The sequence below is a fragment of the Pseudomonas sp. UV AK001 genome, from assembly GCF_046097675.1.
In the GTDB taxonomy this organism is placed as follows: domain Bacteria; phylum Pseudomonadota; class Gammaproteobacteria; order Pseudomonadales; family Pseudomonadaceae; genus Aquipseudomonas; species Aquipseudomonas kribbensis.
The window spans coordinates 1-230,686 of record NZ_JBJUVZ010000008.1 but is presented as its reverse complement, the minus strand read 5'-3'; the positions used below and the strand labels follow the sequence as shown (position 1 = coordinate 230,686).

Annotated in this window: 160 protein-coding genes, 9 tRNA genes, 1 other RNA gene and 2 pseudogenes (1 of these 172 cut by a window edge); 77 read left to right on the top strand and 95 right to left on the bottom strand. The window is 61.0% G+C overall.

Annotation, left to right across the window (positions count from 1 at the left end):
* From ACKLNA_RS21635 to ACKLNA_RS21625, 3 genes and pseudogenes are all read right to left on the bottom strand, one after another.
* On the bottom strand, nt 1-392 hold the 5' portion of the coding sequence (locus ACKLNA_RS21635) for a GNAT family N-acetyltransferase (protein WP_408987036.1). 76 nt of this gene lie to the left of the window's left edge; 392 of the gene's 468 nt are visible here — the first part of the coding sequence; it begins with the start codon at nt 390-392; the stop codon falls past the left edge of the window.
* 281 nt (nt 393-673) lie between these two features.
* Nucleotides 674-814, bottom strand: a pseudogene (locus ACKLNA_RS21630) (lysis protein); the annotation flags it as partial.
* A 55-nt stretch (nt 815-869) separates the two neighbouring features.
* A pseudogene (locus ACKLNA_RS21625) lies at nt 870-1,300 on the bottom strand (glycoside hydrolase family 19 protein); the annotation flags it as partial.
* A gap of 58 nt (nt 1,301-1,358) precedes the next feature.
* On the opposite strand from ACKLNA_RS21625, the gene ACKLNA_RS21620 reads away from it, so the two are divergent.
* Together ACKLNA_RS21620 and ACKLNA_RS21615 are read left to right on the top strand one after the other, a co-directional pair.
* On the top strand, nt 1,359-2,378 hold the full coding sequence (locus ACKLNA_RS21620) for an acyltransferase family protein (RefSeq protein ID WP_408987035.1): 1,020 nt from the start codon (nt 1,359-1,361) through the stop codon (nt 2,376-2,378).
* 718 nt (nt 2,379-3,096) lie between these two features.
* Nucleotides 3,097-3,471 carry a hypothetical protein gene (locus ACKLNA_RS21615; RefSeq protein WP_408987034.1) on the top strand — a complete coding sequence of 125 codons (375 nt, stop codon included), beginning with the start codon at nt 3,097-3,099 and terminating at the stop codon, nt 3,469-3,471.
* Nucleotides 3,472-4,218: 747 nt separating this feature from the next.
* Here ACKLNA_RS21615 and ACKLNA_RS21610 read toward each other — a convergent pair.
* Nucleotides 4,219-4,295: transfer RNA gene (locus ACKLNA_RS21610), tRNA-Val, on the bottom strand.
* Between the two features lie 184 nt (nt 4,296-4,479).
* Here ACKLNA_RS21610 and ACKLNA_RS21605 point away from each other — a divergent pair.
* Entirely contained in the window at nt 4,480-5,763 is a 1,284-nt protein-coding gene (locus ACKLNA_RS21605; RefSeq protein WP_408987033.1) for an NAD(P)/FAD-dependent oxidoreductase, read from the top strand.
* Between the two features lie 51 nt (nt 5,764-5,814).
* On the opposite strand, the gene ACKLNA_RS21600 is transcribed toward ACKLNA_RS21605, so the two are convergent.
* From ACKLNA_RS21600 to leuC, 23 genes are all read right to left on the bottom strand, one after another.
* Complete coding sequence (locus ACKLNA_RS21600) at nt 5,815-6,786, bottom strand: XdhC family protein (RefSeq protein WP_408987032.1); 972 nt, start codon at nt 6,784-6,786, stop codon at nt 5,815-5,817.
* A gap of 2 nt (nt 6,787-6,788) precedes the next feature.
* On the bottom strand, nt 6,789-8,024 hold the full coding sequence (locus ACKLNA_RS21595; RefSeq protein WP_408987031.1) for a c-type cytochrome: 1,236 nt from the start codon (nt 8,022-8,024) through the stop codon (nt 6,789-6,791).
* 2 nt (nt 8,025-8,026) lie between these two features.
* Nucleotides 8,027-8,566: a (2Fe-2S)-binding protein gene (locus ACKLNA_RS21590; RefSeq protein ID WP_039771584.1), complete on the bottom strand. Its 540-nt coding sequence runs from the start codon at nt 8,564-8,566 to the stop codon at nt 8,027-8,029.
* The gene (locus ACKLNA_RS21585) at nt 8,559-11,390 is read right to left on the bottom strand and encodes a xanthine dehydrogenase family protein molybdopterin-binding subunit (protein WP_408987030.1); all 2,832 of its coding nucleotides are present in this window, start codon (nt 11,388-11,390) and stop codon (nt 8,559-8,561) included. Before ACKLNA_RS21585 ends, ACKLNA_RS21590 begins: the two co-directional genes overlap by 8 nt.
* Nucleotides 11,391-11,800: 410 nt before the next feature.
* Nucleotides 11,801-11,877: transfer RNA gene (locus tag ACKLNA_RS21580), tRNA-Asp, on the bottom strand.
* Nucleotides 11,878-11,970: 93 nt separating this feature from the next.
* Nucleotides 11,971-12,047, bottom strand: a tRNA-Asp gene (locus tag ACKLNA_RS21575).
* Nucleotides 12,048-12,101: 54 nt separating this feature from the next.
* A tRNA-Val gene (locus ACKLNA_RS21570) sits at nt 12,102-12,177 on the bottom strand.
* A 90-nt stretch (nt 12,178-12,267) separates the two neighbouring features.
* Nucleotides 12,268-13,044: an SDR family oxidoreductase gene (locus ACKLNA_RS21565; protein WP_408987029.1), complete on the bottom strand. Its 777-nt coding sequence runs from the start codon at nt 13,042-13,044 to the stop codon at nt 12,268-12,270.
* Nucleotides 13,041-14,252 (bottom strand): O-succinylhomoserine sulfhydrylase, encoded by a 1,212-nt coding sequence (locus tag ACKLNA_RS21560; protein ID WP_085712007.1) that lies wholly within the window; start codon nt 14,250-14,252, stop codon nt 13,041-13,043. The genes ACKLNA_RS21565 and ACKLNA_RS21560 overlap by 4 nt, the downstream gene beginning before the upstream one ends.
* A gap of 80 nt (nt 14,253-14,332) precedes the next feature.
* On the bottom strand, nt 14,333-15,838 hold the full coding sequence (gene purF, locus ACKLNA_RS21555) for an amidophosphoribosyltransferase (RefSeq protein ID WP_007956466.1): 1,506 nt from the start codon (nt 15,836-15,838) through the stop codon (nt 14,333-14,335).
* 41 nt (nt 15,839-15,879) lie between these two features.
* Nucleotides 15,880-16,440 carry a CvpA family protein gene (locus ACKLNA_RS21550; protein WP_408987028.1) on the bottom strand — a complete coding sequence of 187 codons (561 nt, stop codon included), beginning with the start codon at nt 16,438-16,440 and terminating at the stop codon, nt 15,880-15,882.
* Between the two features lie 98 nt (nt 16,441-16,538).
* A complete protein-coding gene (locus ACKLNA_RS21545; protein WP_408987027.1) occupies nt 16,539-17,213 on the bottom strand; it encodes an SPOR domain-containing protein in 675 nt (224 codons plus the stop codon).
* Nucleotides 17,197-18,504, bottom strand: a complete 1,308-nt coding sequence (gene folC / locus ACKLNA_RS21540) for a bifunctional tetrahydrofolate synthase/dihydrofolate synthase (RefSeq protein ID WP_408987026.1) — start codon at nt 18,502-18,504, stop codon at nt 17,197-17,199. Before folC ends, ACKLNA_RS21545 begins: the two co-directional genes overlap by 17 nt.
* Nucleotides 18,501-19,421: an acetyl-CoA carboxylase, carboxyltransferase subunit beta gene (gene accD, locus ACKLNA_RS21535; protein WP_085712004.1), complete on the bottom strand. Its 921-nt coding sequence runs from the start codon at nt 19,419-19,421 to the stop codon at nt 18,501-18,503. Before accD ends, folC begins: the two co-directional genes overlap by 4 nt.
* Before the next feature lie 191 nt (nt 19,422-19,612).
* On the bottom strand, nt 19,613-20,227 hold the full coding sequence (locus ACKLNA_RS21530) for a phosphoribosylanthranilate isomerase (protein WP_114882109.1): 615 nt from the start codon (nt 20,225-20,227) through the stop codon (nt 19,613-19,615).
* Between the two features lie 64 nt (nt 20,228-20,291).
* Nucleotides 20,292-21,116 carry a tRNA pseudouridine(38-40) synthase TruA gene (gene truA / locus ACKLNA_RS21525; protein WP_085712002.1) on the bottom strand — a complete coding sequence of 275 codons (825 nt, stop codon included), beginning with the start codon at nt 21,114-21,116 and terminating at the stop codon, nt 20,292-20,294.
* 151 nt (nt 21,117-21,267) lie between these two features.
* Entirely contained in the window at nt 21,268-23,934 is a 2,667-nt protein-coding gene (locus ACKLNA_RS21520) for a FimV/HubP family polar landmark protein (RefSeq protein ID WP_408987025.1), read from the bottom strand.
* Between the two features lie 209 nt (nt 23,935-24,143).
* Entirely contained in the window at nt 24,144-25,154 is a 1,011-nt protein-coding gene (locus ACKLNA_RS21515; RefSeq protein WP_408987024.1) for an aspartate-semialdehyde dehydrogenase, read from the bottom strand.
* 112 nt (nt 25,155-25,266) lie between these two features.
* Nucleotides 25,267-26,379, bottom strand: a complete 1,113-nt coding sequence (gene asd / locus ACKLNA_RS21510; protein WP_011333354.1) for an aspartate-semialdehyde dehydrogenase — start codon at nt 26,377-26,379, stop codon at nt 25,267-25,269.
* Nucleotides 26,380-26,445: 66 nt separating this feature from the next.
* Entirely contained in the window at nt 26,446-27,528 is a 1,083-nt protein-coding gene (gene leuB, locus ACKLNA_RS21505) for a 3-isopropylmalate dehydrogenase (protein ID WP_408987023.1), read from the bottom strand.
* A 69-nt stretch (nt 27,529-27,597) separates the two neighbouring features.
* On the bottom strand, nt 27,598-28,365 hold the full coding sequence (locus ACKLNA_RS21500; protein WP_408987022.1) for a class I SAM-dependent methyltransferase: 768 nt from the start codon (nt 28,363-28,365) through the stop codon (nt 27,598-27,600).
* A 36-nt stretch (nt 28,366-28,401) separates the two neighbouring features.
* Nucleotides 28,402-29,046, bottom strand: coding sequence for a 3-isopropylmalate dehydratase small subunit (leuD, locus tag ACKLNA_RS21495; RefSeq protein ID WP_007956446.1), 645 nt, complete (start codon nt 29,044-29,046; stop codon nt 28,402-28,404).
* 10 nt (nt 29,047-29,056) lie between these two features.
* Entirely contained in the window at nt 29,057-30,475 is a 1,419-nt protein-coding gene (gene leuC / locus ACKLNA_RS21490; RefSeq protein WP_085711997.1) for a 3-isopropylmalate dehydratase large subunit, read from the bottom strand.
* A gap of 140 nt (nt 30,476-30,615) precedes the next feature.
* Here leuC and ACKLNA_RS21485 point away from each other — a divergent pair, with 140 nt between their 5' ends.
* Together ACKLNA_RS21485 and ACKLNA_RS21480 are read left to right on the top strand one after the other, a co-directional pair.
* A complete protein-coding gene (locus ACKLNA_RS21485) occupies nt 30,616-31,506 on the top strand; it encodes a LysR family transcriptional regulator (protein WP_408987021.1) in 891 nt (296 codons plus the stop codon).
* A gap of 68 nt (nt 31,507-31,574) precedes the next feature.
* Complete coding sequence (locus tag ACKLNA_RS21480) at nt 31,575-34,853, top strand: PAS domain S-box protein (protein ID WP_114882101.1); 3,279 nt, start codon at nt 31,575-31,577, stop codon at nt 34,851-34,853.
* 51 nt (nt 34,854-34,904) lie between these two features.
* Here ACKLNA_RS21480 and ACKLNA_RS21475 read toward each other — a convergent pair whose 3' ends face one another.
* The 10 genes from ACKLNA_RS21475 to gltX all read right to left on the bottom strand — a co-directional run bounded on the left by ACKLNA_RS21475 (nt 34,905) and on the right by gltX (nt 40,755).
* Nucleotides 34,905-35,348, bottom strand: coding sequence for an Hsp20 family protein (locus ACKLNA_RS21475; RefSeq protein ID WP_085711994.1), 444 nt, complete (start codon nt 35,346-35,348; stop codon nt 34,905-34,907).
* Nucleotides 35,349-35,468: 120 nt separating this feature from the next.
* The gene (locus tag ACKLNA_RS21470) at nt 35,469-36,428 is read right to left on the bottom strand and encodes a tRNA dihydrouridine synthase (RefSeq protein WP_408987020.1); all 960 of its coding nucleotides are present in this window, start codon (nt 36,426-36,428) and stop codon (nt 35,469-35,471) included.
* Nucleotides 36,429-36,463: 35 nt separating this feature from the next.
* Nucleotides 36,464-36,925 carry an acyl-CoA thioesterase gene (locus tag ACKLNA_RS21465; protein ID WP_408987019.1) on the bottom strand — a complete coding sequence of 154 codons (462 nt, stop codon included), beginning with the start codon at nt 36,923-36,925 and terminating at the stop codon, nt 36,464-36,466.
* A 47-nt stretch (nt 36,926-36,972) separates the two neighbouring features.
* Entirely contained in the window at nt 36,973-37,806 is an 834-nt protein-coding gene (locus tag ACKLNA_RS21460; RefSeq protein WP_114882098.1) for an alpha/beta fold hydrolase, read from the bottom strand.
* Nucleotides 37,807-37,836: 30 nt separating this feature from the next.
* Nucleotides 37,837-38,376, bottom strand: coding sequence for a TetR/AcrR family transcriptional regulator (locus ACKLNA_RS21455; RefSeq protein WP_007956432.1), 540 nt, complete (start codon nt 38,374-38,376; stop codon nt 37,837-37,839).
* Nucleotides 38,377-38,557: 181 nt separating this feature from the next.
* A tRNA-Glu gene (locus tag ACKLNA_RS21450) sits at nt 38,558-38,633 on the bottom strand.
* Nucleotides 38,634-38,711: 78 nt separating this feature from the next.
* Nucleotides 38,712-38,787: transfer RNA gene (locus ACKLNA_RS21445), tRNA-Ala, on the bottom strand.
* Nucleotides 38,788-38,840: 53 nt separating this feature from the next.
* Nucleotides 38,841-38,916, bottom strand: a tRNA-Glu gene (locus tag ACKLNA_RS21440).
* Nucleotides 38,917-38,995: 79 nt separating this feature from the next.
* A tRNA-Ala gene (locus tag ACKLNA_RS21435) sits at nt 38,996-39,071 on the bottom strand.
* 202 nt (nt 39,072-39,273) lie between these two features.
* Nucleotides 39,274-40,755, bottom strand: coding sequence for a glutamate--tRNA ligase (gltX, locus tag ACKLNA_RS21430; protein WP_085711989.1), 1,482 nt, complete (start codon nt 40,753-40,755; stop codon nt 39,274-39,276).
* A 230-nt stretch (nt 40,756-40,985) separates the two neighbouring features.
* Here gltX and ACKLNA_RS21425 point away from each other — a divergent pair, with 230 nt between their 5' ends.
* On the top strand, nt 40,986-42,035 hold the full coding sequence (locus tag ACKLNA_RS21425; RefSeq protein WP_408987018.1) for an HlyD family secretion protein: 1,050 nt from the start codon (nt 40,986-40,988) through the stop codon (nt 42,033-42,035).
* A gap of 49 nt (nt 42,036-42,084) precedes the next feature.
* Nucleotides 42,085-43,575 (top strand): MDR family MFS transporter, encoded by a 1,491-nt coding sequence (locus ACKLNA_RS21420; protein ID WP_408987121.1) that lies wholly within the window; start codon nt 42,085-42,087, stop codon nt 43,573-43,575.
* A gap of 6 nt (nt 43,576-43,581) precedes the next feature.
* On the opposite strand, the gene uvrB is transcribed toward ACKLNA_RS21420, so the two are convergent.
* Nucleotides 43,582-45,597: an excinuclease ABC subunit UvrB gene (gene uvrB, locus ACKLNA_RS21415; RefSeq protein WP_085711986.1), complete on the bottom strand. Its 2,016-nt coding sequence runs from the start codon at nt 45,595-45,597 to the stop codon at nt 43,582-43,584.
* Nucleotides 45,598-45,933: 336 nt separating this feature from the next.
* On the opposite strand from uvrB, the gene ACKLNA_RS21410 reads away from it, so the two are divergent.
* The 3 genes from ACKLNA_RS21410 to ACKLNA_RS21400 all read left to right on the top strand — a co-directional run bounded on the left by ACKLNA_RS21410 (nt 45,934) and on the right by ACKLNA_RS21400 (nt 47,588).
* A complete protein-coding gene (locus ACKLNA_RS21410) occupies nt 45,934-47,130 on the top strand; it encodes an amino acid aminotransferase (RefSeq protein WP_085711985.1) in 1,197 nt (398 codons plus the stop codon).
* Nucleotides 47,131-47,241: 111 nt separating this feature from the next.
* Complete coding sequence (locus tag ACKLNA_RS21405) at nt 47,242-47,442, top strand: hypothetical protein (RefSeq protein ID WP_065257405.1); 201 nt, start codon at nt 47,242-47,244, stop codon at nt 47,440-47,442.
* Between the two features lie 70 nt (nt 47,443-47,512).
* Nucleotides 47,513-47,588 (top strand) — tRNA-Asn (locus tag ACKLNA_RS21400).
* 123 nt (nt 47,589-47,711) lie between these two features.
* Here ACKLNA_RS21400 and ACKLNA_RS21395 read toward each other — a convergent pair.
* Nucleotides 47,712-49,232: a nucleobase:cation symporter-2 family protein gene (locus ACKLNA_RS21395; protein ID WP_408987017.1), complete on the bottom strand. Its 1,521-nt coding sequence runs from the start codon at nt 49,230-49,232 to the stop codon at nt 47,712-47,714.
* 254 nt (nt 49,233-49,486) lie between these two features.
* On the opposite strand from ACKLNA_RS21395, the gene ACKLNA_RS21390 reads away from it, so the two are divergent.
* Both ACKLNA_RS21390 and ACKLNA_RS21385 read left to right on the top strand, forming a co-directional pair.
* A complete protein-coding gene (locus tag ACKLNA_RS21390) occupies nt 49,487-49,771 on the top strand; it encodes a BrnT family toxin (protein ID WP_408987016.1) in 285 nt (94 codons plus the stop codon).
* A 3-nt stretch (nt 49,772-49,774) separates the two neighbouring features.
* The gene (locus ACKLNA_RS21385; protein WP_408987015.1) at nt 49,775-50,104 is read left to right on the top strand and encodes a BrnA antitoxin family protein; all 330 of its coding nucleotides are present in this window, start codon (nt 49,775-49,777) and stop codon (nt 50,102-50,104) included.
* Nucleotides 50,105-50,107: 3 nt separating this feature from the next.
* Here ACKLNA_RS21385 and ACKLNA_RS21380 read toward each other — a convergent pair whose 3' ends face one another.
* A complete protein-coding gene (locus ACKLNA_RS21380) occupies nt 50,108-50,935 on the bottom strand; it encodes an arylamine N-acetyltransferase family protein (protein ID WP_408987014.1) in 828 nt (275 codons plus the stop codon).
* A 183-nt stretch (nt 50,936-51,118) separates the two neighbouring features.
* Between ACKLNA_RS21380 and ACKLNA_RS21375 the strand changes: the two genes are divergently transcribed.
* Complete coding sequence (locus ACKLNA_RS21375) at nt 51,119-51,706, top strand: GNAT family N-acetyltransferase (RefSeq protein ID WP_408987013.1); 588 nt, start codon at nt 51,119-51,121, stop codon at nt 51,704-51,706.
* A 6-nt stretch (nt 51,707-51,712) separates the two neighbouring features.
* Here ACKLNA_RS21375 and ACKLNA_RS21370 read toward each other — a convergent pair whose 3' ends face one another.
* Together ACKLNA_RS21370 and ACKLNA_RS21365 are read right to left on the bottom strand one after the other, a co-directional pair.
* On the bottom strand, nt 51,713-53,155 hold the full coding sequence (locus ACKLNA_RS21370; RefSeq protein ID WP_119427468.1) for a mechanosensitive ion channel family protein: 1,443 nt from the start codon (nt 53,153-53,155) through the stop codon (nt 51,713-51,715).
* Nucleotides 53,156-53,301: 146 nt separating this feature from the next.
* Nucleotides 53,302-54,168 (bottom strand): pirin family protein, encoded by an 867-nt coding sequence (locus ACKLNA_RS21365; RefSeq protein WP_408987012.1) that lies wholly within the window; start codon nt 54,166-54,168, stop codon nt 53,302-53,304.
* 221 nt (nt 54,169-54,389) lie between these two features.
* Here ACKLNA_RS21365 and dkgB point away from each other — a divergent pair, with 221 nt between their 5' ends.
* Nucleotides 54,390-55,184 (top strand): 2,5-didehydrogluconate reductase DkgB, encoded by a 795-nt coding sequence (dkgB, locus tag ACKLNA_RS21360; RefSeq protein ID WP_408987011.1) that lies wholly within the window; start codon nt 54,390-54,392, stop codon nt 55,182-55,184.
* A 13-nt stretch (nt 55,185-55,197) separates the two neighbouring features.
* Here the strand turns inward: dkgB and ACKLNA_RS21355 are convergent, their stop codons facing one another.
* From ACKLNA_RS21355 to ACKLNA_RS21325, 7 genes are all read right to left on the bottom strand, one after another.
* Nucleotides 55,198-58,419, bottom strand: coding sequence for an ATP-binding protein (locus tag ACKLNA_RS21355; protein ID WP_408987010.1), 3,222 nt, complete (start codon nt 58,417-58,419; stop codon nt 55,198-55,200).
* Nucleotides 58,420-58,430: 11 nt separating this feature from the next.
* Entirely contained in the window at nt 58,431-59,057 is a 627-nt protein-coding gene (locus tag ACKLNA_RS21350) for a response regulator (protein WP_408987009.1), read from the bottom strand.
* Between the two features lie 155 nt (nt 59,058-59,212).
* Nucleotides 59,213-59,632: a chemotaxis protein CheY gene (locus ACKLNA_RS21345; RefSeq protein WP_408987008.1), complete on the bottom strand. Its 420-nt coding sequence runs from the start codon at nt 59,630-59,632 to the stop codon at nt 59,213-59,215.
* A 145-nt stretch (nt 59,633-59,777) separates the two neighbouring features.
* Nucleotides 59,778-60,494 carry an MgtC/SapB family protein gene (locus tag ACKLNA_RS21340; RefSeq protein WP_085711975.1) on the bottom strand — a complete coding sequence of 239 codons (717 nt, stop codon included), beginning with the start codon at nt 60,492-60,494 and terminating at the stop codon, nt 59,778-59,780.
* Between the two features lie 54 nt (nt 60,495-60,548).
* Nucleotides 60,549-63,248 carry a magnesium-translocating P-type ATPase gene (gene mgtA, locus ACKLNA_RS21335; protein ID WP_408987007.1) on the bottom strand — a complete coding sequence of 900 codons (2,700 nt, stop codon included), beginning with the start codon at nt 63,246-63,248 and terminating at the stop codon, nt 60,549-60,551.
* Nucleotides 63,249-63,740: 492 nt separating this feature from the next.
* Entirely contained in the window at nt 63,741-65,078 is a 1,338-nt protein-coding gene (locus tag ACKLNA_RS21330) for a lysine N(6)-hydroxylase/L-ornithine N(5)-oxygenase family protein (RefSeq protein ID WP_408987006.1), read from the bottom strand.
* Between the two features lie 133 nt (nt 65,079-65,211).
* On the bottom strand, nt 65,212-65,694 hold the full coding sequence (locus ACKLNA_RS21325) for a sigma-70 family RNA polymerase sigma factor (protein WP_408987005.1): 483 nt from the start codon (nt 65,692-65,694) through the stop codon (nt 65,212-65,214).
* Nucleotides 65,695-66,027: 333 nt separating this feature from the next.
* Here ACKLNA_RS21325 and ACKLNA_RS21320 point away from each other — a divergent pair, with 333 nt between their 5' ends.
* Genes ACKLNA_RS21320 through ACKLNA_RS21310 form a run of 3 tightly spaced genes read left to right on the top strand, consistent with a single transcriptional unit; the run spans nt 66,028 to nt 70,585 of the window.
* Nucleotides 66,028-67,200: an efflux RND transporter periplasmic adaptor subunit gene (locus tag ACKLNA_RS21320; RefSeq protein WP_408987004.1), complete on the top strand. Its 1,173-nt coding sequence runs from the start codon at nt 66,028-66,030 to the stop codon at nt 67,198-67,200.
* Nucleotides 67,201-69,174 (top strand): MacB family efflux pump subunit, encoded by a 1,974-nt coding sequence (locus ACKLNA_RS21315; RefSeq protein ID WP_408987003.1) that lies wholly within the window; start codon nt 67,201-67,203, stop codon nt 69,172-69,174.
* Nucleotides 69,175-69,181: 7 nt separating this feature from the next.
* On the top strand, nt 69,182-70,585 hold the full coding sequence (locus ACKLNA_RS21310; RefSeq protein ID WP_408987002.1) for an efflux transporter outer membrane subunit: 1,404 nt from the start codon (nt 69,182-69,184) through the stop codon (nt 70,583-70,585).
* A gap of 99 nt (nt 70,586-70,684) precedes the next feature.
* Here ACKLNA_RS21310 and ACKLNA_RS21305 read toward each other — a convergent pair whose 3' ends face one another.
* Complete coding sequence (locus ACKLNA_RS21305) at nt 70,685-72,313, bottom strand: PvdJ/PvdD/PvdP-like protein (RefSeq protein ID WP_408987001.1); 1,629 nt, start codon at nt 72,311-72,313, stop codon at nt 70,685-70,687.
* A gap of 221 nt (nt 72,314-72,534) precedes the next feature.
* On the opposite strand from ACKLNA_RS21305, the gene pvdM reads away from it, so the two are divergent.
* The 5 genes from pvdM to ACKLNA_RS21280 all read left to right on the top strand — a co-directional run bounded on the left by pvdM (nt 72,535) and on the right by ACKLNA_RS21280 (nt 80,467).
* Nucleotides 72,535-73,884 (top strand): pyoverdine-tailoring dipeptidase-like protein PvdM, encoded by a 1,350-nt coding sequence (gene pvdM, locus ACKLNA_RS21300; RefSeq protein ID WP_408987000.1) that lies wholly within the window; start codon nt 72,535-72,537, stop codon nt 73,882-73,884.
* Between the two features lie 28 nt (nt 73,885-73,912).
* The gene (locus ACKLNA_RS21295; protein WP_408986999.1) at nt 73,913-75,193 is read left to right on the top strand and encodes an aminotransferase class V-fold PLP-dependent enzyme; all 1,281 of its coding nucleotides are present in this window, start codon (nt 73,913-73,915) and stop codon (nt 75,191-75,193) included.
* Between the two features lie 30 nt (nt 75,194-75,223).
* A complete protein-coding gene (locus tag ACKLNA_RS21290; RefSeq protein ID WP_408986998.1) occupies nt 75,224-76,117 on the top strand; it encodes a formylglycine-generating enzyme family protein in 894 nt (297 codons plus the stop codon).
* A 119-nt stretch (nt 76,118-76,236) separates the two neighbouring features.
* Nucleotides 76,237-77,886: a cyclic peptide export ABC transporter gene (locus ACKLNA_RS21285; protein ID WP_085700188.1), complete on the top strand. Its 1,650-nt coding sequence runs from the start codon at nt 76,237-76,239 to the stop codon at nt 77,884-77,886.
* Between the two features lie 154 nt (nt 77,887-78,040).
* Nucleotides 78,041-80,467 (top strand): TonB-dependent siderophore receptor, encoded by a 2,427-nt coding sequence (locus tag ACKLNA_RS21280; RefSeq protein WP_408986997.1) that lies wholly within the window; start codon nt 78,041-78,043, stop codon nt 80,465-80,467.
* A 248-nt stretch (nt 80,468-80,715) separates the two neighbouring features.
* Here ACKLNA_RS21280 and ACKLNA_RS21275 read toward each other — a convergent pair whose 3' ends face one another.
* The 5 genes from ACKLNA_RS21275 to ACKLNA_RS21255 all read right to left on the bottom strand — a co-directional run bounded on the left by ACKLNA_RS21275 (nt 80,716) and on the right by ACKLNA_RS21255 (nt 113,087).
* Nucleotides 80,716-81,663 (bottom strand): alpha/beta hydrolase, encoded by a 948-nt coding sequence (locus ACKLNA_RS21275; protein ID WP_408986996.1) that lies wholly within the window; start codon nt 81,661-81,663, stop codon nt 80,716-80,718.
* A 63-nt stretch (nt 81,664-81,726) separates the two neighbouring features.
* Complete coding sequence (locus ACKLNA_RS21270; protein WP_408986995.1) at nt 81,727-95,349, bottom strand: non-ribosomal peptide synthase/polyketide synthase; 13,623 nt, start codon at nt 95,347-95,349, stop codon at nt 81,727-81,729.
* Between the two features lie 12 nt (nt 95,350-95,361).
* The gene (locus ACKLNA_RS21265) at nt 95,362-110,922 is read right to left on the bottom strand and encodes a non-ribosomal peptide synthetase (RefSeq protein WP_408986994.1); all 15,561 of its coding nucleotides are present in this window, start codon (nt 110,920-110,922) and stop codon (nt 95,362-95,364) included.
* A gap of 179 nt (nt 110,923-111,101) precedes the next feature.
* Complete coding sequence (locus ACKLNA_RS21260; RefSeq protein ID WP_408986993.1) at nt 111,102-111,836, bottom strand: thioesterase II family protein; 735 nt, start codon at nt 111,834-111,836, stop codon at nt 111,102-111,104.
* Nucleotides 111,837-111,914: 78 nt separating this feature from the next.
* A complete protein-coding gene (locus ACKLNA_RS21255; protein ID WP_408986992.1) occupies nt 111,915-113,087 on the bottom strand; it encodes an MFS transporter in 1,173 nt (390 codons plus the stop codon).
* 208 nt (nt 113,088-113,295) lie between these two features.
* On the opposite strand from ACKLNA_RS21255, the gene ACKLNA_RS21250 reads away from it, so the two are divergent.
* From ACKLNA_RS21250 to ACKLNA_RS21230, 5 genes are all read left to right on the top strand, one after another.
* Nucleotides 113,296-114,096 (top strand): glucose 1-dehydrogenase, encoded by an 801-nt coding sequence (locus ACKLNA_RS21250; RefSeq protein WP_408986991.1) that lies wholly within the window; start codon nt 113,296-113,298, stop codon nt 114,094-114,096.
* Complete coding sequence (locus ACKLNA_RS21245) at nt 114,089-115,915, top strand: glycoside hydrolase family 15 protein (RefSeq protein ID WP_408986990.1); 1,827 nt, start codon at nt 114,089-114,091, stop codon at nt 115,913-115,915. Before ACKLNA_RS21250 ends, ACKLNA_RS21245 begins: the two co-directional genes overlap by 8 nt.
* A 308-nt stretch (nt 115,916-116,223) precedes the next feature.
* Entirely contained in the window at nt 116,224-116,613 is a 390-nt protein-coding gene (locus ACKLNA_RS21240) for a hypothetical protein (protein WP_408986989.1), read from the top strand.
* A 12-nt stretch (nt 116,614-116,625) separates the two neighbouring features.
* Nucleotides 116,626-117,258 carry a BRCT domain-containing protein gene (locus ACKLNA_RS21235; RefSeq protein WP_408986988.1) on the top strand — a complete coding sequence of 211 codons (633 nt, stop codon included), beginning with the start codon at nt 116,626-116,628 and terminating at the stop codon, nt 117,256-117,258.
* Nucleotides 117,259-117,270: 12 nt separating this feature from the next.
* On the top strand, nt 117,271-118,170 hold the full coding sequence (locus ACKLNA_RS21230) for an alpha/beta fold hydrolase (RefSeq protein ID WP_408986987.1): 900 nt from the start codon (nt 117,271-117,273) through the stop codon (nt 118,168-118,170).
* Here the strand turns inward: ACKLNA_RS21230 and ACKLNA_RS21225 are convergent.
* Nucleotides 118,139-119,122 (bottom strand): GlxA family transcriptional regulator, encoded by a 984-nt coding sequence (locus tag ACKLNA_RS21225; RefSeq protein WP_408986986.1) that lies wholly within the window; start codon nt 119,120-119,122, stop codon nt 118,139-118,141. The genes ACKLNA_RS21230 and ACKLNA_RS21225 overlap by 32 nt on opposite strands.
* Nucleotides 119,123-119,210: 88 nt before the next feature.
* On the opposite strand from ACKLNA_RS21225, the gene inhA reads away from it, so the two are divergent.
* The 3 genes from inhA to ACKLNA_RS21210 all read left to right on the top strand — a co-directional run bounded on the left by inhA (nt 119,211) and on the right by ACKLNA_RS21210 (nt 122,523).
* Nucleotides 119,211-119,897: an isonitrile hydratase gene (gene inhA, locus ACKLNA_RS21220; RefSeq protein ID WP_408986985.1), complete on the top strand. Its 687-nt coding sequence runs from the start codon at nt 119,211-119,213 to the stop codon at nt 119,895-119,897.
* A 166-nt stretch (nt 119,898-120,063) separates the two neighbouring features.
* Nucleotides 120,064-120,855 (top strand): lysostaphin resistance A-like protein, encoded by a 792-nt coding sequence (locus ACKLNA_RS21215; RefSeq protein ID WP_408986984.1) that lies wholly within the window; start codon nt 120,064-120,066, stop codon nt 120,853-120,855.
* Between the two features lie 102 nt (nt 120,856-120,957).
* A complete protein-coding gene (locus ACKLNA_RS21210; protein ID WP_085711948.1) occupies nt 120,958-122,523 on the top strand; it encodes a PAS domain-containing methyl-accepting chemotaxis protein in 1,566 nt (521 codons plus the stop codon).
* Between the two features lie 524 nt (nt 122,524-123,047).
* Here ACKLNA_RS21210 and ACKLNA_RS21205 read toward each other — a convergent pair.
* Nucleotides 123,048-123,407: a DUF6124 family protein gene (locus ACKLNA_RS21205; RefSeq protein ID WP_408986983.1), complete on the bottom strand. Its 360-nt coding sequence runs from the start codon at nt 123,405-123,407 to the stop codon at nt 123,048-123,050.
* A gap of 88 nt (nt 123,408-123,495) precedes the next feature.
* A complete protein-coding gene (locus tag ACKLNA_RS21200; RefSeq protein ID WP_408986982.1) occupies nt 123,496-123,861 on the bottom strand; it encodes a DUF6124 family protein in 366 nt (121 codons plus the stop codon).
* Between the two features lie 611 nt (nt 123,862-124,472).
* Here ACKLNA_RS21200 and ACKLNA_RS21195 point away from each other — a divergent pair.
* Complete coding sequence (locus ACKLNA_RS21195) at nt 124,473-128,495, top strand: hypothetical protein (RefSeq protein ID WP_408986981.1); 4,023 nt, start codon at nt 124,473-124,475, stop codon at nt 128,493-128,495.
* Nucleotides 128,496-129,452: 957 nt separating this feature from the next.
* Here the strand turns inward: ACKLNA_RS21195 and ACKLNA_RS21190 are convergent.
* A complete protein-coding gene (locus ACKLNA_RS21190; protein WP_408986980.1) occupies nt 129,453-130,130 on the bottom strand; it encodes an alpha/beta family hydrolase in 678 nt (225 codons plus the stop codon).
* 95 nt (nt 130,131-130,225) lie between these two features.
* Here ACKLNA_RS21190 and ccoN (ACKLNA_RS21185) point away from each other — a divergent pair, with 95 nt between their 5' ends.
* The 16 genes from ccoN (ACKLNA_RS21185) (at nt 130,226) to hemN (ending at nt 145,047) form a co-directional block, all read left to right on the top strand.
* Nucleotides 130,226-131,650, top strand: a complete 1,425-nt coding sequence (ccoN, locus tag ACKLNA_RS21185) for a cytochrome-c oxidase, cbb3-type subunit I (protein ID WP_011333291.1) — start codon at nt 130,226-130,228, stop codon at nt 131,648-131,650.
* A gap of 10 nt (nt 131,651-131,660) precedes the next feature.
* Nucleotides 131,661-132,269 (top strand): cytochrome-c oxidase, cbb3-type subunit II, encoded by a 609-nt coding sequence (gene ccoO / locus ACKLNA_RS21180; RefSeq protein ID WP_408986979.1) that lies wholly within the window; start codon nt 131,661-131,663, stop codon nt 132,267-132,269.
* 5 nt (nt 132,270-132,274) lie between these two features.
* Nucleotides 132,275-132,472, top strand: a complete 198-nt coding sequence (locus ACKLNA_RS21175) for a cbb3-type cytochrome c oxidase subunit 3 (protein WP_085690240.1) — start codon at nt 132,275-132,277, stop codon at nt 132,470-132,472.
* On the top strand, nt 132,469-133,422 hold the full coding sequence (ccoP, locus tag ACKLNA_RS21170) for a cytochrome-c oxidase, cbb3-type subunit III (RefSeq protein WP_248744237.1): 954 nt from the start codon (nt 132,469-132,471) through the stop codon (nt 133,420-133,422). The genes ACKLNA_RS21175 and ccoP (ACKLNA_RS21170) overlap by 4 nt, the downstream gene beginning before the upstream one ends.
* Before the next feature lie 481 nt (nt 133,423-133,903).
* Nucleotides 133,904-135,346: a cytochrome-c oxidase, cbb3-type subunit I gene (gene ccoN, locus ACKLNA_RS21165; RefSeq protein WP_085711942.1), complete on the top strand. Its 1,443-nt coding sequence runs from the start codon at nt 133,904-133,906 to the stop codon at nt 135,344-135,346.
* Nucleotides 135,346-135,954, top strand: coding sequence for a cytochrome-c oxidase, cbb3-type subunit II (ccoO, locus tag ACKLNA_RS21160; RefSeq protein ID WP_007905434.1), 609 nt, complete (start codon nt 135,346-135,348; stop codon nt 135,952-135,954). The genes ccoN (ACKLNA_RS21165) and ccoO (ACKLNA_RS21160) overlap by 1 nt, the downstream gene beginning before the upstream one ends.
* A gap of 5 nt (nt 135,955-135,959) precedes the next feature.
* Complete coding sequence (locus tag ACKLNA_RS21155; protein ID WP_003175465.1) at nt 135,960-136,145, top strand: CcoQ/FixQ family Cbb3-type cytochrome c oxidase assembly chaperone; 186 nt, start codon at nt 135,960-135,962, stop codon at nt 136,143-136,145.
* Entirely contained in the window at nt 136,142-137,125 is a 984-nt protein-coding gene (gene ccoP, locus ACKLNA_RS21150; protein ID WP_085711941.1) for a cytochrome-c oxidase, cbb3-type subunit III, read from the top strand. The genes ACKLNA_RS21155 and ccoP (ACKLNA_RS21150) overlap by 4 nt, the downstream gene beginning before the upstream one ends.
* A 171-nt stretch (nt 137,126-137,296) precedes the next feature.
* On the top strand, nt 137,297-137,551 hold the full coding sequence (locus ACKLNA_RS21145) for a type II toxin-antitoxin system Phd/YefM family antitoxin (RefSeq protein ID WP_039770179.1): 255 nt from the start codon (nt 137,297-137,299) through the stop codon (nt 137,549-137,551).
* Complete coding sequence (locus ACKLNA_RS21140) at nt 137,552-137,980, top strand: type II toxin-antitoxin system VapC family toxin (RefSeq protein ID WP_408986978.1); 429 nt, start codon at nt 137,552-137,554, stop codon at nt 137,978-137,980.
* A gap of 258 nt (nt 137,981-138,238) precedes the next feature.
* A complete protein-coding gene (gene ccoG / locus ACKLNA_RS21135) occupies nt 138,239-139,654 on the top strand; it encodes a cytochrome c oxidase accessory protein CcoG (RefSeq protein WP_119426411.1) in 1,416 nt (471 codons plus the stop codon).
* Nucleotides 139,655-139,665: 11 nt separating this feature from the next.
* The gene (locus ACKLNA_RS21130; RefSeq protein ID WP_248744239.1) at nt 139,666-140,205 is read left to right on the top strand and encodes a FixH family protein; all 540 of its coding nucleotides are present in this window, start codon (nt 139,666-139,668) and stop codon (nt 140,203-140,205) included.
* 12 nt (nt 140,206-140,217) lie between these two features.
* Nucleotides 140,218-142,668, top strand: coding sequence for a heavy metal translocating P-type ATPase (locus ACKLNA_RS21125; protein ID WP_408986977.1), 2,451 nt, complete (start codon nt 140,218-140,220; stop codon nt 142,666-142,668).
* Between the two features lie 22 nt (nt 142,669-142,690).
* Entirely contained in the window at nt 142,691-142,903 is a 213-nt protein-coding gene (ccoS, locus tag ACKLNA_RS21120) for a cbb3-type cytochrome oxidase assembly protein CcoS (protein ID WP_408986976.1), read from the top strand.
* Nucleotides 142,896-143,579, top strand: a complete 684-nt coding sequence (locus ACKLNA_RS21115) for a sulfite exporter TauE/SafE family protein (protein ID WP_085711936.1) — start codon at nt 142,896-142,898, stop codon at nt 143,577-143,579. Before ccoS ends, ACKLNA_RS21115 begins: the two co-directional genes overlap by 8 nt.
* Nucleotides 143,580-143,664: 85 nt before the next feature.
* The gene (hemN, locus tag ACKLNA_RS21110; RefSeq protein ID WP_408986975.1) at nt 143,665-145,047 is read left to right on the top strand and encodes an oxygen-independent coproporphyrinogen III oxidase; all 1,383 of its coding nucleotides are present in this window, start codon (nt 143,665-143,667) and stop codon (nt 145,045-145,047) included.
* On the opposite strand, the gene ACKLNA_RS21105 is transcribed toward hemN, so the two are convergent.
* The gene (locus ACKLNA_RS21105; protein WP_119426416.1) at nt 145,044-145,526 is read right to left on the bottom strand and encodes a hypothetical protein; all 483 of its coding nucleotides are present in this window, start codon (nt 145,524-145,526) and stop codon (nt 145,044-145,046) included. The genes hemN and ACKLNA_RS21105 overlap by 4 nt on opposite strands.
* 155 nt (nt 145,527-145,681) lie before the next feature.
* Here ACKLNA_RS21105 and fnr point away from each other — a divergent pair, with 155 nt between their 5' ends.
* Nucleotides 145,682-146,416 carry a fumarate/nitrate reduction transcriptional regulator Fnr gene (gene fnr / locus ACKLNA_RS21100; RefSeq protein ID WP_007951654.1) on the top strand — a complete coding sequence of 245 codons (735 nt, stop codon included), beginning with the start codon at nt 145,682-145,684 and terminating at the stop codon, nt 146,414-146,416.
* A gap of 78 nt (nt 146,417-146,494) precedes the next feature.
* Nucleotides 146,495-147,043 (top strand): adenine phosphoribosyltransferase, encoded by a 549-nt coding sequence (locus ACKLNA_RS21095; protein WP_003223345.1) that lies wholly within the window; start codon nt 146,495-146,497, stop codon nt 147,041-147,043.
* Nucleotides 147,044-147,101: 58 nt separating this feature from the next.
* On the opposite strand, the gene ACKLNA_RS21090 is transcribed toward ACKLNA_RS21095, so the two are convergent.
* From ACKLNA_RS21090 to dnaX, 5 genes are all read right to left on the bottom strand, one after another.
* The gene (locus tag ACKLNA_RS21090; RefSeq protein WP_408986974.1) at nt 147,102-148,250 is read right to left on the bottom strand and encodes an acyl-CoA dehydrogenase family protein; all 1,149 of its coding nucleotides are present in this window, start codon (nt 148,248-148,250) and stop codon (nt 147,102-147,104) included.
* 71 nt (nt 148,251-148,321) lie between these two features.
* Nucleotides 148,322-148,924: a recombination mediator RecR gene (gene recR, locus ACKLNA_RS21085; RefSeq protein WP_064378769.1), complete on the bottom strand. Its 603-nt coding sequence runs from the start codon at nt 148,922-148,924 to the stop codon at nt 148,322-148,324.
* 66 nt (nt 148,925-148,990) lie between these two features.
* Nucleotides 148,991-150,025, bottom strand: a complete 1,035-nt coding sequence (locus tag ACKLNA_RS21080; protein ID WP_408986973.1) for an NADP-dependent oxidoreductase — start codon at nt 150,023-150,025, stop codon at nt 148,991-148,993.
* Between the two features lie 148 nt (nt 150,026-150,173).
* A complete protein-coding gene (locus tag ACKLNA_RS21075; RefSeq protein WP_007951650.1) occupies nt 150,174-150,512 on the bottom strand; it encodes a YbaB/EbfC family nucleoid-associated protein in 339 nt (112 codons plus the stop codon).
* Between the two features lie 67 nt (nt 150,513-150,579).
* Complete coding sequence (gene dnaX / locus ACKLNA_RS21070) at nt 150,580-152,670, bottom strand: DNA polymerase III subunit gamma/tau (RefSeq protein ID WP_408986972.1); 2,091 nt, start codon at nt 152,668-152,670, stop codon at nt 150,580-150,582.
* Between the two features lie 145 nt (nt 152,671-152,815).
* Here dnaX and ACKLNA_RS21065 point away from each other — a divergent pair, with 145 nt between their 5' ends.
* Nucleotides 152,816-153,565, top strand: coding sequence for a substrate-binding periplasmic protein (locus ACKLNA_RS21065; protein WP_408986971.1), 750 nt, complete (start codon nt 152,816-152,818; stop codon nt 153,563-153,565).
* Nucleotides 153,566-153,646: 81 nt separating this feature from the next.
* Here the strand turns inward: ACKLNA_RS21065 and ACKLNA_RS21060 are convergent, their stop codons facing one another.
* The 8 genes from ACKLNA_RS21060 to ACKLNA_RS21025 form a co-directional block, all read right to left on the bottom strand.
* Nucleotides 153,647-154,153, bottom strand: coding sequence for a DUF4823 domain-containing protein (locus ACKLNA_RS21060; RefSeq protein ID WP_408986970.1), 507 nt, complete (start codon nt 154,151-154,153; stop codon nt 153,647-153,649).
* A 124-nt stretch (nt 154,154-154,277) separates the two neighbouring features.
* Complete coding sequence (locus ACKLNA_RS21055; protein WP_408986969.1) at nt 154,278-156,236, bottom strand: hypothetical protein; 1,959 nt, start codon at nt 156,234-156,236, stop codon at nt 154,278-154,280.
* 231 nt (nt 156,237-156,467) lie between these two features.
* Nucleotides 156,468-156,564, bottom strand: an RNA gene (gene ffs, locus ACKLNA_RS21050) — signal recognition particle sRNA small type.
* A gap of 111 nt (nt 156,565-156,675) precedes the next feature.
* Nucleotides 156,676-157,842 (bottom strand): putative zinc-binding metallopeptidase, encoded by a 1,167-nt coding sequence (locus tag ACKLNA_RS21045; protein ID WP_408986968.1) that lies wholly within the window; start codon nt 157,840-157,842, stop codon nt 156,676-156,678.
* Nucleotides 157,843-157,910: 68 nt separating this feature from the next.
* Nucleotides 157,911-160,268 (bottom strand): NAD-dependent DNA ligase LigA, encoded by a 2,358-nt coding sequence (gene ligA, locus ACKLNA_RS21040; RefSeq protein WP_408986967.1) that lies wholly within the window; start codon nt 160,266-160,268, stop codon nt 157,911-157,913.
* Between the two features lie 87 nt (nt 160,269-160,355).
* Nucleotides 160,356-161,222 (bottom strand): cell division protein ZipA, encoded by an 867-nt coding sequence (gene zipA, locus ACKLNA_RS21035; protein WP_134826014.1) that lies wholly within the window; start codon nt 161,220-161,222, stop codon nt 160,356-160,358.
* A gap of 258 nt (nt 161,223-161,480) precedes the next feature.
* Nucleotides 161,481-164,969, bottom strand: a complete 3,489-nt coding sequence (gene smc / locus ACKLNA_RS21030; RefSeq protein WP_408986966.1) for a chromosome segregation protein SMC — start codon at nt 164,967-164,969, stop codon at nt 161,481-161,483.
* Between the two features lie 2 nt (nt 164,970-164,971).
* Nucleotides 164,972-165,631 (bottom strand): GntR family transcriptional regulator, encoded by a 660-nt coding sequence (locus ACKLNA_RS21025; protein WP_408986965.1) that lies wholly within the window; start codon nt 165,629-165,631, stop codon nt 164,972-164,974.
* A 266-nt stretch (nt 165,632-165,897) separates the two neighbouring features.
* Here ACKLNA_RS21025 and xdhA point away from each other — a divergent pair, with 266 nt between their 5' ends.
* The 4 genes from xdhA to guaD all read left to right on the top strand — a co-directional run bounded on the left by xdhA (nt 165,898) and on the right by guaD (nt 172,037).
* The gene (xdhA, locus tag ACKLNA_RS21020) at nt 165,898-167,352 is read left to right on the top strand and encodes a xanthine dehydrogenase small subunit (RefSeq protein ID WP_408986964.1); all 1,455 of its coding nucleotides are present in this window, start codon (nt 165,898-165,900) and stop codon (nt 167,350-167,352) included.
* On the top strand, nt 167,345-169,744 hold the full coding sequence (gene xdhB / locus ACKLNA_RS21015) for a xanthine dehydrogenase molybdopterin binding subunit (RefSeq protein WP_408986963.1): 2,400 nt from the start codon (nt 167,345-167,347) through the stop codon (nt 169,742-169,744). The genes xdhA and xdhB overlap by 8 nt, the downstream gene beginning before the upstream one ends.
* Nucleotides 169,745-169,861: 117 nt before the next feature.
* The gene (xdhC, locus tag ACKLNA_RS21010) at nt 169,862-170,719 is read left to right on the top strand and encodes a xanthine dehydrogenase accessory protein XdhC (protein WP_134826010.1); all 858 of its coding nucleotides are present in this window, start codon (nt 169,862-169,864) and stop codon (nt 170,717-170,719) included.
* 13 nt (nt 170,720-170,732) lie between these two features.
* Nucleotides 170,733-172,037, top strand: coding sequence for a guanine deaminase (guaD, locus tag ACKLNA_RS21005; RefSeq protein ID WP_408986962.1), 1,305 nt, complete (start codon nt 170,733-170,735; stop codon nt 172,035-172,037).
* Between the two features lie 69 nt (nt 172,038-172,106).
* On the opposite strand, the gene ACKLNA_RS21000 is transcribed toward guaD, so the two are convergent.
* A complete protein-coding gene (locus tag ACKLNA_RS21000) occupies nt 172,107-172,871 on the bottom strand; it encodes a GntR family transcriptional regulator (protein ID WP_064378756.1) in 765 nt (254 codons plus the stop codon).
* Between the two features lie 224 nt (nt 172,872-173,095).
* Between ACKLNA_RS21000 and ACKLNA_RS20995 the strand changes: the two genes are divergently transcribed.
* Nucleotides 173,096-174,286, top strand: coding sequence for a benzoate/H(+) symporter BenE family transporter (locus tag ACKLNA_RS20995; RefSeq protein WP_408986961.1), 1,191 nt, complete (start codon nt 173,096-173,098; stop codon nt 174,284-174,286).
* 58 nt (nt 174,287-174,344) lie between these two features.
* Here ACKLNA_RS20995 and ACKLNA_RS20990 read toward each other — a convergent pair whose 3' ends face one another.
* Nucleotides 174,345-174,689, bottom strand: coding sequence for a YggL family protein (locus tag ACKLNA_RS20990; RefSeq protein WP_085711916.1), 345 nt, complete (start codon nt 174,687-174,689; stop codon nt 174,345-174,347).
* A 233-nt stretch (nt 174,690-174,922) separates the two neighbouring features.
* Here ACKLNA_RS20990 and dacB point away from each other — a divergent pair, with 233 nt between their 5' ends.
* Nucleotides 174,923-176,383 (top strand): D-alanyl-D-alanine carboxypeptidase/D-alanyl-D-alanine-endopeptidase, encoded by a 1,461-nt coding sequence (dacB, locus tag ACKLNA_RS20985; protein WP_085711915.1) that lies wholly within the window; start codon nt 174,923-174,925, stop codon nt 176,381-176,383.
* A 57-nt stretch (nt 176,384-176,440) separates the two neighbouring features.
* On the opposite strand, the gene ACKLNA_RS20980 is transcribed toward dacB, so the two are convergent.
* Together ACKLNA_RS20980 and rlmKL are read right to left on the bottom strand one after the other, a co-directional pair.
* Nucleotides 176,441-178,825, bottom strand: coding sequence for a diguanylate cyclase (locus ACKLNA_RS20980; protein WP_408986960.1), 2,385 nt, complete (start codon nt 178,823-178,825; stop codon nt 176,441-176,443).
* Nucleotides 178,826-178,969: 144 nt separating this feature from the next.
* Nucleotides 178,970-181,240 (bottom strand): bifunctional 23S rRNA (guanine(2069)-N(7))-methyltransferase RlmK/23S rRNA (guanine(2445)-N(2))-methyltransferase RlmL, encoded by a 2,271-nt coding sequence (gene rlmKL / locus ACKLNA_RS20975; RefSeq protein ID WP_408986959.1) that lies wholly within the window; start codon nt 181,238-181,240, stop codon nt 178,970-178,972.
* Nucleotides 181,241-181,770: 530 nt separating this feature from the next.
* Here rlmKL and rmf point away from each other — a divergent pair.
* Complete coding sequence (gene rmf / locus ACKLNA_RS20970) at nt 181,771-181,986, top strand: ribosome modulation factor (protein WP_003223300.1); 216 nt, start codon at nt 181,771-181,773, stop codon at nt 181,984-181,986.
* 138 nt (nt 181,987-182,124) lie between these two features.
* On the opposite strand, the gene ACKLNA_RS20965 is transcribed toward rmf, so the two are convergent.
* Entirely contained in the window at nt 182,125-183,144 is a 1,020-nt protein-coding gene (locus ACKLNA_RS20965) for a quinone-dependent dihydroorotate dehydrogenase (protein ID WP_408986958.1), read from the bottom strand.
* Between the two features lie 221 nt (nt 183,145-183,365).
* On the opposite strand from ACKLNA_RS20965, the gene ACKLNA_RS20960 reads away from it, so the two are divergent.
* The 8 genes from ACKLNA_RS20960 to cobA all read left to right on the top strand — a co-directional run bounded on the left by ACKLNA_RS20960 (nt 183,366) and on the right by cobA (nt 194,837).
* Entirely contained in the window at nt 183,366-184,577 is a 1,212-nt protein-coding gene (locus tag ACKLNA_RS20960) for a CmpA/NrtA family ABC transporter substrate-binding protein (protein ID WP_408986957.1), read from the top strand.
* A 15-nt stretch (nt 184,578-184,592) separates the two neighbouring features.
* Entirely contained in the window at nt 184,593-185,168 is a 576-nt protein-coding gene (locus ACKLNA_RS20955) for an ANTAR domain-containing response regulator (RefSeq protein ID WP_134826004.1), read from the top strand.
* Between the two features lie 221 nt (nt 185,169-185,389).
* Entirely contained in the window at nt 185,390-186,601 is a 1,212-nt protein-coding gene (locus ACKLNA_RS20950) for a nitrate/nitrite transporter (protein WP_408986956.1), read from the top strand.
* A gap of 7 nt (nt 186,602-186,608) precedes the next feature.
* Nucleotides 186,609-188,279, top strand: a complete 1,671-nt coding sequence (locus ACKLNA_RS20945) for a protein kinase domain-containing protein (RefSeq protein ID WP_408986955.1) — start codon at nt 186,609-186,611, stop codon at nt 188,277-188,279.
* Between the two features lie 310 nt (nt 188,280-188,589).
* Complete coding sequence (gene nirB / locus ACKLNA_RS20940; RefSeq protein ID WP_408986954.1) at nt 188,590-191,043, top strand: nitrite reductase large subunit NirB; 2,454 nt, start codon at nt 188,590-188,592, stop codon at nt 191,041-191,043.
* Nucleotides 191,040-191,357, top strand: a complete 318-nt coding sequence (gene nirD, locus ACKLNA_RS20935; protein ID WP_007951992.1) for a nitrite reductase small subunit NirD — start codon at nt 191,040-191,042, stop codon at nt 191,355-191,357. Before nirB ends, nirD begins: the two co-directional genes overlap by 4 nt.
* A complete protein-coding gene (locus ACKLNA_RS20930; RefSeq protein WP_408986953.1) occupies nt 191,357-194,071 on the top strand; it encodes a molybdopterin-dependent oxidoreductase in 2,715 nt (904 codons plus the stop codon). Before nirD ends, ACKLNA_RS20930 begins: the two co-directional genes overlap by 1 nt.
* Before the next feature lie 13 nt (nt 194,072-194,084).
* The gene (gene cobA / locus ACKLNA_RS20925; protein ID WP_408986952.1) at nt 194,085-194,837 is read left to right on the top strand and encodes a uroporphyrinogen-III C-methyltransferase; all 753 of its coding nucleotides are present in this window, start codon (nt 194,085-194,087) and stop codon (nt 194,835-194,837) included.
* Nucleotides 194,838-194,913: 76 nt separating this feature from the next.
* On the opposite strand, the gene ACKLNA_RS20920 is transcribed toward cobA, so the two are convergent.
* The 8 genes from ACKLNA_RS20920 to ppsA all read right to left on the bottom strand — a co-directional run bounded on the left by ACKLNA_RS20920 (nt 194,914) and on the right by ppsA (nt 203,089).
* Nucleotides 194,914-195,963, bottom strand: a complete 1,050-nt coding sequence (locus ACKLNA_RS20920; protein ID WP_085711904.1) for an OmpA family protein — start codon at nt 195,961-195,963, stop codon at nt 194,914-194,916.
* Between the two features lie 107 nt (nt 195,964-196,070).
* Nucleotides 196,071-196,661, bottom strand: coding sequence for an RNA polymerase sigma factor SigX (sigX, locus tag ACKLNA_RS20915; protein ID WP_011333251.1), 591 nt, complete (start codon nt 196,659-196,661; stop codon nt 196,071-196,073).
* Nucleotides 196,662-196,751: 90 nt separating this feature from the next.
* Nucleotides 196,752-197,576 carry a mechanosensitive ion channel family protein gene (locus ACKLNA_RS20910; RefSeq protein ID WP_065259736.1) on the bottom strand — a complete coding sequence of 275 codons (825 nt, stop codon included), beginning with the start codon at nt 197,574-197,576 and terminating at the stop codon, nt 196,752-196,754.
* 2 nt (nt 197,577-197,578) lie between these two features.
* Nucleotides 197,579-197,827, bottom strand: coding sequence for a CrfX protein (locus ACKLNA_RS20905; RefSeq protein WP_065259737.1), 249 nt, complete (start codon nt 197,825-197,827; stop codon nt 197,579-197,581).
* 63 nt (nt 197,828-197,890) lie between these two features.
* Nucleotides 197,891-198,886 carry a zinc transporter ZntB gene (locus ACKLNA_RS20900; RefSeq protein ID WP_085711903.1) on the bottom strand — a complete coding sequence of 332 codons (996 nt, stop codon included), beginning with the start codon at nt 198,884-198,886 and terminating at the stop codon, nt 197,891-197,893.
* 24 nt (nt 198,887-198,910) lie between these two features.
* Nucleotides 198,911-199,402 carry a ribonuclease E activity regulator RraA gene (gene rraA / locus ACKLNA_RS20895; RefSeq protein WP_085711902.1) on the bottom strand — a complete coding sequence of 164 codons (492 nt, stop codon included), beginning with the start codon at nt 199,400-199,402 and terminating at the stop codon, nt 198,911-198,913.
* Nucleotides 199,403-199,628: 226 nt separating this feature from the next.
* A complete protein-coding gene (locus tag ACKLNA_RS20890) occupies nt 199,629-200,618 on the bottom strand; it encodes an alpha/beta fold hydrolase (RefSeq protein ID WP_134825997.1) in 990 nt (329 codons plus the stop codon).
* A gap of 98 nt (nt 200,619-200,716) precedes the next feature.
* Nucleotides 200,717-203,089: a phosphoenolpyruvate synthase gene (gene ppsA, locus ACKLNA_RS20885; protein ID WP_408986951.1), complete on the bottom strand. Its 2,373-nt coding sequence runs from the start codon at nt 203,087-203,089 to the stop codon at nt 200,717-200,719.
* A 174-nt stretch (nt 203,090-203,263) separates the two neighbouring features.
* Between ppsA and ACKLNA_RS20880 the strand changes: the two genes are divergently transcribed.
* The 3 genes from ACKLNA_RS20880 (at nt 203,264) to ACKLNA_RS20870 (ending at nt 207,461) form a co-directional block, all read left to right on the top strand.
* A complete protein-coding gene (locus ACKLNA_RS20880) occupies nt 203,264-204,082 on the top strand; it encodes a pyruvate, water dikinase regulatory protein (protein WP_085711899.1) in 819 nt (272 codons plus the stop codon).
* 296 nt (nt 204,083-204,378) lie between these two features.
* Nucleotides 204,379-206,124: an ABC transporter permease subunit gene (locus tag ACKLNA_RS20875; protein ID WP_114882026.1), complete on the top strand. Its 1,746-nt coding sequence runs from the start codon at nt 204,379-204,381 to the stop codon at nt 206,122-206,124.
* Between the two features lie 14 nt (nt 206,125-206,138).
* On the top strand, nt 206,139-207,461 hold the full coding sequence (locus tag ACKLNA_RS20870; protein WP_085711897.1) for an AAA-associated domain-containing protein: 1,323 nt from the start codon (nt 206,139-206,141) through the stop codon (nt 207,459-207,461).
* Between the two features lie 20 nt (nt 207,462-207,481).
* On the opposite strand, the gene prpD is transcribed toward ACKLNA_RS20870, so the two are convergent.
* The 6 genes from prpD to ACKLNA_RS20840 all read right to left on the bottom strand — a co-directional run bounded on the left by prpD (nt 207,482) and on the right by ACKLNA_RS20840 (nt 215,965).
* The gene (prpD, locus tag ACKLNA_RS20865; protein ID WP_408986950.1) at nt 207,482-208,966 is read right to left on the bottom strand and encodes a 2-methylcitrate dehydratase; all 1,485 of its coding nucleotides are present in this window, start codon (nt 208,964-208,966) and stop codon (nt 207,482-207,484) included.
* A 305-nt stretch (nt 208,967-209,271) separates the two neighbouring features.
* Nucleotides 209,272-210,474, bottom strand: a complete 1,203-nt coding sequence (gene prpF, locus ACKLNA_RS20860; RefSeq protein WP_408986949.1) for a 2-methylaconitate cis-trans isomerase PrpF — start codon at nt 210,472-210,474, stop codon at nt 209,272-209,274.
* A gap of 54 nt (nt 210,475-210,528) precedes the next feature.
* The gene (gene acnD, locus ACKLNA_RS20855; RefSeq protein ID WP_408986948.1) at nt 210,529-213,123 is read right to left on the bottom strand and encodes a Fe/S-dependent 2-methylisocitrate dehydratase AcnD; all 2,595 of its coding nucleotides are present in this window, start codon (nt 213,121-213,123) and stop codon (nt 210,529-210,531) included.
* A 61-nt stretch (nt 213,124-213,184) separates the two neighbouring features.
* Nucleotides 213,185-214,312 (bottom strand): 2-methylcitrate synthase, encoded by a 1,128-nt coding sequence (prpC, locus tag ACKLNA_RS20850; RefSeq protein WP_408986947.1) that lies wholly within the window; start codon nt 214,310-214,312, stop codon nt 213,185-213,187.
* A 43-nt stretch (nt 214,313-214,355) separates the two neighbouring features.
* On the bottom strand, nt 214,356-215,246 hold the full coding sequence (gene prpB / locus ACKLNA_RS20845; RefSeq protein ID WP_085711892.1) for a methylisocitrate lyase: 891 nt from the start codon (nt 215,244-215,246) through the stop codon (nt 214,356-214,358).
* Nucleotides 215,243-215,965 (bottom strand): GntR family transcriptional regulator, encoded by a 723-nt coding sequence (locus ACKLNA_RS20840; RefSeq protein ID WP_169432611.1) that lies wholly within the window; start codon nt 215,963-215,965, stop codon nt 215,243-215,245. Before ACKLNA_RS20840 ends, prpB begins: the two co-directional genes overlap by 4 nt.
* Nucleotides 215,966-216,263: 298 nt before the next feature.
* Here ACKLNA_RS20840 and ACKLNA_RS20835 point away from each other — a divergent pair, with 298 nt between their 5' ends.
* From ACKLNA_RS20835 to pabB, 4 genes are all read left to right on the top strand, one after another.
* On the top strand, nt 216,264-216,800 hold the full coding sequence (locus tag ACKLNA_RS20835; protein WP_065258027.1) for an ATP-dependent zinc protease: 537 nt from the start codon (nt 216,264-216,266) through the stop codon (nt 216,798-216,800).
* A gap of 5 nt (nt 216,801-216,805) precedes the next feature.
* Entirely contained in the window at nt 216,806-218,341 is a 1,536-nt protein-coding gene (locus ACKLNA_RS20830; protein WP_085711890.1) for an inactive transglutaminase family protein, read from the top strand.
* Complete coding sequence (locus tag ACKLNA_RS20825) at nt 218,341-219,327, top strand: alpha-L-glutamate ligase-like protein (RefSeq protein WP_265811866.1); 987 nt, start codon at nt 218,341-218,343, stop codon at nt 219,325-219,327. Before ACKLNA_RS20830 ends, ACKLNA_RS20825 begins: the two co-directional genes overlap by 1 nt.
* Nucleotides 219,328-219,435: 108 nt before the next feature.
* The gene (gene pabB / locus ACKLNA_RS20820; RefSeq protein ID WP_408986946.1) at nt 219,436-220,779 is read left to right on the top strand and encodes an aminodeoxychorismate synthase component I; all 1,344 of its coding nucleotides are present in this window, start codon (nt 219,436-219,438) and stop codon (nt 220,777-220,779) included.
* A 41-nt stretch (nt 220,780-220,820) separates the two neighbouring features.
* Here pabB and thrH read toward each other — a convergent pair whose 3' ends face one another.
* Nucleotides 220,821-221,438 (bottom strand): bifunctional phosphoserine phosphatase/homoserine phosphotransferase ThrH, encoded by a 618-nt coding sequence (thrH, locus tag ACKLNA_RS20815; RefSeq protein WP_408986945.1) that lies wholly within the window; start codon nt 221,436-221,438, stop codon nt 220,821-220,823.
* Nucleotides 221,439-221,600: 162 nt separating this feature from the next.
* Between thrH and ACKLNA_RS20810 the strand changes: the two genes are divergently transcribed.
* The 3 genes from ACKLNA_RS20810 (at nt 221,601) to ACKLNA_RS20800 (ending at nt 225,142) form a co-directional block, all read left to right on the top strand.
* Nucleotides 221,601-222,335, top strand: coding sequence for a phosphoadenylyl-sulfate reductase (locus ACKLNA_RS20810; protein WP_085711886.1), 735 nt, complete (start codon nt 221,601-221,603; stop codon nt 222,333-222,335).
* Nucleotides 222,336-222,814: 479 nt separating this feature from the next.
* On the top strand, nt 222,815-224,359 hold the full coding sequence (locus tag ACKLNA_RS20805) for an NCS1 family nucleobase:cation symporter-1 (RefSeq protein ID WP_408986944.1): 1,545 nt from the start codon (nt 222,815-222,817) through the stop codon (nt 224,357-224,359).
* Nucleotides 224,360-224,413: 54 nt separating this feature from the next.
* Entirely contained in the window at nt 224,414-225,142 is a 729-nt protein-coding gene (locus ACKLNA_RS20800) for an aspartate/glutamate racemase family protein (protein WP_085711883.1), read from the top strand.
* Here the strand turns inward: ACKLNA_RS20800 and ACKLNA_RS20795 are convergent.
* Entirely contained in the window at nt 225,111-226,052 is a 942-nt protein-coding gene (locus ACKLNA_RS20795; protein ID WP_408986943.1) for a LysR family transcriptional regulator, read from the bottom strand. The genes ACKLNA_RS20800 and ACKLNA_RS20795 overlap by 32 nt on opposite strands.
* Nucleotides 226,053-226,177: 125 nt before the next feature.
* Here ACKLNA_RS20795 and ACKLNA_RS20790 point away from each other — a divergent pair, with 125 nt between their 5' ends.
* Entirely contained in the window at nt 226,178-226,924 is a 747-nt protein-coding gene (locus ACKLNA_RS20790) for a 3-oxoacyl-ACP reductase family protein (protein ID WP_119428421.1), read from the top strand.
* Nucleotides 226,925-226,995: 71 nt separating this feature from the next.
* On the opposite strand, the gene ACKLNA_RS20785 is transcribed toward ACKLNA_RS20790, so the two are convergent.
* On the bottom strand, nt 226,996-227,691 hold the full coding sequence (locus tag ACKLNA_RS20785) for an HAD-IA family hydrolase (RefSeq protein WP_408986942.1): 696 nt from the start codon (nt 227,689-227,691) through the stop codon (nt 226,996-226,998).
* Nucleotides 227,692-227,938: 247 nt separating this feature from the next.
* On the opposite strand from ACKLNA_RS20785, the gene ACKLNA_RS20780 reads away from it, so the two are divergent.
* The coding region (locus ACKLNA_RS20780; RefSeq protein ID WP_408986941.1) for a DUF6531 domain-containing protein at nt 227,939-230,686 on the top strand (2,748 nt) is incomplete at its 3' end.

The window sequence follows — 230,686 nt, the reverse complement described above, 5'->3', positions numbered from 1 at the left end:
CCAAGACCCGAGAGAAGCTGTCGCATTGGCAAGTTGGACACGTTGGTCGAGGTAAAGATCTTTTCTGCCGAGGAGTAGCACTCCAAATAGCTCACGATTTGCCGGCCTGCACCGGAACGCCTGATTTCACTGGAGACGACCACAAGAGGAATAAGCCATTCCCCAAAAAAACTTCGATCCAGGCAACCGTAGCCGATAGGAGCAACAGGATCGTTCCTCTCGCAGACAACCCAGCACTCCCCTGCCTGGACAGCCCTCGCAATGCATTTTCGGCGGCTGCCATCTCCTCTAGCGACTGAACACCAATCCAAATTCCTACAGCTTGTCGCCTCAACCTCGCCAACGGGAAACGCCTCTATCACTGTACATCCAGACAGAACACAGTAAAGCATGCCCGTGGATCCCCTCTATATAGAACAAACCGACGACTGGCTCGACCGCCCTACGCCGCTCGAAACCTGCCGCCAGCAGCTCAGACTCTACGAAAATGAGTTCGAGGAATTGAACCGGCAGCTCCGCGAAGAGCGGGACGGGGAAATGGCGACGCTGCGAGAAAAAGCGGCAGAGACAGCATTGCTCCGCCGAGAGATGTCCAGCCTGCGGACGTCGGCGAATACGCATAAGAAGGAAGCGGCATGCTTGAGGGGCCGATGCCTCAGACGAAGACAAGCATTTAGCGCGCGGGGGCCAGTGCCTTCACGTAAGCTTGGCACGCCTGCAAAGCAATCAGTCCCCGATCACCTTCATCGGTGATGGCGACAATTCATTGAGTATGCGCTGGGTCAAGTCGGATGCGTACGACTGCATGATCCACGGCGCGTGTGCAGCCGCAGCTTCTCTGCCAACTGCTTGCCGTACCGCCAGTCCTGAAACCGCCAGGCGTCGGCCAGCGTGTTCAGGTCGTGCGTAGCCCACCACCAGGCCCGCGCTGTGGCTGCTCCAGCAGCACAGGCTGATTGATCAAGTCCAGGCCCAGCGCTTCGTCGCAATCGGCATAGCTCGAACGACCGGTGATCTGGATCAGGCCACGGCCGCAAAACTTCCGGCCGTCACCCGGCACGGTATTGCCCAGGTCTTTGCGGCCCTCATAGCCTCGCTGGGCATCGGTCCCCCCCCAGAACTCACGAACCCACGCAACTGGCCCGATTCATGGCCGGTCCGGGTAATGAATGCGGCAACACACTTCGCCCCCCACAATCTGGAAGCGCTGCATCGCAGTGTTGAGGGCAGGTACAAAAACGCCGGCTTTGGCGCCGGCGTTCGGTAGGATCTGTACCAACTGCAGCTCAGTAAGTGACATAGGTATCTCCTGGCACAAAAAAATCCACACGGGCGGGTTGAAAGGGACATCCAATAAGATGTCTAATCCGGAAAAAATGGAGATCACCTTGAAACATTATAATAATTTTGATTGGATGAGATTGCTTTTGGCGGTGCAGGTTGTTGCTATCCATAGTGGCTTATTTCCAACCGTTTTCATTAATCCTGTCCCAGGTTTTTTAGCAATTACCGGCTTCGTAGTAATGGGGAGCATTGAGAGAAACCCAATCAAGCAGTTCTTCATTAATCGCGCTCTTCGTGTTTTGCCAACACTCTTGGTTTCTTTCGTTGCGATATGGATAATTTTTGGCCACGCAGAGTCAATTAAAACCATTAAATACTGGTTATTCCCAGCAGGCGACATTCCTATCAACGCTGTCGTGTGGAGCCTTATATACGAAGAGTTCTTCTATGCCGTGACGGCGATTATTTTTGCATTCGGACTGTATAGATCCAACCGTACGGCAATAGTGCTCGCCATTGTTTTTGGTTTGACAGCTATGCTCTTCGCTTTCCCCCCCGGGATATTGCGGCCAGCTATTTTGCTCGGTGCAGCATTTTTCCTAGGAAACGTTGCATGGAAGTTTCAAGGCCTTATCCGACGAATACACCCGATCATTGCGACAGTATTCTTCGTTGTCATGCTTGCATTTGTTTTTACTTTGCCATACGAGCGCGTTGCCGATCCATACCGAGCTGGATGGGACTTGCTGTGCTTCGCAGCCATGCTGGTTTTCTGCATCGCCGGTCCACGCCTTCCAAGAGTTGCGATGGATCTGAGCTACTCACTTTATCTCACTCACTGCATCGTCAGAGCCTTTTTCATTGACACAATCCCGCTTGGATTCGACATGTTCTGGCGGTTGCTGTTGATCAGCCTGCCTATCTGCGTGGCGTCTTGGTACTTGATTGAAAGCCCTGCACTTTCACTCAAGAAAAAATTCCGCCGCGATCCTTTGGTAAATACTCACGAAAACAAACATGCAGATTTACCACTCACGCCGATGACAGATAAAGCGCCTCAAAAAGGCCTTGAAGTCCGGCGACAACACGATTAAATCCTGCGAATATAAAAGCCCGCACCCTGCGGGCTTTTATATGCAATAAACTGCCTGAAGTATGGTGTAGCTATATTTTAAAGAACTCCAAATAAGCATTTCTTAAACACAGCCAACTTTCGAAAATTAGGATTTCAATCCGCCACGAATCCTATCCAGGAAAACTTGGACAAACCACGTACAACAAGACAAAACCGGAAAAGTCTCTGCCATCGGCACGGAAACTTCTCGCGATGCGCAGCCGGCGAGAAACATCAGACCAATCAGGTTCTGTTCTGTAGTCATCACTCTTCTCCGGACAAAAAAGCCACTTTTCGGAAAATTCTGGTCAGCGGTCAATTAATTGACTTTTGGAGGTGGCAGTGCTTCTTGCACCCAAACCGGGTACACATCATAGCAAGTCGTCCTTCGAGTATCGTTCGGCTCCATCAATCCCATATTCGGCCAGTATCGCGAATCCTGCGAAGACCCGAAGTAAGAAATAACTCTTACTTCTCGCTCGTCTTCAAACTGCATGTTCAGTTCTGCCATTTTGATCGCTCTTTAGAAGGAATGTTGCGTCACATTCACGAGCAGCGTGGTCGTGCCGGAGGCGTTGAACCATGTGCAAATGGTTTGTTGAATCGTGACCTCGATGTCACGAAGAATCCCAATTGATTGAACAGCAATTGCTGTGTGTCTGTTACACCATCGGGTGATGGCGAACATCGATAGGGTCGTGCTGATACTGCATGGACATAAGCAGAGCATTGGCACTGACGCATGGGCCACCACGCTCATACTGGACCAGATGCGCTACGCCCGCGACCAGATGGCCGAAAAGATCAAAGCGGCCGAGGCGTTGCCGAGACGTACGATCTGGCGCGCGTGCAATGGCAGCAGTCGCGTGGGCAGTTACCGCGAGGAGGACTTTGAGAAAGCCGCCAATCACCTGCTCCGCATCTTCAAAGAACCATTCATGACAGAGGCGCCGGAATACGTTGCCAAGCCTTATGGCACCGAAACATTCAAGCGCCAATTGCCAAGCATCAAAATCGAACGGGTCACTCAGCACGAATACGACACCGAGTGGTTCCCAACCAAAAACGAATAACCACCTTCTGCCGCCCCGAGCGTCATCCCCCCCCTGGAAGAGATCAAGTTCAAGCTCGAGCGGTACCGGCAGGATCTTGGCGAGTGCCTGATTGGTCAGATGGACGTGCTGACCATGGCCGAGTATCTGGACTAGTTCAGCAACAACGCCTGCACGAAGCACCGCCGGTTATGGGTGCAGATCTTCGCCTTCGCCGTAGCCGAGGGCCTGGCTGAGCTCAACTGCGCCGCGAGGATATCGTGACCTGGCTGAAGTCTGCCGTCGACATGGAGAAGAACACACTGACCGTGTCTTCGGGCAAGACTCAGGGGTACGACAACCCGATTCACCTGAAGATCACTATGGGCACCGCGAGCAGATCGACGCGAAGGATCACTGGACGTCGGTGACACCGGACTACCTGACCAAGGAATTCAGCCAGGCCCGGGATACGGCGCACGCCTACGACTGTGTGCCGGCCGGTGAGCGCCCCACTTTTCACGGGATCCGCGCTTAGGGTGCATGGCTGTACGAGAAGCAGGGTTTCCCGCAGGAATACATCCAGGCGCTGCTGGGCCACGCGGACGAGAAGATGACGAAGCACTACCAGGAGGGACACGGCGATAAGACGATTGAGTACGTCGAGGTGGGCGCCGAATTGGCGCTCCGAGGTGGGGGTTTTGCAAAAGTTTTGCAAATCGCAGAAAGCAAAAAGGGGTCACCGTTTCCGGTGACCCCTCTAGACCGCCCAGCAGAGCGGATTTTATTTGGTAGGCGCGATTGGACTCGAACCAACGACCCCCACCATGTCAAGGTGGTGCTCTAACCAACTGAGCTACGTGCCTGCTGTGAGGCGGCATTCTACGGAATTCCGAAGGGGTGTCAACACCTTTTTTTCACCTAACCCTATGAATATGCAAAATATTTAATTTCAGCCCTCCGCAAGAAGATTTCCCGGTGGCTGGCGGAGGTTTTTCAACTCGGGTAGGATCGTCGCACTCGTAAAATATATTAAACAGAGGCTGCAGGATGGCGAACACCCCTTACCCAGAGTCTTATTACGCTGCGTCGGCCAACGCCGTACCACCACGCCCTGCCCTGCAGGATGACGTGGAGACGGATGTCTGTGTGATCGGCGCTGGTTATACGGGACTGTCCTCGGCCCTGTTCCTGCTGGAGAACGGTTTTCGCGTGACCGTGCTGGAAGCCGCCAAGGTCGGCTTCGGCGCTTCGGGGCGCAATGGCGGGCAGATCGTCAACAGCTACAGCCGTGATATCGACGTGATCGAGCGCAGCGTTGGCCCCAAGCAAGCTCAGTTGCTCGGGCAGATGGCGTTCGAGGGCGGCCGGATCATTCGCGAGCGCGTCAGCAAGTACGACATTCAGTGCGATTTGAAAGACGGCGGTGTATTCGCCGCCATCACTGCCAAGCAGATGGGCCACCTGGAATCGCAGAAACGCCTTTGGGAGCGCTTCGGACACACCCAGCTTGAACTGCTCGATCAGCACCGCATCCGCGAAGTGGTTGCCTGCGATCAATACGTCGGCGGCATGCTCGACATGAGCGGCGGCCACATCCACCCGCTTAACCTGGCGCTCGGCGAAGCTGCTGCCGTGGAATCCTTGGGCGGCACCATCTATGAGCAGTCACCTGCCGTGCGCATCGAACGCGGCGCCAACCCGGTCGTGCATACACCACAGGGCAAAGTCCGAGCAAAATTCATCATCGTCGCCGGCAACGCCTACCTCGGCAATTTGGTGCCAGAGCTGGCGGCCAAATCGATGCCATGCGGCACACAGGTCATCACCACCGAGCCACTGGGCGATGAGCTGGCGAAATCCCTGCTGCCGCAGGACTACTGCGTTGAAGACTGCAACTACCTGCTCGACTACTATCGCCTCACTGGCGACAAACGCCTGATCTTCGGCGGCGGCGTGGTTTACGGCGCGCGGGACCCAGCCAATATCGAAGCGATCATCCGCCCGAAAATGCTCAAGGCTTTCCCGCAGCTCAAGGACGTGAAGATCGACTACGCCTGGACCGGCAATTTCCTGCTGACCTTGTCGCGCCTGCCTCAGGTCGGACGCCTGGGCGACAATATCTATTATTCCCAGGGCTGCAGCGGCCACGGCGTGACCTACACGCACCTCGCCGGCAAGGTACTGGCCGAGGCGCTGCGTGGCCAGGCCGAGCGTTTCGATGCGTTTGCCGACCTGCCGCACTACCCGTTCCCCGGCGGGCAACTGCTGCGCACGCCGTTTGCTGCGCTGGGCGCGTGGTATTACGGACTGCGCGACAAGCTCGGTTTCTGACGCGCAAAAAAAGGGCCGCTGAAAAGCGGCCCTTTTTACATTCTGCATGGATCAAAGCTGATCCCGCGCAATCCCGCTGCGAATCCGCAGGATATCCGCGAGCACTGCCAAAGCAATTTCCGACGGCGTCTTGCTGCCAAGATTAAGGCCGATCGGCGCATGAATCCGCGCCAGTTCGCCCTCCCCCAGACCACCAATCCGTCGCAAACGCTCGAAGCGCTTCTGTGATGTCTGCAGCGAACCCATCACGCCGATGTAGAACGCCTCGGTGCGAACAGCCTCCATCATCGCCAGATCGTCGATACGCGGATCGTGGGTCAACGCCACCACCGCCGTATCACGGTGACAGCCACCCTCGGCGATGAACACCGATGGCAGTTGCCGGCGAACTTCCACGCCATTGAGCACCACGCCTACCAGCACTTCATCACGCGGATCGCAGAGAATCACTTCGAAGCCGAGACCGACCGCGAACTCTGCACAGGCCTGAGCCACACTGGAATAGCCGGCCAGCAGCAAACGCTGGGCGGCACCAATGCGAATCCGCACGCGATCGATTTCACGCTCGATCCGCGCACCCTGCTCACGATCCGCAAACAGGCTGCGCGCGCCCGTGGCCAGATCGACCTCGCGAATCAAGCGGCGCTGCCCAAGCAATGCCGATTCGAGTTCACGCAGATGCGCCTGCACATCGCAGTCGGCGTCAAATTTCTCTACCAGCACATCGAGAATGCCGCCGCACGGCAGGCTGACCCGCGAGCGCGGATCGTCACCTTCGCCATAACGCACGACGTTGATTGCATCGAGAAATGCACCTTCGGCGACGCGTTCGAGAAAATCTTCCTCGACACAACCACCGGACAGCGACCCGATCCACTGCCCGTCATCGTTCACCGCCAACAGCGAACCCGGCGCGCGAGGCGCCGAGCCGTAGGTCGTCAGCACGGTGCAAAGCCAGATGCGCTGCCCCGCCGTCGACCATTCCAGCGCCCGACGCACAACCTGCAGATCGAGATGCTGCATGATCAGTGCGCCTTGTGCTCGATGGACGGCGCGTCAGCCTGAAGCTTCTGCACATCGCCCACCGCCAGTTCAGCAGATTGACCGCCCCAACCCTGACGCAGGTAGTTCAGCAGATCGGTCAGTTGTTCGGCACTGAGCTTGTCGGCAAAACCGGGCATCGGCTGCATGTGTTCGAATCCGGCGAATTTCTGTTCGCCGATACCGTCCTCGATCACTCGAACCAGATTGCGCGGATCCTCCAGGCGCAGCGTGGTATTGCCGCGCATGGCTACCGCGATGTGCGGCTTGCCCTCGCCACCGGCCGCATGACAGCCGGCGCAGACGTTCAAGTATTCCTGACGGCCGCGCTGGGCACTGGCACTGAGTTTCTCCACTGGAGCGTCGGTCAGCTCTTTCGCTGCCGGCGGCTTGTCGCCGAGCAGGAAGGTTGCCATCGCTGCCAGATCCGGGTCACTCAGGCCCTGGGTGCTGTTGTGGAACACCGGGAACATCTCGTTGAACATCGTGCCCTGGGCACTCATGCCGTGCTTGAGGAACGTGCCCAGGTCCTGCTGATTCCAGCCGCGGGCCGCCAGGTCCGTCGCCAGCAGGCTCGGCGCCAGATAGCCGTTGAGGATGCCTCCGGTCAGGCGCTTGTCCAGCTGCATCGCGCCCGGCAAGCCGCGTGGCGTGTGGCATTCGCCGCAGTGACCCAGCACTTCGACCATGTACTGGCCGCGCTTCCAGGCGTCACTTTTGCCTTCGGCCGGCTCCAGCTTCAAGGCTTTGCCGTACATCATGTTCCAGCCGATCAGACCCGGACGCACGTTGAACGGAAAGCTCAGGCTCGTCACCGGCGCGGCGCGCTCGATCGGCTCGATGGTTTTCAGATACGCATGAATCGCATCCGAATCCGCACGCGGCATCAAGTGATAAGAGGTGTACGGCATCGCGGGGTACAGATTGGCGCCGTCACGCCGCTTGCCTTCAGTCAGCGCAGCGAAGAATTCGTCATCGCTGTACAGGCCGATGCCGTGCTCTTTGCTTGGGGTGATGTTGGTGCCGTAGATTGTGCCGAACGGCGACACGATCGGCAGGCCACCGGCAAACGGTGCGCCGCCCGGCGCTGTGTGGCAAGCCATGCAGTCGGCGGCGCGGGCGAGGTATTCGCCGCGCTTGACCTGATCATCCGCATGAGCCGCCAGAACAGGCACGGCAAACCCGACCGCCAGGGTCAGGCGGGTCAATAAACGCTTCATACTTAACCCTCCTTGACCAGGCCGAGATCGGTCAGCACGTTGCGGGTGGCGTTGTAGTAACGCACATACCCGGTGCAACGGCAGATGTGATGGCCGAGGCTGTCCTCGATGACTTGTTCCAGTTTGCTTTTGACGATCGGCTGGCGTTGCAGCTTTTCCACCAGCACGGTGGCGGCGTTGACGAAGCCCGGTGCGCAGTAGCTGCACTGGAAGGCAAATTCGTCGACGAAACGCTGCTGGATCGGGTTCAGCTCGGTGACCTGACCTTGCTCGTCACGCTTGGCATGACCTTCGATGGTGCGGACTTTCTTGCCCTCGAAGTAATGCGCGCCGGTGATGCAGGTGCGCACTTCTTCGCTGGTGCCGTCCGGGTTGTCGACGATCACCACACAGGCGTGGCAGATGCCCTGGCCGCAGCCCAGGCGCGAACCGGTGAGGTTCTTGTATTCGTGCAGGTAATCGATCATCGGCAGGTCATCAGGGATGTCCACCGGGCCGACGGATTGACCGTTGAGGGTCAGTTGAAGCGGACGGTTAGCCATTGAGGGCCTCCTTGATGCGCGCAGCAGTGATTGGAAGATCGCGGACACGTTTGCCGATGGCGTGGGCCACGGCGTTGCCGATGGCACCGACCACCGGGATCATTACCACTTCGGCGATGCCTTTGGACGGATCGCTAGGCGACAGCGGCGGCAGGATTTCCGACGTCTGCTTCCACACCGCCACATGGCGCGCCATCGGCAGGCGATAACGGTTGAAGTTCCAGTCACCCTCCCCCGGCCCGCCTTCGTACAGCGGCATCTCTTCCATCAAGGCGTGACCGATGCCCATGGCGATCCCGCCTTCGAGCTGGCCACGAACCAGTTCTTCGACCAGCACCCGGCCGCATTCCAGCCACGAGTGATGGTTGAGCACTTCGACTTCTGCCGAACCTTTGTTGACCTTCAACTCGACCAGCGTTGCGACCGGGCTGTAATAGGTCACGGCAGCGTTGTTCAGCTGAACCACCGGATAGGCGATGTTCTGCCGGTCCAGCAGGTGGAAACCGTCGCTGGTCATCTGCGCTTTCTTGGCTTTCGGTGCGCCGTCACCGTACTTCACGGCCAACCCGTCCAGCGGCAGACGCTCACGCACGCCGTCGATGCTGTATTCGGCTTCTGCCCAGCTCCAGCGGTTGAAGCCGTGAACCGTGGCAGCCGTGACCAGACCGCGCTCGTGAGCACGCTTGGCCAGTTCTTCGAAACTCAGCGGCTGCATGCCGTTGGCAGTCAGTTTGCCGTCGACCCAATGCGCATCTTCGCGACGTACGACGTAAGGGTTGGCCTGGCCGCCGTACGGGCCCTGACGCCAGATCTCCAGCGCTGCCGGCCACAGACCGTGGTTGAACAGTACGCGCGCCGCTTCACGGGTGGCGTGGCTGAAGTAGTAGGCGGAGTTGGTCGCCGACGAGGCCGACGCCAGCTTGCCAACCCAGCGCGGGTTGCGCAGGAAGTTGTCCTGCTCGGCCTGGCTCATGATGTAAGGGTTGCCGGCGGTGACCAGCTGCATTTCCTTCCATTCGGTTTCGCCGGTCTTCACGTCGTGCGCCGGGCTGCCGAGGAAATCGGCGACCACCAGGGCTTGCGAAGTGGACATGCCGGTGCCGATCTCGATACCGATGTGACGCAGGGAAATGCGCCCTTCAGCGGTGAATTCGATGCTGGCCATCGGCGCTTCGGAACCGGTGCCGAAGTCTTTCTGGCAAATGGCGAAACCGACGCCGTACCAGTTGTCCGGATCCGCCGCTTCACGTTGTTTCTTGATCGCGTCGCGGTTCTTCCAGACTTCGTGCAGCGAAGCCTTGTCGAGAATCTCGTGCAGGCGCAGTGCACCGGCCGGGATCGCGCCCTGGGTGTTTTTCATCCCCGAACGCAGCGCGTTCTTGCGGCGCAGATCGATGGCATCGACACCGAGGCGGTCGGCGATTTCATCGACCATCATTTCGGTGGAAGCCATGCTCTGCAGCGTGCCGTAGCCGCGCATCGAACCGGCTTCAACGCCACGGGAGTGGTAAGCGGTAACTTGCAGGTCGTTCTGCGGCATGTAGTAAATCGACTGAGCCGCCGTTGCACCCACCGCAGCCACCGACGGGCTGTAGTTGATCCGACCGCCACCGTCGACACTCATTTCGGCACGGAAAATCTTGAAGCTGTGATCGGTCTTGTCCACTGCCAACTGGTAGCGGATGTCGAACGGGTGACGCTTGATGCCGCTCTGGAACTGCTCGTAGCGGTCGTTGGCCAGGCGAATCGGCACACCTGCGCCGTACAACGCTGCCAGGGCCGCGTAGTAGACGAAAATGTTGTGATCCTTGGAACCGTAACCGACGGTGTAACCCGGGTGCATGTTCAGGTTGGCCAGACCGAAGCGCGACGGCGAGATCATCTTCGCGGTCTCGGTTGCAGCCTCCAGCGGGCACTGGGTGGCGACGACGAAATGCAGGGTCTTGGTGGCCGGGTCGTACCAGCCGTTGCCGTTGTCCGGCTCCATCGCAGCCGGTTCGATCGACGGAGTCTTGTAGCGCTCGTCGAACACCAGCCAGTTGTCCGGCGGCGTGTCGATCTCTTTCTTCATGCGGTCGGCGTAGAACAGACCGCGCTCGGTCAGGTTGCCGTGCAGGTTCGGCTGGGAATTCCACACCGGGCGCCGATTCTTCAGCATCGGGAACAGGATCGAGTCCTTGAGGCTGGCGAATTCGTCTTCGTCCGCCGACGTCGGGCCACCGACGCGCACGTAGCGGAAACTGCCATAGGGATCGCCTTCGTAGAACGGCACTTTTGCACCGTAACGAATCGCTTTGTCATTGAATTTGAGTTTGTTCTTGGCCTGACGGAAACTCTCGAAATCGTTCCAGATCAGGATGGCGACCGGGTGGCCGATGAACATCGGCACCTTGCCTTCCGGCAGCAATGGATCCGGGGCGTGTTCTTCCGGGAATACGATGCCGTCTTTGTCCAGGTCGGCCGCGGTGACGATGCGGTCAGGCTGCAGATCGGCGCCGAGCCACGACAGGTCGTAGCCGTCGTAGATGCGGTCGGCCTTGATGGTTTTCAGCAACATGGCATGGCCTTGCTGCTGGGGCCAGCCCGGCATGTCCTTGGAACGGATGTCGCGGGCAAACACTTTACTGCCGCAGACCTTGGACAAGGCATCGTTACGCTGGCGCGCCTTGCCGTTATTGCCGAGCCACTGCTCGGACGGCACGGTCACGCTGTTTTCCATCAAGGCAGCCAGCGCCTGACTGCTGAGCGGTGTGAGCGTAACGCTCACACCCGCCACCAGCCCGCCCTGAAGGAACGAGCGCCGGGATATTTCACGGTTGGACATGGATCATCCTCTGGGCGGTTATGGATCCGCCCTTCTGGTTATCTACTGGGAATCTCGAGTCTTGCAGAAGCCCTTTTTGGCTAAACAAAGGGCGTGATGACAGTGCAAAGCTGACCGAAAGGTTAACTTTAAAGGTTTCTGCGCTCGCAGCAAACAACCAGTTACAAAAATCTGACTAAAGAATCAAAAATCAATGTGGCATTGCATCGCAGCGACCCAATGACGCAGAAGATATTGCCGCGAGGACAACGTGCAATCGTCGCGAGACAACTGGAGGAGGAACTTTGGAAAGGTCAAATTTCAGACACAAAAAACCCCGGTCTTTCGACCAGGGTCTTTGCTATCGATTCCGAATCAACCAACGGTTGCTTTCGGTGTTTCAAGGCGTTCAGTGGTCCTTGAAACAGATATGGCGCAGCGGACGGGACTCGAACCCGCGACCCCCGGCGTGACAGGCCGGTATTCTAACCGACTGAACTACCGCTGCGTATCGCTTTGAGCTTGCGCTCAAGTAACTCGTTTGACTGAAAGCTTCGGTGCTTTTCAATCGCGAACCAGACAGTGTCTGACTCGTTGAATATGGCGCAGCGGACGGGACTCGAACCCGCGACCCCCGGCGTGACAGGCCGGTATTCTAACCGACTGAACTACCGCTGCGCGTCGGTGGAGGCACTTTCAGCCTACCTCTTGCTTTCGCAAGTATCTCGGGAGTGGTGGGTGATGACGGGATCGAACCGCCGACATTCTGCTTGTAAGGCAGACGCTCTCCCAGCTGAGCTAATCACCCGTTTGCATCTCCGAGGTCGCGAAATTTACGCAGGTAGCGAACCTAAGTCAATAGCAGGATTGAAGTTTTTCTCAAAAAGACAAAAACATGTCATTCCGAGTAGATCATCTTCTTGGTCATACCGCCGTCGACCACGAATTCCTGCCCCGTCACAAACCCGGCATTCTTCGACAGCAGCCACGCCACCATCGCCGCCACATCCTCGACCGTCCCTACCCTGCCCGCCGGATGCTGGGCATGATCGGTATCGGTCAGCGGTTCGGCACGCCGTGCAGAGGGATCCCGCGCGTCGATCCAGCCCGGGCTGACCGCGTTGACACGAATCTCCGGCCCGAGGCTGATTGCCAGCGCATGAGTCAACGCCAGCAAGCCGCCCTTGCTCGCCGCATAGGCTTCGGTATCAGGCTCTGACTGCGCTGCCCGGGTCGAGGCCAGATTGACGATCGCCCCATTGTGCGCCCGCAGATACGGCGCACAATGCTTGGCCAGCAGCATCGGCCCGCTGAGATTCACCGCCAGCACCCGGCTCCAGTAGGCCAGATCCAGGCTTTCCAGGGTGATGTTGTGCGGATCGGCCACCGCCGCGTTACACACCAACGCATCCAGACGACCGAACTGCCCCAGCACTTCCGCGACGCCGAGCGCCACCTGGCTTTCATCCGCCACGTCCATGGCGATGAACCAGGCGTTTTCACCCAGCACCTTCGCCACTTTCGAGCCTCGCGCCCGATCCAGGTCCGTCAGCACCACTTGCCAGCCTTCGCTGATCAGCCACGCTGCGATCCCCAGACCGATGCCGCGAGCGGCACCCGTGACCAGCGCAACGCGGCCATGGGTGCCCGTATTTGGCGTGGACAACTCGATCACAACGCCGCCAGACCGCGCGCCAGGTCGGCTTGCAGGTCAGCGACGTCTTCCAGGCCGACCGCGATGCGGATCAGGCTGTCACGAATCCCCGCCGCTTCACGCTCCTGCGGTGCCAGACGGCCGTGGGACGTGGTGCTCGGGTGAGTGATGGTGGTTTTGCTGTCACCCAGGTTGGCGGTGATCGAAATCAAACGGGTCGCATCGATAAAGCGCCAGGCGCCCTCTTTGCCGCCCTTCACCTCGAAGCTGACGACCGCACCAAAGCCCTTCTGCTGACGCTGGGCCAGCTCGTGCTGCGGATGGCTCTTCAGACCGGCGTAATGCACTTTCTCGATGCCATCCTGCTGCTCCAGCCACTCAGCCAATTGCTGGGCGTTGGCACAGTGCGCCTTCATCCGCAGATTCAGGGTTTCCAGGCCCTTGAGGAAGATCCAGGCGTTGAACGGGCTCAGTGTCGGGCCGGCAGTGCGCAGAAAGCCGACGATTTCTTTCATCTGCTCGCCACGACCGGCCACCACGCCGCCCATGCAACGACCCTGGCCATCGATGAACTTGGTGGCCGAGTGCACAACGATGTCGGCACCGAGCTTCAGCGGTTGCTGCAGCGCAGGCGTGCAGAAGCAGTTGTCGACCACCAGCATCGCACCCTTGGCGTGCGCGATTTCCGACAGCGCGGTGATATCCACCAGCTCAGCCAGCGGATTGGACGGCGACTCGACGAACAGCAACTTGGTGTTGGACTTGATCGCCGCATCCCAGGCCGACAGATCGGCCAGCGGCACGTAGTCGACTTCCACGCCGAAGCGCTTGAAGTACTTCTCGAACAGACTGATGGTCGAACCGAACACGCTGCGCGACACCAGCACATGGTCGCCGGCACTGCACAGGCTCATCACCACCGCCATGATCGCGGCCATGCCCGTCGCCGTGGCTACGGCTTGCTCGGCGCCTTCCAGCGCGGCAATGCGCTCTTCGAACGAGCGAACGGTCGGGTTGGTGTAACGCGAGTAAACGTTGCCCGGCACTTCCCCGGCAAACCGTGCAGCGGCGTCGGCGGCGGTACGGAACACGTAGCTGGAAGTGAAGAACATCGGATCACCGTGTTCGCCTTCCGGCGTACGGTGCTGACCGGCACGTACGGCCAGGGTATCGAACGCTACGCCTTCGAGGTCGCTGTCCAGCCGACCGGCATCCCATTCCTGACTCATGCTGTCACTCCTTGCCCTGTTCTCGATAAATAAAAGTCTTTTGCCAGATACAAAACCGGCCCCTAAGGGCCGGTTGAAACTCAGTTGTTGTACAGATCGATGATCGCACTGACCGCCTGGGTCTTGACCTTCGAGGCATCGTTGCGTGCCTGTTCGATCTTGTTCAGGTAGGCCTCGTCGACGTCGCCGGTGACGTACTTGCCGTCGAACACCGCGCAATCGAAGTTTTCGATCTTGATCTTGCCGCCACCGACCGCTTCGATCAAGTCAGGCAGGTCCTGATAGATCAGCCAGTCAGCGCCGATCAGGTCAGCGACATCCTGAGTCGAACGATTGTGCGCGATCAGTTCGTGAGCGCTTGGCATGTCGATGCCGTACACGTTCGGGAAGCGCACGGCCGGAGCCGCCGAGCAGAAGTAGACGTTTTTCGCGCCGGCTTCGCGGGCCATCTGGATTATCTGCTTGCAGGTGGTGCCGCGAACGATCGAGTCGTCCACCAGCATCACATTCTTGCCGCGGAATTCCAGCTCGATGGCGTTGAGCTTCTGGCGTACCGATTTCTTGCGCGCGGCCTGGCCGGGCATGATGAAGGTACGGCCGATGTAACGGTTCTTGACGAAGCCTTCGCGGAATTTCACACCCAGGTGGTTCGCCAGTTCCAGCGCGGCAGTGCGGCTGGTGTCCGGAATCGGGATGACCACGTCGATGTCGTGTTCCGGACGCTCGCGCAGGATCTTCTCGGCCAGCTTCTCGCCCATGCGCAGACGGGCCTTGTAGACCGACACGCCGTCGATGATCGAATCCGGACGCGCCAGGTAGACGTGTTCGAAGATGCACGGGGTCAGGGACGGGTTGGTCGCACACTGACGGGTGTGCAGCTTGCCGTCTTCAGTGATGTAAACCGCTTCGCCCGGCGCCAGGTCGCGAATCAGGGTGAAGCCGAGCACGTCCAGCGAAACGCTTTCGGACGCGATCATGTACTCGACGCCTTCGTCGGTGTGACGCTGGCCAAACACGATCGGACGGATGCCGTGCGGGTCACGGAAGCCGACGATGCCGTAACCGGTCACCATCGCCACGACCGCGTAACCGCCGACACAACGGTTGTGCACGTCGGTCACGGCGGCAAACACGTCTTCTTCGGTCGGCTGCAGCTTGCCGCGCTGGGCCAGCTCGTGGGCGAACACGTTGAGCAGCACTTCCGAGTCGGAACTGGTGTTGACGTGACGCAGATCGGATTCGTAGATCTCTTTGGCCAACTGCTCAACGTTGGTCAGGTTGCCGTTGTGCGCCAGGGTGATGCCGTACGGCGAGTTGACGTAGAACGGCTGGGCCTCGGCCGAGGTCGAGCTGCCGGCAGTCGGGTAGCGGACGTGACCGATACCCATGTGGCCGACCAGGCGCTGCATGTGACGCTGCTGGAACACGTCACGCACCAGGCCATTGTCCTTGCGCAAGAACAACCGGCCATCATGGCTGGTCACGATACCGGCAGCGTCCTGGCCGCGGTGCTGGAGCACGGTTAGCGCGTCATACAGCGCCTGATTGACGTTCGACTTACCGACGATACCGACGATGCCACACATGCGACGCAACCCCTACTTAATGGATCTGAACTGAACAACACTCACTGAGGCGTTTTGGCCGACGGCAAGAGTTGCTCCTTGAACGGAATATCAGCGGGTACGCTGATTCCGCTGGCAAGCCACTGACTGCTCCACCCGAGAATCAGGTTCTTGGACCAGTCGGCGACCAATAGAAACTTTGGCACGAGCTGTGATTCTTTCCACCACCCGTCCTGCTGTACCGGCCCCAGGCTCAACAGCCCGACCGACACGACCACCAGCAACACGCCACGCGCAGCGCCGAAGGCCATGCCGAGGAATCGATCGGTCCCGGACAACCCGGTGACGCGAACCAACTCGCCGATAAGATAATTGATCATTGCGCCCACGATCAGTGTGGCGACAAACATGATGGCACAGCCCGTGATGACACGAGCCGACGGTGTTTGAATGTATCCGGCGAGGTACTCGGACAGTGAGCCACCGAACATCCAGGCAACCGCTCCTGCGATGATCCAGGTCACCAGCGATAGTGCTTCCTTGACGAAGCCGCGGCTCAAACTGATCAAAGCGGAGATGGCGATGATTGCAACGATCGCCCAGTCAACCCAGGTAAATGGCACAGTGCAGCCTACAGACGGATAAGGCGGCGCATTTTAGCAGAGCGCATGGCTGTCGGTAAGCTGCGATTGTCAGTGCATTTCAATCGAGATGATAGTTTTCAGCCACGCTCGGGCTGGAAGCGCACCACAAACCCCTTGAGGTTCTGCTGGCGGCTCAACAGATCGCGCAAACGATCGGCTTCGGCGCGCTCGATCAGCGGACCGACGAACACCCGATTCTTGCCATCGGCGGAGCGGATGTAAGCGTTGTAGCCCTGACTGCGCAGGGTTTTCTGCAGGCTTTCGGCGCTGGCGCGGCTCGACAGACTGGCCAGTTGCACCGACCAGCTCACCGACAGGCTATTGGCATCGACCCGGCTCTGGGTGGTATCCGGCTTGGCAGACAGTGCAGCGATCGGCTGGGCCGGGGCTGCAGCAGGCTTGGTCACGGGTGCAGGTGCCGGAGCAACCGCAACCGGTTTGGCGACCGGGGCCGGGGCCGGGGCTGGAGCTGGAGCCGCAGGCGCAATCGGTGCCGCTGGCGCCGCTTGCTCGGCGACTTCGTAATCGCTCGGCACTGGCTCCTGAGGCAGAACCTGTGGCTCAGGCACCGCTACCGTCTCCATCTGGATCTGCGCCACGGCAGGCGCCTGCGGAGAAGCCGGAGCATCGACGGTCACCTGACGCTGCTCGTCCTGACGGGAAAACAGCATCGGCAGGAAAATCACCGCCAGCGCCACCAGCACCAGGGCACCGACCATGCGCTGCTTGTACGCTTTATCCAGCAAAGCCATTTGCCGCTTCCTCCGTGGAGCGCCGGGCCAGCCATTCAAGGGCCTCGGCGACACAATAAAATGATCCGAACAGCAAGATCTCGTCGTCGCTGGTGGCCACTGCGCACTGCCCTTCCAGGGCGGCCGCCACGCTGTCATAAGACGTGACCGACGCACCAAGGTTCTGCAATGCAACATTCAATTCAGCCACCGGACGCGCTCGCGGCGAATCCAGTGGCGCCACCGCCCAATGCTGGACGCTGGCATTCAGCTCACCGACCACACCGTCCAGGTCCTTGTCCGCCAACAGGCCGAACACCGCCAGGCGCTTGCCGACCGACGGGCGAGCCGCCAGACGCCGGGCCAGATACTCCGCCGCGTGCGGGTTATGCCCGACATCCAGCAACAGGTTCAGGCGCTTGCCGTTCCATTCGAAGGAGCGACGATCCAGACGACCGACCACGCGAGTCGCCTGCAAGGCCGCAACAATCTGTTGAGCATCCCAAGGCAGACCCAGCAGCAGATAAGCCTGCAACGCCAGCGCAGCGTTTTCCATCGGCAGATCGAGCAGCGGCAAATCCCGCAGCTCTACAACTTGACCATCAGCATCAGTGCCACGCCACTGCCAGAATTGATCAGTGATGCCGAGATCGAAATCCCGCCCACGCAGGAAGAACGGGCAAGCAAGCTCACGCGCCTTGTCCAGCAACGGTTGTGGAGGATTCAGATCGCCGCACAGCGCAGGTTTGCCCTGACGGAAAATCCCGGCCTTCTCGAAAGCCACGGATTCGCGGGTGTTGCCCAGGTAATCGGCATGATCGACACCAATGCTGGTGACCAGCGCGATGTCGGCATCGACCACGTTGACCGTGTCCAGACGCCCGCCGAGACCGACTTCCAGCACCACCGCATCGAGCCCGGCCTGCTGAAACAGCCAGAACGCCGCCAGGGTGCCCATTTCGAAGTAAGTCAGGGAAGTCTCGCCACGCCCGGCCTCGACTGCCGCGAAGGCTTCGCACAGCTGCGCATCAGTGGCTTCGACGCCATTGAGCTGCACCCGCTCGTTGTAACGCAGCAGGTGCGGGGAATTGTAGACACCAACGCTCAGGCCCTGCGCCCGCAGCAGCGAAGCCACGAAAGCGCAGGTCGAACCCTTGCCGTTGGTGCCGGTGACCGTAATCACCCGAGGCGCCGGCTGGCCCAGCCCCATGCGGGACGCTACCTGTTGCGAACGCTCCAGCCCCATGTCGATGGCCGAGGGATGCAACTGCTCAAGGTAGGCGAGCCACTCGCCAAGGGTGCGCTCGGTCATACGTTGGCAGGCACCGGCGGAACGACGATCGGCTCGATCGGCGCAGCAACGAAGGTCGGGGTTGGCTTGCCGGTCAGTTGCGCCAGCAGGTTGCCCAGGCGTGGACGCAGCTCGCGACGGTCGATGATCAGGTCGATTGCGCCGTGTTCCAGCAGGAACTCGCTGCGCTGGAAGCCTTCCGGCAGTTTTTCACGAACGGTCTGCTCGATCACGCGCGGACCGGCGAAGCCGATCAGGGCTTTCGGCTCGCCGACGATGACGTCGCCGAGCATTGCCAGACTGGCGGAAACGCCGCCATAGACCGGATCGGTCAGCACGGAGATGAACGGAATGCCTTCTTCACGCAGACGTGCCAGCACAGCCGAGGTTTTGGCCATCTGCATCAGCGAGATCAGGGCTTCCTGCATCCGCGCGCCACCGGAGGCGGAGAAGCAGACCATCGGGCAACGGTTTTCCAGGGCGTAGTTGGCGGCGCGCACAAAGCGCTCACCGACGATGGCGCCCATGGAGCCGCCCATGAAGCTGAATTCGAACGCCGAAACCACGACAGGCATGCCCAGCAGGGTGCCGCTCATGGAAACCAGTGCGTCTTTCTCGCCGGTCTGCTTCTGGGCAGCCACCAGGCGATCCTTATACTTCTTGCCGTCGCGGAATTTCAGACGGTCAACCGGCTCCAGGTCGGCGCCCAGTTCAACACGACCTTCGGCATCCAGGAAGATGTCGATGCGCGCACGTGCGCCAATACGCATGTGGTGGTTGCACTTAGGGCAAACGTCCAGGGTCTTTTCCAGCTCCGGACGATACAGCACAGCCTCGCAGGACGGGCATTTGTGCCACAGACCTTCAGGGACCGAGCTCTTCTTGACCTCGGAACGCATGATCGAAGGGATCAGCTTGTCTACCAACCAGTTGCTCATGCTTTCTTTCTCCAGTACCGGCGGCCCGAACGCTCTGGTTCGCGGCCCCGCGTATGCCCTTCAGCTAAATTCATGTGTGGCGATGATCGATGGATTGCCGGGTCAGCGGAACTGACCTGCGTACAACCCGAAAAGACCCTCAGCCTCTTTTCTACAGAGCTGTGGACGGCGGCAGTCTGCCAGCCGTCACATCAACGTACGGCGTTGATGAACGCCCGAATCTTTGCGTGATCCTTGATGCCCTTGCTCGCCTCTACCCCACCACTGACGTCCACGGCATATGGCCGCACCCGGGCAATGGCGTCAGCGACGTTCTCCGGGGTCAGGCCGCCGGCCAGAATCAGCGGCTTGCTCAAACCCTGCGGAATCAATGACCAGTCGAACGCCTCACCGGTTCCACCAGGCACGCCTTCAACGTAGGTATCGAGCAGCACACCACTGGCGCTCGGGTAGGCATTGCAGGCGGCGGCGATGTCATCGCCCGCCTTGACCCGCAGGGCCTTGATATATGGCCGGTGCCAGCCTTCGCACTCGGCAGCGGTTTCATCACCATGAAATTGCAGCAGATCCAGCGGCACGGCATCGAGGATTTCCCCGAGCTCGCAGCGGCTGGCATTGACGAACAGCCCGACGGTGGTCACGAACGGCGGCAACGCGGCGATGATCGCCCGCGCCTGCTGCACCGTCACCGCACGTGGGCTTTTAGCGTAGAACACGAACCCGATGGCATCGGCCCCGGCCTCGACGGCTGCCAACGCATCTTCCATGCGGGTAATCCCGCAAATCTTGCTGCGAACGGCCGACATGTCGATAAAAACCTCAAGGCAAATCCGGGAAAGTCCCGGATGGTAACAAATGCATTCGAGGGCGTCAGCCGTCAAGTTCCGAGAAACCCGTAAGGAAATGTGGCCCGATGAAACGCTCGGGCAACGGGAACTCGTCGTGGTACTCGACCTGCACCAGATACAGCCCGAACGGATGCGCCGTGACCCCGCCGGAACGCCGCTCGCGGCTTTCCAGCACTTCTTTCATCCACTCCGGCGGCCGCTCGCCGGCACCGATCGTCATCAGCACCCCGGCGATATTGCGCACCATGTGGTGCAGGAAGGCGTTGGCGCGGATGTCCAGCACGATCATTTTGCCGTGACGGGTCACGCGCAGATGATGCATCTGCTTGATCGGTGACTTGGCCTGACACTGACCGGCACGGAAGGCACTGAAATCATGGGTACCAATGAGGTACTGCGCGGCCTCGGCCATGCGCTCCACGTCCAGCGGACGGTGATTCCAGGTGATTTCTTCATTGAGATGCGCCGGACGGATCTGATCGTTGTAGATCACGTAACGATAGCGCCGGGCAATGGCCTTGAACCTCGCATGGAAGTGCGCAGGCATGACCTTCGCCCAACTGACACTGATGTCATGGGGCAGATTGATGTTGGCGCCCATGACCCAGGCTTTCAGCGAGCGGTCGACCTGGGTGTCGAAATGTACGACCTGCCCGCAGGCATGCACGCCGGCATCGGTGCGCCCGGCGCATTGCAACGAGATCGGCGAATTGGCGACCTTCGACAAGGCTTTTTCCAGGGTTTCCTGCACGGTGAGCACACCCGTGGACTGGCGCTGCCAGCCACTGTAGCGCGAACCCTTGTACTCAACGCCCAGGGCGACGCGAAAAAAGCCTTCAGGGGCCATTTCGGCGGCCGGATTATCTATGTTTGCCAAGTCGGTACAGCCTGCTGATCTACAAAGGCGGGCATTATAAGGCGGCGCACCGGGGATACCAGACCCAAACAAAAACGGCAGCCTCGATGGGCTGCCGTTTTGTTTACTGCCGAACGCTGACTCAGGCCAGGTGCGAAAGCATTTCCTTCGCTTCGCTCTTCTGCTTGTCATCACCCTCGCTGAGCACTTCGTTGAGGATGTCGCGTGCACCATCGTTGTCGCCCATGTCGATGTAGGCCTGGGCCAGATCGAGCTTGGTGGCGGCTTCGTCGGTACCGGCGAGGAAGTCGAAGTCCTCGTCGTTCAGATCGCCGCCCAACGCTGCGTCGGCTTCGGTGAAGCTCGGCTCGTTGATGCTGCCCGACAGGCGATCCAGCTCGGCATTGACGTCGTCCAGCTCGGCGGCGAAGGCATCCGGTTCGGCCGGGGTCGCATCCATCTCGTCGGCCAGAGACAGATCGAAATCGGCTGGCAGCTCCAGATCATCCAGAGGGGCTTCAGCCACCACTGGCGGCTCGACCGGCGGCAGATCCTTCACGCTCTCGTCGAGATCCAGCAGGAAATCGTCGTCAGCCAGCTCAACCGGCACAGGCGCAGGATCGGCACCGAGATCCAGGTCCAGATCGAAGTCAGACAGGTCGTCGAGGTTTTCCTTGATTTCGGTCTGCTGCTGCAGCACCGACTCGAAGCTCAGGTCGTCATCGGCCGGGAATTCGTCCAGCTCGACCGGCGCTTCAGGTTCGACAGCAGCCACGGGAGCGACAGGCTCCACCGGTTTGATGTTGTCGAGATCATCCAGGCTCAGGTCAAAAGCGCTGTCCAGATCGTCGTCCACCTTGGCGGCTGGCGCTTCTGGCTCATCAAGCAGCAAGTCCTTGACGTAATCCTCGTCCAGCTCGGCCGCAATGGCCGCTGCCGCCAGACCGGCAGCCGCAACGACCGCCATGGCCGGGAAGCGTTTTTTCAGCTCTTCGACCTTGGCGAAGTTGTCGCCATTGGCAACCAGTTGGCGCTCCTGACCGACGAAGGCATCACGATCACCCTGGCGACCGTAGACTTCCATCAGTTTCAGACGCAGGTCACTGCGCTGCGGCTCCAGGCTGACGCCCTCCTCCAGCAACGCCGCAGCCTGATTCAGACGACCGCCATCGATGTGCGACTGTGCCTTGTCCAGCACGTCATCGGAGCGCTCGGCTGCCGGTGCCACCAGCGGCGCGGCGATCGGCTCGGCCATCACCACCGGAGCCACCACAGGGGCAGGTGCCGGAGTTGGGGTCGGAGCCGGTGCTGGCGTGAGCTTGACGCTTGCCGCCGGCACCTCCAGGCCTTCGAAGCTGTCTTCCGGCAGATCGAGCTCTGGCGAGAACGACTGCTCTTCCAGGGCGCGGGCCATGCGCAGGTGCTTTTCGGCTTCCTGCTGCGCCTTGCGACGGCGGGCCAGCAGCAATAGCAGAAGCAGGAACACCACCGCACCACCACCGACCAGACCCAGCAGGATCGGGTTGGTCAGCAGCTCGTTGAAAGTCTTGTCTTCGTCAGCAGCAGGCTTCGGCTCGACCACTGGCTCAACCGGTGCCGGAGCGGCGGCTTCAGGCGCAGGTGCGGCAGGTGCGGCAGGTGCAGCCTCGGCCGGCGTCGCCGGTGGAGTCGCAGCCAGTTCCGCAGTAATGGCCGGAACCGGCGCAACGGCTGGCGCAGCCGCGTCAGCTGCCGGCGCCGGGGCAGTGCCCGGGCCTTCAGCCTGCATTTTCGCCAGTTGATTGTTCTTCAGTTCGATCAGGCGTTGCAGCTTGTCCAGCTGGCTTTGCAGATCAGCCATGCGGCTTTTCAGCTCTGCATTGTCACGACGGGTGGTGTCGAGGCTTTCCTGAGTCACCGCCAGTTTGTTGCTCAGAGCCTTGGCGTCACCGGCCGGCCCCTTGCCGCGAGCCTTGCCGCTTTCGGCGGAAACGAGGCTCAGGTTGTCCTTGGCATTCTGCCCAGCGCCGACATTGGCGCGGCCACGCTTGGTGGCATCCAGTTGCTGCTGACCGGTGCCCGGCTTGGCTACATAACGACGACCCTGACGCCAGGCCTCGTTTTGCGCAGCCACTTCGGCAATCGCCTTCGACTGCGGCAGCGCAGTGCTTTGCACCTGATCCGGCAGACGCAGCACCTGGCCGGTTTTCAGGCGGTTGATGTTGCCGTCGATGAATGCGTCAGGGTTCAGAGCCTGAATCGCCAGCATGGTCTGCTGGATCGAACCGCCAGTGCGCGCCTTGGCTGCGATTTCCCACAGGGTGTCGCGCGGCGTGGTGGTGTGGCTCGGATGCGTTGCACCCGTGGTCGGCGCGGTAATGGTTTGTGCCGGCGCTGGCTGAGCGGCGGCATCAGCGGTCTGCGGCGAGAACTTGGACGGATCCAGCAATACGCTGTAATCGCGCAGCAGGCGACCGTTCGGCCACATCACCTGCACGAGGAATTTCACCATCGGTTCCGACAGCGGCTTGCTCGAGGTAACGCGCAGCACGCTTTTGCCGCTGGCGTTGAGCACCGGAGTGAAGGTCAGATCATTGAGGAAGGCCTGGCGATCAACGCCGGCCTTGGCGAAATCTTCGGGCGAGGCCAGGCTCGGCACCACTTCGGCAGCCGTGAGATCCTTGACATCGAGCAGCTCGATTTCCGCCACCAGCGGCTGGTTCAGGGTCGACTTCAGGGTCAGCTCCCCGAGCCCGAGGGCATGCGCCATACCGGAGGACAGCGCCGAGGCGGCCGCTATTGCTAACACCAGTTTGCGAACTTGAACCATAGCCTCTTCCTTTGTTTGAACGTTCCTCGGCCAGCGAGAAGATGTTGATTGTCGCTGCCGTAAGGCATTGCGCGCGACGACGACAGCATGCCGCGCGCGATCATTTCTTTGATGCCCCGGAAAGTCCCGGAGGGTATTACGTCATCAAGCGGTCTGGCCAAGCATAGCGCCCGGCTAGAATCAGTCGACAAATTGTTGCCAAGTATCTTTTACAGCAGGTCTTTTATCAACAACTCGGCCACTTGCACCGCGTTGAGCGCCGCGCCTTTGCGTACGTTATCTGACGTCAGCCACAGATTAAGTTCCGACGGCTCGTCGACACCGGCGCGCACCCGCCCGACATAGACCACGTCCTGCCCCACCGCGTCACCGACCGCGGTCGGATAATCGCCGGCCTCGACCAGCTCGATCCCCTCGGCATCTTCAAGCGCGGCATTGACCTTTTCCAGGTCGACCGCATTCGTTGACTGCAAGGTCACGCTAAAGCTATCGCCAAAAAACACCGGGGCTTGAACGCAAGTTGCGGAAATCTTTAATGAAGGTTTGGCCAGTACCTGGCGCAGCTCGCGCACCAGACGTTTTTCCAGCAGGGTGTGGCCGTGCGCGTCCGGCGTGCCGACTTGAGCCAACAGGTTGAACGCCATCTGCCGATCGAAGAATGTCGGCTCCAGCGGACGCATGTTCAGCAGCTCCGTCGTCTGACGGGCCAGCTCGGCAACCGCTTCTCGGCCCTGGGCGGAAACGGCCAGATTGGCGGTGACATGCACATATTGCAGATCGACCAGATCGAGCAACGGCGCCAGCACCACGGCCAGCGTAGTGGCCGACGGGCTCGGGCTGCTGACCTGGAACGGCACTTTCAAACCGGCCAGCAAATCGGCATTGGCCTCAGGCACCACTTGCGGTGCCTGATCCGCCGGCAAGGCGCCGGACAGATCGACCAGCGAGCAACCCGCCGCATTGGCGCGAGCGGCATAACTCAAAGTGATCGCCGGGCCGGCGGCAAAAAACGCCAGTTTGACCTTGCTGAAATCGAACTCGTCGACTTCGCGCACACGCACGTTCTTGTTGCGAAACAGCACCGAGCTGCCGGCGGATTCGCTGCTGGCCAGCAGATGCAGGTTGCCGACCGGGAAGTCGCGCTCCTCGAGAATCTGCACAAGGGTTTCGCCGACAATACCGGTGGCGCCGATCACGGCAATATCAATGGCCTGGCTCATGGTGCGACCTCTGGTGGAACGGGGGGAGCGGCACTTTACCGGGTGGCTGCCAGACAGGCAAAAAAAACCCGCGCCTCTTGCAAGGCACGGGTTCTTTCATGGCTTCAAGCGATCAACGCTCCAGCAGGATCCGCAGCATGCGACGCAGCGGTTCGGCCGCGCCCCACAGCAACTGGTCGCCGACGGTGAATGCGCCAACGAACTGCGAACCCATGTTCAGCTTGCGCAGACGACCGACCGGTACGTTCAGGGTGCCGGTGACTTTCGTCGGGCTCAGCTCCTGCATGCTGATTTCACGGTTGTTCGGCACCAGCTTGACCCAAGGGTTGTGCTGGCTGATCAGCCCTTCGATGTCGGCGATCGGCACGTCTTTGTTCAGCTTGATGGTCAGCGCCTGGCTGTGGCAACGCATGGCGCCGATGCGCACGCAGATGCCGTCGACCGGGATCGGGCTCTTGAAGCGGCCGAGGATCTTGTTGGTCTCGGCCTGGGCCTTCCACTCTTCGCGGCTCTGGCCGTTCGGCAGTTCCTTGTCGATCCACGGGATCAGGCTGCCGGCCAGCGGTACACCGAAGTTTTCGGTCGGGTAAGCGTCGCTGCGCATGGCTTCGGCCACACGACGATCGATGTCGAGGATCGCGCTGGCCGGGTCGGCCAGTTGATCGGCGACAGCGGCGTGGGTCGCGCCCATCTGCTTGATCAGTTCACGCATGTTCTGCGCGCCGGCACCGGAGGCCGCCTGATAGGTCATGGCGCTCATCCACTCGACCAGACCGGCCTCGAACAGACCGCCCAGGCCCATCAGCATCAGGCTGACGGTGCAGTTGCCGCCGATGTAGTTCTTGGTGCCCGCATCGAGCTGCTGGTCGATGACCTTGCGGTTGACCGGGTCGAGGATGATGACGGCGTCGTCGTTCATCCGCAGACTCGAGGCCGCGTCGATCCAGTAACCCTGCCAGCCGGCTTCGCGCAGCTTCGGGAACACTTCGCTGGTGTAGTCGCCGCCCTGGCAGGTCAGGATCACGTCGAGGGTCTTCAGCTCTTCAATGCTGTAAGCGTCCTTGAGCGGAGCAATGTCCTTGCCCACGGACGGGCCTTGGCCACCGACATTGGAAGTGGTGAAAAACACCGGCTCGATAAGATCGAAATCCTGCTCTTCCAGCATCCGCTGCATGAGCACGGAACCGACCATGCCGCGCCAACCGATCAGACCTACACGTTTCATCGCAACTACACCTTCTTGAAAAGTGGGCCGCTGCTTTGTATTGAATTTCGCAGCGGGCCCGAGAGATTACAGATTCCGCAGCGCGGCGACTACTGCGTCACCCATTTCCTGCGTACCGACTTTAGTGCAACCGGTCGAAAAGATGTCGCCGGTGCGCAGGCCTTGATCCAGCACCACGCTGACCGCTTTCTCGATGGCATCCGCCGCTTCGTGCAGATTGAAGCTGTAACGCAGCATCATCGACACCGACAGAATGGTCGCCAGCGGGTTGGCGATGCCTTTGCCCGCGATGTCCGGCGCCGAACCGTGGCAAGGCTCGTACATGCCCTTGTTGTTGGCATCCAGCGAAGCCGACGGCAGCATGCCGATGGAGCCGGTGAGCATCGATGCTTCGTCGGACAGGATGTCGCCGAACATGTTGTCGGTGACGATCACGTCGAACTGCTTCGGTGCGCGCACCAGTTGCATGGCGGCGTTGTCGACGTACATGTGGCTCAGTTCGACCTCAGGGTAATCCTTGGCCACCTGCTCGACCACTTCACGCCACAGCTGGCTGGACGCCAGCACGTTGGCCTTGTCCACCGAGCACAGCTTCTTGCCACGGACCATGGCCATGTCGAAACCGACACGGGCGATGCGGCGGATTTCGCTTTCGCTGTACGGCAGCGTGTCGTAGGACTGACGCTCGCCGTTTTCCAGGGTGCGGGTGCCACGCGGCGCGCCGAAATAGATGCCACCGGTCAGCTCGCGGACGATCAGGATGTCCAGGCCGGAAACGATTTCCGGCTTCAGGCTCGAAGCGTCGGCCAGTTGCGGGTACAGGATCGCCGGACGCAGGTTGCCGAACAGGCCCAGTTGCGCACGGATTTTCAGCAGGCCGCGCTCAGGGCGGATGTCACGCTCGATGGCGTCCCATTTCGGGCCACCCACGGCGCCCAGCAGCACGGCGTCAGCGGCGCGGGCACGCTCGAGGGTTTCATCGGCCAACGGCACGCCGTGCTTGTCGATGGCGGCGCCACCGATCACGTCATGGCTCAGCTCGAAGCCCAGGTTGTATTTGTCGTTGGCCAGCTCCAGCACCTTGACCGCTTCGGCCATGATTTCCGGACCAATACCGTCGCCTGGGAGAATCAGAATCTGCTTGCTCATGCTTTCCTCGTGTCTTCAGTCGGTGCGCCAGCGACTGGCGCGCCCGGAAAAATACTTGTCGTTCTAAATTTATTTCTCGGCCCAGAGCACCAGTACATCTGTACTGAACGAACCATCGGCCTCAATCTCAAAATATTCGCGCACTTCATTGCCCATCGATTGCTGCAACTGGCGGATCGCGGCGCGCATCACCTCGGGCGTGCGCATGCGCTCGACCCAGCTGTTGTACTCCAGACGCAGGCGCTGACGCGTGGTGCTGCGGGTGTGCAGTCCGGCCTCGCTGACCTGACGCAGCCACTCACCGGCAGAATAATCGCGCACATGACTGGTGTCGCGCAGCACTTCAACGCTCTGCAGGTAGGTGTCGAACAGCGGACTGCCCGGCGACACCACATCAATGAATGCCGCGACGCCACCCGGTTTCAGCACCCGACGCACTTCGCGCAGGGCCACGCCGAGGTCGCTCCAATGGTGCGCCGAATAACGGCTGAACACGAAGTCGAACTCACCGTCGGCAAACGGCAGGCGCTCGGCGGCACCATTGACCGTGGAAACGTTGCTCAAACCACGATCAACCGCAGCGGCCGCCACCACATCGAGCATCTGCTGCGACAGGTCGTAGGCCACCACTTCCTTCACCAACGGAGCGACGTGAAAACTCACGTGCCCGGCGCCGCACCCCAGATCCAGCACCCGAGCCTCGCCCTGCCCCGCCAGCTCAGCCTGCAGCAGCGCAAATTCAGTGCCTTGAGCGTGAACGGCGCTGCTCAGGTAGGCGGCGGCCTGTTCACCGAATTGCTTCTGTACAACCTGACTGTGCTGGGCGGTGCTGGTCATGGGGACTTCCTTTGTTGGGGTTTCAACCTTTCAAATTCAGGCGTCGCGGAACAACCACGGCTGGCTCGCACGATGTTTGGCTTCAAACGCCGCAATCGCATCGCCGTCCTGCAAGGTCAGGCCGATGTCGTCCAGACCGTTGAGCAGGCAGTGTTTGCGGAACGCGTCGATCTCGAAGCGATAGACCTTGCCGTTCGGGCTGGTCACGGTCTGCTCGTGCAGGTCGATCTGCAACTGATAGCCCGGCGCGGCCTCGACCTGTTTGAACAGTTCGTCGACTTCGGCATCGCTCAAGATGATCGGCAGCAAGCCGTTCTTGAAGCTGTTGTTGAAGAAGATGTCGGCATAGCTCGGCGCAATGATGCTGCGGAAACCGTATTCTTCCAGCGCCCACGGCGCGTGCTCACGGCTGGAGCCGCAACCGAAGTTTTCGCGGGCCAGCAACACGCTGGCGCCTTGATAACGCTCGGCGTTGAGCACAAATTCCTTGTTCAGCGGGCGCTTGGAGTTGTCCTGATACGGCTGGCCGACATCCAGGTAACGCCACTCATCGAACAGGTTCGGGCCGAAACCGGTGCGCTTGATCGACTTCAGAAACTGCTTCGGGATGATCTGGTCGGTGTCGACGTTGGCACGATCCAGAGGCGCGACAAGACCAGTGTGCTGGGTAAAAGCTTTCATGCTGCGCTCCTTAGATCAATTCACGAACGTCGATGAAACGACCGTTCACCGCCGCCGCAGCGGCCATGGCCGGGCTGACGAGGTGGGTACGACCACCGGCGCCCTGACGGCCTTCGAAGTTACGGTTGGACGTCGAGGCGCAATGCTCGCCGGACTCCAAACGGTCCGGGTTCATCGCCAGGCACATCGAGCAACCCGGCTCGCGCCATTCGAAACCGGCTTCGAGGAAGATCTTGTCCAGACCTTCGGCCTCGGCCTGCGCCTTCACCAGACCCGAGCCCGGCACCACGATGGCCTGCTTGATGGTCGATGCGACCTTGCGACCCTTGGCGATCACCGCCGCAGCGCGCAGATCTTCGATGCGCGAGTTGGTGCAGGAACCGATGAATACGCGGTCGAGCTGAATGTCGGTGATCGCCTGATTGGCGGTCAGACCCATGTATTTCAAGGCGCGGACGATCGAGTCGCGCTTGACCAGATCCATCTCTTTGGCCGGGTCCGGCACGTTCTGATCAACGGCCAACACCATTTCCGGGGAAGTACCCCAGCTGACTTGCGGCTTGATCTGCGCAGCGTCGAGTTCGACCACGGTGTCGAAATGCGCGTCGGCGTCAGACACAAGGTCTTTCCAGGATTCGACCGCCAGATCCCACTCGGCGCCTTTCGGTGCGAACGGGCGACCCTTGACGTAATCCACAGTCTTCTGGTCCGCCGCCACCAGGCCCACACGGGCGCCGGCTTCGATGGACATGTTGCAGATGGTCATGCGGCCTTCGATGGACAGATCGCGAATCGCGCTACCGGCAAATTCGATGGCATGACCGTTACCGCCGGCGGTGCCGATCTTGCCGATCACGGCGAGAACGATGTCCTTGGCGGTCACGCCGAACGGCAATTGGCCTTCGACGCGCACCAACATGTTCTTCATTTTCTTGGCGACCAGGCACTGGGTGGCGAGCACGTGCTCAACCTCGGAAGTGCCGATACCGTGAGCCAAGGCGCCGAACGCGCCGTGGGTCGAAGTGTGCGAGTCGCCACAAACGACGGTCATGCCCGGCAAGGTCGCGCCCTGCTCCGGGCTGATCACGTGGACGATGCCCTGGCGCACGTCGTTCATCTTGAATTCGACGATGCCGTATTCATCGCAGTTGTCGTCGAGGGTCTGAACCTGCAAACGCGAGACCTGGTCGGCAATGGCGCTGATACCACCCTTGCGCTCCGGGGTGGTCGGTACGTTGTGGTCCGGGGTCGCGATGTTGGCATCGATGCGCCATGGCTTGCGCCCGGCCAGACGCAGGCCTTCGAAGGCTTGCGGCGAGGTCACTTCGTGGATGATGTGACGATCGATATAGATCAGCGCCGAACCATCGTCGCGCTGCTTGACCAAATGCGAATCCCAGAGCTTGTCGTAGAGCGTTTTGCCGGCCATCAGACGTTTCCTCATCAGCTTGTTTCTATGCCCTGGGCTTATCAATAACCCTTTGGCTTGTGAGGCCGATCCTATGGGGTTAGATTGAATAACTCAAATTCATATTTTTTATGCTTTGGATAACCAACTGGAATACGAACATGGATCTGGCCAACCTCAATGCTTTTATCGCGATTGCCGAGTCCGGAAGCTTCTCCGGCGCCGGTGAACGCCTGCATCTGACGCAACCGGCGATCAGCAAACGCATCGCCGGGCTGGAGCAGCAATTGAATGTGCGGCTGTTCGACCGGCTGGGCCGTGAAGTGGGCCTGACCGAGGCCGGCCGGGCTTTGCTGCCACGGGCCTATCAGATTCTCAACGTGCTCGATGACACCCGCCGCGCCCTGACCAACCTCACCGGCGAAGTCACCGGCCGCCTGACCCTGGCCACCAGTCACCACATCGGCCTGCACCGTTTGCCGCCCCTGTTGAGGGAGTACACCCGCCGCTACCCACAGGTGGCACTGGATATTCAGTTCCTCGATTCGGAAGTGGCCTACGAGGAAATTCTCCATGGCCGCGCTGAACTGGCGGTCATCACCCTGGCGCCGGAGCCGCATACGCTGGTCAAGGCCACGCCGGTCTGGGCTGACCCGCTGGATTTCGTGGTCGCCCCGGAACACACATTGATCAGCAACGGCGCTGTCACATTGGCGGACATTGCCGGCCATCCGGCGGTTTTCCCCGGCGGCAACACCTTTACCCACCATATTGTCCAACGTCTGTTCGAGGCTCAGGGCCTGACGCCGAATATCGCCATGAGCACTAACTATCTGGAAACCATCAAGATGATGGTGTCGATCGGCCTGGCCTGGAGCGTTTTGCCGCGCACCATGCTCGATGAACAGGTGGCGCGCATACCTTTGCCGGGCATACAGCTCAGTCGCCAGCTAGGCTATATCCTGCACACCGAACGGACGCTGTCGAATGCTGCACGGGCGTTTATGGCCCTGCTGGACGCGCAAATCGATCTGCCAGGGACTCTCGGCTGACTTGTGCTACTCCTATAGAGCTGCCGTCCCTGTGCCTAACGCCCAAATCAGCTCAAGGCCCCTTAACAATGCCGAAATCTGTTGACCGTATTCCGCCGATGCCGCGTATTCAGGCCATTGATCCACGGCGTTCCGAACAGAGCTGGGAGAGCGCGCCGCAATTGCTCGCGGCGCTCAACGGCGCCCGCCTCGGCGCCTGGTATTGGGACATCGAGCGCGGGCAGATCAGTTGGTCCCGGGGCACCCAGGCCCTGTTCGGCTTCGATCCACGGCAGCCGTTGCCCGAAGACCTGGAATACCTCGACCTGTTGCCGCCGGAAGACCGGGCGAAAACCATTCGCGCCTTCCACGCGGTGATTGCGGGCGCGCCGCTGGAACAGGCGATGCATCACCGCATTCGCTGGCCCGACGGCAGCCTGCACTGGCTGGAAATCAATGGCAGCCTGCTGCCGGACAAGCATGGTCGCCCCCGAATGATCGGGGTGATCCGTGAAATCACCCACCAGCGTCAACGGGAACAGGCCCTCAGCAGCTCGGAGAAACGTTTCGCCACACTGTTTCATCTGTGCCCGAACATGGTGTTGCTGACTCGCCAGGAAGACGGCCTGATCAGCGAGGCCAACCAGTATTTCGAAAGTCTGTTCGGCTGGCCGGTGCAGAGCGCCATCGGCCGCACCACCCTGGAGCTGGGCCTGTGGGTGCATCCCGAACAACGGGCGGAGCTGGTCAAGAAGACCAAGGCCAAGGGCGAACTGATCAGCATGGAAGTGCAGTTCCGCGCCAGTAACGGTCAGGTTCACGACGGGATTCTCAGCGCACAAAAGGTCGAACTCGAAGGCCAGCCTTATCTGTTGAGCACTTTTCTCGACACCACCGAACGCAAAGCGGCTGAACATGCGCTCAAGGACAGCCAGGAACGCCTTGATCTGGCGCTGGATTCGGCACAACTCGGCACCTGGGACTGGCACATTCCCAGCGGCATGCTTTACGGCTCGGCCCGAGCCGCGCAGTTGCACGGGCTGGAGCCGATTCCGTTCCACGAATCGTTCGACGAGTTCTTCGAAGGTGTACCCGGCGAAGAGCGCGACAGCATGCGCGACGCCTACCGCAGTCTGCGCGAGGGCCCGGCAGGTAATTATCAGCTGACGTATCGCGTGCAACTGCCGGACGGCAGCTCGCGCTACCTGGAAAGCCGCGCCCGCCTCTATCGCGACGAAAACGGCGCGCCGCTGCGCATGGCCGGTACCCTGCTCGACATCACCGATCAGGTCGAACGCGAGCAGCGCCTCGTGGCGTCCGAAGAGAAATTCGCCACCCTGTTCCAGGTCAGCCCCGACCCGATCTGCGTGACCCGCCAGGAAACCGGGGAGTTCATCGAGATCAACTCCAGCTTCACCCAGACTTTCGGCTGGAGCGCCACCGATGTCATCGGGCATACCGCTGAAGAAATCGGCCTGTGGGACGCCTCGGCGAAAAGCCTGCAACGCATCGAACGAGTGATCCGCGAACAGGGCCTGAGCAATGTCGCGATCATCGTCCAGCACAAGGACGGCCAATCGCTGACCTGTGTGATTTCCAGTCGCCAGATCAGCGTCGGCAACCAGCCGTGCATCGTCACCACGCTGCGTGACATCACCCAGCAACAGCGCTCGGAAGCAGCGCTCAAGGCCAGTGAAGAGAAGTTCGCCAAGGCATTTCACTCGAGCCCCGACGCGATCACCATCACCGAACGCGACACCGGGCGTTATCTGGAGGTCAACGACGGTTTCTGTCGCCTGACCGGCTACCGTGCCGATGAAGTGGTGGGCAAAACCGTGTATCAGGTCGGCATCTGGGCCGAGGAAAAACAGCGCTCGGGGTTGCTCGCCGAGCTACAGATCAAGGGCCGCGTGCATCATCAGGAAATGCTCGGGCGCAACAAGCGCGGGGAATTGCTGACGGTGGAAGTCTCGGTCGAGCCGATCACCCTCAACGAAATCGCCTGCCTGCTGATGACCGCCCGGGACGTCAGCCTGCTGAAGAACGCTGAGGCGCAGATCCGCCATCTGGCCTATCACGACCCGCTGACCAATCTGCCCAACCGCGCATTGCTGATGGATCGCCTGAGCCAGCAGATCGCCCTGCTCAAACGCCACAACTTGCGCGGCGCGTTGCTTTTTCTCGATCTGGACCACTTCAAACATATCAACGATTCGCTCGGCCATCCGGTCGGTGACACGGTGCTGAAAATCATCACCGCACGCCTCGAAGCCAGTGTGCGCATGGAAGACACCGTGGCGCGGCTTGGTGGCGATGAATTTGTGGTGTTGCTCAGCGGCCTGGAAGGTACGCGCAACGAGGTCAGCGTTCAGGTGCGGGAGTTGGCCGACACCATCCGCGAATTGCTTTCGGAGCCGATGTTCCTCGACGGGCAGCGCCTGCAAGTGACGCCGAGCATCGGCGTGGCGCTGATTCCCGATCACGGCTCGACCCCGACCGACTTGCTCAAGCGCGCGGATATCGCGCTGTACCGGGCCAAGGACTCCGGGCGCAACACCACACAGATGTATCACAACACCATGCAGAAAGCCGCCAGCGAACGGCTGCGCATGGAGACCGATTTGCGACTGGCGCTGTCCCGTGGCGAATTCAACGTACATTTCCAGCCGCAAGTGGACGCGCGGGACAACCGCATCATCGGCGCCGAAGCGCTGGTGCGCTGGAATCACCCGGAACTCGGCGCGCAATCGCCGACCGAATTCATCAAGGTCCTGGAAGACAGCGGGCTGATCCTTGAGGTCGGCACCTGGATCCTCGATGAGGCCTGCGATGCCTTCAAGCAATTGATCGCCGACGGCCTGATCGATCCGCTGGCATTCAGCCTGTGCGTGAACATCAGTCCCCGGCAGTTCCGCCAGAACGATTTCGTCGAACGCATCGAACACAGCATGACCAGCCATGGCCTGCCCTGCTCGCTGCTGAAGCTGGAAATCACCGAAGGCATCGTGATCCAGAACCTGGAAGACACCATCAGCAAAATGCGCCGCCTGAAAAAGCTCGGTGTGAGCTTCGCCATGGACGATTTCGGCACCGGTTATTCATCGCTGACTTACCTCAAGCGCCTGCCGGTGGACACCTTGAAGATCGATCAGTCCTTCATCCGCGACGCCACCAGCGACCCCAACGACGCCGAGATCATCCGCGCCATCGTCGCCATGGCTCGCAGCCTTGAACTGGAGGTGATCGCCGAGGGTGTGGAGACTCCGGAACAGTTGGCGTTTCTGCAGGGGCTGGGCTGCCATTTGTATCAGGGGTATCTGCATAGTCGGCCGGTGGCGCTGGAGGTGTTGAAAGGTTTGCTTGAATGACGGGTACAAAAAAGGGCGCCTTTCGGCGCCCTTCTTGTCAGTCGGCCTGGCTTATTGCAGAGCCGGCTTCTGCGTCCCGTTGATCGGGATGCGTTTGGCTTTCGCTTCTTCCGGGATCACGCGCAACAGATCGATGCTCAGCAGGCCGTTGCTCAGGCCGGCGGCCTTGATCTCGATGTGATCGGCCAGGCGGAAGGACAGCTTGAATGCACGCTGGGCGATGCCCTGGTGCAGAAAAGTGACGCCTTCGTTCGCGTCACGCTTGCCACCACTGATGGTCAGCACGCCCTTCTCGACTTGCAGTTCCAGGTCTTCTTCCTGGAAACCGGCCGCCGCCACGACGATGCGATATTGATCGTCACCGTGTTTTTCGACGTTGTAAGGAGGATAGCTGCTGCCTGGCTCGTTGCGCAGGGCGGTTTCGAACAGGTCGTTGAAACGATCGAAACCTACCGAGGAACGGAACAGTGGAGCAAGGGAAAATGCAGTACTCATGATTCAAATCTCCTGAAAACAATCAGCAAGGTTTTTTGTCTCCGCGACCCGAATTCGGCATCGCGTAACCCTTAGATAGGGACCTGCGTTTTGTTTTCAAGAGATTAATTGAAGATTTTTTCAGGCCGCTTCGGCGACCGGCAAACCCAGCAAACGCGAGACCTGGTCCGGCTCGGTTTCTCGCCGCAGCACGGTAAACAGCTCATTGGCCTCGGGATAATTTCGGGTCAGCATCGCGAGCCATTGCTTCAGGCGGCCCGGCGATTGGCGCGCAGTCATCTGCGCTTTGGCTTGCAGCCAGAAGTCCTGGATCAGTGGCAGCAGCTCGGACCAGGTCATCTCGACGACTTCTTCGCCGGCACGGGCGGCAGCGATCTGTTTGGCCAGGTCGGGGCGCGAAACCAGGCCGCGACCGAGCATGATGTCTTCGACACCGCTGATTTCCCGGCAGCGGCGCCAGTCGTCGACGCTCCAGATGTCACCGTTGGCAAATACCGGCACCTTGACCACGTCCTGCACCCGCGGAATCCACTCCCAATGGGCTGGGGGCTTGTAGCCGTCCATCTTGGTGCGGGCGTGAACCACGATATGCTCGGCACCGCCCTCGGCCAGTGCCGTGGCACAGACCAGCGAGCCGTCGGGGCTGTCGAAGCCGAGGCGCATCTTGGCGGTGACCGGAATGTGCGCCGGCACTGCACGCCGCACATGCTCGACGATCTGGTTGAGCAGCTCCGGCTCCTTGAGCAGCACCGCACCGCCACGGGATTTGTTGACGGTTTTCGCCGGGCAGCCGAAGTTCAGATCGATCACTTCGGAACCCAATTCGCAGGCCAGCGCAGCGTTTTCCGCCAGGCACACCGGATCGGAGCCCAGCAATTGCACGCGCAGCGGCACGCCGGAAGCGGTGCGAGCACCGTTGAGCAGTTCAGGGCCGAACTTGTGGAAATAGGCCGGGGTCAGCAACTGGTCGTTGACGCGGATGAACTCGGTCACGCACCAGTCAATACCGCCGACACGGGTCAGGACATCGCGCAGGATATCGTCGACCAACCCTTCCATCGGCGCCAGAGCAATTTGCATGGGAAACACACACTCAAGGAAAAACGTGCGGCAGTTTACTGGGTTTCGCGGGTTAAACCCATGGCCGCTGTCTGGATGGCCGGGCCGTAGCCTTCGATGAACTCGGCGGGCATACGCTTCGGCTTGCCGGTGGACAGTTCGATGCAGACGAAGGTGGTCTGGGCGCGCAGCAGCGTGGTGTTGTCGCTGGGGCGAATCAGCTGGAAGTGACGGGTCATTTTCAGGCGCTGATCCCAATCGACAATCCAGGTCGCCAGTTGCAGTTCATCACCTTCGTAGGCGGCCGCCAGATAATCGATTTCGTGCCGCACCACCGCCATCGCCCGATCCAGACGCCGGTACTCGACCAGGTCCAGGCCCAGCCGCTGCGAGTGACGCCAGGCGCAGCGTTCGAGCCAGGACACATAAACCGCGTTGTTCGCGTGCCCCAGCCCGTCGATGTCCTCGGCGCCCACTTGCAGATCAATAGTAAACGGCGTTGCCCGATCCCAGCCCATGCCCTACTCCCGGTCAAATGATTCAACCGGGGCAGTGTAACGGATGACTAGGCCGATTGCCGCGCCTGAAGGCTGCGACCGGCGAGCAGTGATAACACGCCATCAATCACCCGAGGGTCGGCCAGCACGCGCTGGTGACCGCCGGCCTCCAGGCGCAGCAGTCGGCTGTCGAACCAGGATTCGTGGATCAGTTGGGACTCCTTGACCGAGACGAAAGTGTCGTCTTCGGCATGCACGATCAGGCCTGGCATATCCAGTTGATAGTGAGCGACATCGAGGGTTGCGGCGCGCATGCCGACGTCCTGTTCAACCTGGCGGATGAAGGCAGAACGAGCTCTGGGCGGCATGCCGACGTAGCGGGCGAATCCACGCAATACACCCAGAATTCGGGCCGGTGCGGCAATGCTGACCAGGGTTTCGGTGCGCAGGCCCAGTTGCACGGCGAGCATGGCGCTGGCGCCGCCCATGGAGTGGCCGATCACGGCTTGCAGCGGAGGCAATTCAGCGGCGGCTTCGAGCATCGCGCGGGCGAACAATACGACGTTGGCTTCGCGTCCCGGTGATCGCCCGTGGGCCGGACCGTCGAGAGCGACCACGGTGTAACCGGATTCAACCAGCGCGGTGATCAGCGCGGCAAACTGGGTCGGCCGCCCTTCCCAACCGTGCATCAGCAGAACCGTCGGACCTTGCCCCCAACGCAGTGCCGAGAGGCCGAAACGCAAAGTGATCCGCTCGGATTTCGCCAGCAGCGGCAATTCCCAATCCCGTGGCGAGTTTGCGCGGGGCGTCATGAATGCCAGCCGCATTTTGCTTGCCACCAGTTTCGGTGCAAACCAGCCCAAGGTGCCATTAACGCCGCGAACCCACTTCAACGTGCTCATCGCTCTCTCCTCAGGCTCGCTGCCTTCAGGTCAACGCACCGCCGATTTGGCAGCGCGCAGCAATCGATCGGATAAATCACCAGGCCCCAACGCCCTTGAGAGCGCCAGACCACCTACCATCAGGGCCACGTCGGCCAACGCTTTATCGATGTCTTCAGGGCTTGAGGCCAACTGCGCGATCATCAGTTCCAGATGCTCGTTCAGCGCTATGCGAAATTCTTCCGGCAACCGCCCAAGCTCGCCGATGGAAGCCGGAATCGGGCAGGCCGAGTCACTGGAATCACGGTGTTTGCGCGACAGATAGAACGCAGCCACCAGGGCACGACGCTCTTCGCCGGTCAATTCGGAGTCCATGTCGGCAATCAGGTCCCGGCGGCGACCCAGCAACTGCTTGAACGCCTCAAGCATCATTGCGTCCTTGCTTTCGAAGTGCGCATAGAAGCCACCGACAGTCAGGCCGGCGGCGCCCATCACTTCACCCACGCTCGGCTCGGCCGGGCCACGCTGGATCAGAGCGGCGCTGGCAGCCTTGAGGATGCGTTCGCGGGTTTGAGCTTTTTTGTCGTTCATCGTTGCCTCCGAATATTACGATTAGAATATTATTCTCATAATAATATTCTGCAAGTCGAAAATATGACCGCTGGTCTGAAGCACAGTTTAAGGAAAAAGGAGATTTGGCCAAACGCCAGACAAACAAAAGGGCCATTCAATAATTGAATGACCCTTATAAATCCCGCAAGGCGGGTAATCGTGGCGTCCCCTAGGGGACTCGAACCCCTGTTACCGCCGTGAAAGGGCGGTGTCCTAGGCCACTAGACGAAGGGGACACAAACCTTCTATACAACTGATCAGTGCTGAGATCTGATCGATTCAAGGCCTGTGTGGCCAGACCTTGAACTGTAAATTGGTGGAGCTAAGCGGGATCGAACCGCTGACCTCCTGCATGCCATGCAGGCGCTCTCCCAGCTGAGCTATAGCCCCGGATTTTTCGCCTCGCGGCGGAGCGACTACTTGTAACATCGCTTCTGTAAAACTGGCGTCCCCTAGGGGACTCGAACCCCTGTTACCGCCGTGAAAGGGCGGTGTCCTAGGCCACTAGACGAAGGGGACGCAAACCCTTCTATACAACTGATCAACGCTGAGTGCTGATCGCTTCGAAGCCGGTGTGGCCAGGCTTCGAAGTGTAAATTGGTGGAGCTAGACGGGATCGAACCGTCGACCTCTTGCATGCCATGCAAGCGCTCTCCCAGCTGAGCTATAGCCCCTCATCGTTGATGTCATCGTTGAGGACGGGGCGAATCTTAAGGGCGTATCGAAAGCCTGTCAAACTTATTTTTGAAAAATTTCAAAATTTTTTGTCGGCATAACAATCACTTACCGCCCTCCCCCCGTAAATTCGGGGGAAAACGCCGAAGGACGGGATCAAAAGATCCTGGCCTGCGGCGCGCCCTGCAGAGTCAAACGCAATCAGGCGATAGCGCCCAACAGCTTTTCCCACTCTTTGTTTTCTTTCTTCGACACGCCGCCCAGCAGGTCAATCGCCTGGCGCAGACGGAAACGGGTCAGATCCGGCCCGAGGATTTCCATCGCATCAAGCACCGATACCGAGCTCGCCTGACCGGTGATCGCAGCAAACATCAACGGCATCGCATCACGCAGCTTCAGCTCGAGAGATTCGACCACCGCCTGAATCGTCGCGGTGATGCTGTCCTTCTCCCACTGACGCAGGCTTTCCAGTTTCCACAGTATCAACTGCATCAGTTGACGAACCTGATCACCCGAGAGCTTTTTCGATTCGAACAGCTTGGCGTCCGGATTGACGCCACCTGCGAAGAAGAACCCGGCCAGTGGTGCAACCTGGCTGAAGGTTTCGACGCGGCCCTGGACGTGCGGCGCGATCTTCATCATGTATTCGGAGTTGAACGCCCACTTCTGTACGCGAGCGGCAAACTCTTCCACCGGCAGGTCACGCAGCCACTGGCCGTTGAGCCACGACAGCTTCTCGATGTCGAAAATCGGCCCGCCCAGCGACACGCGCTTGAGGTCGAAGTTGTCGACCATTTCCTGCAGCGAGAACTTCTCGCGCTCGTCCGGCATCGACCAGCCCATGCGGCCCAGGTAATTGAGCATTGCCTCAGGCATGAAGCCCATGCGCTCGTAGAACGTCACCGACGTCGGGTTCTTGCGCTTGGACAGCTTGCTCTTGTCCGGGTTACGCAGCAGCGGCATGTAGCACAGCTCCGGCTGTTCCCAACCGAAGTATTCGTAGAGCAGGATCAGCTTCGGCGCCGACGGCAGCCATTCTTCGCCACGCAGAACGTGAGTGATACCCATCAGGTGATCGTCGACCACGTTGGCCAGGAAGTACGTCGGCAGGCCGTCGGTCTTCATCAGCACTTGCATGTCCATGCGATCCCACGGGATCTCGACATCGCCACGCAGCATGTCCGGCACCACGCAGACGCCTTCGGTCGGCACTTTCATGCGGATCACATGCGGCTCGCCGGCAGCCAGGCGGCGCGCGACTTCTTCCTTGGACAGCAACAGCGCACGGCCGTCGTAGCGCGGGGTTTCGCCCCGCGCCATTTGCTCGGCGCGCATCTGGTCCAGCTCTTCCGCAGTGCAGAAGCACGGGAAAGCGTGGCCCATGTCGACCAGTTGCTGGCAGTACTTCTGATAGATGTCGCCGCGTTCGCTCTGGCGATAAGGACCGTGCGGGCCGCCGACGTCCGGGCCTTCGCTCCAGTCGATGCCGAGCCAGCGCAGAGCGTCGAAGATCTGCTGTTCGGACTCGCGGGTCGAACGCAGTTGATCGGTGTCTTCAATGCGCAGGATGAACTCACCGCCGTGCTGCTTGGCAAAGCAGTAGTTGAACAATGCGATGTAAGCGGTACCTACATGGGGATCCCCGGTAGGCGATGGCGCGATGCGAGTGCGGACGGTGGTCATGGCATGTCTCGAAAAGAATGAAAAGCAAAGAACAATCAAGCGGCGAATGGTAACAGGCGACACCCGCCCCGCTCCAGCGGGCAGGGCATTTAAGCCAATTTTGCGTCCGTAACGCCCGTAGGCCGTGGTGAATGGCTGAATATCAGCAGACGGCATTTACCGTTCATCGGCTGTATGCCAGATTCGCCTGCTGATAACTTTCCTTACAATTCCTCGACTACAGTTTGCCCATGCCTGCCCAACTCAAGCGTCGCCTGTTCATTTTCCTGCTGCTCGTCCTGCTGATTGCCGGGGGCTTTTTCGCTCATTGGTTTTTCAAGGGGCGCTTTTATGAAAGCACCGACAACGCCTATGTCCAGGGTGAAATCACCCGCGTGTCGAGCCAGTTGAGCGCGCGTATCGACGAAGTCCTGGTGCAGGACAACCAACACGTGGAAAAAGGCCAGTTGCTGATCCGTCTCGAAGACGATGACTTCCGCCTCGCCGTCGATCGCGCCAACGCCGCTCTCGCCACCCGTGAGGCCGAGCGTCTGCAAGCCCAGAGCAAACTGACCCAGCAAGCCAGTCTGATTGCCGCCAGCGACGCACAAGTGGCAACCACGCAAGCCACCCTCGGCCGCTCGCAGGTGGATTTGTCGCGGGCAGAAACCCTGCGCAAACCCGGCTACGTCTCCGAGGAACGGGTCACTACCCTCTCCGCCGACGCCCACATCGCCCGCTCGCAAGTGGCCAAGGCCCAGGCCGATGCCCAGAGCCAGCGCCAACAGGTCAACGCGCTGACCGCCGAGATCAAGCGCCTCGATGCGCAGATCGCCAACGCCCGCGCCGACCTCGCCCAGGCCGAACTGAATCTGACCCGCAGCGAAATCCACGCGCCGATCAGCGGCCTCGTCGGCCAGCGCGCCGCCCGCAATGGCCAGATTGTTCAGGCCGGCGCGTACCTGCTGTCGATCGTTCCGGACGAAGACATCTGGGTGCAGGCCAACTTCAAGGAAACCCAGATCGGCCACATGCAGCCGGGCCAGAAGGCCGAGCTGGTCTTCGACGCTTATGGCGATACGCCGATCGAAGCCCGGGTCGACAGCCTGTTCGCGGCTTCTGGCGCGCAGTTCAGCCTGTTGCCGCCGGACAATGCCACCGGCAACTTCACCAAGGTCGTACAGCGGATTCCGGTCAAACTGACTTTCAGAGCCGATAACCCGCTGCACGGCAAGATCCGTCCGGGCATGTCGGTCACCGCCACCGTGAATATCAAAGACGCCCCAGACAATGGCCGGTGATCAACTGATCCGCCCGGTCGGCGAACCGACCCGGCGGGACTGGATCGCGGTGATGAGTGTCATGCTCGGCGCCTTCATGGCGGTGCTCGACATCCAGATCACCAACTCGTCGCTCAAGGACATTCAAGGCGCCCTGTCGGCGACTCTGGAAGAAGGTTCATGGATTTCCACCTCGTACCTGGTGGCGGAAATCATCATGATCCCGCTGACCGCGTGGCTGGTGCAGCTGCTTTCGGCGCGACGGCTGGCGGTATGGGTGTCGCTGGGGTTTCTGATTTCGTCCTTGCTGTGCTCGATGGCCTGGAGCCTCGACAGCATGATCGTTTTTCGCGCCATGCAAGGCTTCACCGGCGGCGCGCTGATTCCGCTGGCCTTCACCCTGACCCTGATCAAACTCCCCGAACATCACCGCGCCAAAGGCATGGCGATGTTTGCCATGACCGCCACTTTCGCCCCGTCCATCGGACCGACCCTCGGCGGCTGGCTCACGGAAAACTGGGGCTGGGAATACATCTTCTACATCAACATTCCGCCGGGGCTGATCATGATCACCGGGCTGATGTACGGCCTGGAGAAGAAAGAAGCCCATTGGGAACTGCTGAAAAGCACCGACTACACCGGCATTCTCACGCTGGGCATCGGTCTCGGTTGCCTGCAGGTGTTTCTTGAAGAAGGTCATCGCAAAGACTGGCTGGAATCGAGCCTGATCGTGACACTGGGCAGCATCGCCCTGCTGAGCCTGATCACCTTCGTGATCGTGCAGATCTCCAAGCCCAACCCGCTGATCAACCTCGGTATCCTGCGCAATCGCAACTTTGGTCTGTCGAGCATTTCCAGCCTGGGCATGGGCGTCGGGCTGTACGGCTCGATCTATCTGCTGCCGCTGTATTTGGCGCAGATCCAGAACTACAACGCCCTGCAGATCGGCGAAGTGATCATGTGGATGGGCGTGCCGCAGCTGTTCCTGATTCCGCTGGTACCGAAGCTGATGAAGTTCGTGTCGCCCAAATGGCTGTGTACCTTGGGGTTCGGCCTGTTCGGTCTGGCGAGTTTCTCATCCGGCGTGCTCAACCCGGACTTTGCCGGGCCGCAGTTCAACCAGATCCAGATCATCCGTGCCCTCGGCCAGCCGCTGATCATGGTGACCATTTCGCTGATCGCCACGGCTTATATCCTGCCGCAGGACGCGGGGTCGGCGTCGAGCCTGTTCAACATCCTGCGCAACCTCGGCGGTGCCATCGGCATCGCCTTGCTCGCGACGTTGCTGGATGCTCGCACCAAGACCTATTTCGATTACCTGCGTGAAGCAGTGGTGCCGACCAATCCGCAGGTGGCCGAACGCCTGGCGTCGATGACCGATCGTTTTGGCAGTGACGCAGCAGCGCTGGGGAAATTGAGTGAAATCGTCCATCAGCAGGCGCTGATCATGGCCTACAACGATGCCTTTCATTTTGTCGGGATTGCGCTGGGGATCAGTATGCTGGCGATTTTGCTGACCAAGAAGCTGCCCGCCGGCCTGAAGGCCGGCGAGGCACACTGACTCGGATCAGACTGCCAAAAGTCGCTCGCGCATTTTGGCAATCTCGTCGCGCATCTGTGCCGCCGCTTCGAATTCCAGGTCGCGGGCCAACTGGTACATCTTCTCTTCCAGTTGGCGAATACGCTTGGTGATCTCGCTCGGCGAACGCAATTCGGCTTCGTACTTGGCGTTCTCTTCGGCAGCCTTGGCCATGCCTTTGCGCTTCTTGCTGCGCGAGCCGGGCACGGTGGCGCCTTCCATGATGTCGGCGACGTCCTTGAACACGCCCTTCGGTGTGATGCCGTTGGCCAGGTTAAAGGCGATCTGCTTGTCGCGACGACGCTCGGTTTCGCCGATGGCGCGCTCCATCGAGCCGGTGATGCGATCCGCGTAGAGAATCGCCCGGCCATTGAGGTTACGTGCCGCACGGCCAATGGTCTGGATCAATGAGCGCTCGGAACGCAGAAAGCCTTCCTTGTCCGCATCGAGAATCGCCACCAGCGACACCTCCGGCATGTCCAGACCTTCACGCAGCAGGTTGATCCCCACCAATACATCGAACGTGCCGAGGCGCAGGTCGCGGATGATTTCCACCCGTTCGACAGTGTCGATGTCCGAGTGCAGATACCGCACACGCACGCCGTGATCGGCCAGGTAATCGGTCAGGTCCTCGGCCATGCGCTTGGTCAGCGTGGTGACCAGCACCCGCTCCTCCAACGCCACGCGCTTGGTGATTTCCGAGAGCAGATCGTCGACCTGGGTCAGCGCCGGGCGCACTTCCACCTGCGGGTCGACCAGACCGGTCGGACGCACAACCTGTTCGATCACTCGTCCGGCGTGTTCGGCTTCGTAGTTGCCGGGCGTAGCGGAGACGAAAATCGTCTGCGGGCTCACCCCTTCCCACTCGTCGAAGCGCATTGGCCGGTTGTCCAGCGCCGATGGCAGACGGAAGCCGTATTCCACCAACGTTTCTTTACGCGAACGGTCGCCCTTATACATCGCGCCGACCTGCGGCACGCTGACGTGGGACTCGTCGATCACCAGCAACGCATCGGCCGGCAGGTAATCGTAGAGGGTTGGCGGAGCCGCGCCGGCCGGGCGTCCGGACAGGTAACGCGAGTAGTTTTCGATGCCGTTGCAATAGCCGAGCTCGAGAATCATCTCCAGGTCGAAACGGGTCCGTTGCTCCAGACGCTGGGCTTCGACCAGTTTGTTGTTGTTGCGCAGGTATTCCAGACGCTCCTGCAGCTCGACCTTGATCCCCTCGATGGCGTCGAGCAGGGTTTCCCGGGGCGTCACATAGTGGCTTTTCGGGTAGAAGGTAAAGCGTGGAAGCTTGCGGATGACTTCGCCGGTCAGCGGGTCGAACGCGGAAATGCTCTCCACTTCATCATCGAACAACTCGATGCGGATCGCTTCGAGGTCGGATTCGGCCGGATAGATGTCGATCACGTCGCCGCGCACCCGGAACGTCGCACGGGCGAAATCCATGTCGTTGCGGGTGTATTGCAGGTCGGCCAGGCGCCGCACCAGCGCACGCTGATCGAGCTTGTCGCCGCGATCGACATGCAACACCATTTTCAAATAGGTTTCCGGGCTGCCCAGACCGTAGATGCACGACACCGTGGTGACGATGATTGCGTCCTTGCGCTCAAGCAATGCCTTGGTTGCCGACAGGCGCATCTGCTCGATGTGGTCGTTGATCGACGCATCCTTCTCGATGAAGGTGTCGGACGACGGCACATAGGCTTCGGGCTGGTAGTAGTCGTAGTAGGAAACGAAGTATTCGACGGCGTTGTTCGGGAAGAACGACTTGAACTCGCCGTACAACTGCGCGGCCAGGGTCTTGTTCGGCGCCAGCACCAGGGTCGGACGTTGCACCTGGGCAATCACGTTGGCGATGCTGAAGGTCTTGCCCGAACCGGTCACACCGAGCAGGGTCTGGTGCGCCAACCCGGCTTCAATGCCCTCGACCATCTGGCGAATGGCTTCAGGCTGATCGCCGGCAGGGTCGAATCGGGTGACGAGCTGGAATTCAGACATAAACACCTCTGGAATCGCGAAGCTGCGGATCAACCGGAGCCCCGCGAGAAAGACCGCAAACGACCGATGTCGCGCAAGGAAAAACGAAGATTGTGCTGAATGTGGAGCCGATTGCCTCGCCTTTCAAGGCAAACGTCCTACATCCGGTAAAGTCTCCGACAAGTCCATTCGACTAACGGTCGAGAAATAATCGGAAAAACTTACCTGAAAACCCGATTCGCCTGTCGCCATTGATCGATGATGGCCTCTATACTAGCTCCCCGTTTGTGCACCGCTCTAGTGCATTCGGCTGGAGCGCCACACGTCCCTCCACTCTCCATTAGAGCTGCCGCAAAAATGAGCCTGTTCTCCGCTGTCGAAATGGCACCCCGCGATCCAATCCTGGGCCTCAACGAAGCATTCAACGCCGATACCCGGACCAATAAGGTCAACCTCGGGGTGGGTGTGTACTGCAACGAAGAGGGGCGAATTCCACTCCTGCGCGCCGTTATCGAAGCCGAAACCATTCGCGCCGCTCAGCACGCCTCCCGTGGCTACCTGCCGATCGACGGCATCGCTGCTTACGACCAGGCCGTGCAAAAGCTGCTGTTCGGCAATGATTCGCCATTGCTGGCCGCTGGCCGCGTGGTCACCACTCAGGCCGTCGGCGGGACCGGCGCATTGAAAATCGGTGCCGACTTCCTCAAGCAACTGCTGCCGAACGCCGTTGTGGCGATCAGCGACCCGAGCTGGGAAAACCACCGCGCGCTGTTCGAAACCGCCGGTTTCCCGGTGCAGAACTACCGCTACTACGACGCTGCCACCCACGACGTGAACCGTGCCGGCCTGCTGGAAGACCTCAACGCCCTGCCGAACGGCTCGATCATCGTGCTGCACGCTTGCTGCCACAACCCGACCGGCGTCGACCTGAGTCCGGCGGACTGGAACAACGTGTTGGAAGCGGTCAAGGCCAAAGGTCACGTGCCGTTCCTCGACATGGCTTACCAGGGTTTCGGTGACGGCATCGCCGAAGACGCCGCTGCCGTGCGTCTGTTCGCCGAGTCCGGCCTGACCTTCTTTGTGTCGAGCTCGTTCTCCAAGTCGTTCTCGCTGTACGGCGAGCGCGTTGGTGCGCTGTCGATCGTCAGCGAATCGAAAGAAGAAAGCGCCCGCGTTCTGTCGCAGGTCAAGCGCGTGATCCGCACCAACTACTCCAACCCGCCGACTCACGGTGCAAGCGTTGTCGCCGCTGTGTTGAACAGCCCGGAACTGCGCGCCCAGTGGGAGGCCGAACTGGCTGAAATGCGCCTGCGCATTCGCGGCATGCGCGAGCAGATGGTTGCTCTGCTGGCGAAGAAAGCTCCACAGCGTGACTTCAGCTTCGTCGGTCGTCAGCGTGGCATGTTCTCCTACTCCGGCCTGACCACCGAGCAGGTTCACCGCCTGCGCAACGAGTTCGGCATCTACGCCCTGGACACCGGCCGCATCTGCGTCGCCGCGCTGAACCAGAGCAACATCGAAGTCGTGACGGACGCGATCGTTCAGGTCATCTGATCCGGCGCAGCACTGAAAACGGGAAGCTTTCGGGCTTCCCGTTTTTATTTGTCTGAAGAAAAGCCGCGACACCCTCTAGACTGCACACAAACGATATTTCAGAGAGCCGACATGAAAAACGATGACCTGCGAGCCGACCGCGATGAGCTGGACTACTATCCGCCCCGCACCTCGGGCAAACGCGAAAAGAGCCTGGTACTGCAAGTGGCGGCCGGCGTGTTTCTCGGTGGCCTGGCCCTTTGGCTGGTGCAACTGGCGGCCACGGCGTTGTACGCCAAACTGCTGATGGGCACCTTCACATTCGGCGGCTGAAAACCGTTCAGCAAAAAAATATCCGGCAAAGCTTGACTAGTCTTTTTAAATCAGTAACATACGCACCAATTCCGCAATAGCTCAGTTGGTAGAGCAAGTGACTGTTAATCACTGGGTCCCTGGTTCGAGTCCAGGTTGTGGAGCCAAATACAGAGCCCCTGAATCGAAAGATTCAGGGGCTTTTTTGTGGGCGTTGAAAAAATGCGTGCCATAAAAAGGGCCGATCAGTTTCTCAACTGATCGGCCCTTTTCTTTTTCAGAAACAGCAGTCAGACGTGCTCGCTGCTCTTGGCATGCACCTTCGGTGCGCCATGTCCGTGATCCGAATCCGGATCGATCACCGGCACTTCATTGCCATCACAGTCATGCAGCTTACCGTCGCTGAAGTAGTCGCCCTCGCGCAGCGCCGCCAGATCCCGATAACGCAGGGTCCGCTCTTCTGCCGCCGCGAACACCGACTGCTGATCCGAGTTGCCCGCCGTGAAGTGGTTGAACGCCAGATTCAGCAGGATCGCCATGATCGCCGACGAACTGATGCCCGAATGGAAAATGGTCGCGAACCAGCTCGGGAAGTGATCGTAGAAGTTCGGCGCGGCAATCGGGATCATGCCGAAACCAATTGAGGTCGCAACGATGATCAGGTTGACGTTGTTGCGGTAATCGACCTTGGACAGCGTGCGGATGCCGCTCGCCGCCACGGTGCCGAACAGCACGATGCCAGCGCCGCCGAGTACCGAAGTCGGCACTGCTGCGATGACCCGGCCCATGAACGGCAGCAGGCCGAGAATCACCAGGAAGATACCGCCGGTCGCCACCACATAACGGCTCTTGATTCCGGTCACCGCCACCAGCCCGACGTTCTGGGCAAAGGCGCTCTGGGTGAACGAGCCGAAGATCGGCGCAAACATGCTCGACAGCATGTCCGCCCGCAAACCATTACCCAGGCGCTTGGAGTCGACCTTGGTACCGATGATTTCACCGACCGCCAGGATGTCCGCCGAAGTTTCCACCAGGGTCACCATGACCACGATGCACATCGACAGAATCGCAGCAAAGTGGAAGGTCGGCATGCCGAAATGGAACGGTGTCGGGAAACCAAACATCGGGCCCTGGGTGACACCGGAGAAATCCGCCATGCCAAGGAACACCGCCAGCACCGTGCCGATCACCATGGCCAACAGGATCGACAGACGCGAGATGGTGGAGCTGCCGACCTTGCTCAGCAGCAGCACCAGCACCAGCGTGACCGCCGCCAGACCGATGTTCTGCATGCTGCCGAAGTCCGGAGCATGACTGTTGCCACCCATGGCCCAGCGTGCGGCCACCGGCATCAGCGTCAGGCCGATGGTGGTGATCACGATGCCGGTAACCAGCGGTGGAAAGAACTTGGTGATGCGCGAGAACACCGGCGTGATCAGCAAACCGATCAACGACGCGGCAATCACCGCCCCGAGCACCGATTGAAAGCCACCCTCCCCGCCACTGCTGACAATCGCCACCATCGTGGCAACACCGGAGAACGACACGCCCTGCACCAGCGGCAACTGACATCCGAAAAACGGTAGACCCAGGGTTTGCAGCAACGTGGCCAGCCCCCCCGCAAACAATGAAGCAGCAATCAACAGACCAATGTCCGCCGGCGACAATCCGGCAGCCTGACCGATGATCAGCGGCACCGCGACGATACCGCCATACATGGTCAGAACATGTTGCAGGCCGTAAGCCATATTCGCGCCGACCCCGAGGTTTTCGTCCTCGGGCCGTTGGTGTGAAACATGGGGCGTTTTCATGGTGGGGGGTTCCCTGGTTTTTGTTATGCGCACACTGTATTCAATACTCGTGACAAATGTCCATAGAGTTGTATACAACTTATCGGTCACATTATGGATAGGTAGCCACCCAACCTTCTATCCCGCTGCTTCCATCCCCCACAAATCCGGCAACACATCGTTAACTGACCCCACGTTTTATCGACCTAGGCTGAAGTGTTCATGGCGACCGACGGTGCGGCCGCGCTCTTTTTTATACATATAAAGTATGCATAATGAAGTCATTCAAGATTCAGTTCGATAAAAGCAAGAATGCTGCCAACAAACTCAAGCACAGAGGGATCAGCCTCGCCGAGGCCGAACCGGTCTTCTACGACGAACGAGCACTGACCATTGAAGACAACGACCATGACGAACAACGCTGGATCACACTCGGCACAGACGCCAAGGGACGTTTGCTGGTCGTTGTTTACAGCTATCGGGAGCCGAATATTGTTCGAATCATTTCCGCGCGCAGCGCAACACCCAGCGAGCGACGCCAATACTTTCCGGAGACTTGATCAATGAAGGATGAGTACGATTTCAGCCAAGGTAAACGCGGCGCCATCACCTCCAACAAGGGCAAGACCCGCATCACCATCATGCTCGACGACGCGGTCATCGAGGCTGCACGCAAGGTCGCCGAAGACGAAGGATTTGGTTACCAAACGGTGATCAACAACACTCTGCGCCACGCACTGCTTAACAGCCGTGGCGATGCCGATGAACTCGAGCATTCCATCGGTCAATTCAAGAAAGGCATCACCGCCACCGACCTCAAGAGCCTTGAGAAAAAACTGTCGGCGGCCGTGAACGAAATCCGGCGGGTGCTGGAGCCGGATGCCAAACCGTAGGTTTCAGGCCGGCTGAATCAAGCGCGCCAGTGCCAGACGCGCACCAGGGTGGTGCGGCAAGCGCAGGCCGAACTCCCGTTCCAGCAGTTCGATGAGCTCATCGACATCCGTCACTTCGCGCCGCTCGCTCTCGGCACCGATGCGGTGGATCGCAAAACTGCCGTTGTTCAACGTGCGACGCCAGCCGTCGCCCGTACGCGCGACCATCAGGCGCTGGGCGAACGGTGAATCCGGATGGGTCGAGACGTACCAGTTGCCAAGGGTGTAATCGATGTCTTCCTGGCGTTGCAGGTCGAACAGGTACATCGGCCGCCATTCGCCGGCGACCCTGGCCCGCAGCATGTAGCCATCGGCTTGCAATTCGATGCGATACGGCTCGTGCGGCGTGGATTGCTCGGCTTCGGTATCCAGCATCAGCGGCGCGGTCGGCACCATGCCGCCAAAACCGACATCGGTGATGTAGCGCACGCCGTCGAGGGTCACCAGGCTCAAGCGATGAGTGCGCGCCGTCCAGCTGCCTTCGGTCTGATTCATGACCACACGCCCGCTGATGCCCCGCGCATCGAACCCCAGCTCCAGCAACAAGGCCAGAAACAGATTGTTGAGTTCGTAGCAGTAACCGCCACGGGCATCCTCCAGAACCTTGCGCTGGATTGACGGCAGATCGATCAGTACAGGTTCGCCGCTGAGCGTCGACAGATTCTCGAAGGGAAAGGCGCCGGTATGACGCAACTGCAGCAGACGCAGGGTCTCAAGGGTCGGTGCCGGCGGCGTGTCGAACCCCAACCGTTGCAGATATTGTTTCAGATTCGTCAGGCGTGGCTCGCTCATTGCTCGGTCCTTATGCATGGAGACGCGGATCGTTCCGCCGATGGTCGCCATGTATACGGGATCCGGGCATTGAATCGACAATTGATTTCACCAATCGGCCTTGGGGCCTGAACCGGCGGTTGCAACGACGCTGCCCGATGCGGCGTAATAAGCCCTCGCCCGAACTACCGAGAGCCACACCCGATGCACATCACACTGCAAGGCCAGGGCATCGTCCTGCGCCCCCTGCAATATTCCGATGCCGACGCCCTGCTCCACGCCGCCGCAGACGGCGAGCTGTGGAATCTCACCGTCACCGTGGTGCCGTCGGCGAGCACTGTCGACAGCTATCTGAAAAAGGCCCTCGACGGGCGCGAGGCCGGCACGGTCATGCCGTTTGCAATTGTGTTGAAGGAGACCGGCGAGGTGATCGGCTCGACCCGTTTCTGGAAGATAGATCCGCTCAATCGCAAACTGGAGATCGGCAGCAGCTGGATCTCGGCGCGCTTCCAGAAAACCTTCGTCAACACCGAAGCCAAATACCTGATGCTGCGCCACGCCTTCGAAGTGCTCGATTGCGTGCGCGTGCAGTTCACCACCGATGAAAACAATCAGAAGTCACGCAATGCGATCCTGCGCCTGGGTGCACAGCAGGAAGGCATCGTGCGACACGAGCGGATCATGCCCGACGGCCGCAAGCGCAACTCCGTGCGCTTCAGCATCATCGATGACGAATGGCCGCAGGTGCGCCAGAACCTCGAACAGAAACTCGCCGGATACGAACGCCGCTGATCCGGCTCAGGCGCGATGGCGCAGCCATTGCAGGAAGCCTCTTTTCGGCACGGCTACCGGCGTTTCCTGAGTCAGCGCCTGCGCCTTGAGCAGGCGGAAATCGAGCAGCGCCTTCATTGCATCATTGATGTCATGACGGGCATCCAGGCAAGGCTTGAGATACGACTTCTCGATGCGGTACAGGGCGCAGAACGTCTTGGCGGAAAAGTCGGCCGGCAACGAGGTATCGGAAAGGATCCCGGCCTCGCCGATCACTTCTCCCGGCCCCATTCGTCCTGATTCGAACGGTACGCCGTGCCGGTTCAACGTCACCGAAACCACGCCGGACTCGATGATGAACAGATGGTCACTGACCTCACCGCCCGCCAGAATGATCTCGCCGGCGCGGAAGGTTTGCAGGGCCATGTTCTGGCTGAAGGTTTCCTTTTCTTCCTGACGCAGGGTGGAGAAGATCGGCGAACTGTCGAGCAGCGCCCGTGGCCGTGAGAGATGGGCCGGCGCAGCGGGTTCATCACTCGACAGCAGATTGACTCCGGACGCTTGCAGATGCCGAAAAGCCAGATCAAACAACTGATTGCGCACCGCACGCTTCTCGCTCATCGACGCCACGAAACCACTGATTTCATATTCCGCACCGGCACTGCTGGAACTCTTCAGCGCGACGCTCGGCGCCGGGTTGTCCAGCAACGGGCGACAGCCCTGCATCGCCCGCTCCAGGGCGTCGATCACCGAGTTCGGCCGCGCATGGGGACTGACCTGCACACTGACGGCAACACCGAACATGTTGCTCGGGCGGCTGAAGTTGATGATCTTCGCCTTGGCCGCCAGCGAGTTGGGAATCACCGCCATGCTGCCCTGGGAGGTTTGCAGGCGCGTGGCGCGCCAATCGATGTCGGTGACCCGCCCTTCCGTGCCGTCGATGGAAATCCAGTCATCGAGTTGATAGGGCTTGGTGGTGTTCAGGACGATCCCGGAAAACACATCGCTCAGGGTGCTCTGCAACGCCAGACCGACGATGATCGCCAGTGCTCCGGACGTGGCCAGCACGCCCTTGACGGGCAGGTCCAGCACATAGGCCAGCGCCGCAATGATGGCAATCAGGAAAATCACCGCGCCGAGCAGATCCTGCAACAGTCGTCCGGTGTGGCCGACTCGCTGCATCATCACCGCGCCGATCAACACCGTCAGCGTGCGCGCTCCAAACAGCCACCAACCGATCTGCAACCCGGTCGCCGCCAGATGCAGCGGCACGTTGTCGGCCCAGGGCGCCGGCTCCATCGGATTGAGACCTTCGTTGAACAGCAGCACGCTGAACAGGCTGAAAATCAGCACCCGCACCAGCAGCTTCCATTCGCTGCCATGGGAACTGATCAGGCGCCACAGGCCCAGGTCGAGCAGGATCAGGATCAACGCGCAGAACAACGGATGTTCAGTCAGCAGTGACAGCATCAAACAACTCCGACAGAGGTCAATCGCGAGAAGATCGCACAGATTGGGCTTAGTGTAGGAGCAATTGATTTGGCGGGATAAGGGCGATTGAATGCCGTCTCAAAAAAAGCTGTGGGAGCCAGCAAACTGGCTCCCACAATGTCGATCTACGCGGGCATCCGTCCAAACCGGCCAGACTGGAAATCAACGAATGCCTGATGAATTTCCTGCTCGGTATTCATCACGAACGGACCGTGACCGACGATCGGTTCATCGATCGGCTCGCCACTGAGCAGCAACACCATCGCGTCCTCGCTGGCCTCAAGCGTCAGGCGGTCACCCTCACGCTCAAACAACGCCAGTTGCCCAACGCCCGCCGACTCCTCGCCGTTGATCCGGACCGAGCCACGCAGCACCACCAGCGCAGTGTTGCGGCCTTCGTGCAGCTCCAGCGTCAGCAACTTGCCGGCATTGAGGCGCAGATCCCAGACATCGATGGGCGTGAAGGTCCGGGATGGCCCCTTGTGACCGTCGAACTCACCCGCGATCAGTCGCAGGTTGCCGGCACCGTCCCGGAGTACGACGTTTGGGATATCGCTGTCGAGAATCGTCTGGTAACCCGGTTCAGCCATTTTGTCTTTGGCCGGCAGGTTGACCCACAACTGCACCATTTCCAGGTTGCCACCCGTTCCGGCGAAATCTGCGGAATGAAACTCCTCGTGCAGGATTCCGGAAGCAGCCGTCATCCACTGCACGTCGCCGGGCCCGATCTTGCCACCGCTGCCCGTGGAATCGCGGTGCTCCACTTCGCCGTCATAAACGATAGTCACGGTTTCGAAACCACGGTGCGGGTGTTGACCCACGCCACGTCGTTCACTGGTCGGGGTGAAATGCGCAGGACCTGCGTGATCGAGCAGCAGGAACGGGCTGATGTGCCTGCCCAGGTTGTCGTAGGAAAACAGTGTGCGAACCGGAAACCCATCGCCGACCCAGTGGCCGCGAGGGCTGGTGTAGATATCGATGAGGTTTTTCATGGTGGGCTCCGAATTGAGGTTGATCATGGACTGATCATAAATTCGCCACGTATTTAGCACTAGTCAGCCAAAACCGTCCTCATCGTTCCACTGATGGAACGATACCCCATCGCAGCGATTCGTGACTTTCAGTCAACAGTACTTTGCCCCGACAGCGGTTTTTCTCAAGGAAGCAGCAGCGGATACTCCCGTCCATTCCCACTGCAACCCTGGAGTCCTGCATGTCTGTTCCCGCTTTCGGTCTTGGTACGTTTCGCCTGCAAGGTCAGGTAGTCATCGATTCGGTGAGCACCGCCCTCGAGCTCGGTTACCGGGTCATCGACACCGCGCAAATCTACGAGAACGAAGCCGAGGTCGGCCAGGCCATCGCCGCCAGCGGCACCCCTCGCGACGAATTGTTCATCACCAGCAAGATCTGGATCGCCAACTTCGCCAAAGACCGTCTGATCGAGAGCCTCAAGGAAAGCCTGCAAAAACTGCAGACCGACTACCTCGACCTGACGCTGATCCACTGGCCGTCGCCGGAAGATCAGGTGCCGGTGGAAGAGTTCATGGGCGCCCTGCTGGAAGCCAAACGCCTGGGCCTGACCCGGCAGATCGGTGTGTCCAACTTCACCATCGACTTGATGAAACAAGCCATCGCAGCGGTTGGCGCAGACAACATCGCCACCAACCAGATCGAATTGCACCCGTACCTGCAAAACCGCAAGGTTGTGGAATTTTCCCAGAGTCAGGGCATCCAGATCACTTCCTACATGACCCTGGCCTATGGCGAAGTGCTGAAGGATCCGCTGGTGGTGCAGATTGCCGAGCGTCTGCAAGCCACACCGGCGCAAGTCACTCTGGCATGGGCGATGCAATCGGGTTACGCGGTGATTCCATCGTCGACCAAGCGCGCCAACCTGCAAAGCAACCTCGGCGCCACCGCGCTGACTTTGAGCGATGCCGATATGGCGCTGATTTCCACACTGGAGCGCGGCCATCGTCTGACCAGCCCCCAAGGCATCGCACCATAGTTGGACTGACCGCTCAAGCCTGAAGTTGCTGCGCGAGGTCGTGCATGGCCACGCGCAGCAATTCGATTGCAACGTTCAATGCGTCCTCAGGCTCTTCGTCCCTGCACGCCTGTTCAAGTACCCGGCATGCCGAAACCACGCGCTCGGCACCAATCACATGCGCCCCGCCTGTAATGTGATGCGCAAGATCCTTCAGACCTGCACGATCACCTTCCCGCCCTGATTCTTCCAGACGTTCCAGATCGCTGCGCAGACTGCTCAATACCTCCTCACGCAACTGTCCGATAAGCGGGTTGTCCGCACCCGCCAATTGCAACAGCGAACTCAGATCGAAACCGGGCAATACCTGCTCCTCCGCTCCTGCGACCTTTACTTCGTCGGGTTCTGCGGTCATCAGCGCCAGGTTCAGTTCCCGCAGCAAAACCGGTTTGAACAGACAGTCGTCCATTCCGGCTGCGAGGCATCGCTGTTTCTCCTCCATCTGTGCATTGGCGGTATACCCCAGAATCAGACAAGGCGTCCTGCTCGCCGCCGTCTCTTCTTCGCGAATCGCTCGCGCCAGGTCATAACCGTTGAGCCCGGGCAAGTTGATGTCGGTGATCAGTGCATCGAAAGTTTGACCGTGCCACAGATCCAGCGCCTGTTCACCACTATCGATGTCGACAAAGCGATGCCCGAGCTCGCCCAACTGCCGACACAGCAACAGACGATTCACCGGATGGTCGTCCACCACCAGAACGTCCAGCGGCCTTGCCGCCGTCACCTTCGGCGCCGCAACGTCCTCCTGAGCGGGCGACTCCAGCACGGGCAGTTCCAGGCGCAGCATGACTTGCGTACCTCGTCCGGGTTCACTGGTCATCCACAGGTCGCCGCCCATCATCCGACACAGGCTGCGGCTGATCACCAGTCCCAGACCGGAACCGCTGCGGGCCGACAACGGCTGATTGCCGACCTGCACAAACGGGCTGAACAAGCGTTGCTGATCTTCGGCGCTGATACCCCGGCCGCTGTCCTCAATGACAATTCCGACTTCCAGCAGCCCGTCCGCCTCGGCGAACACTCGCAATCGCAGGCTCACGGCGCCGGCCTCAGTGAATTTGATCGCGTTGCTCAACAGGTTCGAGAGCACCTGCTTGAAACGCAGGGCGTCGAGCATCACCTCGACATTGCTGCGCTCATCCAGTTCGACATGCCACGACAACTGCTTCTGGCGCGCCAGTCCTTCGAAAATTCGACACGCCGATAACACCGACTCACGCAGATTGACGCGTTCGGGAGTCAGCGACAGATGACCGGATTCGATGCGTGCGATATCGAGAATATCGCCGATCAATGCCAGCAGTTGCTGCCCCGCCGTGGACGCCACCTGGATGGCCCCACGGTCGGTCACGCCTTCATCGGCATGTTTGAGCGCCAGTTCCAGCATGCCCAGCAGGGCATTCATCGGCGTACGGATTTCGTGACTCATGACTGCCAGAAAGGTGCTCTTGGCCCGGTTGGCTTCATCCGCCGCGTCCTTGGCTTCCTGCAGTTGAAGCAGCCATTGCTGGCGCTGGCGAATCTGCCGACGCTGAAAGGCGATCCAGCCCAGCGCCAGCAGCAACAGCCCGGACGCACCGGCGAATCCAAGCAGGATCTCCCGTCGATGGCGCTGCCAGTAACTGTCATCGGCAACCGCGTCACGGCCCCAGCGCTCGACCAGCTCATCGACCTCCTTGGGGGCAATGCTCAACAAGGCCTTGTTCAGAATCGAATGCAGCACCACTGCATCCGGTGCGGTGGCCAATGCAATCCGGGCAGGTTGATCCCCTACCGTACCGACTATCCGGGTTCGCCCCCGGTACTGACGGGAAATCAGATAGCGCGCCACCATCAACGAGCTCAGTGTGGCATCGGCCTGCCCGCTGACAATCGCTTCCATCCCGGCTGCCGGGCTTGGTACTTCAACCAGTCTGAGCTGTGGTAATCGCTCCAGCAGATAATCGCGCAACGGGTGACCGCGATAGATCGCCAGCCGTTTGCCGGCCATGTCATCCAGGGTTCTCACACTCGACGCCGATACCCCGCTGACCAGCACGAACGGATTGTTCAGATAGGCTCGGGAAAAACGCATTTCGAGTTCACGCTCGCTGCTGGGTGTCACCACGGGCAGCAGATCAAGTTCCCCGGCCTTCAATTGTTCGATCTGTCGGTCCAGTGACTGCCCCCGAACGATCTCGAACTTCAGGCCGCTGCGCTGACTGATCAGGCTCAACAACTGCGCCGCAAGCCCCTGCACTTTTCCCTCGGCATCAAAGAACGTCAGTGGGGCAAAATCCTCTATCGCACCGACACGTACGCTAGGATGCCGGTCGAGCCACGCCTGCTCACTGCTGCTGAGCCTCACCCGTGCTTGTCCCGACATGTCCGCACGCCCGGCACTCCAGCGCAGTTCCATGGCCAGGCGCTGCTCCATGGGAATGGCCAGCAAGGCCTTGTCGACCAGACTCTTCAAACGGGTATTGCTGCGAGTCAGGGCAAAGGCGAAGGGGTTGGCGTCGAGGCCCGAAGGGCCGGCCAGTTGCAGGTCGTTGTGGAAGTTTATGTTGATCAGATAGCTGGCACTGATGAAATCGCCAAGGTACAGATCATCCCGCCCGAATGCCACGGCGCCGAGGGCATCGAGAATCGAGCGATAACGCTGCAAAGTGGCTTGCGGGTAAGCCTTCTGGATAGTCGAAGCCGGCAGGTAGTCATCCACCATGGCGATGCGCTTGCCTGCCAGATCATCGGGCAACGGTTCGTCGAGCCGGGTCACCCACATCGGCTGATCCTCGGCGTAGGCGCGAGACAGCATCAGCTCCGGATCGGCAATTTCATAATTGTTCGAGGTGCCCAGCAAGTCCAGGTCGCCGGACTTGAGCGCGGCCATGGCGGTTTCGCGGTCGGGGTAGCACCAGACCTCGATCCGGACATTCAGCACCTGTGCGATCGCGTCTGCGTATTCGGCCGTGAGGCCTTCGAGTTCATGCTTGTTGCGGGTCAATTCAAAGGGAGGATAGTCCGGCCCGGAGGCGCCGATGCGCAATACCGGGTGTTCCCGGATCCACTGGCGATCCTGCTCGTCGAGACGAACCTGCACGCCCTCCAGCCGGGTGCGAGAGATGATTTCCAGCTTTTGCGCAGCCCCGGATGCCTGCACCGCTGTTGCCAAAAGGAAAATCATCAGAAGTATGCATCGCAGCGGCCTCATCATCGGGCAGCCTCTCAGAGCAGATGGTTGCGTCTGGCGAACTCGCGCAACACCACCAGTGAGCTGACCCCGAGCTTGAGCATCAGGCGAGTCTTGTAGGTACTGATGGTTTTGTGGCTCAGGTTCATCTCCTGGGCGATGTCCTTGTTGGGCTTGCCATGCGCCAATTGCACGAGAATGTGTAACTCGCGATTGGACAATCCTTCGATCTGCTGTCGCTCGTCACCGTGCACATTGGATTGCCCTGCGTTGACTTCAGGCAATTCCTGGAAATAGCTGTATCCCGAACGGACAGCCTTGATCGCGCTCTGCAACTGCTGCAACTCGGCAGACTTGGCCACAAAAGCCATTGCACCTGCACGTCGGCAACGCACCAGGTAGCTGTTCGGGTCGGCCGATGAAAAAATCACGATTTTGCAGATCATCCCGAGGGCGTTGATCCGGTCCAGCACTTCAAGACCGCCCATGCCCTTGAGCTTCAAATCGAGCACGATCAACGTCGGCGCGTGGGCACGGATCATCGGCACGACGTCGACGCCACTCGAAGCGACATGAATCGGTTTATAGCCCAGTGACTCCAGAACCATTCTGACGGCACCGACGACCACCGGGTGATCGTCGACGATCAATGCTGAATCCATGATCACTCCCGGGCGAATACATGACGATGACGCCACCGATCCTGCATGAACGGGACGACTGGTAGCTGCGCTACGACTGTTACACGGAACACCTGGCGAAACACCTGTCAGACCTGACAGTTGCGCCATCGGCCGATCTGTGATTTGGCGTGCCATCACGCAAGGGATTTTGCCGGGCAAACATGCGATGAGCGCTCACGGGCACCCTCGACCGACGCCATCAACTGTGTGATGGCGCTCATTGAGGGCAGCGCGGCGTTGCAGGTGGTGATCTTTGGCCGAAAATATCCGGGAACCTCCGATGAGTTCAGCGCTTCGCCGTAGACCAGTGAATGCCGGACCTGCGCCAGATCGAACAGGAATCCGTGCAGATCCGGCATTCCACCTGCCAGTTGAGAATCGGTCACCAATACATCGAACGGCTCGCAGCCGTAATCGATCAGTGACAGCAGTTCGGTGAAATTCTGCACCGGTGCAATGCGGTAGTAATCGAGGGCATTGAACATCCGCTCGATCTTCATCCGGTGAAAGTGCCGGGTGTCGGCGATCAAAATACGCAAGGTTTTGTCGGCCATCGTGGAAGTCCCGCCAGTCGCTTCAAGTGGCGGCAAGACTACCCAAGCATCGAGGCATGCTCTGTAGGACTATTCCGAAAATAACCGTCACTCATCCGGATTGACGGCCACCCATGCCATTGCCGGACGATGGGCGTTCGCCAGGTTACTCCGTGGTACTCGGGCTCCAGAACGCCTGCACCACCAGGTTCGACGTTGAAATCCGCTTGACCAGTGCGTCCAGTTCATCGCCGTCCACCGATGTCGTTGCGAGCGTGGCTTCGATCTCGATTTCATCGGCACCGAAAGCGTGAACATCGACGTCACTGGCCGGGTAGTTGCTGCGTTCGAGCTCGGCCTCAAGCAAGGCGAACACCGCGGTCTGCTGCGAGCGTCGGGCGATGACGTAAACGATGTTGGTGACTTCCGCCGAAACCACATCCAGCGGCTGGCGGTTGATGTTGTTGACGATCGGCCGCAGCAAGGTATTTGCAGCGAGCACGAACAAGGTGCCGAGCACGGCTTCGGCCAACAGGTCGGCACCAGCACAGGCGCCGACCGCCGCCGAGGTCCAGAGTGTGGCGGCGGTATTGAGCCCGCGCACGTTGCCCTCTTCGCGCATGATCACACCGGCGCCGAGAAAGCCGATCCCGGACACCACGTAGGCGACCACCCGCACCGCGCCTTCGGCTCCGCCGAGCCGGTTGGCCATGTCGACGAAAATCGCCGCGCCGACCGCCACCAGCACGTTGGTGCGCAAGCCCGCCGTACGCTGCCGGTACTGACGTTCGAAGCCGATCAGGCCGCCGAGAATGAACGCCGCGCTGAGGCTGACCAGGGTATCGAGCAGCGAATCGAGGTTGATGTTGTTGATGGCTTGCATGTTGAACTCCTTGAAACCGCCCCCCTTGCTCCCACAAGGGGGGAATCATTCCTGTTACTGCCAGCCGAAACGGCGGATGTAGAAGCCTTTCACGGCCTGAGTCAGTGCCATGTACGCCAGCAGGATCACCGGCAGGAACACGAAGTACATCGACGGCAGCGCCTGCAGTTTGAAGTAGTGCGCCAGCGGCCCCATCGGCAGGAAAATGCCCACGGCCATGATGATTCCGGTCATCACCAGCAGCGGCATGGCCGCGCGGCTCTGCAGGAACGGAATCTTCGGCGTGCGGATCATGTGCACGATCAGCGTCTGGGTCAGCAATCCCACCACAAACCAGCCGGACTGAAACAGGGTCTGGTGATCCGAGGTGTTGGCATCGAACACGTACCACATCAAGGCGAACGTTGTGATGTCAAAGATCGAACTGATCGGGCCGAAGAACAGCATGAAGCGCCCGACGTCCCCCGGCTGCCAGCGTTGCGGCTGTTTCAGCATTTCGTCGTCGACGTTGTCGAACGGGATCGCGATCTGCGAAATGTCATACAGCAGGTTCTGCACCAGCAGGTGCATCGGCAGCATCGGCAGGAACGGAATGAACGCACTGGCCACCAATACCGAGAACACATTGCCGAAGTTCGAGCTGGCGGTCATCTTGATGTACTTGAGCATGTTGGCGAAGGTCCGGCGCCCTTCCAGCACGCCCTCTTCCAGCACCATCAGGCTCTTTTCCAGCAGGATGATGTCGGCCGCTTCCTTGGCGATGTCCACCGCGCTGTCCACGGAAATACCGATGTCTGCGGTGCGCAGCGCCGGCGCGTCGTTGATGCCGTCGCCCATGAACCCGACCACATGACCGTTGCCCTTGAGGATGCGCACGATGCGCTCCTTGTGGGTCGGCGTCAGCTTGGCGAACACGTTGGTGGTCTCCACTGCCTTGGCCAGCTCCGCGTCACTCATGCGCTCGATGTCGTTGCCCATCAACAGGCCTTGCTGTGCCAGGCCTACTTCGCGGCAGATCTTGGCAGTCACAAGTTCGTTGTCGCCGGTCAGCACTTTTACCGCCACGCCGTGTTCGGCCAGGGCCTTGAGCGCCGGCGCGGTGCTTTCCTTCGGTGGATCGAGGAATGCCACGTAACCGATCAGCGTCAGTTCCTGCTCGTCGCCCAGGCTGTAAGTGTCGCGCCCTTCCGGCATCGACCGTGCCGCCACCGCTACCACGCGCAAGCCTTCAGCGTGGAATGCTGCTGTTACCTGACGAATTCTCGCCAGCAATTCATCGCTCAAGGCTTCGTCGACTTCACCGTGACGAACCCGGGTGCACACCGACAACACTTCTTCTACCGCGCCCTTGCAGATCAGCTGATGCGGTTGGCCGTGCCCTTCGACCACCACCGACATGCGCCGGCGATTGAAATCGAACGGGATCTCGTCGACCTTGCGAAACGCCGTGCCGACCTTCAGTTCACGGTGGACTTCCACGTGTTCCAGTACCGCCACGTCGAGCAGGTTTTTCAGGCCGGTCTGGTAGTAGCTGTTCAGATAGGCCATTTCCAGCACGTCGTCGGAGTCCTCGCCCCAGACGTCGACGTTACGCGCCAGGAAGATCTTGTCCTGGGTCAACGTGCCGGTCTTGTCGGTGCACAGCACGTCCATGGCGCCGAAGTTCTGGATCGCATCCAGGCGTTTGACGATGACCTTCTTGCGCGACAGGAACACCGCGCCCTTGGCCAGGGTCGAGGTGACGATCATCGGCAGCATTTCCGGGGTCAGGCCCACGGCGATCGACAGTGCGAACAGCAGCGCTTCGGTCCAGTCGCCCTTAGTGAAACCGTTGATGAACAACACCAGCGGCGCCATGACGAACATGAAACGGATCAACAGCCAGCTGACTTTGTTCACCCCTTGCTGGAACGAAGTCACCGCCCGATCGGTTGCCCCGACCCGCAGCGCCAGTGCACCGAAATAGGTGCTGTTGCCGGTGGTGAGAATCACCGCCACCGCTGTCCCGGACACTACGTTGGTGCCCATGAACAGGATGTTGTCCAGCTCCAGCGGGTTGCGCGTGTCGCGATCCGCCTGGCGGGGGAATTTCTCCACCGGCATCGATTCGCCGGTCATCGCCGCCTGGCTGACGAACAGATCCTTGGCGCTGAGCACCCGGCAATCGGCGGGAATCATGTCGCCGGCCGAGAGCACGATCAGATCCCCCGGCACCAGTTGCTTGATCGGCAGTTCAGTGCGCGGCGCATCCCGGCGCAGCACCGTGGCGGTGTTGCTGACCATCGCCTTGAGCGCATCGGCCGCCTGGTTGGATTTGCTTTCCTGCCAGAAGCGCAGCAGGGTCGAGAGCACCACCATGGAGAAGATCACCGTGGCGGCTTTCAGGTCATCGGTCAGCCACGAGATCACCGCCAACAGGGTCAGCAGCAGGTTGAACGGGTTTTTGTAGCAGTGCCACAGGTGGGTCCACCACGGCAGCGGTTGCTCGTGCTCGACTTCGTTGAGGCCATGCTGTGCACGCAGCACATCGACTTCGAAATCGGTGAGGCCGTCAGTGTGGGTGCCGAGGTTCGACAGCAGCACGCCGCTGTCGCAATGGGCGGCGTCCACCAACGTATTGGCCAGGGTGGGCGGCACTTCACGGCTGACCGTGGTGTCGCGAAGACTTTCCAGCACAGCCAGACGACGGAAGTGCCGGGCGATGTGACGGGTCCGCAGGAAGCCTGCGAAAAATTCCTTGAGCGTAAGTTTCATGGCTGTTGCCCCTATGGTCAGCCGGGAAACCGTCAAGCAGGTACGTCCAGCCCTCTTGCACCGAAAATTCGGCACGGCAAGGGTTGGCGCGCCAGTCAAAAAAGACAGGCGTGTCGATAGGGCTGCGATTGCGACAATGAAGTCGAAACCACGCTCTTTTCAGCGTCGATGAGAAGGACGTCGGGACATGGTCTCAGCTGACCATGATCGGGATGCCGCTGCTCGCTGTTCGGCGAGACAACGGCACAAAGGAATGCGCGTTATCTTGCCGAGAATCTGCCGGTTACAAGGACCGGCCGACAACTGTCACTCGAACAAGTACCCACTGTGGGTCTCCGCTATTGATGAAAACGCGCGAAGCTTACGCCCCGATGCCTGGAGAGTAAACCCGTAAAAGGAATGAGGTTGGGGGATGTGGAGGTCATTCAGGAAGGGTTCAGGATTGGCCTCGAAACGACTCCCGCGCCCGGCGCGGGAGTCGTCAGGAAGTCATCAGCTGGCAGTTGCCAGCAACAAATCCATCACCGAACGGCTGTGCCCACGGTTCTTGCCATGCTCATACAGCGAGCCGGCGATTTCGTCCGCGCGGATCGGCAGGATCGACAACAGCGTATCGCTCAAACCATGGCTGGCCTGGCAGAAGCCCTGCATGTACAGACCGGCCTTGCAGCGCTCGTCGGTGATCAGTTTGTAGTTGCGGTCAACCTCGAAGTCGCCCAGGTACTCTTCCAGCGGCGCCAGCAGTTTGCGGTGCATCTGACGCTCGTAACCGGTGGCCAGCACCACGGCGTCGTAGACACGCACGGTGACTTCGCCGGTGGCGTTGTTGCGCACCGCCAGTTCGATGCCGCGCTCGGTAGCGGTGGCTTTCTCGACGGTGGTCAGAGTGCGGAACGCATGGCGTGCCACGCCCGAGACTTTCTGGCGGTAGAAGATGCCGTAGATGCGCTCGATCAGGTCGATATCGACCACCGAGTAGTTGGTGTTGTGGTATTCGTTGACCAGACGTTCACGCTCGCTGCTCTTCTGCTGGAAGATCAGGTCGGTGAATTCCGGCGAGAACACTTCGTTGACGAACGGGCTGTCGTCCGCCGGTTTCAGCGCCGAACCGCGCAGGATCATGTCGACCTGCACCGACGGGAACGAATCGTTCAGATCGATGAAGGCTTCCGCCGCACTCTGACCGCCGCCGATGATCGCGATGCTCATCGGCTGATTGTTGACGCAAGGTTGTTTGGCCATCTCGGCCAGGTATTGCGAGTGGTGGAACACCCGGGCATCGCCCTTGAGTCCCTTGAACGCCTCAGGAATGCGCGGCGTGCCACCGGCGCTGACCACTACAGAACGCGCGGTACGGACAAATTGCTGGCCGTCCGCACCACGGGAAATGACCCGCAGCGCTTCGACCTGATGGTTGTGCAGCACCGGCTCGATGGTCAGCACCTCTTCGCCATAACGGCTCTGTTCGGTGAACTGCGCGGCGACCCAGCGCAGGTAGTCGTTGTACTCCATGCGGCACGGGTAGAAGGTGCCTAGGTTGATGAAGTCCACCAGACGACCGTGGTGCTTGAGGTAATTGACGAACGAATACGGGCTGGTCGGGTTGCGCAGGGTCACCAGATCCTTGAGGAAGGAAATCTGCAGCTCGCTCTGGGTCGAGAGGGTGTTGCCGTGCCAGCTGTAGGTCGGTTGCTTGTCGAGAAACAGCACATCCAGCTCGCCCAGGGTCGGGGCTCGCTCCTGCAGAGCGATGGCCAGCGCCAGGTTCGAAGGGCCGAAACCGACGCCGATCAGGTCGTGAACGATGGGCGATGCAATTGCCTGTGTCATTTCCAGTGTCCTCTGGATGAACCCCCGAACAGCGCGGAGGAAGAGCTTGGGTGACCGGCCGGCCCTGAGCAGGACAGCAGGTCGTCTGTTGAGTAGGAACGAGGACAGTGAAATAAAATTTAACGACGACGGCTCAATGGGCATCCCATTGCTTGATGCGCAGGCGGCAATGCTTCATGGCGTTGACGATGTGCTTTTCCACCAGCGCCCTGGAAATGCCGAGGCGTTCTGCGATCTCGGGATGCGACATCCCTTCGATCTTGCGCAGCAGAAAACTGTCACGACACAGCGGCGCAAGCTCGGCCAGTGCACGCTGCAACATGTCCAGGCGCTGGCCATGGTCGAGGGTGCTGTGGGGTGACGGAGTGAAATAGCGCTCTTCGTTGTCGAGCACTTCCAGGGATTCGACCTGACGCAGGGCGTTGCGCCGATGGTCGTCGATCACCAGATTCAGCGCGGTGCGATAAAGAAAGGCCCGGGGCTGTTCGATCGGCGTATCGCTGGAGCGCTCCAGTACCCGCACATAGGCGTCATGCACCACATCTTCGGCCACCTGTCGGTTGCCGAGCCTGGCGTTCAGGAAACACACCAGCTCGCGATAGTAGTTTTCCAACATGACTCCCGGGCGCCTGAGTGCGGGTTCTGTCCTTGAGCACACCGTTCTGCTGAGCCGTGCGAGGCAGTAGCAAGATGGTGGCAACTTGAGGCGCGTAATTTATAGTAATTCTCATATAGATTTAAAGTGGTGTTTGTCGTTGCCCGACAAATAGTGTTCGGCTATACCTCGGGATTGCTGTAACAACCTGTGTCACCGCTTAAATTCCCTTCCGCTTTTATCGTTAACAGGACAGCTCCCCGTGTCTGCCGCGCCCTGCGGCAGCGTTCAACGATGCCTGATCCTGCGCACCCGGCTGAACGACGGGCCGATTTCCACTGGCCGGAACCCTGCATGAAACGTCCCCGCCCCGCCCGACGCGCCCTGCTCGTAGTCCTTTGTCTGATCCCTGTTGTCGCCTACGCCGCCTGGCAGATCCTGCCTCCCGGGCGGGACAGATTCGCCACGGTGCAAGTGACCCGTGGCGATATCGAAAGCAGCGTCACCGCGCTCGGCACCCTGCAACCACGGCGCTATGTGGACGTCGGCGCCCAGGCGTCGGGGCAGATCCAGAAGATCCATGTGGAAGTCGGCGACATGGTCAAGGAGGGTCAGTTGCTGGTAGAGATCGACCCTTCGACCCAGAAAGCCAAACTCGACGCCGGACGTTTTTCCATCGAAAACCTTAAGGCCCAACTGCAGGAGCAAAAGGCTCAACACGAACTGGCGCAGCAGAAATACCAGCGTCAGCAGAATCTGGCCGCCGGCGGCGCGACCCGTGAAGAAGACGTGCAGACCGCCCGCGCCGAACTGAAAGCCACCCAGGCGCGCATCGACATGTTCCAGGCACAGATCCGCCAGGCCGAAGCCAGTCTGCGCAGCGATCAGGCCGAACTCGGCTACACCCGCATCTACGCGCCGATGGCCGGCACCGTGGTCGCCCTTGACGCCCGTGAAGGCCAGACCCTCAACGCGCAACAGCAGACACCACTGATCCTGCGCATCGCCAAGCTGTCGCCGATGACGGTGTGGGCCGAAGTTTCCGAAGCCGATATCGGCCACGTCAAACCCGGCATGACCGCCTATTTCACCACCCTCAGTGGCGGCCAGCGACGCTGGAGCAGCACCGTGCGGCAAATCCTGCCGGTGCCGCCCAAGCCGCTGGACCAGACCAGCCAGGGCGGCGGCAGCCCCGCCAGTACCAGCAAAAGCGGCAGCGCCCGCGTGGTGCTTTACACCGTGCTGCTGGATGTCGATAACGCCGACAATGCTTTGATGGCGGAGATGACCACTCAGTTGTTCTTCGTTGCCAGCCAGGCAAAAGACGTCCTCACCGCACCGGTCGCCGCACTGCAAGGCAGTGACAAAGCCAATCTGCAGACTGCGCAGGTGGTCGCTGCCAATGGCAGGATCCAGTCCCGCGAGGTGCACACCGGCATCAGCGACCGGCTCAAGGTGCAGATTCTCGAGGGCCTGAGTGAAGGTGATCACCTGCTGATCGGCCCGGCTGACGGCAGCGGGGGTTAAATGCAAACGCCTCTGATCGACCTGCAGGACATCCGCAAATCCTACGGTGGCGGTGACGCACCCGAAGTTCATGTGCTGCGCGGGATCGACCTGTCGATCCACGCCGGCGAATTCGTGGCGATTGTCGGCGCCTCCGGCTCCGGTAAATCGACGCTTATGAACATCCTTGGCTGCCTCGACCGGCCGACCTCCGGCGAATACCGCTTCGCCGGAGAAAACGTCGCCGGTCTGGATACCGACGAACTGGCCTGGCTGCGCCGCGAAGCCTTCGGTTTCGTGTTCCAGGGTTATCATCTGATTCCGTCGGGCTCGGCCCAGGAAAACGTCGAGATGCCGGCGATCTACGCCGGCACTCCCGCCGCCGAACGCCACGCCCGCGCCGCCGCCCTGCTCGACCGCCTCGGCCTGGCTTCACGCACCGGCAACCGTCCGCACCAGTTGTCCGGCGGCCAGCAGCAACGGGTATCGATCGCCCGGGCGCTGATGAACGGCGGCCACATCATTCTGGCCGACGAACCCACCGGCGCCCTCGACAGCCACAGCGGCAAGGAAGTCATGGCGCTGCTCGACGAGCTGGCGAGCCAGGGTCACGTAGTGATCCTGATCACCCATGACCGCGAAGTGGCGGCACGGGCCAAGCGCATCATCGAAATCCGCGACGGCCTGATCATCAGTGACAGCGCCCAAGACAACCCCGACGCCCAGACCACGGCCAACCCCGGCGCCCTGCAAGCCGTCGATCTGCGCAAGCGCCTGAGCGAAGGCGCGCAAGCCTCCGGTGCCTGGAAAGGTGAACTGGTGGACGCCCTGCACGCCGCGTGGCGGGTGATGTGGATCAACCGCTTCCGCACCGCGCTGACCCTGCTCGGGATCATCATCGGCGTAGCTTCGGTGGTGGTGATGCTGGCGGTCGGCGAAGGCAGCAAGCGTCAGGTCATGGCGCAGATGGGCGCTTTCGGTTCGAACATCATTTACCTGGGTGGCGTCCCCCCGCACCCACGCGCACCGCAGGGCATCATCACCCTCGACGACCTCGCCGTGCTCGCCACCCTGCCGCTGATCAAACAGATCATGCCCGTCAACGGCGCCGAAGCCGTGGTGCGTTTCGGCAACCTCGATCACCACAGCTACGTGGGCGGCAACGACACCAATTTCCCGAAAATCTTCAATTGGCCAGTGGTTGAAGGCACTTACTTCACCGCTGCCGACGAAGCCAGTGGCGCTGCGGTAGCCGTCATCGGCCACAAAGTCAGAAGCAAGTTGCTCAAGGACGTCGCCAACCCCGTCGGACAGTACATCCTGATTGAAAACGTGCCCTTTCAAGTGGTCGGGGTTCTCGCGGAAAAAGGCTCCAGCTCCGGCGACTCCGACAGCGACGACCGCATCGCCATTCCCTACTCCGCCGCCAGCACGCGCCTGTTTGGCACGTACAACCCGGAGTACGTCGCCATCGCCGCCGCCGATGCACGCAAGGTCAAGGAAACCGAACGGGAAATCGAGCGCATGATGCTGCGCCTGCACAACGGCAAAAAGGATTTCGAACTGACCAACAACGCCGCCATGATCCAGGCCGAAGCGCGCACTCAAAACACCCTGTCACTGATGCTTGGCTCGATTGCGGCGATTTCTCTGCTGGTCGGCGGTATCGGCGTGATGAACATCATGCTCATGACCGTGCGCGAACGCACCCGCGAGATCGGTATTCGCATGGCCACCGGCGCTCGCCAGCGCGACATCCTGCGCCAGTTCCTCACCGAAGCGGTGATGCTCTCGGTGGTCGGCGGGATCGCCGGGATTGCCCTGGCGCTGATCGTCGGTGGCGTGCTGATCCTCAGCGACGTTGCCGTCGCCTTCTCGTTGCTGGCGGTGCTCGGCGCTTTTGGCTGCGCCCTTGTCACCGGCGTTGTCTTCGGCTTCATGCCGGCCCGCAAAGCTGCCCGGCTCGACCCGGTCACGGCCCTTACCAGTGAATGATCGATCTATGAAACCGCGCCTCAGTTTGTTGACCGTGTGCCTGTTGCTCAGCGCCTGCGGCAGTCCCGTCCAGCGTCCCGACAGCGGGTTGCAACCGCCCGCCACTTGGCAATCGCCCCACGGCGCCAGCGTGGACCGCATTGATCCGCAATGGTGGAAACAGTTCGGCAGCCAGGAGCTTGATCGGCTGATCGAACAGGCCCGCATGGGCAGTTTCGACCTTGCAGCCGCCATGGCTCGGGTACGCCAGGCCCAGGCCGGTACCGTGATCGCCGGCGGCTCTCAATTGCCGGAAGTGCAGGCCACGCTCAATGCCAATCGGCAGAAACTGTTACGCGGCAATGGCTACAGCCAACTGGACGCCGACAGTAGTAACAAGGCCGTGGATTACTTCGACGCCAATCTGAATGCCAGTTACGAAATCGACTTTTGGGGTGGCAAACAGGCGTCGCGCGACAGTGCGCAATTTGCCTTGCAGGCCAGTGAGTTCGACCGTGCCACAGTGGAGCTGACCTTGTTCGGCAGTGTCGCCGACACCTATGCGCAAACCTTGTCGTTGCGCGAGCAGAGCCGTATTGCCGGACTCAATCTGGCCAACGCACAAAGCGTTTTGAAACTGGTGCAAACGCGTTTTGATTCTGGCTCGGCCACCGCCCTGGAACTGGCTCAGCAGAAAAGCCTGGTAGCGGCCCAGCAACGACAATTGCCGCTGGTTCAGCAACAAGCCCGGGACGCCTCGATCAGCCTCGCGGTCCTGCTAGGTCGCCCCGTTCAGGAACTTGCGCTGAACCGAGAGTCGTTCGATCAACTGCAATGGCCGGGAATCGTCACTGGCGTGCCAAGCGACCTGCTCAACCGACGCCCGGACATCGCCCGCGCCGAAGCGCAGTTGGCCGCTGCCGAAGCCGACGTCAAAGTTGCTCGCGCCGCCATGTTGCCCAAGGTCACTCTGAGTGCCGATATCGGCTCGGGGGCCGACCGGTTCCGCGACGTTCTGCGCAGCCCGTTCTACAACCTGACTGCCGGATTGATCGGGCCAATCTTCAATAATGGTCGCCTCGGCGCAGAGCGCGACAAGGCCACTGCACGCCAGGATGAACTGCTGCAGAACTATCGCGGCGCAATCATCAACGGCTTCGCCGACGTCGAAAAAGCCTTGAACGGCATTCGCGGCCTCGACGAGCAACGGCAATGGCAAAGCGAGGAACTGCGGCAAGCGCAAACGGCATTCGACATTGCCCAGAGTCGCTACCAGGCCGGCGCAGAGGACTTGCTGACGGTACTGGAAACCCAACGCACGCTCTATGCCGCCCAGGACCTGAATGTGCAGTTGAGATTGTCACGATTGCAGGCAAGCATTGCGTTGTACAAAGCGTTGGGCGGCGGCTGGCAGACACTGGCATCGCGCTGACCAGCAAGTGCAATCGCCAACAGGCCGGCTCTCACAGCATTCATCAGTACAACTGAATGTGTGGGAACCGGCCTGTTGGCGATTGCCTTTAAGACCGTCTCAGACCGGCGTCTGTTTGGGCTTCAGATGACGCGCATACCAGGGACGCTGCGGCACCTTGCGGAACAACGACGACAGCACCTTCTCGTCATCGCTGAAGGTGATGCGCAGCGCCAGCTTCATGGTTTCCGGGTCCATCTCCACCGATTTGCCTGGCTGCAGGCCCGGTATTGTGCTGCAGCCGTGGGTAATAGGCCCGAGCCACGGGTCGGCGACCTCCACCCAGCGTCCCGGTGCAAACCACGGCACACCATTGACCTGCAAGCGACTGACTTCGCCCGGGTGGAAGCGTTCGTGCGCGCGGAACCAGTCTTCCAGACGATCATCGATCCAGCCATGGAACGCCCAGAACACCGGGCTCACATGTGAAGAGAACGGATCGCCGAGGAAGTCGTTTTCAGCGGCATACCAACGCGCGGAAAAATCGGCCGGATCACGCGCAAACGGCACCGGGTGCCCGTTCGAGGGATCCCGTGGCACGGAAGCCCAGCGCATGTGCAGCCAGTCGTGCAGCCCCAGTTCAACCTCCGAACCGAACTGCCCCAAGGTCAGTTTGGCCAGGTAGCTCGGATCACGGTAGCGCGATTCCCATACCAGGAAATTACTGTGATACGTCTCGGCCGTCTTGATGTCGCTGACCCATTGCGAGTATTCGTCATCGTCCTCGGCCAGCCAGGTCGGCGGCAGAGAAGTACCGTCGTGGTTGTCGAAATAATCGGCAAAGCCCCGGCGATCACGGATCAATTCCGGCTGCGGCAACGGAAAATGCTGCCACGACGGCAGATCCTGCATTGAACGCGCCGTGCCCAGCATGTGGCGGTGCATGAAGAAGAAATCGATCCCCGAGCCATTGCGGTCCTTGCGCGGGCCACGGGCGTCGCGCTCCTTGTCACGCGGGCCAGGCTGCCAGCCGATACCGCGCAGGGCGCCACGCTTTTCCTCGCTCAAGGTATGCCATTTGTCGCGACTGGCATGCCAGAGCTGGTGGAACAAGCGATGCTCGGGGGAAATCAGCCAGGCCAGCAATGTCGGGTTCAACCCTGTGCGCTCGCGAGCTTCGGGGAACACACGTTTGACGGCAATAAAACGATTGTCCTGCGCCGGCAGCATCAAGGGGCGATCAAGATTGAGGACGCGCCCGCTGAGGCTGCCGCTGCCGGCGTTTCCGAAACCGCCCCAGACTTCATCCAGCGCCATGCTGAATTCGTAGTCCGGCGCACCGTCGGCCGCCGAGGTGCTGACCAGACGCCAACTCAACTGCGAGGCTTTGACATCGGCGAGGTCCGCGAGAATCCGATAGCGCGGCGCCTGTGACGAGCGCAGGCGCTCGGCCGTGTCGAGAAAGCCGATAACGCCGCGGCCCTTGTGGGCAACATCGAGAAACACTTCCAGACCGTCTCGGGGCAAACCCGCAATACCGGCATCATGACCCTCGAAGCGAATCTGCCAGACACCGCGCAGCGCATCCGCCAGGCGTTGCCCGGCAACATCCGCGACATCGAACGACGCCTCACCCGGGGTGATCGTCGGATCCGGCTTCGTCCATTCACGATGCCCAAAATACGCTGCAGGCACAGCGGCGCCGGTCAGTGCCAGGCCCGCCATGAACCATCGTCGAGAAATCTTCATTGCCCTACCTGTGTCAGCCATGAAGCAGGCTTTATCCAAGCTAGAACGTTTGTTGCAGAGGTAAATTTATGGCGTCCTGAAAAGATCGCGGCCTTCGGCAGTTCCTGCATCGGGCTGCGTTCTTTTCACCGGACCTAAATTACCCGGCAGCCCAGTCGTTTCACCCAGATAGCGAAGGCCATTGTGCCCGCACCTCGACGGCGAACCTGACTGAGATGGCAATGACAAAACCACGTTCGAAAAAGGCTCTTTACATCGGCCTGCCGCTAGCCCTGGCGATCAGTGCTGCCGCGGGCTTTGCGATCTGGGAGCACTGGTTCAAGGACAATCCCGGTTACCCGGTCAAAGTCATGCAGCAAGCCAGTGAGTTGCAGGATCGCATCATTTCTTTCGATAGCCACATCACCGTGCCGCTGGATTTCGGCACAGCCGGCAACGAAGCCGACAAGGATGGCAGCGGCCAGTTCGATCTGGTGAAAACCGCCCGCGGGCGCTTGTCCGGTGCGGCCCTGACGATCTTCGGCTGGCCGGAAATCTGGAACGGCGCCAACGCGCCGCACCGTCCGACTACCGGGTTTGTCGAAGAAGCACGCTTCGAACAGGAAACCCGCTACAAGATCATCAGCACCCTGGTGCGCGATTTCCCCAATCAGGTCGCCATCGCCTACACCCCGGATGATTTCCGCCGTCTGCATGGCGAAGGCAAGTTTGCGATTTTCATGAGCATGCTCAACGCCTATCCACTCGGCAACGACCTCAACGCCCTGGACAAGTGGGCCGCACGCGGCATGCGCATGTTCGGTTTCAGTTACGTGGGCAACAACGACTGGGCCGATTCTTCGCGACCACTGCCGTTTTTCAATGACACCCGCGATGCACTTGGCGGTCTGTCGGACATTGGCAAACAGGCCGTGCATCGCCTCAACGATCTGGGCGTAATCATCGATGTATCGCAGATGTCGACCAAGGCACTGGAACAGGTTGCGCAACTGAGTCGCGCACCGATCGTGGCCTCCCATTCGGCACCACGGGCACTGGTTGATATCCCGCGCAATATCAGCGACCAGGAAATGCAACTGATCAAGAACAGCGGCGGTGTCGTGCAGATCGTCGGCTTCCCGACTTACCTGCGCCCGTTGAGCCAGGCGACCCAGGACAAGCTCAACGCACTGCGCGCCCGGTTTGATCTGCAACCGCTGCAAAACCTGGAAATGGCGCTGATGCCTGGCGACCCGATCATTACCGTATGGCCGGAACAACGCTTTGGCGAGTACGCCGGCCAGCTCTATTCAATTGTCGACGAAGAACCGAAGGCAAACCTCAAGGACTTCGGCGACGCCATTGATTACGCCGTGAAGAAAATCGGCATCGACCATGTCGGCATCAGTTCCGACTTCAACGATGGCGGCGGCCTGGACGGCTGGAAGGACGTCAGCGAAGCGCGCAACGTTACCGCCGAGTTGATCTCCCGTGGTTACAGCGAGGCCGACATTGCCAAATTGTGGGGCGGCAACTTCCTGCGGGTCTGGGAACAGGTACAAAAGTCCTCCAAACCTGTCGTCAACCGCTGACACCTCTTCGAACAAGCGATCAGAACTCATGACCAACCGTCGTTCTTTCCTCAAGCAGGCCGGCATCCTTGCCGCCGGCCTGCCCCTGGGCGCTGCCGTCAACCTGCCGGCCCGCGCCGCCAATCCACAACCGCTCGCCGGGAACAAATGGGCCCAATTGCGCCAATTGTTCGATCAGGACCCGGATTACCTGCATTTCGCCAACTTCCTCGTGACCTCGCATCCGCGCCCGGTGCGTGAAGCCATCGAACGCTATCGAGTGACCCTCGACCGCAATCCCGGACGAGCGATGGATTGGGATCTGGGTGAAACCGAAAAGCGCGAGCAAGCCGTGCGCGAATGGGCCGGTCGCTACCTCAAGGCCAAGCCCGAGCAGATCGCCCTCACCGGCAGCACCACCGAAGGTCTGGCGCTGATCTATGGCGGCATCCATGTGCGCGCCGACCAGGAAATTCTCACCACCGAACACGAGCATTACTCGACTCACTACACGCTGGGTTATCGCCAACAGAAAGATGGCGTAAAGGTGCGCAAACTGAAGTTGTTCGACAGCAGCGCAAAGGCGTCCGTCGACGAAATACTGACCCGTATCGACCAGGGCATTCGCCCCGAAACCCGCGTACTGGGCATGACCTGGGTGCAATCGGGCAGCGGCGTGAAACTGCCGATCGGCGAGATCGGCAAACTGGTGGACCGGCACAATCGCCAGCGCGCGGAAAAGGATCGCATCCTGTACGTCGTCGACGGCGTGCACGGTTTCGGTGTCGATGACCTCGACTTCCCCGACATGCACTGCGACTTCTTTATCGCCGGCACCCACAAGTGGATGTTCGGCCCCCGTGGCACCGGAATCATTTGCGCACGCTCCAGCGAACTCAAGGACGTCACCCCGACCATCCCGACCTTCTCCGAAGCCACCACGTTCTCGACCATCATGACCCCCGGCGGGTATCACAGTTTCGAACACCGCTGGGCGCTGGACGAAGCTTTCAAGCTGCATTTGTCGCTGGGCAAGCGCGAAGTGCAAACGCGCATTCACGAACTCAACACCTACGCCAAGAACCGCTTGCTGGAACACCGCTCGATTGAACTGGTGACACCACGCAGCGCCGATTTGTCCGCTGGTTTTACCTTCTTCCGGATCAAGGATCGCGACTGCGATCAGGTCGCCGCCCGCCTCATGCAAAACCGCGTGGTGTGTGACGCGGTGGAGCGTGACGCCGGCCCGGTAATCCGCATCGCACCCGGCCTGCTGAACAGCGAAAACGACATCGAGCGTTTCATGGCCGTACTCGACAAACAGCTGTGACGCCCCGCTTTCCTTTAAACGAGATGACTCATGAAACGTGATCTGCTGACCCCTGCCCTCGGCGCCAGCGCGCTCAAGGCACTGGCCCTCGCCGCCCTCATGACCGGTCTGCTGCCGAGCGCCGCGCAGGCCGCGACGCCGCCCGCCGCAGGCAAAGTATTCAAGGACTGCAAAGACTGCCCGGAAATGGTCGTGCTACCGGCCGGCACCTTCACCATGGGCACGCCGGAGGATGAAGTTGGCCGCGAACCCGACGAAGGCCCGATGCATGAAGTGACCTTCGCCAAACCCTTCGCCATGAGCCGCTTCCAGATCACCGCGGGTGAGTGGGACAGCTACATTCGCGAAAGCGGTGCGGTGATCGCCAACGGCGACACGCGGCCCGGTCGCGAGTGCATCGCAAGCAAGCCGCGCTATCCGCAAACCCCGCGTCAGCCAGCGGTGTGCATGGACTTCCAGGACATCAAGAACTACGTCGCCTGGCTGTCGAAAAAGACCGGACAGAAGTACAGCATGCTCAGCGAAGCCCAGCGCGAATACGGAGCCCGGGCAGGATCCAAAGGCCCCTTCCCCTTCCCGTTCGACGAGGGCAAGGGCTATAGCATCGCCAAACACGCCAATACTTACGGCCCGGCGGACGGTTACAGTTTCAGCTCGCCGGTGGGCAGCTACCCGGCCAACGCCTTTGGCCTGTACGACATGCACGGCAATGTCTATGAGTGGGTCGAAGACTGCTATCACCCGGACTACAACGGTGCGCCAACCGATGGCAGTGCGTGGCTGGAGCCCAACTGCGACACCCTGCGCATTCGCGGCAATGATTGGGGTGAAGCGCCGGTCTTCTCCCGTTCGGGCAACCGCAACGACATCGATCCGAAGACCCGCGGCGACTGGATCGGTTTCCGTGTCGTGCGTGAGTTGTAATCCGCAGTAACGTTTCTCCTCTCCCCCCGGTCGCCGCCAGTCGGCGACCGTCTAAATTAAGCACCGGATCAGACGTTCTACAGGGTATCTGCCTTTACGACCCAAGGAACTGTCCTGTCATGACCCAGCCTACGCGCGGTGCAATTCATGAATTGTTCACCCTACTCAAACCTTTTCGGCTCGTCGTCGCACTGTCGGTCATTCTGGGTATGGTCGGTGGCCTGAGTGTCACGGTCCTGCTGGCCACCATCAATAACGCGCTGCACTCCGAATCCGGTCTGACCCAGGGCGTGGTCGCGCTGTTCGGAGGCCTGTGTGTGCTGGCGCTGCTCAGCTCGATCTGCTCGGACATCGGCACCAACTATGTCGGCCAGCACATCATTGCCACACTGCGCAAACAACTGGGCGAAAAGGTGCTGTCGGCACCGATCGAACAGATCGAACGCTATCGCAGCCATCGTCTGATTCCGGTGCTGACCCACGACGTCGACACCATCAGCGACTTCGCCTTCGCCTTCGCGCCACTGGCCATCTCGCTGACCGTCACCCTCGGTTGCATGGGGTACCTGGCGATGCTGTCGTGGCCAATGTTCCTGATCATGGTGGTGGCGATCCTGATCGGCACGGGCATCCAGTACTTCGCCCAGGGTCGCGGAATCAAGGGTTTCTTCGCCGCCCGTGACGCTGAAGACGAACTGCAAAAGCACTACAACGCGATTGCCGAAGGCGCCAAGGAACTGCGCATTCACCGCCCGCGCCGCCAGCGCATGTTCAACAGCGGCATCAAGGGCACTGCCGACTTCATCTGCAAGACCCAGATCAAGTCGATCAACACGTTCGTGATTGCCAAAAGCTTTGGCTCGATGCTGTTCTTTGTGGTCATCGGTCTGGCGCTGGCCCTGCAATCGTTCTGGCCCAGCGCTGATAAAACCGTGATGAGCGGTTTCGTCCTGGTGCTGCTGTACATGAAAGGTCCGCTGGAACACCTGGTCGGCACCTTGCCGGTGGTCAGCCGCGCGCAGATCGCCTTCCGCCGCATCGCTGAACTGTCGGCGCAGTTCTCCTCGCCCGAGCCGCATCTGCTGCTCAGCGATCAGGGCCAGAAAGCCGAACCGGTGCAGAGCCTGGAACTCAAGGACGTGCGCTACGCCTTCCCTGCTGTAGGCGAGGCCAACCCGTTCACGCTGGGGCCGGTGAACCTGAAGATCGAACAAGGCGACATCGTATTCATCGTCGGCGAAAACGGCTGCGGCAAGACCACCCTGATCAAACTGCTGCTGGGCCTGTATCCGCCACAGCAAGGAGAAATCCGCCTCAACGGCGAATGCGTGACCGCCCTCACCCGCGACGATTACCGCCAGTTGTTCACCACGGTCTTTGCCGACTACTACCTGTTCGATGACGTGGTGCAGGGCGATACGCACATTCCCGACGACGCCAACAAATACCTGCAACGCCTGGAAATCGCCCACAAGGTCAGCGTGCAGGATGGCAGCTTCACCACCACCGATCTGTCTACCGGCCAGCGCAAGCGTCTGGCGCTGGTCAATGCCTGGCTGGAGGAGCGCCCGGTGCTGGTGTTCGACGAATGGGCTGCCGATCAGGATCCGACCTTCCGCCGGATCTTCTACACCGAGCTGCTGCCCGACCTCAAACGCCTGGGCAAGACCATCATCGTGATCTCCCACGATGACCGTTACTTCGATGTCGCCGACCAACTGGTGCGCATGGATGCCGGCAAAGTCAAAACCGCACTCAACCCGGCCTGACACGCCAACCGCTCAGGGATGAGCTGATCCCGCCTTCGCGCGATAGCAGAGTTTGTCGCGGTTCGCGGGATTTTTTCCGGTTTTTACGCAGTGTTGCGTCTAATTATCATTAACTAATAAAACTGCACTCGCACTTCAGGAGCATCCCGAGCAAATGCAAGCCTTAACGTTGTCCCGTACCCCTCTGGCTGAGGCCGTTTCCCGCCGCCATCCGCGCGGCGCAATGCTGTCAGGTGCTCTGCTGACGCTGATGCTGTTGGCCAGCACCCAGGCTCAAGCGACGCCTGTCGACGTCAACATCCCTGCGCAATCGCTCTCCAAAGCACTGCAACAACTTGGGCAACAGGCCAATCTGCAGATTCTCTACAGCCCGGAAACCCTGGCTGGCCTGCAGTCGAGCGCGGTATCCGGACACCTGGAGCCGAAACAGGCGCTGGACAACATGCTGCTGGGGAGCGGCATGACCTATCAACTGACCGGCAACTCCGTTTCGCTGATGCCGGCCACCGGTGCAGGTGCGGGAAACGCACTGGAGCTGGGCGCGGTATCGATTTCCGGCAAGGCGCCGGGGTCGACCACTGAAGGTACCGGGCTGTACACCACGTACTCGTCCAGCAGTTCGACGCGTCTGAACCTGACACCCAAGGAAACCCCGCAGTCACTGACCGTCATGACCCGTCAGCGCCTCGACGACCAGCGCCTGACCAACCTCAGCGATACCCTCGACGCCACACCGGGCGTCATCGTGCTGCGTGACGGCCAGGGTGCAGAGTCCGACGGTTACTTCTCCCGTGGATTCGAGATCCAGAACTTCGAAATCGACGGCGTGCCGACCGTCAAACGCATGGACAACTACACCCAGAGCATGGCGATGTATGACCGTGTGGAAGTGGTGCGTGGCGCCACCGGCCTGATCAGCGGCCTGGGCAGCCCCTCGGCCACCATCAACCTGATCCGCAAGCGCCCGACTGCCGAAGCACAGGCCAGCGTCACCGCTGAAGTCGGCAACTGGGACCGCTACGGCACCGGTTTCGATGTCTCCGGGCCGTTGACCGAAACCGGCAACATCCGTGGCCGCCTGGTCGGCGACTTCAAGACCGAACAGTCCTGGGTTGACCGCTACAAGCAGGATTCGCAGCTGATGTATGGCATCACTGAATTCGACCTGAGCGAAGACACCTTGCTGACCATGGGTTTCAGCTACCAGCGCACCGACGTCGACTCGCCAATGCGCTCGGGCCTGCCGACCCGCTTCACCGACGGCTCGCGCACCAACCTCAAGCGCTCCCTGAACTCGGCACAGACCTGGTCTTATAACGACCACGAACAAACCAGCTTCTTCACCTCGATCGAACAACAGTTCGGCAATGGCTGGAGCGGCAAGGTCGAACTGACTCACTCCGAGAACAAATTCGACGAAGTCTTCAACTACGTCAACGGTGGCCTGAACCCCGACGGCAGCGGCACGACCCAACTGCCGGTGCGCTTCTCCGGTACCCCGCGCCAGAACAACATCGACGCCTACCTGACCGGTCCGTTCGGCTTGCTGGGTCGCGAGCATGAGCTGATCGCCGGTGTGACCCTGTCCAATTACTACGAAAACGTGCCGAGCTACGGTGGCTGGAAATACGACTACTCCGGCTCCCCTGCCGGCGCCATCGACAACCTGTTGAACTGGAACGGCGACTCGGTTAAACCCGAATTCAACGTCACCGGCAAATCCACCGTCGATGAAACGCAATACGCCGCTTACCTGGCTACCCGCCTGCACGCCACCGATGACCTGAGCATCCTGCTCGGCAGCCGCGTGGTCGACTGGCATCGCGACATCGAAGACAAGCCGTACGGCGCAGCAGAAACCAAGACCAAAGAATCGGAAACCGGTGTCTACATTCCGTACGCGGGTGTGGTCTACGACGTCAACGACACCTGGTCGCTGTATGCCAGCTACACCAAGATCTTCAACCCGCAATCGTCCTGGGTTCGCGACATCAACAACAAGCCTCTGGACCCGATGGAAGGCACCGGCTACGAAGTCGGCGTCAAGGGCAGCCACTTCGATGGCAAGCTGAACTCCAGCTTCGCGCTGTTCAAGATCGAGCAGGACAACCTGGCGATCTGGATCGACACCCCGGGCGGCAATACCTACAAGTCCGAACAAGGCACCACCACCAAAGGTGCTGAATTCACCCTCGATGGCGAACTGGCCGAAGGCTGGCAAGCGTCTGCCGGTTACGCCTATGCCGTCAGCACCGATGCCGATGACCAGCGCATCGTCACCACCCTGCCCCGTCACAGCCTCAAGACCTTCACCAGCTATCGCCTGCCGGGCATTCTGGACAAAGTCACGGTTGGCGGCGGTGTGAACTGGCAGAGCAAGACCGGTGCCGACCTGCATACCTTCCAGCAAGGCAGCTACGCCGTCACCAACCTGCTGGCACGCTACGACATCAGCAAAAACCTCAGCGCCTCGGTCAACCTGAACAACGTATTCGACCGCGAATACCTCAGCTACGCCGGCGACCACGGCATGTACGGCGCACCGCGCAACATCATGACCGGCTTCAAGTACACGTTCTGATTTAACCGCTGCAATGCAAAAAAGCGCCCCGGTCTGACCGGGGCGCTTTTTTTATGGATGAAGGTATAACGGCAAGTCAAAGCATGCGGAAGGAGGACGGGTTACATTCGAACTGCACCAATGGCAAACAAGGTTTCAAACCGGAACAAACAAGCGCCTGAAACCGGGTATCACGGTCGGCCTGTTCGCGAGCAGGGACGGGATTGAAGGCCTGATGTGGAATGAAGCGCACATCAGGCCAGGGCGGATCAGACCGTTTCGGGATACATCACGGTTCGCAGCACGCTTACCAGTTCCTGATAGATCGCCTCCACTTCTTCGGTGACCATGCGCATGCGCAGGAAGTCATGCACGTGGCCACTGAACTCGCGGCATTCAAGCAACCCTCCGGTGCTGGCCAAGCGTTCGGCGTAGGCACGGCCTTCATCGACCAGCGGATCGAAACCGGCCAGCGCCACGTAGGCCGGGGCTGCGCCGTTGAGGTCGGGGCTCAGCAGTGGCGAGAAACGCCAGTCGCTACGATCCTCGATGCTGCGGGCGTAGTGCTGGTAGAACCATTCCAGCGTTTCGCTCTCCAGCAGGTAGCCTTCGCCGAGCAGGTCCATCGATTCACGGCGCTGCGAAGCGTCGGTCACCGGGTAGCAGAGCAATTGCAGGCACGGTTTCAGCGCGCCGGCGGCGCGCGCCTCAAGTGCAAGCACGGTCGCCAGTGTGGCGCCAACACTGTCGCCGCCGAACACCAGACGCGACAGATCGAGATCGAATTCGCCGGCCTGTTCGCGCAGCCAATCCAGTGCATCGGCGCAATCATGCAACGCCACCGGGAATTTGTGTTCCGGCGCCCGGCGGTAGCCGACCGACAGCACCGCACAAGGCGTGCGCGCGCAGAATTCGCGGCAAATACCGTCGTGGGAATCAAGGCTGCCGACGACAAAACCACCGCCGTGCAAAAACAGCAGTACCGGCAAGACACCGCCCCTGTGCAACGGGCGGTACAGCCGCAAGGTCAGCTCGGCGCCGTCGCGGGCAAGATGTCGCACCTCATTCACCTCAACATCCGGCACCTCCCAACGCATCTGTTGCGACGACTGCTCGAACGCCTCACGGGCCTGCTCGGGTGTCCCTTGGTGAAACGCGTCGTTCCGACTGTCTTCGACCAGATCTAGAAACGCCGCTACTTCCGAATTCAATGACATGCACCACATCCCGGGCCGATGCTCACAATGCGCACCGGCCCTCTCAAAAAGTTGAAGACCGGCTCAACGCGCCGACTGTTGCAGGCAATGTTCGACCAACGCTTCCAGCTCGGTCTGATACTGCTGCATCAAGGCCTCGATGGTGCTTGGGCGGAAGCGACGAGTGCTGTACATGCAACGCATCGACAACTTGCCGTCAAACACCTGACCAACGATTTCCAGCCAGTTGCCGAGGTTGGCATCCAGGCTGTAAACATCGCCGATGTGCTCGTCCGCCGGCATCAACATCGCCTGCTCATCAAAGGTCTGATCGAACTGCCCCAGATAGTTGAAGGTCAACCGCGCCTGCGGCAACGCCGCCAGACGCTGTTGCACCGATGCATCGGCCATGTAGCGCAGCGCGCCGTAGCCGACGCCTTTCTGCGGCACGGCTGCCAACTGCTCGCGTACCGCCAGGATCGACGCGCCGAAATCCTGCTCCGCCAACGGCGCCAGCCGCACCGGGAACATGGTGGTGAACCAGCCGAGCGTGCGGCTCAGGTCCAGCCCTTCGACCAGGTCCTCACGACCGTGCCCTTCCAGTTGCACCAGCACCGATTCGGCCTCGCTCCAGCGACACAGCACACGACCCAGAGCGGTCAGCAGCAGATCGTTGATCTGCGTGCCGTACACCGCCGGCGCCTGTTTGAGCAATTGCCCGGTGCGGGCGGCGTCGAGGCCCATGAACGTTTCTTCGCGAAAACGCACCAGGTTCTTGCCGCGCGGGTTGTCACACGGCAGATCCTTGCCCGGCTGATCCAGTTGTCCGAGCCAGTATTCCAGCTCTTGCCCGACCAGTGCCGGCACCTGCGCCGCCAGGCCATCGGCCCAGGCGCGATAGCTGCTGGTGCGCTGCGCCAGTTGCGGCTCACGGCCCTGACTGAACGCCTCGTAAGCCAGTTGCAGGTCTTGCAGGAACACCCGCCACGACACCGCATCGATCACCAGGTGATGCACCACCAACAGCAGGCGCACCTCGCCGTCCGGCAGATTCACCAGCAGGCCGCGCATCAGTGGCCCGTCGAGCAGATTCAGGCTGCGTTGGGTTTCGTTGACCAATGCGTCCAACTGTTCGATGTCGCTGATCTCACGCTGCCACAGCAACGGGTTCTGCTCGGCGATACGCAGGCTGTCCTGCAACGTTTGATAGTGCTGCAACCAGCGGCCCTGATCCTGATAGAAGCGCAGCCGCAACGAGTCGTGCTGCGCCAGCATCAACCGTAGCGTCTGCTCCAGCGCCGGGGCATCCAGCGCCTGGCGCGAACGCAGCATCATCGCCTGGTTGAAATGGTGCGGCTCGCTCATGCCCTCGGCGAAGAACCACTCCTGGATCGGCAACAGACCAAACGCTCCCGCCTGCGCGACGTGGCTGTTGTCGGCAGTCTGGCTCGAGCGGGTGACCGCTTGCTGGTCGAACAGGTTGCCAATGGTCTGGAAGCGCATCAGGTCGCGCAGCTTGATGTCCAGTTTCAGTTGCGGATGGTTCCGCGACCGGGAAATCACCTGCAGGCTGAGAATCGAATCACCGCCCAGTTCGAAGAAGTTGTCGCTGATGCCGACCTGCTCCACTTGCAATACGTCGGCCCAGATCTCGGCCAACCAACGCTCCTGCTCGTTGCGCGGCGCCTGATATTGATCGGCGCAAAACTCGGGCGCCGGCAGCGCTTTGCGATCCAGTTTGCCGTTCGGCGAGATCGGCAGGCGCGCCAGACCAATGATCTGCAGCGGCACCATGTATTCCGGCAATTGCGCACGCAACAGGGTCTTCAGACGCTCACCGGCGTTGTCGTCGGTGCTGACCACGTAGCCGATCAACTGTTTGCCGGAGACGCCGTCACGGGCGATGACCACGGCATCGGTGACACCCTCCTGAGCACGCAGGCAGGCTTCGATTTCACCCAGCTCGATGCGGAAACCGCGAATCTTCACTTGATGGTCGGCGCGGCCGACGTAATCGAGGATGCCGTCATGGCGCAGGCGCACCAGGTCACCGCTGCGGTACAGACGACTGCCCGGCGCCCCGAACGGATCCGGCACGAAACGCTCGGCGGTGATGGCCGCACGGCCATGGTAACCACGGGCAACCCCGTAGCCTCCGATGTACAACTGGCCGGACAAGTCCTGTGGCAGCGGATTGAGATCATCGTCCAGCACCCACAGCGAGCGTTGACCGACCACTCGCCCGATCGGCGCATAGGCGGCAGCGCAGGCTTCATCGTTCGGCGCTTTCCAGAGCATCGGCGTGACCACGGTTTCGGTCGGGCCGTAACCGTTGGTGATGAACTGCGGCTGCAACACGCGGCGCACTTGCGCCAGGGTCTGCTCCGGCACAGCGTCCCCCCCCAGGCAATAAATGCGCACCTTCGGCACGGTCATGCCGCTGGCCTCGACGTACTCGGCCACCTGTTTGAGGTAGGCCGGCGGGAAGCAGGCGATATCGATCGAACGGTTGAGCAAGGCGTGGCTGGTCTGCTCCGGCGTCCACAGTTCATGATCGCGCAGCACCAGCGTGCCGCCAAAGGCCAGGGTAGTGAGCCAACGTTCATGGGCGCCGTCAAAGGCGAACGACATGAAGTGCAATTCGCGCGTGCCGGCGTCCATCTCGTACAACTCGCGGATTGCCTGGCAATGCATGCTCAGCGGTCCGTGGGTCACCGCCACACCTTTGGGCAAACCGGTGGAACCCGAGGTGTAGATCAGGTACGCGAGGCTGTCGTCACAGGTCTGTACTTGCGGTGCCGTGTCCGGGTACTGATTGCCATCGAAAAGATCGAGATCAAGCAATGGCAAATTCGCCGGCAATGGCAAACGCTGGCTGGCGGCGCCACGGCTGATCATCTGACGCATGCCGGAGTCTTCGATCATGAAGGCCAGGCGATCGGCCGGATAGTCGATGTCCAGCGGCACGTAAGCGGCGCCGCTTTTGAACACGGCAAGCAAGGCCACCAGCATGTCGAGCGAACGTTCCAGTGCGACACCGATCAGGACTTCCGGACCGGCACCCGCCGCGATCAAATGATGCGCCAGCTGGTTGGCACGGCGCTCGAGTTGCGCGTAGCTCAACTGCTCGCCACCACATTCGGCGGCAATGGCCTCGGGGCGTTGCGCGGCAATCATCGCCGGCAACAGCTCACGCCGGTGCACCGCCGCCGGTTCTGCGCCCCACTGCTGCAGGGCTTGCCATTGCGGCGCGGCCAGACGCTGCAGGTTACCCAGACGCTCCGTCGGCTGCTGCATCATGCTGTGCAGCAACACTTCCATGGTCTGGCGGATCCGCTCGACCGCTTCGACACTGAAACGATCACGCAGGAACAGGTACTCGATGGAAAACTCTTCCCCCAGATGCACGGCCAGGTCCATCGGGAAGTTGGTCACGTCGTGGCTGGCCGAGGTGCCGAAGCGCAGGCCGCCCGGCGCCTGTTCCAGACGCTGGTCGATCGGGTAGTTCTCGAACACGATGATGCTGTCGAACAAGGCTTGCCCGCCCTGCCCCGACCAGCGCTGAATGTCAGCCAGCGGTGCGTGAGCATGTTCACGCAGATCGAGGTTATAGGCCTGCAGACTGCTCAGCCAGGCATTCAGCGGCTGCGCCGGATCGAGGGTCTGAATCACCGGCAGGGTGTTGATGAACAGCCCCAGCATGCTGCCGGCATTCGGCAACCCTTCCGGGCGCCCGGCCACGGTGGCACCAAACGCCACGCTGTGCTGACCGGTGTAGCGCTGCAACAGCAGCAACCATGCGCCTTGAATCAGCGTGTTGGCGGTAATGCCCTGAGCCCGGCAATGCTGCTGCAACAACGCGGTCTGCCGAGCATCCCAACGGGTGTACAACGCCTGGTGGCCGTGCTCGGCGGACTCGTGACGCGGGTGCATCGCCTGGCTCAGCGCGGTCGGTTCGACCAGTGTCTGCAAGTGGCCGCGCCAGAACTGCTCGAGTTGCGTCGAATCCTGCTGCTGCAACCACGCGATAAAGTCGCGATAACGACCGCTCTCGCCTTCGACCTGGCCGGTGGCGTAGTGCTGCAGTACCTCGCCGAACAACTGCGAACTGCTCCAGCCGTCCATCAGGATGTGATGGCTGGTCCAGATCAGCTGGTACTTGTCGGCGTCCAGACGAATCAGGCGCGTGCGTTGCAACGGCATGCGGTCCAGCTCAAAGCCCTGAACCCGCTGCTGACGGGCGAACTCGGCGAGTTCCGCCTCATCCATCGGCGTATCCAGCGCTTGCAGGTCAACAATGCCCTGACGATGGACGACCTGCACCGGTGACGCCTGGCTGTCTTGCCAATGGAACGACGTGCGCAGGATTTCGTGACGCTGCACCACGCATTCCCACGCGGCACGGAAGCGCTCGATATCGAGGCCTTCCACCGACAGGTTGAGCTGGTTGACGTAAAGATCGTCGCCATCATCGGACAAGGTGTGGAACAACATGCCCTGCTGCATCGGCGACAGCGGATAGATGTCTTCGATGTCCGTAACCGGTACCGGCAAACCGTCCAGACGCGCCTGGCCCAGCGCTGCCAGCGGGAAGTCCGACGGCGTCAGGCCGTGGTTGCCCGGGGCCACGCAGTGTTCGATCAGCGCCGTCAGTTCACGCCCGTATTCATCGGCCACTGCCTGCACGGTCGCGGTGTCGAACATCTGTTCGCTGAAGCTCCACGACAGGCTCAGTTCACCGCCATACACCTGACCGTTGACCGACAGCCAGTTACCCAACGGGGCGCGCTCGCTGAGGTCACTGCCGGCACTTTCGCCGGCCGGCAGGAACAACGCGGCTTCATCGAACTGGCTATCGAACTGGCCGAGGTAGTTGAAGGTGATTTTTGGCGTAGGCAGTGCTGCCAGCGCCTCACGCGCCGAGGCATCGCCCAGATAACGCAAGGCGCCAAAACCGATGCCCTTGTCGGGAATCGCACGCAGTTGCTCCTTGATCTGCTTGATCGAATCTGCGAAACCGCTGGCCGGCGTCAGGTGCACCGGGAACACGCTGGTGAACCAGCCGAGGGTGCGGCTCAGATCGATATCGTCGAACAGATCTTCACGACCATGACCTTCCAGCTGAATCAGTGCCGAGGCATGCCCGTTCCAGCGGCTGATGACCCGCGCCAGTGCGGTCAGCAGCAAGTCGTTGACCTGCGTGCGATAAGCCGCCGGAGCCTGTTGCAACAGTTGTCTGGTCAGCTCAGGCGCAAGGCGCGTCTGCACACTTTGCGCGTAGCGGTTTTCCAGGCTGCCGTCCGGGCGCTCGCACGGCAAAGTGGCGGTCGCCCCCTGCAAGTGCTCATGCCAGAAGGCCTGTTCGTCATCGAGGCTGGCGGTGTGCGCCTGCAGGCGTTCAGCCCAGGCTTTGAAGGCACTGGTCTTGGCCGGCAGCGCGACCTCGCGCCCGGCCTGGATCTGGCCGAACGCGGTTTGCAGATCCTCCAGCAGGATCCGCCATGAGACACCGTCGACCACCAGGTGATGCACCACCAGCATCAAGCGCTGAGTGTGGTCAGGCAGATCGAACAGCACACCGCGCAGCAGCGGGCCGCCGCACAGTTCGAGACTGCCCTGTGCCTGCTGGCAGATCACTTCGATTTCAGCCGAATCCGTCAGCGTGCGCTGCCAGAGCAGTTCTTGCACAGGCTCGACTTGACGGTGAGTGGCTGTCCAGCCCTCAGGCGTTTCACTGAACGACAGGCGCAAGGCATCGTGATGCGCAACCAGTGCCTGGAGCACCTGCGCAACGGTTCCGGCGTGCAGGGTCATCGCCGGTTTGAGCAGCAACGACTGGTTCCAGTGATGCCGCTCGGGGATCTCGCTGGCGAAGAACCATTGCTGGAACGGCAACAACGGCGTCGTACCGCTGACCGGCCCCTGGTCGATGCTCAGCAGCGTACCGCCCGACTGTGCCACCGCCGCCAGTGCCTGCACGGTCTGGTGCTGGAACAGATCCTTGGGCGTGAACTGGATGCCGGCCTGCCGAGCACGGCCGACCACTTGAATCGAGATGATCGAATCACCGCCCAGCTCGAAGAAGTTATCCGTGGCGCTGACCCGCTCCAGGCGCAGCACATCGGCCCAGATCGTGGCGATGCGTTGCTCCATTTCATTGCGCGGCGCCACGTAGCCGTTCTGCATCAGACTGGCGTCCGGTGCCGGCAGCGCCTTGCGATCCAGCTTGCCGTTCGGGGTCACCGGCAGGTTCGCCAGCACCAACAAGTGCGCCGGCACCATGTGCGTCGGCAGACTCTCCTTGAGGGCGTTGCGCACGCTGTCGCGCCATTCGCCCAGTTGTGCCTCTTCCACCGGCTGCGTCGGTACCAGATAGGCCACCAGTTGTTTGCCGCTCGGGCCGGCATGCGCCAGCACCACGGCTTCGCGCACGCTGCTCAGTTCCAGCAGGCGCGCTTCGATTTCGCCCAGTTCGATGCGGAAACCACGGATTTTCACTTGGTTGTCGACACGACCCTGATAGTCGAACACGCCATCGGCGCGCTCACGCACCAGGTCACCGCTGCGGTACAGGCGACTGCCCGGCGCCCCGAACGGATCGGGTACGAAGCGTTCGGCGGTCATCGCCGGGCGATCCAGATAACCCCGGGCCAGCCCGGTGCCGCCCAGATACAACTCGCCCATCACGCCCTGTGGCAAAGCGTTGAGGTCAGCGCTGAGCACACAGGTGCTGCGGTCGCCGATCCGCGTGCCGATCGGTGCATAGGCAGCGCCGCACTCGTCATGGCGCCCGGCCTTCCAGATCAACGGGGTAACCACGGTTTCCGTCGGCCCGTAACCGTTGATGATGTACTGCGGTGCCAGTGCTGCACGCGCCCGCTCGAAACTGTCATTGGGCACGGCATCGCCGCCGAAGCAGTAGATGCGCACCGCCGGCGGCTGGCCAACCTGTTCGGCGTGCTCGGCCAATTGTTGCAGGTACACCGGCGGGAACGCCGCCACCGTCACGCCGTGCTGTTGCATGGCGGTATAGGTCTGCTCCGGGCTCCACAGACTGTCATCGCGCAGCAACAGCCGCGAGCCATGGGTCAGCGGAGTCAGCCAGCGTTCATGAGCACCGTCGAAGGCGAACGACATGAAATGCAGTTCGCAATCGTCCGGGGTCATTTCATAACGCTGACCGATCGCCTGGCAATGCATCGCCAGCGGCCCGTGCTCCACGCACACCCCCTTGGGCTGGCCGGTGGAGCCCGAGGTGTAAATCACGTAAGCAAGGTTTTGCGCGTGCACCGCGACCTGCGGCGCAACGTCTGGCCATTCGGCGGTCGGCAACGTGTCCAGATCCAGTGCGCGCAAACCGGTGCTCAGCGGCAACCGGGGGCGCAATTGCGAATCGCTGAGCAACAGCGCGATGCCCGAATCTTCGATCAGATAGGCCAGGCGCTCGCGCGGATAACTGGCATCCAGCGGCACATAGGCGCCGCCGGCCTTGAGCACCGCAAGCAAGGCCACCAGCATCGACGGGCTGCGCGGCAGCGCTACGCCGACACGCACTTCCGGCCCGACGCCTTCATTGATCAGCACATGCGCGAGGCGGTTGGCCTGGCTTTCAAGCTCGGCGAAGGTCAACGCCTGATCGCCACAACGCACGGCTTCCTGTTGCGCCTGCTGCGCCGCGATCACCGCGATGCGCTGATGCACCAGCAACGGATCCGTGCACGGTTGCGCACGATTGCTGTCTTGCAAACGGCGCTGTTCCTCGCCACTGAGCAGGGTCAACGCGCCGAGACGCGCATTCGCCGACTGCACGAACTGCTCCAGCAGCGAGGCCAGTTGCGCGTGCAAGCGCACAATCGCATCCGGGCTGAAACTGGCGGCGGCAAAGCTGTAATGCACCGACAGGGTTTCACCGAGGTTGACCCCGACCGTCAGCGGGAAGTTGGTTTGTTCACGGGTGTCGACCGCGCCAAATTTCAGGCCAAGCGACGAGCCTTGCTCCAGCGCTTCGGAGATCGGGTAGTTCTCGAACACCAACAGGTTGTCGAACAGGCCATCGCTGCCCTGCCCCGACCAACGCTGGATATCGGCCAGTGGCGTGTGTTCGAAATCACGCAGGCCAATGTTGAGTTCCTGCACGGTTTGCAGCCACTGGCTGACCGTCACTTGCGGTTCCGGACGGGCAATCACCGGCAAGGTGTTGATGAACAGGCCGACCTGCTGCTCGACCCCCGGCAGATTGGCCGGACGCCCCGACACGGTAGCGCCGAAGGCCACGGTCGGTTGCCCGGTGTAACGTTGCAACAGCAACAGCCACGCCGCTTGCACCAGGGTGTTGAGGGTGACTTTTTGCTGACGGGCAAACTCGCTCAAGCGCAACGTGCCAGTGGCGTCGATCCACTGCTGATAGTGTCCGGTACCGCCCTCGGCGCTCGCCGAACGGTCCGCCAGCCCCTGGGCCAGACGGGTTGGCTCATCGAATTGAGCCAGACGCTCAAGCCAGAATTGCTCGCTGAGCTGGCTGTCCTGACGCTGCAGCCAGGCGATGTAATCGCTGTAGCGGCCGATGGGCGCTGCAGGCACTTGCCCGGCATAGCGTTGCAGCACTTCGCCGAGCAACTGCGAGTTACTCCAGCCGTCGAGCAAAATGTGGTGGCTGGTGTAGAGCAGTTCGTGACGGTCTTGCGCGGTGCGCACGACCACCAGGCGTAACAGCGGTACCTCGTTCAGATCGAATGGACGGTTGCGCTCGGCCTCAGCCAGCGCATCCAGCGCTTCGCCCGGCTGGCCGCGCCAGTCGTGAACGGTGAACGGCAGCGTGGCCGAGCGTTCGACGATTTGCAGCGGCTGAGCCTGCTCCCCTCCCCAGACAAATCGCGTGCGCAGAATGTCATGGGCTTCCAGCGCCGCTTGCCAGGCCTGACGGAAACGCTCGACATCAAGCCCTTCCACCGACACCCGCATCTGGTTGATGTAGTCGCCCGAACCCTGTTCGTACAGGGTGTGGAACAGCATGCCCTGCTGCATCGGCGACAGCGGATAAACGTTGTCCACCGATTGTGGATCGGTGATCAGCGTATCGAGCTGTGTCTGAGTCAGCTCAGCCAGCGGGAAGTCCGAGGGCGTCACACCGCGGTTGTGCGCCTCACAGCAATGGGCGATCAGCCCATTGAGTTCTTGCGCATAGTCGTCAGCCAGACGCTGGATCGTCGCCTGATTAAACATTTCGTGGCTGAACGACCAGCTGAGGTTGAGCTCGCCGCCGTAGACCTTGCCGTTGATGTCCAGCCAGTTGGCCAGCGGTGCCATCGGGCTCTGTTCGCGGCCAGTGCTCTCACTGGCGGGCACGAACAACGCGGCCTCGTCGAACTGGCTGTCGAACTGCCCCAGGTAGTTGAAGGTAATGCGTGGCACCGGTTGCGCGGCGAGTGTCTGCCGCGCGTGCTCATCGCCCAGGTAACGCAAGGCACCAAAACCGAGGCCTTTGTGCGGCACGCCACGCAGCTGTTCCTTGACCGCCTTGAGCGAGTCGGCCAGGCCCATGGCCGGGGTCAGGCGTACCGGGAACAGGCTGGTGAACCAGCCGACGGTGCGGCTCAGGTCGATGTCGTCGAACAGCTCTTCACGGCCATGACCTTCGAGCTGGATCAGGGTCGAGGCCTGACCGGTCCAGCGGCAGATCACCCGCGCCAGTGCCGTCAGCAACACATCGTTGATCTGCGTGCGATAGGCGGCGGGCGCCTGCTGCAAGAGCTGGCGGGTCTGATCCGCATTCAGGCGGGTTTCCACACTCACCGCGTGACGGTTCTGCAAGGTTGCCGCGGGGTTGTCGCAAGGCAGATCCGCGGGCGCTTCGCCCAACTGTCCGGCCCACCATGTCAGTTCGTTTTGCAGCTCACCGGCGGCGAACGTTTGCAGGCGTTGCGCCCAGTCCTTGAACGGGCTGGTCTTGGCCGCGAGTTTGATCGCTTGGCCGTTCTGCAGCTGCTCGCAAGCGTTCTGCAAATCTTCCAGCAACACGCGCCAGGACACACCGTCGACCACCAGGTGATGGATCGCCAGCAGCAGGCGCTGGCTACCGTCGGCCACACTCAGCAGCACGGCGCGCAACAGCGGGCCATTTTGCAGATCAAGACTGCCTTGGGCTGCGTCACACACTGCTTCGATTTCGTCGGCGTGCTGCACGCTCACTTGCTGCAGCAACGGCTGGTTATCCGCCGCGCGGTGCGTGGCCGTCCAGCCTTCAGCACCTTCGCTGAAGCTCAGGCGCAAGGCATCGTGATGCGCAACCAGTGCCTGCAAGGCCTGTTCGAGGACATCGGCGTCGACCGCTTGCGAAGGTTTCAGCAGCAGCGACTGGTTCCAGCGCTGACGTTCGGGAATCTGCAGTTCGAAGAATCGTTGCTGGAACGGCAGCAACGGCGTGCTGCCGGTGACGGCGCCCTGCTCGATGCTAAACGCCGCTTCACCCCGCTGGGCGACCCGGGCCAGACCTTGCACGGTCTGGTACTGGAACAGGTCCTTGGGGGTGATGCGCAGGCCGGCCTGACGCGCGCGGCTGACTACCTGGATGGAGATGATCGAGTCGCCGCCAAGGGCAAAGAAGTTATCCGTGACGCCCACCTGCTCCAGCCCGAGCACGGCCTGCCAGATCTCGCACAATTGCCGTTCGTTGTCGTTGCCCGGCGCGATATAGGTGTGCTGCTCCAGCGCTGCGTCAGGTTTGGGCAGCGCCTTGCGATCAAGCTTGCCGTTGGGGGTCAGCGGCAGTTGTTCGAGGAACAGCAAATGCGCCGGCACCATGTATTCCGGCAGGTGCTCGCGCAGACCGGCCTTGAGCACTTCACGCAGGCGCGCTTGTTCTTCGGCATTGCCCAGGGCAGCGCTCGGCACGATGTAGGCGACCAGTTGCTGGCCGCTCGCGCCGTCCTGCGCCAGTACCGCCAGTTCGCGCACCGAGTCTTGTTGCAGCAGACGTGCTTCGATCTCGCCCAGCTCGATGCGGAAACCGCGCACCTTGACCTGATGGTCGATACGCCCGACGTACTGCAGGTTGCCGTCCACCTGATAACGCGTCAGGTCACCGGTGCGATAGAAACGCTCGCCCGGAGCGCCGAACGGGTTCGGCAGATACTTTTCAGCCGTCAACGCCGGCCGGGCCAGGTAACCGCGCGTGATGCCGGCACCGGCCAGATACAGTTCGGCGGCGACACCTTGTGGCACCGGTTGCAGCTCACCATCAAGGACATAGCTGGCGGTGTGTTTCAGCGGCCGGCCGATGCTGGGCTGGCCACCCGCCGTGCGCCGTGTCCAGGTCGAATAGGTGGTGTCTTCCGACGGGCCGTACAGGTCGAAAACATGCTCGACCGTCGGCTGCGCATACAAGGTGTCGACCAGCGACTGCTTGAGCGGCTCGCCTGCCAGATTGATGATGCGCACGCTCGGCGGGATCTCGCCGCTGCGTTGCAAAGCGGCAATCGCCGACGGCACGGTGTTGATCAGGCGCACCTGATCGCGGGCCGGCAACTGCGGCAATTCCAGGGCATTACGGGCGATGATCAGCGAACCACCGTTGGCCAGGGTGACAAACAGCTCCCACACCGACAGGTCGAAACACACCGACGTCGAGGCCAGCACGCCTTGAATATCGTCGCGGCTGTACACCGATTGCGACCAGTTGATCAGCGCCAGCACGTTGCGATGGGCAATCGCCACGCCTTTCGGTTTGCCGGTGGAACCGGAGGTATAAATCACATACGCCAGGTTGTCGGCCGACACGCGCGTTTGCGGCGCATGCGACGGATACGCGGCGAAATCCTCGGCGGCGTTGTCCATCAGCAGTACGTCAGTGTCCGCCGCAATCGCCAGACTGGCGGCGACGTCCCGTTCGGTCAGCAGGCACAGCGCACGGCTGTCTTCGAGCATGTAGGCGACGCGGTCGGCCGGGTAATCCGGGTCGAGCGGCACGTACACGCCCCCGGCCTTGAGCACGGCCAGCAGCGCGACCAGCAGATTCTCCGAACGCTGCATCGCCACACCGACGCGCACCTCCGGGCCGACACCTCGTTCGATCAAGGCATGCGCCAACGGGTTGGCCCGTGCTTCAAGCTCGGCATAGGTCAGATGCCGCTCGGCGAAGGTCACCGCGCGCGCATCCGGGGTCTGCGCAGCCTGACGAGCGATCAATTGATGGATGCACAAATCGCTGGCAAACGGTGCGTCCACAGGGTTCCAGTCGTGCAGCAATACCTGCCGTTCACTGGCATCGAGCAACGGCAATTCGCCGACGCGTTGTTGCGCATCGCGGACGATGCCCTTGAGCAGCGCCTGCAAATGCCGGCCCATGCGCTCGATGGACGCAGTTTCAAACAGGTCGGTGGCGTAGATCAGCGAGGCCCACACCCCTTCCGGCGATTCATGGGTTTCCAGGGTCAGGTCGAACTGCGCCGTGAGGCTGTCCCAGTTCACGCTTTCAACCGCCAGCCCCGGCAATTGCATGGTCTGTCTGGCCTGCCGCGCGCCACTCTGATGGTTGAACATCACCTGGAACAACGGGCTGCGGCTCAGACTGCGTTCCGGCGCCAGGGCTTCGACCAATTGCTCGAACGGCAGATCCTGATGCGCCTGCGCGCCCAACGCCGATTGTTTGGCCTGGGCCAGCAAGGCGCTGAACGTCATGCTGCTGTCGAGGGTGGCGCGCAAGACCTGGGTGTTGACGAAGAAGCCGATCAGTCCTTCGGTTTCCGCACGGTTGCGGTTGGCAATCGGCACGCCGATGCGAATATCGTCCTGACCGCTGTAACGATGCAGCAAGGTCTGGAACGCTGCCAGCAACAGCATGAACATCGTCACGCCTTCACGGCGCGCGAGATCCTGCAGGCCTTTGCCCAACGCCGCGTCCAACTGCATGTCCAGACGTGCACCGCGATAGCTTTGCACCAGCGGGCGCGGGTGATCGGCCGGCAGTTCCAGCACGCCCGGATCCGAGCCCAGATGTTCGATCCAATAGCTCAATTGCCGTTCGCGCTCACCGGCGTCCATCCAGCTGCGTTGCCACTGGGCGAAATCGGCGTACTGGATCGGCAACGGTGCCAGCGTGGCCGGTGCGCCCTGACTGAACCCGGCATAGAGTTCGATCAGTTCGCCGACCATCACCTGCATCGACCAGCCATCGGAAATGATGTGATGCTGCACCATCACCAGAACGTGATCGTCCGGTGCCAGTTGCAGCAGGCAGACCCGCAGCAAGGCGTCCTGTTCAAGATCGAACGGGCGGGCAATCTCGGCTTCGATGGCCGCGCGCAAACGCGGCTCATCGATTTCGCCCTCCAGCTCGCGGACCTCGATCTGCAAGGCAAACGGCGCCTTGATCAGCTGAATGGCCCTGTCCTGATCACCCCGGGCAAAACCGGTGCGCAGACTTTCGTGACGCTCGATCAGCGTATCGAAACTGCGCTGCAGTACCGCCATGTCCAGGGCGCCGCGCAAGCGCAACGCCGTGGGAATGTGGTACGCCGCGCTGTCCGGCTCCATCTGCCAGAGAAACCACTGCCGCTCCTGGGCATAAGACAAAAGCAGCGGTTCACCTTCGGTGCGCCGGAAAATCGGCGCGATGCCATAAAGGTTAATGCCCTGTTTGCCCAGTAGAATCGCCAGCGCCTTGCGTTTCTCGGGAGAAAGCGCGCCTACCGATTCAATCAACTGCTGCATGCCGTGGTCCTCTCAGGAAATCAGTTTTTCAAGTTCATCTGCTGATAAACGATTGAGAGCCTCCAAGGATTTAGCCAAAACATCATGAACGGGCTGCAAATCGGGTTGCAGGGCTTGTACGGCTTCGCTGAAAGCCGCCAGATCGGCACTGGCGAACAGGCTGGCCAACGGTACTTCGAAGCCCAGCAACTCGCGCAGACGCAAGGCCACCTGAGTGGCCAGCAGCGAGTGGCCGCCAAGTTCGAAGAAGTTGTCCGTCAGGCCGACCCGCTCCAGCTTCAAGACTTCGGCCCAGACCCCGGCGATCTGCTGTTGCAGTTCACTTTCAGGTGCCACAAAGCTGTTTTGCAGCAGGCTGGCGTCCGGTTGTGGCAGAGCCTTGCGGTCAAGCTTGCCATTGGCGGTCAGCGGCAGGCTGTCGAGCAGCAACAGGTGCGCCGGCACCATGTAATCCGGCAGGTTGTGCTTGAGCGCCTGGCGCAGAAGCTCACGCCACTGGCCCTGCTGATCGAGATCGACCGATTGATCGGCCACCAGATACGCAACCAGTTGCACGCCGCCGGCGCCTGGCTGATCCAGCACCACGGCCTGACGGATCTGCGGCAGCGCCAACAGTTGCGCCTCGATTTCACCCAGCTCGATCCGGAAACCACGGATCTTCACCTGATGGTCGATACGCCCGGCGTATTCGATCCGGCCATCGGCGCGATAGCGCGCCAGGTCACCGGTGCGATACAGCCGCGCGCCGTCGTCACCGAACGGGTTCGGCACGAAACGCAAGGCGCTGAGGTCGGCGCGCTTGAGATAACCCCGTGCCAGCCCGGCGCCGCTGACGTGCAACTCACCGATGCAACCCTTGGCCACCGGTTTCAGGTCGGCATCGAGCACGTACCAGCCCAGGTCCGGGATCGGCTCGCCCAGCGGGCTGCCGGCGTCCTGTTCGAGATCGGCCAGGGTCAACGGACGGTAAGTCACATGAACCGTGGTTTCGGTGATGCCGTACATGTTGATCAGCTGCGGCGCTGCATCGCCGAAGCGTTCGAACCATGGACGCAGGCTGCGCACCTCCAGCGCTTCGCCGCCAAACACGACGTAACGCAACGACAGTTGCGGATCCTGTGGGGCGTCGCAAGCGACTTGCATCAGTTGCTTGAATGCCGACGGCGTCTGGTTGAGCACGGTGATGCGCTCGCGGCACAGCAGCGCATGGAACTCCTGCGGCGAGCGGCTGACGCTGTGCGGCACGATCACCAGACGCCCGCCATGCAGCAGTGCGCCGAAGATTTCCCAGACCGAGAAGTCGAACGCGTACGAGTGGAACAGCGTCCAGCGATCCTCGGCACCGAAGCTGAACCAGGAATCCGTTGCCTCGAACAGACGCAGCACGTTGTCGTGAGCCAGCAGCGTACCTTTCGGTTTGCCGGTGGAACCCGAGGTGTAGATCACGTAAGCGAGGCTGGCGCTGTCGGCCCAGACCTGCGGGTCGGTTGCCAATTGATCCTGCCAGCGGCTGTCATCACCCAGCAGCAGGGTTTCGACGCTCTCGGCAACCTCCAGGTGATCGAGCACACCCGGCTGCATCAGCAGCAGGGCAATGCCGCTGTCTTCGATCATGTATTGCAGGCGCTCGGCCGGGTACTGCGGATCCAGCGGCAGGTAAGCCCCGCCAGCCTTGAGGATGGCAACCAGGCCGACGATCATTTCGATCGAACGCTCGGCAGCCAGACCCACCAGCACATCGGCACCGACGCCCCGTGCGATCAGCGCATGGGCCAGGCGGTTGGCGCGGGCGTTGAGTTCGCCGTAGCTCAATTGCTCCTCGCCCAGACTCACGGCAATCGCCTGCGGTGCCCGACGCACTTGTGCTTCGATCAGCTGTGGCAGGGTGCGGGTCTGCGCGAAGGTGGCCGGCGCACGGTTCCAGTCGTGCAACATCGCCTGTTGTTGTGCGGCATCGAACAGGCTCAGATCGGCCAGCAGACGTTGCGCGGGCGAGTCGGCCATTTGCTGCAACAGGTGCTGCAAGTGGCCCGCGATCTGCTCGATCTGCGCAGCGCTGAAATGCTGGCGGGCATAGGCGAATTGCAACGACAGGCTGTCGCTCAGGTCCACCAGCACCGTCAACGGCAGGTTGGTCTGTTCCTGGCTGCGCGCCTGGTCAAAACGCAAGCCTTGCGGCGCACCGTTGTTCAGTGCCTCCGACACCGGGTAGTTCTCGAACACCAGCAGGCTGTCGAACAGGCCTTCGCCGCGTTGCCCGGACCAGCGCTGAATGTCCGCCAGTGGCGTGTATTCGAATTCGCGCATGGCCAGGTTCAGCGCCTGCACCGTTTGCAGCCACTCACCGAGGGGTTGCTCGACACGCGGGGTGGCGATCACCGGCAACGTGTTGATGAACAAACCGATCTGTTGCTCGACACCTGGCAACTCGGCCGGACGCCCGGCGACCGTAGCGCCGAACGCCACGGTCGATTGACCGGTGTAACGCTGCAACAGCAACAGCCAGGCGGCTTGCACCACCGTGTTCAGGGTGACCTTGTGCTGACGGGCGAACGCACCCAGACGTTGAGTCTGCTCACGGTCCAGCCAACGGGTCTGCTGGTCGTAACCGCTCTGGCCGGCAGTCGCCAGCGTATCGAGGCAGCTGCGGGCCAGGTGGGTCGGCTCGTCCAGGTCGGCCAGACGCTCAGTCCAGAAGCGCTCGCTGGCCTGACCGTCCTGACGCTGCAGCCAGCCGATGTAATCGCCATAACGGCCCACCGGCGCGGCCGGGGTTTCACCGGCGTAGCGCTGCATCACTTCGCCGAGCAACTGCGAGTTGCTCCAGCCGTCCATGAGGATGTGATGGCTGGTGTAGACCATCTCGAAGCGGTCATCGCCGGTACGGACCAGCACCAGACGCAGCAGGGGTGCCTGCAACAGATCGAAGCCCTGTTGCAGTTGCTCCTGCGCCAGCACGTCGAGTGCCCCCGCCAGGTCAGCGCGACCGCGCCAGTCATGCAGACTGAACGGCAACTCGGCCTGACGCTGGACGATTTGCAACGGCTGCTCCTGCTCGGAGATCCACACGAAACGCGTGCGCAGAATCGCATGGCGATCGACGGCCCCCTGCCAGGCCTGACGCAAACGTTCGGGATCAAGGCCTTCGACGCTGACGCGCATCTGGTTGATGTAATCCCCCGAACCTTGTTCGTACAGGCTGTGGAACAACATGCCCTGCTGCATCGGCGACAGCGGGTAGATGTCTTCGACATCGGCACCGGCGTCCGGCAAGGCATCGAGCTGTTGCTGGTCAAGCGGTGCCAACGGGAAGTCCGACGGCGTGACGCCGGCATTGCGTGCAGCGCAGCAATGCTCGATCAGCGCTGCCAGTTCGATCGCGTACTCATCGGCCAGACGTTGAATGGTCGCCTCATCGAACATCTCGCGGCTGAACGTCCAGCCCAGACTCAGCTCGCCCCCGTAAACCTGACCATTGAGTTCCAGCCAGTTGCCCAGCGGCGCCAACGAACTTTGTTCGTCCCCGGCCTTTTCGCTGGCCGGGGCGAACAATGCACCGTCATCGAACTGGCTGTCGAATTGCCCGAGGTAGTTGAAGGTGATACGCGGTGTCGGCAGCGCCGCCAGCTCGCGGCGGGTCGCTTCATCGCCGAAGTAACGCAGCACGCCGAAGCCCAGGCCCCTGTCGGGAATCGCCCGCAACTGTTCCTTGATCTGCTTGATCGAACCGTCGAGCGACGCGCTCGGGGTCAGGCGCACCGGGAACAGGCTGGTGAACCAGCCGACGCTGCGACTCAGGTCAAGGTCGTCGAACAGGTCTTCACGACCGTGCCCTTCCAGCTGAATCAGGGTCGAAGCCTGCCCCGTCCAGCGGCAGATGACCCGGGCCAGTGCGGTCATCAGCAGGTCATTGACCTGAGTGCGATACGCCGCCGGCGCCTGTTGCAGCAGTTGTCGGGTCAAAGCTTGATCGAGGCGCGTCTGTACGGTGTGCGCATCGCGATTTTGCAGACGGGCCTGCGGATTGATGCACGGCAGGTCGACAGGCGCATCAGCCAGTTGTGCGCGCCACAGATCGAGTTCACCCGCCAGTCGCGGCGCGTGCTGTTGCAAGCGTTCAGCCCAGTGCTTGAAGGCGCTGGTCTTGGCCGGCAACAGCAGAGGCTTGCCGTCGATGCGCTGCTGATAAGCGCTTTGCAAATCTTCCAGCAGAATCCGCCAGGACACACCGTCCACCACCAGGTGGTGCACCGCCAGCAACAAGCGTTGTGAACCATCGGCCAGGCTCACCAGCAAGCCACGCAACAGCGGGCCTTGAGCCAGGTCGAAGCTGCGCTGCGCCGCAAGGCAGGCGGCCTGCAACTGTTGCTCATCGCTGACTGAGGCCTGCATCAACAGGTCGTGTCTGACGGTTGTTGCGTGGTGATTCGCGGTCCAGCCGTCGCTCGTTTCAGTGAACGACAGGCGCAAGGCATCGTGATGCGCAACCAGCCCTTGCAAGGCTTGCTCAAGCGCATCGGCCTCAATGCTGATGGCCGGTTTGAGCATCACCGACTGGTTCCAGTGGTGACGCTCGGCAATGTCTGTCGCGAAGAACCATTGCTGGAACGGCAGCAACGGCGTGGCGCCGCCGACCGGCCCCTGGTCGATCTGCCCCGCGCCATCGCCCAGCGTCGCGACGCCTGCCAGCGCCTGGACGGTCTGGTACTGGAACAAGTCTTTGGGGGTAAAGCGGATGCCGGCCTGGCGGGCACGGGCCACCACTTGAATCGAAATGATCGAGTCGCCACCCAGCTCAAAGAAGTTATCGCCCAGCCCTACTCGCGGCAGTTTCAGCACATCTGCCCACACCGCAGCGATGCGCTGCTCCAGTTCATTGCGCGGCGCGATGTATTCGGCCTTGCCGGCCCCCAATTCGGGTTTCGGCAGCGCCTTGCGATCCAGCTTGCCATTGGGACTCAACGGCATCTGCGCAAGATTCAGCCACTGATTGGGCACCATGTACTCCGGCAGTCCGGCGTGCAGATGACGCATCAGGCTGTCGCGCCAGTCTGCGCTTTCTTCGTTCAACACCACGTAGGCGGTCAGCAGCTTGCCGTCGATCACCAGCACTGCCGCTTCACGGACGTTGCCATGCTCCAGCAGACGCGCTTCGATTTCACCAAGCTCGATCCGCAGGCCGCGCAGCTTGACCTGATGGTCGATCCGGCCGGCGTATTCGATCACGCCGTCGGCGCGGTAGCGCGCCAGATCACCGGTGCGGTAGATCCGCTCGCCATCGCCATAGGGGCTGACGGCAAAACGTTCGGCGGTCAGCGCCGGACGCTGGTGGTAACCCCGCGCCAGACCGACGCCCGCCAGGTACAACTCGCCGAGCACACCGGTCGGCACCGGCTCGAGGTTGTCGTCAAGGATGTAGCAGCCGAGGTTGGCAATCGGCTGTCCGATCGGCACGCTGTCGCGGCCCTCTTCCACACACGTCCAGTGCGTGACGTCGATGGCGGCTTCCGTCGGGCCGTAAAGGTTGTAAAGCCCGGCAGTCGGCAGTTTGGCGAAGACTTGCTGTTGCGCGTCCGCCGGCAGCGCTTCGCCGCTGCACACGATGCGTTGCAGGCTGGTGCACGTGGCGACGTCGACGTCCTGCAGGAAGGCTTGCAGCATCGACGGCACAAAGTGCAGCGTGGTGATGTGTTCGCGGTTGATCAACGCCACCAGTTTTGCCGGATCGCGGTGATCGCCCGGAGCGGCGACGACCAGCCGCGCGCCGGTCATCAGTGGCCAGAAGAACTCCCACACCGAAACATCAAAGCTGAACGGCGTCTTCTGCAGCACGCTGTCGCCGGCGCCGATCTCATAGGCCTGTTGCATCCAGCACAGACGGTTGGTCAGGGCGACATGACGGTTGCCGGCACCTTTCGGTTTGCCGGTGGAGCCGGAGGTGTAGATCACGTAAGCGAGGTTTTCACCGCTGATCGCCACGTCCGGATTATGGCTGGCGAAGCCCTCCAGCGATTCCTCGAGCAACAGGGTCTGCACCTGCCCGCTCAATGGCAGGGCATCGAGCAGATGCGCCTGGGTCAGCAACAGCTGTACGCCGCTGTCTTCGATCATGTAGGCCAGGCGGTCCTGCGGGTATTCCGGGTCGAGCGGCACGTAGGCGCCCCCGGCCTTGAGCACCGCCAGCAGACCGACGACCATTTCCATCGAACGTTCGGCGGCGATGCCGACCAGGCTTTCAGGCCCGACACCCTGCGCCATCAGCTTGTGCGCCAACCGGTTGACGCGGGCATTGAGCTGCGCGTAGCTCAGGCATTCGTCGGCGAATTTCAGCGCCGGGGCGTCCGGAGTGCGCAGGACCTGCGCTTCGATCAACTGCTGCACGCTGAGGTGTAGCGGGTACTCGGTGGCGGTGGCGTTCCAGTCTTCGAGAATCTGCTGGCGCTCTTGCGCGGCGAGCATCGGCAACGCGGCGATCAATTGCTGCGGCTCAGCGACGATCGCTCGCAGCAATGCCTGCCAGTGTTCGAACAGGCGCGCGATGGTCGCCGCTTCAAACAAATCGCTGGCGTAGGTCAGACTGACCATCAGCCCGGCATCGGTTTCCGTGGTGTCCAGGGTCAAGTCGAATTGTGCGGTGCCGCTGTTCCACGGCAGGCCTTCGATGCGCAAGTCCGCCACATCGGTGACCGGCGCTGCATCGCGCTGATGGTTGAACAACACCTGGAACAATGGGCTGTGGCTGAGGCTGCGCTCTGGCGCCAACGCTTCCACCAACTGCTCGAACGGCAGATCCTGATGCGCCTGGGCGCCCATTGCAGCCTGACGGGTCTGCGCCAGCAGATCACGGAAACTCAGGTCGCCGGCAAACTGCGCACGCATCACCTGGGTGTTGACGAAGAAGCCGATCAGACCCTCGGTTTCGGCGCGGTTGCGGTTGGCAATCGGCACGCCGACGCGGATATCGTCCTGACCGCTGTAGCGGTGCAACAGGGTCTGGAACGAGGCCAGCAGGAGCATGAACATCGTCACGCCCTCACGCCGGGCAAGCTCCTGCAATTGCGCGCTCAACGCGGGTTCCAATGGCGCATCCAGTCGCGCGCCACGGTAGCTCTGTACCGCCGGACGCGAATGGTCCAACGGCAGCTCCAGCACCGGCTGTTCTCCGCCAAGCTGGCCCACCCAATAATCGAGTTGACGCTGACGCTCGCCGGCTTCCATCCACTGCCGTTGCCACCGGGCGAAATCGGCGTATTGCAGCGTCAGCGCGGCCAGCTCCGGCGGTTGTCCGGCGCGCGCGGCGGCATACATCGCCATCAGTTCGCGCACCATCACTTGCATCGACCAGCCGTCAGAAACGATGTGGTGCTGAGTGATTACCAGCACATGATCATCCGCCGCCAACCGCAGCAGGCTGACGCGCAACAACGGCCCGTTCAGCAGATCGAACGGCTGGCGGATCTGCGCCTTCACCCAGCCCGAAAGGTTTTCCTGCGCGTCGAGGCTGTGCTGTTCAATCGTCAGTTCGCCCTGCGCATGAATCACCTGCACAGTGCGCTCGTCGTCCTGACGGAACGTGGTGCGCAACGGTTCGTGACGCGCCACCAGTTGATCGAAGCTGGTCTGCAACGCGGCGATGTCCAGCACACCGCGCAAGCGCAACGCACTGGGCACGTGGTAAGCAGCGCTGTCCGGCTCCAGCTGCCAGAGGAACCATTGCCGTTCCTGGGCGTAAGACAACGCCATTGCATCACCGCGCTGCAGCACCGTCATCGGCACGCTTTCGCTGTGTTGCAGGGTGGCGCAGGCGGCGGAAAAGGCTTGCAGCGTCGGCTGCTCGAACAGGGTACGCATCGGCACATCAATTTCGAGTGTCTGGCGGACCCGGGAAATTACCTGGGTGGCCAGCAGCGAGTGGCCGCCTCGTTCGAAGAAATGATCGTTGAGCCCCACCGCGCCGGATTCGAGCACGGCTTCCCAGATCTGCGCCAGTTGCAGTTGCAGCAAGGTCTGCGGCGCTGCATAAACGCTTTGATCCTGGCTCAGTTCGACTTTCGGCAGCGCGGTACGATCAAGTTTGCCGTTGTTGTTCAAGGGCAATGCGTCCAGCGACAGCAGGTGCGCCGGCACCATGTAATCAGGCAGCACCTGTTGCAGCGAAGCCTTGAGCGAGTCCAGCCACTGCGCCTGCGCGGTCGCAGGTTCTGTGCCTGTCTCGGGCACCACGTAAGCCACCAGTTGCGCGCCCCCCGGGAAATCCTGAGCGATCACTGCAGCGGCGCGCACGCCCTCCTGCGCTTGCAGGCAGGCTTCGATTTCACCCATTTCGATGCGCAAGCCACGAATCTTCACCTGGTGGTCGATACGTCCGGCGTACTCCAGATCAGCGTTTTCGTTGTAACGCGCCAGGTCGCCACTGCGATACAGACGCGCCCCCGCCTCGGTGGCGAACGGGTCTGGCAGGAAGCGTTCGGCGGTGAGGGCCGGACGATCGAAATACTGCTGCGCGAGACAGGCGCTCGCGCCAATGCACAACTCGCCGACACCACCGGCCGGCAACAATTGCCCGGCGCTGTCGAGCACGTACAACGCGCGGCCGGGAATGGCCCGGCCAATCGGAATGCCGAAGGTGTCGCTGGCATCGCTCAGGCGGCAGTCGTGAACGCTCGACACCACCGTCGCCTCGGTCGGCCCGTAGGTGTTGAGTAAACGCACGTGGCTCAGCCCTGCTTCGTGCCACAGACGCAGGCCTTCGACCGACATGGCTTCGCCACCGACATGCACCTGGCGCAACGCGCCCAGACTCGGGACGTTGCCGCCAGCGCATTCACGCGCCAGCAAGAACCAGTAAGCCGCCGACAAGTCCGCCAGCGTCACGCCGTGGCCGACGATCTCGTCCGCCAGCCGGATCACATCCCAGAGCTCGTCGCCGCGCATGATCAGCGCCGCGCCGACACACAGCGGCGGGTAGCACTGCTCGACAAAACCGTCGAAGCTGAAGGTCGCAAATTGCAGCACGCGATCTTCGGCAGTCAGCACCGAATACTCGGCACCGGTCTGGCAAAACTCGCGCAGCGCCGCGTGAGCAATCGCCACGCCTTTTGGCTGACCGGTGGAACCCGAGGTGTAGATCACGTAGGCCAGGTCATCGACCGTGGCGTGATTCAGCGGGTCGCTGTCCGGATAAGCACCCAGCGTCTGGATGATGTCGCCCAGCTGCAAATACTCCAGGCCAGCCGCAAGCGGCACGTCTTGCAGAAGAGCCGACTCATCGAGCAGCAGATCGACACGGCTGTCTTCGATCATGTAGGCCAGACGCTGGGCCGGGTAGTTGGCATCAAGCGGCACGTAAGCGGCGCCCGTCTTCAGTACGGCCAGCAGGCTGACGATCATTTGCGGGCCACGACGCAGTGCCAGGCCGACGCGTTTGCCGGGCGCCGCACCGCTGGCCAGCAGACGGTGGGCGAGGCGATTCGCCTGACGGTTCAGTTCGTCATAGCTCAGGCGCTGTTCACCGCACTGTACGGCCAGAGCCTGCGGTGTGGCTTTGGCCTGCGCGGCAATGCGCTCGTGCACCAGGCCGGTGTGCTGCAACTGCAGCGCTGGCGGCTGACAGTGCGCGAGCATGACGTGCGTCGCTGCTTCATCGAGCAACGTCAGGTTGCCGAGGCAGCCTGCGGCGTTGCTGATCAGTTGCACCAGCAAGTGGCGCAGGTTGGCGCAGAGCAAGCGCACCTGGGCGGCGCTGAATCGCGCAGCGTCGTAGCTCATCTCCAGGCTCAGCGTGGCGCCGAGTTCGATACCCAGCGTCAGCGGATAGTGAGTGCGTTCGTGGTTGTGCAGGTTGCCAAAGGTCAACCCGGCCGGAGCGCCCTGCTTCAGCGCCTCGGCGACCGGGAAGTTTTCGAACACCAGCAGGCTGTCAAACAGCGCCGAGCCCTGATGCCCCGCCCAACCCTGAATGTCGTACAGCGGCACATGCTCGAACTCACGCAGGGCCAGGTTCTGCGCCTGCAGATCACTCAACCACTGCCCGACGCTTTGATCCGGGCGCGGGTTGCACACCAGCGGCAAGGTGTTGATGAACAACCCCAGTTGCTGCTCGATGCCCGACAGCGGCGCCGAACGACCGGCCACCGTAGCGCCGAACGCTACGCAGTCCTGCCCGGTGTAGCGTTGCAGCAACAGGCTCCAGGCCGCTTGCAGCAACGTGTTGAGGGTGACTTTCTGCTGACGGGCGAATTCGCCCAGACGCCGTGTTGCGGCTTCGTCGATCACCTCGCGATGCTCGTCAGTGCCGTGACCTGCCACAGGCGGACGCAGGGCATCGGCAAGCAGCGTCGGCGCCTGCAACGGCGCCAACGCAGCATTCCAGAACGCCTTGCCGGCGTCTGTCGATTGCTGTTGCAACCAGCCCATGTAATCGCGGTAATGCCCGACCGGCGCCGGCAGTGAGCGCCCGGCGGCGTAATGGGAAATCACCTCGCCGAGCAACTGCGCGTTACTCCAGCCGTCCATCAGGATGTGGTGGCTGGTGTAGATCAAATGCCAGTGATCGGCACCGGTGCGCACCAGTTTCAGACGCAGCAACGGCGCGCAGTCGAGTTCGAAACCCTGCGCCCGCTCAGTCTCGGCCAGCGCATCGGTGTCCGTGTTGTCCAGCACTTGCAGCGGCAGTTGCACCTGGCGGCTGATCACCTGACGGGCGCTGTCCAGGCCTTGCCAGTGGAAGCTGCTGCGCAGCACATCATGACGCGCCAGCGCCGCTTGCCAGGCACTGGCAAAACGCTGCGGATCAAGACCGTGGATGTCCAGACGCATCTGGCTGATGTACGCCTCGGCCTGCGGTTCGTACAAGGTGTGGAACAACATGCCCTGCTGCATCGGCGACAGCGGATAGACATCTTCGATGTCGGCAGCGGCGACCGGCAACGCATCCAGTTGCGCCTGGCTGATGCGCGCCAACGGGAAGTCCGAAGGCGTGGCTTGCGCGGTGTCGAGGGCGCAGCAATGCTCGATCAGCGCCGTCAGTTCTGCGGCGTAGCGATCAGCCAGGCTTTGTACCGTGGCGCTGTCGAACATCTGCGAACTGAAGCCCCAACTCAGGCTCAATTCGCCGCCATAGACCTGGCCTTCGACCGTCAGCCAGTTATCCAGCGGGGCCCGGGAATCCTGGGCGACACCGCCGGACTCGGCGGATGGCACCAGCAGCGCCTGCTCATCGAACTGCCGGTCGAACTGTCCCAGATAGTTGAAAGTGATGCGCGGCGCAGGCAATGCAGCCAGTTCGTCACGCACCGACGGCGCTGCCAGATAACGCAGCACGCCATAACCCAGACCTTTGTCCGGCACCGCGCGCAGTTGTTCCTTGATCGCCTTGATCGAACCGTCCAGACCCTCGGCCGCCACCAGATTGACGGCGAACAGGCTGGTGAACCAGCCGATGCTGCGCGTCAGGTCGATGTCGTCGAACAGATCTTCACGGCCATGGCCTTCGAGTTGAATCAGGGTGCCCGGCTGACCGCTCCAGCCACTGATGGTGCGCGCCAGCGCCGTCAGCAACAGATCGTTGACCTGCGTGCGATACGCCGCCGGTGCCTGCTGCAGCAATTGGCGCGTGCGCTCGGCGTCCAGGCGCCATTCGATCTTCTGTCCGAAACGGTTTTCCAGGCTGCCTTCAGGGCGCTCGCACGGCAGTTCCCGTGCGCCGTTGTGCTGGGCTTTCCAGTAAGCCAGTTGATCGTCGAAGCGCGAAGCTTCGTTGCCCAGACGCGCAGTCCAGCTCTGGAACGCGCTGGTTTTTGCCGGCAATTGCACGCCACCGCCCGCCGCGAGCTGTTCGTAGGCTTGCTGCAGATCTTCCAGCAACACACGCCACGACACGCCATCGACCACCAGGTGATGGACGATCAGCGACAGGCGCTGACTGCCATCGGCCATGGTCACCAACACGGCGCGCAACAACGGCCCGTTGGCCAGATCAAGACTGCGTTGGGCTTCGTCGCAATGGGCGGTCAGTTGTTCGGCCGTCTCGGCCGTGCGCTGCCACAGATCAGCGCGTTCGACCGGTGCGGCGTACGCTTGCTGCCAGCCTTCGGCACCCTCGACAAAACGCAGACGCAAGGCATCGTGGTGGTTGATCACATGGGTCAATGCGGCGTCGAGCCACTGAGCATTCAGCGCCTCGCGCGGGGTCAGCAACAGGGACTGGTTCCAGTGCTCACGCTGCGGCATCGCCCGGCTGAAGAACTGCTGCTGGATCGGCCCCAACAAGGCCTCGCCCGTTGCCGGCGCCTGATCCACCGAACTGTGGCTGTCGAGGATCGCGACCAACGCCAGACTGCGCACGGTCTGATACTGGAACAGATCGCGCGGGCTGATACGGATTCCGGCCTGCCGCGCACGGCTGACCACTTGAATCGAAATGATCGAATCGCCACCCAGCTCGAAAAAGTTGTCTTCCAGACCCACGCGCTGCAAACCGAGTACGTCCTCCCAGATGGCGGCCAAGGCCTTCTGCATGGCATCCTGCGGCGCGACAAAGGCTTGTTGCGGCGCGGCATCCGGCTGCGGCAAGGCCTTGCGATCCAGCTTGCCGTTGGCGGTGACCGGCAACCTGTCCAGTGTCATCAGGTAGGTCGGCACCATGAATTCCGGCAGGCTGCCGAGCAGCCAGGCCTTGACGTTCTGTTGCCATTGTTCGTCCGCCTGAGCAGTTTCCAGCACCAGATAGCCGACCAGATGTTTGCCGCCCTGCACCAGCACCACGGCTTCACGCACCAGCGGATGCTGCATCAGGCGGGTTTCGATTTCGCCCAGCTCGATACGCAGGCCACGCAGCTTCACCTGATGATCGAGACGCCCGAGGTATTCGATGACGCCGTCGGCACGCTGGCGTACCCGGTCGCCGGTGCGGTACAGGCGCGCGCCATCATGGAACGGACACGGCACAAAACGCTCGGCAGTCAGCGCCGGGCGCCGGTGATAACTGCGCGCCAGCCCTGCCCCGCCCAGGTACAGCTCACCCGCCACGCCGCTCGGCACCGGCAACAGTTCGGCGTCGAGCACATGGGTGCGCAGGTTGGCGATGGGCCGCCCGATCGGCACGCTGTCGGCGCCTTCGTCGACACAGGTCCAGTGCGTGACGTCGATGGCCGCTTCGGTCGGGCCGTACAGGTTGTAGAGTCCGGCGTTCGGCAGTTTGGCGAACACCTGCAGTTGCGCGTCCAGCGGCAATGCTTCACCGCTGCAGACAATGCGTTTTAGGCCGACACAGGCCTCGACGCCCGGCTCATGAATGAACGCCTGCAACATCGACGGGACGAAGTGCAGCGTGCTGATGCCGTAGCGGTTGATGGTCTCGATCAACAGCGATGGATCGCGGTGCGCGCCCGGCGCTGCCACGACCAGTCGTGCGCCGGTCAGCAGCGGCCAGAAAAATTCCCAGACCGACACGTCAAAGCTGAACGGGGTTTTCTGCAGCACCGAATCGCTGGCATCCAGCCCGTAAGCCTCCTGCATCCAGTACAAGCGGTTGACCAGCGCCGCATGACTGTTGCCGGCGCCTTTCGGTTTACCGGTGGAGCCGGAGGTGTAAATCACGTAGGCGAGGTTCTGTGGGTCGACGACCGCCTCGACACGGCCTTCGCTGTAGCGATCCAGCCAGTCGGCTTCCTGATCGAGGGTAATCACTTTCACCCCTGCGGTCGGCAGCGACGACAGCAAGGCACTCTGAGTCAGCAGCAAGGTAATGCCACTGTCCTCGATCATGTAGGCCAGGCGCTCTTGCGGGTATTCCGGATCCAGTGGCACATAGGCACCACCGGCCTTGAGAATCGCCAGCAGGCCGATCACCATTTCCAGCGAACGCTCGACGCAGATCCCCACCAGGCTGTCGGCCCGCACGCCTTGCTCACGCAACAGACGGGCCAGTTGGTTGGCCCGCGCGTCCAGTTGCGCGTAGCTCAGGGTTTGTTCGCCGAACACCAGCGCCGGTGCATCCGGGGTGCGGGCCACCTGGGCTTCGATCAATTGATGAAGGGGTTGCTCAGTCGGATAGACCGCTGTTGTAGCGTTCCAGGCATTAACCAGCGTGTGCTGCTCTTCCGCGTCGAGCAATGGAAGCTCGCCAATGCGTTGCGCGGGATCAGCGACCATGGCCTTGAGCAGACGCAACCAGTGGCGCGCCATGCGTTCGATGGTCGGCGCGTCGAACAGATCGCTGGCGTAAGTCAGTGCCGCGTGCAGCTTGCCGCCCTTCTCGTAGGTGTCGAGTGTCAGGTCGAACTGAGTGGTGCGGCTTTGCCAGTCGAGGCTGTCGAGCACCAGGCCCGAAGCTGTGCCGAGGGCGGCGATATCGGCCACCTGCGGCTGGTGGTTGTACATCACCTGGAACAGCGGCGTGTGACTGAGACTGCGCTCCAGTTTCAGCGCCTCGACCAGTTGCTCGAACGGCAGATCCTGATGCGCCTGGGCGCCGAGCGCCGTCTCTTTGATCGCCTGCAGCAATGCATCGACGCGGGTCTGTCCATCGACTTTGGTGCGCAGCACCTGGGTGTTGACGAAGAAACCGATCAGGCCTTCGATCTCGGCGCGATTGCGGTTGGCAATCGGTACGCCGACACGGATATCGGTCTGCCCGGTGTAACGGTGCAGCAGCGCATTGAACGCGCCAAGCAACAGCATGAACAAGGTGACCTGATGCTGTTGCGCGGTGGTGCGCAACTGGTCGGCCAACTGGCTGTCGACCGCAAATTCATAGCGCGTGCCGCGATAGCTCGGCATGGCCGGACGCGAATGATCCAGCGGCAGTTCCAGCACCGGATGCTCGTCCCCCAACTGCGCCTGCCAGTACTCCAGTTGCCGCGCCTGCTCGCCGGCCTCCAGCCAGCGACGTTGCCACAGGGCGTAATCGCTGTACTGAACCGGCAGGGCCGCCAGCGCCGGCGACTGGCCGGCGTCAAAGGCGTCGTAGCAACGGATGAATTCGTCGATCAGCACATTCATCGACCAGCCATCGGAAACGATGTGGTGCAGGGTCAGCAGCAAGACGTGCTCCTGCTCGGCGAGCTTGAGCAAGGTGACCCGCAGCAACGGCCCCACCGCCAGATCGAACGGCAACACCGATTGCTGCTCGGCGGCACGAACGACAGCCTCCTCGCGTTCGGCGGCCGGCAGCGCACTGAAATCTTCGTGATGGATGTTCAAGGTTGCCGTGGCCGGCACTTGCAGCAGGCTGTCATCCGCCTGGCGCTGGAACACCGTGCGCAAGGTTTCATGTCGCGCCACCAGTGCCGCAAACGCCTGCTCCAGTGCTGGCAGATTCAGTCGCCCGGTCAGGCGCACCGCGCCCGGCAAGTTGTAGGCGCCGCTGTGCGGGTCCAGTTGCCAGAGAAACCACATCCGTTGCTGCGCGTAAGACAACGCCTGGCGATCGTCGGCCTCGATCCCGGCGGGAATCGGGAATCGGGCGAAATCCACGCCCTCCTTTTGCAGGGCCGCGAGGAACATCTGGCGCTTTTCCAGGGGCAACCCGATAAACCGGCGAGCAAGTTTCAAGGAGTCTTCAGCATTCATTTCTTAGCATCCGGATCAGTAGGCAGGAAGCACAAAGGCACGTCGTCCCTATAAAACGAATGCACACCGGAAAAATTAGCGAATGAGAAGAACTATCAGGAGGTCAGCTGCAAGCCCGAAGCCGCGAGCTGAAAGAAGAAGCGACCACAGGCCGACAGCCTGCAGTCGTCGATTGGAATTCAGGCGCTGACTGCCAGCGCGTGGCGCCGGTGATGTACGTCGAGCTGGTCCTTGATGACTTTCAGCACTTTGGCCTCGTGCTCATGGATGAAGAAATGACCACCGGCCAGCATGTCCACGGAGAAACTGCCGAGGGTTTCCTTGCTCCAGCCGATCAACTGCTCGGTGGTCGCGCGGTCGGTGGTACCGCCAAGCACATGCACCGGACATTTGAGCAGGGGGCGCTGGATCGGCTGAAAACGTCCGCACAACAGGAAATCGGCACGCAGCACCGGCAGGGTCAGGCTCATCAACTCGGCATTGGCGAGAATTTCTTCGCTGGTGCCATTCAAGGTACGTAACTGCTCGATCAGTTCGGCATCGCTCTTCGGCTCAGCGAAACCACGGTCATAGTCACTGCGCAGCGTTGGCGCCGCCGTGCCGGAGGCGAACAGCGCAACCGGTTCCGGCAACCCCAGAGCGCGCAAGGCATGGGCCAGTTCGCAGGCCAGCAGCGCGCCGAGGCTGTGGCCGAAAATGGCATAAGGCGCACGCAGGGTCGTTTGCAGTTCGCTGGCCAACTGACGGGCCAGCGTCCGCATATCGGTTTGCAGCGCTTCGCCAAAACGTGCGCCACGACCCGGCAGTTCTACCGGTTGCAGCGTCAGCCACTGCGGCAATTTGCGCCGCCAGCGGCTGTAGACCATGGCACTGGCGCCCGAATAAGGAAGGCACAGCAATGTCAGCTGAGTCACCCGGCTTACCTCGAAAAGTTGTCTGTATAGAAGAACGAAGGCGGCCCTGCAGAAATTAGCCCGCGCGCGTCTATCCAGTCATTTCAAGTGACGGAAACTCTGCACCGCCGACGCCAGCACCACCGCCCCGGCCACCATCGCCAGCCAGAACCCGCTGCGGGCACCGAACGCATCCACCAGCGCACCGGAACCGGCGGCGCCGATGGCCACGCCGATGCTCAGGCCGGTCACCAGCCAGGTCAGGCCTTCGGTGAGTTTCGCCGGTGGCACGATGCGTTCGATCAACGCCATCGCCACGATCAGGGTCGGCGAGAAGAACAGCCCGGCGATGAATACCGCCAGGGCCAGGCCGAAGATATTGGTCGCCAGCAACAGCGGCAGCGTAGTCACCGCAGTCGCCAGCCCGCCATAGAGAAACAGGCGCGGCAACGGCAGCTTCGAGCGCATCGCCCCGAACGCGATGCCCGCCAGGCAGGAACCGATGGCATACACCGACAACACGATGCTCGCCGCCGCCGGTTGCCCCTGCTGCTGGGCGAATGCGACGCTGACCACATCGACCACGCCGACGATCATGCCCATGGCGACCATCAACAGCAACAGCCATTGCACGTCGGTGGAGCGAATGATCGAGCCCTGATGATGGGACTCATGAGGATGCACCGGCGGCTCGGTGCTGCGCTGGGCGACGAATGCCGTCACGCCGATGGCCAGCATGATCAGCGCTGCCAGTGGCCCGGCTTCGGGAAACACGCCGACGCACAGCCCCACCGACAGCGGCGGCCCTACAATGAAGCAGACTTCATCGAGCACCGACTCCAGCGCATAAGCGGTCTGCAATTGCGGCTGGCCGCGATAGATTTCCGTCCAGCGCGCCCGCACCATCGCCGACATGCTCGGCATGCAACCGGCGAGCGCGGCGCAGACGAACAGCGTCCAGTTCGGCGCCTGCAAACGGGTGCACAGCAACAACATCAGCAATGCCCCGCCACCGATCAGCGCCGACACCGGCAGGATCCGCCCCTGCCCGTAACGGTCTACCAGCCGCGACACCTGCGGCGCGCAGAACGCCGTGGCCAGGGCAAAGGTCGCCGCCACACCACCGGCCAGCGCGTAGCCGCCGGTCAACTGCGAAAGCATGGTGATCACGCCGATGCCGGTCATGGAAATCGGCATGCGCGCGATCATCCCGGCCATCACAAAGGCCCGGGCGCCGGGGGCGTTGAACAGTTCGCGGTAAGGGTTTGCCATCGGATACAGCCTCATCAGGGGCGGCCAACTTGCCACAAAGCCTGACGGGCGGGAAAGCGAGGAATTGTTGGTGGAATGTGAAGTCCCTGTGGTGTGCAGGGCCAATCGCTGTGGCGCCAAGCTGTCGATCATTTCATGTACGCAGATGAACTCTCGTCGCCAGCCATCAGTCAGCTAAGTAAGCCCTCAACCCAAGGCGCGACCCTGCATGCAGATTTCCCTCGCCCGCCAAGTAGCACTGGTCACCGGTGCCAGTTCCGGCATCGGCCACGGCGCCGCCAAAGCCTTGGCCGCGGCCGGTGCCGCCGTGGTCATCAATTACAACCGCCAGGCCGAGCCGGCCGAAGCGCTGGCCCGGCAGATCGTCGCCGACGGTGGCCAGGCCATCGCCATCGGTGCGGATGTTTCGAAGGAAGAGGACGTGGAGCGACTATTCCAGCAGACCCTCGACGCCTTCGGCACGCTGGACATTCTGGTGGCCAATTCCGGCCTGCAAAAGGACGCGGCGGCTGTGGATATATCGCTGGCAGACTGGAACACGGTGATCGGCGTCAACCTCACCGGCCAGTTCCTCTGTGCCCGCGCCGCGCTGCGGATCTTCAATCGTCAGGGCGTGCGCGAAGGCGTGTCCCGGGCCGCCGGCAAGATCATCCACATGAGTTCGGTGCACCAGCGCATTCCCTGGGCCGGGCATGTGAACTACGCGGCGTCCAAGGGCGGCGTCGATCAACTGATGCAGACCCTGGCCCAGGAAGTCAGCCACCAGCGCATCCGCATCAACGGTATCGCACCGGGAGCGATTCGCACGGCGATCAATAAAGACGCCACCGAAGGCGACGCCGGCCAGGCCCTGCTCAAACTCATTCCTTACGGGCGCATCGGCGATGTCGAGGACGTGGCCAACGCGGTGGTGTTCCTGGCCTCCGATGCCTCCGACTACATCGTCGGCACCACCCTGTTCATCGACGGCGGCATGAGCCTCTATCCGGAGTTCCGTGGCAATGGCTGAACACCCTTCCGAACGACAAAGCCCCATCGACGCCCACGGCATCATTGGCGACATGCGCAGTGCGGCGCTGGTCAATGACAAGGGCAGCGTGGATTTCTTCTGCTGGCCGGAATTCGACAGCCCGTCGATCTTCTGTTCGCTGCTGGACACGCCCGATGCGGGGATTTTCCAGTTGGCTCCGGACCTGCCCGATGCCCGGCGCGAGCAGATTTACCTGCCGGATACCAACGTCCTGCAGACCCGCTGGCTCAGCGACCATGCGGTGGTGGAAATCACCGATCTGCTGCCCATTGGCGACAACGATGAGGCATTACCGGTTTTGATCCGCCGGGTTCGAGTAGTCAGCGGGCAGGCAACGTTTCATCTGCGCTGCGCCGTCAGGCATGACTACGCCCGCGCTGAAACCCGCGCCATAACCGATAAAAAGGATGTGCTGTTCAGCGCCAGCGGGCAGCCGACACTGCGGCTGGCCTCGGATCAAGCCTTGAGCGTCGATCACGATGCGGCAGTCGGGCAATTCACCCTCAAGCAGGATGAAACGGCAGCATTCATGCTCGGCGCCAGCGATGATCCGCGCTTTGCCGAAGGGGCCGCCAAGCTGTGCATCGAACGCACGCTGAAGTTCTGGCGTGACTGGATCGGCCAGTCCAACTATCGCGGCCGCTGGCGGGAAATGGTCAACCGCTCGGCCCTGGCCCTGAAGCTGCTGACCTCACGCCAACACGGCGCAATCCTCGCTGCCGCCACGTTCGGCCTGCCGGAAACACCCGGCGGCGAACGCAACTGGGATTACCGCTACACCTGGATCCGCGACGCCTCGTTCACCGTCTACGCCTTCATGCGCCTGGGTTTTGTCGATGAAGCCAACGGCTACATGCGCTGGCTGCGCGGGCGGGTCAGTGATTGCAGCGGTCAGCCGATGAAACTCAACATCCTCTACGCCATCGACGGCCGCCAGGAACTGCCGGAAACCGAACTCACGCACTTGTCCGGGCATGGCGGCGCAAAACCGGTGCGGATCGGCAATGGCGCCTACGACCAGATTCAGCTGGATATCTTCGGCGAACTGATGGACGCCGTTTATCTGGTCAACAAGTACGGCGACGCGATTTCCCACGAAGGCTGGAAACATGTGATGGAAGTGGTCGATCAGGTCTGTGAGACCTGGCAGACCAAGGATGTAGGCATCTGGGAAATGCGCGGTGAGCAACATCACTTCCTGCATTCGCGCCTGATGTGCTGGGTGGCGCTGGACCGGGCGATCCGCCTCGCTTCGAAACGCTCGCTGCCTGCACCCTTCGCCCGCTGGGACCAGACCCGCCAGGCCATTCATGCCGACATCTGGGACAACTTCTGGAACCCGGAGCGCGGGCATTTCGTGCAATACCAGGGCGGCACCGCGCTGGACGGTTCGATGTTGCTGATGCCGCTGGTGCGCTTCGTCAGCGCCAAGGATCCGCGCTGGCTCGCGACACTGGAAGCCATCGAAAAACACCTGGTGCGTGACGGCATGGTTTACCGCTATCGCAATGACGATTCGGGGATCGACGGTTTGTCCGGCACCGAAGGCGCCTTCGCCGCGTGCTCGTTCTGGTACGTGGAATGTCTGGCCCGCGCCGGGCAACTGGAAAAGGCTCATCTGGAGTTCGAGCAATTGCTGCGTTACGCCAATCCGTTGGGGCTGTATGCCGAAGAGTTCGACAACCGTGGCCGGCATCTGGGCAATACGCCCCAGGCATTGACCCATCTGGCGCTGATCAGCGCGGCGAGTTTTCTGGATCGCAAGTTGAGTGGGGAGAAGAATTATTGGCAGCCGTAGTCATCCTTATTCGCCAGTGCCTGTAAGAAAGATCTCAACCCCAATCGCCGCTTGTAGGATGGCCACCTACTAGCGGCAAACACTCCCGAGCCTTGTTGTTGAAGGGCTGGCCCACACAATCGATTCCTTTCGATACAACTTGTTGATGGCACGGCCTACAAAAACCTGCCAACCCCGTGTAACGCTTGGCCCGCAACTCGCACTTACACCCCGAAATACCTTGTTGCCAGCTGTTACATCCCCCCCTACCATCCACCGCAACGGGCACAGCGGAGCTGTCCAATAAAAACCCGATTCAAGGAACCAGAATGAGCCAACGCATCCACCGCCCCATCGATTCCCCTCTGCGCACCGGCCTGAAGCGCGACGAACTGTGGGACGCCGCCGACAAGGGCCTGATCAAATGCTGGGAAATCGGCCGCCAGCGCGCCGCCCGCTTCCCCGACCTTGCCCAGCGCTGCTGTGCCGATGAACTGCCGGTACTCGGCTGGAAAGGTGGCGTGAGTCGCAGCCTGAAGAAGAATGAAAAGTACGGATCGCTGAAGTACCTGGCTCAGTGGCAGGGGTTGCGCGGGGAAGATCTGGATATTGATCTGGGTGCCGAGCGAGTCATGACCTGTTCGCGGACGAAGATGGTGGTGACGTTTACCCCGGATCGCAGCAAGTATTTCAATCAGGTGGCGGAAGCCGAGGCTTAAGGAGAAGCCGCAATGGTCGATCTGCATCAGGAGTTTCAGAACAGCAGTTTCTTTCATCAGGCCCGAATCGACCGTCGCTCCGCCGACGCGCTGGTTGGAATCGCCGCTGGGCTTGCCGCAGACGGCAAGATCAATCAGCAGGAAGCAGAATTTCTCAAGAACTGGATTGAAACTCACTTGATCCATCTGAGTGATCCGGTCGTCAACATCCTTTATAAGCGTCTCGCCGACATGCTGAGTGATGGTGTTCTTGATGCAGAAGAGTCAGTCGAATTGCTGGAAATGCTTCACCAGTTCGCAGGTCTTCCAGTCGGCGCACAGCAACCCTTCGTTGCCTCAACCTCTCTACCTCTGGACAACCCTGCTCCGGCATTGAGCTGTGCTGATCGTGTCTTTCTGTTCACCGGTGTCATGGCCTACGGTCCCCGCAAGGACTGTGAGGCGCTGATTGTCGAGCGAGGTGGACTGATCGGCGGCTCGGTCAGCAAAAAGATTCATTATCTGGTGGTGGGCAGCATTGGTAATGATCAATGGCTTCACAGCAGCTACGGCACCAAGATCAAGAAAGCCGTTGAACTTCGGGACAGCGGTGTGCCGATTGCCATCATCAGCGAAGACCATTGGCAGAAGGTGTTGTTCGGATAACGGGAGAGTGAGATGACCCAAGCCGTGATGCAGTTTTGCAAGACTGAAAGCCTGACCATCGCCTATGAGCATCACGGCCCGGAAAACGGCACGCCGGTCATCCTGCTTCACGGCTTCCCCTACTCCCCTCGCGCCTACGACGAAATCGCCCCGCCTCTCGCCGCCAAGGGTTACCGGGTGATCGTGCCGTATCTGCGCGGCTACGGGCCGACCCGTTTCAACAGCGCGGACACGCTGCGTTCCGGCCAGCAAGCGGCGCTCGCTCAGGATCTGCTGGATCTGATGGACGCACTGGGTATCGAGCAGGCGACGCTTTGCGGTTACGACTGGGGTGGTCGGGCGGCGTGCATTGTGGCGGCGCTGTTTCCCGAGCGCGTGCGCGGGTTGGTGACGGGCGATGGCTACAACCTGCAAGACATTCCGCATTCGATTCAGCCGCTGGATCCCGAGACCGAGCACCGTTTCTGGTATCAGTACTACTTCCACACACCCCGTGGCGTTGAAGGACTGACGCAGAATCGACGGGCGCTGTGCGAGTTGCTGTGGCAGTTGTGGTCGCCGACCTGGGCGCGGAACGCCGAGCGCTATCCGCTGAGCGCACCGGCGTTCGACAACCCGGATTTCGTCGAGGTGGTGATTCACTCTTATCGCCATCGCTTCATGTATGCGCCGGGCGATCCGGCGCTGGAGTGGATGGAGCAGGCGCTGGAGAAACAACCGGCGATCGCCGTTCCGACGATTTCGCTGTGCGGTGCCGATGATGGTGTAGGCCCGGCGCCGGAAGACGATGAAGATGCCCATCACTTCACCGGAGTTTACGAGCGGCGGGTGCTGGCCGGTGTCGGGCATAACATTCCCGAGGAAGCGCCGAACGAGACGCTCAAGGCATTACTGGATCTGCTCCAGCGCTGACCGAAAACCGCTCCCGATAAGCCTGCGGCGTCACACCCATGGCCCGCAGGAAACTGCGTCTCAACGTCTCTTCACTGCCAAATCCACAATTGGCCGCCACCCGTTTGATCGGCAATCCCGTATCGCTCAGCAACCGGCGCGCAGTTTCAACGCGGATCAGTTCGATGGCCCGGGCCGGGGTCTGGCCGGTGTCGGCGCGGTAGTGGCGCACGAAGCTGCGCTCGCTCATGCCGGCCTGTTCGGCGAGGGTCGGGATGCCAAGGTCGCAGGTCAGGTGTTCGGCAATCCACGCATGCAGATCGTCGAAGCGATTGCCCTGTTTTTGCAGCGACAGCGTCACGCTGAATTGCGATTGGCCGCCCGGACGTTTGAGGAACACCACCAGTTGCCGGGCGACGTCCAGGGCCATGTCGCGACCGAGGTCGTCTTCGACCATGGCCAGCGCCAGGTCGATGCCGGCGGTGACGCCCGCCGAGGTCCAGACCGGGCCGTCGTTGATGAAGATCGGATTGGGCTCAACCTGCAAGCGCGGGTGTTTCTGTGCCAGTTGCTCGCAGCGGGTCCAGTGGGTGACGACCCGGCGACCGTCGAGCCAGCCGCTGGCCGCCAGCAGAAATGCCCCGGTACAGACCGACGCCACGCGCCGGCATCCGTTGGCGTGTTCGCGCACCCAGCTCACCAACTCGACATCTTCGGAGGCCGCATACACGCCCCAGCCTCCGGCGATGATCAGCGTATCGCTGGGCTGTTTCGGCAGCGGTTCGGCCAGCATTGCCAACCCGGCCGAGGAGTTCACCGCCCCGCCACCCCTGGCGATGACCGATGGCGCGTACGGCACGGGCAAACCCTGCTGGCGGGCAATATCGTTGGCCGAGGCGAAGACCTGCAACGGCCCGGTGACGTCGAGCAGTTGCACATTGGCGAACGCGAGGACGTGGATGGTTTTCGGCATTTGGCGTAATTCGAGGGTTTATTGGCGTATGCGCCAAAACCTACGCGCCTACAGTGAAGCCGTCCACCCTTTTTCACGGAGAAGAATCATGGCGTTGCAGATCGGTTTTCTGTTGTTTCCCCAGGTGCAGCAACTCGACCTGACCGGCCCGTATGACGTGCTGGCCTCGTTGCCGGACGTGCAGGTGCATCTGGTCTGGAAGGATCTGGTGCCGGTCAACTCCAGCACCGGGTTGCTGCTGAAACCGACCACCACGTTCGAGGACTGCCCGGATCTGGATGTGATCTGCGTTCCCGGCGGTGCCGGGGTCGGACCGTTGATGGAAGATGGGCAGACGCTGGCGTTCATCAAGACGCAAGCTGCAACGGCGCGGTACGTGACGTCGGTGTGCACCGGTTCGCTGGTGCTTGGCGCGGCGGGTCTGTTGCAGGGTAAACGGGCGACTACGCACTGGGCTTATCACGATTTGCTGCCGACACTGGGCGCAATTGCGGTGAAGGATCGGGTGGTGCGTGACGGCAATCTGTTTACCGGGGGCGGCATCACGGCCGGGATCGATTTCGCGCTGACGCTGGCGCAGGAACTGGTGGGTGTCGATACGGCGCAACTGGTGCAGTTGCAGCTGGAATATGCGCCGGCGCCGCCGTTTGATTCGGGCAGTCCGGAGACGGCACCGAGTGCGGTTGTCGATGAGGCGCGCAAGCGTGCGGCGCCTTCGCTGAGACTGCGCCGGGAAATCACCGAGCGCGCGGCGGCGAAGCTCAATCTGCGCTGATCTCCAGCCAAACACAAAACCCTGTGGGAGCAAGTCCGCTCCCACATTGGGTTTGTGTATGGATTCGGATTCACGCGTTGTCCCCACATCCCGTCACACCTTCACTTGTCCCCTCGCCCCCACCCGTGTAGAAAGCCTGTCCACAAATCGTGCACAAGGACTTTCCATGACAGCTTTGCCATGGCTCTATCTCGGGCTTCTCAGCCTTGGTTACGGATTGGCGCTGAGTTTCGGCCAGCTCGGCTGGCTGGCGCTGATCTCCATTGCACTGCTGGTTTTCGCCGGTTACGCCGTGCGCCAGCAAACCGTGCCGGTCGGACGCTTTCTCGGTCATGGCCTGTTTATCGTGCTGGCCGTGGCGCTGGCCATGCACTGGCTGCCGGGCTTCTATAACGGCCGGGCCATCCCGGCGCAGCGCTTCACCGACAACGCCGTGCCGTTCTCGATGTTCGTGAACCTCGACAAACCGCTGATCGGCTTCTGGCTGCTGCTGGTCTGCCCATGGATTGTCGCGCGGCGCTCGTTGCGCCTGACCGTTTACGCCACCGCACTGGCACTGACGTTGAGCGTGATTCTGGCGCTGGGCGGCGCGGTGTTGCTGGGCATGATCACCTGGGCGCCGAAATGGCCGGATCAGGCGTGGTTGTGGGTGCTGAACAACCTGCTGCTGGTGACGCTGGTCGAAGAAGCGCTGTTTCGCGGCTATATACAGGGCGGCCTGAGCCGGCAATTCAAACACCTGCCCTACGGCGAAAACCTCGCGCTGCTGCTCGCGTCCCTGCTGTTCGGCCTGGTGCATGTGGGCGCCGGCTGGCAATGGGTGTTGCTGGCGGGTCTGGCGGGGCTCGGCTATGGTCTGGCCTATCGTTTTGGCGGACTTGCTGCAGCGATCGCCACGCACTTTGGTCTGAACCTGCTGCACTTCGGCCTGTTCACCTATCCGATGCTCGCGGGTTGAGGCAAGTGCCGTTTTGCGACGCCGTACTTATAAATGAAAAAAAACTTCAACAAATCGCCGACCCCGCCGACAACCTTTCAAAGCCTTGCGGATTGAAAAACCATGCGTAATAACCAGCCCATTACACAACGCGAACGGACTTTCCCGGCTCAGCAACGGTTGATTTCCACAACCGACGCCAAAGGCGTGATCACCTACTGCAACGACGCTTTCGTCGAAATCAGCGGGTTTTCGCGTGAGGAACTGATCCGTGCGCCGCACAACCTGGTTCGTCACCCCGACGTCCCGGCGGCGGTGTTTTCGCACATGTGGGGCACACTGAAACAAGGCTTGCCATGGATGGGCATTGTCAAGAATCGCTGCAAGACCGGTGATCATTACTGGGTGAACGCCTATGTAACGCCGGTGTTCGATGGCAGTCAGGTGGTCGGTTACGAGTCGGTGCGGGTCAAGCCGTCCGCCGAACAGATCCGCCGTGCCGAAGCGCTCTACCAACGCATCAACCAGGGCAAGTCGGCGATCCCTTCGAGCGACAAATGGCTGCCGATCGTGCAGGACTGGTTGCCGTTCATTCTGGTCAGCCAGTTGAGCTTCATGATCGGCGCCACCCTGAACTCGCAGTGGGGCTTCGCCCTCGCCGCCGGTCTGTCGGTGCCGCTGGGCCTGTTGGGCCTGCAATGGCAACAACGCGGGCTCAAGCGCCTGCTGCGTCTGGCCGAGCAGACCACGTCCGACCCGTTGATCGCGCAGATGTACACCGACAGCCGTGGCGCCCAGGCGCGTCTGGAGATGTCGATCCTCAGCCAGGAAGCGCGCCTGAAAACCTGCCTGACCCGTCTGCAGGACACCGCCGAGCACCTGACCGATCAGGCCAAACAGTCCGACGCCCTGGCGCACAACAGCTCCAGCGGTCTGGAACGTCAGCGCGTGGAAACCGAACAGGTCGCCACCGCCGTCAACCAGATGGCCGCCACCACGCAAGAAGTGGCCAGCCACGTCCAGCGCACCGCCGACGCCACCCAGGAAGCCAACCGCCTGACCGGCCGCGGCCGCGACATCGCCGGTGAAACCCGCGAAGCCATCCAGCGTCTGTCCGTAGTCGTGGGTGAAACCGGCCTGACCGTGACCCAACTGGCCAAGGACAGCGACGAAATCGGCGGCGTGGTCGACGTGATCAAAGGCATCGCCGACCAGACCAACCTGCTGGCGCTCAACGCTGCGATTGAAGCAGCGCGGGCCGGCGAGATGGGCCGTGGTTTTGCCGTGGTCGCCGACGAAGTCCGTCAACTGGCGCAACGCACCAGCGAATCCACCGGGCAGATCCACGCCCTGATCGCCAAGCTGCAACAGACTGCATCCAGCGCCGTACAAACCATGGAAGCCGGCCATCGCCAGGCGGAAGAAGGTGTAGCGCGGGTACTGGAAGCGGATCAGGCCCTTGTCGGCATCAGCGAAGCGGTGGCCAACATTACCGACATGACCACCCAGATCGCCGCTGCGACCGAAGAGCAAAGTGCCGTGGCTGAAGAAATCAGCCGCAACATCAGCAACATCTCGGAACTGGCGGACCAGACCTCGGAACAGGCGCATAACTCGGCGTTGCTGAGTGAAGAGCTGACGAAGACGGCTAATACGCAGTATTCGTTGGTGGAGCGGTTTAACCGCTGATTGGGATGGCAATAAAGAAACCCCGGATAGCGAAAGCTTCCGGGGTTTTTATTGCGTGTCTGAAATGGATGTGGCCAGCACCGCCCTCTTCGTGGGCAAGCCCACTCCCACAGGGTTTTGCATTGGCCACGAAGTCTCGCAACACCACCATCATTGTGGGAGCGGGCTTGCCCGCGAAGAGGCCCGGCCTGCGAGCGAAAATCTCATTCAAAAAGCGCGGACAGTGCCTACAACTGAATCAGACCCAACTGACTGGCACGCGATGAAGCCCCGCTCTACTTTGTGGTTCAAATCTATTCACACGGGCTAGCCAGCATGAATACATCAACTACGCAGAATCCGATGGGCACGACCGACAAACCTGTGAAAAAGGAAGTCCGGGGTGAACTGACATGCCTTGATGTGCAGCGAGCGGCACGTGATGGGCAGAAAGCGTTCGATAGATTTGTGATCACTGGCAGGCTGTGACCTTTTGATATCGATGAAAAAACCGGAAGCCAAACGCTTCCGGTTTTTTGTGCCGTTTACTCCTTCGGCACGAGGTTATCGAGCGCCTGATTCACCGCCAGTTCGCCCAACATCACGACTTGCGCAATGCCCAACAGGGTCTTGCGGTTCGGCCCTTCCAGCAGGCCGGCAAAATCACCGAGCATGACCGTGGCTGACGCGAGGGATTCGCAGGCGTTGGCCAGCAAGGACTCCGTGTCTGTTTGCGGGTTGACCCTGAACATGTCGTTTGGGCTGTAGGGCGTGGCCATGATCTTGGCTGCGGGGGTCAAGTAATAGTCCAGGGCGCGTTCGGCGGCGTCGTGGAGTTTTCTTGAATCGGGAAATTCGTACGGGGAAACCGGATCTTCTAACGGTGGAATGACGGTCTGGGACATCAGCTGGAACTCCGAAAAAGAGTCGCTTGAGAATTTTTATAGACGGCTGCCAGGCAGTGAGGGGACAAGCCCCTCACCAAGGCGGCAACTACCGCGAGACGTGATGGTTATCCAGCACACGATTTACCAGCAGCTCACTCAGCATGATGACCTGCTGCAGTATCTGCATCGCCTTGCGCTGCGACGGATCGACGGTGTTGCCGAGGTCCCGGGCCATGTCACTGGCCGACGACAGCGTTTCGCACGCTTCGACCAGCAGCGTTTCGTCATCCACCGTTGGATTGACCAGATAGATCCTGCCCGGCTTGCGCGATGGCTTGGACGTCTTCTGCGCCCCAGGATCGAGGTAATGATTGATCGCCCGCTCGGTTGCCATTTTTATGTTTTCGGCTTCGAGTGCGGCGTCGTAGGGGATTGGATCGGTTTCTGGCGGGTTTGGCGTAATTTTGAACATACGGACTCTCTATCTTGAAAGAATTGAAGAGCCGTCACTTTCGCTACCAAACGAAGGGTGGCGGCCACACGTGGGTTGGTAGACCGGTCAAGACAGAGAACCCCCCGGCGCCCCCAAAGGAGCCCCACGCATGGCCACCATATAAAACGCAGCCCAAAAAATGAGACTGCATAAGGTGACGCCACACAGCTGTCAAGAAAACGGGCTACCAAACCCGATCACTGTTTTGCAGTGACAGGGAAACGATATAGCCCTCTCCAAGCCGCGTAAGCCGGCGGATTCTGGCGTACGCGTAGGCAACGACGCAAGGTGTTGTAGCCCTTATGGCGTAACGGTTCGTGTACTTTAAACGTGGTCACTGAGCTGTGTTTATCAGTTGGTATGGCGAAGTCGTCCCAAACATCAACTACGGTCAGCGCCTCGATAAATTGCACACCAATGCTTTTGGGGTGTCGCTCCTGATTTGGAGCAATCGACTTGGCTTTCTGGTGGTGCCCCCTAGAATAATAAAATGACGTAGTATCGATGCTAGGACGCGCCATTTGAGGGACTCGTCCTCAAGTGGCACCGATTTTTGGTGCTTTAAGCACATCAAATTTAGATTTCTTTCCATGAGTTCTATTTTTTATCTTCCCCGCAAGCTCTCGAGCAAAGACAGTATCTACACCGAAGACGAGCTCTTAGCCGCCTCGAATTATGTCGTTGTCTTGGCCGAACCCGGTGGTGGCAAAACTGAACTTATGGGTAGTTTGGCCCAGCAACTGGGTACTACCACCGTTACTGCAAACAAATTCAAACGCATCGGGCCCGACGCTGATAACTCTCCGCTCGTGATCGATGCGTTTGACGAGTTGGCAAAAGTCGATCAAACCGGCATTCACGATCTTCTGGCTAACGCCAGTAAAGCCAAGCCAACACACGTCATCATTTCGAGTCGGTCCAGTGAGTGGAGCAGCGCGGCCACAAACGCATTCGAAGAATACCTAGGATCCTCACCACTCGTGGTCAGACTGGTCGAGTTTGATGAAGAAGAACAGCGAGCAATTTTTCATCATCATGTTGAAGGCGAGGAGTTCGCAGCATTCCAAGCGGAAGTCTCTCGATTTGACCTAGGAGCGCTACTCCCCAACCCACAGTTCTTGAAGATGTTCGCAGACGCCTACGTAGAAAGCGGCCGACGTTTCACGGACAAACGAAATATATTCTCCCAAGCGGTCGAGCACTTAGCGAAGGAGGCTAACGTCTCGGTAGTGAAGACCAGCCAGTCTCTTTCGATCATACAAAGGGTTGATCTATCGTCTGAAGTGTTTGCCAAACTTTTGCTTTCAGGTGCAGAAGGTGTAGGAACGAGCGAAGCAACCGCAGACCGGATTTATCCTCTGCTCGCGTCACTGTTTGATAAGCCTACGGTAGCTGAAAGCATTTTGGCGACACGACTTTTTAAACCAGGGGACAGTGCAGATCAACATCGGCCGGTTCACAAGATCGTCGCTGAATACTGTGCAGCGGATTATTTGGCCAAGCGGATAACTGCTCCGTCGGACCCGCTGACTTTACATAAATGTCTACCTATCATTGCACCGAACTCCGCAGTACGAGATGAACTCCGAGGCCTATTGGGCTGGCTTGCCGCACTCGGCAACAAATCCATTCAGGAGGCAGCGATTGAGCTTGATCCCTACGCAGTACTAGCGAACGGTGACCCTTCTCAACTTGAACATTCTTCAAAACGCCTGCTGATAGAGCGCCTAAAAGACGTCGAAATGAAAGACCCCTATTTTCGACGAGGAGATTCGTGGCGCAGATTTAGCGCCGCAGGCTTCTTCACTGAAGATGTCATGAAAGAAATCAAGCCCCTTCTCGCTTCTGGAAGTGACGGACACCTACAAGGTCTGATTCTTGAACTTTTGGCAGGCTCGCCAGCAATCAAGCACTTGAGAGATGAGTTGCGCCAGCTCGTTTTAAATAGCAATGAAAGCGAACACGGTCGTTTATTAGCTTGCAAATGCCTGCTTGACCTAAAGGATTACGACTACAAAACCGACTTAAATACCTTAACCCTAGAAGCTAGCCAAACTTCGCTAAAAATAGCGGTTACTTTTATAACGGCTATCGGGCCAGAAACATTCGATCGAGTTTTTCTAGCCGACTTTCTTCGTACATGCTCAAAACTCTACCCCACTCAACAGATGCCTTACAAATCAATGATAGGGGAACGTTACTTTCTGAGACGCTTTATCGAAACATTTAACTTGGCGCAAATCGAACAACTATTGGACGATTTAACTAGGAACCTTGCCTGCACATGCAATAAAAAGCATTTCGAATGTGATTGTCGAATTGGAATCAGCAAAATCGCAGGCTTGATGCTGGATCAATACTTCGAACTGGCAACACCTCCATTCGCCCCAGAGCGCGTTTGGCATTGGCTCGAAAACCTAATTTTCCATGAGCAAAAAACGCAGGACCAGAGCAAGGCAGTCCAGGCACTTCAAAATGACGATAATCTGCGGCAAGGAATAATTGGCTATGTGTTTGGCAAGCTCATTGACCGCGATAAGATTTTCGAGACAAGGATACACAAGTTTGATTTCCACTCTCACTCCGGCCTACGCTTTCAATCCCGCGACTATAGATTCATAGTTAATTTTGCATTCGAAATCGACAATCCAATTCTATGGTCTAACTTTATCGCAATTCATCAATATCATCTTAACAAAGATGAAAAAGGCCCAAATAGTTTACGGCGACATATGCGCGAGCAGGCATTGAAAAAACCCTCTTTCATGAGGGAGTGGGCAAAATTCAACAGAGCAACCGCACAATCTGCGCAAGACAATTATAAAAACCTATTTAGGCATAATCGAAACTTTAAACGTCGCAATCGCCAACGCGACAGCATGCACAAGGCCAATATCCAGTATTTAAAGGACAACCGGGAATTGGTGGAGAGCGGACGGCACTGGCGTTGTCTTGCACGTTTCGCGGACCTGGTGCTTGTGTGTCCAAACGAAATAGAGCTTGAAGTTGGAGATGACACACTCGTTCGAAACGCTCTCAGAAACTGTCTGGACTTCATTGCCCCCGATGTTCCCGATCTGCTTAGACTTGCAGGTCTACAGTGTGCATCCAGGGGCGCGAGCACTGAACCTGTACTCTTTGCAGCATGCTTAGAAATAATGCGTAATACCGGCAATCTCGAAGGTGTTGATTTACGGTTGCTCCAAGCACTCCGAACAAACATCAATATGGGCTACAACGCAGTCAACAAAGAAGAACATGACGCGCTAAAGTCTGAGGTAGATCGTCTGATTTTTGCAGAAACTGGAACGGCTGAAGCTTTCCTTCGCCAGTATGTCGAACCGCAATTGGCACAAACAGGCTGCCTAAACCCGGAAATTTGGCTATTACGTGGTGACGAGGCTTTTAGCCACTTACGTGACATGCTTTCGATAGAATGGCTGAGGCGCTTTCCTGATTTGGCCATTGGGCCACTAGACGCAATTTTTGAGATCGCTGCTGAATGTGGCGATCGTAATGCTTTGCTTGAAATCATCGCAGAGCGCTGCGCAAACTTCATGTCCGTTTGGCCCAATCCAACAGGCGATGCGGACCTCGAGCAAAAGCGCACTTTTTGGTTCCTGAGAGCTTTTCATTTCATAAAAGATACTCCTGACACATACTGGAATTGGCTAAAATCCGATAAGGACATAATATTTTCATTTAGTGATCGGTATGGGCGATTTAATTACGGCGAACACCCGTATTGGCCAAAACTCACATTAAGCAAGGTGGAGGCTATTCTAGATGCCTTTATCGAAAAATGGCCAAAAGTGGACCTGCCGAGCCACTATGGCACGGGAAGTCCTAGGGGAGAAAATGCATACCGCTTTTTGACAGAAGTTATCTGGTTAATAAATTCAGATGAACCCGATGAAGCCATATGTGTCCTTGATCGCCTACTTGCCGATCAGAGATTTACAGAAATGCACAACGACCTGAAGAGCATACGTGCCAGTAAAATCAGACAAAAAGCACTAAGAGACTTTGAACCTCCAACTCCTCAGGAAATCGTCAGCCGTCTGGATCGCGACACCATCGTAAACGTTGAAGGTCTCCGCCAACTCGTCCTACAAGAGCTTCAAGATTTTCAGAAGGCTATAGGCGGTGGCGAGTTCAACCCCGCTGACCGCTTTTACAATAACGATAAGCGCTTGGGTGAAGTCAAGGCCACTGAAATCATCGCTGAGCGCCTCAATCTAAGACTGGAGCCACAAGGAATTGCTATTACGTCAGAGCATCAGCTAAAAAGTGAAAATCGCAGCGACTTTACTGCAACCAAATTCATTGGTGGCAAACGAAGATTACTTGTGGTGGAGGTGAAAGGTCAGTGGCACAAAGAGCTATACACTGCCGCGGCCGCACAACTCTATGATCGCTACTCAATCCATCCAGACGCCGAACAACAGGGTATTTACCTTGCGATTTGGTTCGGCCGCAATGAACTGGTCGCAGGTCTCAAAAATAAAACCATAAATACCGCTCAAGAACTGAAGATCAGCATCGAACAGGCACTACCGCAAGAACTAGCGGGGCTAATTGATGTATTCGTATTGGACGTTTCCAAGTCTTAAAACTGAGCCTGGAATACGGAATCAAAGGCCGTATGCAGTAAGCCTAGGGGGATACCCCGGTGGCGGCCATGCGCGGGTTGGTAGACCGGTCGAATTGGGAAACCCGGCGCTCACGAATGAGCCCCACGCATGCCCACCATACAAAGCTGCACCTCAGAAAAGAGACAGCATTGAAGGTGTCGCAATAACCACAACTCGAATCGGGCTACCAAACCCAGTCACTTTTCAGTGACAGGGAAACGATATAGCCCTCTCCAAGCTGCGTAAGCCGGCGGATTCTGGCGTACGCGTAGGCAACGACGCAAGGTGTTGTAGCCCTTATGGCGTAACGGTTCGTGTACTTTAAACGTGCTTGCAGATTTACGTTTATGCGCCAAAAAGCCGGGTGGGGTGATTGACTGTTACTTTGCTGTGTTCTGGCAGATCGCTTTCGTCGGATCGCCGCCCGGACCAAGCCCTCTCCCACATTGGATCGGATGCACCCGTCAAAAACTGGTCGGCTGTCAGGCCGCCATCGCTGGCAAGCCAGCTCCCACAGGGATTGCATGCAGTCTGCAAGAGCTGGTCGGCTGCCAGGCTGGCTCCCACAGAAAACGAAAGCAGCTCGCCTCCGCTCCTAACCACTCAACACGATGAGCGTTAGCTCGAGTACCGCTTTTGATCTTGATTCACGGGCGACGTCGGAAGGCTGAGTGGAGGGATTTATCCGGGGGTGGGAGCGCAGCGACCGTTTGGCGAAGCCAAACACATCGAGAGGAGGTGCAGCGAAGCAAACCGTAGGCGATGCCCCCGGATGAATCCCGGAGCGAAGGAACCCCGAGCCACAGCGAGCGGGCCGGACGTAGGAGCAAGACCTTTTGGTTACTTTTGGGGCGTTTGCCAAAAGTGACCCGCCGTAAGGGCGGAACCCTAAGCAGCCATAACCGCAGCAACGGATATACACCCCAAAACCAAACCTCAACGAAGAAACCCGGCAACCTTCTCCGCAGCCGAAACCAAATGCTGCTCATGCGTAAACCCGGAAACCTTGAGCGGCTTCAAATCATGATCCCCCGCCGCCAGCCAAAACACTTCAATACTCGGCGATAAGGAATACCCTTCGACAGCGTCCCGATTGCCAAGCGCATCCCGCTCCCCCTGAACAATCAACGTCCGAGTCTGCAAGGAAGCCAAATGCTCAACCCGAGGTTTCTCAGGTTTCCCAACCGCATAAAACGGATACCCCAGACAAACCAACGCATCCGCACCCAACTCGTCCGCCAGGAGACTGGCCATCCGCCCCCCCATAGACTTCCCGCCAACCGCCAAAACCCCAGCGACATGAAGTCGCACCAGGCCATAAACCTCACGCCAACATTCGAGCAACTTCGGCGCCGGATTCGGCGGACGTTTACTGCCATCAACCCGCCGCTGCGCCATATAAGGAAACTCAAACCGCAACACGTTCACACCCAGCCCAGCAAGGCGCCCAGCCATATCCGTCATCCACTCACTGTCCATCGGCGCCCCAGCACCATGCGCGAGAATGAGCGTCGCCGAAGCCTCACCACTGGCCGCATCCCAAAGCCACCCGTGATCCCGCAGGCACTGCGCCCATTGATCCCCGTCAATACTGGCCTTGTGCTGTTTGTCCATGCTTGCCTCGCTTTTAGTCTGCCTATAACTCCAGGCGAAGGATTCGCGGCGTTTTCTGCGCGCGCTCACTTCGGCTGAACCGTGGATGGGGAACCATGAACACTTCTATCAGTACCGCCTACAACTACAAGGTGGTCCGCCAATTCGCCATTATGACGGTGGTGTGGGGCATCGTCGGCATGGGGCTCGGGGTTTTTCTCGCGGCTCAATTGGTCTGGCCCGAACTCAACTTCAACCTGCCGTGGACCAGCTTCGGACGCCTGCGCCCGCTGCACACCAACGCGGTGATCTTCGCGTTCGGCGGCTGTGCCTTGTTCGCCAGTTCGTTCTACTCGGTGCAGCGCACCTGCCAGACGCAATTGTTTGCGCCGAAAATCGCCGCCTTCTGCTTCTGGGGCTGGCAACTGGTGATCCTGCTGGCAGCCATCAGCCTGCCACTGGGTTACACCAGCTCCAAGGAATACGCCGAGCTGGAATGGCCGATCGACATCCTGATCACCATCGTCTGGGTCGCCTACGCCATCGTGTTCTTCGGCACGATCATGCAGCGCAAGACCAAGCACATTTATGTGGGCAACTGGTTCTTCGGCGCGTTCATCATCACCGTGGCGATCCTGCACATCGTCAACAACCTTGAGTTGCCGGTGAGTTTCACCAAGTCCTACTCGGTGTACGCCGGTGCAACCGACGCGATGGTGCAATGGTGGTACGGCCACAACGCCGTAGGCTTTTTCCTCACCGCCGGTTTCCTCGGGATGATGTACTACTTCGTGCCGAAACAGGCCGAACGTCCGGTGTATTCGTATCGCCTGTCGATCGTGCACTTCTGGGCGCTGATCACCCTGTACATCTGGGCCGGTCCGCACCACTTGCACTACACCGCGCTGCCGGACTGGGCGCAGTCGTTGGGCATGGTGATGTCGCTGGTACTGCTGGCACCGAGCTGGGGCGGCATGATCAACGGCATGATGACCCTCTCGGGCGCCTGGCATAAGTTGCGCAGCGATCCGATCCTGCGCTTCCTGGTGGTGTCGCTGGCGTTCTACGGCATGTCGACCTTCGAAGGTCCGATGATGGCGATCAAGACCGTGAACGCCCTCTCCCACTACACCGACTGGACCATCGGCCACGTACACGCCGGCGCCCTCGGCTGGGTGGCGATGATTTCCATCGGCGCGCTGTATCACATGATCCCGAAAGTCTTCGGCAAAGAGCAGATGCACAGCATCGGCCTGATCAACGCGCACTTCTGGCTCGCGACCATCGGCACCGTGCTCTACATCGCTTCGATGTGGGTCAACGGCATCGCCCAGGGCCTGATGTGGCGTGCAGTGAACGAGGACGGCACGCTGACCTACTCCTTCGTCGAAACCCTGGTGGCCAGCCACCCAGGCTTCGTCGTGCGGCTGATTGGCGGGGCGATCTTCCTCAGCGGCATGTTCCTGATGGCTTACAACACCTGGCGCACCGTGCGGGCCTCGCAGCCTGCTGACGTCGTTGCTGCCGCGCAGATGGCCTGAGGAGTCCGCCATGAAACACGAAACGATTGAAAAGAACGTCGGCCTGCTGATGCTGCTGATGGTGTTTGCCGTGAGCATCGGCGGCCTGACCCAGATCGTCCCGCTGTTCTTCCAGGACGTGACCAACAAACCGGTGGAAGGCATGAAGCCCTACACCGCGCTGCAACTGGAAGGCCGCGACATCTACATCCGCGAAGGCTGCGTCGGCTGCCACTCGCAGATGATCCGTCCGTTCCGCGCCGAAACCGAGCGCTACGGCCACTACTCGGTCGCCGGCGAAAGCGTGTGGGATCACCCGTTCCTGTGGGGCTCCAAGCGTACCGGTCCGGACCTGGCCCGGGTCGGTTCGCGTTACTCGGATGACTGGCACCGTGCGCACTTGTACAACCCGCGCAACGTTGTACCGGAATCGAAAATGCCGGCCTACCCATGGCTGGTCACCCAACCGGTCGACAGCAGCCACACCGAAACCAAGCTCAAGGTCATGCGCACCCTCGGCGTGCGGTACACCGACGACGACATCAGTGGCGCAGTGGCCAGCCTCAAGGGCAAGACCGAAATGGACGCCCTCGTCTCCTACCTGCAAGTGCTCGGCACTGCGATCAAGAGCAAGAGGTGATCGAGATGGCCTTAGAAATGAGCGCGGGGCTGATTCGCGGCCTCGGCACGGTCGTGGTGTTCGTGGCCTTCGTCGGCCTGACCCTGTGGGTGTTCAACCGCAAGCGCACGCCGGAATTCGCCGAAGCGCGCCTGCTGCCGTTTGCCGACGAGCCGCAACCCGACCCAACCCAAGCATCTGAAACAAGGAGTACCCGGCCATGACCACCTTCTGGAGTACGTGGATCTGCGTACTGACCATCGGCAGCCTGATCGGCCTGACCTGGCTGCTGGTCGGCACCCGTCGGGGCGAGACCAAGGGCAGCGTCGACCAGACCATGGGCCACAGCTTCGACGGCATCGAGGAGTACGACAACCCGCTGCCGCAGTGGTGGTTCATGCTGTTCGCCGGCACGCTGGTGTTTTCCGTGGGCTATCTGATCCTCTACCCGGGCCTGGGCAACTGGAAAGGCATCCTGCCCGGCTACGAGGACGGCTGGACCGGCGTCCACGAGTGGGAAAAGGAAATGAGCAAGGCCGACGCCAAATTCGGGCCGATCTTCGCCAAGTTCGCCGCCATGCCGGTAGAAGAAGTGGCGAAGGATCCGCAGGCGCTGAAAATGGGTGGCCGTCTGTTCGCGTCCAACTGCTCGGTGTGCCACGGTTCGGACGCCAAGGGTGCCTTCGGCTTCCCTAACCTCGCCGACCAGGACTGGCGCTGGGGCGGCAGTGCCGAGACGATCAAGACCACCATCATGGGTGGCCGGATCGCGGCGATGCCGGCCTGGGGCGAGTCACTCGGTGAGGTGGGCGTGAAAAACGTCGCCGCTTACGTGCGTCACGAGCTGGCCGGGCTGCCACTGCCGGCGGACAACAAGGCCGACCTGCAAGCCGGACAGCAGACGTTCAGCACCATGTGCGTAGCCTGTCATGGGGCAACCGGCCAGGGCACTGAAGCCATGGGTGCGCCGAATCTGACGCACCCGGCCGGATTTATCTACGGCACCAGCCTGACCCAGCTTGAGCAGACCATTCGCCATGGTCGTCAGGGTCACATGCCGGCTCAGAACGAGTTGCTGGGCAACGATAAAGTGCAATTGCTGGCCGCTTATGTGTACAGTCTTAGCCATGGATTGAATACAGAAAAACTGATTACTGAAGACAACAAAAAGTAATCTTTGAGTACAACACTGCCGCACGTTTCCAGTGCGGCAGTTTCCAGTCCCTTTGCGACGCATTGTCGCACCCCTTCACACCCTCTCCTTTCGGTTACCCGGATTCGGGTCTACGCTTGCTCGATGCGGACTGGCCCGTGCCGGTTCCAGGTCGACCCCGAGCGAGGCGTTGAACGAATCGGCTGACTGACATGGCCGCAAAGGCCGGTAGATACCGGCTGTCGTGCCGATTACCGTCCGTCACCCGAACCGAGCGTTCGAACACACCCCGTTACATCCGACCGGGACCCCTCGCTTTTTTCGTCCGCTGCGACATTTTGCCCGAGGGCAATTTTGTCCTTACGCGGCGCATGGAAAGGCCGCAGAATCAGCGTTGGAAAGCATTGACCCAGGTCATGGCGCGTTGCATTGACCCCCTGCTTTCTACATACTTGCGGCCGATTTTAATCCTAATAAAACACCCAAACCGTGGAACCTTAGAATGAGCACAGCAATCAGTCCGACTGCTTATAACTATAAGGTAGTCCGCCAGTTCGCCATCATGACGGTGGTCTGGGGGATCCTTGGCATGGGGCTCGGTGTCTTCATTGCCTCGCAACTGGTCTGGCCGGAGTTGAACTTCGGTCTGCCGTGGACGAGCTTTGGACGCCTGCGCCCGTTGCACACAAACCTGGTGATTTTCGCCTTCGGTGGTTGTGCACTGTTTGCCACTTCCTACTATGTCGTGCAGCGAACCTGCCAGACGCGACTGATTTCCGACAGCCTCGCGGCCTTCACCTTCTGGGGATGGCAAGCCGTCATCGTCGGCGCGATCATTACCTTGCCGCTGGGTTACACCACCACCAAGGAATACGCGGAACTGGAATGGCCCCTCGCCATTTTGCTGGCCATTGTCTGGGTCACCTACGGTCTGGTGTTCTTCGGCACCATCACCAAGCGCAAGACCAAACACATCTACGTCGGTAACTGGTTCTACGGCGCGTTCATCGTCGTGACCGCGATGCTGCACATCGTCAACCACGCCTCGCTGCCGGTCAGTTTCTTCAAGTCCTACTCGGCCTACGCCGGTGCGACCGACGCAATGATCCAGTGGTGGTACGGCCACAACGCCGTGGGTTTCTTCCTGACCACCGGCTTCCTGGGGATGATGTACTACTTCGTGCCGAAACAGGCCGAACGTCCGATCTATTCCTATCGCCTGTCGATCGTGCACTTCTGGGCACTGATCACCCTGTACATCTGGGCCGGCCCGCACCACCTGCACTACACCGCACTGCCGGACTGGGCCCAATCGCTGGGCATGGCGATGTCGATCATCCTGCTGGCACCAAGCTGGGGCGGCATGATCAACGGCATGATGACCCTGTCGGGCGCCTGGCATAAGCTGCGCACCGACCCGATCCTGCGCTTCCTCGTGGTTTCGCTGGCGTTCTACGGCATGTCGACCTTCGAAGGTCCGATGATGGCGATCAAGACCGTCAACTCGCTCTCGCACTACACCGACTGGACCATCGGCCACGTACACGCCGGCGCTCTGGGCTGGGTGGCAATGATCTCGATCGGCGCGATCTACCACATGATCCCGAAACTGTTCGGCCGTGCGCAGATGCACAGCGTGGGTCTGATCAACGCGCACTTCTGGCTAGCGACCATCGGTACCGTGCTGTACATCGCTTCGATGTGGGTCAACGGCATCACTCAAGGCCTGATGTGGCGTGCAATCAACGACGACGGCACCCTCACCTACTCGTTCGTCGAAGCGCTGCAGGCCAGCCACCCTGGCTACATCGTGCGTGCCCTGGGCGGTGCGTTCTTCGCCAGCGGCATGTTCCTGATGGCCTACAACGTGTGGCGCACCGTTCGCGCCTCGGACCCGGCTGAAGCTGAAGCCGCCGCCAAGATCGCCGTAGTTGGAGCTCACTGATGAAGCATGAAGCTGTCGAGAAGAATATTGGCCTGCTGGCCTTCTTCATGGTCATCGCCGTCAGCGTCGGTGGCCTGACCCAAATCGTTCCGCTGTTCTTCCAGGACGTCACCAACAAGCCGGTCGAAGGCATGAAGCCGCGCACCGCCCTTGAACTGGAAGGCCGCGACGTTTACATCGCCAACGGCTGTGTCGGCTGCCACTCGCAGATGATCCGTCCGTTCCGTGCCGAAACCGAGCGCTACGGCCACTACTCGGTCGCCGGTGAAAGCGTCTGGGATCACCCGTTCCTGTGGGGTTCCAAGCGTACCGGTCCGGACCTGGCCCGTGTCGGCGGTCGTTACTCCGATGACTGGCAACGTGCGCACTTGTACAACCCGCGCAACGTCGTGCCTGAGTCGAAAATGCCGGCTTACCCGTTCCTCGTGGAAAACAAGCTCGACGGCAAAGACACAGCCAAGAAAATGGAAGTGTTGCGCACGCTCGGCGTCCCTTACACCGACGAAGACATTGCCGGTGCAAAAGACGCTGTGAAGGGTAAAACCGAAATGGACGCGCTGGTGGCCTATCTGCAAGGCCTGGGCACCATCATCAAAAGCAAACGGTGATCTAGATGGATATCGGGATGATTCGAGGCCTGGGCACCGTTGTCGTGATGGTTGCCTTCATCGGCCTGGCGTTGTGGGTGTTCAGCCCCAAGCGCAAGTCGGAGTTTGAAGACGCGACCTTGCTGCCCTTCGCGGATGATCCCGAAGCCATCAAGCACGTCGAGCAAGCTTCTAGGAGTAACAAAGAATGACTACATTCTGGAGTCTGTACGTCACAGTCCTCAGTCTCGGTACGATCTTTTCCCTGACCTGGCTGTTGCTGTCGACCCGCAAGGGCCAGCGCACCGAGCAGACCGACGAGACGGTCGGCCACTCCTTCGACGGGATCGAGGAGTACGACAACCCGCTGCCGAAATGGTGGTTCATGCTGTTCGTGGGCACCATCGTGTTCGCCCTGGGTTATCTGGTGCTGTACCCGGGCCTGGGCAGCTGGAAAGGTCTGCTGCCGGGCTACAACTACCTCGATAACGAAAAGCAGACCCCGTTCGCCAACGGCCAGACCGGCTGGACCGGCGTTCACGAGTGGGAAAAGGAAATGGCTCGCTCGGACGCCAAGTTCGGTCCGATCTTCGCCAAGTTCGCTGCGATGCCGATCGAGGAAGTCGCGAAGGATCCGCAAGCCCTGAAAATGGGTGGCCGCCTGTTCGCCTCCAACTGCTCGGTCTGCCACGGCTCCGACGCCAAGGGCGCTTATGGCTTCCCCAACCTGACCGACGCCGACTGGCGCTGGGGCGGCGAGCCGGAAACCATCAAGACCACCATCATGGGCGGTCGTCACGCGGTGATGCCGGCCTGGGCGGAAGTGATCGGTGAGCAAGGCGTGGCCGACGTGGCGGCATTCGTGCTGACCAACCTCGATGGCCGCAAGCTGCCGGAAGGCACCAAGGCAGATCCGGCCAACGGCCAGAAACTGTTCGCTGCCAACTGCGTGGCGTGCCACGGTCCGGAAGGCAAAGGCACCCCGGCAATGGGCGCCCCGAACCTGACCCACCCGGCCGCGTTCATCTACGGTTCGAGCTTCGCGCAACTGCAGCAGACCATCCGTTACGGCCGTCAGGGCCAGATGCCTGCTCAGGAACAACTGCAAGGCAACGACAAGGTTCACCTGCTGGCGGCTTATGTTTACAGCCTGTCCCACGGTGAAAAAGCACCGGAAGCCGAGGCTCAGTAAGGCCGACGCTTGAAGCAAAAAAAGGCCCCGCCAGTGAGAATTGGCGGGGCCTTTTTGTTTCTGACCTTTGAATGGCCGACCAGCGGTCAGGCTCGTCTGGCCTTCCCGGTTGTGAGACGCCAGAAGCGGTAGTAACGTTGCTACATGCATTCTTCAGGAGAGGTCGCAATGATGGCCATCACCACCATTTCCAGCCGTGAATTCAATCAGGACACAAGCAGTGCCAAAAAAGCCGCCCGCAATGGGCCGGTGATCATCACTGATCGTGGCAAGCCCGCCCACGTACTGCTAAGCATTGAGGAGTACGAAAAACTCACCGGCCTCAACGCGAGCATTGTCGATCTGCTGGTCATGCCTGAAGCGGCAGACATCGAGTTCGAAACCGAGCGTGCCGTGATCACTCACCGCCCCGTGGATCTGTCCTGAATGTACTTGCTCGACACCAATGTGATTTCCGAACTGCGCAAACCCCAGGCCGACAAAAACGTTGTCGCCTGGGCCAGAACAGTCATTGCCCCCCGCATGTTTATCTCAGCCATTACCTTGAAGGAACTGGAGACCGGCGTCCTTCGCATGGAGCGTCGCGACCCGGCTCAAGGCAAGGTTCTGCGTACCTGGCTCAAGCGTCATGTGATGCCAGCCTTCGATGCGAGAATCCTGCCGGTCGATGCTGCTGTGGCCCTGCGCTGCGCCCGTCTCCATGTACCGGATCAGGCCAATGAAAGCGATGCGCTGATTGCTGCAACGGCGTTGGTTCATGGGCTGACGGTGGTCACCCGCAATATCGGCGACTTTGAATCCAGTGGCGTTGCATTGATCAATCCGTGGGACAGCAGAAATGCCGATACCTTTTGATTTCGTCTCAACGTCGGCCAGGAATGCGGGACCAGCGAACGACGCCGCTCGCAAACCCGTCCATACTTAGCAAGTCAATTGATCTGCATCATGCTTTGTTACATTCGCTACACCATTCAGGTTTTTTCCCCAACGCGACCAAAGGTCGCACCCGTTCGTCGGCATCACAGGCGTATCATTGCGCCACTGCAACACCCTTTCTGACCCCGGCCGGCACGTATCGACCGAGGCATTTTTCCACTGCCGTGGGATGCAATGATGAGTAATCAGATTCCGGTACACGACGTCACGCCCCCCAACAAGAACGCGAACAACAGCGTCGACCTTTACGCCTCTCGAGAAAAAATCTACACCCGTGCCTTCACCGGCCTGTTCCGCAATCTGCGGATGATGGGCGGCACGGCGCTGTTCCTGCTGTATTTCGGTACGGTGTGGTTGAACTGGGGCGGCCATCAGGCCGTGTGGTGGAACCTGCCGGAACGCAAGTTCTTCATCTTTGGCGCCACCTTCTGGCCCCAGGATTTCATCCTGCTTTCGGGCCTGCTGATCATCGCCGCGTTCGGCCTGTTCTTCATCACGGTGTACGCCGGGCGGGTCTGGTGTGGCTACACCTGTCCGCAAAGCGTGTGGACGTGGATTTTCATGTGGTGCGAGAAGGTCACCGAAGGCGACCGCAACCAGCGCATCAAGCTGGACAAGGCGCCGATGAGCGCGAACAAGTTCCTGCGCAAGTTTGCCAAGCACGCCATGTGGCTGCTGATCGGCTTCGTCACCGGTATGACCTTCGTCGGCTACTTCTCGCCGATCCGCGAGCTGGTGTTCGACTTCTTCACAGGCCAGGCCGATGGATGGTCGTATTTCTGGGTCGGCTTCTTCACCCTCGCCACCTACGGCAACGCCGGCTGGCTGCGTGAGCAGGTGTGCATCTACATGTGTCCGTATGCGCGCTTCCAGAGCGTGATGTTCGACAAGGACACGCTGATCGTTTCCTATGATCCGCGTCGCGGCGAAAGCCGTGGCCCGCGCAAGAAAGGTGTCGACTACAAGGCCCAGGGCCTGGGCGACTGCATCGACTGCACCATGTGCGTTCAGGTCTGCCCGACCGGCATCGACATCCGCGACGGCCTGCAGATCGAGTGCATCGGCTGCGCCGCGTGCATCGATGCCTGCGACAGCATCATGGACAAGATGGACTACCCACGCGGGCTGATCAGCTACACCACCGAACACAACCTGTCCGGGCAGAAAACCCATAAACTGCGTCCGCGCCTGATCGGTTATGCCGTGGTGCTGCTGGCGATGATCAGCCTGTTGGTGACGGCCTTCTTCATGCGTTCGCTGGTGGGTTTCGACGTCAGCAAGGACCGCGTGCTGTACCGCGAGAACGCCGAAGGCCGGATCGAAAACGTCTACAGCCTGAAGATCATGAACAAGGATCAGCGCGACCACACCTACGTGCTGGAAGCCGCCGGTCTGCCGGATCTGCGCCTGCAAGGCAAACGTGAGATCAAGGTGCCGGCCGGGGAAATCTTCAGCATGCCGGTCGAGCTGTCGAGCGCCCCCGAACAACTGCCGTCGAGCACCAACGAGGTGAAATTCATCCTCAAGGATGCCGATGATGACAGCGTCCACGTAGAAGCCAAGAGCCGGTTCATCGGCCCACAAAATCGTTGAGAGAACTGAACATGCCCGCAGCAAACGCCGCAAGCCCCTGGTACAAGCATCTCTGGCCGTGGATCATCATCGGGATCCTCGCTTGCTCGGTGACCCTGACGCTGTCCATGGTGACCATCGCGGTGAACAACCCGGACAACCTGGTCAACGACAACTACTACGAGGCCGGCAAGGGCATCAACCGCTCGCTGGACCGTGAACTGCTGGCACAGACCCTGAAAATGCGCGCCAACGTTCACCTGGACGACGTAACCGGTGAAGTCGACCTGCGCCTGAGCGGCGACAGCCAGCCGAAAACCCTGGAACTTAACCTGATCTCGCCGACCCAGCCGGACAAGGATCGCAAGATTGTCCTGACCCGCAGTGAAACCGAGCAGGGGCGTTACATTGGCCAGGTGAACGACAAGGTCGAAGGCCGTCGTTTTGTCGAGTTGCTCGGTTCGCAGGGTGACCAGGTGTGGCGCATGTTCGAGGAAGAAGTGGTCAGCCATGACAAGGATCTGCTGCTCGGTGACGAACCGCTGCAAGGCGCGGAAGACCTGGACAAGTAAGCAACTCTCCTGATGACCATCCCACTCCCCTGCTACCACTGCGCCCTGCCCGTTCCGACGGGCAGCCGTTTCACCGCTGTCGTGCTCGGGGAGTCCCGCGAATTCTGCTGCCCGGGCTGTCAGGCAGTGGCCGAAGCCATCGTCGCCGGCGGGCTCGAAAGCTATTACCAACACCGCAGCGAAGCCTCGGCCAACCCCGAGGCGCTGCCGGTGCAACTGGTGGACGAACTGGCGCTTTACGACCGCGCCGACGTGCAGCAACCTTTCGTACGCCACGAAGGTGAACTGGCCGAAACCACGTTGTTGATGGAAGGCATCAGTTGCGCCGCGTGCGGCTGGCTCATCGAGAAACACCTGCGCACCCTGCCCGCCGTGGCCGAGGCGCGGCTGAACCTGTCCAACCATCGCCTGCATGTGCGCTGGGCCGACGCCCAACTGCCGCTGAGCCAGATCCTCGGCGAACTGCGCCACATCGGCTACGCCGCGCACCCGTATCAGGCCGACCGCGCCAGCGAACAACTGGCCAGCGAAAACCGCCTCGCCTTGCGCCAACTCGGCGTCGCCGGACTGCTGTGGTTCCAGGCGATGATGGCGACCATGGCGACATGGCCGGAATTCAACATTGACCTCAGCCCCGAGCTGCACACCATCCTGCGCTGGGTCGCGCTGTTCCTGACCACGCCGATTGTGTTCTACAGCTGCGCGCCGTTTTTCAAAGGCGCCATGCGTGATCTACGCACCCGTCATCTGACCATGGACGTTTCGGTGTCGCTGGCAATCGGTGCGGCGTATGTCGCCGGGATCTGGACCTCGATCACCGGGGTCGGCGAGCTGTATTTCGACGCCGTCGGGATGTTCGCCCTGTTCCTGCTCGCCGGCCGTTATCTGGAACGCCGCGCCCGGGAACGCACCGCCGCCGCCACCGCGCAACTGGTCAATCTGCTGCCGGCCTCGTGCCTGCGCCTCGACGATGCCGGCCAAAGTGAACGCATCCTGCTCAGCGAACTGCGTCTTGGCGACCGGGTGCTGGTTCAACCGGGTTCTGTGCTGCCGGCGGACGGCAAGATCCTCGACGGCCAGTCGAGTATCGATGAATCGCTGCTGACCGGCGAATACCTGCCGCAACCGCGCGCACTGGGCGATGCCGTCACCGCCGGCACGCTGAATGTGGAAGGTGCGCTGACCGTTGAAGTGCAGGCGCTGGGTCAGGACACACGGCTGTCGGCCATCGTACGTTTGCTGGATCGCGCCCAAGCGGAAAAACCACGACTGGCAGAAATCGCCGACCGCGCCGCGCAATGGTTCCTGCTGCTGTCGCTGATCGCGGCGGCCGCCATCGGCCTGCTGTGGTGGGAGCTGGATTCTTCGCGAGCGTTCTGGATCGTTCTCGCGATGCTGGTGGCGACCTGCCCGTGCGCGCTGTCACTGGCAACGCCGACCGCCCTCACCGCCGCCACCGGCACTTTGCACAAACTCGGACTGCTGCTGACCCGTGGCCATGTGCTGGAAGGCCTGAACCAGATCGACACGGTGATTTTCGACAAGACCGGCACCCTTACCGAAGGCCGACTGGTGCTGCGCTCGATCCGCCCGCTCGGCGCCCTCGGCAGCGATCAGTGCCTAAGTCTGGCAGCCGCGCTGGAAAACCGTTCGGAACACCCGATTGCCCGGGCCTTTGGCCGGGCGCCGCTGGCCGCCGAAGAGGTTCACAGCACGCCGGGGCTGGGGCTTGAAGGACTGGTCGGCGAACAACGTTTGCGTATTGGTCAGGCGGAATTTGTCTGTGATCTCAGCGGCGCGCCTGTGCCGAAGATGCCCGAAGAGCCGGGCCAATGGTTGTTGCTCGGCGATAGCAATGGACCGCTGGCCTGGTTCGCCCTCGACGACCGTCTGCGCGACGACGCCCCGGCCCTGCTCGCCGCGTGCAAGGCCCGCGGCTGGCACACGCTGCTGCTGTCGGGTGACAGTTCACCGATGGTTGCCAGTGTCGCCGCCGAACTCGGCATCGACGAGGCCCGTGGCGGTCTGCGGCCGGACGACAAGTTGCAAGTGCTGCAACAACTGCACAAGGCCGGCCGCAAGGTGTTGATGCTCGGCGACGGGGTCAATGACGTACCGGTATTGGCCGCTGCGGACATCAGCGTGGCCATGGGTTCGGCCACGGATCTGGCGAAAACCAGTGCCGATGCGGTGCTGCTGTCCAACCGGCTCGACGCGCTGGTGCAAGCCTTCTCGCTGGCCCGCCGCACGCGTCGGGTGATCATCGAGAACCTGTTGTGGGCCGCGCTGTACAATGGCCTCATGTTGCCGTTCGCCGCCCTCGGCTGGATCACTCCGGTATGGGCCGCCGTCGGCATGTCGATCAGTTCGCTGACCGTGGTGCTCAACGCCCTGCGCCTGACTCGCCTGCCGAGTGCGCCGGCCGTCAACGCCTCGTCAGAAACCCGCCCGCTGCCGGCCTGAGCCGCGCGGGCATGGAGTACAGATGCCAGCTCTCTACGTGATGATTCCGGCCGCGCTGCTGATCGTGGCCATCGCCGTCTACATCTTCTTCTGGGCGGTGGACAGCGGCCAGTACGACGACCTCGACGGCCCGGCCCACAGCATCCTGTTCGACGACCTGGACCCGAAGCACACCGCCGCCGTGGACGAAGCCAACCCGACAAAACCGGACGACAAGGCGCCGCCCCATGCTTGAACTGGCGCCACTGCTGGTGTCTGCGCTGATTCTCGGCCTGCTCGGCGGCGGGCATTGCCTGGGCATGTGCGGCGGTTTGATGGGCGCGCTGACCCTGGCGATTCCCAAGGAACAACGCAGCCGACGCTTTCGACTGCTGCTGGCGTACAACCTCGGGCGGATTCTCAGCTATGCCACGGCCGGATTGCTGATCGGACTGGCGGGATGGGCAGTGGCCAACAGTCCGGCGGCGTTGTTCATGCGCGTGCTCGCCGGGTTGCTGCTGATCGCCATGGGCTTGTACCTCGCCGGATGGTGGAGCGGCCTGACCCGCATTGAAAGCCTCGGTCGAGGACTGTGGCGCTACATTCAACCGGTCGCCAACCGCTTGCTGCCGGTGTCGAGCCTGCCCCGGGCCCTGCTGCTCGGCGCGCTGTGGGGCTGGCTGCCGTGCGGGCTGGTTTACAGCACACTGCTGTGGTCGGCCAGTCAGGGCAATGCGTTCGACAGCGCATTGCTGATGCTCGCCTTCGGGCTCGGCACCTGGCCGGTATTGCTGGCCACCGGCCTCGCCGCCGAGCGGGTCACCGCGTTGTTGCGCAAACGCAGCGTGCGCATGGCCGGCGGTCTGCTGGTGATCCTGTTCGGCATCTGGACCCTGCCGGGGCCGCACCAGCACTGGCTGATGGGCCACTGACCCAGGCTTGATGCAAATCAAGATGCCCCGCCGTGCCCTCCCCTAGACTCGCTCACACTGCCAGCCTATCCGGGGGAATGCCCGCATGCTCGACGCCATTCGTTGGGACACCGATTTGATCCGCCGCTACGACCTGGCGGGGCCGCGCTACACCTCGTACCCGACGGCCGTGCAATTCAACAGTCAGGTCGGCACTTTCGACCTGTTCCACGCCCTGCGCGACAGCCGCAAAGCCCTGCGCCCGCTGTCGCTGTACGTGCATGTGCCGTTCTGCGCGAACATCTGCTACTACTGCGCCTGCAACAAGGTCATCACCAAGGATCGCGGCCGGGCCCTGCCATACCTGCAACGGCTCGAACAGGAAATCCAGTTGATCGCCTGCCACCTCGACCCGGCGCAGAAAGTCGAACAACTGCACTTCGGCGGCGGTACCCCGACTTTTCTCAGCCACGACGAATTGCGGCAACTGATGGCCCACCTGCGCAAGCATTTCAATCTGCTGAATGACGACTCAGGCGATTACGGCATCGAAATCGATCCGCGCGAAGCCGACTGGTCGACCATGGGCCTGCTGCGGGAACTGGGCTTCAACCGGGTCAGCATCGGCCTGCAGGATCTCGACCCGGCGGTGCAACGCGCAGTCAATCGCCTGCAAAGCCTGGAAGAAACCCGTGCAGTGATCGACGCGGCGCGCACCCTGCAATTTCGCTCGATCAACATCGATTTGATCTACGGCCTGCCCAAGCAGACCCCGGACAATTTCGCCCGCACCGTCGAGGAAGTCATCAGCCTGCAACCGGACCGGCTCTCGGTGTTCAACTACGCGCACCTGCCGGAACGCTTCATGCCGCAGCGGCGGATCAACGGCAATGAATTGCCGAGCCCGACGCAAAAGCTGGAAATGCTGCAACGCACCATCGAACAACTGACCGCCGCCGGCTATCGCTACATCGGCATGGACCACTTCGCCCTGCCCGACGATGAACTGGCGATTGCCCAGGAAGAATCGACCCTGCAACGCAACTTCCAGGGCTACACCACCCACGGTCATTGCGACCTGATCGGTCTGGGCGTGTCGGCCATCAGCCAGATTGGCGATCTTTACTGCCAGAACAGCAGCGACCTCAATCACTACCAGAACACCCTGGCCGGCGCGCAACTGGCCACCAGCCGTGGTCTGGTGTGCAACGCTGACGACCGCTTGCGTCGCGCGGTGATCCAGCAACTGATCTGCAACTTCAGCCTGGATTTCGCCGAGATCGAGCGCACGTTCAACATCGATTTTCAGGGCTACTTCGGCGCGCTCTGGCCGCAGTTGCAAGGCATGGCAAAGGACGGCTTGATCGAACTGGATCGCGAACGAATCAACGTGCTGCCTGCCGGGCGCCTGCTGGTGCGCTCGGTGTGCATGGTGTTCGACGCGTACCTGGAACAGCAGAACCGCCAGCGTTTCTCGCGGGTGATCTAGCTCTTCATCAGCAAGGTATTGGTTTTCAGGTTCTGGTCCGCGGTCAGGCCCGATTGGTCGATGACCTTGGCCAGGGACAGGTTGGCGGTAATCAGACCGTTGTTGAGGGCGGAAATGGCGCCTTTGAGGGCTGCGATTTTGGCGAACCGCTCTTCGTTGGAGAGGGTCTTGTTAGCCATCAGCGCGTTGATCTGGGCGTTCTTTTCGGCGATCTGCTGGCGCAACTTGCGAATCATCTTCAGCAGTTGCTGGACGTTTTCCGGCAAGCCGCTTTCATCGATATCGCTGTTTTTCCCGCCGACACCGGCGGATTTTGCTATGGCGGCACCGGACAGCGACACTTTGACGCCCTCGACCAAGGTCGGGGTTCCCAACGATGCCGCGTCTGTGCCGGACTCATCGTCAACGGAGGTTTCTGCACTTTCCAGCAACGACGCAACGCCACTGTTACCGGGGGTCAGCGTGCCAATAGCAGTCATCGAAGCGGTTCCTTGCATGCCGTCAGATACCTGTTTATCGGCCGCCATCCCTGCGGCTTTATGCCGTTGGGGCAATCTCGCCATAGACTGGCCTGAATGTCCTCCCCTGGGTTACCCTTACGCCTTATGTGTGTTTTCCCACAAGGATTTAAGAAATGTCCGAGCCAGTTAAACTGCGCGCTCATAACCAGGCTAATTGCAAGGATTGCAGCCTGGCCCCTCTCTGCCTGCCACTTTCGCTGAATCTGGAAGACATGGATGCGCTGGACGAAATCGTTAAACGTGGCCGCCCGTTGAAAAAGGGCGAGTTCCTGTTCCGCCAGGGCGACACCTTCGATTCCGTTTATGCAGTACGCTCCGGCGCCCTGAAGACCTTCAGCCTGAGCGATACCGGCGAAGAACAACTGACCGGTTTCCACCTGCCGAGCGAACTGGTCGGCCTGTCTGGCATGGACACCGAGAAACACCCGGTTTCCGCCCAGGCCCTGGAAACCACTTCGGTTTGCGAGATTCCGTTCGAACGCCTCGACGAACTGGCCCTGCAATTGCCGCAGCTGCGCCGTCAGTTGATGCGCGTGATGAGCCGGGAAATCCGCGACGACCAGCAAATGATGTTGCTGCTGTCGAAGAAAACCGCCGACGAGCGCATCGCTACGTTCCTGGTCAACCTGTCGGCGCGTTTCCGCGCTCGCGGCTTCTCGGCCAACCAGTTCCGCTTGAGCATGTCGCGCAATGAAATCGGCAACTACCTGGGGCTGGCGGTGGAAACCGTGTCCCGGGTCTTCACCCGCTTCCAGCAGAACGAACTGATCGCCGCCGAGGGCAAGGAAATCCATATCCTCGACCCGATCCAGCTCTGCGCCCTGGCTGGCGGCTCACTCGAAGTCTGATCTCGACCCGCGGCCGAGCGTATCGTTTCAGCCGCGGGTATACTGCGCCGTTTGCAGCCCTGCCAGGACACCTCGACGATGGTCTTCGACTCCTTCGACATCAAATCCCTGATCCGCCCTGTGATCGATTTCCCGAAACCGGGCGTGATCTTTCGCGACATCACCCCGCTGTTCCAGTCGCCCAAGGCCCTGCGCCTGGTGATGGACAGCTTCGCCCACCGCTATGTGGAAGCCGACTTCACCCACATCGGCGCGATGGATGCACGCGGTTTCCTGATCGGTTCGGTACTGGCCTATCAACTGAACAAGCCGCTGGTGCTGTTCCGCAAGCAAGGCAAACTGCCGGCGGACGTGCTGGCTGAAGGCTACGCGACCGAGTACGGCGAAGCGTTCCTCGAAGTGCACGCCGACAGCTTGTGCGAAGGCGATTCGGTGGTGATGTTCGATGACCTGATCGCCACCGGTGGCACGCTGATCGCGGCGGCCAACCTGATCCGCCGCATGGGCGCCCGGGTTCATGAAGCGGCGGCGATCATCGATTTGCCGGAACTGGGTGGTTCGCAGCGTCTTGAGGACATGGGGATTCCGACGTTCTGCCTGACGCAGTTTGCGCTGACTGACAAGTAAGCAACACCGCGACTCCGATCGTTCCCACGCTCTGCGTGGGAACGATCAACTGCAAAATCTAAAACCCCATCTGTTTGCTGATGATCTCGTTCATCACTTCCCGCGTCCCGCCGCCAATCGACAGGATGCGGTTATCCCGGTACAGCCGCTCCACCAGGCTTTCGCGCATGTAACCCAGCCCGCCGAGAATCTGCACCGCTTCGGTGGTGATGCGGTCCGAGGTGTCCGTGGCAAAGTTCTTGGCCATGGAGATTTCCTTGATCACGCTCTGCCCCGCCGCCATCTTCGCCGCCTGCCGGTAGGTGAACTCCCGCGAGACTTCCAGTGCCGTGGCCATTTCCGCGAGGCGATGTTTGATCACCTGGAACTTGCCGATGGGTTTGCCGAACGCCTGACGCTCCCGCGCCCACTTCAGGCTCTCTTCCAGCGCCAGTTGCGCGGTCATGTTGGCCATAAGCGCCAGGGCCAGACGCTCGCTCTGGAAGTTGCCCATGATGCAGGCGAACCCCATGTTCTCCGCGCCGATCAGGTTTCCCACAGGCACCCGGCAATCGTCGAAGAACAATTCAGCCGTGTCCGACGCCCACCAGCCCATTTTCTTCAGTTGTCGGCCGACGGTAAAACCCGGCGTGCTCTTCTCGATCAGCAGCAGGCTGATGCCGCCAAAACCGGGCGCGCCAGTACGCACCGCGACGGTGTAGTAATCCGCGCGTACGCCACTGGTGATGAAGGTTTTGCTGCCGCTGACCCGATAGTGATCGCCATCTCGTACGGCGCGGGTCTGCAGGTTGGCGACGTCGGAGCCACCGCCCGGCTCGGTCACCGCAAGCGCGCTGATTTTCTCGCCGCTGAGCACTTGGGGTACAACGCGGTCACGCACTTCGGGGCGGGCCCATTTGACGACTGGCGGCAAGCCGATATCCAGAGAACCAAGCCCGGCCACCAGCCCGCCAGAGCCGCAACGCATGAGTTCTTCGCTGGCGGCGATCTTGGCGAACAGATCACCTTCGTGACTGCCGCCCAGCGCTTCGGGATAACCGATGCCGAGGATGCCGGCCGCACCGGCCTTTAGGTACAGCTCACGGGGGAAGCTTTCGGCTTCTTCCCACGCATCGATGTCCGGCAGGATCTCGCGTTCGACGAAACGTCTGACGCTGTCGCGGATCATTTGGTGGCTGGGGTCGAAGTATTCCTGGAAGGCGGGCATCGGCGAACTCCATGGAAGGGTTCGCCGAACTTAACCGAGCGCTTGCTTGGTTTTCAACAGGATTGTGTGGCTCAGAGAGAAATCGGCTTGCGCCCGGCAAACGAGTGCGCCAGCGTGCCGCCGTCCACCAGCTCCAGTTCGCCACCCAACGGCACGCCGTGAGCGATACGTGAGGCGATCAGGCCTTTGTTCTGCAGCAACTGGGCGATGTAATGCGCGGTCGCTTCACCTTCCACGGTCGGGTTGGTGGCAAGGATGACTTCGGTGAAGGTGCCCGCCTCTTCGATCCGCGCCATCAGTTGCGGAATGCCGATGGCCTCCGGGCCGAGCCCGTCCAGCGGCGACAGGTGCCCCTTGAGCACGAAGTAGCGACCACGGAATCCGGTCTGCTCGACCGCGTACACATCCATCGGCCCTTCCACCACGCACAACAACGTGTCGTCGCGACGGGTGTCGGCGCATTGAGGGCACAGGTCGTCTTCGGTCAGCGTGCGGCACTGGCGGCAGTGTCCGACCCCTTCCATGGCCTGGCTCAAGGCCTGGGCCAGGCGCGTACCGCCGCTGCGGTCACGTTCGAGCAACTGCAACGCCATACGCTGGGCAGTTTTCTGACCCACACCCGGCAGAATTCGCAGGGCGTCGATCAGTTGGCGAATCAAAGGGCTGAAGCTCATGGGGAAAAAGTCCGACAAAACAACGAGACGCGGTTTATACCCGCGCCCCCGGCCAGCGTCAAATCCTTAGTCCTGGGCAACCCGCACCACCAGTTTGCCGAAGTTGCGCCCCTCCAGCAGACCGATAAACGCCTGCGGCGCCTGCTCCAGGCCGTCGACCACGTCTTCGCGGAATTTAACCTTGCCCTCGCGCACCCACGGCACCATGGCGCTGATGAATTCCGGCTGACGGTCGCCGTAGTCGTCGAACACGATGAAGCCCTGAATGCGTACACGCTTGGTCAGCAAGGTGCGTTGCAGTGCAGGCAAGCGATCCGGGCCTTTTGGCGCTTCAGTGGCGTTGTAGCCGGCAATCAGGCCGCACAGCGGGATCCGCGCCTTGGGATTGAGCAATGGCACGACCGCATCAAAGACATGGCCGCCGACGTTTTCGTAATAGATGTCGATGCCTTTCGGGCAGGCCTTGGCCAGTTGTTCAGCAAAGTCCGGCGCCTTGTGATCGATGCAGGCGTCAAAGCCCAGCTCCTCAACCACGTATTTGCACTTCTCTGCCCCGCCGGCCACGCCGACGGCGCGCAAGCCTTTGATCTTCGCCACCTGTCCGACCACCGAACCCACTGCGCCGGAAGCCGCAGCGACAACCAGTGTTTCACCCGCCTTCGGCTGACCAATATCCATCAGCCCCATATAAGCGGTCATACCTGGCATACCCAGCACACCAAGGGCCATCGACGGGCTCGGCAGCCCCGAAGGGATCGGGATGATGTTGCGCCCGTCGCTGAGGCTATGGCTTTGCCAACCTGTGACACCGACCACCAGATCGCCGACCTGGAATTTCGGATGACGCGATTGCTCGACCCGGCTGACAGCCCCACCGGTCATCACTTCGCCGATTTGTACCGGCGCCGCGTAGGACGGCGCGTCGCTCATGCGTCCGCGCATGTAGGGATCGAGGGACAGGTAAAGGGTCTTGAGCAGCAACTGGCCGTCTTCAAGATCCGGCAGTGCCTCACGCTCCAGACGAAAGTTCTCGGGTGTCGGCGCGCCCACCGGCCGCGAGGCCAGCACGAAGCGTTGGTTGAGAGTCAGAGGGTCGGACATGTCAGCGTCTCCTGTGAATAGTGAATTCGGTGGTATAGGGAGCAGACCTTGGTGGCTTTTGCGCGTTCGATGTTTCGTCAGCCGGAAACAAAAATGCCAGGCGCGATGCCTGGCATTTTTTGTAGCTCATCCAACCCGCCAAGGCGAATCAGAACGGCAGTTTCATACCGGCCGGCAGGTTCATGCCAGCGGTCATGCTGCCCATTTTCGCCTGGCTGTTGGCTTCGATCTGACGCACGGCGGCGTTGACGGCAGCGGCCACCAGATCCTCGACCACTTCACGATCGTCTTCGTCCAGGCCCGGCAGCACGCTTGGATCGATGCTGACTTTTTTCACGTCATGACGGCCGGTCATCACCACGGTGACCAGATCGCCACCGGCCTTGCCGGTGACTTCTGCGTTGGCCAGCTCTTCCTGCATCTTGGCCATTTTTTCCTGCATCTGCTGTGCCTGCTTCATCAGGCCGGCCATGCCACCTTTCATCATGGTAATCACCTCAAAAGTACTTGGATCAATACAGCGCCCGGCGACTTGCGCCGAGCGCCTTCAGTTATTAGCCCTGACTGACCAGGGCGTCGACAGGTTCAATAGTATCGTGTCGCACGACCGCACCGAACTGCTGGACCATCTGCTGGATGAACGGATCGCCGTGGATCGACTCCTCCGCCTCGCGCTGACGGTTGGCACGGCGCCGGGATGCGGCCTGAGCCGGAGTTTCCTGCTCGGGCTTGATCAGTTCCATGCTCAGGTTCAGCGTACGGCCATGGTACTGGTTCAAGGCATCGTTCAGACGGCGCTGCTGAGTGGCGTTGAACAAGGCGCTGTGGGCCGGGTCCAGGTGCATCAGCCAGTTGTCGCCATCGACCGCGATCAGCGTGCAGTTGGCGGCGATGCTGCCGGTCATGCCGGAAATCGGCAGTTTCGGGAACAGTTCCAGCCATTGCAGGGCCAGGCCGGTGGCCGGCGCGGCGGCGGGTTCCGGCTCGGGTTCGGGGGCCGGTTCTGCGGCGTGTTCGCTGGCCAGATCATCGAGGTAACTGTAGGCCGAATCCATGTCCGGCTCGATGTAGTCCTCGTCCAGCGGCGGCTCGTCGTCCATGTCCATGCCTGGTGTGAAGGCATCGACTTCGGCCACGGACGGCTCGGGGATCGGCGCAGCGGCCCATTCAGGGGCATCCGGCACGACGCTGTCCGGGGTCGGCAGCGGCATTGGCGGCAGGTCCGGCTGCTCGGCGGTGGTCTCCAGCACCGGCTCTACCGCCGGCTGCTGTACAGGCGCCGGTTCTACCGGGTCATTCCACGGCAGATCGACGACTTCTTCGACAGCGACCGGTTCGGGCTCCGGCTCCGGCTCAGGCACGGGTTCAGGCGCAATCACCGGGGCAACCGGTGCAGGCTCGGGAACAGGCGCAGGTGCAGGTGCGACCACCGGAGCCGGCGCAACAGCCGCAGCAACTACCGGCGCAGGTTTCGGCGCGGCAGCCACTGAGTTTGCGGAATCAACTGTGGCCTGGCTGATCCCCACTGGCTTTAGCGGTTGCCTCGGGGCGTCCGCCGTGTCTGCCGGCCGGAAGGCCAGCATCCGCAGCAGGACCATTTCGAAACCGCCGCGCGGGTCCGGCGCCAGCGGCAAGTCGCGGCGGCCGATCAGGCCCATCTGGTAATAGAACTGCACGTCTTCGGCCGGCAGGGCCTGGGCCAGTGCCAGCACCCGGTCACGGTCGCCGTGGCCGTTGTCGACACCTTCCGGCAAGGCCTGGGCGATGGCGACGCGGTGCAGCACATTGAGAATTTCCGAAAGTACGCCGTTCCAGTCCGGGCCCTGTTCTGCCAGGTGGCGTACGGCTTCGAGCAATGCCTTGGCGTCACCTTCGATCAAGGAATGCAGCACGTCATAGACCTGGCCGTGGTCCAGCGTGCCGAGCATCGCCCGTACGTCGGTGGCCAGAACCTTGCCTTCACCGAAGGCGATGGCCTGGTCGGTCAGGCTCATGGCGTCGCGCATCGAACCGTCAGCCGCGCGGCCGAGCAGCCACAGGGCGTCGTCTTCGAACGGTACGTTTTCGGCGGTCAGGACGTGGGTCAGATGCTCGACCACACGCTCGGGCGTCATGTTCTTCAGGGAGAACTGCAGGCATCGCGACAAAATCGTTGCCGGAAGTTTCTGCGGGTCGGTGGTCGCCAGGATGAACTTGACGTAGGGCGGCGGCTCTTCGAGGGTTTTCAGCAGCGCATTGAAGGAATGGCTGGAGAGCATGTGCACTTCGTCGATCAGGTAGACCTTGAAGCGCCCGCGGCTCGGGGCGTACTGCACGTTGTCGAGCAGCTCGCGGGTGTCTTCGACCTTGGTCCGGCTCGCGGCGTCGATCTCGATCAGGTCGACGAATCGGCCTTCGTCGATCTCGCGGCACACCGAACACTCGCCGCAGGGGCTTGAAGTGATACCTGTTTCACAGTTCAGACATTTGGCGATGATCCGCGCAATCGTCGTCTTGCCGACGCCCCGCGTCCCCGTGAACAGGTAGGCGTGGTGCAGGCGCTGGCTGTCCAAGGCATTGATCAGAGCCTTGAGCACATGGGTCTGGCCGACCATTTCGCGGAACGAGCGCGGACGCCATTTACGTGCAAGAACCTGATAACTCATCGAAAACCGTCGCGGCAAAGGAAGCAGAAGCGGCTAATGCTAGCGGAGCAAGGACAAAATTGCATCCGGTGCGCTCTTCTATTCTGGCTAAGCTGCATGGGCGAGGGCTTTTGTCGGCTCAGGATCGGGAATTACCGGAGCGTTTATGCGGTGGGCCTTGGGGGCATTACTGGGAATCAGCCTGAACGCGATAGCCGCGCAACCGCCGCTGCGTTTTGCCATGGCCGACAGCTGGGCGATGCCGCTGGTGCAATACGAACGTGGCCGACCGACCCAGGGCATTCTTTACGACATGATGCTCAGCCTCGCGACCCAGGTGGGCGTGCCGGCGGAGTTTCACGTCCTGCCCCGCACCCGCGTGCAGAACGCAATGGAACACGGCGAAGTCGACGTGCGTTGTTACGCCGCACAATCCTGGCTGCCGAATCAGTCCGGCGATTACATCTGGAGCATTCCGCTTTTTTTCCAGCGCGACCTGCTGATCAGCCGCCAGGATCAACCCTCCAGCGTCGATCCGGCCCACCTGCCCCGCCAGTCGATCGGCACCGTGCTCGGCTACAGCTACCCCACCCTGCAACCACTGTTCGACGCCGACCGCTTGTGGCGCGAAGACGCGCGCAATCAGGAGCAGGTGCTGGACAAGCTGCTGGCCGGCCGTTATCGCTATGCCGTAAGTAATCAATGGACGCTGGACTGGTTCAACCAGCGCCTGCTGCCGGGACAGCAACTGCAAGGGATGTCGGTGTTGCAGGAGCAGCAGGTCGGTTGCTACGTGCGCAACGACCCGAAAGTGCCGGTGCAGCGGATATTGAGGACGCTGCTGCAGATGAAAATGTCGGGGGAGATTGATGACATTATCCGGTTGTATACCGGTGGTTCGGGCAGCGAACCTTGACCTGTCAACACCCACAAAAAAAGGAACCCGTCTGACGAGTTCCTTTTTTCATTGCCGATGCTTTTCAGCCAGCTGCAAAACTCAATACTGAGCCTTCACATAACTCTCGATAGGTTTCTGCAGCAGATCCTGTGGATGATCGCCGCCAAACGTCAGCCACTTGCTCTTGCCTGACACCACGGTCGACGCCAGAGGTTCATCGCCCTTCGCGCCGTAAATCGCCAATTTCACTTCGATCCGGTCCGGGATACCCGACCACTCTGTAGCCCGGTCTTCCCAATGCAGGATTTCCGGCACGACGTAGTACCCGGCATTCCCCTGCTTTCTGATACAGGCAAGATCCGCACAGGATTCGGACACTTTCACCTGATTGGCATAGCGGGCAAATGCCGACCGGACCGCGTCCGCCGTCATGGCGCCCGACGCTTTATAAACGGTGGTCTCGTAACGACCATCGACAGGCGTTGCGATAGAGACCGACTGACCTTGAATCAATTTTTCAGGACTTGTCGTCAAATCCTGCTGAACGTACTTGGCGGAACAGCCTGACATCAGAACAGATAAAACGATGATTGAACGCTTGAACACAGTGTCTCCATGACTTTCGATACGAGAAGAGCTCAACCCGCTGAATAGAAGGTTGAAGCGCGCGAATGCTACTAATGCGCCATCACGATGTCCATGACCGAAGGACCTCAACAGCCCGGCACCATCAATGCCCCGCCGTATCACGGAATTTCTGATATTCGTGATACTCGACCCACGCCACCACATCGTACGGCACGTAAAGCTTCAGCCTGGCGCGGGAGATGGCGATGTACACGGCGCAGATCCGCTGGTCGAGCGCGTAGGCATCCTTGAATTTCTCGTTGGTCAGCAGCCCGGGGGTCAGCAGCACTTTGTCGAACTCCATGCCCCCTGCCTCTTCCGCCAGCATCAGCATGCAGCCGTTGCCAGTGTTGTCGATCATTCGGTTCAGGCGTGTCAGGTCGGCGATCATGAAGCCGTTTTCCAGCTTGGCCCTGACCCGCAGAAACGATTCGTCGAACCGGTTGGCGTCGCACACCGCTTGCCAGTCAGGCAGGTCGCTGAAGTACGGATGCACGCCGTTTTCGCTGAATTCGGAGCGGTAGAAGTCCGGCTTGAACAGTTCGATGGCGGTGGCCATGAAATGCTTCAGGTCATCCTGGGTTCGCTTGTCCGGGAATCTGAATTTGCAGTTGGAATCGTGCAGGTGAATGGCCCAGATCATGCTGTCCCACGGCGATGCCGTCAGCACCACGCAACCTTCGGATGGCACGAAACCTTCCGGGTACTCCTTGATGACGACGTCAGCGTCACTGGCGCCTTCGAACGGAATCTTGCCCTTCTGCGAGTGCCGGGCGATCAGCGGGTTGACCAGCCGCTCGACGTTGCGGCCCGAGCGCACGGAATAGCTGATATCGCTTTGGCGAACCTCACGGTGACGCTTGACCGGCACGCCGCTGGCCTGTTGATACTCGTCGCCGAGGGTGATCAGCACCTGGCGGCCGCGTTCGATGATCTGCAACAGCGAGCCGGGAATGTCCTGGCTTTCGTCGATCAGCACGTGCGTGTAGCGCGCCGGCACCACGCAACCGGCGATACAGGCGCGCTTGATCATCAGCAGCGCTTCGAACCCGGTCTGGTTGCCCCACGCCGGATTGAGCTCGAGGTAGCCCCACAGCCGGCTCGAATACTCCAGCAACACTTGCGCGTCCACGCTGGAGAGCGGCTGGTTGAAATGCGGCAGATGCTTCGCGGAAAAAGTGTGATCGCGGAAACGGCAGTAGCGCTCGATCACTTTGAGGCAGAGTTCAAGGGTCGCCTGCCCGTCGTGGTGGCGAAAACCGTAGATGTTCAGTTCCTGCGCCAGCGCCTGCCGGCTCAGGATTCGAGCAGCTCCTTCCGGCTGAGGCCTGCGACCGAGCATCAGCGACTGGGCAAACGCCAGGAAGGTCTTGCCGGCCTTTTTCTCGCTCGGCCCTACCATGCGCTGGCGAAGCACTTCGAGCTTGGCCGGGGTGCGCGCCAGCAACAGGGTCTTTTCCGGCCGCAGATGCTCCAGCAACGCCACCAGCAGATGGCTTTTGCCAATCCCCGCGTAGCCTTGAACGTGCAGGTCTTCGTCCAGATTGGCGCGGAAGGTCCTGACCAGTTTGTCCTGTGCCGGGCTCAACCAGCGCTCGCGCTGCCGGGGCGTCACGATCTGCTGACTGAACGGGTCATGGCTGCGATGGCGCCGGACTTTGTATTCGAAATCCCACTGACCATCGGGCAATAAGTAGTCGCGTGCGGACACTTCTTCGGCCAGCAGAAATCGCAGGTTCAGTGGTTTGAGCACCTTCAGGCCGAAATACAGTTTGCGCGGGTCGAACAGTCGCTGTGCTTCCGACAGCAGGCCCACCGTTGTTGACTGCCGCTTTTCGGCAGCCCAGGACAAGAGCCTGGCCAGAATTTTTTCTGCCGCCACGGCGCCGAGATCCTGCTCCGTCGTTTGCACCAGATTCTGGATGACCAGCACTGCCGCCAATTCCGGATCGGTCAGGGCTTCGAGGGCTTTGGTGCCACTCGCCTGCAACAGGTTCGCGCAGGTTTCATCCGTGACGGGCAAGAACACGGGGCTGGATAGATCGGAATGTTCCGGGAGCATAAAACCTCGCGGCCAGGGCCCAGACCTTACAAGGTCGATCCTGGCCAGACTCTTCATTTATTTCGGTTGTGGCGAGTATGCGGGATTGGAGAGCAAATGATTACCCCGTGTCGGCGCCCTCGCGAGCAGGGGTTTGGGGACGAACCGCCAAATCGCAGGCATAAAAAAACCGCAGTGGGCGAAACCCATGCAGTTCGGCGTTGATTCGTTCGATGTTCGTTAAGGTGGTAACCCTACCAGCCACACCCCGGCACACAATGTTCCCGCTGTGGCTGCTGCCTTCCGGCTCTGACCAGGTTCACGGGTAATCGTTGCGGGGGGACCGATAGGGTCACCATAACGACACTCGCCTGTCGGCGAGCCGCGCCATTGTACCTATCTGAGACGAAGTTACAACCGCTCGTTGCAGATTAAAAATATGAAGGGCTTCAAGCACTTGCTATTGCGCCTGAAGCACCTCGTCCGCGCGGCCGCCCTCTTGCTGGATCACCAGATGAATGAAATGCAGCTTGGCGATTGCCGCAGGCGGCAGCACGAACGGATAGAAATCCGGCTGGCCCATGCTGCGCGACAGTTCGTTGAGCATGCCGGCCAGTTCGATCCACGCGTTGACGAACGACAGGAACGCCGCGCCGCCGGGATGCTCGGGGTCGTACAGCGTACTTGATGGAAACGGCTGGTAATCGAGGTCCATCTCCCGGGCGCTCATGCCGAAACCGAGCGCTGTGTCCACCGCGTCCATCATGTGCAGGTAATGGGCCCAGGTTTCCGCCCAGTCTTCCCACGGGTGCATGGTGGCGTAGGCGCTGACGTAATGCTGCGACCAGTCCGCCGGCGCGCCCTGTTGATAATGCCGCTCCAGCGCCTCGGCATAACTGGCGCGCTCGTCGCCGAACAGGTTGCGGAATGAACCGAGCCACGGGCCGTTGGCGATCAGGCGATCCCAGTAGTAATGCCCGACCTCGTGACGAAAATGCCCGAGCAGCGTGCGATAGGGTTCGTGCATCTGCGCCCGGACCTGTTCGCGGTGGGCATCGTCGGCTTCTGCGATGTCGAGGGTGATCAGGCCGTTGGCATGACCGGTCATGGGAGCATTGCCCTCCAGATCGACGCCGATGAAATCGAACGCCAGGCCGGTGTCTTCATCGACGGCTTTCGGGACGACCGGCAGGCCGAGGCTGATCAGTTGCGCCACCAGTCGGCGCTTGGCGATTTCCACCTTGCGCCAGCGCTCGGGATTCTCCGGGACGGACAGATCGGGAATGGTGCGATTCAGATCGCAGGCCGCGCACAGGGTGTCGTGATCGTTGGCGCACAGCAGCCAGTTGCAGGCCGCCGGGGTATCGAGGTTGGCGCAGCGCCGGAACAGGCCGGCCTCGGGGTCGGCATCCAGCGTCCAGGTGCCCTCTTGCGGCCCCGGTTGCAGCGAGGTCAGCCGACTGTGCTCCGGTTGATAACCCAGTGCTGCGTTGCAGGCCAGGCACTGACTGTTGCGAAAGAACAGCGACTGGCCGCAGCGACACGGCCAGACTTTGCTGTTGCGCGAGGATTCGCCCATGAACGGCGCGACGATGCGGGAACTGAGCTGCTCGAAAAAGCGGTACATGGCGATCTCTCCCTGGGGCTTGCCAAGACTAGATCATTCCCGCGAGTCGATCGTTCCCGCGCGTTGCGTCAGGCAGAAATACCGTGCCCTTTCAGGAATGCGATAAACGCCTCTTCATCCATGACCTTTACGCCCAGCTCGTTGGCCTTGGTCAGTTTCGACCCGGCGCCCGGCCCCGCGACCACGCAATGGGTCTTGGCCGACACGGAACCGGCGACCTTGGCGCCAAGGCTTTCCAGGTGTTCCTTGGCGACATCGCGGCTCATCAGCTCGACCTTGCCGGTCAGCACCCAGGTTTCGCCGGCCAGCGGCAGGCCTTCGACGACTTTCTTCTCGCTTTGCCAGTGCATGCCGAAATCACGCAGCTGTTTCTCGGCACTTTCCGCCAGTTGCCGATGCTCGGGCAGTTCGAAAAACTCACGCACCGAGTTCGCCTGTTTCTCCGGCAATGCCTGGCGCATGTCCAGCCAGTCAGCGTTCATCACCCCTTCCAGCGATTCGAACTTGTCCGCCAGCTTCTGCGCCCCGCCCGGCCCGACCGAAGGAATGTGCAGCTTGTCGAGGAGGCCACCCAGCGTGGTGCTCGCGGCAAACTCGGCGCCCAACTCGCCCTGATCCTGAATCTGCAAGCCGTGGCCCAGCAGTTCGGTGATCACTTGCTGGTTGTGCGCATCCTCAAAGAAGCTGTGAATCTCGTGGGCCACTTCCAGACCGATGTCCGGCAGGTACGTCAGCACTTGCGGCAAGGCTTGCTGGACGCGCTCCAGCGACCCCAGCGAGCGCGCCAGCACCTTGGCCGTCTCCTCGCCGACATCCGGGATACCCAGCGCGTAGATGAAGCGCGCCAGACCCGGCTTCTTACTGTCTTCGATGGCGGCCAGCAACTTGTTGCTCGACACCTCGGCAAAGCCTTCCAGATCGACGATGTCGTCGAACTTCAGCGCGTAAAGATCGGCCGGCGAACTGACCAGACCTTCGTCGACCAGTTGCTCGACGCTCTTGTCACCGAGGCCTTCGATGTCCATCGCGCGACGCGATACAAAGTGAATGATCGCCTGCTTGAGCTGCGCACCGCAGGCCAGACGACCGACGCAGCGGTAAACCGCGCCTTCGCTGATGGTTTCCTTGCCCTTGCTGCGTTTGACCAGTTGCGTGCGCTCGACGTGGGAGCCGCAGACCGGGCAGTTCTCGGGAATCTGCACCGGCCGCGCATCTTCCGGGCGGCGATCGATGACTACTTGCACCACTTGCGGAATCACGTCACCGGCACGGCGAATGATCACCGTATCGCCGATCATCAGGCCCAGGCGCGCGACTTCGTCCATGTTGTGCAGCGTGGCGTTGGCCACAGTGACGCCGGCAACCTTGACCGGTTTCAAGCGCGCCACGGGAGTGACGGCACCAGTGCGGCCAACCTGGAATTCCACATCGAGCAGTTCGGTGAGCTCTTCCATGGCCGGGAATTTGTGCGCAATGGCCCAGCGCGGCTCGCGGGCGCGGAAGCCCAGTTCGCGCTGGTCGGCAATGCTATTGACCTTGAACACCACACCGTCGATTTCATAGGCCAGCGAGTTACGGCGCTCACCGATATCGCGGTAATAGTCCAGGCACTCGCCGATGCCTTTGGCCAGTTTCAGTTCATGGCTGATCGGCATGCCCCAGGCTTGCAGTTGCTTGAGATTGCCGATGTGGGTGTCGGAGATGTCATGGGACACCTGGCCGATGCCGTAGCAGCAGAATTCCAGCGGGCGGTTGGCGGTGATCTTCGAGTCCAGCTGACGCAGGCTGCCGGCCGCCGCGTTGCGCGGGTTGGCGAACGTCTTGCCGCCGACTTCCAGTTGCGAGGCGTTGAGACGCTCGAAACCGGCCTTGGACATGAACACTTCGCCGCGCACTTCCAGCGTCGCCGGCCAGCCTTCGCCGTGCAGCTTCAGCGGGATGTTGCGCACCGTGCGCACGTTGACGCTGATGTCTTCGCCAGTAGTGCCATCGCCGCGAGTGGCGCCGCGCACCAGCACACCGTCTTGATACAGCAAGCTGACCGCCAGGCCATCGAGTTTCGGCTCGCAGCTGTACTCCACCGCCGCGCCACCGCCGAACAGGTCACCGGCCGGCAGGTCCAGACCTTCGGTCACCCGGCGGTCGAACTCGCGCATGTCGGTTTCTTCGAAGGCGTTGCCGAGGCTGAGCATCGGCACTTCGTGACGCACCTGGGTGAATGCGGTCAGCGCCACGCTGCCGACGCGCTGGGTCGGCGAGTCGCTGGTGATCAGTTCCGGATTGGCCGCTTCCAGCGCCTTGAGCTCATGGAACAACCGGTCGTACTCGGCATCCGGAATGCTCGGCTCATCGAGGACGTGATAACGGTAGTTGTGCTGATCGAGTTCAGCGCGCAGCTCTAGAATGCGGTCTTTGGCGGCAGTCATGGGTGTTCTCTCATAAAGCAAAAGAGCAGCCGAGGCTGCTCAATCTATTTTGCCGATTGCCCCTGTATTGCGAGGCAACCTTTTCAATCAACGCTTCTGGGTCAGGGCGCGACGTTCGAATTCGACGATGCGCTGACGGTAGTGCTCGATGGTCTGCGCGGTCAGGACGCTGCGCTGGTCATCTTTCAATTCGCCGTTCAGTTCCTGGGACAGCTTGCGGGCTGCTGCGACCATCACGTCGAAGGCCTGCTTCGGATGACGCGGGCCTGGCAGGCCGAGGAAGAAGCTCACCGCCGGGGTGCTGAAATGGTCGATGTCGTCCAGATCGAAGATGCCCGGCTTGACCGCGTTGGCCATGGAGAACAGCACTTCGCCGTTGCCGGCCATGCTTTCGTGACGGTGGAAAATGTCCATTTCGCCGAAACGCAGACCGCTTTCCAGAATGTTCTGCAACAGTGCCGGGCCCTTGAAGCCGGCCGGGTCGCGACAGATCACGCTGATCACCAGCACTTCTTCGGCTTGTGGCTGATCCTTGTCGGCAACCGCCGGCGACGACTTGGCGACAGGCTCGATGAAGTCATCGTCACGGCTGCTGAAGCTCGGGCCGCCGTCCAGATCCAGATCGAGGTTCAGGTCGCCCTGGGCCGGACCATTGTTGCCACGCTTGCCGCGCTTGGAACCGGATTCGCGAGGCTCGCGTGGTTCGCGGGCCGGCATGCTCACCGATGGCAGGTCGTGCTCGTCCAGTTGCGGCTCTTTATGAGTATCCAGTACGCGGGCCGGGCCCAACAGCTCGGCGCTGGTGTCCTCGTCCGGCAGGTTGGACAGACTTCGGTCAAGACGGAATTTCAGTTTTCCCTTGCCGCCGCGCATACGGCGCCAGCCATCGAAAAGAATACCGGCTATCACAATGATGCCGATGACGATCAGCCACTCGCGCAGACCGATTTCCATGTAATCCCGTGCCTCTATAAAAAATGCTGAAAAATAAGGGGTTTACACTGTGCAAACCGCTTTAAAACGTGGCGCCAACTCTATGTTCTGACAGGCGTTTTGCCCACGTATACGAAAAATTGACATTAAACTAGCACGACCAAAGACAACTTTACACCGTCTGTCTCATTGGCTTGCGCGATTATGTCGATTGGCCAGCAAGTCGAAGTCGGTAAATATGTCCTACAGACTGCAAATACCTTTTCCGACAGCGCCGGCTCAGGCATCCACCATCGCCATCGCCTCCTCGACATCCACGGCTACCAGTCGCGAACATCCCGGCTCGTGCATCGTCACGCCCATCAACTGCTCGGCCATTTCCATGGCGATCTTGTTGTGGGTGATATAGATGAACTGCACGGTCTGCGACATCTCTTTGACCAAGCGTGCGTAGCGTCCAACGTTAGCGTCATCCAGTGGCGCGTCAACCTCATCGAGCATGCAGAACGGCGCCGGATTCAGCTTGAAGATCGCAAAAACCAGTGCCAGTGCGGTCAGGGCTTTTTCGCCGCCGGACAGCAAATGGATGGTGCTGTTCTTCTTTCCGGGCGGCTGCGCCATGATCGTCACCCCTGTATCGAGTAGATCTTCGCCCGTCAGTTCCAAATACGCGCGTCCTCCACCGAAAACTTTCGGGAAAAGCGCCTGTAAACCGCCATTGATCTGATCAAAGGTATCTTTGAAACGGTTTCGGGTTTCCTTGTCGATCTTGCGGATGACGTTTTCCAGGGTCTCCAGTGCTTCGACCAGATCGGCGTCCTGGGCATCCAGATAACGTTTACGCTCGGATTGTTGCGTGTATTCGTCGATCGCCGCGAGGTTGATCGCGCCCAGGCGCTGAATGCGTGCGGCGATGCGTTCCAGTTCTTCTTCGGCCTCCTTCTCACTGGCCTCGGCGCTCAGGGTATTGAGCACGCCGTGCAAATCGTAGCCGTCTTCCAGCAGTTGATCCTGCAGCGCCTTGCGGCGCACGGTCAGGGCCTGCCATTCCATGCGTTGCTGTTCGAGCTGGCCACGGATCAATTGCGATTGCTGCTCGGCCTGGGTCCGGCGTTTTTCCGCGTCGCGCAGCTCGCGGTCGGCGTCCTCCAGGGCGATTTGAGCAGTCTTGAGTTCATCGTCGACGCTCATGCGTTTGTCGAGCAACTCTTCGAGCTTGAGGCGCAGCTCTTCCAGCGGCGCCTCGCCCTCCTCCAGATTCAGACTGAGCTGTTCCCGTTTTTCGGTGAGGCGCTCGGCCTGCATCTCCAGACGTTCAAGGGCCTGGCGGGTCGAATCATGCTGCGCCCGCAGCGAGCCGAGGCGCACGGCCAATTGATGCGCGTGATCCTTGTGCTGGCGGGCTTCCTGACGCACCCGGTCGAGGCGCTCGCGCAGGCTGTCACGCTGGGCCAGCAGCAACTCGCGCTGCTCGGTGTCGAGGGCCATGGCGTCGAGGGCGTCCTGCAACTGGATCCGCGCTTCGCCGATGTTTTCGTGTTCCAGTTCGCGCTGTTCGGCGAGTTCGACCAGCTCTTCGTCGAGACGGGTGCGACGCAGCGTCAACTGTTCGGCCTTGGCTTTGCCGGCGGACAGTTGGGCTTTCAATTCGCCTTGCTGGCGGGCTTCGTCTTGCAACAAACGACGCAAATGTTCGCGACCGTTTTCCTGCTGACGCTGTTGCGCACGCAGGGTCTGCAAACGGGTTTCCATGGCTTCGACCGTGGCTTCGCGTTCTTCGCGTTCCGCATGCAGCGATTCGATTTCCTGGCCGCGCGCAAGCATGCCGCTTTCGGCTTCGCTGGCACGGCGTACCCGCAGGAAATGCCGGCCGACCCAGTAACCGTCTCTGCTGATCAGGCTCTGCCCGGCAGCCAGTTGGCCGCGCAGGGCTAGCGCCTGCTCAAGGCTGTCGACCGGTTTGACCTGACCCAGCCATGGCGACAGATCAACCTGCGCCTCGACTTTGTCCAGCAGGCTGCCGGCCACGCGCACGCCGTCATTGCCGGGGCTGAGCAAACGCAGATCGCCCTGGGCAAAACCGGACAAATCGAAACCGCCGAAGTCATCCACCAACACCGCTTGCAGGTCGGCGCCAAGCACGGTTTCCACCGCCAGCTCCCAACCGGCCTCGACCTTCAGGCCTTCGGCCAGACGCGGGCGCTCGGCGAGGTTGTGTTCCTTCAACCATTCGGCGGTGCCGGTGCCCGGATCGAGCGCGGCCTGCTGCAAGGCTTCGAGGGACGCGAGGCGACCGTTGAGCCGCTGCAAATCGCCCTGCGCCTGTTGCTGCGCGGTCAGCGCCTGCTGCAATTCCTGGCGCAGTTGCTCGAGTTTTTCGACCTGGGCTTCTTCACTGGTCTGCAGATCTTCAAGGGTCGCTTCGGACTCGGCGAGCTGCTCGCTGAGTTCCATGATCGCCGCGTCTTCCGGATCGGCCGAGAGCAGCGCGCGCTCCTCGCCCAGTCGTTTTTGCCGATCGGCCAGGCGCTCCATGCTGGTTTCCAGCTGCTGGATGCGCGACTGCTGCACTTCGGCCTGACGGCGCGGTTCGGCGGCGGTCAGGTTAAAGGCGTCCCACTGCTCCTGCCAGCCGTGCATGACGGTTTCGGAATCTTCCAGCGCCGCGGCGGCTTCTTCGGCGGCGGCGTTGGTGATTTCCTGCTCGGGGGTCAGTTGATCGAGCTCTTCGCCGAGGGTCAGCAGCAAGGTGCGGTCGTGGCCCAGGTGCGATTCGGTTTCGAGGCGCGCGCGCTCGGCTTCCTTCAAGTCGTCCTGCAACTGACGCAAGCGTTGCTGGCCGTGCTGGATGCTCTGCTCGACCCGGGCGATGTCACCGCCGACCGAATAGAAGCGCCCCTGCACCAGATTGAAGCGCTCGGACAGGTCATGGTGACCGTCGCGCAGACGCTCAATCGCCGCGTCGGCGTTGCGTTGCTCGGCGACCAGCGCTTCGAAGCTGATTTCCTGGTTGCCGATGATCGATTCGCGCTGGCCGACCTGATCGTTCAGATCCTGCCAGCGCAGGGCCGACAGTTGCGCCTTGAGCTGGCGCTCTTCGGCCTTGAATTCCTGATACTTCCTCGCGGCTTCGGCCTGACGGTGCAAGCGTTCGAGCTGGCGCTCGAGTTCTTCGCGCAGGTCGGTCAGACGGGCAAGGTTTTCGTGGGTGCGGCGGATGCGGTTTTCGGTCTCGCGCCGGCGCTCCTTGTACTTGGAAATACCGGCGGCTTCTTCGATGAAGTTACGCAGGTCCTCCGGTTTGGACTCGATCAGCTTGGAGATCATCCCCTGCTCGATGATCGAGTAACTGCGCGGGCCGAGGCCGGTGCCGAGGAAGATGTCGGTGATGTCGCGACGACGGCATTTGGCGCCGTTGAGGTAATAAGTCGTCTGGCTGTCGCGGGTCACCTTGCGGCGGATCGAAATTTCCGCGTAGGCCGCCCACTCGCCCAGCAGCGTGCCGTCGGAGTTGTCGAACACCAGTTCGATGCTCGCCTGACTCACCGGTTTGCGGCTGGTCGAGCCGTTGAAGATGACGTCGGTCATCGACTCGCCGCGCAGGTTCTTCGCTGAGCTTTCGCCCATCACCCAGCGTACGGCGTCGATGATGTTCGACTTGCCACAACCGTTCGGCCCGACGACTGCCGCCATGTTGCTGGGGAAGTTCACCGTGGTCGGATCGACGAAGGATTTGAACCCCGCCAGCTTGATGCACTTGAGCCGCAAGGTCAGGCAACCGTCAGGGCGGACACCACCAGATCGCAGCTGCGCTGGGCGTAAGCCGTCAGCACGATGCGGATCAGCGGCAGGTCACGGGCGAGGACGGCGGCGAGCAGGCGTTCGAACAGCTCGAGGAACTCGCTCATCTCGGCCTTGCGCTGCTCCAGCGCAAGGAAGTACGCACGGCTCATGGCCGGTTGCAGGTTTTCCACCGTTTCTTGCAGGTACGGGTTATTGGCGAACGGATACGCAGCGCGCATCACGTTGAAGCTGTCGTCGACGAAGGTGCGGATGTCCTGACGCTCGTAGCTGGCGCTCAGGCGCTGCTGGATCTGCACGAACGGCGCCATATCGGCCTGGACTTGCCAGCCATTGGCCACTGCGTTGCCGAGCAGGATGTACAGCTCGCTCATCAACGTGCACAGGCTCTGCACCTTGTGCGCCGTAAGCTCGGTGACGTGGGCGCCGCGGCGCGGCAGGATCGCGATCAGATGACGGCGTTCGAGGATCAGCAAGGCTTCGCGGACCGAGCCGCGGCTGACGTTCAGCGCCAGCGTGACCTTCTGTTCCTGGATGCGCTCTCCCGGCTTCATTTCGCCGCGAATGATCCGTTCGGCGAGGTGGTGAGCGATTTGCTCGGCGAGGCTGTCCGGCGCCTTGAACGTCATGGTTGTCCTTCAAACTCTTCGATCTGCACAAGCGGCGCAGTGTAGCGCAATGCGCGTTCATGGCGGAGTGCCCGCACAGCGGTTTTTGGCACGAATCCCGCAAAAAAGCGCTTGATCCAATGAGGGTCAATACTGAAGAGACACGTTGCAAAGCGACAAAACGGTTTTTCCTGACCTTTAAGTCAGAAAACCATTGACCGAAAAGTCAGACCTGCTAAATTCGGCTCAAGTCGCTTAACAACAATAATGAGTCTGCGAGGCCTTCCGTGATCCAGTTTTTACTCAACCAGGAACTCCGTAGCGAGCACGCCCTGGACCCGAACCTGACTGTGCTCAACTACCTGCGTGAACACGTGGGCAAATCCGGCACCAAAGAAGGCTGCGCCAGCGGTGACTGCGGCGCGTGCACGGTGGTGGTCGGCGAGTTGCAGACGGATGACGATGGCCGCGAGCACATTCGCTATCGCAGCCTCAACTCGTGTCTTACGTTCGTTTCGTCGCTGCACGGCAAACAACTCATCAGCGTCGAAGACCTCAAGCACAAGGGCGAATTGCACAGCGTGCAGAAAGCCATGGTCGAGTGCCACGGTTCGCAGTGCGGTTTCTGCACCCCCGGTTTCGTGATGTCGCTGTTCGCCCTGCAAAAGAACAGCGATGCACCGGACCATGCCAAGGCCCACGAAGCACTGGCTGGCAACCTTTGCCGTTGCACCGGTTACCGGCCGATCCTGGCCGCCGCCGAACAATCCTGCTGCGGCAAGCAGCCGGATCAGTTTGACGCCCGGGAAGCGGAAACCATCGCCCGCCTCAAAGCGATTGCCCCGACATCGATCGGCGAACTCAACAGCGGCGACAAACGCTGCCTGGTGCCGCTGACCGTGGCTGACCTGGCCGATCTCTACGACGCTTATCCACAAGCCCGACTGCTGGCCGGCGGCACCGATCTGGCGCTGGAAGTCACCCAGTTCCACCGCACGCTGCCGGTGATGATCTACGTCGGCAACGTCGCCGAAATGAAGCGCATCGAGCACTTCGAGGATCGCATTGAAATCGGCGCCGCCACCGCCCTCTCCGACTGCTACGAAGCGTTGAACGCCGAGTACCCGGACTTCGGCGAACTGCTGCACCGCTTCGCCTCCCTGCAGATCCGCAACCAGGGCACCCTCGGCGGCAACATAGGCAACGCCTCGCCGATCGGTGACTCGCCGCCCCTGCTGATCGCCCTCGGCGCGCAGATCGTGCTGTGCAAGGGCGAGACCCGCCGCACGCTGGCCCTCGAGGATTACTTCATCGATTACCGGGTCACCGCGCGCCAGGAAAGCGAGTTCATCGAAAAAATCATCGTCCCGCGCGCCACGGCCGAGCAGCGCTTCCGCGCCTACAAAGTCTCCAAGCGCCTGGACGACGACATCTCTGCCGTCTGTGCCGCGTTCAACCTGCGCGTCGAAAACGGCGTGATCACCGACGCCCGCGTCGCCTTCGGCGGCATGGCAGCGATCCCGAAACGCGCCGCCCATTGCGAAGCCGTGCTGCTCGGCCAGCCGTTCAACAATGCTGCCGTCGAACGTGCCTGCATCGCGCTGGGCGAGGATTTCACCCCGCTCTCGGACTTCCGCGCCAGCAAGGAATACCGCCTGCTCAGCGCGCAGAACCTGCTGCGCAAATACTTCATCGAACTGCAAACACCGCACATCGAGACTCGGGTGACCGCTTATGTCTAACCATCACGGCGTAGAGAAAACACAAGCTGAACTGGCTGAACTGTTCGCCAGGGACCTGACCACCGGTGTCGGCCGCAGCGTCAAGCACGACAGCGCCGCCAAGCATGTGTCCGGTGAAGCGCAGTACATCGATGACCGCCTGGAATTCCCCAACCAGTTGCACGTTTACGCACGGTTGTCGGATCGCGCCCACGCAAAAATCATCAGTATCGACACCAAGCCCTGCTACGCCTTCGAAGGCGTGCGCATCGCCATCACCCACGAAGACGTGCCGGGCCTGAAAGACATCGGCCCGCTGCTGCCGGGCGATCCGCTGCTGGCCATCGATGACGTGCAGTTCGTCGGCCAACCGGTATTGGCCGTGGCCGCGAAAGATCTGGAAACTGCACGTAAAGCTGCGATGGCCGCGATCATCGAATACGAAGATCTGGAACCGGTGCTGGACGTGGTCGAAGCCCTGCGCAAACGCCACTTCGTGCTCGACAGCCACACCCACCAGCGCGGCGATTCGGCCAACGCCCTGGCCACCGCTGAACACCGTATTCAGGGCACGCTGCACATCGGCGGCCAGGAACACTTCTATCTGGAGACGCAGATCTCCTCGGTAATGCCGACCGAAGACGGCGGCATGATCGTCTACTGCTCGACCCAGAACCCCACCGAAGTGCAGAAACTGGTGGCCGAAGTCCTCGACGTCTCCATGAACAAAATCGTCGTCGACATGCGCCGCATGGGCGGTGGTTTCGGCGGCAAGGAAACCCAGGCCGCGAGCCCGGCCTGCCTGTGTGCGGTGATCGCGCACCTCACCGGCCAGCCGACCAAGATGCGCCTGCCGCGCGTCGAAGACATGCTGATGACCGGCAAGCGTCACCCGTTCTACGTCGAGTACGACGTCGGCTTCGACAGCACCGGGCGCCTGCACGGTATCGCCATGGACCTGGCCGGCAACTGCGGCTGCTCGCCTGACCTGTCGGCCTCGATTGTCGACCGGGCAATGTTCCACTCGGACAACTCGTACTACCTCGGCGATGCGACCATCAACGGTCACCGCTGCAAGACCAACACCGCGTCGAACACCGCGTACCGTGGTTTCGGCGGCCCGCAAGGGATGGTCGCAATCGAAGAAGTGATGGACGCCATCGCCCGTCACCTGAACCTCGATCCGCTGGCCGTGCGCAAGGCCAACTACTACGGCAAGACCGAACGCAACGTCACCCATTACTACCAGACCGTCGAGCACAACATGCTCGAGGAAATGACCGCCGAACTGGAAGAAAGCAGCCAGTACACCGAGCGCCGCGAAGCGATCCGTCGCTACAACGCCAACAGCCCGATCCTGAAAAAAGGCCTGGCGCTGACCCCAGTGAAGTTCGGCATTTCCTTCACCGCCAGCTTCCTCAACCAGGCCGGTGCGCTGGTGCACGTCTACACCGACGGCAGCATCCACTTGAACCACGGTGGTACGGAAATGGGCCAGGGCCTGAACACCAAAGTCGCGCAGGTCGTGGCCGAAGTGTTCCAGGTGGAAATGGACCGCGTGCAGATCACCGCGACCAACACCGACAAGGTGCCGAACACCTCGCCGACTGCGGCGTCCAGCGGTGCCGACCTCAACGGTAAAGCCGCGCAGAATGCCGCCGAGATCATCAAGCAGCGCCTCGTCGAATTCGCCGCGCGGCACTACAAGGTCAGCGAAGAAGACGTGGAATTCCACAACGGCCACGTCCGTGTGCGCGATCACATCATGACCTTCGAAGCGCTGATTCAATTGGCGTATTTCAATCAGGTCTCGCTGTCGAGCACCGGGTTCTACAAGACCCCGAAAATCTACTACGACCGCAGCCAGGCCCGTGGCCGGCCGTTCTACTACTTCGCCTTCGGCGCGGCGTGCTGCGAAGTGATCGTCGACACCCTGACCGGCGAATACAAGATGCTGCGTACCGACATCCTCCACGACGTCGGCGCCTCGCTGAACCCGGCCATCGACATCGGCCAGGTCGAGGGCGGCTTCGTCCAGGGCATGGGCTGGCTGACCATGGAAGAGCTGGTCTGGAACAACAAAGGCAAGCTGATGACCAACGGCCCGGCCAGCTACAAGATCCCGGCCGTGGCGGACATGCCGCTGGACCTGCGGGTGAAGCTGGTGGAAAACCGCAAGAACCCGGAAGACACGGTGTTCCACTCCAAGGCTGTGGGTGAGCCGCCGTTCATGCTCGGCATCGCCGCGTGGTGTGCGATCAAGGATGCGGTGGCCAGTCTGGGCGACTACAAGCACCAACCGAAGATCGACGCGCCGGCAACCCCGGAGCGTGTGTTGTGGGGTTGCGAGCAGATGCGTCAGCTCAAGGCGGTGAAGGCCGTCGAGGCTGAAACCGAGTTGGCTCCGCTCTAGGATCGAGGCGCGGCCTTCGCGAGCAGGCTCGCTCCCACATTTGGAATGCATTCCCTTGTGGGAGCGAGCTTGCTCGCGAAGAGGCCCGAACAGACAACGACAGATGTCGAGGTGAACATGTACAACTGGATCGACGCCCTCGCCGACCTGCAGAACCAGGGCGAGCCCTGCGTTCTGGTGACGATCATCGAAGAGCTCGGCTCGACGCCGCGCAATGCCGGCTCGAAAATGGTCGTCAGCGCCCGCCAGACGTTCGACACCATCGGTGGCGGGCACCTGGAATACAAAGCCATGCAGATCGCCCGCGAGATGCTCGCCAGCGGCAGGCAGGACACTCACCTTGAGCGCTTCAGCCTCGGCGCCAGCCTCGGCCAGTGCTGCGGTGGCGCCACGGTATTGCTGTTCGAGCCGATGGGCCAGGTGCAGGCGCAGATCGCCGTGTTCGGCGCCGGTCATGTGGGTCGCGCCTTGGTGCCGCTGCTCGCCAGCCTGCCCTGCCGGGTGCGCTGGATCGATTCCCGGGAAGAAGAATTTCCCGAACAGATTCCCCACGGCGTGCGTAAAATCGTCGCCGAAGAGCCTGTGGATGAAATCGACGACCTGCCCGCAGGCAGCTACTGCATCGTCATGACCCACAACCATCAGCTGGATCTGGAACTCACCGCCGCGATCCTCAAGCGCAACGACTTCACCTGGTTCGGCCTGATCGGTTCGAAGACCAAACGCGCCAAGTTCGAACATCGCCTGCGTGACCGTGGTTTCGACGCCAGTGTCGTGCAACGCATGCGCTGCCCGATGGGCATCAGCGAAGTCAAAGGCAAATTGCCTGTGGAAATCGCCATCTCCATCGCCGGCGAAATCATCGCCACCTATAACGCCAATTTCGGCCAGCACACCGCCAGCGCCGAACCGATTGCCAAACTGCTGCCGGTTTCGCGCCGCAGTCAGGCCGCCACACTCAAAGCCTCAAACTGATTAGAGAAATCTCATGCCTCTGACTCGCAAAGCCTACCGCGCCGCCATCCTGCACAGCATCGCCGACCCTGCCGAGGTCGGCATCGAAGCCTCCTACGAGTATTTCGAGGACGGCCTGCTGGTGGTCGATGGCGGCAAGATCAGCGCCCTCGGCCACGCCAGCGAACTGCTGCCGACCCTGCCGGCGGACATCGAGATCGTTCATCACAAGGATGCGCTGATCACCCCGGGTTTCATCGACACCCACATCCACCTGCCGCAGACCGGCATGGTCGGTGCCTACGGCGAGCAACTGCTCGACTGGCTGAACACCTACACCTTCCCGTGCGAAAGCCAGTTCGGTGACAAGGCCCACGCCGATGAAGTGGCGGACATTTTCATCAAGGAGCTGCTGCGCAACGGCACCACCACCGCACTCGTGTTCGGCAGCGTGCACCCGCAGTCGGTGAACTCGTTCTTCGAAGCGGCCGAGAAGCTCGATCTGCGGATGATCGCCGGCAAGGTGATGATGGACCGCAATGCGCCGGACTACCTGACCGACACCGCTGAATCCAGCTACGTCGACAGCAAGGCGCTGATCGAGCGCTGGCACGGTAAGGGTCGTCTGCACTATGCGGTCACCCCACGCTTCGCCCCGACCAGCACCCCGGAACAACTGACCCTCGCCGGCCAGTTGCTGACCGAATACCCGGATCTGTACATGCAGACCCACATCAGCGAAAACCTCAAGGAAATCGAGTGGGTCAAGGAGCTGTTCCCGGAGCGCAAGGGCTACCTCGACGTCTACGATCACTACAAGTTGCTCGGCGAGCGCTCGGTGTTCGCCCACGGCGTGCACCTGTGCGACGACGAATGTGCGCGTCTGGCGGAAACCGGTTCGGCGATTTCGTTCTGCCCGACCTCGAACTTCTTCCTCGGCAGCGGCCTGTTCAACCTGCCGATGGCCGAGAAGCACAAATTGAACGTCGGCCTCGGCACTGACGTGGGCGGAGGCACCAGTTTCTCGCTGCTGCAGACCCTGAACGAAGCCTACAAAGTGATGCAACTGCAAGGTGCGCGCCTGAGCCCGTTCAAGTCGCTGTACCTGGCCACCCTCGGCGGCGCGCGGGCGCTGCGCCTGGAAGACAAGATCGGCAACCTGCAGCCGGGGTCCGACGCCGACTTCCTGGTACTCGACTACAACGCCACGCCGCTGCTCAGCTACCGCCTGAAGCAGTCCAACAACATTGCCGAGACGTTGTTCGTGCTGATGACCCTGGGCGATGACCGCACCGTGGCCCAGACCTATGCGGCGGGTGCGCTGGTGCACCAGCGCTAGTTTTCTGCGGACAAAAAAATCCCCCGGCGGCGTTTACCCCGGGGGATTTTTATTGCCTGTCGATTCGCTTCAGAGCTTGGCCGCCGGCCGCCCCGGCTTCTTGGTTTGCAACAGATGCGAGAACACCGCATGCAGATCGTCGGACGCACTTTCCTCGTCGAGGTTTAGCTTGCTGTCGATGTGATCCATGTGATGCATCATCAGGTCCACCGCCAGCTCGCCGTTGCGCGCTTCGATGGCGTCGATCAACTGGGTGTGTTCGTCATAGGAACAGTGCGAGCGGTTGCCGCTTTCATATTGGGCGATGATCAGCGACGTCTGCGAAACCAGGCTGCGCTGGAAGCTGATCAACGGCGCGTTCTTCGCCGCTTCGGCCAGTTTCAGATGGAATTCGCCGGAGAGACGGATGCCGGCACCGCGATCGCCACGGGAGAAACTGTCGCGTTCGTCGTTGACCATCTGCCGCAGTTCGGCGATCTGCTCGGCGGTGGCGTGCTGCACCGCCAGTTCAGTGATCGCGCGCTCCACCAGACGCCGGGCGAGGAACACCTGACGCGCCTCTTCGACGCTCGGGCTGGCCACCACCGCGCCACGGTTCGGCCGCAACAGCACCACGCCTTCATGGGCCAGACGCGAGAGTGCGCGGCGAATGATGGTGCGGCTGACCCCGAAAATTTCCCCCAGCGCTTCTTCGCTCAACTTTGTACCGGGCGCCAGGCGTTGTTCGAGGATGGCCTCGAAGATATGCGCATAGACAATATCGTCCTGGGTTCCGCTGCGGCCGGCTTTGCCTGCTCGCGGTTGTTTCTTGAGGGGTTGCAACTGTTCGTTCATGGGCACTCGAGTCGGGAAGAGCGGCGGCGAATTGACCGTGACTGTAATACGGCACAGTGGGTCGCTGGCAAGTATCGCGTAAAAAACAGCGCGATTGTACACAATGGAAGGTGGCAACACGACTGTACGGCTATTTGTGACTTCGGCTGTATTGCAACGCATCGTTACGTTTGAGTTTAGGCTTAAACCCGAATTCCGTGGCTTGAACAAGGAACGCCGCCGTCATGACCGAAATCACCCACACCCGACTGCGCCCCTTCGCGGACACATCGCCCTCCGCCATCGTCGCCGGATTCATCGCGATGATGACCGGCTACACCAGTTCGCTGGTGCTGATGTTCCAGGCCGGGCAAGCCGCGGGCCTGACCAGCGGGCAGATTTCCTCGTGGATCTGGGCGATCTCCATCGGCATGGCGGTGTGCTCGATCGGCCTGTCACTGCGTTATCGCACGCCGATCACCATTGCCTGGTCGACACCCGGCGCAGCCCTGCTGATCACCAGCCTTGGCGGCGTCACCTACGGCGAAGCCATCGGCGCCTACATTACCTGCGCGTTGCTGGTGACGATCTGCGGTTTGACCGGCAGCTTCGAACGCCTGGTGAAAAAGATCCCGGCATCGCTGGCGGCCGCGTTGCTGGCGGGAATTCTGTTCAAGATCGGCAGCGAAATTTTCGTCGCCGCGCAGCACCGCACCGGGCTGGTACTGGGGATGTTCTTCACTTATCTGCTGGTCAAACGCCTGACGCCACGTTATGCGGTACTCGCCGCGCTGCTGATCGGCACGGCGCTGTCGGGCTTCATGGGGCTGCTGGATTTCAGCGGTTTTCATCTGGAAGTGGCGACGCCGGTCTGGACCACGCCGCACTTTTCTCTCGCCGCGACCATCAGCATCGGCATTCCGTTGTTTGTGGTGGCGATGACCTCGCAGAACATGCCCGGCGTCGCCGTGTTACGCGCCGATGGCTACAACGTCCCGGCCTCGCCCTTGATCACCACCACCGGCATCGCGTCACTGCTGCTAGCGCCGTTCGGCTCCCATGGCATCAACCTCGCAGCGATCAGCGCCGCGATCTGCACCGGCCCCCACGCCCACGAAGATCGCAATAAACGCTACACCGCCGCGGTGTGGTGCGGGATTTTCTACGGGATTGCCGGGGTGTTCGGCGCCACGCTGGCGGCGCTGTTTGCCGCGCTGCCCAAGGAGCTGGTGCTGTCGATTGCCGCGCTGGCGCTGTTCGGCTCGATCATCAATGGCTTGAGCATTGCCATGACCGAGGTGAAGGAACGGGAAGCGGCGCTGATCACTTTCATGGTCACGGCGTCAGGTCTGACGCTGTTTTCCATCGGTTCGGCGTTCTGGGGGATTGTTGCGGGGGTGTTGACCTTGCTGATCCTCAACTGGCGCAAGGCATGACTCGTTAAAAAGCAGGCATAAAAAAACGGCGACCCGAGGGTCGCCGTTTTTTTCAGTATCACTTGGCCGCGTTGATCGGCTTTTCCGGATACCAGACGTCCAGCAGCGGGCTGATTTCAGTAGTGGTCAGCTCGGAGCGGGTTTTCAGCCAGGCTTCAACGGCAGCGCGCTGCTCTTCGGAAACCGAGCCACGCTTCTGCAGGCAAACCAGACCGAAGTCTTCGCCGCCGACATAGCCCAGACCGTTGGCTTCCATGGCTTCTTTGATGAATGCTTCGAGGAAAGCGTCAATGGCTTCTTCGGACAGGTCTTCTTTGAAGCCCAGGTTCAGTTCGAAACCCAGCTCTTGAAATTCATCGACGCACAGTTTTTTGCGCAGACGCTGGGAACGGTTAGTCGCCATTGGAACAATCCTCTTAAGTAATAACGGCCGGCACTTTACCAGTTTAAGGCGGCGATTGCCCGCCTATCCGGGACGTGCGTACGACCGCCCGTAAAAAAATAACCAATTGGGCCCCTTGGGAAAGGCACAAGCTGTTACACCTTGGGGCATAATGCCGACACTTTCATGACCACTGAGGGCCTTTTCATCCATGTCCTCGTCTTTTTCCCCTCGGCTGTAGGGTTTTATTTCATATGATCAAATCGTTGCGTCCTCTGCTCCTGGCCGGCCTTCTTCTTCCCCTGGCCCTGCCCGTCTCCGCTGCCACCATCAACACGTCCCTGACCCCCAACGTCGAAAAAGCCCTCAAGGCCAGCAAGCTGCAGCCCACTGCCCTGTCGCTGGTGATGGTGCCGCTGGACGGCCCGGGCACGCCGACCGTGTACAACGCCGATGTGTCGGTCAACCCGGCCTCGACCATGAAACTGGTGACCACCTATGCGGCACTGGAAATGCTCGGCCCCAACCATCAGTGGAAAACCGAGTTCTACACCGACGGCGACCTGAGCGGCGGCATCCTCAACGGCAACCTGTACCTCAAGGGTGGCGGCGATCCGAAGCTGAACATGGAAAAACTCTGGCTGCTGATGCGCGACCTGCGCGCCAACGGCGTGACCCAGATCACCGGCGACCTGGTGCTGGACCGCAGCTTCTTCATTCAGCCGCAACTGCCGGAATTCAACGATGACGGCAACGACGAGAACAAGCCGTTCCTGGTCAAGCCGGACTCGCTGCTGGTCAACCTCAAGGCCCTGCGCTTCGTGGCCCGCAATGACAATGGCCGGGTGCTGATCTCGGTCGAACCGCCGATTGCCAGCATCAAGATCGAGAACACCGTCAAGGCGCTCAACTCCAAGCAATGCACCGGCGGCGTGCGCTACAACCCGGTGACGCAGGCCGATGGCAGCGTGACCGTGACCGTGGCCGGTCAGTTGGGTGAAGGCTGCAGCTCGCAGACTTATCTGTCGCTGCTCGACCACGCGACCTACACCGCCGGCGCCGTGCGGGCGATCTGGAAGGAACTGGGCGGCAGCATCCAGGGCAAGGACCGTCTGGCGCCGACGCCGAGCAACGCCAAGGTGCTGGCCCGTGCCTTCTCGCCGGATCTGGCGGAAATCATCCGCGACATCAACAAATACAGTAACAACACCATGGCCCAGCAGCTGTTCCTGAGCCTTGGCCAGAAATTCCGCAACGAAGCCGACGGCGATGACGCCAAGGCCGGGCAGCGCGTGGTCCGCCAGTGGCTGGCGAGAAAAGGCATCACCGCGCCGCATCTGGTGATGGAGAACGGTTCCGGTCTGTCCCGTGCCGAGCGGGTCAGCGCCCGGGAAATGGCCGCAATGCTGCAAGCCGCGTGGCACAGCCCTTACGCGGCCGAGTACATCAGCTCGCTGCCGATCGCCGGCATGGACGGCACCATGCGTAAACGCCTGAAGACCACCGCGATGCGCGGCGAAGCCCACGTCAAGACCGGCACCCTGAACACCGTGCGCGCCATCGCCGGCTTCAGCCGCGACGTGAACGGCAACACCTGGGCCGTGGTGGCGATCCTCAACGACAAGGCGCCGTTCGGTGCGTCGTCGGTGCTGGATCAGGTGCTGCTGGATCTCTACAAACAGCCGCGAGCGCCGCAGACCGCCTCGGTTCTGTAAGCACTCCAAAAAACACTGTGGGAGCGAGCTCCCACAGGTGTTCAGCGGCAAACCGGATCAGTGCATCTGCCGCTCGACCCGGTCCCGCCCGCCCTGCTTCGCCGCGTAAACCCCCGAATCCGCCCGCAACAACAGCGAGTCGGCGCCCTCTCCCGGCCGCCAGCTGGCAATCCCGAAACTCGCGGTCACCACACCGACCACATCCACCGGCGCCCCGCGCAAGCCTTGCCACAACTCCACGGCCAGCATGTACGCATGATCGCCGTCGATGTCCGGGCACAGCACCATGAACTCCTCACCACCCAGACGACAGAACACATCGGTACGCCGCAGCCGATGGCCGATGCGCTCGCACACCGCTTGCAACACCCGGTCGCCGACCGCGTGGCCGTACTGATCGTTGATCCGTTTGAAGTGGTCGATATCGAGCATGATCACCGACAGTTCGCCACCGCCACGCTCGACCCGGGCCATTTCGGTGGTCAGACGCTCCTGGAAATAGCGCCGGTTGTGAATGCCGGTCAGTGCATCGGTCACCGACAGTGCGCGCAGTTCTTCCTCCACGCGCTTCAGGTCGGAGATGTCCGAGATGTAGCCATGCCACAGCACGCCACCGCCCGGCAATTCCTCGGGCGTCGCTTCGCCGCGCACCCAGCGCAGGCCGCGCTCGGGCAATTGCACGCGGTACTCTTCACGCCACGGACTGAGGTTGTCCGCCGAGGCACGGATCGACTTGCGCACGCGGCTGACGTCCTGTGGGTGAATCCGGGTGAAGATTGATTCGGCATTGAGCAGCAACACATCCGGCTCCAGCTCGTAGATCTCGCGGATGCCGTCGCTGGCGTAGATCACGCTGAAGCGCCCGTCGAACTCCATCTTGAACTGATAGATGCCGCCGGGTACGTGGGCACTGAGTTTCTTCAGCAGAACGTCCCGCGCCGCCAGCGCTTCGTGTACGCGCTTGCGTTCAGTGATATCGATGCAGATCGCCAGGTGCCCGACCCACAGCCCCTGCTCGTCCAGCACCGGGGTGGCGAGCATGTTCACCGGCAGATGACTGCCGTCCTTGCGCACCAGTGTCCACTCCCGCGCCTCATGCCCGCCGACTTCACCGCCCTCCACCAGCATCGCCTGGCAGGTCGGAATGGCCTTGCCATAGCGGGCGCTCAGCTCCGCCGCACGGGTGATCAGCTCCCGGGGGAAATGCAGGTTTTCCAGGGTCATGTGGCCGACCACTTCGGCGCTGCGATAGCCGAGCATCTGCTCCGCGCCAGGGTTGTAGGTGTTGATCACCCCGCGCAGGTCGGTGGCGATGATCGCCACTTGAGTCGCCGCGTTGAGCACCCCGCGCAACTGGCCGTGGGTGCCCCGCAGTTCCTGCTCGCGCTCATGCAGTTCCTGGGTGCGCAACTCGACCATGCGCAATGCGCGCTGGCGCTGACTGACCAGCACATACAGCAGCGCACTGAGCAACAGGCTGAGCAAGCCACCCAGAATGACCACACTACCGACCGATGAATGGTTGGCCTGAAGAAAGGCCTCGCTGGGCGAGATATCGACCTGATAGTCATGATCGGCCATGCGCACCAGCCGGGTGGTCGACAGATCGCTGGGCGCCGGGTCATTGGTCGACTCGAACAGCACCTCGTGCTGCTCATTGGTCGACAGATCGAGAATTCGCACCGACAGGTAATCGTGCAGCGCGTCCGGCAGCCCGTCGGCAAGCAACTGGCGCATGCTGATCACCGCCATCACATAACCGAAGGACTTGGGCTCACCCTCGCGCCGCACCGGCGCCACCAGCAGTACGCCCCGCGCATAGGCCGGTTCGATACTGACCAGATGCATCGGCTGCGACACCGCCAGGCCGCCGAGCTGGTCGGCACGTTCCAGCGTCGAACGACGCAGCGGCTGGGCCAGCAAGTCATAGCCCAGCGGTGAACCGAGGCGGCTCTGAGTCTGGCTGTACACCACAACGACGTATTCATCCCGGGCGGCGGCCAGTTGCAGTTCACCGCGAGCATTGAGTTCGCGCACGCTGAAGGTGGTAATGCCTTCATCACGCACCCGTTGCTCGAACGCGGCACGCTCGGCACCGCTCACCCGCAAGGCGAACGAATAGGCCTGGGTGCGCAGTAATAAAGGTTGGGTGTAGCCGTCGAATTCGGCGCGGGACACCGATTCGGAGTTGGCGAAGAACCGGCGCAGGCCGTCGAGGCGTTGCTCCTGATCCTGAAAGCGTTCCTCGATGCGGCTGTAGCGCTCGTTGGCCAGCAGTTGAAAACGCTGGCGCAACTGGCTGTGAAACTGATTGAGGGTGGCCCAGGCCAGCAGCCCCGTGAGAATCCCGCCGGCGAGCAATACCAGCAGCGCGACCAGCCAGGCCGAGACTTCTTCGCTGATAAAACCCAGGATCTTGGGGCGCACGGGGTGCAACGACATATGGGCCACTCACTACGCCAGTACTTACGGGATAACCCCATTGGCCGTGAGTGAGTTATAGCTATTAGCCATTAATTTGGCTAGCTCTGATCGGATCCAAGAACCTTTAAAATCAAGGCTCTGTGGATCCAATTATGCAGAGCGTCAACGAGCCGTGATTTTCCAGGCGCGGTGGATCTTGCCGTTGCGGGCGAAATCCGGATCGATGGTGCTGGCGGTGATTTCCTCGACCGCATAACGCTCGGCCAGGTTGTCTTCCAGCTGGAACTTGCGGAAGTTGTTGGAGAAGTACAACACACCGCCGCTTGCCAGACGGGCCATTGCCAGGTCGATCAACTGTACCTGGTCACGCTGCACGTCGAAGATTCCTTCCATGCGCTTGGAGTTGGAGAAGGTCGGCGGGTCGATGAAGATCAGGTCGTACTCGTCCCGGCTGCTTTCCAGCCACGCCATCACATCGCCCTGCTCCAGACGGTTCTTGTCGGAGAAACCGTTGAGCGACAGGTTGCGGCGCGCCCAGTCGAGGTAGGTTTTCGACAGGTCGACGCTGGTGGTGCTGCGTGCACCGCCCTTGGCCGCGTGCACGCTGGCGGTCGCGGTGTAGCAGAACAGGTTGAGGAAGCGCTTGCCGGCCGCCTCTTTCTGGATCCGCATGCGCATCGGCCGGTGATCGAGGAACAGCCCGGTGTCGAGGTAGTCGGTGAGGTTCACCAGCAACTTCACGCCGCCCTCGGTGACTTCGTTGAACTTGCCCTGGGCCGCCTGACGTTCGTACTGCTTGGTGCCGCTCTGACGTTCGCGGCGCTTGACCACCACGCGGCTCTTGTCGATGTTCAGCGCCTGCGGAATGGCCGCCAGGGCGTCGAACATACGGATCGAGGCCTTTTCCGGGTCGATCGACTTCGGCGCGGCGTATTCCTGAACGTGCACCCAGTCGTGGTACAGGTCGATGGCCATGGCGTATTCCGGCATGTCCGCATCGTAGACGCGGTAGCAGTCGATGCCTTCGCGCTTGACCCACTTGCCCATCGCCTTGAGGTTCTTCTGCAGGCGGTTGGCAAACATCTGCCCGCCCTCGCTCAGGCGTGGCTGCTCGATCACCGGAGCCGGGGCCGGCGTCGGTTTGATCGGGTTACCGTTCTTGTTGTACTTGCGCTCTTGCGGCTCGTCCGGCGCCTGATCGTATGCAGCCTGCTCGCGCTCGGCCTGACGCTGCTCCGGGGTGCGACGCTCGCCGGTGACGAACTGGTCCGGCAGCACTTTGATCAACAGCAACTTGCACGGCAACGCGCCGTTCCAGAACGAATACTGTTTGTGGCTGCGGATGCCCATGCGCTTGCCCAGGTCCGGCGCGCCGGTGAATACCGCTGCTTCCCAGTTCAGGCAGGCCTGACGCAGACGCTCGCCAAGGTTCTGGTAGAGGTACAACAGGCTGGCTTCATCGCCCAGACGCTCGCCGTACGGCGGGTTGCAGATGACCAAACCTTTCTGGTTCTGGTCCGGACGCGGTTCGAACGTCGCGACTTCGCCCTGATAGATCTTGATCCACTCGCTCAGGCCGGCGCGTTCGACGTTGTTGCGGCCCGGCTGGATCAGTCGTGGGTCGGCTTCATAACCTCGGATCCACAGCGGTGGCTTGGCCAGACCGGCGGCGGCACGCTCGACGGCTTCTTCATGCAACTTCTTCCACAGCGCCGGGACGTGACCGAGCCACGCGGTGAAGCCCCACTGCTCGCGACGCAGGTTCGGCGCCATATCGGCGGCGATCATGCCGGCTTCCACCAGGAACGTGCCGACACCGCACATCGGGTCAGCCAGCGCGCCACCTTCGGCGGCAATGCGCGGCCAGCCGGAACGGATCAGGATCGCGGCTGCCAGGTTTTCCTTCAGCGGCGCAGCACCCTGCTGCAAGCGGTAGCCGCGCTGGTGCAGGCTGTGGCCGGAGAGGTCGAGGGACAGGATCGCTTCACCGCGATCCAGTCGCAGGTGAATGCGCAGGTCCGGGTTGAGCTTGTCGATGCTCGGGCGATCACCCTGCGGGGTGCGCAGTTTGTCGACGATGGCGTCCTTGACCTTCAAGGCGCCGAAGTGGGTGTTGTCGATGCCCGAACCGTGGCCGCTGAATTCAACGGCCAGGGTGCCGTCGGCGAGCATGTGGTCCTGCCAGTCGACGTCGAGTACGCCGTGGTACAGGTCTTCGGCGTTTTTCATCGGGAAGCGCTTGAGCACCAGCAACACGCGGTTGGCCAGACGCGACCAGAGGCACAGGCGATAAGCGGTTTCCATGGTCGCCATGCCACGCACGGCGGAGGTGTGCTCGCGGGCTTCTTCAAGGCCAAGCCCGACGGCTTCCTCGATGAGCAGGCCTTCAAGGCCTTTGGGGCAAGTGAGGAAGAGTTCGAAACGGTCGGACATGGTTTTTCCAGAGCCTTTGGCTAATGAACCGGCAACGCATTGCCGATCCGGTTTTCAATCAGGCGCTTTTCTACAAGAGCGCCCGCGTGGCACGAAGGTGTGCCGTTCCATCCCCGCTGCTCGGGTCAAAGGAGCTTAGATGCCGGGACAGATAAAAAAGTTGATGCAACAAAATGATTCAAAGCAACCCTTCGTCGAAAAGTACCCGACGGTAAACGTGGGTCATTCTCACTAAGGCATTAAACCTGTCATACAGCGCAGGGCCGATCATACCGGGGTTTGGTGAATAAACATTCATGAAACCTGCCGTTACTTATCGCCATAGCACCCTTTTCGTTACGTCCTTATGACAAAACGGTCATTCCCTCGATGTGACTCATTGGTTAGAACTGGACACAGGTTGACGTCGCAACGGCGTCAACACCTTGGCTCGCCACGCCGGCAGCGAGCCGCCAACGGCAGAGTTTTTCTGCCAGACCTCAATTGAGGTCGACGCGACAAAAACAGTCAACAAGTGAGGGAAACACCCTATGAGAAGACTTAAGCGTGATCCGTTGGAAAGAGCATTTTTGCGCGGATATCAATATGGCGTTGGTGGCAAATCCCGTGAGCTTTGCCCATTTACTCTACCGTCGGTACGTCAAGCCTGGATCAACGGCTGGCGAGAAGGACGCGGCGACAACTGGGACGGTATGACCGGCACTGCGGGAATCCACAGACTCAACGAACTTCACGCCGTCGGCTGACACAGGGCACTTATTCCGACACGACAATCTGATTTCGCAACACCCTGATCACCATGCACGTCCTTCCCGGACGGCGGGCTACGGCCCAGGGGCTCCTTCGAGGAGCCCTTTTTTATGCCTGCCTTTTTTGTCCGAAGATCAGCGCTTGGCCGCGATGGCGTCCACGGATTCACGGATCAGCGCCGGACCCTTGTAGATGAAGCCGGAGTAGATCTGCACCAGGCTCGCGCCGGCAGCGATCTTCTCGGCCGCATGCTTGCCTTCGGTGATGCCGCCCGCCGCGATGATCGGCAATTTGCCGCCCAGCTCGGACGCCAGCACTTTCACGGTGTGGGTGCTCTTCTCACGCACCGGCGCGCCGGACAGACCGCCCGCCTCGTCACCGTGCTCCATGCCTTCGACGCCCACACGGCTGAGGGTGGTGTTGGTGGCGATCACCGCGTCCATCCCGGTTTCGATCAGCGCTTGAGCGACCTGCGCGGTTTCTTCGTCGGTCATGTCCGGCGCGATCTTGATCGCCAGCGGAACATGTTTGCCGTGGCGCAGGGCCAGTTCGGCGCGGCGTGTGGCCAGATCTGCCAGCAATTGCTTGAGCGAATCGCCGAATTGCAGGCTGCGCAGGCCCGGAGTGTTCGGCGAACTGACGTTGACCGTGACGTAACTGGCGTGGGCGTAAACCTTGTCCAGGCAGATCAGGTAGTCATCCACCGCACGCTCGACCGGGGTGTCGAAGTTCTTGCCGATATTGATCCCCAGCACGCCCTTGTATTTGGCCGCCGCCACCCGCGACAGCAGGTTATCCACACCGAGGTTGTTGAAACCCATGCGGTTGATGATCGCCTCGGCTTCCGGCAGGCGGAAAATCCGTGGTTTCGGGTTGCCCGGCTGCGGACGCGGGGTCACGGTGCCGATTTCGACAAAACCGAAACCCAGTTGCGCGAAGCCGTCGATGGCCGCGCCGTTCTTGTCCAGACCGGCCGCCAGACCGACAGGGTTCGGGAACTGCAGGCCCATGACATTCACCGGCAGCGACGCCGGCGCCTTGCACAGCAAGCCGTTGAGGCCCAAACGCCCGCCCGCGCCGATCAGATCCAGCGACAGATCGTGGGAGGTTTCCGGGGAAAGTTTGAACAACAGCTGACGGGCCAGGGTGTACATGGGCGGCTATGACTCGGGCGGCGAAAAGAGGCGGCGATTATAGCCGGGCATCGCCCCGCCGCGCGAGGCGCATGCGCAAATCCGCTGCGCTGGCATATGCCTTGCACCTGCTCCTGCATCAGCCCGCAGGCCAATGACGGCAGGCGGGCAAGGACAATGGCGTCGTCACCGGGATTTGCCTCGACAAAGTCCGGGACGACGTTTTTTTTGAGGGTGGCTTCATGACTCAAACCTCCATCGGGCCACTGGCCTGGGTCAACGGCAGCGATGCCCCGGAAAAAAGCGCGATCAACCTCGGCTTCATGGCCCTGAGCGACTGCGCTTCGGTGGTGGTCGCCGCCACCCAGGGCTTTGCCCAGCCTTACGGCCTGACCCTGAACCTCAAGCGCCAGAGTTCCTGGGCCAACCTGCGGGACAACCTGGTCAGCGGCGAACTCGATGCCGCCCACAGTCTCTACGGCCTGATCTACGCGGTGCACCTGGGCATCGGCGGCGTTGCTTCCACCGACATGGCGGTGCTGATGGGTCTGAACCAGAACGGCCAGAGTCTCAACCTGTCCCACGGCTTGCAAGGGCTGGGCGTGACCGGTCCTGAGGCGCTGGACCGCCACGTGCACCAAACCCGCGCAAGGCTGACCTTTGCCCAGACCTTCCCCACCGGCACCCATGCCATGTGGCTGTATTACTGGCTGGCGAGCCAGGGCATCCATCCGTTGCAGGATGTCGACAGCGTGGTGGTGCCGCCGCCGCAAATGGTCGCGCACCTGCAGGCAGGTCGCATCGACGGCTTCTGCGTCGGCGAGCCGTGGGCCGCCAGCGCCGTACAGCAGGATCTCGGTTTCACCCTGGCCACCAGCCAGACCATCTGGCCCGATCACCCGGAAAAAGTCCTCGGCTGCACCCGCGCCTTCGTCGAGCAATACCCCAACACGGCCCGGGCGCTGGTGATGGCGATCCTCGAAGCCAGCCGTTTCATCGAAGAAAGCCCGGAAAACCGCCGCAGCACCGCGCAGCTGCTCAGCGCCGCCGAGTACCTCGACGCCCCGGTGTCCTGCATCGAACCACGCTTTCTCGGCGACTACGACGACGGTCTGGGCAATCGCTGGCAAGACCCGCACGCCCTGCGCTTTCACGGCGATGGCGCGGTGAACCTGCCGTATCTGTCGGACGGCATGTGGTTCATGACCCAGTTCCGCCGCTGGGGTTTGCTGCGCGACGACCCGGATTACCTCGCCGTCGCCCGTCAGGTGCAACAGCTGACGCTGTACCGCAACGCCGCCAGCGCAGTCGGTGTGCCGGTCGGCACCGAGGACATGCGCAGCAGCCAGTTGATCGACGGCAAGGTCTGGGACGGCAGCGACCCGGCCGCTTACGCGCAAAGTTTCAAGCTGCACGCGTTGAGCAACAACGCCCCTCTTCTCGCCCACCGCTGACAGGAGACCGCGAACATGCTGCGCATTCTGCTGATCAACGACACGGCGAAAAAAGTCGGCCGCCTGAAAGCCGCGCTGACCGAGGCCGGTTTCGAGGTCATCGACGAGTCCGGCCTGACCATCGACCTGCCGGCGCGCGTCGAAACGGTGCGCCCGGACGTGATCCTGATCGATACCGAGTCACCGGGCCGCGATGTGATGGAACAAGTGGTGCTGGTCAGCCGCGACCAGCCCCGGCCGATCGTGATGTTCACCGACGAGCACGACCCCGGTGTGATGCGTCAGGCGATCAAGTCCGGGGTCAGTGCCTACATCGTCGAAGGCATCCACGCACAACGCCTGCAGCCGATTCTCGACGTGGCCATGGCCCGCTTCGAAAGCGACCAGGCCCTGCGCGCCCAGCTTCAGGCCCGCGACCAGCAACTGGCCGAGCGCAAGCGCATCGAACTGGCCAAGGGTCTGCTGATGAAAATGAAGGACTGCAACGAAGAAGAGGCCTACACCCTGATGCGCCGCCAGGCCATGAGTCGCCAGCAGAAACTGATTCAGGTGGCGGAGCAGATTATTGCCATGAGCGAGTTGCTTGGCTGAGCTGGCACAAATCTCGCTAAGCAATCCCTACAGGTAACCAACGGCGGTTGCCCCACCCACGACAAAGACGTCGCTCGCCTTCTTCGCCCCTTTCGGCGATCCGGGTAGCGGCGTTTTTTGCGTTTTGGCCCCACTGACCGGGGCCGGTGGTGCGGCCGTGGCGGCGCCCCACTGTGCTGGTTCTGACTCCTTCCCGAGATTCTCTACCGCTGAGGTGCGCGATGAATAAAAGCTTCTGGAAATCCGGCCACACCCCGACCCTGTTCGCGGCCTTCCTGTATTTCGACCTGAGCTTCATGGTCTGGTATCTGCTCGGCCCGCTGGCGGTGCAGATTGCCGCCGACTTGCACCTGACCACCCAACAGCGCGGCCTGGTGGTGGCCACGCCGATTCTGGCCGGCGCGGTGCTGCGCTTTGCGATGGGCATGCTCGCCGATCGCCTGTCGCCGAAAACCGCTGGGCTGATCGGCCAAGTGATCGTGATCTGTGCGCTGTTCGGCGCCTGGAAGCTGGGCATTCACAGTTACGAACAGGCCCTGCTGCTTGGCCTGTTCCTCGGCATGGCCGGCGCTTCGTTCGCCGTAGCGCTGCCGCTGGCCTCGCAGTGGTATCCGCCCGAGCATCAGGGCAAGGCAATGGGCATCGCCGGTGCCGGCAATTCCGGCACCGTGTTCGCGGCACTGATCGCTCCGGTACTGGCAGCGGCGTTCGGCTGGAGCAATGTGTTCGGTTTCGCCCTGATCCCGCTGATCCTGACCCTGGTGCTGTTTGCCTGGCTGGCGAAAAACGCGCCGGAGCGACCAAAAGCCAAATCCATGGCCGATTACTTCAAGGCCCTGGGCGACCGCGACAGTTGGTGGTTCATGTTTTTCTACAGCGTCACCTTCGGCGGCTTCATCGGCCTGGCCAGCGCCCTGCCCGGCTACTTCAACGATCAATACGGCTTGAGCCCGGTCACCGCCGGTTACTACACCGCCGCCTGCGTGTTCGGCGGCAGCCTGATGCGACCGCTGGGCGGCGCGCTGGCCGACCGTTTCGGCGGAATTCGCACGCTGTTGGCGATGTACACGGTGGCCGCAGTTTGTATCGCAGCGGTCGGCTTCAACCTGCCGAGTTCCTACGCGGCGCTGGCACTTTTCGTCTTCACCATGCTCGGTCTCGGCGCAGGTAACGGCGCGGTGTTCCAACTGGTGCCGCAGCGCTTCCGCCGCGAGATCGGCGTGATGACCGGGCTGATCGGCATGGCCGGCGGCATCGGCGGTTTTGCTCTGGCGGCGGGCATGGGCGCGATCAAGCAGAGCACCGGCAGCTATCAACTGGCGCTGTGGTTGTTTGCCAGCCTTGGCGTGCTGGCGTGGTTCGGCCTGCACGGCGTCAAGCGTCGCTGGAGAACCACCTGGGGTTCGGCGGCCGTGACCGCCGCCCGGGTCTGAGGCCCGCATGGCCCTGCAACTGAGCTTCGCCGAAGCCAGCGCCACCGGCCCGCGCACGGAGAATCAGGACGCCTTGCGTCTGGTCACGCCTGCCCCGGCGCTGGCCGCCAGCAAAGGGTTTCTGTTTACCATCGCCGACGGCGTCAGCCAGTGCGCCGATGGCGGTCTGGCTGCGCGCTCGACCTTGCAGGCGCTGGCGCTGGACTACTACGCCACCCCGCAGACCTGGAGCGTGGCTCAGGCGCTGGATCGCCTGTTGCTTGCGCAAAACCGCTGGTTGCAGGCCAATGGCGGTGGCCAGCCGTTGCTCACCACCGTCAGCGCGCTGGTCCTGCGCGGCAGACGCTTCACGCTGGCGCATGTGGGGGATTGTCGGGTCTATCGCTGGCATGCCGACGCCCTGCAGCGGATCACCGAGGATCACGTCTGGGAGCAGCCGGGCATGCAGCACGTGCTCAAGCGTGCACTGGGCCTGGATCAGCATCTGGTGCTGGATTTTCTCGACGGCGAGCTGCGTGAGGGCGAAAGCTTCGTGCTGCTCAGCGACGGTGTCTGGGCCGCGCTCGGCGACACGGCCATCGCCGGCATCCTGCGTGATCAACCGGATTTGCACAGTGCGGCACAAACGTTGGTCAAAGCTGCGCATCTGGCCGGCGGTCAGGACAACGCCAGCGCCCTGCTGGTGCGTGTGGATGCCGTGGGGGAAGCGAGCATCGGCGATGCGCTGATTCAGTTGCAGCAATGGCCGCTGCCCCCGACGCTCAAACCGGGCCAGAACTTCGAGGGTTGGCAGGTGCAAGGCAGCGTCGGCCAGAGCCAGCAATCGCTGCTGTATCGCGTCCTCGACAACCAAGGCCAGGCGTGGCTGTTGAAGACCTTGCCCACACGGCTGGCGGACGATGCCCACGCAGGTCAGGCCTTGCTGGCGGAGGAATGGTTTCTCAAACGCGTGGCCGGGCGACATTTCCCTGAAGTCCATGGCGCCAGTCAGCGTCAGCATTTGTACTACGTGATGCGTGAATATTCGGGAATTACATTGGCGCAGTTGTTCGAGCGAGCCGGCCCACTGCGGCTGGCTCAGTGGCAGGACGTGGCTGAACGCCTGTTGCGGGCCGTCGGCCTGCTGCACCGGCGGCAGATTCTGCACCGCGACATCAAACCGGAGAACCTGCTGCTGGGGGACGACGGCGAGTTGCGATTGCTGGATTTCGGTCTGGCGTATTGCCCCGGTCTTTCGCAAGACACGCCGTCGACACTGCCGGGAACCCCGAGCTACATCGCCCCGGAGTCCTTTCGGGGTGATACACCCGAGGCTCGTCAGGATCTGTATGCGGTGGGCGTGACGTTATATTTCCTGCTCACCGGGCACTATCCCTACGGTGAGATCGAAGCGTTTCAGCGTCCGCGTTTCGGCGTGCCGGTGAGTGCGGCGCGTTATCGGCCGGATCTGCCGGAATGGCTGGCGCAGTGTCTGGAGCGCGGTGTGGCGGCCGATCCTTTGCAACGCTATGAAACCGCCGAGGAATGGTTGCTGACGCTGGAACAGGGTGAGCGCCGCAGCCTGAATGTACGCCCTCGCCCCTTGCTCGAACGGGAGCCGCTGAAGGTCTGGCGGACATTGGCATTGCTGGCGTTGCTGGGCAATCTGGTGCTGATGTTTCTGTTGTTTCATGGCTGACTCGTCGCTCCATTAGCGGGCAAGCCGCATCCAATCGGTGCAAAAACCACAATGACTCTCCGGCCTATTTCTGCGCCACCTCAATGAATTCAAGGCTCAGCGCGACTTGGCACAACCACTGCATTATCGTGTTCAACTGACATAAAGCCCGACCTTCAACGACGAAGGCCAGGCTTCCCGAGAGAACGGGACAAGGACAAAGGCGTCCTCGCTAGATCACTAGCGGGACGCCTTTTTTGTTTGCGCCATTTTTGTCGAGCAAGGCCTGACTGCCCACAAGAGGCAAGCCCGAAGCTCCCCGGAGAACCTGATGAAAAAACTCAAACTGGTGATGATCGGCAATGGCATGGCCGGGGTTCGCACCCTGGAAGAACTGCTCAAGCTGAGCAACGAGCTGTACGACATCACAGTCTTCGGCGCCGAACCCCACACCAACTACAACCGCATCCTGCTGTCACCGGTACTGGCCGGTGAGCAGACCTTCGAAGAGATCGTGCTCAACGACCTCGACTGGTACCTGGAAAACGGCATCAAATTGCTGCTCAACCGCAAAGTGGTGGAGATCGACCGGGTCAAGCGCCGGGTGATCGCCGAGGACGGCACCGAAGCCGAATACGATCGCCTGTTGATCGCCACCGGTTCGACCCCGTTCATCCTGCCGATCCCCGGCAACACCTTGCAGGGCGTGATCGGTTACCGCGACATCGCCGACACCCAGGCCATGATCGACACCGCCAAAACCTACAGGCACGCCGTGGTGATCGGCGGCGGCCTGCTCGGCCTCGAAGCGGCCAACGGCCTGATGCTGCGCGGCATGCACGTCACCGTGGTGCACCTCGGTGAATGGCTGCTGGAGCGGCAACTGGACAAGACCAGCGGCCAGCTCCTGCAAACCGCCCTCGAATCCCGTGGCCTGCACTTTCGTCTGTGCGAACAGACCCAGGCCCTGCACGACGCCGGCAACGGCCGGGTCGGCTCGGTGCAATTCAAGAACGGCGACATCATCCCTGCCGATCTCGTCGTCATGGCCGCCGGTATCCGCCCCAATACCGAACTCGCGGAAAAGGCCGGCATCCCGTGCAATCGCGGAATTCTGGTCAACGACACTCTGCAGACCTACGACCCGCGCATCTATGCCATCGGCGAATGCGCCAGCCATCGTGGAATCGCCTACGGTCTGGTCGCGCCACTGTTCGAACAGGCCAAAGTCTGCGCCAACCACCTGGCGCAACTGGGTTTTGCCCGTTATCAGGGCTCGGTGACTTCGACCAAATTGAAAGTCACCGGCATCGACCTGTTTTCCGCCGGCGACTTCATGGGTGGCGAAGGCACCGAAACCATCACCCTCTCCGACCCGATCGGCGGGGTGTACAAGAAACTGGTGATCAAGGATGACGTGCTGGTCGGCGCCTGTCTGTACGGCGATACGGCAGATGGCGGTTGGTATTTCCGGCAGATTCGTGAGAATCACGCCATCGGCGAGATCCGCGATCACCTCATGTTTGGTGAAAACGCTTTGGGCGACGTAGGACATCAGGGCCAGGACAACGCCATGAGCATGGCCGACAACGCCGAAGTCTGCGGCTGCAACGGCGTGTGCAAGGGCACCATCGTCAAGGCGATTCAGGAACACGGGCTGTTCAGCGTCGACGAAGTGAAGAAACACACCAAGGCCGCCAGCTCCTGCGGCTCCTGCGCCGGGCTGGTCGAGCAGATCCTGATCAACACCGTCGGCGGTGCGGCGGACGTCAAACCGAAAAGCGAAAAAGCCATCTGCGGTTGCAGCGACCTCAACCACGGCCAGATCCGCCAGGCCATCCGCGAGCAGCATCTGCTGACCATCGCCGGCACCATGAGCTACCTCAACTGGCGCACCCCGAACGGCTGCGCCACCTGCCGCCCGGCCCTCAACTACTACCTGATTTCCACTTGGCCCGGCGAAGCCAAGGACGATCCGCAGTCGCGCCTGATCAACGAGCGGGCCCACGCCAACATCCAGAAGGACGGCACCTACTCGGTGGTGCCACGGATGTGGGGCGGCGTGACCAACCCCTCGGAACTGCGGCGGATCGCCGACGTGGCGGACAAATACCAGGTGCCGATGGTCAAGGTCACTGGCGGCCAGCGTATCGACCTGCTAGGGATCAAGAAGCAGGACCTGCCCGGTGTGTGGAAAGACCTCGACATGCCGTCCGGCCACGCCTACGGAAAATCCATCCGCACCGTGAAAACCTGCGTCGGCAGCGAGTTCTGCCGCTTCGGCACGCAGAATTCGACCCAGTTGGGCATCGACCTCGAACACGACCTGTTCAACATGTGGTCGCCGCACAAAGTGAAGCTGGCGGTCTCCGGATGTCCTCGCAACTGCTCGGAAGCGGGGATCAAGGACGTAGGAATCATCGGCGTCGATTCCGGTTGGGAGATGTACATCGGTGGCAACGGCGGGATCAAGACCGAAGTCGCCGAGTTCTTCGTCAAGCTCAAGACTGCCGAGGAAATCCGCGAATACAACGGCGCATTCCTGCAGCTGTACCGCGAAGAAGCTTTCTACCTCGAACGCACCGTGCACTACCTGCAGCGGGTCGGCATGGAGCACATCAAGAAAGCCGTGCTGGAAGATCCCGAGCGCCGCAAGGCCCTGAACGAACGCCTGCAATTTTCCCTGTCGTTCGAACAGGACCCGTGGAAAGAACGCCTCGCCCAGCCGCAACTGAAGAAAGAGTTCGACGTGATCCCCGTGAAAAACCTGGAGGTGCCGGCATGAACTGGCTCGATATCTGTGCCCTGGAAGAGATCAATGCCCTCGGTTCGCGGATCATTGCCGGGCCCAAAGGTGACATCGCGATCTTTCGCACAAGCGACGACGAAGTTTTCGCACTCGACGACCGCTGCCCGCACAAGGGCGGCCCGCTGTCCCAAGGACTGATCTACGGCAAGCGCGTGGCCTGCCCGCTGCACAACTGGCAGATCGACCTGCAATCCGGCGAAGCCCAGGCACCGGACGTCGGTTGCGCGCATCATCACCCGGCCCGGGTCGAAAACGGCCGCGTGCAACTGGCCCTGCGGGACGCCGTCTGATGAACCGCCAGACGACCGCCTCGACCTGCTGTTATTGCGGCGTCGGCTGCGGCGTGCTGATCGAGCATGACGGCGAGCGCATCCTCGGCGTCAGCGGCGATCCGGCGCATCCGGCCAACTTCGGCAAACTGTGCAGCAAGGGCTCGACCCTGCACCTGACCGGCGATCTGGCGGCGCGGGCGTTGTACCCGGAATTGCGCCTGGGCAAAGGCCTTGCGCGCAGCCGCTGCGACTGGGACACCGCGCTGGAACACGCCGCCAACGTGTTCGCCGAAACCATCGCCGAACACGGCCCGGACAGCGTGGCGTTCTACATCTCCGGGCAATTGCTGACCGAGGACTACTACGCCTTCAACAAACTGGCGCGGGCGCTGGTCGGCACCAACAACATCGACAGTAATTCGCGGCTGTGCATGTCTTCGGCGGTGGTCGGCTACAAGCGCAGCCTCGGCGCCGACGCACCACCGTGCAGCTACGAGGACCTGGAGCTGAGCGATTGCGTGATGATCGTCGGCAGTAACATGGCCTACGCCCACCCGGTACTGTTTCGTCGGCTCGAAGAGGCCAAATCCCGCCGTCCGCAGATGAAAGTCATCGTCATCGACCCACGGCGCACCGACACCTGTGATCTCGCCGACCTGCATCTGGCGATTCTGCCGGGCACCGATGTCGCTTTGTTCCATGGGATCTTGCATCTGCTGTTGTGGGAAGACTGGATCGACCGCGACTTCATCAAGGCCCACACCGAAGGCCTCGCCGAGCTGAAAAGCCTGGTGCGCGATTACACGCCGGCCATGGTTTCGCAGCTGTGCGGGATCAGCGTCGATCAGTTGCAGCAATGCGCCGAGTGGATCGGCACCGCGCCGAGTTTTCTGTCGCTGTGGTGCATGGGGTTGAACCAGTCCACCGCCGGCAGCGCGAAGAACAGCGCCCTGATCAACCTGCACCTGGCCACCGGGCAAATCGGCCGACCCGGTGCAGGACCTTTCTCCCTGACCGGTCAGCCGAATGCCATGGGCGGGCGGGAAACCGGCAGCCTCTCCAACCTGTTGCCCGGTCATCGTGAGGCTGCCAACCCGGAGCACCGCGCAGAAGTGGCGGCGTATTGGGGCGTGGATTCGCTGCCGGAAAACACCGGCCTCAGTGCCATCGAACTGTTTGAGCAAGTGCGCAACGGCAAGATCAAGGCGTTGTGGATTGCCTGCACCAACCCGGCGCAATCGATGCCGGACCAGAACGCCGTGCGCGCAGCGCTGGACGCCTGCCCGTTCGTGGTGTTGCAGGAAGCGTTTCGCACCACCGAAACCGCAGCGTTTGCCGACCTGCTGTTGCCGGCGGCCAGTTGGGGCGAGAAGGAAGGCTCGGTGACCAACTCCGAACGGCGCATTTCCCACGTCCGCAAAGCCATTGCCGCACCGGGTGAAGCGCGACCGGACTGGGCGATCACGGTGGATTTCGCACAACGACTGGAGAAACGTCTGCGTCCACAACAGCCGAGCCTGTTTGCGTTTGATCGCCCCGCGCAGTTGTTCGATGAATTCAAGGTACTGACCCGTGGCCGCGATCTGGACTTGTCCGGCATCAGCCATGAATTGCTCGACGCAATCGGCCCGCAACAATGGCCGTTTCCTGAGGGAGCCCGACACGGCACGCCACGGCTGTACTGCGATGGCATATTTCCTACGGTCAGTGGTCGCGCACAGTTCGTTGCCGATCCTTATCGTGCAGCCAAGGAGCAACGGGACGCGCGCTTTCCGTTGACGCTGATCACCGGTCGCCTGCGTGATCAATGGCACGGTATGAGCCGCACCGGCACAGCGGCGCAGTTGTTCGGGCATGTCAGTGAAGCCGTGCTGAGTCTGCACCCGGACGAATTGCGCCGGCACCGCTTGCAGCCGGGGGATCTGGTGAATCTGAAAAGTCGCCGTGGCGCAGTGGTTGTGGCGGTCGGCAGCGATGACAGTGTGCGTCCGGGCCAGGCCTTTCTACCGATGCACTGGGGTGACCGTTTTCTCAAGGGCGGCGTGAATTGCCTGATCCTGCCCGCTTTCGATTCCCTGTCCAAACAACCGGAACTCAAGCACAGCGGTGTACGCCTGGAACCGGTGAATTTGCCCTGGCAGCTTTTCGCACTGATCGAGGGCGATGTCCAACGGCACTTCGAGGCGCTTCGACCGCTGTGTGAGGCGTTTTCCTACGTCAGCCTCAGCCTTGTCGGTCGCGAGCGTCCGGCGTTGCTGATACGCGCTGCCAGCGCCGCCGCGCCCGATCCGCAATTGCTGCGCGAAATCGACCAATGCCTGGCCCTGATCGACGGTCCGGTACTGGCCTATGACGATCCGCGCCGGGCCATCGGCAAACGGGTACGCATTGAGAGCGGGCGAATCACGGCGATCCGCCTCGCTGGCGAGACACTCGCCCAGCATTGGCTGCAAGGCCTGTGGCTGGAGGGCCGCGCAGACGAACAATTGCGGCGCTGGCTGCTGGCGCCGATGAGCGCGCCGCCGGGCAATGCCGGCGTGCAAAGTGTTGCCGACAAGACCTTGTGCAATTGCAAAAACGTAAGCCATAGCGCGGTCTGCGCCGGGATTCGTGAAGGTCTGGATTTGCAGGGTTTGAAAAACACACTGGGTTGCGGCACGCAATGCGGCTCCTGCGTCCCGGAAATCAAGCGTTTGCTGGCCGCCGAAGCACGGCCGGTCGCCGTTATCTGAAGAGGAAAACACCATGAACGCAAAAGTCTGGCTGGTGGGCGCAGGTCCCGGCGACCCTGAATTGCTGACGCTCAAAGCCGTGCGTGCCCTGCACGAAGCGGATGTGGTGCTGATCGACGATCTGGTCAATGACGCCGTGCTGGAGCACTGCCCTGGCGCGCGGATCATTCCGGTCGGCAAGCGCGGCGGCTGCCGCTCGACGCCTCAGGCATTCATTCATCGGCTGATGCTGCGTTATGCACGTCAGGGTAAATGCGTGGTTCGCCTCAAGGGCGGTGATCCCTGCATCTTCGGCCGTGGCGGCGAGGAAGCGCAGTGGTTGCGTGAGAGCGGAGTTGAAGTGGAACTGATCAATGGCATCACTGCCGGGCTGGCCGGGGCGACGCAGTGTGATATTCCGCTGACTTTGCGCGGCGTGGCGCGGGGTGTGACGCTGGTCACCGCGCACACGCAGGACGACAGCCAATTGAACTGGCAGGCCCTGGCACAAAGCGGCACGACGCTGGTGATCTACATGGGAGTCGCCAAACTCAGCGAGATTCGTGAGCAATTGCTGGCAGGCGGGATGGCGATGGAGACGCCGGTGGCGATGATCGAGAACGCATCCCTGCCGCAGCAGCGCGAATGCCGGAGCGATCTGACGGGGATGGAGGAAGCGGCCTGCAGCTTCCAGCTCAAGAGTCCGGCCATTCTGGTGATTGGTGCGGTGGCGGCTTCTGAGGCCCGATCCGGTTTACTCGCCAGGTCAGCCAATCAGTCAGCCTGATCATTACGGCTTTCACCAAATCGCAGACAAAGAAAAGCCCGGCATAAGCCGGGCTTTTCTCAAAGCAGCGAGCTAATTACTTAGCTTGAGCTTCAACCTGAGCTTCTACGCGACGGTTAACGGCGCGGCCAGCTTCGGTTTTGTTGTCAGCAACTGGACGGGTTTCGCCGTAGCCAATCGACTGAACGCGGGACGATTCAACACCGTACTGGTTAACCAGAACTTGCTTAACGGCGTTTGCACGACGCTCGGACAGTTTCTGGTTGTAAGCGTCAGGACCGACGGAGTCAGTGTGACCTTCAACAGTGGTGTGAGTCGATGGGTACTGCTTCATGAAGTCAGCCAGGTTCTTGATGTCAGCGTAGCTGTTTGGCTTGACGACCGACTTGTCGAAGTCGAACTTCACGTCCAGCTCTACACGAACAACTTCAGCAACTGCCGGGCAGCCATCAGCGTCAACAGTTACGTTGGCTGGGGTGTTCGGGCACTTGTCAACGTTGTCGCAAACGCCATCGTTGTCGCTGTCGGAGCAGACTTCAGCTGGTGCTGGAACTGGAGCAGCAGCTGGCTTGTTGCCGCCACCGAAGTTCACGCCCAGACCGATTACTGGAGCGTAGTTCCAGCGACCGTTGTCCAGTTTGTAGTCAGCGTCTACACCAGCACGGGCGTAGAAGTTTTCAGCGAAGTAGTACTTAACGCCAGCGCCGGCGTTCAGGTAGGTCGACTGGTCGCGACCGGTGTGGCCGTCAGCGGCTACGTTGGTCAGGCTGCCGTGCTTCACACCGCCAGCAACGTAAGGACGCAGAGCGTCACCAGCGTTGTTGAAGTGGTACTGAGCGATCAGGCCGAAGTTGTCGCCATCCAGCTTCTGGCTGCCAGTGCCGTCGTTCGAACGGGTGTGGTTGTTCTTGTCGTAGGTGAAGTTCAACGACACGTCGTCGGTCAAGAAGTAACCGATAGAGGCGCCTGGGTTGAAGCCGTCTTCGACATGGTTAACGCTGTCGTTGTACTGCTTCTTGTAGAACAGTTCGCCTTCAACTGCGCCTTGGCCTTGTGCCAGTGCGCCGAACGAAGTAGCGGCAATCAAAGAACCAATGGCCAAGCCCAAGGTGTTTTTCAGTTTCATCCGTTAAATCCCCATCTGGTGATTGTGAAGCAGTCCCGCAAACCGGGGGACAACTCGGCGGCAAGTCTATCAGAACTTGCCTACACGTAAGAGATATTTGCGCCGAACTAAGTTTCAGCAATGCCTGCAAATTTCTCACGCAATTTATCAAGAGCACGTTTGTACCGCATTTTTGTCGCACTCAAACCCATGTGCATGATGTCTGCGATCTCCTGAAATTCCAGCTCTGCGACAAAACGTAGCACCAGAATTTCACGGTCAATCGGGTTCACATACACCAGCCAGCGATCAAGTCCGCCCTTCTCCTCGGGTTTCGGCGCCTTTTCTTCGGACGCTTCCTCGAGGGGGTCAAGACTCAGTGCGTCCATCAAGCGACGCTTTCGCCGTTCCTTCCGATACTGCGTGATGCATTCGTTGTAAGTGATGCTATATAGCCATGTCTTGAACTTCGATTTCCCCTCGAAGTTCTTCAGGCCGTACAGCACCTTCAACATCACTTCCTGACAGACATCGTCTGCGTCGCGATCGTTCCCAAGATACCGCGCACAAACGTTAAATAGTGTTCGCTGGTAACGCCGCATCAGTTCTTCATAGGCGCGCGTCACGTGAAACAGCTCGGTATGCGAGCGCGCGACCAACTCCTCGTCAGAGAGCTCGCGGGGGTCGTAGCGCGTGGATAGCGTTTGGGCTTTATTCAAAACAAGTCGTGCCGACAGTCAGGTCAATGTCCACCGCTGCCAGCATCAGCTGGCATTTTGCGGCGGCATACATTAGCAGGGTTTGCCGGATTAGCGGCTACTCACATGCTGTTCCAGCAGGATCCGATTGGAGAGAGAGACTAGCTCACCCTCATCGGTCAGCAATGTGGTCTTAACCGTGCCGATCTCTTCGATCTGGCCTTCGACCTCGCCAACACGCACTTGTTGCCCAACCTGATACAACTCACGCACATAGATTCCCGCAAGAATCTGACCGGCAATTTCCCGGCTTCCCAAACCCATGGCCAGCGCAACCGCCAGACCAACGGTAATCAATACAATGACGATCACATGGTTCAGCAGGTCGGTCTTGACCTCGAGCTGACTGATCGCGACCGAGATACTGATGATGATCACCAGGCCCTGGGCAATACGCCCAAGTCCTGAAGCGTAGTCCAGTCCTACGCCTTCTGCCGCACCGCGCACCAGACCGTTGGCCAGTTGCGCCAGCAATACACCCACCAGCAGCACCAGCGCGGCACCGAAAACTTTCGGTACATACAGCGCCAGCATGTCCAGCGTAGCTGAAACTCGCTCAAGCCCAAGGGATTCTGCCGCAGAAACCAGGAAAATCAGCAGAACGAACCAATAGACGATTTTTCCGATCAGGGTCGAGATCGGCACTTGCAGTCCCGCACGGGACATCAATTTGGTCAGGCCGGTGCCGCCCATCAGGCGATCCAGACCGAGCTTGGCCAGCAGTTTGGACAGCAGGGTGTCCAGCAACTTGGCCACGACGAAGCCCAACAGCAGCACCACCAGTGCGCCGAACAGGTTCGGGATGAAATTAGCGACTTTGGTCCACAACGCAGTCATTGCCGTGACGAGGCTCTGAGTCCAGAGATCAAGTTCCATATTCAATCAGCCTTATCAGCAGTGCGAGCGTTAGGTTTACGGAGACGGGAAACCGGCGCGACATGAGCCGAGCCGTTGTTCAGGGCGATCATCAGCGCGGGCAGCCAGCGGCCCAGCAGGCTGAACAGATCACCGGCGCCGACCTGGCGGTTGGCGGTTTTGAGTACGCGGCCCAGGCAGGCATCGTCGTCGCGGCCGGACGGCGAGGCGTTGAGCATGTCGCGCAAAGACTGTTCAAACGGATCGTGCATACGCACCTCTCGTGATGTCTGTGAAAGACGCGGGCAGATTTGGTCGGGTCACATGATGCATCGTCATACCCAGCGCAATCGGCGGAACAACCACCATTGTCCGAGGGCCACCAGAACCATCAGCAGGCACGCCACCAGGAAGCCGTAAGGGTTTCCGGAAAGCGGAATTCCGCCGACATTGATCCCCAGCAGGCCGGTGAGAAAACTCATCGGCAAGAAGATCCCGGTGATGATCCCGAAGCGGTACATGGTGCGATTCATGCGCACGCTCAAACGCCGGTCTTCGGTGTCCAGCACAAGCCCCACGCGCTCTCGGGTCAATTCGAGCTCTTCGAGATAGCGGGTCAGGCTGTTATTCAATTCGTTCCAGTAGTCCGCGTCGTCATCGACGAACCATGGCAGTTTTATCCGCGTCAGCTGTCCGAAAATATCCCGCTGCGGTGCGAGAAAACGCTTCAGTCCGGCCGCCCGGCGACGGATGTGCAAAACCGCTCCGTGCTCGGGGGTATACCGTTCGTCGGCATCCAGCTTTTCTTCCTCGTCATCGACCACTTCCGAGAGGCAAGTGACCAGATCCTGCACCTTGTTGGTGAGGTATTGCGCGAGATAGAGAATGAGTTCGGACGAGGTTTTCGGGCCCTTGCCCTCCCCCAGCATCGCCAGCAGTTCATCGGTGGCGCGCAAGGGGCGCAAACGCAGGGAAATCACACGCTGGGCCGACGCGAAAATCCGCACCGAGACCATGTCTTCCGGCTCGGCACCGGGATTGAGATTGACCCCGCGCAAAAACAGCAACAGTTCGGAATCGGGCAACGGCAGCAGCCGCGGGCGGGTGTTCTCTTCCAGCAGCAGATCGCAGGTGAATTCGTTGAGTCCGCTGGATTTGCGCAGCCAGGTCTGGGTCTGCGGGTGACTGCGATCCCAGTGCAGCCACAGGCTTTCATGGGCCTGCAGCTGCAGATCGTCGAGTTCAGTCCGGGCTATCGAACGCGCACCGCCTTTACCGTCCAGCACCAGGGCATGCACCAGCCCCCATTGCGCGTTTTCTTCCTCGAACATCCTCACTCCGGTTCTTGCCGCGATTTATTCAGGCATTTTCAGCGGGCTCGGCGAGATGATCACGCCGTTGTTGTCCGCATAAATGTATTGGCCCGGATGAAAGGTGACACCTGCAAAGGTCACCGGCACGTTGAGGTCGCCGATACCGCGCTTGTCGGTCTTCATCGGGTGGCTGGCCAGTGCCTGCACGCCGAGATCGGTCTGGGCGATGACATCCACGTCACGGATGCAACCGTAGATCACCAGCCCTTCCCAACCGTTTTTCGAGGCCTTGTCGGCCAGCATGTCGCCCAGCAGCGCGCGCCGCAGGGAACCGCCGCCGTCGACCACCAGCACCTTGCCGTTGCCCTTGAGTTCGACCTGTTCCTTGACCAGCGAGTTGTCTTCGAAGCATTTGATGGTCACGATTTCGCCGCCGAAGGAATCACGGCCGCCGAAATTGCTGAACATCGGTTCCAGCACCTGCACCAGCTCCGGATAGGCGTCACACAGGTCAGGCGTAAGGTAATGGTTCATCGAATAACTCCTGTAACAAGGAAGACGATCAAGGATGTCGCACTCTTTTGAAACGAGATCCGGCGGTCGCTGTTTACCTTAGTTCATGCAATGGTCGCTGAGCGAACCTGAACACAAGCTGAAACGTAATAGCGAAACAGTCACCAAATGTGACCGGAACCGTCCAATGCGTCATATCTTAGCCGCAAGCCGACTCGAACGAAATGCCCTTTTCAGAGCCTTCCACTCATCCTGCCGCCGCCAGATCCACCTTTTCGCCGAGTAATGGCGTGTGCTGGTCAGTCAACCAGCGCGCCACCAGCGGCCAGACTTCAGCCTGGGCGGCCTTGCTCACCAGCATCTCGACATGGCCGAAATTTTCGCTGAAGCCCTGCTCACGTCCCAGATTGATGAATTGCTTGTGCTCGGAGCCGATTTGCTCGAACAGCTTGCGGCAGGCCCAGGCCGGATCCTGATGATCGCCCGCCGCTGTCACCGCCAAAACCGGCACCTGAACGTCGGCAAGCCCCGCCCACCAATCCTTGTCCTTGTCGCCGAAACGCCCGAACAGGCCGTACCAGCGCATGCTTTCCAGTGCGAGACCGATCGGTTCGTCCTCCGGGCCACGCTTGAGCCGCGAGCCGGACAACTGGGCAAAACGCTTGAGAATGAAGCGCCCGCTCCACTCCACCGGCGGAATTTTCAGCGGCCAGTACGTGCGGCTGACCTGCGTGCCGAAAAACGCCGCCGACGCCACGGCCGGTTCACCGAGGTATTCGCCGCCCAGCGCTGCAGCGAGCGTAATGCCGCCCAGCGAATGGCCGATCCAGTGCGGAATCTGCCCGCTCTGTTCACGCACGAACGCGGCGATGGCCGGCAGATCGTAACGGGCGTAGTCGGCGACGCGGTTGCGGCGGTAGTCCTCATTACGCTGGGACATGCCGTGGCCACGCATTTCCGGGATCCATACATCGAAACCCAGTCGGGTCAGATAGGCGCCCAGCCCCAGGCCTTTCGGAGAGAACCAGAAGCGTCGGTTGGAGAAGCTGCCATGCAGCAAGATCACCGGTACACCGCGTGTCGCCGGCTCATCGGCCATGCCGAGACGGGTCACCGCGATTTCCACGGACCAGTCGGGGCTGTTGCCCGGTTTCAAACGGTAGATGTCTTCGCTCAGATCACCGCGACGTTCGGCGCTGATCAGAGCGACAGGAAAAAGGTTGCTGCTGCTTTGCATAATGCTCTTGCACAAAAAAGGGCGGCATCCGGAGAGCTCGCCCTGTTTCAATCTTAAAGCCCCGACCCGGTTCAGCAGGCCGGGGCTTCATTCACGGCTTATTCCGCCTGACCTTCGGCCAGGAAGAACCAGGTTTCCAGCACGGTGTCCGGGTTCAGGGACACGCTTTCGATGCCCTGTTCCATCAGCCACTTGGCCAGGTCCGGGTGGTCCGAAGGGCCCTGACCGCAGATGCCGATGTACTTGCCGGCCTTGTTGCACGCGGCAATCGCGTTGGCCAACAGCTTCTTGACCGCCGGATTACGCTCGTCGAACAGGTGCGCGATGATCCCGGAGTCACGGTCCAGGCCCAGTGTCAGCTGGGTCAGGTCGTTGGAACCGATCGAGAAACCGTCGAAGAATTCGAGGAATTCTTCAGCCAGGATCGCGTTGGATGGCAGTTCGCACATCATGATCACGCGCAGGCCGTTGTCGCCGCGCTTCAGGCCGTTTTCGGCCAGCAGATCGACCACCTGGCTCGCTTCGCCCAAGGTACGGACGAACGGCACCATGATTTCAACGTTGGTCAGGCCCATCTCGTTGCGCACACGTTTCAGCGCACGGCACTCGAGTTCGAAGCAGTCACGGAACGACTCGCTGATGTAACGCGAAGCGCCACGGAAGCCCAGCATCGGGTTTTCTTCTTCCGGCTCGTACAGCTTGCCGCCGATCAGGTTGGCGTATTCGTTGGACTTGAAGTCCGACAGACGCACGATGACCTTCTTCGGTGCGAATGCAGCGGCCAGAGTGCTGATGCCTTCGACCAGTTTTTCGACATAGAAGCCGACCGGATCGTCGTAACCGGCGATGCGCTTGTCGACGCTTTCCTTGATGTCCTGCGGCAGACCATCGTAGTTCAACAGCGCTTTCGGGTGCACGCCGATCATGCGGTTGATGATGAATTCCAGACGGGCCAGGCCCACACCGGCGTTCGGCAACTGCGCAAAGTCGAAGGCGCGGTCCGGGTTGCCGACGTTCATCATGATCTTGAACGGCAGCTCCGGCATGGCGTCCACGGAGTTCTTCTTGATGTCGAAGCCCAGTTCGCCTTCGAAGATGTAACCGGTGTCACCTTCGGCGCAGGACACAGTCACACCCTGGCCATCCTTCAGCAGCTGGGTGGCGTTGCCGCAACCGACCACTGCCGGAATACCCAGCTCACGGGCGATGATCGCCGCGTGGCAGGTACGGCCGCCACGGTTGGTGACGATGGCGCTGGCGCGCTTCATGACCGGTTCCCAGTCCGGGTCGGTCATGTCGGAGACCAGCACGTCGCCCGGCTGCACTTTGTCCATTTCCGACACGTCGCGGATGATCCGCACCTTGCCCGCGCCGATGCGCTGGCCGATGGCACGACCTTCCACCAGCACGGTGCCGGTTTCCTTCAGCAGGTAACGTTCCATGACGTTGGCCTGGGTGCGGCTCTTCACGGTTTCCGGACGGGCCTGCACGATGTACAGCTTGCCGTCGTCACCGTCCTTGGCCCATTCGATGTCCATCGGGCAGCCGTAGTGCTTCTCGATGATCATCGCCTGCTTGGCCAGTTCGCTGACTTCGGCGTCGGTCAGGCAGAAACGCGCGCGCTCGGCCTTGTCGACATCGACGGTCTTCACGGAACGACCGGCCTTGGCCTCGTCGCCGTAGATCATCTTGATGGCCTTGCTGCCCAGGTTGCGGCGCAGGATCGCCGGGCGACCGGCCTCCAGCGTGCCCTTGTGGACATAGAATTCGTCCGGGTTCACCGCGCCCTGTACAACGGTTTCGCCCAGGCCGTAGGCGCCGGTGATGAACACCACGTCACGGAAGCCGGATTCGGTATCGAGAGTGAACATCACGCCGGCGGTGCCGGTTTCCGAACGCACCATGCGCTGCACGCCGGCAGACAGGGCGACCAGTTTGTGGTCGAAGCCCTGGTGCACGCGGTAGGAGATGGCGCGGTCGTTGAACAGGGAAGCGAACACTTCCTTGGCCGCGCGGATGACGTTTTCCACGCCACGGATGTTCAGGAAGGTTTCCTGCTGACCGGCGAACGAAGCGTCCGGCAGGTCTTCGGCGGTGGCGGAGGAACGCACGGCCACGGCCACATCGGGATTACCGGCCGACAGCGCGGCGAACGCGGTGCGGATCTCGGTGTTCAGTTTTTCAGGGAATTCGGCTTCCATGATCCATTGGCGGATCTGGGCGCCGGTCTTGGCCAGCGCATTGACGTCATCGACGTCCAGGGCGTCGAGAGCCTTGTGGATCTGGTCGTTGAGGCCGCTCAGCTCGAGAAAGTCGCGATAGGCCTGCGCGGTGGTGGCGAAACCGCCGGGGACCGACACACCGGCACCGGCCAGGTTGCTGATCATCTCGCCCAGGGATGCGTTCTTGCCCCCCACATGCTCAACATCGTGTTTGCCGAGCTTATCGAGGGAAACTACGTACTCTACCAAGGTGATCTCTCCACTAACTGTGTTGGAAAAGCTCAGAAACCGGCGGCTCGGGGGAGCATCGGCCGGTTGTATGGCCTGGACCTGGAAAATAAGTGAGAATGCGGGCCATTGGCGGCCGACAAATCGCGCCTATCATATCCAAGATTCGTCACTAGCTTAAGGCCCAAGGTGCAAATGAAACGATCTGCTTTCTTTATCTCCGATGGCACCGGCATTACTGCCGAAACCCTGGGTCAAAGCCTTCTGGCGCAGTTCGAAAACATTACCTTCACCAAACTCACGCGGCCCTACATCGACAACGCGGACAAAGCGCGGGCCATGGTACAACAAATCAACAAAGCCGCTGAAACCGATGGTTTCCGGCCGATCATCTTCGACACCATCGTCAATCAGGACATCCGTGAGATTCTCGCAACCTCCAATGGTTTCATGATCGACATTTTCTCGACGTTCCTCGCCCCGCTCGAACAGGAACTGACCGAGCATTCTTCCTACACCGTCGGCAAATCCCATTCGATCGGCCACAACTCCAACTACATGGAGCGGATCGAAGCGGTGAACTTCGCCCTCGACAACGACGACGGCGCGCGCACCCACTATTACGACAAGGCCGACCTGATACTAGTGGGCGTGTCGCGTTGTGGTAAGACGCCGACGTGTCTGTACATGGCGATGCAGTTCGGCATCCGCGCGGCCAACTACCCGCTGACCGAAGACGACATGGAACGCCTGCAACTGCCGGCCGCCCTGCGCGCCCACCAGCACAAGCTGTTCGGCCTGACCATCGATCCGGACCGCCTCACCGCGATCCGCAACGAACGCAAGCCGAACAGCCGCTATTCGAGCTACGCCCAGTGCGAGTTCGAAGTGCGCGAAGTGGAGAACCTGTTCCGCCGCGAAAACATCCCGCACATCAACTCCACGCATTTTTCCGTGGAAGAGATTTCGGCGAAGATCCTGGTGGAAAAAGGCGTGGAACGGCGGTTCAAGTAACCCCGACGCGCCCAACCTGTCCGCAGGCTGAATGAAGTCTCACAAGCCCGGCCCCGGGCCGGTTTTTTTACGCCTCTGTAACATTCCGAAATATACAATCCGCGCAAGTTGCGTATCCGGCCACAAACCGGATGCGCCAACCCTCTCGGCCCGCTGAATTCACCGGGCCCGCAGCATCCAGCCTCCCCATTGAAGTCAAGGAATGAGCGTCGGCTCATTCCCGGGTGCGCCGTGCAGTCTGAAGCTACGCTCAGACTGCCGCGACTCCATTCAGAGCACTGCAGGAATCACTGCTTATGAATAAAGTGTTCCGTCACTACATACCGGCCTCGACCCGACGCCTGCTGCCCAATCGCTGGGACTTGATCGCCATGCCGCTGGTGATCGGTTTCCTGCTGTTTTTCTCGATCGGCGCCCGGGAAACCTGGGCCCCGATCGGCACGCTGCAAAGTGAAGTGGTCTCACTCGACCCGGCCAACCTGCCGGAATACGCCATGCGCACCACTTTGCGCATGCTCGCGGCGATGGTTGCGGCGCTGGTGTTCACCCTGCTCTACGGCACGCTGGCCGCGAAAAGCCGCCGGGCCGAAAAACTGCTGGTGCCGGTGCTGGACATCCTGCAATCGGTGCCGGTGCTGGGTTACATCTCCTTCACCGTCACTTTCTTTCTATTGCTGTTTCCCGGACGGGTTCTGGGCGCGGAATTCGCTGCGATTTTTGCCATTTTCACCAGTCAGGCCTGGAACATGACGTTCAGCTTCTATCAGTCGCTGCGCATGCTGCCGGGGGATCTGGTGGAGGTCTCGACCAACCTGCAACTGTCCGGCTGGCAGAAATTCTGGAAGCTCGACGTACCCTTCGCGATGCCCGGGCTGGTCTGGAACATGATGATGAGCATGTCCGGCGGCTGGTTCTTCGTGGTGGCCTCGGAAGCGATCACCGTGGGTGACCAGACCATCACCCTGCCGGGGATCGGCTCGTTCCTGGCCCTGGCCATCGCGCAAAAAGACATGCACGCGGTGGGCTACGTCATCCTGACGATGATCGTGGTCATCCTGATCTATGACCAGTTCCTGTTCCGCCCGCTGGTGGCCTGGGCCGACAAGTTCCGCATGGAAAACACCGCCTCGCAGACCGCTGCGCCGGAATCCTGGGTACTGAATCTGATCCAGCGCACCCGGATGATCCAGCGCATTCTGCGTCCGATCAGCCGCGCCATCAGCCGGCTCGGCAACATGCGCCTGAACCTGCCGCGTTCGGCGCGCAAGGTCATGACCTCGGAAAGCCCTGCCACCACCAAGGCCATCGACTGGATCTGGGGCTCGTTTATCGCGCTGCTGACTGCGTACGCGCTGTACCACATCGTGCTGTATGTCGGTACGGAAGTGACGTTCGCCGAAGTCGGGCATGTGTTGTTGTTGGGGCTGTACACCCTGTTGCGAGTGGCCGGGCTGATCTTCATCGCCTCGCTGATCTGGGTGCCGCTGGGCGTGATGATCGGTCTGCGTCCGGCCCTGGCGGAAAAGATCCAGCCGCTGGCGCAGTTCCTCGCGGCGTTCCCGGCGAACCTGCTGTTCCCGGTGTTCGTCATCGTGATCCTGCGTTACCAGTTGAACCCGGATATCTGGCTGAGCCCGCTGATCGTGCTCGGGACGCAGTGGTACATCCTGTTCAACGTGATCGCCGGAGCCAGCGCCTTCCCCAATGACTTCAAGGAAGCCGCCGCCAACTTCCGCATTCGCGGCTGGCTGTGGTGGCGCAAGGTGATGCTGCCGGGAATCTTCCCGTACTACGTGACCGGCGCCATCACCGCGTCAGGCGGCGCGTGGAACGCAAGCATCGTTTCCGAATTCGTGTCCTGGGGACAGGACAAAGTCGTCGCCCATGGCCTCGGCGCCTATATCGCGCAAACCACGGCCGCCGGCGACTTCCCGAAAATCACCCTCGGCGTGGTGGTCATGGCGTTCTTTGTCGTGGCCTTCAATCGCCTGGTCTGGCGACCGATGTACGCCATGGCCGAAAACAAACTTCGCCTGAACTGACGGGATTCGATGTGATGAATACCTATACCGAACACACTGGCGCCACACCCGAAATCTACTCGCTCACCGACGTGAACCGGGTGTTCGGCAAGGGCAAGGACGAGCTGCAAGTGCTCAGCGGGGTCAACCTGGCCCTGCACGAAGGCGAGATCGTCGGCATGCTCGGCCGCTCCGGCTCGGGCAAGTCCACCCTGCTGCGGATCATCGCCGGCCTGATCGAACCGTCGTCGGGCGAGGTCCTGTACAACGGCAAACCGCTGGACGGCCCGGCCGAAGGCGTGGCCATGGTGTTCCAGACCTTTGCCCTGTTCCCGTGGCTGACGGTGCTGGAAAACGTCGAAGCCGGCCTGCAGGCCCTGCAGGTCGAACGCAAGGAAGCGCGCAAGCGTGCGCTGGCGGCCATCGACCTGATCGGCCTGGACGGTTTCGAAAACGCCTACCCTCGCGAACTGTCTGGCGGCATGCGCCAGCGCGTGGGTTTCGCTCGCGGGCTGGTGGTCAACCCGACGCTGCTGTTGATGGACGAACCTTTCTCGGCGCTGGACGTGCTGACCGCCGAAACCTTGAGAAACGATCTGCTGGACCTGTGGAGCGGCAAGCAACTGCCGATCAAATCGATCCTGATCGTGACCCACAACATCGAAGAAGCGGTGCTGATGTGCGACCGCATTATGGTGCTGTCGTCCAACCCCGGGCGGCTGGTGGCGGAAATCAAGGTGCCCTTCGCCCATCCGCGCAATCGTCTGGACCCGGCCTTCCGGCAGATGGTCGATGACATCTACGCGCAGATGACCGACCGCCGCAGTGCCGACGCCAGCACCGGCAAACCAGAACTGAAAATCAGCAGCCCGCTGCAGGAAGTGTCCACCAACCTGATGGCGGGCCTGATCGAAACCCTGGCGGCCGAGCCCTACAACGGCCACGCCGGCCTGCCCACCGTGGCCGAGCGGCGTTTGCTGGAAGTGGATGATCTGTTTCCGGTGGCCGAAATGCTCGAATACCTGGGTTTCGCCGAACTCAAGGGCGCGGACATCACTCTGACCGACGCCGGCAAACTGTTCGCCGACTACGGCACCCAGGAACGCAAGACCCTGTTTGCCGAGCATCTGATCCGCTACATACCGCTGGCCGCGCGGATCCGCCAGGTATTGCTGGAGCGCAACGGCCACCGGGCGCCACGGGTGCGTTTCGAGCAGGAACTGGAAGACTCGCTGACCGAAGCCTTCGTCGAGAAAAACCTGGAAATCGTGATTGCCTGGGGCCGTTACGCCGAGATTTTCTCCTACGACGACCACACCGAAACGTTCAGCCTGGAGGATGTCGAGGGCAGCCTGTAGCCCTCGACAATCCCGGCGTTTCAGATCACGAACAAGTCGACAAAACGGTTCACCGGCGTTGCCGCGAGCCGCGCCTGATCCTTGCACAGCGCAAGGATCTCGGCGCTGCGCTGGCCGGTGAAACGCGTGGCCAGGTTCGCCCTGAACTTGTCCTCCAGCAACGGAATGCCCTCGGCCCGACGCCTGCGGTGACCGATCGGGTATTCCACCACCACGTTTTCGGTGCTGGAACCGTCCTTGAAAAACACCTGCACCGCGTTGGCAATCGAGCGCTTGTCGGCTTCGAGATATTCGCGGGTGAAACGCGGATCCTCGACGATGACCATTTTCTCGCGCAGCACATCAATGATCGGATGGGCCGCGTGGAAATCATCTTCGTACTGCTCCGCCACCAGATTGCCGAACGCCAGCGGCACGGCGGTCATGTACTGGATGCAGTGATCGCGGTCGGCGGCGTTGGCCAACGGGCCGACCTTGGAAATGATGCGGATCGCCGATTCATGGGTGGTGATGACGATGCGGTCGATCTCATGCAGACGATTGCGCACCTGCGGGTGCAGGGTCACCGCAGCTTCGCAGGCGGTTTGCGCGTGGAACTCGGCGGGGAAGCTGATCTTGAACAGCACGTTTTCCATCACGTAACTGCCGAAGGGTCGCGAGAAGCTGAAGGCGCGTTTGCCTTCAGGCTTGAGAGCCAGATCGTTGTTGGTGTGGCTGAACAGCACGTCGTAGAAGCCCCACTGCTTGGCCGTCAACACGCCGGGAATGCCCATCTCGCCGCGCATCGCGATGTCCGCCAGACGCACCCCGCGACTTGAAGCATCGCCCGCCGCCCAGGATTTTCGCGAACCGGCGTTCGGCGCATGCCGGTAAGTGCGCAACGCCTGACCATCGGCGAACGCGTGGGACAACGCCGAGAGCAATTGCTCGCGATTGGCGCCCATCAGTTTGGCGACAACGGCGGTCGAGGCGACTTTCACCAGAATCACATGGTCGAGGCCTACGCGATTGAAGGAGTTTTCCAGGGCGATCACGCCTTGAATCTCGTGGGCCATGATCATTGCTTCGAGCACATCGCGTACCGTCAGCGGCGCCTCGCCATTGGCCAGACACTTCTGCGACAGGTGATCGGCCACCGCGAGAATCCCGCCGAGGTTGTCCGACGGATGCCCCCATTCGGCAGCGAGCCAGGTGTCGTTGTAATCGAGCCAGCGCACGATGCAGCCGATGTCCCACACGGCTTTGACCGGGTCAAGCCGATAGGAGGTGCCCGGCACCCGGGCGCCGAACGGCACGACGGTGCCTTCGACGAGGGGCCCGAGGTGTTTGGTGCATTCGGGGAAACGCAGGGCCAGCAGGCCGCAGCCCAAAGTGTCCATCAGGCAGTTGCGGGCGGTGTCGAGGGCTTCGGTGGATTCGATTTTGTAAGTGAGGACGTAATCGGCGATGTCCTGCAGGACACGGTCGTAGTCGGGGCGGTTGTTCAGGTCGACGTTGGCGCTCATTGCGGTTCTCCTGGTGGGGAATGATGAGTGGGGTGGTCTTCCTCAGGGGCCTGGCTGGTTTGTTGATTGCAGGTCTGGGATGCCTGCTCGTTGTGTGTTTCTTCAATTAGTAAAGCCCCTCACCCTAGCCCTCTCCCGGGGGGAGAGGGGACCGAATGGGGGATATTCAAGAGCTACGCCGACCTGAAAGTGCTTTGCCGAATCCATAATCGCCACGATTTTTCAGGTCGATGTATCCCGCAACACACCTCGGTCAGCCCCCTCTCCCTCCGGGAGAGGGCTGGGGTGAGGGTATCGATTCCGGATCAGAAAGAGTCGCCTGGAACGCGGACGTAACCTTCCATCAAAACCCGCGCACTACGGCTCATGATCGCTTTCTTCACGACCCACTCACCGTTTTCCAGACTGGCCTCAGCGCCCACGCGCAACGTTCCGGACGGATGCCCGAACCGCACCGCATTACGCTCAACACCACCCGCCGCCAGATTCACCAAGGTGCCGGAGATGGCTGCTGCGGTACCAATCGCCACCGCCGCCGTCCCCATCATCGCGTGGTGCAACTTGCCCATCGACAGCGCCCGCACCAGCAAATCCACATCACCGGCGCCAATCGCCTTGCCACTCGAGGCCACGTAATCCGCAGGCCTGGCGACGAAGGCCACTTTTGGCGTGTGCTGACGCTTGGCTGCCTCATCGAGATTCGAAATCAGGCCCATGCGCAGCGCGCCATAAGCGCGAATGGTCTCAAACATCTGCAACGCTTGCGGATCGCTGTTGATCGCGCTTTGCAGTTCGGTGCCGGTGTAACCGATGTCTTCGGCGTTGACGAAGATCGTCGGGATACCCGCATTGATCATGGTTGCCTTGAACGTGCCGACGCCCGGGACTTCCAGCTCGTCGATCAGGTTGCCGGTGGGGAACATCGAGCCACCGCCGCCCTCTTCTTCCGCCGCCGGGTCCATGAATTCGACCTGGACTTCGGCGGCCGGAAAGGTCACGCCGTCGAGTTCGAAATCGCCGGTTTCCTGGACTTCGCCGTTGGTGATCGGCACGTGGGCAATGATCGTTTTACCGATGTTGGCCTGCCACACGCGAACCACCGCCACGCCGTTGTGCGGAATGCGGCTGGCGTCCACCAGACCGTTGCTGATAGCGAACGAACCGACTGCCGCCGACAGGTTGCCGCAGTTGCCGCTCCAGTCCACGAACGGCTTGTCGATCGACACCTGACCGAACAGGTAATCGACGTCATGATCGGCCTTGATGCTTTTCGACAGGATCACGGTTTTGCTGGTGCTGGACGTGGCGCCGCCCATGCCGTCGATCTGCTTGTCGTACGGGTCGGGGCTGCCGATGACCCGCAGCAGCAAGGCGTCGCGGGTCGGGCCGGGAATTTGCGCCGCCTCAGGCAGGTCGGTGAGGCTGAAAAACACGCCTTTGCTGGTGCCGCCGCGCATGTAGGTGGCGGGGATTTTGATCTGCGGTGCGAAATTAGCTGCGTGAGCCATGGTGCTCCTTAACGAAGACATGGGACTTGAAATCCCATGTCCACATCAGTTGATTTAAACGGCAACCGCCGACTCTTCGAGGAAGTCCTGGGCGAAGCGTTGCAGCACGCCGCCGGCCTCGTAGATCGACACTTCTTCGGCGGTGTCGAGACGGCAGGTCACCGGCACGTCGACGCGTTCGCCGTTCTTGCGATGGATCACCAGCGTCAGATCGGCGCGCGGCGTGCGCTCGCCGATCACGTCGTAGGTTTCGCTGCCGTCGATGCCCAGGGTCTTGCGGTCGGTGCCCGGTTTGAACTCCAGCGGCAACACACCCATGCCCACCAGGTTGGTGCGGTGAATGCGCTCGAAACCTTCGGCGGCAATCGCTTCCACACCCGCCAGACGCACGCCTTTGGCCGCCCAGTCCCGGGACGAACCCTGGCCGTAGTCGGCGCCGGCGATGATGATCAGCGGCTGCTTGCGCTCCATGTAGGTTTCGATGGCTTCCCACATGCGCATCACTTGGCCTTCCGGCTCCACACGCGCCAGCGAACCCTGCTTGACCTTGCCGTTTTCCACGACCATTTCGTTGAACAGTTTCGGGTTGGCAAACGTCGCGCGTTGCGCGGTCAGGTGGTCGCCACGGTGGGTCGCGTAAGAGTTGAAGTCCTCTTCCGGCAGGCCCATTTTCGCCAGGTATTCGCCGGCAGCGCTGTCGAGCATGATCGCGTTCGACGGCGACAGGTGATCGGTGGTGATGTTGTCCGGCAGCACCGCCAGCGGGCGCATGCCCTTGAGCGGACGCGCCCCGGCCAGCGCACCTTCCCAGTACGGCGGACGGCGGATGTAGGTGCTCATCTCGCGCCAGTCGTACAGCGGCGTGACTTTCGGGCCGGTGTCTTCATGGATGGCGAACATCGGAATGTAGACCTGACGGAACTGCTCCGGCTTCACCGAGGACTTCACCACAGCGTCGATTTCTTCGTCGCTCGGCCAGATGTCCTTCAGGCGGATTTCCTTGCCGTCGACCACGCCGAGCACGTCTTTTTCGATGTCGAAACGGATGGTGCCGGCAATCGCGTAGGCCACCACCAGCGGTGGCGAAGCGAGGAATGCCTGCTTGGCGTAGGGGTGAATCCGGCCGTCGAAGTTGCGGTTGCCGGACAGCACGGCGGTGGCGTACAGGTCGCGGTCGATGATCTCTTGCTGGATCACCGGATCCAGCGCGCCGGACATGCCGTTACAGGTGGTGCAGGCAAACGCGACGACGCCGAAACCGAGTTGCTCCAGCTCCGTGGTCAGCCCCGCTTCATCGAGGTACAGCGCCACGGTTTTCGAACCCGGCGCCAGCGACGACTTGACCCACGGCTTGCGGGTCAGGCCGAGCTTGTTGGCATTGCGCGCCAGCAGGCCGGCGGCGATCACGTTGCGCGGGTTGCTGGTGTTGGTGCAACTGGTGATGGCAGCGATGATCACCGCGCCGTCGGGCATCTGGCCGGGCACGTCTTCCCATTTCCCGGAGATGCCTTTGGCCGCCAGATCCGACACCGCCACACGGGCGTGCGGATTGCTCGGGCCGGCCATGTTGCGCACCACCGAAGACAGGTCAAAGGTCAGGCCGCGCTCGTACTGCGCGCCTTTCAGACTGTCAGCCCACAGGCCGATCTGCTTGGCGTACTGCTCGACGAGCTGCACTTGCTGGTCTTCGCGACCGGTGAGTTTCAGGTAATCGATGGTCTGCTGGTCGATGTAGAACATCGCGGCCGTGGCGCCGTATTCCGGGGCCATGTTGGAGATGGTCGCGCGGTCGCCGAGGGTCAGCGCGGAGGCACCTTCGCCGAAGAACTCCAGCCATGCGCCCACCACTTTCTGTTTGCGCAGGTATTCGGTCAGTGCCAGCACCATGTCGGTGGCGGTGATCCCCGGTTGCAGCTTGCCGGTCAGTTCGACGCCGACGCTTTCCGGCAGGCGCATCCACGACGCGCGGCCGAGCATCACGCTCTCGGCTTCAAGCCCACCGACGCCGATGGCGATCACGCCCAGTGCATCGACGTGCGGGGTGTGGCTGTCGGTGCCGACGCAGGTGTCCGGGAATGCCACGCCGTCGCGCACCTGGATCACCGGAGACATTTTCTCCAGGTTGATCTGGTGCATGATGCCGTTGCCCGGCGGGATCACGTCGACGTTCTTGAACGCCTTCTTGGTCCAGTTGATGAAGTGGAAACGGTCTTCGTTGCGACGGTCTTCGATGGCGCGGTTCTTCTCGAACGCCTGCTTGTCAAAACCGCCCGCCTCGACTGCCAGCGAGTGGTCGACGATCAGTTGCGTCGGCACCACCGGGTTGACCTGAGCCGGGTCGCCGCCCTGCTGGGCAATCGCGTCGCGCAGGCCGGCCAGATCCACCAGCGCGGTCTGGCCGAGAATGTCGTGGCACACCACGCGGGCCGGGAACCACGGGAAGTCTAGGTCGCGCTTGCGCTCGATCAGTTGCTTCAGGGAATCGGTGAGCGTGGCCGGGTCGCAGCGACGCACGAGGTTTTCCGCCAGCACGCGAGAGGTGTACGGCAGGGTGTCGTAGCTGCCCGGCTGGATCGCATCGACAGCCGCGCGGACGTCGAAAAAGTCCAGCGGCGTGCCGGGCAGGTTCTTGCGAAATTCTGTGTTCATCGGTCAGGACTCGGTCACGGTAGTTTCAAAGAGGGGGCGCCTGTGCCGGCGCCCTCCCCGGTCAGCGCTGGTCGATTGGCACGAACTTGCGCTGTTCGACGCCGACGTACTCGGCGCTTGGACGGATGATGCGGTTGTTGGCGCGCTGTTCGAACACGTGCGCCGCCCAGCCGGTCAGGCGCGAGCAGACGAAGATCGGGGTGAACAGCTTGGTCGGGATGCCCATGAAGTGGTACGCCGAGGCATGGTAGAAGTCGGCGTTGGGGAACAGTTTCTTTTGCTCCCACATGGTCTTGTCGATGGCTTCGGAAACCGGAAACAGCACTTTGTCGCCCACTTCGTCGGCGAGTTTTTTCGACCAGCCCTTGATGACTTCGTTACGCGGATCGCTGTCCTTATAGATCGCGTGGCCGAAGCCCATGATCTTGTCCTTGCGCTCCAGCATGCCGAGGGTGCCCTTGATCGCCTCTTCCGGCGACGAGAAGCGCTCGATCATTTCCATCGCCGCTTCGTTGGCGCCGCCGTGCAACGGACCGCGCAGCGAGCCGATGGCTGCCGTGACGCAGGAATACAGGTCGGACAGGGTCGACGCACAGACCCGAGCGGTGAAAGTCGAGGCGTTGAATTCGTGCTCGGCGTAGAGGATCAGCGAGACGTTCATCACTTTGACGTGCAGTTCGCTCGGCTTCTTGTCGTGCAGCAGGTGCAGGAAATGACCACCGATGGACGGCTCGTCGCTCACGCAATTGATGCGTTTGCCGTCGTGGCTGAAGCGATACCAGTAGCACATGATCGCCGGGAACGCGGCCAGCAGGCGGTCGGTCTTGTCGCGTTGCTCGGAGAAGTCTTTCTCCGGCTCGATGTTGCCCAGGAACGAGCAACCGGTGCGCATCACGTCCATCGGGTGGGCGTCGGCGGGGATGCGTTCCAGCACTTCCTTCAGCGCTTGCGGCAGGTCGCGCAGCTTGCTGAGTTTGTTCTGGTAGTCGGCGAGCTGTGCCTTGGTCGGCAGTTCTCCGTAGAGCAGCAGGTACGCCACTTCTTCAAATTGTGCGTCTGCCGCCAGTTCGCGCACGTCGTAGCCGCGATAGGTCAGCCCGGCACCGGCCTGGCCCACGGTGGACAGTGCGGTTTGCCCGGCGACCTGGCCCCGGAGCCCGGCGCCACTGAGTACTTTTGCTTCGGCCATTGTTGTCTCCAATCTTGAATTTGTTAGGGAGTACGGTTGCGGCTTACTTCTTCGCCGCAAACAACGCGTCGAGCTTCTGCTCGAAGGTGTGGTAATCGATGCGATCGTAGAGCTCCATGCGAGTCTGCATGGTGTCGATGACATTCTGTTGGGTGCCGTCGCGGCGGATCGCGGTGTAGACGTTTTCCGCCGCCTTGTTCATCGCACGGAACGCCGACAGCGGGTACAGCACCAGCGACACATCGGCGCCGGCCAGTTGCTCGGTGGTGTACAGCGGCGTCGAGCCGAACTCGGTGATGTTGGCCAGGATCGGCGCTTTCACACGGTTGGCGAACAGCTTGTACATCTCAAGTTCGGTGATGGCTTCCGGGAAGATCATGTCGGCGCCGGCCTCGATGCACGCGGCGGCGCGATCCAGTGCCGACTCCAGGCCTTCAACGGCCAGGGCGTCGGTACGGGCCATGATCACGAAGCTGTCGTCGGTACGGGCATCGACGGCGGCCTTGATGCGGTCGACCATTTCCTGCTGGGTCACGATCTCTTTGTTCGGACGGTGGCCGCAGCGCTTGGCGCCGACCTGGTCTTCGATGTGGATCGCAGCGGCGCCGAACTTGATCATCGACTTCACGGTACGCGCAACGTTGAACGCCGAGGCGCCGAAACCGGTGTCCACGTCCACCAGCAGCGGCAGGTCGCAGACGTCGGTAATGCGGCGCACATCGGTCAGCACGTCATCCAGACCGGTGATGCCCAGGTCCGGCACGCCGAGGGAGCCGGCAGCCACCCCGCCACCGGAGAGGTAAATCGCCTTGAAACCGGCGCGCTTGGCCAGCAGCGCGTGGTTGGCGTTGATCGCGCCGACCACTTGCAACGGATGTTCGCTGGCGACCGCATCGCGGAAACGCTGGCCTGGAGTGCTCTTGTTGGAACTCATGACTCACCTCGTTCAGTGGCTGTCTTATTGTCGGCGCCGTCCTGGTAATGACGGGCGATGTTGCGTTTCGAGGCGCCGATGTGGCGGCGCATCAACAATTCCGCGAGCTCGCCGTCACGGTCGGCGATGGCATCGAGAATCCGGTGGTGTTCGGCAAAGGCCTGGCGCGGGCGGTTGGGCGTCGTGGAGAACTGGATACGGTACATGCGCACCAGTTGATACAGCTCGCCGCAGAGCATTTGCGTGAGGGTGCGGTTGCCGCTGCCCTGGATGATCCGGTAGTGAAAGTCGAAATCGCCTTCCTGCTGGTAGTAGCCGACGCCGGCCTGAAACGCCGCATCGCGCTCGTGGGTTTCCAGCACCCGGCGCAGTTCGTCGATTTCTTCGACGCTCATGCGTTCGGCCGCCAGACGGCAGGCCATGCCTTCGAGGGATTCGCGGATTTCGTAGAGTTCGAGCAGTTCGGCATGGCTCAACGAGACCACCCGTGCGCCGACGTGCGGTACCCGAACCAGCAGGCGCTGGCCTTCCAGACGATGAATCGCCTCGCGCAGCGGCCCGCGACTGATGCCGTAGGTGCGTGCCAGTTCCGGCTCGGAGATCTTGCTGCCCGGGGCGATTTCGCCTTTGACGATGGCGGCCTGGATACGCCGGAAGACGTTTTCGGACAGGGTTTCCGAATCGTCGCCACTGATGACCGGGGGATCGAGTTGATCCAGCATATTGTCGACACCTTCAAATCCAATGCGGCAAAAACTAGCGAATCAGCCGGCACCAGTCAAAGGATAAATAGATATTGTCGACAATCGTCTAATAACGCCCGATATCAGCCCCAAGGGTTATAGACCCGCTCGGGCGCTGGCGCCATAAAACCACCGTGCTAGAATGCCGCCCGCATTTGCGAGTCATTTGCACGGCTTGTCATAAAAAGCTGATAGGCACACGAAGGCGCGCGCAGACAGGATCCCCTGATGCCGTGGCCCTGAACCGAGAACGGAACGCTGCTCGCCAGGATTTATGAGACTCAAGCCCTTCCCCACCTTTTTCTATCTGTTTTGCCTGCCCGGCCTCGCTGTGGCGGGGGAAAAGACTGTGTACGGCCTCAACGAGTACGCCGCCCTCGACGGGATCAACCTGGAAGTGGCAGCGAAACTCGATACCGGGGCGAAAACCGCCTCCCTGAGCGCCCGCGACATCAAACGTTTCAAACGCAACGGTGAATCCTGGGTGCGTTTCTACCTGGCCATCGACGCTGCGCATTCGCACCCGATCGAACGCCCACTGGCCCGGGTCAGCAAGATCAAGCGCCGCGCCGGCGACTACGACCCGGAAGAAGGCAAGAAGTACACCGCACGCCCGGTGATCGAGCTGGATATCTGCATGGGTTCGGCGATGCGCAGCATCGAAGTGAACCTGACCGACCGCAGTGCGTTCCAATACCCGCTTTTGATCGGCTCCGAGGCGCTGAAACGCTTCGATGCGCTGGTCGATCCCAGTCTTAAATACGCTGCCGGCAAACCCGCCTGCGCCATCGCCGCTCATACCGCCGAGTAATTTCCATGCGTTCTCTAACCTTCCACCTGAAAATCCTGATCACCATCCTGGTGCTCCTGGGCGTTTCGGTTACGGCCTATCAGATTTTCGTGCTCGGCATCCCGGTGACCGAAGACGCCACCGACGACTTGTGGAACATCGACGCCAAGGTCGAGTTCGTCGCCAGCACCAAGGATCCGGTGAAGATCCAGATGTTCGTACCGCCCCTGAGCCGCGATTACGTCAGTCTCAATGAAAGCTTCATCTCCAATAACTACGGCGTGGCGGTCAACCGCGTCGACGGCAACCGCAAGGTCACCTGGTCGGCGCGCCGGGCCAAGGGCAACCAGACCCTTTATTACCGTCTGGTGCTGACCAAGCGTTACACCGCCGAGAAAACCAAGGTCAAAGGCCCGACCTTCCGCGACAGCATGGCCATCGAAGGCCCGGAAAAAATCGCCGCCGAAGCCCTGCTCGCGCCGATCCGCCAGCACTCGGCCGACGTCGAAACCTTCATCGGCGAAGCCATCAAACGTGTCAACAACACCAACGACGACAACGTGAAACTGCTGCTGGCGGGCGACCCATCGACGGCCCACAAGGCAAAAATCGTCGAACTGCTGCTGTCCATCGCCCACGTTCCTGTCGAGAAAGTCCACACCATCCGCCTCGTCGCCGATCAGCCGCAAACCCCTGAACTGTGGTTGCGCAGCTTCAACGGCAACGACTGGCTGTACTTCAACCCGGAAACCGGCGAACAAGGTCTGCCGACCGACCGCCTGCTGTGGTGGACCGGCGATGAAAACCTGATCACCGTCGACGGCGCGAAGAAAGCCAACGTGACGTTCAGCCTGAACAACAGCGAGATGAACGCGATTCGTCTGGCCAAACTGACCGACGAAAACACCGACGCCAACTTCCTCGAATACTCGCTGTACGGCCTGCCGCTGCAGACCCAGCAGACGTTCATGATCATGGTGATGATCCCGATCGGCGTGCTGGTGATCCTGATCCTGCGCAACCTGGTCGGCCTGCAGACCCTCGGCACATTCACCCCGGTGCTGATCGCCCTGGCCTTCCGCGAGACGCAGCTGGGCTTCGGCATCCTGTTGTTTACCGTGATCACGGCGCTGGGGCTATCACTGCGCTCGTATCTGGAACACCTGAAACTGCAAATGCTGCCGCGACTCTCGGTGGTGTTGACGTTCGTGGTGGTGCTGATCGCGGCGATCAGTCTGTTCAGTCATAAGCTCGGCCTGGAGCGCGGTCTGTCGGTGGCGCTGTTCCCGATGGTGATTCTGACCATGACCATCGAACGCCTGTCGATCACCTGGGAAGAACGCGGCGCCAGCCATGCCTTGAAAGTGGCGATCGGCACGCTGTTCGCGGCGTCCCTGGCGCACCTGATCATGACTGTGCCGGAGCTGGTGTACTTCGTGTTCACCTTCCCGGCGATCCTGCTGATCCTGGTGGGCTTCATGCTGGCCATGGGTCGCTATCGCGGTTATCGCCTGACCGAACTGGTGCGCTTCAAGGCCTTTCTGAAGAAGGCTGACGCCTGATGTTCGGTTTCTGGAAGACCTGGAAGGCCCTGGAAGCCCGGGGCATCATGGGCATCAATCGGCGTAACGCGGACTACGTGCTCAAGTACAACAAGCGCAGTCTGTACCCGATCGTCGATGACAAGATCATCACCAAGGAGCGCGCGATCAAGGCCGGCATCCATGTGCCGGAACTGTATGGCGTGATTTCCACGGAGAAGGAAATCGACAAGCTCGACGAGATCATCGGCGGGCGCAACGACTTCGTGATCAAGCCGGCCCAGGGCGCCGGCGGTGACGGCATCATCGTTATCGCCGACCGCTTTGAAGGTCGCTATCGCACGGTGTCGGGCAAGATCCTCACCCACGAGGAGCTGGAGCACCATATCTCCAGCATCCTCACAGGTCTGTATTCGCTCGGCGGCCACCGCGACCGGGCACTGATCGAATACCGGGTGACCCCGGACCAGATCTTCAAGAGCATCAGCTACGAAGGCGTGCCGGACATCCGCATCATCGTGCTGATGGGCTACCCGGTGATGGCCATGCTGCGCCTGCCGACCCGGCAGTCCGGCGGCAAGGCCAACCTGCACCAGGGCGCCATCGGCGTCGGGGTCGACCTGGCGACCGGCCTGACCCTGCGCGGCACCTGGCTGAACAACATCATCGCCAAACACCCGGACACCACCAACGCGGTGGACGGCGTGCAACTGCCCTACTGGGACGGCTTCATGAAGCTTGCGGCCGGTTGCTACGAGCTGTGCGGGCTGGGTTACATCGGCGTGGACATGGTCCTGGACCAGGAGAAAGGCCCGCTGATTCTGGAGCTGAACGCGCGGCCGGGGCTGAATATCCAGATTGCCAACGACTGCGGTCTGACGGCACGTACCCATGCGGTGGAAGCGCATCTGGAGGATCTCAAGACCCGCGGTGTGACTGAAACGGTGGAAGAGCGGGTGGCGTTTGCTCAGGAACTGTTCGGGCATATTCCGGTGGTCGAAGGCTGAGTCGCGTTACCGGCCCCTGATCTGCCAATCCCCGACATCCCCTCTAGGAGCAATTCCCCGAGGGGACTACAATCCCCACCCCGCCTCGATGGCCGATCTGCCCCGCCCATGTTGACCTGTTCCGTACACCCGCTGCCCTACCGCGCCAACCCCGCCGACTATTTCGCGGCAATCCGCCATGCGCCCGGCGCCGTGCTGCTCGACAGCGGCCGGCCCAGTGCCGATCGTGGCCGTTATGATTTGCTCAGCGCCTGGCCGCTTGAACAACTGGCGGTGATGCCCAACGAACGTGGCGACGATTTCCTGCAACGCCTGCGGGACAATCTGGCGCGTCTCGGCGAGGCACAGTTGCCTTCGGAATACGAACTGCCGTTCGCCGGTGGCCTGATCGGTTACCTGAGTTACGACTTCGGCCGGCATCTGGAAAATCTGCCCAGTCAGGCGCTGGATGATCTGCAACTGCCGGATGCGCGATTCGGTCTGTATGACTGGGCATTGATCAGCGATCACCAGAAAGCCACCAGCCAACTGGTGTTTCACCCGTCGGTAAGCGACAGCGAAAAACAACGGCTGATCGATCTGTTCAGCCAACCGGTGATCGCTGAGCTGACGCCGTTCAAGCTGAACACGGCGATGACCGCCGACCTTTCGGCTGACGACTATCGTCAGGCGCTCGAACGCATTCATCAATACATCCAGGCCGGCGACTGTTATCAGGTGAACTTCGCCCAGCGTTTCCGCGCACCGTGTGAAGGTGACCCATGGCTGGCTTACTGTGCTTTGCGCGAGGCCTGCCCGACGCCGTTTTCCGGATTCCAGAACCTGCCTGACGGCAATGCGGTGCTGAGCCTCTCGCCCGAGCGCTTTGTCAAAGTCAGCCAGCGCCAGGTGGAAACCCGTCCGATCAAAGGCACCCGCCCCCGTGGCGCCACCCCGGCCGAAGACGCCGCCAACGCTGCCGAACTGCTGGCCAGCCCCAAGGACCGCGCGGAAAACCTGATGATCGTCGACCTGCTGCGCAACGATCTCGGCCGCACCTGTCGTATAGGCTCGGTGCGGGTGCCGGAGCTGTTCAGCCTGGAAAGTTATCCGAACGTGCATCACCTGGTCAGCAGCGTGACCGGTGAGCTGGCGGAGGATCGCGATGCCCTGGACCTGATCGCCGGCAGCTTCCCCGGCGGCTCGATCACCGGCGCACCGAAGATCCGCGCGATGCAGATCATCGACGAGCTGGAACCGACCCGACGCGGTTTGTATTGCGGTTCGTTGTTGTACCTGGACGTGCGCGGCGAAATGGACAGCTCCATCGCCATTCGCAGTCTGCTGGTAAAGGATGGGCAGGTGTGTTGCTGGGGTGGCGGCGGGATCGTCGCTGATTCTGACTGGCAGGCGGAGTATCAGGAATCGATCACCAAGGTCAGAGTCCTGCTTGAAACCCTGCAGAACCTCTGACGCTTGCGGCGAGGGCGGTTGCGCCCTCGCCGCAGCATGACTTACAGGCTCAGATCGCGGTTCGAAGCCTTGAGAAACTCCTGCTTCAACTCGGCAAACGTATGCACCGCCGGAAACTGCGGGAACTCCCGAATGACGTTATCCGGCGCATGGAACAGAATCCCCGCGTCCGCTTCACCCAGCATGCTGGTGTCGTTGTAGGAATCCCCCGCCGCAATCACCCGGTAATACAGGCTCTTGAAAGCCAGGACCGACTGACGTTTCGGATCTTTCTGACGCAACTGGTAGCCGGTGACCCGCCCGGTGTCATCCGTAATCAGTCGATGGCAAAGCAAGGTCGGGAAGCCCAGCTGACGCATCAGCGGCTGGGAAAACTCATAGAACGTGTCCGACAGAATCACCACCTGAAACCGCTCGCGCAGCCAGTTGACGAACTCCACCGCGCCGTCCAGCGGCTTGAGGGTGGCGATCACTTCCTGAATATCCGAAAGCTTGAGGCCATGTTCGTCGAGAATGCGCAGGCGTTGCTTCATCAGCACGTCGTAGTCGGGAATGTCCCGGGTGGTGGCCTTGAGCGATTCGATTCCGGTTTTTTCGGCGAAGGCGATCCAGATTTCCGGTACCAGCACTCCTTCAAGGTCAAGACAGGCAATTTCCACAGGACACTCCGTTTGTAATGTTTATTGAGTCGAGCGAGCCCGAACTCTAGCGGCTCGACCTGGACCGTGCAACGCAGAGGCCGCCCCGGCGGGCGTTGCTTTTTGTTAACATCGCCGCCATATAGAGCGCCCAGCGCCACCGACCTGTAGGAAGCCGCCCTGATGAGCCCAACGTTCGACGTCGTGGAACTCGCCACGACCTATGCCAACAAATCCGCCCAGGACATCCTCAAACTCGCATTCGCCGAGTTCGGCGATGACCTGTGGATATCCTTCAGCGGCGCCGAGGATGTGGTGCTGGTGGACATGGCCTGGAAGCTGAACAAGAACGTCAAGGTGTTCAGTCTCGACACCGGTCGTCTGCACCCGGAAACCTACCGCTTCATCGATCAGGTGCGCGAGCACTACAAGATCGACATCGAGCTGGTCTCGCCGGACTACACGAAACTCGAACCGTTCGTGAAGGAAAAAGGCCTGTTCAGCTTCTACAAGGACGGCCATGGCGAATGCTGCGGGATTCGCAAGATCGAGCCGTTGCGCCGCAAATTGTCCGGCGTCAAAGCCTGGGCCACCGGCCAGCGCCGTGACCAGAGCCCGGGCACTCGCAGCGCAGTCGCGGTGATGGAAATCGACAGCGCGTTCTCCACCCCGGAGCGCACGCTGTACAAGTTCAACCCGCTGGCGCAGATGACCAGCGAGGAAATCTGGGGCTACATCCGCATGCTGGAGCTGCCTTACAACAGCCTGCATGAACGCGGTTTCATCAGCATCGGCTGCGAACCGTGCACCCGCCCTGTCCTGCCGAACCAGCACGAGCGCGAAGGCCGCTGGTGGTGGGAAGAAGCGACCCAGAAAGAATGCGGGTTGCATGCCGGGAATATCATCAGCAAGGCGTAAACCGCTCGCCCCACAGTTGTCTCTACCAGACACGAAAAATGTGTACACACGAATGTCACCATCGGTGCCATTTATGTGTGCACTTTTCATTTCCGCGCCCTGAAAAGTTACATCCCGCTGCCAAAGCGATCCCTTCCGGCGTCCGCCAAAATCCCTTCCGAAAAATAAATACCTGTTCAATCGGTCAATTTATAACCACTTATTTTCAACCACTTAGTGCTCTTCGATAACTTTTCGAAATGAGAGTGGCTGCGCATAGATCACCAACTGGCACAGATCTGGCTTAGGTGCATACATGTTTTGTATACAAAACTGCGAAACATGAACCCACACTTTCGATCCGCAAGCCTGAAGCGCCCTATCCCGTACAGGCTGCAGATGCCCCGTAACCAGTGATGTTTCAGCGTCGCGACGAAGATCTGCCGAGCCCGAGCGCTCATGCACAGTCATCGCGGCCCGAACATCAGGAGCCTGCCGGAATGCGTACGAGTCTCTCGAACAACAACATCGCGCTGAATCTGCCCTCCTCCTCAACCCTCGACCACACCGCGCCCGGTGACGGCATCGCCGAACCGCTGCAACTGAGCCCGCGTCTGCACAACAGTGACCTCGCACCGACCAAGGTCGAAGGACGGCGTTGGGGCAAATACAGCATCTTCGCCCTGTGGACCAACGATGTGCACAACATCGCCAACTACTCGTTTGCCATCGGTCTGTACGCCCTGGGCCTGGGTGGCTGGCAGATTCTGCTGTCGCTGGGGATCGGCGCGGCGCTGGTGTATTTCTTCATGAACCTGTCCGGCTACATGGGGCAGAAAACCGGCGTGCCGTTTCCGGTCATCAGCCGGATCAGTTTCGGCATCCACGGGGCGCAGATTCCTGCGTTGATCCGGGCTGTGATCGCCATCGCCTGGTTCGGGATTCAGACGTACCTGGCGTCGGTGGTATTTCGCGTGTTGCTCACGGCGATCCATCCCGGATTTGCCGACTACGACCACAACTCGATCCTCGGCCTGTCGAGCCTGGGCTGGGTGTCTTTCGTAGCGATCTGGTTCGTGCAACTGGGGATTCTGGCCTACGGCATGGAAATGGTCCGCCGCTACGAAGCGTTCGCCGGTCCGGTGATTCTGCTGACCGTCGCCTCCCTCGCCGCGTGGATGTACACCCAGGCCAACGCGACCATTGCCTGGTCGATCCGCGAACCGCTGACCGGTGGTGAGATGTGGCGCAACATCTTTGCCGGCGGCGCCTTGTGGCTGGCGATCTACGGCACGCTGATCCTTAATTTCTGCGACTTCGCCCGCTCTTCGCCGTGCCGCAAAACCATCAAGATCGGAAATTTCTGGGGCCTGCCGGTAAATATTCTGGTGTTCGCCGGGATCACCGTCCTGCTGTGCGGTGCGCAATTTCAGATCAACGGGCGGATCATCGAAAGCCCGACCGAAATCATCGCGTCGATCCCCAACACATTCTTTCTGGTGCTCGGTTGCTTGGCGTTCCTGATCGTCACCGTGGCGGTGAACATCATGGCCAACTTCGTTGCACCGGCCTTTGTACTGAGCAACCTGGCGCCGAAGTATCTGACCTTCCGTCGCGCCGGACTGATCAGCGCAACCATTGCGGTGCTGATCCTGCCATGGAACCTCTACAACAGCCCGCTGGTGATCGTGTATTTCCTGTCCGGCCTCGGCGCCCTGCTCGGCCCGTTGTACGGCGTGATCATGGTCGACTACTGGCTGATCCGCAAAGGCCGGATCCACGTGCCGCAGCTGTACAGCGAAGACCCGAACGGCGCGTATTTCTACAGCCGCGGGGTCAATCTGCGGGCGGTGGCCGCGTTCATTCCGGCCGCGCTGATCGCCATCGTCCTGGCGCTGGTGCCGGGCTTCCACAGCGTTTCGCCCTTCTCCTGGCTGATCGGTGCCGGCATTGCCGGGATGCTTTACCTGATCGTCGCCAAACGCCAGCCGCACTACGCCGACGTGGACGGCGAAGCCATCGCCGTCGACAACGTCAGCCACTGAATCTTTTGGCGGCCCTTCGCTGGGCCGCAGAACCAACCGTAATAAGGACTTCCCATGCGTATTCTCGTGGTCAACGTCAACACCACCGAATCCATCACTCAGGCCATCGCCCGCTCTGCGCAAGCTGTCGCCTCCCCCGGCACCGAGATCGTCGGTCTGACGCCGTACTTCGGGGCTGATTCAGTCGAGGGCAATTTCGAAAGTTACCTGGCCGCCATCGCTGTGATGGACCGGGTGATGTCCTACGACCAGCCGTTCGACGCGGTGATTCAGGCCGGCTACGGCGAACACGGTCGCGAAGGTTTGCAGGAATTGCTCAACGTGCCGGTGGTGGACATCACCGATGCGGCAGCCAGCACCGCGATGTTTCTGGGCCACGCCTATTCGGTGGTCACCACGCTGGATCGCACCGTGCCGTTGATCGAGGATCGACTGAAACTCTCCGGCCTGTGGGATCGCTGCGCCTCGGTGCGGGCCAGTGGCCTGGCGGTTCTGGAGCTGGAACACGAACCGCAGCGAGCGCTGGAGGCGATCGTGCACCAGGCCGAACTGGCCGTGACTCAGGATAAAGCCGAAGTGATCTGCCTCGGTTGCGGCGGCATGGCCGGGCTTGATGAAAAGATCCGCCAGCGTACCGGCGTGCCGGTGATCGATGGCGTTACTGCTGCCGTGACCATCGCCGAGTCGCTGGTGCGCCTGGGGCTGTCGACGTCCAAGGTGCGGACGTATGCGACGCCACGGCCAAAAACCATCATCGGCTGGCCAGCACGTTTTGCGCGTTGAACCGCTCGGCGAGCCCCTGGGTTGAAAATTGCTCGATGATGAAATCGACAAACGCCCGAGTCTTGCCCGGTAGCAGTTTGTGTTCGGCGTAATAAATGGAGATGTTGCCGTCGTCGACGTACCAGTCGGGCAGCACCCGCTGCAACGTTCCCGCCTCCAGATAGCCGACGGCAAACGGCATGCTCACCAACGCAATCCCCAGCCCCTGCGCCGCCGTGGCGCAGGCGGCCTCGGAATCGCTCATGGTCATCCGCGCCGTGAGGGTCAACGGGCTGTGTTGCTGTGTGCGATGGGTCAACTGCCAGGAACGCACGCGACCGGTCTGCGGTGAGCGGATCAGGATGCCCTCGTGCAGCTTGAGGTCGTCCGGTTCGCTGATCGGCGCGTGCCGATTCAGATAATCCGCAGAAGCCACCAACACCCGATGTGCCGGCGTCAGTCTGCGCGCCACCACGCCTTGGGGCAGCTCGAAGCCACCGCCAATCGCCGCATCGAAACCCTGGCCGATCAGATCGACCTGGCGGTTATCGAAGTGCCAGTCCGGGTTGATCGCCGGGAATCTTTCAAGAAATTCCCCCAGCAACGGCACGATGTACAAGCGGCCGAACACCGTGCCCATGCTGACTTTCAGCGTACCCGCCGGTTGGCCGCCGGCGCTGGCCAGATTGCTCACGGCATTCTGGATGGTGGTCAGGCTGCCGCTGACCTCACTCAGAAACAATTGCCCCGCTTCCGTCAGGGTCAATCTTCGGGTGCTACGCTGGAACAGCCTCACGCCAAGGCGCGCTTCAAGTTTCGCCACGCTTTTGCCCACGGCGGCCGGTGTCAGGCTCAGGCGACGCGCGGCTTCGGCAAAGCTGCCGACTTCGGCGCTACGCACGAAGCATTCGATACTGCTGAAGGTTTCCATGGCCGCCACTCTAAACTTTTGGTTTACACAGACTATAGCAACCACGGTCTACTCGCCCGGTGGCGAGGGGCAGATACTCGACACCACACCAAGGCAGCCTGCCTTGAAACTTCTGGAGATCGAACATGACCACTCAACACCTCAGCGGTAAAGTCGCTCTGATTCAAGGCGGCTCTCGCGGCATCGGTGCCGCCATCGTCAAGCGCCTGGCCGCCGAAGGCGCCGCGGTTGCCTTCACTTACGTCAGCTCCGCCGCCAAGGCTGAAGAACTGCAAAACAGCATCACCGCCACCGGCGGCAAAGCCCTGGCGATCAAGGCAGACAGCGCCGATGCCGGTGCCATCCGCAACGCCGTGAACGCGACCGTCGAAACCTTTGGCCGCCTCGACATTCTGGTCAACAACGCCGGTGTGCTGGCCGTGGCGCCGCTGGAAGACTTCAAACTGGAAGACTTCGACCAGACCCTGGCGATCAACGTGCGCAGCGTGTTCATCGCCAGCCAGGAAGCCGCCAGACACATGGGCGAAGGCTCGCGCATCATCAACATCGGCAGCACCAACGCCGACCGCATGCCCTTCGCCGGCGGTGGCGTGTATGCGATGAGCAAATCCGCCCTGGTGGGCCTGACCAAAGGCCTGGCCCGCGACCTCGGCCCACGGGGCATCACCATCAACAACGTGCAGCCCGGCCCGGTGGACACCGACATGAACCCGGCCCATGGCGACTTTGCCGAAAGCCTGATTCCGCTGATGGCGGTCGGTCGTTACGGCAAAGCCGAGGAAATCGCCAGCTTCGTCGCCTACCTCGCAGGCCCGGAGGCCGGTTACATCACCGGTGCCAGCCTGAGCATCGACGGTGGTTTCGGCGCCTGATTGTTTCGAGTGATCGAAAAACGCCGCCCCTCTTTTAATAGAGGGGCGGCGTTTTTATGTTTGCGGTTTGATCAGGCCCATTCCAGCGCCGGCAAACCACAGGCACTCGGCGTGAACGCTTTCAACGTACGAAGAATCCCGTCGGCGTGTGCGTATTTTTCATCGGCCATGGCGGCATCGGGAATCGCGATGGCGGTCATGCCCGCTGCTTTCGCGGCTGTCACGCCGAACGGTGAATCCTCGAACACCAGACAATCTTCCGGCGCCACACCGAGGCGGCGAGCGGCGGTGAGGAAAATGTCCGGTGCCGGTTTGGCGGCACCGACTTCCGGGTCGTCGGCGGTAACGATGAAGTCGAACAACGCAAACCAGTCGCGGTGCAACGTGGTTTTCTGACCGAACGACTGGCGCGACGAACTGGTGCCGACGGCAATCGGAATGTTGTGCGCCTTGAGGTGACGGATCAGTTCCTCGGCACCCGGCATCGCTTGCGCGGTGGGAAAACGCTCGCGCATCAGCGGCTCGCGAATCACCAGGAACTCTTCGGCGGTGATCGGCAGATCCAGCGCTTCGACCACATAGCGCGCCAGATCTCCGGCACCGCGACCGATGATGTTCTGCTTGATGCTCCAGTCGAAAGTGCGCCCGTAACGCTCGGCAATCAGCGAGGTGACCTCGGTGTAGATGCCCTCGGTGTCCAGCAGCAAACCGTCCATATCGAAAATCACGGCCTTGATCGGGCCGAACGCCTTCAGCGGTGCATTCATCATCGGATCCGTTATCAAAAACATCCCAGGCGGCATCGGGTACCGCTGCTCGGATCTGATTAAAGGGTTCAGCAGCATAACGAGCGCGGCCGAGGTTGAGCAACGGGCAATGTCGGTTGTCCGCCGAACGTCCCCTGACACATTTAGAGAATCGCCCTACAGACATCGCCTACTTGCCTGACTTCTTTCCTGTTTGATCCCCCGCAAAGTTTCGCGCCATCCCCTTGATGCGCGCGAGTGACTGCGAATGCTTCCATCTGACCAACTCCTGAAACTGAACAACAGCATCGGTTTGCTGGTGGTCGCTGCGCTGAACCCTGACCAGCCCGACGCCGAGAAGCTGTTTCAGGAGTTCCGTCTCTGCCTCAACAATTATGAAAGCTGGGCCGAGCAGTTCTGGACGGGAACCGCGCTGGATGTCGATCAGGTGTTCAAGGTCGGCAACGATGTCCAGCTCAGTGCGCCGATTACCAGCCGAAAACCCGTCAGCACTTCCGTAGTCATGTGCCCCGCCAGCGGCCCCCTGACGCTGGTGCACATGTTCGAAGCCGCGCGCTTCGTGCCGATCGGCGATACGCCGGTGACCCTGGAACCGGTCATTTCAGACGTTGGCGGTGTCCTGAAATTCGGCGAACCGCAGCATTACACCATCGGCCCCAGCGGCATTCTCGAAGTCGACGACTGCGACCGGGGCCAGCGTTATCGCATCACCTTCTTTCCCGCTGTTTCCAGTTCGCACGTCCAGACGCTGTACGCCTCGTATCAGGGACTCATTGATGGCCTGGAAAAATGGCTGCGTGAGGAATGGGTCGGGTTTCAACCGCAATGGGCCGAGTTTTCCAGCGCGGGTTTCCTGGAGCGTTACGGTCAGTTGCAGCAGGCCGACTGGCGCGGTTTCGAAACGGCGCTGAATGGCGTCTGGGATGACGTGAAACAACTGTTTGCCCTGCTCGCCGACTTGCAGGCCAACAGCGAAAAACTTCTGCAATACCTGTCCGGCGTCGAGCTGGAAGCCTTGCTCGAGGCCTCCTCCGAAGCCATCGCCAATGGCTTGCTGATGCTCAGCGACGAACCGTTGCTGTTCATTCATCTGGCGGCCTTCACCAGTTGGCTGAAGATGCTGCCGCCGCAGTATCTGGCCGAGGTGGTGGCTGAAGTCCGGGTCGAATTGCTGATCGGCTTTCTGTTGATGCGCGTGTCGGCGGGCATGGGGGTTCCGCTGCGGTTGAGCGCCAAGGTGCTCGGCAAGGTCAAGTCGCCGCGTGCCCGGGAATGGCTGGCGGCATCGGCGTTGCGTTTGGCGGAGCTGACCTCGGCGCCCGATCTGACCCGGCATGCGGGCGCTTTGAAACCGCTGATGATCAATGCACGTCCGGCACCATTGCGGCCGACACCTGCGGTTCCGCTGGAAATTCGCATGGCGGATGCGCAGGTGCTGACGGTGCCCAATCCGGCGGCTATAGCGCGTAACAAATCCCACGGCACGACCCGAATGGAGCGGCATGAGCCTCGCGACGATGCGTCGGCTCAGGCGAAGAATCCCAACGGCGATAGCGCCGATTGCGCGCCCCGCACCTGCACCAACGGTTGCCCGGTGTCGATGGTCACCGGCGAGGAGCTGCTGACCCTGACTGATGGCGTGCTCGATGGGTTGTTGCCGTTCGAGTTCAGCCGGTTGTATCGCACCAGTGCGGTTGAGATCGATGTCGGGTTGGGTTTTGGCTGGAGCCATTCGCTGGCGCATCGGCTGGAGGTCGAGGGCGATGACGTGGTCTGGGTTGACCATGAGAACCGGCGGACGCGGTTTCCGCTGCCGAGTGTCGAGCGGCCGGCGATTCACAACAGTCTGTCGCGGGCGGCGATTTTTCTTGGGGATGAGCCGGAGGAGTTGATCGTTGCGCTGGCGGGTGAGGCGGCGCGGTTTTATCACTTTCGGGCTGGGCGTCTGACGGTTGTCAGCGATGCGTACGGCAATCGGCTGCGTATTACCCGGGATCGTCTGGATCGTGTTGAGCGCCTCGACAACGGGGCCGGACGTTCGTTGTTGCTGCGCTACGAGCGGGCGCATCTGGTCGCGGTCGATTATCAGGTTTTTTGGGAGTCTGCCTGGCGCACCGAGCAGACGCTGGCCAGTTACCGCTTTGATGCCCGTCACCGGTTGATCGAGGCGACCAACGCCGTCGGCGAAAGCGAGCGTTACGACTACGACGATCAGCACGTCATCCTGCAACGGCAGCTCACCGGCGGCGCGAGCTTCTTCTGGGAGTGGGAGCGTGCCGGCAAGGCGGCACGTTGCGTGCGGCACTGGGCGTCGTTTTCGCAGATGGACACGCGTTACGTCTGGGATGACGCCGGTAGCGTCACCGTGCATTACGTCGATGGGACTGAAGAGATTTACGTCCACGACGACACGGCGCGGCTGGTGCGTCAGGTGGCCGCCGACGGTGGAGAGCAGCTCAAGGCTTACGACGCGCAGGGCCGCTTGGTCGCCGAGCAGGATGCGCTGGGCGCAGTCACCGAGTACCGCTATGACGATGTCGGACGGCTGATCGCGCTGATTCCGCCGGACGATGCACCGACGTCCTACGAATACCGCAATGGTTTCCTGCACCGCCGTAGTCGGGGCGACGCGGAGTGGACCTACCGGCGCAACGCCCAGGGCGACGTCACCGAAGCCGTCGATCCCGACGGCCATGTCACCCATTACCACTACGACCTGCAGGGACGGCTGCTGTCGATCCGTTATCCGGACAGTGGTCGGCACGTGTTCGTGTGGAACGACCTCGGGCAACTGGTCGAGGAAAGCCTGCCCGACGGTGGGGTTCGGAAGTTTTCCTACGACGCGTTGGGGCGGCGGATTACTGCGCAGGACGAACATGGCGCGGTCACCCGCCATGTGTGGGACGCCGTTGGCCGCCTGATCCAGACCACCTCGCCAAATGGCGCCACCCGTGCCTGGTCCTACAGCGCCTACGGTCAGATCACCGCCGAACGT

Excerpts from the sequence above, each read along its gene's own strand:
- ACKLNA_RS21520 (WP_408987025.1), bottom strand. The coding sequence starts at position 23,934 with ATGGTTCAAGTTCGCAAACTGGTGTTAGCAATAGCGGCCGCCTCGGCG.
- leuC (WP_085711997.1), bottom strand. The coding sequence starts at position 30,475 with ATGGCCGGCAAAACGCTCTACGACAAGCTCTGGGATTCGCATTTGGTC.
- guaD (WP_408986962.1), top strand. The coding sequence starts at position 170,733 with ATGCCTCTGACTCGCAAAGCCTACCGCGCCGCCATCCTGCACAGCATC.
- ACKLNA_RS21355 (WP_408987010.1), bottom strand. The coding sequence starts at position 58,419 with ATGATGAGGCCGCTGCGATGCATACTTCTGATGATTTTCCTTTTGGCA.
- ACKLNA_RS21375 (WP_408987013.1), top strand. The coding sequence starts at position 51,119 with ATGCACATCACACTGCAAGGCCAGGGCATCGTCCTGCGCCCCCTGCAA.
- ccoO (WP_007905434.1), top strand. The coding sequence starts at position 135,346 with ATGAAGCATGAAGCTGTCGAGAAGAATATTGGCCTGCTGGCCTTCTTC.
- prpC (WP_408986947.1), bottom strand. The coding sequence starts at position 214,312 with ATGGCCGAAGCAAAAGTACTCAGTGGCGCCGGGCTCCGGGGCCAGGTC.
- ACKLNA_RS21385 (WP_408987015.1), top strand. The coding sequence starts at position 49,775 with ATGAAGGATGAGTACGATTTCAGCCAAGGTAAACGCGGCGCCATCACC.
- ACKLNA_RS21080 (WP_408986973.1), bottom strand. The coding sequence starts at position 150,025 with ATGTCCGACCCTCTGACTCTCAACCAACGCTTCGTGCTGGCCTCGCGG.
- ACKLNA_RS21235 (WP_408986988.1), top strand. The coding sequence starts at position 116,626 with ATGGTCGATCTGCATCAGGAGTTTCAGAACAGCAGTTTCTTTCATCAG.
- ACKLNA_RS21320 (WP_408987004.1), top strand. The coding sequence starts at position 66,028 with ATGAAACGTCCCCGCCCCGCCCGACGCGCCCTGCTCGTAGTCCTTTGT.
- rraA (WP_085711902.1), bottom strand. The coding sequence starts at position 199,402 with ATGAACCATTACCTTACGCCTGACCTGTGTGACGCCTATCCGGAGCTG.
- ACKLNA_RS21055 (WP_408986969.1), bottom strand. The coding sequence starts at position 156,236 with ATGCTCCCGGAACATTCCGATCTATCCAGCCCCGTGTTCTTGCCCGTC.
- dkgB (WP_408987011.1), top strand. The coding sequence starts at position 54,390 with ATGTCTGTTCCCGCTTTCGGTCTTGGTACGTTTCGCCTGCAAGGTCAG.
- ACKLNA_RS21210 (WP_085711948.1), top strand. The coding sequence starts at position 120,958 with ATGCGTAATAACCAGCCCATTACACAACGCGAACGGACTTTCCCGGCT.
- ACKLNA_RS21130 (WP_248744239.1), top strand. The coding sequence starts at position 139,666 with ATGCCCGCAGCAAACGCCGCAAGCCCCTGGTACAAGCATCTCTGGCCG.
- purF (WP_007956466.1), bottom strand. The coding sequence starts at position 15,838 with ATGTGTGGCATCGTCGGTATCGTCGGTAAGTCGAACGTCAATCAGGCG.
- ACKLNA_RS21075 (WP_007951650.1), bottom strand. The coding sequence starts at position 150,512 with ATGATGAAAGGTGGCATGGCCGGCCTGATGAAGCAGGCACAGCAGATG.
- nirD (WP_007951992.1), top strand. The coding sequence starts at position 191,040 with ATGAACTGGCTCGATATCTGTGCCCTGGAAGAGATCAATGCCCTCGGT.
- ACKLNA_RS20800 (WP_085711883.1), top strand. The coding sequence starts at position 224,414 with ATGCGTATTCTCGTGGTCAACGTCAACACCACCGAATCCATCACTCAG.
- ACKLNA_RS21350 (WP_408987009.1), bottom strand. The coding sequence starts at position 59,057 with ATGGATTCAGCATTGATCGTCGACGATCACCCGGTGGTCGTCGGTGCC.
- accD (WP_085712004.1), bottom strand. The coding sequence starts at position 19,421 with ATGAGCAACTGGTTGGTAGACAAGCTGATCCCTTCGATCATGCGTTCC.
- hemN (WP_408986975.1), top strand. The coding sequence starts at position 143,665 with ATGCTCGACGCCATTCGTTGGGACACCGATTTGATCCGCCGCTACGAC.
- ACKLNA_RS21285 (WP_085700188.1), top strand. The coding sequence starts at position 76,237 with ATGACCCAGCCTACGCGCGGTGCAATTCATGAATTGTTCACCCTACTC.
- ACKLNA_RS20960 (WP_408986957.1), top strand. The coding sequence starts at position 183,366 with ATGACTCAAACCTCCATCGGGCCACTGGCCTGGGTCAACGGCAGCGAT.
- ACKLNA_RS21200 (WP_408986982.1), bottom strand. The coding sequence starts at position 123,861 with ATGTTCAAAATTACGCCAAACCCGCCAGAAACCGATCCAATCCCCTAC.
- ACKLNA_RS21595 (WP_408987031.1), bottom strand. The coding sequence starts at position 8,024 with ATGAAGCGTTTATTGACCCGCCTGACCCTGGCGGTCGGGTTTGCCGTG.
- ACKLNA_RS21295 (WP_408986999.1), top strand. The coding sequence starts at position 73,913 with ATGACCAACCGTCGTTCTTTCCTCAAGCAGGCCGGCATCCTTGCCGCC.
- ACKLNA_RS21205 (WP_408986983.1), bottom strand. The coding sequence starts at position 123,407 with ATGTCCCAGACCGTCATTCCACCGTTAGAAGATCCGGTTTCCCCGTAC.
- recR (WP_064378769.1), bottom strand. The coding sequence starts at position 148,924 with ATGAGCTTCAGCCCTTTGATTCGCCAACTGATCGACGCCCTGCGAATT.
- ACKLNA_RS21270 (WP_408986995.1), bottom strand. The coding sequence starts at position 95,349 with ATGCAGCAGTTGATTGAATCGGTAGGCGCGCTTTCTCCCGAGAAACGC.
- ACKLNA_RS21240 (WP_408986989.1), top strand. The coding sequence starts at position 116,224 with ATGAGCCAACGCATCCACCGCCCCATCGATTCCCCTCTGCGCACCGGC.
- ACKLNA_RS21500 (WP_408987022.1), bottom strand. The coding sequence starts at position 28,365 with ATGACCAGCACCGCCCAGCACAGTCAGGTTGTACAGAAGCAATTCGGT.
- ACKLNA_RS21365 (WP_408987012.1), bottom strand. The coding sequence starts at position 54,168 with ATGAAAAACCTCATCGATATCTACACCAGCCCTCGCGGCCACTGGGTC.
- ACKLNA_RS20880 (WP_085711899.1), top strand. The coding sequence starts at position 203,264 with ATGAAACGATCTGCTTTCTTTATCTCCGATGGCACCGGCATTACTGCC.
- ACKLNA_RS21590 (WP_039771584.1), bottom strand. The coding sequence starts at position 8,566 with ATGGCTAACCGTCCGCTTCAACTGACCCTCAACGGTCAATCCGTCGGC.
- ACKLNA_RS21290 (WP_408986998.1), top strand. The coding sequence starts at position 75,224 with ATGAAACGTGATCTGCTGACCCCTGCCCTCGGCGCCAGCGCGCTCAAG.
- prpF (WP_408986949.1), bottom strand. The coding sequence starts at position 210,474 with ATGGCTCACGCAGCTAATTTCGCACCGCAGATCAAAATCCCCGCCACC.
- ACKLNA_RS21090 (WP_408986974.1), bottom strand. The coding sequence starts at position 148,250 with ATGCCCGCCTTCCAGGAATACTTCGACCCCAGCCACCAAATGATCCGC.
- ACKLNA_RS21485 (WP_408987021.1), top strand. The coding sequence starts at position 30,616 with ATGGATCTGGCCAACCTCAATGCTTTTATCGCGATTGCCGAGTCCGGA.
- ACKLNA_RS21065 (WP_408986971.1), top strand. The coding sequence starts at position 152,816 with ATGCGGTGGGCCTTGGGGGCATTACTGGGAATCAGCCTGAACGCGATA.
- ccoG (WP_119426411.1), top strand. The coding sequence starts at position 138,239 with ATGAGTAATCAGATTCCGGTACACGACGTCACGCCCCCCAACAAGAAC.
- ccoP (WP_248744237.1), top strand. The coding sequence starts at position 132,469 with ATGACCACCTTCTGGAGTACGTGGATCTGCGTACTGACCATCGGCAGC.
- ACKLNA_RS20785 (WP_408986942.1), bottom strand. The coding sequence starts at position 227,691 with ATGAATGCACCGCTGAAGGCGTTCGGCCCGATCAAGGCCGTGATTTTC.
- ACKLNA_RS21390 (WP_408987016.1), top strand. The coding sequence starts at position 49,487 with ATGAAGTCATTCAAGATTCAGTTCGATAAAAGCAAGAATGCTGCCAAC.
- ACKLNA_RS21115 (WP_085711936.1), top strand. The coding sequence starts at position 142,896 with ATGCTTGAACTGGCGCCACTGCTGGTGTCTGCGCTGATTCTCGGCCTG.
- ACKLNA_RS21145 (WP_039770179.1), top strand. The coding sequence starts at position 137,297 with ATGGCCATCACCACCATTTCCAGCCGTGAATTCAATCAGGACACAAGC.
- ACKLNA_RS21140 (WP_408986978.1), top strand. The coding sequence starts at position 137,552 with ATGTACTTGCTCGACACCAATGTGATTTCCGAACTGCGCAAACCCCAG.
- ACKLNA_RS21380 (WP_408987014.1), bottom strand. The coding sequence starts at position 50,935 with ATGAGCGAGCCACGCCTGACGAATCTGAAACAATATCTGCAACGGTTG.
- ACKLNA_RS21465 (WP_408987019.1), bottom strand. The coding sequence starts at position 36,925 with ATGGGCTGGGATCGGGCAACGCCGTTTACTATTGATCTGCAAGTGGGC.
- ACKLNA_RS21370 (WP_119427468.1), bottom strand. The coding sequence starts at position 53,155 with ATGCTGTCACTGCTGACTGAACATCCGTTGTTCTGCGCGTTGATCCTG.
- xdhC (WP_134826010.1), top strand. The coding sequence starts at position 169,862 with ATGTACAACTGGATCGACGCCCTCGCCGACCTGCAGAACCAGGGCGAG.
- ACKLNA_RS21620 (WP_408987035.1), top strand. The coding sequence starts at position 1,359 with ATGTCTAATCCGGAAAAAATGGAGATCACCTTGAAACATTATAATAAT.
- mgtA (WP_408987007.1), bottom strand. The coding sequence starts at position 63,248 with ATGAAACTTACGCTCAAGGAATTTTTCGCAGGCTTCCTGCGGACCCGT.
- leuB (WP_408987023.1), bottom strand. The coding sequence starts at position 27,528 with ATGAGCAAGCAGATTCTGATTCTCCCAGGCGACGGTATTGGTCCGGAA.
- ACKLNA_RS20995 (WP_408986961.1), top strand. The coding sequence starts at position 173,096 with ATGACCGAAATCACCCACACCCGACTGCGCCCCTTCGCGGACACATCG.
- ACKLNA_RS21515 (WP_408987024.1), bottom strand. The coding sequence starts at position 25,154 with ATGAGCCAGGCCATTGATATTGCCGTGATCGGCGCCACCGGTATTGTC.
- ACKLNA_RS20805 (WP_408986944.1), top strand. The coding sequence starts at position 222,815 with ATGCGTACGAGTCTCTCGAACAACAACATCGCGCTGAATCTGCCCTCC.
- ACKLNA_RS21175 (WP_085690240.1), top strand. The coding sequence starts at position 132,275 with ATGGCCTTAGAAATGAGCGCGGGGCTGATTCGCGGCCTCGGCACGGTC.
- ccoS (WP_408986976.1), top strand. The coding sequence starts at position 142,691 with ATGCCAGCTCTCTACGTGATGATTCCGGCCGCGCTGCTGATCGTGGCC.
- ccoN (WP_085711942.1), top strand. The coding sequence starts at position 133,904 with ATGAGCACAGCAATCAGTCCGACTGCTTATAACTATAAGGTAGTCCGC.
- ACKLNA_RS20790 (WP_119428421.1), top strand. The coding sequence starts at position 226,178 with ATGACCACTCAACACCTCAGCGGTAAAGTCGCTCTGATTCAAGGCGGC.
- ACKLNA_RS20930 (WP_408986953.1), top strand. The coding sequence starts at position 191,357 with ATGAACCGCCAGACGACCGCCTCGACCTGCTGTTATTGCGGCGTCGGC.
- ACKLNA_RS21105 (WP_119426416.1), bottom strand. The coding sequence starts at position 145,526 with ATGACTGCTATTGGCACGCTGACCCCCGGTAACAGTGGCGTTGCGTCG.
- ccoO (WP_408986979.1), top strand. The coding sequence starts at position 131,661 with ATGAAACACGAAACGATTGAAAAGAACGTCGGCCTGCTGATGCTGCTG.
- rlmKL (WP_408986959.1), bottom strand. The coding sequence starts at position 181,240 with ATGTCCGACCGTTTCGAACTCTTCCTCACTTGCCCCAAAGGCCTTGAA.
- ACKLNA_RS21545 (WP_408987027.1), bottom strand. The coding sequence starts at position 17,213 with ATGGCTTTGCTGGATAAAGCGTACAAGCAGCGCATGGTCGGTGCCCTG.
- acnD (WP_408986948.1), bottom strand. The coding sequence starts at position 213,123 with ATGAACACAGAATTTCGCAAGAACCTGCCCGGCACGCCGCTGGACTTT.
- ACKLNA_RS21600 (WP_408987032.1), bottom strand. The coding sequence starts at position 6,786 with ATGCAGCATCTCGATCTGCAGGTTGTGCGTCGGGCGCTGGAATGGTCG.
- pvdM (WP_408987000.1), top strand. The coding sequence starts at position 72,535 with ATGACAAAACCACGTTCGAAAAAGGCTCTTTACATCGGCCTGCCGCTA.
- nirB (WP_408986954.1), top strand. The coding sequence starts at position 188,590 with ATGAAAAAACTCAAACTGGTGATGATCGGCAATGGCATGGCCGGGGTT.
- ACKLNA_RS20955 (WP_134826004.1), top strand. The coding sequence starts at position 184,593 with ATGCTGCGCATTCTGCTGATCAACGACACGGCGAAAAAAGTCGGCCGC.
- ACKLNA_RS21475 (WP_085711994.1), bottom strand. The coding sequence starts at position 35,348 with ATGAGTACTGCATTTTCCCTTGCTCCACTGTTCCGTTCCTCGGTAGGT.
- ACKLNA_RS21345 (WP_408987008.1), bottom strand. The coding sequence starts at position 59,632 with ATGGCCGACAAAACCTTGCGTATTTTGATCGCCGACACCCGGCACTTT.
- ACKLNA_RS20965 (WP_408986958.1), bottom strand. The coding sequence starts at position 183,144 with ATGTACACCCTGGCCCGTCAGCTGTTGTTCAAACTTTCCCCGGAAACC.
- zipA (WP_134826014.1), bottom strand. The coding sequence starts at position 161,222 with ATGGAAATCGGTCTGCGCGAGTGGCTGATCGTCATCGGCATCATTGTG.
- ACKLNA_RS20910 (WP_065259736.1), bottom strand. The coding sequence starts at position 197,576 with ATGGAACTTGATCTCTGGACTCAGAGCCTCGTCACGGCAATGACTGCG.
- ACKLNA_RS20890 (WP_134825997.1), bottom strand. The coding sequence starts at position 200,618 with ATGCAAAGCAGCAGCAACCTTTTTCCTGTCGCTCTGATCAGCGCCGAA.
- ACKLNA_RS21455 (WP_007956432.1), bottom strand. The coding sequence starts at position 38,376 with ATGAACGACAAAAAAGCTCAAACCCGCGAACGCATCCTCAAGGCTGCC.
- ACKLNA_RS21530 (WP_114882109.1), bottom strand. The coding sequence starts at position 20,227 with ATGTCGGCCGTTCGCAGCAAGATTTGCGGGATTACCCGCATGGAAGAT.
- ACKLNA_RS21045 (WP_408986968.1), bottom strand. The coding sequence starts at position 157,842 with ATGTACCGCTTTTTCGAGCAGCTCAGTTCCCGCATCGTCGCGCCGTTC.
- ACKLNA_RS20835 (WP_065258027.1), top strand. The coding sequence starts at position 216,264 with ATGAGACTCAAGCCCTTCCCCACCTTTTTCTATCTGTTTTGCCTGCCC.
- ACKLNA_RS20990 (WP_085711916.1), bottom strand. The coding sequence starts at position 174,689 with ATGGCGACTAACCGTTCCCAGCGTCTGCGCAAAAAACTGTGCGTCGAT.
- ACKLNA_RS20945 (WP_408986955.1), top strand. The coding sequence starts at position 186,609 with ATGGCCCTGCAACTGAGCTTCGCCGAAGCCAGCGCCACCGGCCCGCGC.
- ACKLNA_RS21405 (WP_065257405.1), top strand. The coding sequence starts at position 47,242 with ATGAAAAACGATGACCTGCGAGCCGACCGCGATGAGCTGGACTACTAT.
- ACKLNA_RS20810 (WP_085711886.1), top strand. The coding sequence starts at position 221,601 with ATGAGCCCAACGTTCGACGTCGTGGAACTCGCCACGACCTATGCCAAC.
- folC (WP_408987026.1), bottom strand. The coding sequence starts at position 18,504 with ATGACCGAGCGCACCCTTGGCGAGTGGCTCGCCTACCTTGAGCAGTTG.
- ACKLNA_RS21275 (WP_408986996.1), bottom strand. The coding sequence starts at position 81,663 with ATGTCATTGAATTCGGAAGTAGCGGCGTTTCTAGATCTGGTCGAAGAC.
- ACKLNA_RS21250 (WP_408986991.1), top strand. The coding sequence starts at position 113,296 with ATGCAGATTTCCCTCGCCCGCCAAGTAGCACTGGTCACCGGTGCCAGT.
- leuD (WP_007956446.1), bottom strand. The coding sequence starts at position 29,046 with ATGAAAGCTTTTACCCAGCACACTGGTCTTGTCGCGCCTCTGGATCGT.
- ACKLNA_RS21470 (WP_408987020.1), bottom strand. The coding sequence starts at position 36,428 with ATGCAAATTGCTCTGGCGCCGATGGAAGGGTTGGTCGACGATATCCTG.
- ccoN (WP_011333291.1), top strand. The coding sequence starts at position 130,226 with ATGAACACTTCTATCAGTACCGCCTACAACTACAAGGTGGTCCGCCAA.
- pabB (WP_408986946.1), top strand. The coding sequence starts at position 219,436 with ATGTTGACCTGTTCCGTACACCCGCTGCCCTACCGCGCCAACCCCGCC.
- inhA (WP_408986985.1), top strand. The coding sequence starts at position 119,211 with ATGGCGTTGCAGATCGGTTTTCTGTTGTTTCCCCAGGTGCAGCAACTC.
- ACKLNA_RS21330 (WP_408987006.1), bottom strand. The coding sequence starts at position 65,078 with ATGACACAGGCAATTGCATCGCCCATCGTTCACGACCTGATCGGCGTC.
- ACKLNA_RS21460 (WP_114882098.1), bottom strand. The coding sequence starts at position 37,806 with ATGAGCACGTTGAAGTGGGTTCGCGGCGTTAATGGCACCTTGGGCTGG.
- ACKLNA_RS21325 (WP_408987005.1), bottom strand. The coding sequence starts at position 65,694 with ATGTTGGAAAACTACTATCGCGAGCTGGTGTGTTTCCTGAACGCCAGG.
- gltX (WP_085711989.1), bottom strand. The coding sequence starts at position 40,755 with ATGACCACCGTCCGCACTCGCATCGCGCCATCGCCTACCGGGGATCCC.
- ACKLNA_RS21315 (WP_408987003.1), top strand. The coding sequence starts at position 67,201 with ATGCAAACGCCTCTGATCGACCTGCAGGACATCCGCAAATCCTACGGT.
- ACKLNA_RS21340 (WP_085711975.1), bottom strand. The coding sequence starts at position 60,494 with ATGCAAGCCATCAACAACATCAACCTCGATTCGCTGCTCGATACCCTG.
- prpD (WP_408986950.1), bottom strand. The coding sequence starts at position 208,966 with ATGAGCGCCAACGTCGACCTGAACAACCGCCCCGACTACGACCGTGTC.
- xdhB (WP_408986963.1), top strand. The coding sequence starts at position 167,345 with ATGTCTAACCATCACGGCGTAGAGAAAACACAAGCTGAACTGGCTGAA.
- ACKLNA_RS20920 (WP_085711904.1), bottom strand. The coding sequence starts at position 195,963 with ATGAAACTGAAAAACACCTTGGGCTTGGCCATTGGTTCTTTGATTGCC.
- ACKLNA_RS21000 (WP_064378756.1), bottom strand. The coding sequence starts at position 172,871 with ATGAACGAACAGTTGCAACCCCTCAAGAAACAACCGCGAGCAGGCAAA.
- prpB (WP_085711892.1), bottom strand. The coding sequence starts at position 215,246 with ATGAGTTCCAACAAGAGCACTCCAGGCCAGCGTTTCCGCGATGCGGTC.
- ACKLNA_RS21125 (WP_408986977.1), top strand. The coding sequence starts at position 140,218 with ATGACCATCCCACTCCCCTGCTACCACTGCGCCCTGCCCGTTCCGACG.
- rmf (WP_003223300.1), top strand. The coding sequence starts at position 181,771 with ATGAGAAGACTTAAGCGTGATCCGTTGGAAAGAGCATTTTTGCGCGGA.
- ACKLNA_RS21215 (WP_408986984.1), top strand. The coding sequence starts at position 120,064 with ATGACAGCTTTGCCATGGCTCTATCTCGGGCTTCTCAGCCTTGGTTAC.
- ACKLNA_RS21155 (WP_003175465.1), top strand. The coding sequence starts at position 135,960 with ATGGATATCGGGATGATTCGAGGCCTGGGCACCGTTGTCGTGATGGTT.
- ACKLNA_RS21280 (WP_408986997.1), top strand. The coding sequence starts at position 78,041 with ATGCAAGCCTTAACGTTGTCCCGTACCCCTCTGGCTGAGGCCGTTTCC.
- ACKLNA_RS20870 (WP_085711897.1), top strand. The coding sequence starts at position 206,139 with ATGAATACCTATACCGAACACACTGGCGCCACACCCGAAATCTACTCG.
- ACKLNA_RS21305 (WP_408987001.1), bottom strand. The coding sequence starts at position 72,313 with ATGAAGATTTCTCGACGATGGTTCATGGCGGGCCTGGCACTGACCGGC.
- uvrB (WP_085711986.1), bottom strand. The coding sequence starts at position 45,597 with ATGTCTGAATTCCAGCTCGTCACCCGATTCGACCCTGCCGGCGATCAG.
- ACKLNA_RS21025 (WP_408986965.1), bottom strand. The coding sequence starts at position 165,631 with ATGACGTTCAAGGCGCCGGACAGCCTCGCCGAGCAAATCGCTCACCAC.
- ACKLNA_RS21195 (WP_408986981.1), top strand. The coding sequence starts at position 124,473 with ATGAGTTCTATTTTTTATCTTCCCCGCAAGCTCTCGAGCAAAGACAGT.
- ACKLNA_RS21190 (WP_408986980.1), bottom strand. The coding sequence starts at position 130,130 with ATGGACAAACAGCACAAGGCCAGTATTGACGGGGATCAATGGGCGCAG.
- ACKLNA_RS21095 (WP_003223345.1), top strand. The coding sequence starts at position 146,495 with ATGGTCTTCGACTCCTTCGACATCAAATCCCTGATCCGCCCTGTGATC.
- ACKLNA_RS21560 (WP_085712007.1), bottom strand. The coding sequence starts at position 14,252 with ATGAGTCAGGAATGGGATGCCGGTCGGCTGGACAGCGACCTCGAAGGC.
- ACKLNA_RS21310 (WP_408987002.1), top strand. The coding sequence starts at position 69,182 with ATGAAACCGCGCCTCAGTTTGTTGACCGTGTGCCTGTTGCTCAGCGCC.
- ACKLNA_RS20950 (WP_408986956.1), top strand. The coding sequence starts at position 185,390 with ATGAATAAAAGCTTCTGGAAATCCGGCCACACCCCGACCCTGTTCGCG.
- ACKLNA_RS21480 (WP_114882101.1), top strand. The coding sequence starts at position 31,575 with ATGCCGAAATCTGTTGACCGTATTCCGCCGATGCCGCGTATTCAGGCC.
- ACKLNA_RS21585 (WP_408987030.1), bottom strand. The coding sequence starts at position 11,390 with ATGTCCAACCGTGAAATATCCCGGCGCTCGTTCCTTCAGGGCGGGCTG.
- ACKLNA_RS20795 (WP_408986943.1), bottom strand. The coding sequence starts at position 226,052 with ATGGAAACCTTCAGCAGTATCGAATGCTTCGTGCGTAGCGCCGAAGTC.
- asd (WP_011333354.1), bottom strand. The coding sequence starts at position 26,379 with ATGAAACGTGTAGGTCTGATCGGTTGGCGCGGCATGGTCGGTTCCGTG.
- ACKLNA_RS21605 (WP_408987033.1), top strand. The coding sequence starts at position 4,480 with ATGGCGAACACCCCTTACCCAGAGTCTTATTACGCTGCGTCGGCCAAC.
- ACKLNA_RS20900 (WP_085711903.1), bottom strand. The coding sequence starts at position 198,886 with ATGTTCGAGGAAGAAAACGCGCAATGGGGGCTGGTGCATGCCCTGGTG.
- ACKLNA_RS21245 (WP_408986990.1), top strand. The coding sequence starts at position 114,089 with ATGGCTGAACACCCTTCCGAACGACAAAGCCCCATCGACGCCCACGGC.
- truA (WP_085712002.1), bottom strand. The coding sequence starts at position 21,116 with ATGGCCCCTGAAGGCTTTTTTCGCGTCGCCCTGGGCGTTGAGTACAAG.
- ACKLNA_RS21225 (WP_408986986.1), bottom strand. The coding sequence starts at position 119,122 with ATGCCGAAAACCATCCACGTCCTCGCGTTCGCCAATGTGCAACTGCTC.
- ACKLNA_RS21265 (WP_408986994.1), bottom strand. The coding sequence starts at position 110,922 with ATGAATGCTGAAGACTCCTTGAAACTTGCTCGCCGGTTTATCGGGTTG.
- ACKLNA_RS21255 (WP_408986992.1), bottom strand. The coding sequence starts at position 113,087 with ATGGCAAACCCTTACCGCGAACTGTTCAACGCCCCCGGCGCCCGGGCC.
- ligA (WP_408986967.1), bottom strand. The coding sequence starts at position 160,268 with ATGACTGCCGCCAAAGACCGCATTCTAGAGCTGCGCGCTGAACTCGAT.
- ACKLNA_RS21395 (WP_408987017.1), bottom strand. The coding sequence starts at position 49,232 with ATGAAAACGCCCCATGTTTCACACCAACGGCCCGAGGACGAAAACCTC.
- ACKLNA_RS20875 (WP_114882026.1), top strand. The coding sequence starts at position 204,379 with ATGAATAAAGTGTTCCGTCACTACATACCGGCCTCGACCCGACGCCTG.
- ACKLNA_RS21425 (WP_408987018.1), top strand. The coding sequence starts at position 40,986 with ATGCCTGCCCAACTCAAGCGTCGCCTGTTCATTTTCCTGCTGCTCGTC.
- ACKLNA_RS21410 (WP_085711985.1), top strand. The coding sequence starts at position 45,934 with ATGAGCCTGTTCTCCGCTGTCGAAATGGCACCCCGCGATCCAATCCTG.
- ccoP (WP_085711941.1), top strand. The coding sequence starts at position 136,142 with ATGACTACATTCTGGAGTCTGTACGTCACAGTCCTCAGTCTCGGTACG.
- ACKLNA_RS21230 (WP_408986987.1), top strand. The coding sequence starts at position 117,271 with ATGACCCAAGCCGTGATGCAGTTTTGCAAGACTGAAAGCCTGACCATC.
- dnaX (WP_408986972.1), bottom strand. The coding sequence starts at position 152,670 with ATGAGTTATCAGGTTCTTGCACGTAAATGGCGTCCGCGCTCGTTCCGC.
- ACKLNA_RS20905 (WP_065259737.1), bottom strand. The coding sequence starts at position 197,827 with ATGCACGATCCGTTTGAACAGTCTTTGCGCGACATGCTCAACGCCTCG.
- cobA (WP_408986952.1), top strand. The coding sequence starts at position 194,085 with ATGAACGCAAAAGTCTGGCTGGTGGGCGCAGGTCCCGGCGACCCTGAA.
- ACKLNA_RS20830 (WP_085711890.1), top strand. The coding sequence starts at position 216,806 with ATGCGTTCTCTAACCTTCCACCTGAAAATCCTGATCACCATCCTGGTG.
- dacB (WP_085711915.1), top strand. The coding sequence starts at position 174,923 with ATGATCAAATCGTTGCGTCCTCTGCTCCTGGCCGGCCTTCTTCTTCCC.
- ACKLNA_RS20825 (WP_265811866.1), top strand. The coding sequence starts at position 218,341 with ATGTTCGGTTTCTGGAAGACCTGGAAGGCCCTGGAAGCCCGGGGCATC.
- ACKLNA_RS20980 (WP_408986960.1), bottom strand. The coding sequence starts at position 178,825 with ATGTCGTTGCACCCCGTGCGCCCCAAGATCCTGGGTTTTATCAGCGAA.
- fnr (WP_007951654.1), top strand. The coding sequence starts at position 145,682 with ATGTCCGAGCCAGTTAAACTGCGCGCTCATAACCAGGCTAATTGCAAG.